Source organism: Dendronalium sp. ChiSLP03b (assembly GCF_034531165.2).
GTDB classification, from domain to species: Bacteria; Cyanobacteriota; Cyanobacteriia; order Cyanobacteriales; family Nostocaceae; genus Dendronalium; species Dendronalium minutum.
The window spans coordinates 1-230,686 of record NZ_JAVRBR020000016.1 but is presented as its reverse complement, the minus strand read 5'-3'; the positions used below and the strand labels follow the sequence as shown (position 1 = coordinate 230,686).

Below are 230,686 nucleotides of genomic sequence, written 5' to 3'. Positions count from 1 at the left end.
CAAGTCAGGGAAAGCTCTCAACCAAGAGGACTTTTACCGATTAGACTTCAGCAGTCTTAATTTACAAAAAGCCAACCTGAAAAAAGCTAATTTGATTGGAGTCAATCTCAGTCAAACAGATTTGAGCGAAGCCGATCTCAGCGAAGCCGATTTACGGGGAGCAGACCTGAGCAAAGCAATCTTGAGAAACGCCAACTTACAGGGAGCCTATTTATACCGAGTGGATCTTAGTGGAACAGACCTCAGCGGTGCCAATTTAGAGGGAGCTAAGCTGCAAGTATCTCAGTATGATAGTCAAACGATTTTTCCTGAAGGATTTGCCTACAAAACTTCAGGAGCGGTTGGGCCAGGTGCCAACCTTAATGGTGCTAATCTCAATACTGCTAACTTGCGAGATGCCGATTTACAAGGTGCGAATCTACTGGGGGCTTATCTTGGTGGTGCTGACCTAACAGGAGCAAATTTACAAGGAGCTAGACTCAGTAGTGCTGACTTGCGGAAAGCTTTTTTGACAGGAGCTTACTTACGAAATGCCCGATTAAATGGAGCAAATCTGGCATACGTGGATTTACGGGCAGCCGATTTGACTAATGTTGAGTTTGAGCAGCTAGAAAGCATTGCTGGAGCAGATTTTTCCAACGTGCAGGGACTCAGCGAAGAACATAGAACGCGCCTTCTCAACTACTCTATAGAAGAGTTGGATACCTGGAATTTATTTACGCGCAAAACAACACGGGCCAGCTTGGAAAGGGGAGTGGGGAGTTAGAAGTAGAGACGCGATTAATCGCGTCTCTACGGGAGTTAGGAGTTATTTTTCTTATCTCTTTGTCTTTGCGTCCCCACGTCCCCATCTCTCTTTACTTCCCCTGCTCAATCTTCCCTTGTTTCCGCTGTTCCCCATGCTCTCGCAATTGTTGCAATAGCTTTTCTTGAGAGGAAATGGAAGTTACTGGACTGACAATAAGTTCAGGTTTTTTCTCAACTATCTGAACAGTAGCAGGTAGAGGATTAGTTGTGTAGACAGGTGAGGGTTTGTTGTCAGCGATCGCTTTTTTAGTTGGTGCTGGGCTGGCAGCAATAGTCTTGGGTTGATTCGCAACGGCAGCTTTCATTGAGTCTAGGGTGACAGCCACCTTTGCTTGTTCTTGCATCTGTTGTGTAGAGGATACTAAACCACTTAAGCCATTTACCAGTTGCCGCAGATTTTGTCTAAAAGCTGGGTCACCTGTCAATTCATCTAAATCTGATGTAATTTTTTGGGTATTTTCAAACGTTACCCGTGCTGAATCTAAAGTTTGTTGCAATAGTACTAAGTTTTTGGGATCGTTTAAGCTGTTAGAGGCATCGCGCAAATTAGCGGAAGCTTGGGCGGCATTTGCTGAAAGAGTTTCAAAATTTTTGAGTAACTCTCCTTGGGTTAAGCGATTCACAGCCGGTGATAGGGTACTGACTGTAACGCGTAGTTGATTGCTGGTTTCGGTAATATTGTTCAAAGCGCTAACCAACCCAGAACGATTTGTAGTTACTAAGTTATCTAAGTTGCTCAGAAGATTATTAGCTCGACTGGCGGTTGAACCAAATTGACTTGCGGTTACACCTAATTGATTTACCGTTTTAGTAGTAGACGCTGTGAGTTCATTTGTCGCCCGTTGCACTGAATTAGCAGTGGCTGTAAATGTATTTAACTGTCCTTGTAAACTCTTACTTAAACTTCGGATATCTTGACTGAGTTCTGTAAAACTAGCTGCTGCTGCTGATGAGGTTTCTAGAAGTCTATTTACTCTTTGATAAAATCTGGGGTCACTATATGCAGTAGCCAAACTAGTCGAGCTGCGAATAAGTTCATCAATACTGATGCCAATCTGTCCTTGTAACCGCGAACCATCACAAACAATGAGGTTGGAATTACAACTTTTGTCTAGCGGTTTGGCGATAATATTTCTAGTAGGTAGCGAAGTTTTTGGTGTGATATCGATAATGCTTTCGCTAATTAGTCCACTCTGATTAGCTTCAATTAAAACGTTACGGGGCATGATCAGGTCTGGTGAAGCAATTTCAATGACCACATCCACAGCATTTGCCTTGGGCAAAACTTGAGAAATACTTCCTACTTTCACGCCACGATAGCGAACTGGCGAGCCTTTTTGCATTCCGCCAGCATTGGCAAATTCAACAATAGCTTTATATGAACTATTAGCAGAGGTAAATCTATTCAACCACAAGAAAATTAATACAAATGCCCCTAGTCCCAGCAGCACAAATAATCCTACTGAACCTTCTCTCAATGTTCGCCTAGATACGAAGCGGTTTGTTATGATATCTCGCATGTTTATCCTCTACCAATAACCGATTAAAAGTTAGGAGTACAGACGCGATTAATCGCGTCTGTACAGGAGTTAGGAGTTAAATTCAACTACTTACTGTCAACCGATCGCTCCTAATTCATCACTCTTAACTTTCTAGCTCACAACCTGAATAGGCCCCTGCACATTCCCACTCATAAATTGTTTGATTAATGGATGGTCTGTGCTTTCTATTTCACTAACTGTACCTTGCCACTGGACTTTACCTTGATAGAGAAACACTAGTCTATCAGCTGTACGACGGATAGTGCTGTCTTGGTGGGTGACAATGGCATAGGTACTACAAACTCCGTTTGCTAGTTGCAATTGACGGATTAAATCTTCTATCACTGTTGAGGCAATTGGGTCAAGTCCGGCTGTTGGTTCATCGTATAGTAAAACTTCTGGACTATCTTTGGGATTATCGGGGTTAGACATAATTGCACGGGCAAAACTGACTCGTTTTCGCATTCCTCCAGAAAGTTCAGATGGGTAGAGATGCCCTATTTCCGACAAACCTACCATTTCTAATTTTTCTTTGACTAATTCATGAATGCGCGATCGCGGTAACTTGGAATGTTGATATAGCAAAAACCCGACGTTCTCGTCTACTGTTAACGAATCAAATAACGCTGCTTGTTGAAATACCATACCGATGCCAACTGGGTCAACACTATCTTCAATCAAGCCGTCTCGTCGCACTCCCTGTATGTATATTTCTCCTTCATCGGGATTCAATAAGCCAGCTATTACCCGCAAAATTGTCGATTTACCAGTTCCAGAAGGCCCAATAATCCCCAGTGCTTCTCCTCGGTAAATTGTCAAGTCTACGTTATCTAAAACTTTATTGTTACCAAAGGTCTTAGAAACGCCTTTGAGTTCAATTAGTGGTTCAGTCATTATTAATGGTCAGTTGTCAGTGATCAGTGGTGAGCCAGTGTGGTCTTGGGGGTTTCCCCCATGAACAACTGGCGTTAGCGCAGCGTTAGCGATAGCGAAGCGTTAGCGAGTCATCGAGCGTCGGAACGAGCGTCACCCGAAGGAAGGGTCAGTGGTCAGCGGTCAGCGGTCAGTGGAAAATACAACTATCAACTAACAACTGACAAAAATGCAAAATAGTGATGTCATAGTTATTGGTAGCGGTATTGGCGGGTTATCTGCTGCTGGTTTATTAGCCCGTTATGGTAAGCGGGTAATTGTTTGTGAAAGTCATACAATTGCTGGAGGTGCAGCCCACAGTTTTAGACGACGGGGATTTGAATTTGATTCTGGCCCTTCTTTCTATTGTGGTCTGACCAATTCCCATTTGAATCCTGTAAAACAAGTTCTGGATGTGCTTGGTGAATCTCTTCAAGTTATACCCTACAATCCTCTAGGACATTATCACTTTCCTGAAGGAACTTTTGCAGTTTATAGTAATGCCGATCGCTATCGAGAAGAAGTAGCTAAAATTACGCCACAAGGAGCTAGAGAATTTCAGCAGTTTGAAGAACGCTTGCTAGGATTGTACGAAGCAATGAAAGGCATTCCCACTTTGGCGTTAAGGGCTGATTGGCAAGTGATTTTAGTATTGCTAAAACGTTATTTGCCATCTTTGGCAAAAATGTTACCTTATTTGCCGCTTGTGGGGGCTTCTGTTGGCAATGTCATGGATGCTACAGTGAAAGATTCTTGGGTGCGAGGAATTATTGACCTGGAATGCTTTCTGCTTTCTGGTTTAAAGGCACATGGAACAATTGCCCCAGAGGTAGCATTTATGTTAGGCGAACGTTCTCGTACTGGGGTTGAGTATCCTGTGGGAGGCAGTGGGGCTATTGTAAATGCTTTGGTACGAGGGTTAGAACGTTGGGGTGGTGAGTTGCGTCTGGGGTGTCACGTTGAGCAAATTCTCGTGGAAACTGGAAAAGCAGTTGGTGTTAGGTTGCAAAAAGGTGAAATCTTAAAAGCGCCTGTGGTGATTTCTAATGCAACAATTTGGGATACTTGTAATAACTTACTAAATTCTGAAGATTTGCCTGCGTCTTACCGCCAAGCTGCTTTAAAGACACCAGCAGTTGAAAGTTTTATGCATTTGCACTTAGGTATTCGGGCGGCAGATTTAGAGAATTTAACAGGACATCATGTGGTAGTTCGCGATTCCAGTCAAGATATTATCGCACCAGGAAATACTTGCATGATATCGATTCCGAGTGTATGGGATCGGCATCTAGCACCAGAGGGACATCATGTGGTTCATGTTTATAGCCTGGAACCCTACGCGGGATGGGAACGAAATGATGGGTATGAAGCGAAGAAACAACAGAAAGCACAATCTTTATATTGTGCCTTAGAGCGAATTATCCCTGATGTTCGAGAGCGTGTGGTTTTGGAACTCATTGGGACACCGCTGACTCATGCCCATTATCTACGAAGGTATCAAGGAACATATGGCCCGGCGATCGCAGCTGGTAAGATGTTTCCGAGTACGCAAACGCCAATCCAAGGTTTGTATCGCGTGGGAGATAGCACTATGCCGGGAATTGGTGTACCTGCGGTAGCTGCTTCGGGGATTTTGTGTGCCAATAGTTTGGTGGAGCGATCGCAAACAGCACAGTTATTGGAAAATTTAAACTATTGATTACACTCTTGTGTTTATACGAATTTGAAAAATAATTGCAGGCGTTTCAAGTTACCCTAGCTACTGCCGTTAGGCGATCAGGGAAATTAGGTAAAAAAGCTATAATTTACCCTAAGCCTGATTTATCCTACTCCTACACGCAGAAATGGCAGAGGAATCTTTAAAGCTTTTCTTTTCTTACTCTCATAAAGATGAATCTCTACGGGATGAATTATCTAAACACCTGACTATATTGGAATGGCAGGGTGTAATATCAAGCTGGCACGACCGCAAGATACTACCCGGAGAAGAGTGGGATTACCAAATTAACGACAATTTAGACACAGCTGACATTATTCTATTGCTTGTCAGTTCAGATTTTCTTTTTTCTAAGTATTGCTGGGATGTGGAAGTAAAGAAGGCAATAGAACGCCACCATCAAGGCGAAGCTTGTGTTATTCCGGTAATTTTGCGGCCTGTTGATTGGACTGGCGCGCCATTTGCTAAACTGCAAGCTTTACCTAAGAATGCTGAACCTGTAGTGTCAAGGTACTGGCACTCTCAAGATGAGGCTTTTACGGATGTTGCCAAAGGTATTCGGGCTGCTGTTGAAAAACTCAAGCAGGAAAGAGAAAAACGCCAACAAGAACAAGAAGCTGAGAGACTACAGCAACAACAGGAAACTGAAAGGTTACAAAGACAACGAGAACAAGAAGAAGCTGAGAGACTGCAACGAGAACAAGAAGCCGAAAGGCTGCAAAGCCAACAAGAAAAAACTGAGAGAATACAGAAACAACAGGAAGCTGAGAGGTTAAAACGGCAACAAGAACAAGAAGCCAAGAGACTACGACTAAAACGAGAACAAGAAGAAACTGACGATCTGAGTTCTGAGAAGGGTGTAGACTATACGCGATTGCGCGATTTACTCAAAGCAGGAAACTGGAAAGAAGCGGATCGAGAAACTTTAAAAGTGATGCGAAAAGTTGCAGGTAGGGAGAAAGGAGGCAGTCTTGAAATAGAATTAATGAAAAAATTTCCCTGCACTGATTTACGCACTATTGACCAACTGTGGGTAAGATACAGCAATGGACGCTTCGGGTTTAGTGTGCAGAAAAAAATCTGGCTAGAAGTAGGACAAAAGTGGAATGCTTTCTACACTCGTGTGGGATGGCAGATATACGCAAAATGGTGGTTTGGGGGATATATAATAGAGGAAAGTATAAAATCCAACGTAAATGCCCCTATGGGACATCTCCCAATGATGACGTGGAAAGACATGTCCTTCGAGACTTCGTGGTTAGATTGGACTGTAGGGATCTCTTCTTTCGCATCGAGACTTGTAAACTGTAACATATAAGGCTTACACAAAATTGTAAAGATTCCTAAATAAGTCATTTCCTACGAAGTATTGCGGGTTATACGTTTCCGTTACCTGGTACTAGGCATCAATAACATTTTCTTGTTGTGTTTGTAGTACAATGCAAGCTTTTTGGCTGTCATAACAATTAGCAAAGATAAACTTAGATGTGACTTCTTCTATTTCTTGGTTACTTGCTTCCCATTCATCCCAAGGTAGTCTCATTTGTCCTAGAGAGGATTTCTTCGTCTTTGCTTTAGCCCTCAACCCTACTAATAACTTGCTTCCCCAGTAGTTGCAAACTAGAATAAAAATTATGAAACTTAAAGGCATTAAGCGCAAAAATACTATAGAGATATTTCAAGAAATAAACATCCCTGACGGGCAAGAAATAGTCATTGAAATTTTATGCGAAGACTCTACAACAAGCGTCAGTGGTGAATCGCAATTCTGGAAATGCCTAGAAAATTTTCGCCAAGAACAAGAATTAGAAGCCGCAGGTATTGAACCAGAAACTTTTGCAGATGTACGAGATACTTCACCAGGACGTGAGGTAACTTGGTGAACTTGCGCTTTTTATTAGATACTAATATTCTTTCTGAGCCATTGCGCCCAATTCCAAACCCGAATGTTATCAAAATGCTGCGGCGACATGAAAATGAAATAGCAACAGCAACTGTTGTCTATCATGAATTACTTTTTGGGTGCTACCGCCTTCCAGAGTCGAAAAAACGTCAAACTATAGAAAAATATCTTCAAGAGATAGTTCAGCCTAATATACCCTTATTACCATATGATACTAACGCAGCTAAATGGCACGCTACAGAAAGAGCGCGTTTAGTAACTATTGGTAAAACGCCATCATTTGTAGATGGTCAAATCGCTGCAATTTCTAAGGTTAACGGTTTGATTATTGTTACTAATAATGTCTCAGACTACGCTGATTTTATGGAACTACAAGTCGAGAACTGGTTTATCTGAACTACTCTACTGACTAAGTACTCAAAGTATACTAAGGTTAAATTTACAAACTTTCTTGTCTTTTGCCTCCTGTCTCCTGCCTCCTACCTAATTAATTTCAAATGACTGAATCATTTTCTCTGCTGTTGGCAAAAAGCGATCATAATCATCTATTGTTGCTGTATAGGTAATTACGTATGCCTGCTCGCCCTTTAAAGTCCAAACTTGCAGATTCTTTAAACTATTTTCCCCATCCTTACCTGTGAAAATCAATTGATTCGCTCTTTTATTTGCCAGAGTAGTTTCACTACTATCTACAATCTTCGCCTCTGACACAGAATTCTTGATTTCCTGAATAAATAAATTTCTAGATTCATCCAATGTGCTAGAAAGGTCTTCCAAGCTGATAGTTAGCTTTTCTTGAAATTGATCGCCATCACTTTGTTTCGGTGACAAGAATATAACTAATTCTTGAGTAACAGGGTTTTTGACATCTTGTCTTGTCCAACCTTCTGGATATTTTATCTTTACCCCATCCTCAGAGTATTCTTTGGTTAAAACAATGGGCGTAGGAGTTTTGAATTGAGAGAATAAGATAATAGCGATCGCAACTACAGCGGTGATTCCCACTCCCATAAAAATTTTTTTGGCTGATATAGAAAGTGGTTTTTTCTGAACTTGAGTAACTGCTGGCTTCTCTAGATTTTCTAAAGCTTGCAATGCTGATTCTGCTGTTAGGTAACGCTGACGAAAGTCATAGCGCACCATTGTATCTATTATTTCTGTTAACTGTGGGCTGATTTGTGCGTGATGATGCCAATCAATTTCTCCTGTATTGGGGTTTCTTGGTAATCCTAAACCACTGAAATCAGCAGGATTTAGACCTGTCAATGCTTGGATACCAATCACTCCTACTGCATAGATATCACTACTAAATTGTGGGACTTGATTAGCTTGTTCGCTGGGCATATAACCAGGAGTCCCAATAGCAACAGTAAAACTTGATTGCCCATTAGAATTAGCTATTTGAGTACTAATTTGTTTGACTGCTCCAAAGTCAATCAGTACTACTTTGCTATCTGAATTTCTACGTCGGATGTTAGCAGGCTTAATATCCCGATGAATTACATTGCTTTGATGGACAAACTTTAGAACTTCCAAAATTTCTTTTAAAAGTTTAATTACCTGAGCCTGACTCAGTTGGTTACTTTTAGGAGGTAGTTCTTCACTGAGGTCATGACCTGGAATAAATTCTTGAACTAAATAAAATTCTTGATGTTCTTCAAAATGAGCCAACAGTTGGGGAATTTGGTCATGCTTTCCTAAACTTTCAAGAGTGGCTGCTTCTAAGTCAAACAATCGTTTAGCTTCCCGTAAAGTGAATTCATCATTAGAGAGTGGTTTCAAATGCTTTACAACGCACTGGGGTTTACCCGGTCGTTGCATGTCTAAAGCTAAGTAAGTCTTGCCAAATCCTCCTTGTCCCAGTTGAGCGAGTATTTGGTAGCGTCCACCCACCGTTTGACTCAGCATCAAATTCACCCTTGCTCCTAGAATTACGCACTCACTGATTCATTAATCTTGATTTTTGCACATAATAATGAGTGCTGAGTGCTAGTTGATGACTGACGGCTGTCAGGTGGTAGCAAAGAGGCTGTAATGATATAACGTAGTGGAAAGCCTCTGTATCAAGCATTTTCTTATCTGTCTTAATTACGAATTAGTATGAGCCTCAGTCTGTGCATGATTGTCAAAAATGAAGAAGCTGCACTGCCAAAATGTCTGAGCAGTGTCAAAAACGTTGTAGATGAAACGATCGTGCTGGATACAGGCTCAAGCGATCGCACTCCCTATATTGCCAAACAATTTGGTGCAAAAGTGCATCACTTTCAATGGTGTAATAATTTCAGTGTTGCTCGCAATGCTGCTCTCAAATATGTGACTGGTGACTGGATTCTGGTATTAGATGCTGATGAAACTCTGACACCAAGTATTGTGCCGCAGATCAGGGCAGTCATGCAAAACGAAGAATATCTGCTCATGAACCTCATCCGCCAAGAAGTGGGTGCAGCACAATCTCCCTACTCACTGGTTTCTCGACTATTTCGCAATCACTCAGATATTCGCTTTGAACGTCCTTATCACGCCTTAGTGGATGACAGCGTTGCCGCCATTTTAACGAAGGAACCCCATTGGCAGATAGGTTATTTACAAGAAGTAGCCATTCTCCACAAAGGATATCAAAAAATTGCGATCGCTCAAAACAACAAACATGCCAAAGCCACAGCGGCAATGGAAGAGTTTTTCGCTACCCATCCTCACGATCCCTATGTTTGCAGTAAGTTGGGGGCATTATATGTGGAAACTGGCAAAATTACTCAAGGTATGGAGTTACTGAAACGAGGAGTCGCTGCTTGTGAAGAAAACTACGAAATTTTGTATGAACTGCACTACCATTTAGGCATTGCCTACAGTCGTTTGCAAAATCCTCAACAAGCTATTGCTCATTATCAAACTGCCATTAAATTACCAATTTACCCCATACTCAAATTAGGAGCATACAACAATTTGGGTAACTTACTTAAAGCATCTGGCGATTTAAACAGTGCAAAAACAGCTTATGAAACAGCTTTGAAGATAGACCCCAATTTTGCTGCCGGACATTACAATTTGGGAATGATCCAAAAAGCCTTTGGCTTATTTACAGATGCGATCGCCTCTTACCAAAAAGCCATCCGTTTAAATCCCAGTTATGCCGAAGCGTATCAAAACTTAGGGGTAGTGTTGTTGAAAGTTGGCAATGTCCAAGCTAGTTTAACAGCTTTTGGCAATGCGATCGTCCTTCACGAACAGCAGAACCCTCAAGAAGCAAAAAGATTGCGTCAAGGTTTGCGAGAAATGGGATTGATTAAGTTCTGAGTGAGAAATTAGGAGAGACGCGATGCCAGTCGCTACAACGGGGGGAACCCCCGCAACGCGCTGGCTCATTAATCGCGTCTGTACAAGAGTTAGTTGTCAGCGGTTATTATACTTGGGATTCTCCTCTTTGATGTAGGCATCTAAACACTTTTTATGTTTCGGTGTCATTGTGTTGGAGATACAAAAGTAACACCATTATTCTCTCGAATTAGTTTTATGTATACTCCAGTTTTATTGGCAATATAAGGTTGTGAATTATTTTTCTTTCTTGTATTTTGGTAAATTTTTTAATACTCTGTTAGCATATGTTGAGACAGCAATTTATATCAAGATTACAAGGAAAACAAGTCTCCTATACAAAAGCAAGGTATTTATTGGGTAAAGACAGTAAGCCATTTAAGCGTGAGTCAGAGCATTTTGTATTTAGCTCTATGGGGAAAGTAAAAATTTCTACATTGAGACTAGATGGAATAACCATAATCACTAGTGGAGCATTAAGGCAATATAAAATAAAGGTATGTCCTATATCTCGTTAGAAATCTTTCAGCATTTTAGGTTTCACTACCTATTAATACAGTTTTAAATTATCGCTCAACACTCAAATTATTGGTTTCTTAACTACTAAATACTGCTAACTGCACTCTGGTTAAGAATCAGTATGAAGCTGTATTAAGAATACAAAATCAAACTCTCTTGTATCTATTTTGCTAAAGAGCCTTTTGCAAATATGCCTTCAATAACTTACAATCGCACCGATAGCCAGCAGCCACAAAGCATCATCATTAAAGATTATGTTATCCGTCCAGGATTACACATTCTCACTCACCAGCAGATTAGGTTAGTGCGCGAGCAAATACAGCATAATGAGAAGCTTGAATATTTAGTGAGTCAAGGTGTCATTAAATTGAATGGTTAATAAGCTCCCAATACGGAGTTAATTGTATGTGCATCTTTTAACTTTAAGGCGATCGTGATGGGATAATTATTATAATTGTCGCTAAATATCATCAATGTTCGGTTACACTAAACCGAGCATAATTTATTGAAGGTAAAAAGCCTATATCAAGCTAAAGTAGTGTGTAAAAAATAGAGCAAGCATGAAGATATCAAGCGGAACGCGATCGCCTTTGAAAATTTATCAGTTTTTTGAAGGCAGCATTGACTCAAGTGGCAGAAAAGTTGCACTTGGTGCATTATGTAGTGTTTAGACTGTCGGCGATCGCAATCTTCTCGTTGGCAATCAGCTGAGGATGACCACTGAAGGAATTGCTGTAGTTTTGGTGAGAAGCAGTATCATTTAACTTTAAGCGACTAATCCACCTCGTAAAGCACAAACTGCTATTTGAGTCCGGTCACTGAGACATAACTTGTTGAGAATATTCCGAACGTGAGTCTTAACTGTACCTACTGAAATATAGAGTTTCTCTGCGATCGCAGCGTTGCTGCATCCATCCACAATCAGCTTTAAGACATCTAATTCTCGTACAGTCAAGGGATAAGTTTCGACGATGTGACTAGATTCCGGTGACAAGCCATTGATTGCAGTTGTCTGTGGTCGAGCATTGGCAGCAATTGAAGCTTTCTGAGTTTGTTGCAACACGATGCGAGCGATCGCTGGGTCAATCCAGGAATTTCCACTAGCAGTGATTTGCAAAGCATCTACCAATTTATCAATACTTGTATCTTTCATGCAGTAAGAATCTGCTCCCGCAGCGAAGGCAGCCAGAACAGTATCTTCGCTATCTTGCATGGTCATAATTAAAATTTTAGTTTTGGGGGTCTGTTCTTTGTCCATTGAATTTAAGAAGTGTTGAGTCAACTCAATACCGCTCATATCAGGCAAACCCACATCGACAATTGCAATATCTGGTTGAGTAGACTCGAGCAACTTCAGACCCGATTTAGCATCTCTAGCATCACCGATGACCTCAAAGTCATCCAATTTCTGCAAAGCAGCACGTATGCCAACTCGTGTAAGCTCATGATCTTCAATTAAAACTACACGGATTGTATTCATTTCTAAGCCTCAAATTTTTGCTAATATTTAGAGACAAAAGTTCTAAATTGTTTTGAAAATAATTTTTCTATAGCTTAAGAATTATGAAGCTTGGACAAGCTTTATTCAATTCATCCTTAGATGGATTTATAAATTCAAATATTCTTCAGTTTAAATGTTATATCAAAAAGGCTCAAGCATTCTTGCCTGAGCCACTGCTAAATAAAATTAATTTGCTAGATTAATGGGTTAGTTAGCTCAAACAGCTAAATCCATGAAACTTAGTAGCGGTTGCGGAAGTTATTTCCCCGATTACCACCAAATGAACCTCTTTCTTCTCTGGGCTTAGCCTTATTCACTTTCAGGTCACGTCCCATCCACTCTGCACCATTGAGTGCATCAATGGCAGCTGTTTCTTCAGCATCTGTACCCATTTCTACAAAACCAAAACCTCGCAGCTGTCCTGTTTCACGGTCAGTAGGTAACTGAACCCGCTTGACAGAACCATATTCTGCAAACACAGCATTTAGGTTTTCTTCTGTAACTTCGTAAGAAAGATTGCCTACATAAACTGACATAGATTGTCTCCGAAACTATAAATGTGTAGAGATTTAGGTTTCGGAGAAAAGTTTGTAAATACCAAAAACAAAAAGCCTGTCAATACTAAAAACAAACGCTGTTAACCGAATTAACTCTCATCTCCCATCATGACACAGCAGACAACTTTCAGGCAGAAAATTGGAAAAGCGTTATATAAAGTCATGTAAACAATTAATAGCTAGGTTATGGTACATTAGCACAAAACTGCAAAAAAATTCACTAGGACTGAGCCAGCTTCCGTCATGCTGAGGAGGGGAAATTAACCTCAATTCTCAAACAAACTCTAAAAGAATACACTAAATTTTATGATAAGTAGCTGAAGTGTTATACTCAGTAACATCACCAGATATTATTTGCCTACATAACACGTTTTAAGGTGTACAAAATATGCAAACCACTTCAAATCTAATTCTAGAATTTGAAAAATTATTTAGACAAAAATTACAATTGAATAATTGTAGGCTAAAGAAGAAAAGACAAGAGAATAATTATGAAATTATTACTCCTGCCAAAGATATTTTTCTGATGTATTGGTCCGACTTTCCTGAAATTATCTTGATATATCAACCTATAGGAATACGAACAAAGCAGACTATAGTTTATGAGCGAGCTATCCGCGACCACATTAATTTTTGTGTGAGTAGCGTCCAGGATAAGCCTAACTCTAGCCTTATTACTTTAGAGAAAGAACAAAACTAAAGTTTTTTATTTTAAGTACTAAAAATATCTTCGTTGATACAGTTAGCGAAGGTATTACAAAGTTTCATACAGATGTGTTGCAATTATAAACGGTTAACGACAAATTAATGATTTTAGCATTTGTATCATCTCTATGTACCTATTTATAGTACTTCGAATAATGGTGTCAAATACTACCTTTGGACTTTGATTTACTTAAGGTAACATTCCAGTTCAACGAGCCGAGCGTGAATCTCTAGGAAATGGTTTCGGCTTTTGATAGGTGTTTGTGGTACAGACAATTGTGCAAAAAGGATTTGATGAAAGCACTATTGATTTACCCTCAGTATACCTAATCTTTTGAGTCTGACGATCGCTTTATGGAAATCGCCAGTCTCAAAGCCGTCTTGCCTCCACATAAATGTAATCAACTGCAAATACCTCAAAACAAAAAGATAAAAAGTCCCTCTTTGTTTTTTTGGAAAAACTAAACGAGCGTGCGATCGCCTGCTTTAAAATTACACTCGCTGTGATGTTTGTGTTGTTTTGGGATTGGCGATCTTGAGAATAGCAGACGATAGTAAGCGATCGCTATTAAAAAAGCTTATTGCAACAGACACAGTTTAATAGTTCAACATATGTAATAGATAGCAAGCGTTAACAGACATGGCACAAAGTAACCAACTAGAGATACGCTACATTAGTCCTAAAGTCAGACAGTTGATTAAAATGTACGCTGCTGTGAATAACTGTACACAGTCTGAAATGTTGGAGCGCATTGTTTTGGAATGGAATGCCCAACAAAGCGGGAGCGAACGACCGCCAGGAGACGAAGATGAATAGTTTTTTTATAAAAGCTATCGCCGCATAGTATATAGGATTAAGTAAACTAAGCTACCCTAGTTACGGAGCAGCTTAGTTTAAGTCAATACTGTTAACAGCCTAATGTGGGACAGTTATATTACATAGGAAATCATGTGTTGAATCCAAGAAACTAAGCTGAATTATCAGGAAAGGCTAGGAAATGTAACTCCTAGTAAAAGTCAATATTTAAGCTTCGAGTCTACAAATATTTTTTTCCTAGTGCTTAGTATCTTCATGCAGAAAATCCCTAATCAAGCTTCTGACCATCTTAAAAAAAACTTAAAAAAAATTATGCAGCTATGGGAGGAGCGAGCTCGCAATGAAATAAGTGCAGCTATTCATCAAACCTCTCTTTCATTGCAGAATTCGTTACCTGAATATTTAAGCCAAATTGCAGAGGAACTATCGAATAAAGTTGAAAAGACTTCTGTGCAAATAGCCGCGGATAAGGTAGAAAGCACTCGTATTGGTAATCAGCATGGCCATGAACGAGCTAGTTTTGTAAACTATTCGTTAGATCAAGTCATCTTAGAGTACCATATCCTGCGGCAGGTACTTTTCCAAGTTATGGAAGAAGAAACACCTTTAGAAATAAATGAACGAGATATTATAATTAACTCAATTGAGCAAGCTGTTAACGATGCTGCCACTCAGTTTTCAAAGACTCTTCAAGATATTCAAGAACTATTTATGGTTACTCTTACCCACGATCTTAGGGGACCAATGAATGTAGCAAAAATGGGAGCTCAAATTATTATTGGACATCCTGAAAGAACCGATCTTCATATAAATATCGCAAATAGAATTGATAAGGCAATCAATCGGCTAGATTCGATGATTCAAGATTTGCTTGATGCCAGCAGGATTCGGGCGGGGCAGAGCTTAGAGCTTAATTTTGAAGAATGTAAACTAGACGTTGTATTGAGAGATTTAGTACAGGATCTCAACTTTACTTACGGAGAGAGATTTATTTTTGTATCTTCTCATCCTATTATCAGTTATTGCAGCTTAAAGGAAATACGCCGGATGATTGAAAACTTGGCAATTAACGCTGTTAAATACGGCGATCGCAACATGCCAATCACGATCGTGCTTGAAGAAACCGAAGCGCATGTAAAGCTTACAGTTCACAATAAAGGTAATCCTATTGCACGTGAAGAACAGTCAACATTATTCCAACAATTTCGTCGAGCCAAATCTGTTGAAAACCAGAAGGGATGGGGTTTAGGTTTATTTCTGGTTAAAAGCATTACTGAAGCACATCAAGGCATAGTTTTCGTTGAAAGCCTTAAGGCTAAAGGCACAAGCTTTGTGATTAAATTACCAAAAGATCCAAGAGTTATTTAAAGTCCGCAGTCAATATCAGATGCCGATTTGACCAAGAAGTTTCCCAGGTAGGCTAGTTCAAGAAAAATTTTCTAGAGATTGGGTCTTGTTTAAGCGATTGAACAAAATCCCTCAAAGTCATCATTTTGCCATTTAAGGTGAACTTAGGGGTGCCATTTTGAGCCACAATTCTTACCTCACCGTCTTTGATCTGAATCTTATTTTTAATGCTGTCCCATAAAGTGTTAAAGCTCTCATCATCCTTGCAACCATTAGCTTCAATGAACTGTTGACGCACTTCAGCTTTTAGTGATTGTGCTTCTGCTGCTTGGGTGCGTGCCTCAAAGTGTTTAATTACATCTTTATAAGCACTTTCTCTCAAGATTTTGTTTTCAGCCTGAACTTGTGCTAACTGAGTTTTTATAGCTTGCAGTTCTGAAATTAAAGCGGCTGATCTCTGATATTCAACTTTTAAGGCAAGCTTTGCATTGGCTAACAAGACTTTGTAATCTAGCTGCTGTTGGTTTTGAATTGTTTCAGATTCCATTTTATCTCGTGATTGTATTTATTCAATGATACTTACTGAAGAGTAAGAATTATTAGTATGCAAAATTTAACACTGCTTTGTTGGGATTTGGAGATAATGTAGAGTTCCATCTCGACTGTAAAGCTGATGTGCTTTAGATGCGCTCAGCTTTACATTTAGGTCAAAGCGATTTAGATGGCGATCGCTAACATATAGAGACGATTAAAGACAAGTTCAAATTAACTAGATTTGGCTGGTAGCTAAACTTAGCAAACTACCACCAGCGAAATGCCCATTTTGAGCAAATCGCTCTGTCAGAATTTGTTGATAAACTGCTTCATAACCAGTAGTCATTTGCCGAGTGCTGAAACAATTTTCGACATGCTGCCGACAAGTAAAGCGGTCTAACTGAGTTACCCGCTCGATGGCACTGATGCATTCTTGAATATTATTGCAGAGGAAACCTGTCTTACCGTCGGCAATGACTTCGACAGTAGACCCCAGTTTCATAGCAATTACCGGCGTGCCCGAAGCCATTGATTCAACCATCACCAACCCAAACGGTTCTCGCCAAGTGATAGGGAACAGAGTTGCTACTGCACCTCCCATGAGGGCATTTTTTTGAACATGGTTAGCTTCACCCAGATACTCAATTTGTTTAGAGTCAATATGTGGTTTAATTTCCTTCTCAAAGTATTCCACATCAACGGCATCTATCTTACCTGCCATTTTCAAGCGCCAACCAGCTTGCTTGGCAATTTCTATTGCTAAGTGCGCTCCTTTCTCAGGAGACATCCGACCCAGAAACGCCAGGTAGGGAGGATCTTCTGGTTGGGTATGAAACTCATAACTACTGACATCAATTCCGTTGTAGACCGTTGCTAGATAATTCAGTTCTAACCTTGGTTCCCTTTGTGCGTTGGAAATAGTAACGTAGGGTTGATTTTTTCCAAATCTAAACATTTTTTCGTTGTCTGGCGTGAAAATACCATGCAACGTGTGAACTGTTGGAGTGCTGACCAGATTTGCGTAGGCTAACGCCCCATGTCCAGTATGGGCGTGAATAATATCAAATTCTTTTGCCCGTTCATATACTGAAGCTAGATTCAGCATCTCGTAAATGCTGCAATCCTTAATAGTAGAATCGAGTCTGAGGGCGCGGGGGTGAACTGATACGAGTTTTGCCAGACTGATAGAATCTCCAGATGCAAATAAAGTTACTTCGTGTCCGCGTCTAACTAATTCATCGGTCAGCAACCCTACTACTAACTCAATACCTCCATAAGCTGGAGGCGGTACTCTCTCCCATAGTGGGGCGATCTGAGCTATTCGCATCACAAACCTCTTAAAAAGTCAGAAATTATCTAGAAATGTTTCTTTCGTGTTTAAATAGTGCTTATAAAGGATTGATTCAGCACTAAAAACACAGTATTTATTAAGAATCTCCTCTCAATCTTATGCTTTATTTTCCAAATTGATTGATTACTTTATATAGGGAAATTACTCTCTTTTTTAGAAGTAAATAAATTTTATTTTTTATAATTTTGTGCTTATGTGCGATTTGTACTAATTACATTATGGTTCTTCAGCAGCTTGACAATACAGTCTTTTAGCACCGTTTATCCAACGATCGTAATTAAGACGGCGGGTTGGACGCGAAAAACTAAGTTTGATAATAGTGTTAAGGTAAATAAAGCCACTGTTACAAGACCAGATGTTGCTGACGATAACGGTGTTATTCACATCATTGGCATAGTGTTGTTTACTGCTGAAGTAAATGCTTAGATAAACAACACTATTTCTAAGGCAGTAATCATTTATATTTGTTCCCTTACTACTGCCTAGATTTATAAATTTACGTTAAAAATGACTTAACTCATTTAGTTGTGAAGTGTTCCGTCAGGCATCTTTGTTTCAGTCAATCCTGCTCTTTGCATATTTGCCCTGTCAATATCTATGCCACTCAGGTCTACTTTATCTAAATATGCCTTGTGTCTTCCTCATTTCCACAAAGACTGGTTAGGTACAAGCTCACTTTCATAGCGGCTATAAACAATTTGGGTGGGATACCAGGAAGAAAACCAGTATAAATCTTGAATAACTTTGTAAGAGTTACTGGGTGTCAACTCAAACTGAACTAAGGCTAAATTATTAAATCCAACCACTTCTCGTCCATCTTGAAACCAGGGGGATTTCCAAAACATTAGACGCTGTAACCATCGCCATTTGTCGTTTTTTGCTTTTTGCCTTGGAGTCCTGAGCCACGGCAAATTGGCTCCAAAATAAGAAACATAAGTCTTTTGTCGCGGAATCCACTCCAACGCACAATTCCAATCAGGTTTTGTTGGCGGCTGGCTATGTACTGCGACAAGGTGCTTCGCGCTAATGTCGTGCGAATGTCTGGCTGTTTTTTCTACCATATTGGGTGGATGCGACCATCCAATCCAACGTCGTACTTTTTCCGGTAAAAGCCAGTCTTTCAGTCTTGTATGCAGGATGCGAGTAATCGGCTCTTCGTTCTTCAATGCACTAGCGGTTAACTGTACCAAGACAGATTTAGCTTGAAAATTTGAAGAAGCATCTGCATAAGACAAGCGGATAACAGAACTGTAGTGAATATCTCCAGACAGAACAATCACTTGTTGGCGTTGCTCAAACAAAGTAATTAGAAATTGCGCCAATGCTTCAGAGTGAATATTCCAAGCGTCTCCAACATCTGTAGCAAAGACTTTGTCACGTCGCAACTCCCAATGGTGAATCCAATCAATTACTTTCAAACCGAATAGATTCGTAGGTGCAATCAAAAATGTGGCTGGAATTTCAGATATTTGTTGTAGAGGTAAAGAGAGTTGGCGCTCGAAGGCTTGTGGAGATAGCAGCATTGGTGGTGCTGTGGTTTTTTGGTCAGCAGGATAACCCCGCCATGTACGCGTATCTAAAACAATCACTTCATGGCAATGGCTGCGTACCGTATAGTGCCAAGTGAGTGCCTCCGGGTGACGCTTTAGCACGAACACGGGGCCATCTTGAATAAACTCAGGTAATTTGGTATGTGGGTTAATGGTTGGCATCCCCACATAACGAGCGATCGCATGTTCGGCTGTGGTATCCGTTCCCTGAGAAGCAGACCAATCCTGAGCCGCTGCCAATAATTTTTCACCAGATTGACCCGCTGCAAATTGCTTGGGTGTATTGCCCCATCCCTGAAAAACTGCATAAGCTAACAAAGCGTTTTGCACGGTGCGTTGCCCCAAGGGTTTTCCCAGTACCCGTAAACACCAAGCTTGGTTGAGGTTCCAGTCATCGCTGACATCATGGTCATCAAAGATGCTGTACATGGGAATATTAGCGATCGCCCGCCGCACTTTCCAGAGGGTATGGATAAATTGCTGCATATCCCGAACTTGCCGATCCCATCGCCGACTCGCTTTGCGAGTATCCATTCTCTCTTTTCCTCTAGGGAAAGTGACTGGCCAGCACACTGGCGACCAAACCAATAGGTAAGATGCGTAATACTCGCCCAGACTGAGCAGGTGACTGGCAACCTTGTCAGCTTTATTGTGTAATCCAGCGGTGAAGCCAGCTTGGTAAGTAGCAACATCAGCCCGATGTCCGGGAGGCAACTGCTTGGGTGTGTAATCAGGAACATCCGTAGGCTGCCTTTGAGTGACTGGTAGCCTCTCTTCCCAACCCAGCAGCGCGTCACCCAGCATGGTGGATACCCACAATAGCGGCTCAGCAACGTCATCGCCATAAATTTGGTCGCCCGTGAGAAACAGTTGATGGGGACGTTTTCGTGGCTGATTTGCAGTATCCTCAATCAGGCAATCTAGGACGGGTAATGCATCAAACCCATGCCCGTGCGGTTTGCGACAGGAACCATGGACAATTCGTAAATCTTCAACAAGGCTCGGCGGCAGCACAAATGTTGGTTTTTGATGGGCAAAATAGCTGATGTTAACAGTTGGAAAGTGGTTTGATTGTAAAGCTTGCTGTAAAGTTTGCTGAGTTTGAGAGGTCTGTTCGGTGAATTGCAAGTCATAGGCATAGATGCGATCGCTTTCTAAACATTGCCTACCTGTAGACTGAGTTGTTACTGCCACAACATGTAGCGATTTTCCCAAGGCAACAGTAGAGCGTCTTCCCTCTAACAGAGAATGTCCTAGCACAGTACCGTCATTTGTAGTGTCGTAAACCTTGAGTTCTACCTGACTAGGCACTTTCAGTGCCACCCAGACCGTAACCGATTCGGGATCTATATGTTGTAAAATCGGCCCCGCCAAAATTAGCGGCATGTCCTGTAAAAACTCGTCCCCAGATTGATAGTTCATTGCAAACCGCACAAACTGTTTAATAAATAGCAAGCTTCTCACAAACCCATACTCGCTCATTTGTTCTAACAAGAGGTGTTATGGATATGTAGATGGAAGCATATTTAATTTTCCTATTTTATAGAACTGTCAATCAGCGTATTTCAATACCAACTTCTTTTGAAAAGTGCGATCGCTATTTTAAAACCTCACAATCACACCCAATTCGTCAAACATCTGCTCGAGCAGATCTTCCATAATTTCCCGATTCAAGGAGCGCAAAACTTCTGGACCGCGGAGAAATTCTTTGATAGTTATTTTTTGTTCTCGAAAGTCCTGTACAAAATTGCGGATAGAAGAAATAACTTGAATTTGGGCTTCAACTTGTTTTAACATCTGATCCATCGGGTCTATCCCTGCTCGAGCAGCTTTTCTACAATCAGAAACCATCTCTCCTTCTGGAGTATTTTTCACTAAACGTAATTCCCGTTTCAATGTTTCGTATTGAGTTTTTAAGAATTCATTTTCCTGTTCTAAACGAGTACATTTTCGGGTTAAATCATCTTCATTATTAATGTTAATATTTTCTCCTACCTGATGTTGTCGTTCAATTTCCAACAGTCGAGCAAAATCTCCTTCTTGGTAAGCTTTGTTAATTTCCTTCATAATTTCTGTATGACGCATTTGCGTTTCGCCATCTGTAACTTTATCGGGGTGGAAGATTTCAGCTAACCTTAAAAATGTCTGGCGAACTTTTCTTGAAGAATCATTTTTATTTACAATGGGTGATTCGATATCTTGTTGGGTTTGCTGATACTGATAGCGTTTATCAGTCTCTTCTTGAGAGAAATTATTTTCCTGCTCGTTAGTTTCAAATAGTTCGTCTAATTCTGTATCTTCATCTTCTTGTTCGATTTTTGGACTAATGATTCCCGCTAACTGGAGGCTATGGTAAATTCCTTCAACATCTTTCTTGGTTTGTTTGCCAAACTTTCTCGTACTAAATATTTCATCAAATAGTGTATGAATTTCCCGGTCAATATCTACGAGCTTTTCAAAACTAGGAGTGCATCGATGAAATATTTCTGTAGCCAAGGAACGCATCTGCTCGACAAAGTTATTCAATTCAGTCCGTTTTCTCTTAATCTGTTTCAGTAGCCATTGATGTTCTTTCTCTAGGGCTTCTAGACGGATATGATAGGAAGAAAGAGCCAGTGACTTTTTTGGGTTGGAGTGGGATGAAGATGATGCTGAACGAGCCATAGAATAGGTAACTTTGATTTAGCTTAAAAGGTATAAGACGAATCTGCTTACATCTTTCAGTTAGATATTTACAAATGGCATCTTATCCTGATAGATTTAAGCAATTGGTATTGTTAGGTTAAGCGATGCTTTTAACACTAATTCGTAATTAGTAAGGACGTGTTGCAACACACCTCTACTTGATACAGACAGTTTCTTATACATTACCTTGTTTTTCCAACAATATTACCTATCCCAATTTGTTGTCACAGCAAAACCCTGGACTTGATTGTGCAGTACGATCGCATGCAGTTATACATGAATCAGTAAGAGTAAACGGTCGTTCGCTTCTACAGGAGTTTTTCTCCTTGCCCTGCATCCTTAATTTTCGCCTACCCCTCTGCAACGGACACTTTCGTCAATGGGGGGAACCCCCCTGACGCTCGAGGACTCGCTAACGCTATCGCAATCGACGGGAACCGCCCTTCGGGTTCGCCACTTTGCCATCGTGACGGAAACCGCCAAGACGGCAAGTGGATTCACCAAGACTGCGACCCCCTCACCGCACGTAAGTGTCCTCCCCTCTGCTTTCTTACCTCCCTCACTCGGTTGCCGGTTTCTGATACTTGCCAGGATACTTGCGTTGGAAATAATCCTCCATAATTTTTAAAATCATCGGGGCGGCAATGCTACCACCACCACCACCAGAATGTTCGGCAAATGCTACGATTAGCAGTTCGGGTTTATCAGCAGGGGCATAGGCACCAAACCAAGCGTGATTTTGTTTTACACGACCCTTCCACGCCTCAGCAGTACCACTTTTACCAGCTACGGTCGGAATTGTTGGCTGATTCAAAGCTTTACCAGTACCTTCAGCTACTACCTTTCGCAGTCCGTCGCGAAGAATTTTTACGGTTGTCGGTTTCATATTCAAAGATTCTCGCCAGCTTTTTGCTTGTTCGTTATCTTTGAGCAAATGTGGTTGGACTCGATAACCACCATTAGCTGGCACAGCAAACATGATGGCGACTTGTAAAGGTGTAGTTTGTAAAGCACCTTGACCAATTGACATATTAATGCTATCACCTACAGTCCAAGGCATTTTCCAAACTTTCTGCTTCCATGTCTCATCTGGCACTAGACCTTTTGTTTCTTCTGAGGAAAACTCAAAGCCGGTTTTTTTGCCAAATCCATATTTGCGAGTCCATTCAATCAAAGTTGAACCACCGACTCCCCTACCAATTTGATAGAAGAAGGTATCACTACTCCACTGTAATGCCCCCACAAAACCCAACGGTCCAAAACCAGCATGGTTCCACTCACCAAATCGGGTGCCGCCAATGTTTAAAGAACCATAAGTTTGTAGCACTGTACTAGGAGAAAATTTACCTGATTCCAGCCCAGCAGTCGCGGTGACAATTTTGAAGGTACTAGCGGGTGGAAAGGCACTAAGGGCGCGATTAACCAAGGGATGGTCTGCACCTTGTACAGTTTCCCAATCTTTTTGAGAGAGTTTTTGCTTTGAGAAGATATTGGGATCGAAGGTGGGGTGAGACACCATTGCTAAGACAGCACCATTTTTTGGATCGAGTGCAACGATCGCACCATCGCGATCGCCTAAAGCTTTTGCTGCTGCTTTCTGTATATCCAAATCTATAGTCAAGTGTAAATCTTTACCAGCTTTTGCCTGTTTTTCTCCCAACACTCGCAGCGGTCGTCCAGCCCCATCCACTTCTACCTGCTGACCGCCCCATTCACCCCGGAGTATTCTTTCGTAGGCTTTTTCGGCTCCCATCTGACCAATCACATCTCCTAGTTGGTAGCCTTCCTGCTGCTTTTGGTTTAACTGTTCTGCGGTCAATTCTCGCGTATATCCCAGCACATGTGCCAATTCTTTACCGTGAGGATAATAGCGAACAGCGTCCGTATGTATTTCCACCTCTTGAAGTTCGTTTTCATACTCTTTTAAAGCCGTGATTTGTGCTTCGTTTAAATCACGAGCAATTCGGACCAGGGAAGAAGAGTTAGCACCTGCCTGTTGTAGTTTCTTTTCTATCTCTTGTTGGGGAATTCCCAGAATTTTCTCTAGACGCTGACCAACAAACGACCATGACAGCTTTTGATGTGCCATCGGCCATAAATATACAGAACGAGAATAGCGCGTACTGGCTAAAATTTTGCCATTCCGGTCAAAAATATTACCCCTTTCTGGTTGTTTGGGAATCATCCGAATTCGGTTTGCTTCCGCTCTTTGCCGGAGTTTCGGTCCTTCAATAATTTGCAAGTATGCCAAACGAATACCTATACCTGTCGTCATTAATAAGGTAAATAAAATTAAAAATACAGACTGAGAACTCTGTCCTACCGTGCGAGTATTTTTTTTCTCACTAAGTGGAGATGGGTGCAATAAGGCCATAATAATAATTCGTAATTTGTGAGGCTTTCCCCAAAGAGGAACTGCCGTTAGCGCAGCGTTAGCGAGCTTGCGAGCGTCACCGGAGGGTAATTCGTAATTTTTAGGGACGCAAGACCTTGCGCCCCTTGATACAGGCAATTTACAATTTATTATCCCCTCTTGAATCATACAGCTTTTCTCAATTTGGCATCAGACAAAAAGAATTTTAAATGAGTATTATCTGTATACAAATGTGCCAAGCTCTTACCGGATATATTTGATTATTAGGTCTAGGGTAAAGTGCTGAGTGAGGAGTCATATCAAGTCCGGCAATTAAGTTACAATTCCCGAATCTATGCAGAAAGCCCGAAGACTTAGCCTTTGCAGTTTTAACGATCGGTCTTTAATCGGATATGTTGTCTGTTGTCAGTAGTTAAGAGTGCTGAGTCAGAAGTTCTTCTTATCTTTGCGTCCCCAGCCCCTATTGTCCCTAATCTCTAAAGGGGGCCTAGAATTCCCCGATCCCCTTAGTCTCCAGTGCTAGATGTTGAATTCTGAGCTTTGTTTGGTGAATCTTTTGATTGAGCTGGTGCGTACTTACTTGGATACTTATGCTGAAAATAGGCTTCCAGTACTTGTAAGACCATAGGGCCACAAACTGTACCACCATGATCGCCAGAGTTTTCACCGAATGCTACAACCACAATTTCTGGGTGATTAGTAGGGGCATAAGCACCAAACCACGTATGATTTGGGCGACCAGTACCTGCTTCAGCAGTACCACTCTTTCCAGATGCTGGGGCAATTGATGGCACATTCAAACTCTTACCTGTACCCTCAGTGACTACTTTCCGCAGCCCGTCTCGGAGAACGTTGATAGTTGTTTGCTTCATACTTAACGATTCTCGCCAGCTTTTTGCCCGTTCATTGTCTTTGAGCAAATGCGGCTGAACTCGATATCCGCCATTAGCAGGGACAGAAAACATAATCGCTGATTGTAGTGGTGTCACTTGCAGAGCGCCTTGACCAATTGACATATTGATAGTGTCGCCAATAGTCCAAGGCATTTTCCAAGCTTTCTGTTTCCATGTCTCATCTGGAACCAAGCCTTTTGATTCTTCACTGGTAAATTCAATACCGGTTTTTTGACCAAAACCGTATTTACGACTCCATTTAATCAAAGTTGGGCCGCCAACTTTTCTACCAACTTGATAAAAGAATGTATCACTACTCATGGCCATCGCTCTCGGAAATCCCAATGGACCGAAACCAGCATGATTCCACTCACCAAAGGTCACTCCACCGATGGTAAGGGAACCGAAAGTTTGTAATACTGTGCCAGGGGAAAACTCACCTGATTCCAGTCCAGCTGTCGTAGTGACAATTTTGTAGGTACTGGCAGGTGGAAAGGCACTAAGGGCACGATTAACCAAAGGATGGTTTTTCCCTTGGATACTTTCCCAATCTTGCTGAGAGAGTTTTTGCTTCGAGAAGATATTCGGGTCAAAGGTAGGGTAAGACACCATTGCTAAGACAGCACCGTTGTTCGGGTCTATTGCGACAATCGCCCCTTGGGTTTTTCCTAAAGCTTTTTCGGCTGCCTTTTGTACATCTAAATCTATAGTCAAGTGTAAATCTTTACCAGACTTTGCCTCTTTTTCTCCTAAAACCCGGATTGGCCGACCTGCACCATCCACTTCCACCTGCTGACCGCCCCATTCACCCCTTAATTTTGCTTCATAAGCCTTTTCGATCCCCATCTGCCCAATCACGTCTCCCAGTCGGTAGCCTTCTGCCTTCTTTTGTTTTAACTGTTCTGGGGTCAATTCACGTGTATACCCAAGTACATGTGCTATTCCCTTACCTTGGGGATAATAACGAACAGCTTCTGTGTTAATTTCTACTTCTGGCAATTCGTTTTTATACTCTTTTAAAACTGTGATTTCTGCTTCGCTCAAGTCACGAGCAATGCGGACGAGGGAAGACGAGTTAGCACCTGCCTCATCTAATTTTTTTTGCATCTCATCTTGCGGGATGTGAAGAATTTTTTCGAGACGCGGCCCCACAATCGACCAGGAAGGCTTGGTATGTGCCATTGGCCATAAGTAAACAGAATGAGGATAGCGCGTACTGGCTAACAGCTTACCGTTACGGTCGAAAATATTACCGCGTTCCGGTTGTTTGGAAATCGTCCGAACTCGGTTTGCTTCTGCTCTTTGCCGGAGTTTTGGCCCTTCAACAATTTGCAAATATGCCAAACGAATTTCGATACCAGCAGTCATCAATAAAGTAAATAGGATTAAAAATATTGGTTGGGAACCACGTCCGACTGTACGTGTATCTTTCTTGCCACTTGGTAGCGACGATGGGAACAAAGACATAAAAAATCCTGAGATTAGTATTATTTGTATATAATTCCCGTAAACTTCTGCCGAATATTGTCGATGTAACAATCTAGCAAGTATATTCCCAATCAATTGTTTTTGATGGATACAATAAGCCAGAGTGTTCACTGAAGGATGAAGTATGAAGTATAAAGGATCAAGTGAGTCGCAGTCTTGGATACCACTTGCCTTAACTTGCATCCAAGGATCGACATTTCATCCTTCATTCTTTTAATCACGGCATTCTACTGAAGATTATGGCTCAAACTTTCATGCAGAATCAGAGGGGAATAACGACTTTTCAGCCACTTGATGTTGAACTGCGTAATGTATTCAAATTTTTCAACGAAGAACCAGCAGTACATGGAGTGGATTTGGATGTTAGGCAAGGGGAATTCTTCAGTATTCTCGGCCCTTCCGGTTGCGGCAAGACAACTACACTACGCTTAATCGCTGGATTTGAAAGAGTCGATGCTGGCAAGGTATTAATTCAGGGTCAGCCCATGACTAATGTGCCTCCTTATCGCCGACCCGTCAATACTGTATTTCAAAGCTATGCCTTGTTTGACCATCTGAATGTGTGGGATAACATTGCTTTTGGGCTGCGGCTGCAAAAATTACGCAAATCAGAACTTGAAAGTAGAGTTAAAGACGCTTTAAAGTTGGTCAAAATGGAAAGTTTGCGATCGCGCTTTCCCAATCAACTCTCTGGTGGGCAACAGCAACGAGTTGCTTTGGCAAGGGCGCTAGTTAACCGCCCTGCTGTTGTGTTGCTGGACGAACCTCTAGGAGCGTTAGATTTAAAACTGCGTAGGGAAATGCAGGTTGAGTTATCAAATTTACACAGAGATTTGGGATTCACCTTTGTCATGGTGACACATGACCAAGAGGAGGCGCTATGCTTGAGCGATCGCATTGCTGTGATGAATCAAGGTAAAATTGAGCAAGTCGGCACTCCCAGCCAAATCTACGAACGTCCCCAAACATCTTTTGTTGCTGATTTTATCGGTGATACTAATTTATTCAGCGGCGAAGTTGTTGTGGTAGAGTCTGCTTGCGTGCAAGTTGTCACGAAAACAGGACTAACAATTGTAGTCACCCGTACTGAGGATACGCCAACTGAATTATCACAAGCAGTAGTGGTAAGCGTGCGCCCAGAAAAAATCCAGCTTTCACTATATCAGCCTACTGTGCTGAATAATTCCTTTGAAGGACGGCTAGTCACTGTGATGTATTTAGGAACCCACGTTAATTATGTTGTGGAATTAACGAACGGTGTCAGCATCAACGTTTTGCAGCCTAATACCTTTGGTAATTTACCAGACCGCGACACACCTATTTATGCTTGGTGGCCAGAAAGTGATTGTTTAGCTATTAGTCAGTAGTCATTGTTCTGTTTGTCTTAATTACGAATTACTCTACCTTGCGGGAACGCCTGACGGCGACTCATTTGCGTAGCGTCTCTCCTTTGTAATGCTGGACTCACCGTGCTGCTTCACGAATTACGAATTAGTATTATTGTCGAATCGGAATTGCAATTACAAACTCTGTTCCCTCTCCTGGTGTGGAGTAACACTCCAATTTACCACCATGTTTTTCAGTAATGATTTGATAACTGATAGACATTCCCATACCTGTTCCTTTCCCTACGGGCTTGGTGGTAAAAAATGGATTGAAAACTTGTTTTTGAATCTCCTCTGGCATACCTATTCCGTTGTCGGCGATCGCTATTTTTACCCAACCAGAATTTATAACTGAGGTACGAATAGTGATGCTAGAAAGTGGAAGTTCTTTCTTTATTCTCTCTTGTAGAGCATCAATAGCATTCACCAGAATATTCATGAACACCTGATTGAGTTGTCCAGCATAGCATTCCACTAAAGGTAATGTGCCGTAGTCTTTAATAACTTGAATGGCTGGAAGTTCTGTTTTTTCATTAAGGCGATGTTGCAATACCATTAAGGTACTGTCGATGCTTTCGTGAATGTCCACCTCTTTGAACTCGGCTTCATCCATGCGTGAGAAAGTTCGTAGCGACAGCACTATTTGACGGATGCGCTGAGTACCAACTTTCATCGAACTCAAGATTCTCGGTACATCTTCCTCAATGTATTCCAAATCAATTTCTTCGCACAAAGCCTGAAATTCCGGCTCGTTAAAGGTACGTCGTTGTTGATACAAATGAATTAACTGCAACAGGTCTTGAGTATGTTCTTCAAGATGGCTAAGATTACCGTGGATAAAATTAACAGGGTTGTTAATTTCGTGGGCAACTCCGGCAACGAGTTGACCCAGGCTGGACATTTTTTCTGCCTGAATCATTTGTGCTTGGGTATTTTTGAGCTCTTGCAGAGTTTGTGCTAAATCCTCTGTTTGTTGTCGCAGCTGGTCTTCCATGTGTTTGCGATCGCTGATATCCCTTGCCACAAAAACAACGGTATTTTCGCTCATTGTGGCAATACTGCCTTCAAACCAAATCTCTCGATCGGCTATAGGCAAGCAATATTCAACTTTCACAGTTTTTCTCGTTTCTAGCGCCTGGTGAATAGAGTTGAGGAAATAGTCAGCAAAAGCAGTAGGTAAAACCTCATGCATTTTCTTACCCACCAGTTCCGCAGGAGGTTGGTAGAGTAAGGGCGCACTGCTAGGAGCAATTTTCAAGTACCGTCCTTCAGCATCTAAGACAAGAATTACATCTTGCATGGCATTGAACAAGGCGAGTAATTCTGCTTGCGAGCTTTTGATTGATTCTTCAGCTTGTTTGCGACTGCTGATATCGCTGAGAATCCCATGAAAACCAGTAATTTGCCCTTCTGAGTTGAAAATTGGGGAAGCCACTGACCTCATCCAGCACCAACTTCCATCCTGGCGCTGGTGGCGGAATTCTACTGCTATCTGCTGCCCGTTGGTTTCCACCATTTCTGCGATGCTTTTCTGAGCCAAGAGTAAATCATCAGGATGAACTAGGGGCGCAAAGGGTTGACCAAGTAGTTCTGAGGGTTCCCATCCTAAAACAGTTTTGTATTGTGGTGAAACATAAGTAAAAGTGCCTTGCATTGACATAGAAAAAATCAGGTCGCTGATATTTTCCACGAGTTGGCGATACTTAGCTTCACTCTCAGCTAGGGCAGTTGCTGCTGCTTGGCGATCGCAAATTTTCTCTTGTAATTGCACAAAAGCACAAAAAACTTCCAATTTCGACTGTGATTCTATCAGTCGTAACTTCTCCGATAATGTTGACTGTGTAATATTTTCAGCAAGCAATTCCAAAATTTGATGCTGTTCGGCTAACAGCGTTATTGAATGAAGGTCTTTCAATACTTCTAGCTGTTGCAACAATTCAGCGTTTTGCTGACGTAAAAGCGATACCTCGTTATTGAGTGCGTCAGTAGACATGGCTTTTCTCTTCCCAAAGATATCAAGCCCACCAACATCCTGACTCACCCAGACATAAATCAGCATCGATGACTCGCTGTTGATGCAAATTGTCCAGGGTATCTACCAGTTGGATGGCAATGGGGAGAAACGAGTTTAAGATGGCGATCGCATATGGGTTACCGAACTGCACCAGTTCACTAAATGTTTTGATGACAACGGGGATGCGATCGGCATTGCGGATAGCCCGATAGACCAACGTTAAACTGCCAGAATAAACCGCCTCAACGATTTGATAGTCAAAAAGATGAACAGTTGTGTAAGTGTTGCTGTCTAAAGGAATCGCCATGAGTACCTATGAATCAATTGGTAGTTCTTTCGAGGGACAAAACTAGTGTTCCCTAATGAAGAACCAGAAATTTAGAGAAATTGAGATAACAGTGTTGCAGTGTCAAAATTCCAGCTAGTCAGATTGTTAAATTATTAATTTTTATTGCTCAAGCTTGATTAAACAGATTAAAATCGTGCCTAAAAGAAGCGATAGCTGTTAAATATACCATTTTGGATTCTGAAGCCACGGTATTGCTCTAATAAAAAGAGTTATGGCAAGTAGTGTGGTTGTGAAAGATTTACAAGTAATCGCATTCAGCTTTCGATCTGTCGTAATTATTTTTCAAATTGGTCAGGACTTACGCAAAAACTCTCTCAAACCCTCTTTACTAACCTTCGGGAACGGCTAGCCTGCGACAACGCCAAGGGCGAACGCCGAACTTATGCGTTCTTTGCGGTACCCTACCTTTCTCCTAAGGTCACCGCAGCGCCAACGGTAAGCCGCTTGCACGTCTAAGTTTTTCCGTCATTAGTGCGTAAGTCTTATTGGTATAATTTCATTTTCTCAGCAAGGAGCTTCATCGATGGGGAGAATCTAAAATCTAAAATCTAAAATTGAGTAACTATTAACTAATGAGTAACAGACGGAAATTTTTACAAAGATTGACAGCAATTTCTAGTTTGTCTTTGGCTAGTTGTGGCTGGAGGCTTGCTGATGTGCGGGCTAATGCTACTAACTCTGGTCGCAGCGATCGACTATATATTTATAACTGGACGCAATATTCCGACAAAAAATTATTGCAAACTTTTAGCGTTCAAACTGGCATGAAAGTCTTCGTAGATACATACGATTCTAACGAAGTCATGCTAGCTAGAATGTTAGCTGGAGGTGGGGGTAGTTATAGCCTGATCTATCCTTCTGACTATATGGTGCAGAAGATGGTAGACAAAGGTTTACTAGCAGAAATAAATCACGATCGCTTAGTTGGCCTAGATAATTTATTTCCCCAGTTTCAGAATCCCAGTTATGACCCTAAAAACCGCTATAGTATACCCTTCAATTGGGGAACAACTGGTTTTATTTACAATTCTGAAATTCTCAAAGATACACCTGAAGATTGGGATTATCTTTGGCAAAATCAAAAACTACTCAATAAGCGGATAACATTGCTCAATGATGTGCGCGAGGTAATGGGTGCTGTGTTACGGATGCTAGGTTATTCGTACAATTCAAAAGATGAAAATGAAGTGAAACAAGCTTATGAAAAGTTAACAGTACTCAAGCCGACTATTGCAGCCTTTGACACCGACGCTTGGCAAAACCAACTTCTAGCAGGAGATTTGCTATTAGCAATGTGTTACTCGGCAGATGCTGTGCGAGTTAGGCAGGAAAACCCCACACTCAAGTATGTAATTCCTCGTAGTGGTTCTTCATTATGGACAGACACTATTGTGATTCCTAAAACCGCTCCCAATGTAGATGGAGCATATGCCTGGATTAACTTTATTTTGCAACCAGAAGTAGCAACCCTAATTAGCCAAAGTATCAGCGTTTCTACACCCAATAGTGCAGGATTTGAACAATTACCAAATAAAATTAAGAATGATGTCAATTTATTTCCCCCAGTTTCGCTTTTAGAAAAATGCGAACGCATTACTCCTTTAGGTGAATTTGAAGACGTTTATGAACGTTACTGGACTCAATTAACTAGCAGCTAAATGAAATTAAAAATTAAAAATTTAGGCTTGTGTCAACAAAAAATCGTTCTTATCAACTAGATTTACCAAGCGATATTGCCAAAGTAGAAAAATCATATCGCCCATGGTTAGGCTATCTCCAACCCTTGGTATTACTTGCGCCATCTGGAATTTGGTTGTTACTTTTACTAGTACTACCAACACTGATCATTTTTGAGTTGAGTTTGGTACCAAATATTAGACCGGGGGATGTAGTCAATCCCAGTGGATTGCATAACTATATTCGGATACTCGATCCACTTTACTTGCAAGTAATTTGGCGATCGCTTTGGCTAGCAATTAGTACAACTGTTATTTGCTTAATTTTGGGTTTTCCTGTTGCCTATTGGATTGCTCAAATAGCACCAAAGCGCTGGCAAAATTTGCTACTCTTAGGTTTTGTACTACCTCTGTGGACTTCCTCGTTACTCCGCTCTTATGCTTGGATTACGATTCTTCGTCCTACTGGTTTATTGAACAGTTGGTTAACTAGTTTAGGTTTGCCTGCTTTAGAATTACTTAACCGTACTCCAGCCGTATTAATTGGTATGAGCTATGGCTTGTTACCTTATATGGTTGTCATTTTATATGCTTCTCTAGAAAAGTTAGACAAGCGATTGCTAGAAGCAGCAGCTGATTTAGGTGCAAATCCCACACAAGTTTTTTGGAAAGTGACTGTACCCCAAGTTTTGCCAGGAATTACTGCTGGTTCAATGCTGGTCCTAATTACAGGTTTAGGGGATTTTATTGACCCAGAATTACTCGGTGGTGCTTCTAGTATGACAGCAGCACGATTAGTTTATAATCAATTTCTCGGTGTTACACAAAATTGGGGATTTGGTTCAGCATTGAGTATGACATTAATTTTAGCTGTGAGTATTGCGATCGCTCTTTTGATTAAGTTTGGCGAAGTCACACCTAAGCGATACTAATAATAACCAGTAAAGCTCTAGAGATTGCAACGATCGCCTGTAAATTCATCTAGAGCCTGTTGAACTTATTTAAGAATTTTACTCAAACAGTAAAAGTCTGCGATCGCAGACTTTTACTCAGAACTTTATATTAGGGTTTTTGAGTGGCGATGGCTAACTTTACTCCCTGAACCTGACGTACCCGATCCATTACCGTTACCACTTTACCGTGTTGGACTGTTTGATCGGCATTAATAATCACTAAAGTGTCTGGGTTAGCACCAACTAGAGACCGCACTTGCTGTGTCAAATCATCAACTGCAATTAGTTTGCGGTTCAGGCTTACCTCTCCTTTTTCATCTACTGTAATCGTAATTTTACTAGGAATTTGCTGTTGTTTTGCTGTTGCAGCTTTCGGTAAATTTACTGGCAATCCTTCTGAGCGTGTCAAAAATAACGTTGACATGATGAAAAACGTTAAAATCGCAAATACCACGTCAATCATCGGTACGATGTTGATCTGTAATGGAAGATCTGGTTCATCTTGTAGACGCATAAGCTTTCTCTCCTCGTTCATAACGTCGGCGGTAAAGTAATTCTAGCTGTCCTCCATACTCTTGAATCAGTGCTATTTGCCGCTGATAAAGTCCCCGGAAAATACTTGCGAAGAAGAGTACAAATATAGCAACTATCAACCCTGATGCTGTTGATACTAAAGCTTCACTGATCCCGGCTGTTACACCTACTGTTTTAGAACCTCCTACATCACCGAGATTTAGGGAGGCAAAGGAGGCGATTAATCCTAATACTGTGCCGAGAAGACCAAACAGTGGGGCCAGACCGACGACTGTCTCAAAAAAGTTTTGAAAGCGTTTGAGTACAGGGATCTCAGCTTGCGCTTCGCTTTCTAATGCCAAACGAAATTCTTCTGGATTTGGCTCCTCTAATTCTAAAGCGGCAAGAAAAATGCGTGCCAGGGGCAAATTTGCATTTTGCCGAAGTTTATCCATTGCACCAACAACATTTTCGAGGCGATACAGATTTAATACATCTCTCACTACACGGCTTTGACGCTTGTTAATCTTTACCCAAAACCTGACACGCTCAATTATCAGTGCCACACTCAATACCGAAAATGCCAGCAGCGGCCACATTACCACACCGCCTGCTTCAAACAGTTTTTGAATTCCCATATTTTGTATACGTTGTCAACAACACACAGTCAGACTACCAGAATCAAGATCAAAGCTGAAACTTTTTCTCAATAAAATTTAAAATATAATGAAAATTTTTGCAAATACAAATATCATGATTTTTATTTACTAATATATAGATTTTACATAAATTAATTTAATTAAAATAAAAATTAACTTTATATAGAATTAATGATAAAGAAAGTTTTCAAAAATGATGTTTTGACTAGCGTGTAAGTTCGTAAGAGTGACTCAAATGATTTTAATTTTTTACTTGCATATTTGTAACAATGCATTCTAATATAACTAGGTTAGTGAGAATAGGTAGCAATAGGCTATGAGCTTTTCTGGCATTACTGTCGAACAGCGTTCCAAAGAAGTTGAGGCTCTCAAGTCTTTTCTGACTTTCAGTGTGATTGGCTCGCTAGCTCTGCATATCGGCTTACTGTCTTCAGGCATAGGCAATTATTTAACAAGAGCGCCTGAAGAAAATGAACCAATAGAGTTAGCTATCGTGGATTCTCCAACAGAGGAACCAGTAAAACCACTTGAAGAAATTCCCGAAGAACCAAAGAAAGAACCAGAAGTTGTACAAAAACAGCCCATAGAGACGACACCAGTACAAAAGATTGTTGAGAAGCTTGAAACTCCGCCAATTCAACAGCAACCAGAAAGGACTATTGAAAAGCCAAAGCTGACAAATATCCCGCCAAAACAAATTGTTACTAAAACAGAAGTTTCTTCGAGAGCAAGTCAGGGCGGTAGTGGAAGGGATACTCCAGCACCATCAAATAACCCTGGTGGCTCTGATTCTAACCCTAGTGGCTCTGGTTCTGGTGTTGCTGTAGGTACAGGTTCTGGTATTGCTGTAGGTGTAGGTTCTGGTGTTCCTGGAAGTACAGGTTCTGGTACAGGCACAGGTACGGGTAGAGGTACAGGTATCGGTACAGGTACGGGCACAGGCACAGGTACGGGTACAGGTACGGGCACAGGTACGGGCACAGGCACAGGTACGGGTACAGGTAATCAAACTGGAAATCGTTCGCCAGTAGCAACAGCACCAACACCTCCGAAAATTAGCAGTCCAAGTAGTGGTAATGGCCGTGCAGCTTGCCGCGAAGGTGGATGCAGAGCTAAGTATCCAGAAGCTGCAAGACGGCGAGGTATTGAAGGCAGAGTAGAAGTAGCGGTTGATACTGACTCAAAGGGCAATGTTACCAATGTACGGATTGCACGCTCTAGTGGAAACCGTGACTTGGATGAAGAAACTTTGAGACAAGCGCGTGACTGGAAATTAAAACCATCAGAGACTGGTAGACAAGGAGTAGCGATCGCCACTGAATTTGCTATACAAGGTTCGCGTCGATACCGCCAAGTCCAAGAACGGAAAAGACAAAGGGAAACACAAGAGAGAACTCAACAAACTGCATCTAACACTAATTCCACAGAGGGAACACGAAGACGCAGGCGATCGCTAACATCTGCCAGTACAAATGCTTCTGCCGAAACCACTAGTCAACCTAGACTCAATCGGCAATTGCGTCGTCAGCCAGTAGAAAGTACTGCTGCCAGAACATCATCTCAACAGAGGACAACTCAAAGCCAGGGAAGTACCAGAGAGTCTCTACGCCGCATTCGGCGCGAGCGAGCATCTAGTAATTCGTCACAACAGCCACAAACAACAAATCGGCGGCGGCGCAGAGATAACAACTCATCCTCTAGCCAGAACAAGTTGCGAGATTCTTTACGTCGTTTGCGTCAACCATCTCAATCACAACCAACTGGAAGTCAGTAGTCAAGGGCTTGCAAATCAAAACTTGCGGGGACACAAAGCGCGATCGCTGTTTGTTACTTTCGGGTTAGTCTGCAAATAATCTTGTATCAAATTGCAGCCCCGTGAAAGTAAATTTTCGAGTTTGATATCTGCCAAATCTCGGAAAATTACCGTACCATTGCCACTGCCCGCAGCTAAAGTCTTGCCGTCAGGACTGAAACTCACACTGGTTAATTCTTCCTTGTCACCCTTCAAAGCCATCAGTAAAGTCCCGTCTTGGTTCCAAAGTCTGATTTTGTCATCACTACTAGCTGCCAAAGTCCTGCCATCGGGGCTAAAACTGACACTGATGAAACTATCGCCGTCCCCTACAAAATTTTTGAGTAATTTACCGTCCCGGCTCCACAGTTTGACTGTGCTATCAATACTGACTGAGGCAAGAGTTTGACTATCAGGCGACCAAGCAACTCCATTAACTCGACGGCTATGACCGCTTAAAGTGTATAGTAGTTTACCTTGATAATTCCAGATATTTACTGTTTTGTCATCACTAGCTGAAGCTAGTAACTTGCTGTCAGGACTAAAGCTGACCCAATTTACCGCATCTTTATGACCCTGCAATGTGTTAAGCAGTTTACCATCGCGGCTCCAAAGCTTCACCGTTCGATCTTTACTTGCCGAAGCGATAAGCCCTTTGGACATGGCTTCGCTTACCGCTTGACTATCAGGCGACCAAGCTACACCCAAGACTGCATCCTGATGTCCTTGCAAGGTGTTAAGTAGTTTACCGTCACGCCTCCAAAGCTTAACTGTTTTATCCTTACTTGCGGAAGCGATCGCTTGACCATCTGGGCTAAAACTGACACCCCAAACTTGATCCTGATGACCCTTTAAGGTCTTGAGCAATTTACCATCGCGACCTAAAAGTTTTACAGTTTGGTCTTGACTTGCTGCTGCTAAAGTTCGACCGTCTGGACTAAAACTAATGCTAGTAATCCAGTTATTATTCTCGGTTTTAGGATTTCGTAGCAGTACACTGTCCCATTGCCAGAGTTTGATGGTTTTGTCTCGACTCGCAGATGCTAGGGTACGACCATCAGAGCTGAAACTCACACTATTTACCCAATTATTATGTCCTCTGAGCGTGCCGAACAACACGCCTTTTGAACTCCAAAGTTTGATTGTTTCATCGGTACTGGCTGAGGCAATAGTATTACTATCAGGGCTGAAACTCACACTGGTGACTCCCGCACTATGACCTGACAAAATTTTTAGCAGCTTTCCTTCTGGATTCCACAGTTTGATAGTTTTATCCAAACTAGCGGTGGCAATAGTTTGACCATCAGGCGACCAAGCTATGCTTTTAACTGCATCCTCGTGCCCCTCCCAGGTTTTGAGCAATTTACCGTCCCGACTCCACAGCTTGATGGTGTTGTCAGCACTTGCCGAAGCTATAGTTTGACCGTCAGGCGACCAAGCTATGCCCAAAACTGCGCGATTATGCCCTGCTAAAGTTTTGAGTAATTTACCATCTCGACTCCAAAGCTTGATGGTGTTGTCAGTACTTCCCGAAGCAATAATTTGACCATCAGGGCTGAAACTGACACTATTTACTACAGCTTCATGGCCTAGTAAGGTAGCAAGTAGTTTACCTTCCCGACTCCACAGTTTTACTGTTTTGTCTTGACTAGCAGATGCCAATATCTGACCATTAGGGCTAAAGCTGATGCTATTTACTACATCCTCATGTCCCGACAAAGTTGTGACCAAACTACCATCAAAGCGCCAAAGTTTGATTGTACTATCTGCACTAGCAGAGGCAATCAAAGAGCGATCGGGGCTGAATATAGCACTATTGACTCCAGACATATGCCCGTCTAAACGGTTATACTCTCTCACCCCGAAAACTGCTTGGTATAAAGCTGTCTGTACTTGTTCTCTCGTATAGGGATCTACCCAGATAGCTTGTTGCAGTTTTTTTCCTGCCTTTAAACCTTCTTTTAAGGCATCAATTCCTTTTTGTGAGGCAAACAGGGCTTCACTCGATACACTGAGGGTCTTGATCTCGCTATCTACTGCTGTGACTATAGATACACTTAACCCCAATATGGCTAAGATTGAAGCAGTCAGTGCGATTTTCAGCGAACGATTTAATCTAACTTCACTGAGTCTTTGTTTTTTCTGACTCTCTACTAATTGGGCTGTTAACTCTTTTTCTTTGAGTTCAGCTCGTAATTGTTCAATTTGCAATTGACTTAGTTCTTCGCGCTTGCGTAACTCCCGCAATTCTGTGACTAAATCTAATCCTTGTTGGGGAATATCTACTAGTTTGGCTTGCTGCTTTTTTTGACTGAGTTCGCTCTTGAGGCGCTCAATTTCAGCTTTACTTTGATCGACTTTGTAGCGTAACTGATTTAGTTGTGCTTGCAAGCTCGATTCTTGTTGTTGCAAGTAGCGAATCAAGTCTACTAAATAATCATGAATAAGTTGATAGCGTTCGGGCACATCGGGAAATAGCACTACTAACCCAGAGCTAACTAAAATATCTAAGACTATTTCCAATTTGCCAGCATCTTCTAATTCAGCTAGCTCTGCGGTTAATTCGGCACGAGTTTTAAACGGACGTTTGTTACTTTCATCTGTTAACAAATACAAGACGAGTAAAGCTGCTCGTTCATTTTCTGGCCCGCAGTCTTTAATTAGTTCTTTAATATATCTTTCAATGAGTTTATTCGGTCTATATTGTTGATATTGCTCTAGTGTGGTGATTTGCTCGTCTTGCAATTGTACTCCTACTACCTGCAACTCAATTGGGCGGACTTCTCCAAACTCTGTAGATAAATCTTCTACTAACGCATCAATTAAAGCAGGTTCTAAGTGAGCGTAAGAACGCTCTGTTAACTTCTGAATAATAGCTTTTGCATATTCTGGAGAAAAATTATTTAATTGGTAGCGAATATTTTTGTCCAGAATATTATTATTAATTGCCTCTAAGTCAGAGAGATGTTTAAATTCTAATAAACGATGTAAATAATCTTCTCGTAAGGAAAGAATAACTTTCACAAAAGATATATTTAGGCAATCGCTGATAAATCTATCAAATGCTTGTTTTTGCTGGCGATCGCTATAACCAAAGAAAAATTCTTCAAACTGGTCAAAAATTAAAACTGTAATCAAATGGTTATTAGCATTTTCTTGTAATTGTTGCAAGATATCGGCAATGGTAATGGGCGTGGCAGTTGATGGCAAAGCCTCTGGTTCAATGGCTACTCCCTTTATGTCATAAACCGCCTCACTTAAAGATTTCCCCAACGCCTGCACCCAATCTGTATAAACTTGCAAGACTACAGGCACGGCAATTTGATCGCCAACTGCTCGATTTTGCAATGCTGGCACTAACCCCGCCGTCACAGTAGAACTTTTACCCACCCCTGACTGACCGTGAATTACAATTAGCTTTTGATCGGCGCGGCTAATTCTGCCAATTAAGTTATTAATATCTCGCTCTCGACCAGAGGCAGCGATTTCTAGAGCAATGCTACTACTCCCAGATGGAGACATCAAGGCTGGGTTTGTTGCCTGTCGTTGGGGTTGCAAGCGACCTGCACCAATGAAAGCCCGGAAGCCATACTGCTGTTCTATAGAACGGCGTTTTTGTCTGATGCAGTAGGCTTCTAGATATCTGCCTGCTTCAAAGTAAAGCGATCGCAATCGCCGCAACAAGCGAATATAACGATGGGCATCGTATTGATGGGCACTGTTTTCTAAAGCTGCTGGCAGTTCCTTAGTGGCCTTTTCTAAATATTCCCGCGCTACTTCTAGCTCGCCGACATTTCGCTGGGCTTTCGCTAATATTAAATAATAAATCTGCGCCAGTAGCAATGGAAACAAGCATTGATGGCGATCGCTTTGCTGTTGCGCCTCACCTAATTTCAGCAGTGTAACGTGTGCTAATATGCTGGCCTGTACCCACCGCGACTGCTGCACAGCTACTTGAGCCAGAAAACCATAGTCACAAGCAAGTTGAATTTGACTGCCATAAGTTTGATGCAACTCTAGAGATTTTTGGGCAACAATTTGCAATTCTTCCCACTCTTGCAGATGTTGCAAAACCTCAGCGAGTTGACCAATAAACTCAGCGACGATATCCGGACGCTGAGCCACTTGTAAAACTCTCAAGCATTGCTGAAAAGAAGATTTAGCAGCATACCAATGACGGCGATTGTCTATCTGATTTTGTTCTGCTAGGCGACAACAACATAGTCCGATATAAAACAGCAAAACTCCCTGTCGTAGTAGTGGTGAAGTGTGGTTACTAACAATATCTAATTCTGTAACCCAGGAATTTTGAATTCTTAAATTGTTACTATCTTTGTCGTTATGCTCCGCTAAATGCTGCCAAACTTGTAAGCTGTGCTGAAAATGACTTAAAGCTATAACGATTCGGTCGCTCACATAATCATCTAGACCGAAAACAAATTTTAAACTAGCGTGTAATTCTGGCTCTAAAGTAATACCACGCTCTTGCAACTCTCCAATAGCAAACTGGAGTTCATCGCTATGTTCCCAGATTTGTTCGAGAGTGGAATAATGTTCTACAACTTCAGGTTCTTGGTGTTGTGTAACATTGCTTGGCAATACTGTGGCGAATAGAGAATCAGTTTCCTGTTGCAAAAATTGCAGCAGATGGGGAGTAGTCATTTCAAACCGAATTGGTGTCGCCGCCCAACTCGCGAAATCTGGTGCCAAACGTACCAACTTTTGCAATATCTCGTCAGTTACCCACAAAACCATGGGAAATGGATGGCGTTTGCGAAATTCATCCCGAATATGATTAACTGACCGGAGTAGGTCGTCAATTCCATCCACTGCCTCTAAACCCAAGATCGTCAATGCCGATGGCGGCCGTTTCTCAGTCAGTAGTTGTAAATGGATGTTGAGGTAAAGACTTCTGGCATTGCGGGGCAGAACTACTTTTTGAATATGGTGTCCCAAAGATATTTCTTCGAGTTTTTGCAGCATCTGCTCTTGCAAGACGCGATAATTGCAGCACACCAATACCACAGAAAATTGACCGCTGGAGAGGGAAATTGCCCTCCCCAGACTTCGCAAAGCACGTTCGTTAGCTGTTCTTATATCTGCCTGTGGGTGTCGTTCAACCATGATTGAAATTTTTGCGTTTCTTCTAAAACTGGGTTGACGGCAAACCAAGCGCCCTGGCGATCGCGGTATTCAAAGACAAACAAACTCCGCAACAGGGTATGGTATTCTATATCACCTCTAACTCTTTGCTGCTGCACCACCTGAAAGATTAATTCCCATTCGTGGGGGTCAATGGCGTTAGCTCGGTAATCTCGCTGTCTTTGAATTACTAATTCCACACACTCCCGATCGAAGGGTGGGTCTTGTTCCCGGAGACAGTCAAACAGTAGCCCTAGTAAATCCCGCACATGACCACCACTAATCAGGCACAATCGATCTAGTGTTTCCAAATTATCAAACACTTCTGTAATTAAGCCTAACCGATCGCTAGCTAAAATGTCGGGGAAAGCTCTAGCTAGCACCATTTGTCGCATCAATTCCAAGCCTTGGGTAAAAACTTCGCCAGAACGCAGACGCACGGGTATCATCGGTAAAACTTTCGGTGCCACTCCGCCCCCCAAACGATGTTGTAGTTCGGCGCTATCGTTGGAGAAAGTCAGAGCCAAGGGAATGGTATAGACTATATGACAATTGAGTTTTCGTAATTGCTCGCCCCGCTCGATAAACAAGTATTCTGGTAGCGATCGCCCTGAAGGTAAAGGTCGAATTGCCACCCGATCCAAGTTATCAACAATTACTACCAGTCCTTTTTTACCTAAAGCTTTGAGTTCCTTGTTGGCACGTTCTAGGAGTTCTTTATTAATTGACTGTAAAATATTTTGAGTGCGCGGTTCTAAATAGTCTCTTAATCGTCGTCGCAATTGGGGGCTTTCTTTTGTCTTGGCTGTAATTTTGGCAATGCCAACGGACAATTCTGCTTCTACGCCGAGTTCAATTGGCGTTTGGAGAAAATCCACAATTTCAGTAAACAACTTCGTGAAGTAGCGGGGCTTGAGGCGGATTTTCATCGCTTCTAAGCTTTCGCTTACTTGTCCGGCGATCGCTAATAAAATATCAGTCACATCCACATCCGCCATTTCTAGGACATGGGTAGACTCGAAGTAAACTACATGAAATCGTTGCTCCTCCAACTCGGCTTGGAGTCGTAATAACTCTGTTGATTTTCCACAGCCGAGATGCCCTGTAAATAGCTGGCAGGTCGGGCCATCGGGAGATATGCGGGCGATCGTGCGCTGGAGAGCCTCAATGATTTTGCCACCCCGTACCGCCGCAAAATCGATATAGTATCGGCGATCGCGCAGATTTCCCATCATTAGAGGTCTGCTCGGATTGCAAGCCTGATAAAATCTTTCTAAATCTAGGAGCATAACTAGTCGAATTCACTCAGGGATGGGAATGACGAAATCTGCTGAAAAATATATTTGTCTTGGAGAATTTTTGCTTTAGTTTAAGTACATCTCCATCAAATTACTAATTTAAATAGCAGCATTCCGGATAAATTTTTAGATATATTTTATCTGTCACAAGGCAATGTTAGCATTTATTAATTCAGCAAAAATACTACTATAAGTACAAATTGCAAAATTTCTAAATATAAAATAAAGTACTTTTATGAATATTAAAAATTATCTAACAGAGCAAAAAGTACTTTTGAGTACAATTTTGTTGGGTTCTGGAATCTCAAGTTTGTTCAGTGCCCAAAGTTAAAACCTGAAGCGATCGTCAGCCTTAGCCATATTTATGGTTATGCCAACATCAAGGTTCTCTGACTCTTCATTATGAGTATAGGGGTGCGAGGGAATAGGAGTGTGGAGAAAAAATTTGCCTGCAAACCTTACACTCTTAATCCTAAATATCCTATCTTTGTTAAGGTGGATAAAAATTCTAAAAAGTTAAGTTACTTTTTAACCTATGTAAGTCTGTGTTCTCTGCGCTTCTGTAATTAGATAAATTATTTATCAACCCTACAGACACACAGAGAAGTCTCTTGTGCGGAAGCCCGCGCTAGTTCCAATATCTAAAATAGTATTACTTATCAATCTCTGCACATACCATCGCGCAGGCAATCTTCGGTTTGGTCATCTCTAGCCGATATTTGCCATGGTGCAATGCGCAACTGAGCATTTGTGCTGTAAGCAACTATAGAAAGTGGATTTAAGAAACTTGGCACATTGCTATAAGCAAAGCTTAGCTTGGCATTATGTAGATAAACAGGCAATGCCATCAGGCCAATGCAAATTGTCCTATTCATACAAACCTCAGCGAAAAATTTCCGATTGCGCTACGTTATGGATGCCACCTTGATGAACCGGAGTTTAAAAACTGAGCATCGTATGTTGATGTTGCGTCAATTTACTCAATGCTACTAGTCGCAGAGACGTAATTTACCAATGATCGGTTCCACCCTTTTTCGGGTAGGCATTACCCACAAGATAGTCTCCCACTAACTTATGCAGATGCGACCCCAAAAATCAGGAAAAAAATCTCCCAGCAGCTAAAAACATAATAAGCGGCAGGTCATAAGTCAGAATCAATCAGTAGGAGATTTAGACTCACCAATGATTGTAGACTGCGCTCATTCAAGATTTAGCAGGGATCTTAAACCTACTTATTCATCCGCCAGTTGTCAAGAATTCATGCGCTCATTCTGACTTTTGAACGGCAGTTGCTTTATGCCAGGGAACCTGTCTACCGCACTGCCGACTTCTGAATTCTGTTCGATAAAAAACTTTCCTTTGTAATTGTTGACTGTTGACTGCGAACAGTTGACAACTTCAAGCGCGACAATTTATTTGTTAGAGTTCCCTTTGTAGCTGCTTCCCCAGATAAAATAGTTAACAAATGTTGCCTACTAGCTGACTCATGACACCTTCACAAGATGTAGACGCTGTAACCACTCCTGATATAGACATGGAAGGATACGGCAACTCAAAAGTCGATCCTCTCGATGAGTTACCAGGAGAGGTCGAAATGTCTCTTTTCGACCACCTAGAGGAGTTGCGACAGCGGATTTTTTATTCATTGATTGCTGTAGCGGTGGGTGTTATCGGCTGCTTTTTTGCCATCAAGCCCATTGTCCAGCTACTAGAAGTCCCCGCCCAAGGAGTAAAATTTCTCCAACTTGCTCCTGGAGAATATTTCTTTGTCTCCCTCAAAGTTGCAGCATATAGCGGCTTGGTACTTTCTAGTCCCTTCATCCTTTACCAAGTTATACAGTTCGTTCTCCCAGGACTAACTCGCCGCGAACGCCGTTTGCTGGGGCCTGTGGTTTTGGGGTCGAGTGTGCTGTTTGCAGTTGGGTTAGTATTTGCCTACTTACTCCTTATCCCCGCAGCTTTGAAATTTTTTATCAGCTATGGAGCAGATGTAGTAGAACAATTGTGGTCGATTGACAAATATTTTGAATTTGTACTCCTGTTATTATTCAGCACTGGCTTAGCATTTCAAATTCCAATTATCCAACTGCTGCTCGGGAATTTGGGAATTGTCTCTTCAGAAAAAATGCTAGCTGGTTGGCGTTTCGTGATTATGGGAGCAGTGGTTTTGGGAGCCATCCTCACACCTTCTACTGACCCTCTTACCCAAAGTCTTTTAGCAGGGGCAGTACTAGGACTGTACTTTGGTGGTGTTGGTTTGGTTAAGCTTACAGGCAAATGACACAAATAACTTATCATGACTTGAAAAAGTTGAAATTCGTTTTGACATTATCAAAGTAGAGAGTTTACCAAAGCACGAAAACCAGCTTATAAACTGTGGATAGATTTTATAAAATTGATGCTTTGGAGGAACGCGATCGCAAGCGATGGTCAAAAGAAATATTAGACTATTCAAGTAAGATTACAATCCGCACTGAATTTAACAATGCACAATCAATAATCGCGAGTGAATCCTACTCTAAACCCTCTAAGCTCAAGCCTAATCACTCAATTGTGATTCGGATTATAGATAATGGTTGCAGTATGAGTGAGACAGTCAAAAGTTGTTTGTTCGCTCCTTTTTTTACTACCAAATTTTGGTAAAGGTACGAGTCTAGTGTTTATTAGTTATCAAATGTTGTGGAACGGCATCAGGGCAAACTGGAATGTCATTCTACTCTCGAAGGCACAGAGTTGATCGTCATGATTCCTCAGTGGTGGGCACAGGAAGCTAAAGGCGTGCCCAGCAGTAGCCACAAGTAACAAAAATCACAGACATTAAGTTTTAGTTAAAAATAGTTTAAGAAAAATTACCTATTGTGTTAATTTTGACTTTAAATATGAATAAATTTTTATATGAATCAGCATTCTTAAGTTATGGTAATCAATCTCGATGAATAACGGGTGTGGCGATCGCAGAGTCTAGCTGGAAAGAAAAGATGGATAGTACAAGCAAGCAGATTGACTGCTCACAAAAGCTGAAGGTGTTGGCAGATGAAACCCGTTTGGCAGTCTTAAAACTTTTAATGAACGGTCCTAAGCATGTAGGAGAGATGAACGCGATTTTAGGCTTAGAACAAAGCTTACTTTCCCATCATTTGCAAGTTCTGCGTCAAGCAAAGTTTGTGATTGCTCAACGTGATGGCAAAGCAGTTCTCTACCACTTGGCTTCAGAGGTACAAGTAACTACAGACAAAGCCTTGAACCTTGGCTGTTGTGTCCTCTTGTTCAATTAACAACTTTCGATACAGATATATCTAAATGAGCAAACCTTCACAAATTCTGATTCCTCTGGGATTGGCAACCTGCTTTTGGTTGCAAAGCTGCTCTCGACCAGAAGCCGCTGCATCTAAAAGTGGAGATCGGCTTCAAGGCAAAGTAGTGCTAACTGGCTCCAGTACAATCGCACCATTAGCAGCAGAAATTGGTAAAAGCTTTGAGTCCAAGCATCGAGGTGTACGAATTGATGTGCAATCAGGCGGGTCTTCGCGCGGCGTTTCTGATGCTCGTCAAGGTACGGCTGATATTGGCATGGTGTCTCGTGCCTTAAATCCAGAAGAACGGGATTTAAAAGCATTCTTAATTGCTCGTGATGGGGTGACAGTAATTCTGCAAAAAGACAATCCCGTGCAAGCTCTTAGCGATAAGCAGATTATAGATATTTATACGGGCCAGCTGACGAACTGGAAGCAGGTGGGAGGTAAGGATGGAACAATTACAGTTGTTAACAAAGCCGAAGGACGTTCAACTTTAGAATTGTTTACTCATCACTTCAAGTTGAAGAATACTGACATCAAAGCGCAAGTAGTGATTGGTGACAATCAGCAGGGAATTAAGACTGTAGCAGGAAATCCCAATGCAATTGGTTATGTCTCTATAGGTTCGGCAGAATATAGTGCCGTGAATGGAGTACCTATCAAGCTGTTGCCTGTAGGTGGTGTAGCAGCAACAACTGAGAATGTGCAAAACGGAACTTTCCCCATCTCGCGTCCACTCAATTTGGTAACGAAAACCGAACCCCAAGGACTGGCAAAAGAATTTATTGATTTCGCGCAATCACAACAGGTAAGTGACATTGTTAAAAAGCAAAATTTTGTCGTCTCCAAATGACCTGTGGTTAGTTTGGACACTACGCTTCTTAGCGACGATCGCAGGAGCGATCGCACTTTTAATCATCGTCTTTCTAGTTTTAGAGTCCCTACCAGTCCTAAACCATGTTGGGCTAACACGCTTTTTTACCGATTCTTCTTGGAACCCGACCGCAGGCTTCTATAACCTCTTACCCATGCTATGGGGAACACTGCTGGCAATGTTTGGTTCAGTGTTAATTGCTACGCCAATTGGGATTTTATCCGCAGTTTTTTGCCAATTTTATGCCCCGCCAGCAGTAGCTGGCCTCTATCGTCGTCTAATTGAACTATTAGCAGGAATTCCGTCTGTAGTCTATGGCTTCTGGGGATTAGTGGTGTTAGTTCCCATTATCGGTAAGATACATCCACCAGGCCCAAGCCTATTAGCTGGTATCGCAATTCTCACAATCATGATTTTGCCGACTGTTGCGCTGGTAGCCGATGCTAGTCTAGCCAAAGTCCCCGCCTCTTATCTCCAAGGAGCTGCCGCTTTAGGATTATCCCGTTGGGCAACTATCCGACGCATTGTCTTTCCGGCTGCCAAATCAGGATTATTTACAGGCTTAATTTTAGAAACTGGCCGCGCCATTGGCGAAACAATGGCAATTTTGATGGTGTGCGGCAATGTAGTGCAGACCCCCAAAAGTCTATTTGACCCGATCCGCACCTTAACAGCGAATATTGCTCTGGAAATGGCTTATGCCACAGGAGATCACCGTTCTGCACTCTTTGTAAGTGGTTTGGTATTGATGGGGTTGATTGCGCTATTAGTTACTGTTGCTGAAGTTATCAGCCAGGGGAAAATATATGCTTAGAGAAAGCAGGAGGCAGAAGGCAGGAGGCAGAGGGATAAAAGGCAGTACTCAAAACTTAGATTGGCTAGCAACTATCATCGTTTGGACAACTGCTGCTTTAGTTACTGCTATCTTTCTCTGGATACTCAGCGATATCCTTTGGCATGGGATGGGTAACTTATCGTGGCAATTTCTCACAACTGAACCAGAGAACGCTGGCAGAGAAGGCGGAATTGCTCCGATTCTCGTTTCCACTATCCTTATTATGGGGGTATGTATGCTGGTTTCCATTCCGATTGGAGTTGGTACAGCAGTTCTACTGGCAGAATTTACCCCAACTGACAGTTTGTTTGCTAGCCTAGTACGCCGTAGTTTAGATGTACTGGCAGGTGTACCTTCGATAGTCTTTGGTTTGTTTGGCAATGTCTTCTTTTGCAAAGTTCTGGGACTAGGATTTTCCATACTATCGGGAGGGCTGACCTTAGCGTGTATGGTGCTACCAATCCTGATTCGCTCCACGGAAGAAGGATTTCGCGCTGTTCCCAAAGACTATCGATTGGGAGCTGCTGCCCTTGGTTTTTCTCGTACAACTACACTATTTCAACTATTATTACCAGCTGCTGTCCCCGGTTTAATTGTGGGATTGGTGCTGGGTATTGGTCGAGCGATCGCAGAAACTGCTGCTTTAATTTTCACAAGTGGTTATGTAGATAGAATGCCAGAATCGCTGCTAGATTCTGGACGCGCCCTTTCGATTCATATTTTTGATTTATCGATGAATGTATCGGGAGGAGATGCCAATGCCTATGCTTCAGCATCCATCTTGTTATTACTGCTGTTGTCGATCAATGGTACAGCGGCATGGATTGCAGAAAATTGGTTACAGAGGAGAATTATTACCTGATGGAACTGGCGCAATCTCACTCCTTTTCTGATGAAACTTCGCAACCATTTATTCAAGCTGAGAATGTTACTCTGCAATACGGGCAAAAAACAGCCTTTGCTAATGTCAGTATTGGCATTAATGCGGGGGAGATTTTTGCTTTGGTAGGCCCTTCAGGTTGTGGGAAAACTAGCTTCCTAAGTTGCCTAAACCGTTTGACTGATTTGATTCCCCATTGTCGAGTCAAGGGGAGAATTCACATAGGTAATTTAGAAGTGCTGGATGCCAAGATAGATGCGATCGCACTACGACGGAAAGTCGGCATGATCTTTCAAAAGCCGAATCCATTTCCTTTGTCTATTTGGAAGAATTTGGAATTGCCCTTGCGAGAACATGGGATACGTAACCGAGAGCAAATTGATGCGATCGTCGAAACAACACTCAAGGATGTAGGACTATGGGACGAAGTTAAAGACCGACTGCATACTTCCGCTCTAGCACTTTCTGGCGGACAACAGCAGCGCTTGTGTATAGCTAGAGCTTTAGGTCTACAACCAGAAGTCATTTTGTTGGATGAACCTTGTAGCGCTCTTGACCCTATCTCCAGTGGTGTTGTCGAAGATTTAATTACTAGGTTGCGGGAACGTTATACCTTGCTGATTGTCACCCACAATTTGGCACAAGCAAAGCGGATTGCCGATCGAGCTGCATTGTTTTGGGTACAGGATGGTGTTGGGCAGTTAATAGAGTCGGGTAACGCGGCGCAAATCTTTGAGTCTCCCCAACATCCGCTAACAGTGGCGTATGTAACAGGTGTCAGAGGTTAAATGAGGACTAGAAAGCTTTAGAGCAAAGTATGATTATTAATTAACTAGAAAAATTTTCTGTTAAAAATATTACTAGCAATTAAAAGTGCAATCGAGTATTAAACTTGAGTACAGGCAAGTCATAATATCCATTCGGAAGAGCGATCGCCCAAGTCTAAAGGTATGCTAACAGCTTTGCCAAGTCGGGGGCGATCGCGTGTTTGTGTAATAAATGTTTGTACCTGGGCTGCTCCACCCAAAGCATGAAGATAATTAGCTACGGTGTCAAGATGCGCTTGGTACTCCTCTTCACTCAAGGGAAAAGAAGCTTGTTCTAGATACTTCCACATTACCTGTAAAAATATCTTGCCCTGTGTGCGCCGAAACTGCACGTCATAAGAATGTCCCCACTTCTCAAGCAACAGTTGACGTAATTCCTGTCCTGTCATAGCTTTTCTCAATTAGATTTTACATTTAGTTATGATGTTAAGTTCCGTAACTCAAGTATGATAGGGATATAAAGAAATGTAATGCTAACAAACAGGATGCTAAAAGTGTCTTGGAATAAAGAAGTTTGGCATCGTTGCAGGCGTTAGCATTTCGACTCAGACAGGAGTCGATTGAGTACTCGTACTCTTGTCAGAATGCTTAACAAAATACACAAAGAGCGCGTAGATTATGGCTCAATTTTCTGAATCAGCAGACGTGCCCGATATGGGTCGTCGTCAGTTCATGAATCTGCTCACATTTGGGACTGTCACTGGAGTAGCTCTGGGTGCATTGTATCCCGTTGTCAAGTACTTTATTCCACCAGCTAGCGGTGGCGCTGGCGGCGGTACAACGGCAAAAGACGAGCTGGGCAACGATGTTAGCCTCAGTAAATTCCTAGAAAGCCATAACCCAGGCGATCGCACCCTAGTTCAAGGGCTAAAGGGCGACCCCACCTATATAGTGGTGGAAAGCAAAGAGGCAATTGCTGATTACGGCATTAATGCTATCTGCACCCACTTAGGTTGTGTTGTTCCTTGGAATGTGGCTGAAAACAAGTTTAAATGCCCTTGTCACGGTTCCCAATACGATGCCACTGGTAAGGTTGTCCGAGGCCCAGCACCATTGTCTTTGGCTTTAGCCCATGCCAATGTAAACGACGACAAAATTGTCTTGACTACTTGGACTGAAACCGACTTCCGCACTGGCGAAGAACCTTGGTGGGCTTAATTCGGTTAACAGTTAACTGTTGGCTAATGACTAATGACTAATTCATCAGAGAATCATTGTCCTTATAGAGATGAGTAATGCTTGTACAACAGCGAGGTTAACTCGCAGTGCTAGAGCAATGATCAAAACATTGCTTGTAGCGATCGCCACCGTGACCTTTTTCTTCACCAGCGATCTAGCCCTTCCCCAAACTGCTGCTGCCTATCCCTTTTGGGCACAGCAAACTTACCCTGAAACTCCCCGCGAACCGACTGGGCGGATTGTTTGCGCCAACTGTCACCTAGCGGCCAAGCCTACAGAAGTAGAAGTTCCCCAATCGGTGCTGCCTGACACTGTATTTAAAGCTGTAGTGAAAATTCCCTACGATACCAGCGTGCAGCAGGTTGGTGCTGATGGTTCTAAAGCTGGCTTGAACGTGGGTGCTGTGCTGATGTTGCCTGAAGGCTTCAAGATTGCACCTGAAGACCGCATTTCTGAAGAACTAAAAGAAGAAGTAGGCGACACTTTCTTCCAACCCTACAGCGAAGACAAAGAAAACGTCGTCATCGTCGGCCCTCTTCCTGGTGAACAGTATCAGGAAATCGTCTTCCCAGTTCTTTCTCCCAACCCTGCAACTGATAAAAACATCCACTTCGGTAAATATTCAGTTCACGTCGGTGGAAACCGGGGACGCGGACAAGTCTATCCCACAGGTGAAAAGAGCAACAACTCAGTTTACAACGCCTCCGCAGCTGGCACTATTAGCAAGATTGCCAAAGAGGAAGATGGAGACGGTAACGTTAAATATGTTGTGAGCATTAAAACCGACTCTGGTGAAGTTGTCTCCGATACGATTCCCTCAGGGCCAGAATTGATTGTTTCTGAAGGACAAGCAGTAAAAGCTGGTGACGCTTTGACCAACAACCCTAACGTTGGTGGATTTGGTCAACAAGATGCAGAAATCGTATTGCAAGATGCCAGCCGAGTCGGATGGATGATCGCATTCATCGCTCTTGTAATGTTGGCTCAAATTATGCTGGTACTGAAGAAGAAGCAAGTTGAGAAAGTCCAAGCTGCTGAGATGAATTTTTAAAATCTCCGCTCAATAATGACTTTGAGGACAGGCCTTTTGCCTGTCTTTTTTTATTCCAGGAATATTTACTGCTGTAAACATAGCCAAAGTGGAAGCTAGCAACTTTAGAAATAGATAGTTTCCGCTAGCTTCTTTCTCAACACGAAGGCGTAAAAGTTCCGCCGAATGTTCCTCACCAAATGTTCAACGAAGAGACTGTGATTTAGAATTTCTGGTAATTTCACAGCCTCCCAGTCATGGCGATCGCTATTATTAAACTGGGCAATGTATATGAAATGATCGTAGTGGCGCGACAGTTTAACACACCTTGTTTGTCTTCGCAAAAGTTTCTGGACGATTGCTACCAAAATGCCATAAACGTTATTTTGATTAAAGTTGCAAAATTAAAGTAGTTGTAGCCAGTGGTAATAAATACTCATTTCATTTTTCACTCCTCGTATAAGGATTACAGATAATGCAAATTCTAAAAAGATCCATCAAACCAGAAACATATATATCGTTCCTCTACATTTACCAAACTACTTGGGGGACTGCTGGTGATATCTGTTTAGTCCGTGAATCTGTAGCTAATTCAGGTCAATCGAAGTTTGTCGGTCACAAAATCAAATTAGCTCTCCCAAAAGGTATGGAACGCGATCGCGTGGCAAACTTTCCGGTAATTAAAGTTGCAGGTAATGTCGGTGACGGACATCCAAAAGATTGCCCATTTGAGTGGGAGGCTTATGAAGGTGTAGATAGAGAAATAGCGATCGCGGCTCTAAAACCTTGGGGCTTCAAGTTAATTGAGTCTACGGATTAAGCGAGTATTTTGATGTGGACTGGTAATTAGACTGGGAGTTATAGGAAGCAAAAAGTACGGATGGATAACAAACATCTGGAGGTTAACTTGAGCATTTGTACAAACTGCCACTGAAAAAATGCGATCGCTTCCGCCAGATAAGCAACAAGAGGTTTTAGATTTTATTGAATTTCTGCAAAGTAAGTTAGTACAACAGAATCCTAACCAAGAACAGCAGGAGCCTATTTCCTTTTTGACAGCTGCTCAACAATTTGCTGGTTGTGTTGACGGTGGCCCTGGTGACTTGGCTACGAACAAACAATATCTTGAAGGTTTAGGAAGTGAATGAAGCAGCAGAGGATGTGCGAGCAATCCAGGTAAGCCAAGATACCTAGAGTCAGGAGAATGGTTTCTTCATGAGCGAATTTTGAACGAGCGAATGCGGAGAAGATTTTTGATTCGCCAACGAGTCTTTGATACTCGTGGACAAGTCTTTGATACTCGCGGACGAGTCTTTGATACTCGCCGATGAGTCTTTGACACTCGTGGACGAGTCTTGGATACTCGCCGATGAGTCTTTGATACTCGTGGACGAGTCTTTAACACTCGTGAACGAGTCTTTGATACTCGCCGATGAGTCTTTGACGCTCGTGAACGAGTCTTTGATACTCGCCGATGAGTCTTTAATACTCGTGGACGAGTCTTTGATACTCGCCGATGAGTCTTTAATACTCGTGGACGAGTCTTTGATACTCGCCGATGAGCCTTTTAGCTTGTCAATCCAAAATTTTTCGACGCAGGTTTTTCCAAAATTTCAGCACTATCCTTAAACTATAGTCATGTCAATATCAGCAGTAACTAATTTATGAGGAGAAATACATGGCTTTTATTAGTTATAAAGATATTGGTGCAGTTCTTAAAGAATTTCAGATTACTTACACCGAAGCCAATTTTATAGAAGAAATTGAGTTTAGTATTTCTGACTACTTCCGTGAAGACTTACAAACTGTGATGCAGGATGGAGTTCCTAGTGCTTCAGAATTTTCCATTTGCGAGAATCTAATTTATCCAGTTCTTAAAGAAATTTGGAAATACTATCGCAGTAAGTTTGTTTTGTGGGGACATAAATCACTTGTCTATGATGAAAATCTTTCGGGTTTTCCTGAATATATTTTAGCTAAACGCTCTCCGTTAGGAAAAGTTGTATTTGATAAACCTTATTTTATATTAGTTGAAGCTAAACAAGATAATTTTGCGGAAGGTTGGGCGCAATGCCTTGCTGAAATGGTTGCGGCTCAGAAATTGAATAATGAAATGGATGTAACTATTTTTGGAATTGTCTCTAATGGTAAGGATTGGGAATTCGGGAAATTAGAAAAAACTTTGTTTACACAAAATAAAACTCGTTATTTCATTCAGAATTTAGACCAGCTATTTGCTGCTGTTAACTATGTTTTTCAAAAAAGTGAAATGCAGCTTAATGAGTTAGTTGCTGGGGGTTGTTGATTGCCCTGAAAGTGCTGAGTGCTGAGTAGGTCAGACTATTTCACGAAAATAATGAAACAGATCCAAACCCTGAAAGCCGGACTAGGTAAAACTTTCTTAATTACGAATTACGAACTACGAATTACGAATTGGTATCACTTCTTTACTCAGCACTCGGAACTCGGAACTCGGAACTTTGAAAGCCTCCTGCTATATATGCTCTGTAATGACTCTCTTCTTTAAACAGGCTGATTGTTGAACTTGCGTTACACTAATCTGGTAAATATCGCTACAGAGTTGGTGAGGTTTGTAGGTGACAAACGAAGAACTGTTGCAAATCATTGAACAAGCTGCCAAGGAAAAAGCAACAGAGCTAGACCTCTCTAATAATCAACTGAGCAGCCTGCCATCAGAAATTAGCCAACTCTCCAACTTGATGGAACTAGACCTCTCTAATAATCAACTGAGCAGCCTTCCCCCAGACATCTGTCAACTCTCCTATTTGATGACGTTATCCCTCGGTGATAATCAAATCAGCAGCCTGCTGCCAGAAATTAGCCAACTCTACAACTTGAGGGAGCTATACTTGCATAACAATCAACTCAGCAGCCTGCCGTCAGAAATTGGTCAATTCTTCAAATTGACACGGTTAGACCTTGATAACAATCAACTCAGCAGCCTGCCGTCAGGAATCGGTGAACTCTACAATTTGACCTGGTTAGACCTCTCTAATAACCAACTCAGCAGCTTGACTCCAGAAATTAACCAACTTTCCGATTTGACAGCGCTATACCTCCATAAAAATCAACTGGGCAGCCTGCCGCCAGAAATTAGCCAACTCTCCAACTTGACGGAGCTATCCCTCCATAACAATCAACTGGGTAGCCTGCCACCAGAAATCGGTCAACTCTCCAACTTGACGGAACTATACCTCCATAACAATCAACTGGGCAGCCTGCCACCAGAAATTGGTCAACTCTCCCAACTAACAAAGCTAGTTCTGCGTAACAATCAACTGAGCAGCCTACCGCCAGAAATTGGCCAACTCTCTCAACTAACTACGTTAGTCCTCGATAAGAATCCACAATTGACCTCGCCACCGCCTGAGATTGTCGAGCAAGGAACGCAGGCAATTTTGACTTATCTTCGAGAACGTTTAGAGGGTAGTCTACGGCAGTGGGTTTCTAAGTTGCTAGTGGTTGGTGAAGGTGGTATAGGTAAGACATCTTTATTAAGAGCATTGCGCGATGAAGAGTTCGATACCCAAGAATCCACCACTCACGGGATTGAAATAAAATCCCTGGAATTAATCCACCCCAGAAAAGCCGATGTCACCATGCAGCTGAACACCTGGGATTTTGGGGGACAGGAAATTTATCACGCTACACATCAATTCTTTCTCACTAACCGCTCGCTATTCTTACTCGCCTGGAATGCCCGACTGGGATTTGAGCAAGGTAAACTCTATTACTGGCTGGATACCATTAAAGCCTTAGCCCCCGAATCTCCAATTTTACTGGTCGCTACTCATATCGACGAGCGAGATGCAGACCTTCCCCTGTCCGAGTTACGCCGCAAGTATCCCCAGATTATCGAACACTGCAAAATAAGCTCTAAGTTCAGCCTTGGCATTGAAGAACTTCGCCAAGCAATTGCAGAAACTGCCGCCAAGTTACCCTTAATGGGTGAAATCTGGCCTACTACTTGGCTAAATGCTGCTAACGCTATTCGTTCACAGCCAGAAAAACACATCACACCGCAACAATTGTGGAAAATCATGGCTGAGAAGCAAGTTGCTGACAGTAAAGAAGTGCTGGCGCGATGGCTGCATGAATTAGGCGAAATTCTCTATTTCCAAGACAACGAAGAACTCAACGATACCGTCATCCTCAAACCGCAGTGGGTAACAGAATACATTAGCAAAGTCTTAGAAAGCGAAGAGGTAATAAACAAGTTTGGCATCTTCACCCGTCAGGAAATGGATAAACTCTGGCAAGACATCGCCTCATCGATGCGAGATCATTTCCTCCGCCTAATGGAACGTTTTGACCTTTCCTATCGCACCTTAGAAAACCGGGATATCAGTTTAATTGTCGAACGTTTGCCCCTCGACCCGCCTCATTACGAACATAAATGGCAGCAAATCCAAAAAACAGGAAATTGCCATGAAATTTCGATGAAATTCAAACTCAATACCATTCCTGCGGGGATTCCCACTTGGTTTATTGCGCGTCAACACCGCTTTACAACTAATATCCATTGGCGAAACGGTGCAATGTTGGCTTACGAGCAAGAACATTTAGCGTTGGTAGAAGCTGTGAAGGGCGATCGCTATATTAAATTAACAGTGCGCGGCCCTAACCCCCTAAATTTCTTTGTCCTGCTGCGAGATGGCATTGAAGTGACTCTAGCAAGGTTTCCCGGCTTAGACATTCAACGCACAATTCCATGTCTTGGTCATGATGGCGAACCTTGTACCCACGAGTTTGACTATCAACAATTATCAAAACGCTGGGAAAAAAAGAAAGCAACAATTGAATGTCCAGAAGCAATAGAAGATGTATCAGTAGCAGAACTCTTGTATGGCTTAAACTGGAATACACAAAATGCCGTGCTAGAACGCATTGATGAGTTAGAAACCAAAGTTGTTGACGGACAAGCAGCAATTATCGATGAATTAAAAAATTTACGGGAACTGTCGCAACGGGAATTTACTAATGCATTTCGCCGCGAACAAGCCAAAATCGATTCTCATTGTCCCAATATCTTTGTACTACGTCCCCGTGGTGGTAAATCTTGGCAGAAAGCCATAGCCGGACAAAAAATAGATTTACAACTTTACTGCCAAGCACCAGGTTGTTGGCATCCCAGCGAAAAGGACGGTTTATATGAAATAGATGAACCTGCCAAATGGCTGCGAGCAACTGCACCTTATATTGGTAGGTTATTCAAAGTCTTGAGGTTTGCCGCACCGATAATTGGCCCTTGGCTGGGTGTGGTAGACCCTAAAGAATATGAAGCCCTATATAAAAACGATTTAGAACTATTTAAAGAATTAACAGCCAAATTACCGGAGATTGAAAGTTCTGAAGATGCGGAAATAGCAGATAAAATTACTAGGGGTGAGGATTTAGACCCAGAACGTGCTGATGGTGCAGCCTTGCGTGCTTTGCGTCAGCTGTTAGAAGAAAAAGATCCACAGCAAAACTGGGGTGGATTGAAGAAAGTCTTGACACCAGAGGGGCATTATCTTTGGCTATGCGAACACCATGCAGCAGAATACAAGCGCTAATGCTATTTCAATTAGTTTTTTGATTTTGAATTTGAGAGATGCCGTAGATAATTTTCTTTTTTATTAACTCTATCTTAAGCAGCAATATAAAAATATAAATATACTATTTAATTAGCACTAGCGAAAGAGGAAATTTTTAAAATAAATGTCTAATATATTGCCACTTTCGAGTAAAAATAAAGTACATTTTTGATTAAAATCAAAATATTAAGATTATTTTTAAACGTTTTAGCAATAGTAAAAAAATGAGGTTCAGTGACTGGGCAACTAGGGTACTATTTATTTTTCTGATGTTGACTGCTCTGATGGTGGCACTGTTCGCAGGGAATGCCACAAAACTGCAAAGCAATACAACAAGTAATACAGCAATATCCAATCCAGAAATAATAGGTTGGAGTCAATATCCACAGGCACAACTCCAGGCAGCAAAAAACCAAACTGGCGAATCTCAAAAACAGTCTAAATCCCCAGCTTCCCCAGTCAAAAAAAATAAAGTTTATGGAAGATATAGAACTACTGAGGCTTTTACAAAATATATACCTAGATATGAAGTTGCCTCAGTAGACCCAAGCAACTATGGAGAACGCTATAGCAAAGACATTCATGGCGTAACTCTCAAAAATCAAGCGATTATTGTCCTTCATGAGACTGGTTATTCTGCCTCCAGCGCCATTAATTTCTTTCAAACACCCCATGAAGATGAAAATGTCCAAGCAAGTTATCACACTTTGATTAAGCTGGATGGGACGGTTCTTTATTTAGTCCCTCCACAAAAACGAGCTTTTGGAGCTGCTAACTCGGTGTTTGATGGTATTGAAGGAACTGAGACTGTACAGACTAATCCTAATTTGCCACCATCAGTAAATAATTTTGCTTACCACGTTTCTTTAGAAACACCGCCAGACGGTCAAGGAAATAACTACCAAAAATTTCATAGCGGTTATACAGAAGCTCAATATAATTCTCTTGCTTGGTTAATTGCTCAAAGTCAAGTGCCAGACGATCGCATCACCACCCACCAAGAAGTAGACCGTTCAGGGCAAAAAATTGACCCTGTAAGTTTTGATTTTGATAAGTTTTTGAGCTTACTTCATTCCTTTCGGCAGTTAAGTCCAGTCTACAGGGCGAATAGATAAATGAGCTGTTCTTAACAAAGGTAGAGGATAGGAGAGAAGCAAGGGGTTGAATTCTCTACCGAACAAAAGTTCAGTTGCTTCAAGTCAGCAGAGGTTAAATTCTCTTCTGCATCCTGCTTCTTACCTCCGGACTCTTTTAAAGAATATAGAAAAAATTAACTAGACTCTTTACTAAAGCTATAAATTTTCTGCTTTTCCAAGCGATCGCTAATTGAGGAAGGTAGTGTATCCAAAGAGAAAGTTTGGCGATCGAGTTGAACTTGCAAATTACTCAGGGGATCGCTACCAGAAGAAATCAGAAATTCTAACTTTTGGATGTAAGGCAAAGTCGCTAGTTTATCCAATATTTGGAATATTGCTTCCAGGTAAGGATGACCACTCTGGCGATACCAATCGCAACTAGCAACTTTGGGTTGGTCAAAACCTAAATGTACTGTTAAGGATGGGTCGTCAAACAAAGCAAGTCCTAGAGGACGCGCTTCTTCTTGCAACAATAAATCATGACTCCTCGCTAAATGTCGCAATTTTTCTAAACGTTCATAGCGTTTCGTCACCAATTGCGGGTCGTCTTGCCAGTGCAGCGCTACCGTCACTAAATACGTCTGCAACAGCATATGACCCAGTTTTTTTGCCTTTGTTGCTAGGTAATACGAATTGTAGTCATTCGCCTCAATTAACAAAGGCACGCGATCGACTACTTCCAACCCATAACCTTTGACACCCGCAATTTTGCGAGGATTATTGGTAATTAGGCGAATATTTTTGATACCCAAATCCATGAGCATTTGCGCTCCCATGCCGTAGTCGCGCAAATCAGCCGGAAATCCCAAGCGCTCGTTTGCCTCTACTGTATCCAGTCCCATATCCTGTAACGAGTAGGCTTTAAGCTTATTAATTAAGCCGATGCCTCGTCCTTCTTGGCGCAAGTAAACGACTACACCTTGACCGGCATTTTCAATCATTTTCAGCGCTGCTTGTAGCTGCATTCTACAGTCACAGCGCAAAGAACCTAAAGCATCACCAGTTAAACATTCTGAATGCATCCGCACCATTACTGGCTCATCTTGGAAGTGAGCGGGGTTGCCCTTGACAATGGCAACATGTTCGCTGTTATCTAAAGTGTGGCGGTAAGCATAGATTTGGAAGTTACCGAACTGGGTGGGTAGTTCGGCAATACTTTCGCGAATGACTAAGCGATCGTGTTGTAGGCGGTAGCTAATTAAATCAGCAATACTAATAATTTTTAACTGATGATGTCGAGCATATTCAAATAACTGAGGCAACCGCGCCATCGAACCATCAGAGTTTTGAATTTCACAAATTACCCCTGCTGGGTACAACCCTGCTAATCGTGCTAAGTCTACACCAGCTTCCGTATGTCCTGCTCGTTTGAGTACTCCTCCCACCTTAGCCCGAATCGGGAAAATATGACCAGGACGACGTAAATCCAACGGTTTTGTCGCTGGGTTAAGTGCCACCTGGATAGTCTTGGCACGGTCTTCTGCTGAAATGCCTGTACTTACACCTAAATGCGGGCCGGCATCAATACTAACAGTAAAAGCAGTCTGGTTAGTATCTGTAATATTGCTCACCATCAATGGTAAGTCTAGTTCATCTAAGCGATCGCCTGTCATCGCCAGACAAATTAGCCCTCTTGCTTCCACCGCCATAAAATTAATCATGTCGGGTGTAGCAAACTGAGCGGCACAAATCAAGTCACCTTCATTTTCTCTATTTTCGTCATCTACTACAACGATGACACGACCTGCTTTTAGGTCTGCCAAGGCAGCATCAATCGAATCAAATTCAAACGTTTGAGTTGAGGAGGGAGCGCTATGAGTAGTTTTCTCTTGAGGAGCCACACTCGTGCGCGGATCTTCCCCATTAGGGGGAGTAGCATGAGACTGCCGTGTAGGCTTAGGCGTTGACACAGAGGATTTCCAGCTACCAATAGTAAATTTTTTTAACAATTTCTTATTGTAAATTGTAGCTCCTTTGTATGGCAGAGAAGTAGACTAGCAATGATTTGATAACATGTCAAAAATTTCTGCCGCTAAAATTGGGGTTTAGTACTAAAGTGCAGCGATAAGTAGAAAACAGGAAGCAGGAAGAGAAGTTGCCAGGAGGGTTTCCCTCCAAGCAACTTTGGGGAAGCAGTAAAAGACGAGGGGACGCGGTGGCTCCTCAGCACTTTCACTAGATTGGATCTGCCCTCACAGAAAATTCCTCTGGGTCGGAAACTGGTGATAATCTGGCTGGTGAGAGTGTAAATATCGCAGAACCTAAAGTATGGAGCTAAAAATACTCCAACTTGGTTTAAATGGTGTTTTTTGCGCCTTGCGTCTGGTAGTTGATAGTTAATGACTGACAACGAATTAATCAAAAGCGGATAAGGATTTCATAATCATGGGCAATTTTAGACGCGTACCCGTTGGGATTGTTGGCGCGTCAGGCTATGGCGGAGTACAGCTGGTGCGATTATTGATGGAGCATCCAGAAGTCGAACTAGCTTATTTAGGTGGTGAGAGTAGTGCGGGAAAATCCTTTGCGGATCTCTACCCGCATTTAGCTCATGCAGTTAACTTGCCAATAGAGGCTGTAGAACCAGAAATAATCGCTCACCGTTGTGAAGTGGTGTTTCTCTCTTTACCAAATGGTCTGGCTTGCCAAATTGCACCAAAACTGGTGGAAAAAGGATGTAAGGTACTGGATTTGAGTGCTGACTACCGATTTAGCGATCTGGCAACTTATACCACTTGGTATGGTGCAGAGAGAAGCGATCGCACCACTGCCGCCACAGCAGTGTATGGATTACCCGAACTTTATCGCGATCGCATTAGCGAAGCACAGCTTGTTGGCTGTCCTGGTTGCTATCCTACCGCCAGCCTCTTAGCACTTTCGCCACTTCTCAAGCAAGGCTTAATCGTCCCGGAAACGGCCATCATAGATGCCAAGTCTGGCACATCTGGCGGCGGACGGCAAGCCAAAGTTAACTTGTTGTTAGCTGAGGCAGATAATTCATTAGCAGCATATGGTGTTGTTCGTCACCGCCATACCCCGGAAATCGAGCAAGTATGCAGCGAGTTGGCGGGTCACGAAGTAACAATCCAATTTACACCTCACCTCATCCCAATGGTACGGGGGATTTTGGCAACCGTATATGCTACACTGCGCGATCCCGGACTAGTACGAGATGACTTAATCACGATTTATACAGCTTTTTACCGCAATTCACCTTGGGTAAAAGTGTGCGAAAGTGGCGTTTATCCCCAAACAAAGTGGGCTAGTGGCAGCAATCTTTGTTACATCGGTGTAGAAGCTGACCCACGCACTGGACGCGTGATTGTCATGTCAGCCATTGACAACCTGATTAAAGGTCAGGCAGGCCAAGCAATTCAGTGTCTAAACCTCATGATGGGCTGGGATGAAACCTTAGGATTGCCCAAGTTGGGATTTTATCCCTAATTGGGTATTGGGGACTGGGTATTGGGAAGAATTTATTACCTAGTCCCCAGTCCCCAGTATCTACTTCGGTCCTAAACCCACAGCACCAGCATAAAGGGCGCGATCGCCTAATTCATCTTCAATTCGCAGCAAGCGATTGTATTTTGCTACGCGTTCGCTACGACAAAGAGAACCTGTCTTAATTTGACCTGCTCGGGTGGCTACGGATAGGTCGGCGATCGTTGTGTCTTCAGTTTCACCAGAACGATGGCTAATTACTGACCGGAAACCGTTGCGAGTTGCCAAATCAATCGTTTCTAAAGTTTCGGTGAGCGAACCAATTTGATTGAGTTTAATCAAAATGGCGTTACCGGCTTTTTCCTGGATACCTTTTTGCAAGCGAGTGGCGTTAGTAACAAACAAATCATCACCCACCAACTGTACCCGCGAACCTAATTTCTGGGTGAGCAATTGCCAATTAAGCCAATCTTCTTCATGTAATCCATCCTCAATTGACACGATGGGATACTGGTCAACCAATTGTCCTAAGTAATCAACAAACTCTGTAGGGGCATGAGGTTTACCGTCATAGATGTACTGCCCTTCTTTGTAAAACTCGCTAGCTGCGACATCCAATGCCAATGCTACTTCTTCCCCTGGCTTGTAACCAGCCTTCTCAATGGCAGCAACCAATAACTCCAAAGCTATCTGATTAGACTCAAGGTTAGGAGCAAAACCGCCTTCATCTCCAACGCCAGTGAGTAAACCTTTATCATCCAAAACTTTGCTGAGAGTAGCAAACACCTCCGCACCCCAGCGTAATGCTTCCCGGAAAGAAGATGCGCCAATGGGGACAATCATAAATTCTTGAAAATCCACATTGTTTGCCGCATGTGCCCCACCGTTAATCACATTCATCAACGGCACTGGCAACAAATTCGCTAAAGGCCCGCCTAAATAGCGATATAAGGGAATTGCCAAAGACTCAGCACCAGCTTTAGCAACTGCTAGGGAAACCGCCAAAATCGCATTAGCACCTAAGTTGGATTTATTTCCCGAACCATCTAGGGCAATCATTGTGCGGTCTAGTAGTTCCTGGTTGAGAGCATCCAAGTTTAACAATTTTGGGGCAAATACTTCTTGGACGTTTTGCACCGCCTTGAGTACTCCTTTGCCTCCATAACGACTTTTGTCGCCGTCACGCAGTTCGTGCGCCTCAAAAGTGCCAGTAGAGGCACCGCTAGGAACCTGTGCCAGTCCTACAGCACCGTTTACCAAATGCACTTCGGCTTCAATTGTCGGTCTGCCGCGCGAGTCAAGAATTTCGCGGGCTGCGATCGCCTCAATGGCAGTATCTAGAATATTACTCATCTGTGCTTTATCCTTTGTTTGAGTCCGTTCTTAATGTTGTTCGCATACAGTCCAGTAACTTAGCCCAATCGTTAGCATAGGCTTTTAGAGGAGTTTGTCGGCTGAGATTAAAGAAGATTTCCAGAGTTTGGGTAAATCGATTGGCAGATGCACAGAATTTGGTGAGGCAGCACGGTAAGGTAGCCCCCGCACCCGAAGGGATTGTGAATTATTTTTTAGTTAAAAGTCAACCGAAGGTACACCTCATAGAAACGAGCGTCACCCAACGAGGGATTCCCCCGTTAAAGCAAGTGACGTAGCAAGACGTGGTAATGCGGAGAATTTATCACTAATACTCTCCGCGTCCCCGTGTCCCTACCTCTGCTTGTCCCCCTTAGTCTCTTCTCTACTTTGAGACTTTAAGCTTTGTAAAATGTTGGTAGATAACAAAACTGAAGCAATTACAGAGAAAGGTCATTATGCGATTACTGCACACAATGCTACGGGTAGGCAACCTTGAAGAGTCTTTGAAATTTTACTGCGATTTTCTGGGAATGAAATTACTGCGTAGAAAAGATTATCCAGGGGGAGAATTTACCTTAGCTTTTATTGGCTACGGCGACGAAAGCGACAACACAGTGCTAGAACTAACCTACAACTGGGGGGTAGAAAAGTACGAATTGGGTAATGCTTACGGTCACATTGCCCTTGGTGTTGATGATATTTATGCTACCTGTGAGGTAATCAAAAATCGTGGTGGTAAAGTAGTGCGGGAACCAGGGCCGATGAAACACGGTTCGACGGTAATTGCTTTTATCGAAGATCCAGATGGGTACAAAATTGAACTTATTCAATTGGGCACTCAGGGGTCAGCTGTCAAACAGGCAACATCAGAACAACTTGTGACCCAGTAATTATGTATGGGAGCAGGGGAACATGAGGGAGAAGGCTTTGCCTAGGGAAAGGGGTAAAGGGTAAAAAAAGGAATTAAACAAAGTTCTTCAACTTTCTCTTTTACCCCTGTTCTGAACCTTTTCCCTGTCATTCCTGCCTCCTGACTTCTTTCACGCCGCTCGCGATAGTTTCTATGACACCATCTGCCACAGTACTATCAGAATGGTGTTTTCGTTTTAAATTAGGGAATAGGTAATGAATCAAGCTATTACCAATTACTCACCCCAAATTGCAACCGCAGATACACGCGGATACACACTGATAGTGTTTGGATAATTATTTGGGAGGTAGATACTGGAAAATTATCAAGGATGAAGCATGAAATTTTTCAGTCTACTCTACATTACAGGACACGCTAAACAACTTACCCTCCCTTAAAAAGTCGCTTTCAACTGGGCGTAGAAAGTCTTTAGCTCTCCTCAATTCCCAATCTTTACAATAAACTTCAAAATCTAAAATCCAAAATCCAAAATCGTAAAGATGCAGCCTACAGATCCCAATAAATTTACTGATAAAGCCTGGGAAGCAATTGTTAAATCTCAGGATATAGTCCGTGCATATCAACAACAGCAATTAGATGTTGAACATTTAATCATTGCCCTGATAGAAGAACCTACTAGCTTAGCACTCCGAATCCTTGCTCGAGCCGAGGTCGATCCGATCCGCTTGCAACAGCAATTAGAAGCTTTTACTCAACGTCAACCTAAAGTTGGCAAAAGCGATCAGCTTTATCTCGGTCGTAGCTTAGACGTTATGCTAGACCGAGCCGAGGAATTTAGAGTCAAGATGGAAGATTCCCACGTCTCCGTGGAACATATGCTCTTAGCCTTTGCTGAAGATGAACGCATCGGACGGCGGATACTCAAAAATTTGAACGCGGACAGCACCAAGCTAGAGGCCGCTACCAAAACCGTTCGTGGTAGACAAAAGGTGACAGATCAAAACCCAGAGTCTCGCTACGAAGCCTTACAAAAATTTGGCAGGAACTTGACAGACCAAGCAAAATCTGGAAAACTCGACCCGGTTATTGGACGAGATGACGAAATTCGTCGGGTGATTCAGGTTTTGTCCCGTCGTAGCAAAAATAACCCTGTGCTGATTGGTGAACCTGGGGTGGGTAAAACTGCGATCGCTGAAGCTTTGGCACAGCGGATGGTCAATGGAGACGTTCCCGAATCTTTGAAAAACCGAAAGCTAATATCTTTAGATATTGGTAGTTTAATTGCTGGAGCTAAATACAGAGGAGAATTTGAAGACCGTCTAAAAGCTGTACTCCGGGAAGTTACGGAATCTAACGGTGACATTGTTCTGTTTATTGATGAACTGCACACCGTCGTTGGTACTGGTTCCAATCAACAAGGGTCGATGGATGCGGGGAATTTACTCAAACCAATGCTGGCGCGAGGAGAACTGCGTTGCATTGGAGCAACCACCCTAGACGAATATCGCAAATACATTGAAAAAGATGCCGCATTAGAACGCCGCTTTCAGCAAGTATTTGTAGATCAGCCCAGTGTGGAAAATACAATTTCCATCCTCCGAGGGTTGAAAGAACGCTATGAAGTCCATCACAACGTCAAAATTTCTGATTCAGCACTGGTGGCAGCTGCAACCTTATCAGCTCGATATATTTCTGACCGCTTCTTACCAGATAAAGCCATAGATTTGGTAGATGAAGCAGCCGCCCAGCTGAAAATGGAGATTACTTCTAAACCAGCAGAATTGGAAACCATTGACCGCCGCTTGATGCAGCTAGAAATGGAAAAGCTATCATTGGCTAGCGAAGAAAAAAGTATTTCCCCAACTAGAGAACGTTTGCAGCGAATTGAGCAAGAAATTACTACTTTGACTATCAAACAGCAGGAATTTAACGAGCAATGGCAAGGCGAAAAGCAGCTATTGGAGGCTATTAGTGGCTTAAAGAAAGAAGAAGATGCCTTGCGAGTACAAATTGAGCAGGCAGAACGTGCTTATGATTTGAATAAAGCTGCTCAATTGAAGTATGGCAAATTGGAAGGCGTGCAACGCGATCGCGAAGCCAAAGAAGCCAAACTTTTAGAAATTCAAAGCCAAGGTTCTACCCTACTGCGGGAACAAGTCACGGAAGCTGATATTGCGGAAATTGTCGCCAAATGGACAGGAATCCCCGTAAATCGTCTCTTGGAATCAGAACGTCAAAAATTGCTGCAACTCGAAAGTCATTTACACGAACGAGTTATTGGACAACAAGAAGCAGTATCCGCTGTAGCAGCAGCAATTCGCCGCGCCCGTGCGGGAATGAAAGACCCAAGTCGTCCCATTGGTTCATTTTTGTTCATGGGCCCCACAGGTGTAGGTAAAACCGAACTCGCCCGTGCTTTAGCTCAGTTTCTCTTTGATTCTGATGATGCACTGGTGCGCCTGGATATGTCCGAGTACATGGAAAAACACTCAGTTTCCCGCCTCGTGGGAGCGCCTCCAGGATATATTGGCTATGAAGAAGGCGGTCAACTTTCCGAAGCCATTCGCCGCCATCCTTATTCGGTGATACTGCTAGATGAAGTGGAAAAGGCACATCCCGATGTGTTCAATATTTTATTGCAGGTATTGGATGATGGGAGAATTACTGATTCTCAGGGAAGAACAGTAGATTTTAGTAACACTGTCATTGTGATGACCAGCAACATTGGCAGCGAACATATCTTAGATATATCTGGTGATGATACTAAGTATGAATTGATGCAAAGACGAGTAACGGATGACTTGCGATCGCATTTTCGCCCCGAATTTCTCACCCGCGTTGATGATATCATTATCTTCCATGCCCTGAGTCGTGCGGAAATGCGACACATCATCCGCATTCAACTCAAGCGAGTAGAAAATCTTCTGCGAGAGCAAAAAATCTCTTTTGACATATCTTCCGCAGCTTGCGATCATCTAGTGGAAGCAGGTTATGACCCAGTTTACGGCGCGCGCCCACTAAAGCGGGCAATTCAGCGGGAAGTAGAAAATGCGATCGCTACCAAATTATTGGAGAATACTTTTATCTCTGGAGACACAATTTTCATTGACAAAGGTGAGCAGGGTCTGACTTTTAGTAAAAAAGCGTTACCAAAGGTGACAGTAACACAAACTGCTGTCAAGTTATTGGAATCATCGGCTGAGTCTTGAAACAAGACAAGAGATCGGAAAATCACAAAGAGGAGAGCAGGATATTTTCTGTCTTCCTGCCCTACCTTTTCCTGAAAATCCTATTGGGATTTAGACAAAAAATACCCAGAAAAATAACTCAAATATATAGACAAAGAGACTTTGACATCGTTTTGCCTAGTCTCTTGATATATCTAAGTTTCAGGCGTTTTTGAATATTTGGTGTATTTTCCTTGCCCTGCATAGGTTTGAGGCTTATTGATTTCCAAAAAATATTTAAGTCTTGCTATGCTATTCTCACGTTAAATTAACATGACGTGAGCTTCCAACGAACAGCATTCGTTATGCCTTAAAAGAAACAATCTAGTTTTCTAGAAGTTTGATGAATGTCTCCCCAACCCTTCTGCGACGCAAAGAGGGACTTATATCAAGTCCGGGTAATCACTTGTTTTAATCTCTTATAATGCAAAGCATTCAACTTGAATTTTTCAACTGCTCCATGGGAATAATAAAACTGTCAGCATATTTGAGATGATTCCTGGTTCACCGTTATGTCTATTGACTTTACTGTAGCCATCCCCACTTACAACGGGATAAACCGTTTACCTAAAGTTCTGGAATGTTTACGAAGCCAAAAAGATCTAGAAAACCTCAAATGGGAAATTATTGTTGTTGATAACAATAGTACAGATGATACAGCAAAGCTTGTCCAGGAATACCAAGCTAGCTACAGTGAACATTTACCCTTACGCTACTGTTTTGAACCAGAACAAGGATTAGCTTTTGCCAGAAGTAGAGCAGTTAAAGAAGCTCAAGGTGAATTTGTCGGTTTTTTAGATGATGATAATTTACCTGCATCCAACTGGGTAATTGCAGCATACAAATTTGGGCAAGAACATCCAAAAGTAGGTGCATATTCCAGTCAAATTCATGGTTTATTTGAAGTCGAACCTTCACAACACCTCAAACAAATTCTGTTTTACCTAGCCATTAATGAAAGAGGTTCCCAAGCACATTTATATGAACCTCGCAAAAAAGGATTTCCTCCTGGCGCAGGATTAGTTGTACGTCGCCAAGTATGGCAAGAAAATGTCCCACGGCATCTTTTTTTAATAGGTAGAGTTGGTTCATCAATGTTACCTGGCGAAGATTCAGAAGCTTTATTCTATATCCATAAAGCAGGTTGGGAAATTTGGTATAACCCAGCAATGGAAATGGAACATATTATCCCATCTTGGAGATTAGAGAGAAATTACTTAATTTCCCTGATGCGTGGTATTGGTCTAAGCCGTTACTATTTGCGGTTGTTACTACTTAAAAACTGGCAAAAACCATTTGCTTTCTTGATCTACTTAGTGAATGATTTACGTAAATTAGTATTATATTTTATTCATTATCACAAATTAATTAAAATTGATACAGTTGCTGCTGCCGAAATGGAAAGGCTTTTTGCCACTTTTATTAGTCCTTTTTATTTTGGAAAATTAAATATTAATAAGCATTTTAAAAGATGAATAACATAAATAATTATACACCCATTATAACCGTAATAATTCCAGTATTTAATGGAGAAAAAACTATTAAAGAAACTATTAATTCTATTTTACAGCAAACTTTTACTCAGTTTGAATTAATAGTTATTAATGCAGATTCAACAGACTCAACATTAAACATTATTTATCAAATAAAAGACTCTCGTATAAAAGTATTTTCTTATCCAAAAGCCAATGTAGCTGTAAATCGGAATCGCGGATTTCATCACTCTTATGGAGAATTTATCACATTTATAGATGCGGATGATATTTGGACATCCAACAAACTAGAAGCTCAATACAAAGCTTTAGTAGAATATCCCGAAGCTGCGGTTGCTTACAGTTGGACTAATTGCATAGATGAAACAGGTAAGTTTTTACGTAAATGTTCCTATGTTCAATGGACAGGAGATGTCTATCATAAATTATTGCTAGATGATTTTATCGGCAGTGGTTCCAATGTCATGATTCGCAGGAATGCTTTTATAGCAGTTGGTGGATTTAATGAGTCACTAAGTAATGCTCAAGATACAGATTTATGGTTACGCTTAGCAGCAAGTTATCATTTTGTTTCTATTCCAGAATCACAAATTTTGTATCGTGTTTCTGCTCAGTCAATGTCTTCTGATATTTTAGGACTGGAGAAATCTAATTTACAGGTGATCGCACAAGCTTTTAATCACAAAAAGGCTGAAACTCTACAACATTTAAAAAAATACAGTATTGCTAATTTATATAAATACTTAAGCTATAAAGTTTTAGATGTACCTCCAGGGCAGCAAAAAACTCTACAAGCAGTAAGAGTTATAGCAACAGCTATTAAAAGTGACCCCTCTCTTGCACTAAAGCCTATTGCGTTCAAAGCATTTTTGAAACTTATACTAATGACTCTACTACCTCCTAAGTGGGCTAGGAAATTATTTGCTAAGTTTCCCAAAATTTCTAATACTAGTACTTTTCTAGGATATGAAAAAAATTCTTAGTTCAAAGTCTATGTGCCAAATTCAATAATTTAAAACCTAAATTGATAAATTCTAAAAAATAATTAAATATTCATCATAATTAAAGTTAATGATAAATGAAATATCTGTAATTATTCCTGTCTACAATGGTGAAAAAACTATTAAAGAGACTATAGAATCAGTCTTAAATCAAAGTTTTAAATTCCTAGAACTTATCATTATTAACGATGGCTCAACTGATTCAACATTAGAAATTATTAAAAGTATAGATGATTCTCGGTTGCAAGTATTTTCTTATCCAAATGCTGGACTAGCAGCTAGCCGTAATCGAGGAATATCCCACTCAACAGGAAAATTTATTTCTTTCATTGATGCCGACGATCTCTGGACATTTGATAAACTAGAATCTCAAATCAAGGCATTACAAGACCATCCAAAGGCTGCTGTAGCCTATAGTTGGACTGATTATATTGACACTGAAGGCAAATTATTAAAATCAGGTAGACAAATCACTGCATGTGGTGATGTTTACAAGCAACTTATGTTGTGGAATTTTTTAGAAAATGGTTCTAACCCATTGATTCGTTCCGGTGCGCTAGAAGTAGTTGGTAATTTTGATGAGACACTCAGTGCAGCTGAAGACTGGGATATGTGGTTAAGGCTTGCTGCTTGTTATGAATTTGTAGGTGTACCAAAAGCTCAAATATTATATCGAGTCTCTGTCAACTCAATGTCCACCAATCTCAAAACGCAGGAAGTTGAGTCTTTAAAAGTAATTGAACGTGCTTTCACTCACTCAAAAGCTGAATCTCTACAGCATTTGAAAAAATATAGTTTTGCTCGACTCTACAAATACCTCACTTTTAAAGCATTAGAAGCCCCTCCAAAAGTACGTAAAAGTTGGATAGCTGCTCAATTTCTCTGGAATTGTATTAAATACGATCGCTCTGTGCTTAAGCAGAGAAAAATTATCTCGATCGCAGTCTTCAAGATTACTTTGGCTGGGCTATACTATCAACTTAGTCGGTTCAGTTTTTCCTCAAAAATCAAATGTACTAGGTAAGTGTATTTAAAGAAGTTAATAATTTAACGTAATATTTTGTAATAAATATTATGTAAATTGCACCGAGTAGGGAAATCCGAATCGCAGCTTGACGGCAAACAATCCTGAAAAAAGGAGCGATCGCCTGAGCTATACCTTTAAAATCCTAATTGGTATCACGCCCTCCTGTATACTCTGGGTTTACCTCTGAAACTAGAGGGTTAGGGTGTATTTGCCATAATCATAATTTCAGTTACTTACATCGAAGATTACCAATCATGCTAGAACAAGGCACTATCAGTATTCATACTGAGAATATTTTCCCGATTATCAAGAAGTCCCTCTACTCAGATCATCAGATATTCTTGCGGGAATTGGTATCCAACGCTGTAGACGCAATCCAAAAGCTGAACATGGTATCCCGTGCTGGGGAATATACGGGTGACATCGATGAACCGGAAATTCAAATTGCTATCGACAAAGACAAAAAGACCCTTGCCATAACCGATAACGGCATCGGGATGACAGCAGAGGAAGTTAAAAAGTACATCAATCAGGTTGCTTTCTCCAGTGCCGAAGAATTTATTCAAAAGTATCAAGGCAAATCAGACCAACCGATTATTGGTCACTTTGGTTTGGGGTTTTACTCCTCGTTCATGGTGGCGCAAAAAGTCGAAATTGATACTCTCTCTTACCAAGAAGGAGCGCAAGCTGTTCATTGGAGTTGCGATGGTTCCCCAGAATTCACCTTAGAAGACTCACCCCGCACAACTCGCGGTACCACTATTACCCTAACTCTCCAAGGAGAAGAGGAAGAATTTTTAGAATCCGCACGCATTAGAAATCTTGTTAAGACCTACTGTGACTTCATGCCAGTGCCAATCAAACTGGAAGGTGAGGTGATAAATAAGCAAAAGGCACCTTGGCGGGAATCTCCCAGTAACCTGAGTAAAGAAGAGTATTTAGAGTTTTACCGCTACCTGTACCCTTTTCAAGAAGAACCACTATTGTGGGTGCATCTAAATACTGACTACCCCTTTATCATCAACGGGATTTTGTATTTTCCCAAAATGAAGCCCGATGTAGATGTGACAAAAGGGCAAATCAAACTATTTTGTAATCAAGTTTTTGTCAGTGATAACTGTGAAGAAATTATCCCGCAATTTCTCACGCCGATGCGGGGTGTGATTGACAGCACCGACATTCCTCTAAACGTATCGCGTAGTGCCTTGCAAGGCGATCGCACTGTGCGGAAAATCGGCGATTATATAGCCAAGAAAGTAGGCGATCGCCTCAAAGAACTTTATCGCGACAACCGCGAACAATACATTAGTGCTTGGAAGGATCTTGGCACTTTTGTGAAATTTGGTGTTCTCAACGACGAGAAATTCAAAAAACAAATCGAAGACATCATCATCTTTCGTACCACGGTTAAAGTTGGTGAACAAGCTGCTGCCGAAACTCCAACAGTTGAGGTACAGTCCCAAGAAGGAGACATTTGGCAAGATGTCACCTCTACCTCACAGGACTCAACACCCGGCATTCCCTATACCACTCTGAAAGAATACTTAGAACGCAATAAAGAACGCCACGAGAATCGAGTTTTTTACTGCACTGATGAAGCTACTCAAGCAACTTACGTAGAACTACACAAAAACCAAGGTTTGGAAGTCCTGTTTATGGACTCCTTCATCGACACCCACTTTATCAACTTCCTTGAGCGGGAATACCAGGACGTTAAATTTACGCGGGTAGACTCCGATTTGGATAATACCCTACTGGATAAAGATAAAGCTGGCGAAATTGTTGATCCCAAGACGAATAAAACTCGCAGTGAAATCATCAAAGAGCTATTTGAGAACTCCCTCAACAAACCCAAGGTCAACATTCGCACCGAAGCTTTGAAGTCTGACAATCCCCAAGGGACACCACCTGCGATGGTACTGCTACCAGAAATTCTCCGCCGCCTGCGAGAAATGAACGCGATGATGCAGCAACAGTCAGCAGAGTTTCCCGAAGACCACATTTTGCTGGTGAATACCGCTCATCCCTTGATTCAAAATCTAGCGAATCTCAATCAAGGCAGTATCATTCAAGGTGATGGTCAATCACCTACAACGCAATTGGTGAACATGATTTGCCAACACGTTTATGATTTGGCGCTAATGTCTCAAAAAGGGTTTGACGCTGAAGGTATGAAATCCTTTGTTGAGCGTTCAAATGAGGTACTAACCAAGCTGACAGAACAAGCTAGTAAATAAGTGAGGAGTTAGGAGAAGAAGACGCAAAGAAGGGAAGACAGGGGGACGAGGACAAAGAACTACCCTCATTTGCCTCATCTTCTCCATCTCCTTTCTCTACCTAAGCCCTAAAATAGAAAAGTTGTAATAAAATCCAAGCAAACTGGAGATACTTGCTATGTCTCGTCGCTGTGAACTAACTGGTAAAAAAGCAAATAACGCCTTTGCAATTTCTCACTCTCACCGCCGTACCAAACGCCTGCAACACGCCAATCTGCAAACCAAGCGCGTTTGGTGGGCAGGTGGAAATCGCTGGGTAAAACTGAAGCTGTCTACCAAAGCCATCAAAACCCTAGAAATCAAAGGGTTAGAAGCAATGGCCAAAGAAGCTGGAATTAACTTGAATCATTACTAAATTTCTGAACCTAGGCATGTACTAGCAACCTTAGTACTTGGAAATTCATTTGTAATCGAGAATATTTACCCCATCAGCCTCCCATTTAGGGAGGTTTTTAATTACTTAATATTATTTTGTATCTGGCTGATATGTTTCCTTTAACAAGTGGGCATTATAAGCTTACTCCCCTAACTATATCTTCATGAAGTTGCCTTCAGGTGAGATACATTTTGAAAAAATTCATGTGAAGTTATGGTTTTTAACTACGAATTAATCAAATTCAGAAAAAATCAGTATTTTCCGGAAAATCTAAAAACTTAATAAATGGTATAACTAAAAAAACATTTTTCGTGCATATTTGCTGCATTTTGTAGCAGGTTAAATCCAGTAATTGCATAAATGAAAACCTTTTTTGTCTGTAAATTATATTTACAGGCATAGTTTTCAATTGCAAAAAAGAATTGGTAATCAAATTACTTGATAGGAAAGCAGCTATGTTTACAAAACGCCAGCTAGCCAAAACAATAAAAAAAATCTCCAAAGAAATTAGTAAAAGTTTTATATCTCCAATTAAAAAGCAAATTATTTGGCTACTACGAACTTTGTTTGTCACTAAGAGACGACGAAGTTCAGTAAATGCTGGTTTTGTGTTGCCAACAGTAGCAATGGTAGCGTTGGTAGTCATACTACTAACCACAGCAATTTTATTTAGGTCTTTTGAGCGTTCTAAAAATGCTAGTAATGTCCGTGTAAATGAGGCAGTTCTTAGCGCAGCATCACCCGCACTCGATCGGGCAAGGGCAAAAATTAATAAACTATTTCAAGACCCCAAATTACCGCGTTCAACTCCTTCAGACTTTTCACTTTACCAAGTTCTCACCAGTAGCATTAATCAATATACGTTTGGTGATGAGACGCAATTGAAACTGGTTAATGACTTCAATGGTACATCAGGTATTCAAACAAACACAGGTTCTTTAGACACAGAAGAAAGTCTTACTACTGCTTGGAAATATCCTGTAGATACTAACAATGACGGCAAATTTGATAGTTTTACATTGTATGGTGTTTACTTGCGATCGCCTAGTTCAGATCGCCCAAGAAGCCCTCTAGAGGCAAGAACACCACCAATGAATGAAACTGACAAGGGTACTCAATGTGATGAAGGAAGTACTACCAGCGCTCAACTGGTGGGTACCCAAGGTTGGTATAAAAGAGCTGGAACATTGAAAAGAGGTATTTTTGTTTATACAACTACAGTACCTATCACTGAAATACCGACAGGATTAACTTCTACTGAAGCTGCTAAATATCAGATATTTAAAGGTAATAAAGGCTTTGCTGCTCTGGAGTATGAGCAAGACAGGGAGCGTTTTCCTGTTAGCAATAATGCAGTACTGTATAACGATGACTTAGAAATTGCACCTGGAGGTGGACTGCGTTTAAATGGAAGGATTGTTACAAATGGTAATTTGTTAACTGGAAAAACTTTCGATCCAATCAGGCTTTATCTAGTTAGTAGTCCTAAGTCTTGTTACTACAGCGAAGGAAACAGCAAAATTATTGTTGGTGGTAATGTTTCTAATGGTCGTGTTGTAGATAACAATGACGATCTTGATACTAGTAACAGTGATGGTGTACAAGTAGATTTCTTTAAAAAAGCAGGGCCAGGTGGTAGCGATCGCGACTTTATTAATAGCACCAATAAAAGTGTAACTCTGTTCGGAAGCGATATTGCTTACAACAGTAAAGCATATGAGATGCGGATTGACCTTCTAGTGCGTGCTGCAAAGCTAACTGCTACTCTTCCTCAAGAAGTCACACAAGAGGTTACACGGCAAATAAATGCTGATGCTACTCTCGACTCAAATAAAGTAAGGGAAGAACAATTAAAAATTTACTTTAGAAAGCGTACACGCCGCGTTCCATATGCTGAAGTTCCTTTTGGAGACGAAGTAGCTTTAGCAATCAACAAAAGTCCAAATGTTGACTATACAACCAGCGATGTCCTTCAGGGCAGTAATAGTGATAATCTACGACCACCGGATAATTGGATATATCCGTATGCATTTAGCGATGGCATAACTCATGCAAATTACTCAGGGCTGCCAATTAAACTTAATGGCACGAATAAAATATATTTACCTACAACAGCAACCAAATTGCCAGAACCACAGGGCGATGAAGCAAGAATTGGCGATCGCATTGTAGTAGGCAATAACCTACCAGAAATCTGGTGGAATGGCACTAAATTTGTAAGTCAGTTAGATGGACTAGAAAGTGGTCAGTCAATTTCAAATAAACAATGGGATGCAACAGCTAGTGGTGTTACTAATCCCCGCAAGCGCTTTCCTCAAGTCCATGAGTTAGACGATTTAGGTATTACAGATCGAGATGATTTTTGGGAGAAGAAAGCCGCAGAACAGCCTCAAGGCGAGCTTGATGTGGTTGGCGGGTTACGTGTAATAACAGGTGCAGGCATTTATAAGCGTACTGGCTCTTTTCTGTCTACTCCTCCAACAAGACTTGATAATCCCAGTACTTTAAATATAGATGAATCGCTCTTGCCTGTGGTTTGGCCTGATTCAATGCCCATGTGGGATGACACAGATAAGGATGGCATACCTGAAACAACCGATCAAAGTGGTGATTTAATAATGCGGGCTACTGTTGTCTATCACTACAAGGACAACGCCTATAATCCCCAATCAGCAACTACTTATCAAACTCCAATTGCTTGTGTAAGCAGCTACTATGACTCCACTACTAGCCAATCTGCCATTAACCAAAACGGTTATCCTGATGTCCGCTTAAGAGATACTGACCCCAACACAGTTTGGAATACTACAGGATTAACTAATAACCCGAACCTAACTGGACTTGGTACTGTTGCTTCAACAGCTGCTGGCAGGTCTAACAATGGCGTGACCTACCAGTTTTCAGGCGCACAAGCTAGCACCATAAGTGGTATTTCAGTTTCTAATGGAATATTTTCTTATGCCTCTGGTGCAGACGATCCAACAGACTCTACGAAAACGCTAAAAGACCGACTCAGCTATCAAGCCAACTTGGTTTTTCCTAACGGACGCTTTGTAAATGAGCCTCTGCGTAAAGCTCTCACAAAAATATCCCAGAGTAAGCCACTCACTTTGTCTGAACAATCTGCTGCTGACTCTGCTATCTGCGCTCTGAAACTTGTAGACGGTTCTACTATGACACCTAGTGACAGTGTTATTCCCCACGGAGCTATTAGAGAAACTACCTTTTTGGATGCAAGGCAGATTAAGGCTATCGATCAACCAGGCACTTCTCAGCCAACTTACGATCTGGATGTTGAACAGCGCCAACCTTTAGAAATTCGTGCCACAGTATTAGATTTGAATCTACTGCGAAAAAAATCAATTGGAACAGGCGAATTTCTATTACCTAACAGCGGTATTATTTATGCAACTCGTGATGATGCATCACCAGACGCAAGCGATTCAACATCAGACCTCAGCTCTAATGATTTTAAACTAGACCCTAACCGTCGTCCTAACGGCATCATGCTAATTCATGGCAGTGACTTAAGTCGTAACACTACTTATAAGCCAGAAGAGAAGGGTCTAATTTTAGCAACAAATTTGCCAGTTTATATTAAAGGGAACTTTAATACTCACTCGCAAGAAGAGTTCGACAATACGACTCACAGCGAAAATTTAGATAGCACTTGGAGTAATTTCTACACTCGTACTTATCTTAATAGCAACTTCGCCTGTCGTAAGGATCAATTCACTGCTTGTACCACTGGTGAAACATGGCGACCTGCCACCGTCATAGCAGATGCCATTACTATCTTGTCTAATAATTTTCTCCTCGGTTTTCGTAACGAAGGTGACTATGATTTAAGAGATAACATAAGTGCTGCTGTAGGGTATGACTATGATGATATAGGTGGTATAACAACCAACGCAGTCACACTAAATGAAACCACTCTACAGTTAGACCTAGATGGTGATGGTAACTTAACAGATAATGTCACCACTATGAATGAAACGACTTTAGGAGTCGATTTAAACAGTGACGGTGATACAAGTGACAATGCTGTTAACATAACCGAGCAGAACATACCCAGCTTTATTGCTCGCAGACTAAATGGTTTCTGGGATAACAACTTCGTTACTAGTTTTGGCTGGATAGGTGACAATAACGGGAATTCTAATGTGTTAACAAATACTGTTGGTAACGCTGTTAAAAGTTCCTACTTCAACAACTTCGTCACCCCAATTCAACGTCAGACCAAATTTGCAGAGTACGTGATGGAAATATGTCGTAAACCAACAGTATCTGCGTGTAAGCCCAATGATTGGAGTGTTGGTTATGATACTGGTAGTGGTGTTGATTGGGATTATAAAGCAACTAGTTCTGGCACAAAGCGCATACTACCAAATAATTCAAGTTTCACAGTTGATAAACTGGGAGCAGGTACCACTGCTAGACCTGCCAAGAATGCAGCTGACCAACACTATCCTCGCCGAGTTGCTTTCTTGCGTGATACTAGTGGTAACTTAATTACCACTGGTACTGCTCCCAATCTCATACCAATTCCTTTAGGAATATCAGGTAATGATAACCCTGCTCTTAACGATACCGCAGGTAAAATATCCTATTATCCTTACGAAACAAGTAAGCTAATAGGAGGTATCATATTCCCTAAATTTAAGTTTGACAATGTACCCGCTAACAACAATCGACCCAGGCTAAATGACAGAGCTTTATGGTTTCAGACAATTAATGATTCTACAGGCAATTATTTCACAGGCAATTCTGATTATAGCTATAAATATTTTCTGTCGATTAAAAATATCAGTGGCCTTACTAATACTAGAAAAACAGATCAACCTTTATTAGTACCTGTCTTGCAAATCCACTATCCTTTTGGAAAGTCTGATGACAATCCTTTATCTAGTAAAAATGTAAAAGACGACAGTAATAATTGGTTACAAGTAGTTACTGATAACACTACAGAAACAAATCTTGCATTTGTTCAAGGTGACACCCCAGGACGACCAATAGAATCAAATGGCGGTTTAGAAAACTTTGTACGCTACTTGGAGAACTGGCAAGAAACCAAAAATCACAAGGTAGTTGGAGCATTCATTCAATACAAACGCAGTTCTTATGCTACAGCACCTTGGCAAACATTTACTGAGAGTTATACACAGAGTACAGGTTACAGCACCACAGAAACAGCTTTTGGATATCCGCAAGCATACAGAACTACTGTAAATAAGGTTGGTAACATAACCTTTGGTCGTACACCCTTTTATGTACAACCTAACCGTGCATGGGGTTTTGATGTAGCCTTGCTGACACAGTTGCCTGACTTGTTCTCTCAGCGTTTCACTTCACCAAATGTAGGAGATCCCAACGAATATTACAGAGAAGTCGGGCGAGACGATCGCTGGGTGCAAACTTTATTATGTGGCGCTACTACTGGTCAAGGATACGACTCTAGCGATGCTTCCTATGGCACTGGCTTCAAATACGCTATTAGCAAAGACCAACGTCCTAGTACCTGCCCTTCCTGATATTAACCCAAGTTGCTGAGATTATGATTCATCACAAACAACAGCAAGCATCTCCATCTAGTGAGTCTGGTTTCACCATCATTGAATCTTTAGTAGCAATTGTAATCGCTGCTATTTTGTTAAGTGCGATCGCGCCTGTGATTATCTTATCTGTGGCAACACGAGTACAAGCAAAACGCATTGAGACGGCAGCTGATGCAGCTAAAACCTACCTTGATGGTGTTAAATCAGGAACGATTACTGTTCCACCTACAACTGGTGAGTCTTCAGGCACTCCTATTAAAGTAAATGACTACAATGCTCCTTCATTAGGAACTTTGAATTGTAGCACTAACGCTTACTGTTCAGCACCATCAACTGATTTATACTGCATAGATGGTGATGGAGGTGGCTGTAGTATTAGCAGCGTAAATGATTTAGTAATCCAAGCGTTTCGGTATAACAAAGCTACCGTTACTACTGGTGGAGTCACCACTAATATTACCGATCCAGCCCAAGGCTATCAGTTAGGCATTCGTGTTTACAGAGCAGATGGCTTTAAAAGCGACGGGGTGAACTTGAAAAAAGCACCTAGTAAACAGAATACTTTTGCTGCGGGAGTAGGCGATCGTAAATCGCCATTAGTAGAAATGACAACAGAAATTTCCAATACTTCAACTACTTTCGAGAATATCTGTAACCGCCTCAAGGATACAGCTAATACTGAGTCTAATACTGCTTGCAACTAATAATTTCAATGCATGATGCTAGACAACCACAACTTTCAGGGGAAAACGTAGTTACATGAATCCTCTCAAATGGTTCTTAAATCAATATCTCAAACGTTGTCAGGTAAAACAAAAATCAGGTGGCTTTACGCTTATTGAGTTGCTAGTGGCGATAGTCCTAGCAGCACTTGTAATCACACCTTTGATGGGGTTCATGATTAATGTCATGGATAGCGATCGCAAAGAGCAAGCAAAAGCTACATCCGAGCAAGAAATCAAAGCAGCACTTGATTACATTTCACAAGACTTAGAACAGGCAATTTACATTTACGATGCTGCTGGAATTGAGAAAATTAAGAGTCAATTACCAACGTCTTCTACATCAGATCACTTTCCTGTTATCGTATTTTGGAAACGGCAGTTTCGTCCACAAGTTATTAGCGCTGGTAGTGGTTTTGATGATACTTTTGTGTATTCGTTAGTTGCTTATTATTTCATCAAAGGTGACGACCCTGACAATACTTGGTCGAAAGCAGCTCGTATTGGTAGATTTGAAATTCGTGAAGGGCAGGATGGTTTTCAAATATTTGATCCAAATAATCAATACACAACCCTGAAGGATAAGATGGAAAATTGGACAAAAAGTGCTATTGGTTATACTAATAACAGTCCAAAGATTTTGCCTCTAGTTGATTACATCGATCAAACTACTGTTAGTGAAAACTTAGCAGTAGCACCGCCCAGTTGCCCCGCAGATTCAGACCCTTCAACTCCAGATATGCAACAAGTGCCAAACTACGCTACTGGTGCAACTACTGCTGTTCCTGATGCCAACCTCAAAACAGGCAGTTTTTATGTCTGTGTCCTGTCTTCACCTACAACAACTTCAACACAAAAAGCAATCACCGTTTCAGAAGTTCATTTACGTGGCAACGCATATGCTCGTATTGAAAACGATGTGAATAAAATTAAATACTCTGATAATAAAAAGAATTATTTTCCTCAATACAGCGCACGTGTTAAAGGGCGTGGATTCTTGTACACCAAATAATTTTGAGTTTGTTAGCTGAATCAATTAAGGTAAGCGTGTTGTGTTAGCCCTGTTTTATAAAAAATGTTCAATAAATCTCTTATGAAAGAATTGGCTATAAAAGCAAACTTATCTTCCCGCCTTTGTAAACCAACTGCTGGATTTACCCTAGTCGAAGTTTTAGTAGTGGTAATTATGGTTGGAATTTTGGCAACTATTGCTGCTCCAAGTTGGCTTGGTTTTGTTAACAGACAACGGGTAAATAAGGCTAACGACGTTGTTTTAGCCGCGTTACAAGAAGCACAAAGAGAAGCTAAAAAGACAAAACTTAGCTACAGTGTCAGTTTTAAAAATGCCGATAACATTGCTCAAATTGCAGTTCATCAAGGTACATCGCCAAGCAACTGGCGTAATTTAGCTGAAGACTTAGGAGTTAAACCAGGACAATTAAAACTTTTAACAAATCTAACTAGTAACAATATAGCTGGCGCTTCTGTTAACACAAGCTCTAGCTATCTAAATACACCACAAACAATTACCTTTGATTACATGGGTACTTTGATAAATCCAAACTTTGGAACACCAACATCACCTTCAACGGAACCACCTGGTATAAAGGTCGTAGTAGCTTCTAATCATATCAAGCGTTGCGTTATTATAAAAACTCTTCTAGGCGCAATGCAGACTCAAAAAGATAATAAGTGCAGTTAAATGATTTGATAAGAATATAAATTTTGGAAAATGACTCAACGCCTTGATTTTACTGTAGCTATACCGACTTATAACGGTGCTAGTCGTTTGCGTGAACTACTACAACGATTGCAAAATCAAATTTGTACTGAAAACTTTTCTTGGGAGATTATTGTTGTAGATAACAATAGTAATGATGACACAGCAAAAATTGTACAAAACTATCAAGAAAATTGGCAATGTCCTTACCCTTTAAAATATTGTTTTGAACTACAACAAGGAGCAGCCTATGCCAGAAAACGAGCAGTTCAAGAAGCTAAAGGTCAATTAATTGGTTTTCTGGATGACGATAATTATCCAGATTTAAATTGGGTAGCATCAGCTTATGCTTTTGGTCAAAAATATCCGCAAGCTGGAGCTTACGCTAGCCAAATACATCCTCAATGGGAAGTAGAACCACCGGAAAATTTTCAGCGCATTGCTCCATTTTTAGCAATTACAGAGCGAGGTGATTTGCCTTTGCTGTATGAACCATCCAAAAAATTATTACCTCCTTCTGCTGGGCTTGTTGTTCGCCGCCAAGCTTGGTTAGATAGCGTACCAAATCAGTCTATTTTGACTGGTAGAGTTACTGGCAATATGCTGACCAGTGAAGACTTAGAAATGTTGTCTTATCTCCAAAAATCTGGTTGGGAAATTTGGTATAATCCAGAAATGGAAATTTATCATCAAATACCAAAATCGCGGTTACAAAGAGAGTATTTAATTCAATTTTTTCGAGGTATTGGCTTAAGCCGCTATGTTACTCGAATGGTAAATATAAAGTCTTGGATTAAACCGTTCGCTCTATTAGCTTATATGATTAATGATGTAATAAAAATCTTATTACATTTACTAAAATATAGATTTCAGGTAAAAACGGAGTTGGTTGCAGCTTGTGAAATGCAATTATTTTTAAGTAGTTTGATTAGCCCTTTTTATCTTTGGAAAAATGGCTATTTAAACAAATAAAATTACTGCTAATACAAAGCTCTTACTATTTCGTTGAATAATTAAGTCGGGTGCATAATGCTGTAGGAAAGTACTTTAGTGCGTTTTCTGCTTTTATTTAATACTAAAAAAATCTCGAAGCATGACTCTAGCAGTGGCTTTACACTGGTAGAGATGTTAGTTGTTGTTATATTAATTGGAGTATTAGCTGGACTGGCATTGCCTAACTGGCTAGCTTTTGTGGACACTCGTCGTCTTATTAGTGCTCAAGAAGAAGTTCATCGTGCTATACGACAAGCTAAAAGTCAAGCTACTAAAGAAAAATTAACTTGGCAATTTAGCTTTCGCGAACAAAATGGTATCCTTCAATGGGCGGTTCATCCTGCTACAGTTAACCTATCGGTTGCTAAATGGAATAATTTAGATTCCCATGTGCGCCTCGATGCTGAGACAACCTTGGAAATGTCAAGTGGCATAGGCAAAATTCAATTTGATTACATGGGTAACACTAATGTACTAAGACGAATTACGCTATTTAGTAAGTATGGTGGTAAAGCTAAACGTTGTATTTTCGTTTCCACACTGATAGGGGCAACGCGAACGGCAAAAGAGCATAACAGAGCTAATAGTAGAGATGGCAAGTATTGCTATTAAGATGTTTTTAGTTAAGTTCAACAAGGTATTGTGTGCTGAAATCATCAGAAATTCCAAAACAGCACCTGATTATTTTCACTCGCTATCCAGAACCAGGAAAGACAAAAACTCGATTGATACCTACTTTGGGTACTCTTGGTGCTGCCAATTTGCAACGGCAGATGACTGAATATACGGTATCTCAAGTTAAAGAATTGCAAAAAGCAACTGAAGTATCTTTGGAAGTGCGGTTTACTGGTGGCAATTTACAACTAATGCAAGATTGGCTGGGGCTGAGTTTAGTTTACCAGTCTCAAAGTGAGGGAGATTTAGGTTGGCGAATGAGGCGATCGCTTTTCGATGCCTTTCAATCAGGTATGGAACAAGTAGTTATTATCGGCACAGATTGTCCTAGCGTAAATTCCCAGATTCTTACCAAAGCTTTTGAGCAACTGCATAGTTTTGACCTCGTACTTGGCCCAGCGATTGACGGTGGTTATTACTTGATCGGTTTGCGTCGCCTCATCCCAGAATTATTCGCTAACATCGACTGGGGAACTTCTCAAGTATTGCAACAGACTGTGGATATTGCTGTAAAACTGAATGTATCACATACATACTTATCTCCTTTAGCTGATATTGATCTTCCAGAGGATCTGCCGATTTGGGAACAAATTGTCAACAGAGAAATCGGGGTATGGGTTAATGGAGAAGCAAAAATATGAGAAAGACAAATTCAAAATGTCTATTTTTTCTTTTCTTTCATCCCTTAACTCCAGCCTACTCTCGTATCTTCAAACACCAAGAATTTTCTGAAGACACTCAAGATGACAGATGCTACTGTGGTGTAGTTCCAAACTAAGAGGCAGGAAGTTTATACCAGTACTACATCTGCCTTTTGTTGCCAAATAACAAATAGGTCGATGGAATAGGCAGGGTCATGGGAACAATATTCCAGTAACTTTAAATAGGACAATCACTCTGATTTATCGCTTTAAAAACTATGACTAACCGTTTTGCCTCTGTGAACGCCGCCCTCACACTAAAAGTAGTGGGGATAATCTTAATTTTGTCCTTTTTTCTTGACTTTGTGATTCTGTTGTTACCATTCCAACCAACCGATCGCACATGGCAAATTAACCTAGCAACAGCACTAGTTGACAGGGGAATTGTGCCTTTGGTGGGTTTGGGCATGTTATTTGTCGGCTATTGGATTGATGATGCTAGTAACGGCGATCGCCCACCATCTGTAGACTTAAGATTTCCAGCGCTGATAATATCTAGCATCTTAGGGTTACTCTTCTTGCTGATTTTTCCTTTGCATCTCAATAATGTGCGTCAAGCTAGCACTCAAACCGTAAATCAAATTAACCAAGATGCAGATCAGGCAGAAAACCAGTTGAAAAGCCAGCTAGCGCAATTTCAAGCCCAATTGAACAACGAACAGGGAAAAGCTCAGCTAGAACAGCTGCGAAATCAAGCTAGAGCTCAATTTACCGAACTACTCAAAGACGATCAGAAATATAAACAAGCAATTGAGAACCCTCAACTTCCCGCAGCTCAGAAAGAATTGCTCAAGAAGTTTAAAGCCAATCCCCAAGAACTTGACAAATTTATCGCCCAGCAAACAGATCCCCAAGGATTAGCAAACCAAAGATTGAGTCAAATTCGCGAACGTAAAGAAGCAGCAGAAAAACAAGCTAAAGATAATGCTTGGAAATCTGGTCTGCGAATTGGTATTAGCAGTTTATTGTTGTCCATCGGTTACATTATCATCGGCTGGACAGGATTACGAAGCATGGGTACTTTACAAGGTAGTGGACGTAAAGCCGCCGCACGTTAATTCTAAAGGGGGCAGGGGGAGAGCAGAGAACGCAAAGAGAAGTTGCGTGCAAAGAGAAGTGCGGTCTTGGGGAGACACTGCGTTGCCGGAGTAACCCCGGTTGTAGACGCGCTTTGCGCGGTGAACCAGCGTGGTCTTGGGGTTTCCCCCATGAGCGACTGGTGAACCCGAAGGGCTTCCCGCAGGGTAGCAAGTGTCGTCTTTGCCCAAGTGAAGCAACTTTGGGGGGGTTCCCCCCGTTGAGCAAACTTCTCCTATGGTCGACGCTACGCGAACGGAGGACGCAAAGATGAAGAGAATAATTCCTGACTCCTAACTCCCAAATATCAACTATTAACTAAAACTTAAAAAATGTTTTCAATTTACATACTGACATATAACGAAGAACTAGATATTGCTGCTTGTATTGAGTCGGCAATGCTATCAGATGACATTATTGTTGTAGATTCATGCAGTAGCGATCGCACTGTGGAAATTGCCAGTCGTTATCCTGTTCGCGTCTTTCAACATGCTTTTGAAAGCCACGGTCGCCAACGCACCTGGATGCTAGAGTCCATCCCTCCAAAACACGAGTGGGTCTACATTCTCGAAGCTGACGAGCGCATGACACCACAACTGTTTGCTGAATGCGAACAGGCAAGTCAGAATCCAGACTACATTGCTTACTACGTCGCCGAACGTGTCATGTTCATGAATCATTGGATTCGCTACAGCACTCAATATCCCCGTTACCAATTGCGTCTCTTCCGCCATGGTAAAGTTTGGTTCACAGACTACGGTCACACTGAACGGGAAGTTTGTGACGGTGCTACTGGCTTTTTAAAAGAAACCTATCCTCATTACACTTGCAGCAAGGGCCTAAGCCGCTGGATTGAAAAGCATAACCGTTATTCCACAGATGAAGCTAGAGAAACATTGTATCAGTTGCAAAGAGGTACGGTTAACTGGCGAGATTTGTTTGTAGGCAAATCTGAAGTTGAAAGACGGCGTGCCCTCAAGGATTTATCTTTGCGTTTACCCGCTAGACCTTTGCTACGCTTTTTATACATGTATTTCTTTTTAGGTGGCTGCCTAGATGGACAGGCTGGAATGGCTTGGTGTACATTACAAGCGTTCTACGAATATCTAATCTTGCTCAAAGTTTGGGAAATGCAGCATATGCCTACCCCTAGTTTAGAAGCAATAAAAGCTAAGAGTGAAGAAAGCGAACCAGAAGCACATAATCTGGCTTCAGAAACCACAAAGGTTGATGCGGTGTGACTCAACTTGAGTTTTTGTTTGGGCAGGATTGTCTTTAAAAATTTTAGTCAAACATTTTTGCTTAAGTTCTTGGGCTACTTCGTTGAGCCTGAAGTATTCTTAGCGGTTACGATCGGTTAATATTTTTAACATTACTTTTTCACAAAAACATTTCTACCTCATCACAAGATAATAACTCAACAAAACCATTGCTTTAGTTATATTGTGTGCTTTGAGAAGCATAAGCAACTTTTGATAGAGCGCGATACGATTAGAAATATCTCACAGATTAGTAACAATCGTTTACAAGTCGCACAAAGAAAAGTAACATCCTCAAAGATAAACCAGCCGTTATCCTGGTTGGGAATCTCCATAACCACTTTTGTAGGAAAATAGCTGTTTTTCAAGCAACCAGTGCGTGTTTTCATGGCAGTATCCCAGCTGCTTGCAGATTAAGGCAGTAGCTTGTGGTTCTAAATGCTACATGTAATGGCTTCATAATGTGACAAATCTGCTGGTATGAATACCAATCATAAACGTTCCGCTAGCCTAGAAAAGGAGAATAAGGGCTTGGGAATCGATCGCCTTAAACAGGATTTAAAAAATGACCTGATAGCTGGTTTGTTAGTCGTGATTCCGCTAGCAACCACTATCTGGCTAACAATCACTATTGCTAGTTGGGTGGTTAACTTTCTCACCCAAATTCCCAAACAACTGAATCCCTTTGATGGGCTGCACCCTATACTAGTAAATATACTGAATTTGGCAGTAGGACTAGCTGTACCGCTATTGAGCATTCTCTTGATTGGGTTGATGGCTCGGAATATCGGTGGGCGGTGGTTGCTAGATTTCGGTGAACGGTTATTACAGGCGATTCCCTTAGCTGGGCAGGTATACAAAACTCTAAAACAACTATTAGAAACTCTTCTCAAAGATTCCAATGGCAGATTTCGCCGTGTAATTTTAGTAGAGTATCCTAGGCGAGGAGTATGGGCGATCGCCTTCGTTACCGGTGCTATGGACACTGAGATTCAAGCCCATATGTCTCGTACCATGCTGAGTGTATTCATCCCCACTACCCCAAATCCCACCACAGGATGGTATGCAATAGTTTCAGAGGATGAGGTGGTAAACCTATCTATGTCGGTCGAAGATGCCTTTAAAGTAGTAGTCTCTGGTGGTATTGTCGCCCCAAATACGCCCTTGCCTGCCCTAATTATCTCTCAAGAACACAATTTGGAAGCACCAACTTTAGAAACAAAGCGGTCTGTTCTCCCTGTAGAAGAAATTTAAAATCAATCCGCCAAAGTCACAAGCAATATAGATAATATGGTGGTTTGACTCTGCCAGAATTGATTAACTCCTAACTCGTTCATTAGTGCTTAAACACTCAACTTTTATGCAAGACCGAAAACCCCAACAAATTGCTCGCGAACTGGCGCTTTTAAGTCTCAGCCAGTTGCCAGTAAATCCTAAGAAATTGACAGAAGAGCATTTGCCAAAGTTAGTGCTAGCAACTGTACGTACTCTTAGAGCAGAAGTCCAAGATACCCTAGATAATGCGGCTGCTGAACTGCAACGAAGTAACGATCGCATCTTAACTAGCCAAACTCGAGCCTCAGATATAAGTACTGCTAGAAATATGCTCCAAGAGGCGATTGAATACACCCAAACGGCAATCAATCAGCTAGGCGCAGCACTTGAGTTTCCAGAATTGATTCAGTTGGCAAATCAAGATAAGGAAGTTGGCAAATATGCTATCCAAATTGTCAAAGTAGTTAACGAAGAGCGAACTACTATCGATGAACGAATCGCCTCTGCCTTAGTAGATTGGCAAGTAAATCGCCTTGCCCAAATCGACCGAGATATTCTGCGAATTGCTGTGGGAGAAATGCTGTTTTTAGGACTTCCAGACAGCGTGGCCATTAACGAAGCTGTAGTGTTAGCCAAACGCTACAGTGGAGATGAAGGCCATCGTTTTATTAATGGTGTTCTGCGCCGAGTCACAGAACAAAAAAAGACCGCTTAAGTAGAGGCAAGGGAGCAGAGGAACAGGGAAGGGAGATGAGGGGAATTCTTAATAACTCCTAACTCTTGTACAGACGCGATTAATCGCGTCTCCACTCAGCACTACTGACACCTGACAGATGAAAGGTGAGGATAACCCGGAGGGTTTCACCCCAGGAAAGAGTACAGAGTTAAATTAAACTCATAACTTATAACTCATAACTTACATAACAACTAATAACCCAAGCTGCAATGGTTTTTAATTGGTTCCGTCGTCAATACAACGATTCCTCTGATACCCCCTCTGAAAACAAACAGCGGGAAACTCCTCCAGCAAAAGAACCCCAACCAGAACCAGCCGAAACGTCAACCCCAACGGCAGAAACTGCACAAGACTCAACGGCAGACTTGTTGGCATTTGCTAAAGCTGCTTACAAAAATATCCAGCAAAAACAACAATCCCAAGAAGCAGAAACTCCATCTGATTCAGCAGTTGCACAAGCACCACCAGAAACAACCGAAACTGTAGAAACAGCAACCACTGAAATAGAAGCTGTACAAACTTCGCAAGCAGTTGATACTGTACCTGGAGTAGATGAAACGGCACAATCTTTAGAGACAGACATAACTGTTGCTCAAACAACTGCTGAGGAACAGCCAACAGAAGAAATCGAAACACCACAGGCAGAGGCAGCAAATGAAACTGTTGCCCCAACAACTACTGAGGAACTGTCTGCATCTGTAACCGAAGTTTCCTCAGTGCCAAAAGTTACCAAGGAGCCTGCAACTCCCAACCCAGAAGTGACAGTAGGTGAAGCAAAATCAGCATCTAGTGAATCTTACACATCAGAAGTATCACAGCCAACAACACCAGCAACTTTATCTTTTTTAGAAAGGGCAGCAGCAGAACGGCAAGCCAAGCAAGAACGACTGATAGCTAGTGCCATTGAAATACCACAACCAGAAATAGTGCAGCCATCAGCCGCTATTGCTGCATCGACCACTACACCAGAAACAGCAGAGGAATTTCCTGGACTGGCTTTTGATGAAGGGTTTGTGTGGTCAGCGGAAGTATTAGCAGCCCAAGGTAGGCGGCCAGAAGACGTTTCTCTTGAAGAAATTACTTGGCTGAAAAAGCTACGGCAAGGTTTAGATAAAACCCGTCGTGGCATCTTAAATCAATTGAAGGCAATTGTTGGGCAAGGGCCACTAAACCAAGCAGCAGTAACTGAAATTGAGTCTTTGCTCCTGCAAGCTGATGTGGGCGTAGAAGCGACAGATTACATTATCAATGCGCTTCAGAAAAAATTGCGAGAAGAAGTAACTCCACCAGAGGAAGCGATCGCTTACCTCAAAGAAATCTTACGTGGTATGTTGGATGAACCGCTGCAAAAATCCTACAAACCTAGCTTTGCCCCAGAAAAAGAAACTTTAAATATTTGGTTAATTACTGGAGTTAATGGTGCCGGTAAAACCACTACCATCGGCAAAATCTCTCACTTAGCACAAAAATCAGGTTATAAATGCTTGATTGGTGCAGCAGATACCTTCCGCGCTGCCGCCGTAGAACAGGTGAAGGTTTGGGGGACTAGAAGCGGTGTCGAAGTAATTGCCAATCCTGGTAAGAATACAGATCCAGCAGCAGTGGTCTTTGATGCGATCGCCGCCGCTCAAGCCAGGGAGACTGAACTACTTTTAGTCGATACTGCTGGACGTTTGCAAAATAAGAAAAACTTGATGGACGAACTCACTAAAATTCGTCGAATTATTGACAAAAAAGCTCCTAATGCCAAAATAGAATCTCTATTGGTTTTAGATGCCACTTTAGGTCAAAATGGATTGCGCCAAGCTGAAGTTTTCTCCCAAGCAGCCCAACTTAGTGGCGTAGTGTTAACTAAACTGGATGGCACTGCCAAGGGAGGCGTTGCTCTTGCCGTGGTGCAGCAACTAGGTTTACCCATTCGCTTTATTGGTGCTGGTGAAGGAATCGAAGACCTGCGTCCCTTTTCTAGCTACGAGTTTGTTGAAGCTTTATTAAGTAGCTAATGCCAGGAGGCAGGGGGGTACAAGAGCAGGGAAACAGAGGAGTAGGGAAGCGGGGAAGTAGGGGGTCATAGGGGCAGAAGGTTAGATAAAGCTACTGACTTCTGGCTTCTAACTCCACACTCAGCAACGCCAGTTTCTACAACAGAAGGAACTTCCCTTCGGGTGATGCTCGTGACGCTCAAGGACTCACGTTTCGCTGCGTTAAAGCTCTTAGCGTCTCACGCCTCTTGCTCTAGGGAAACCCCTAAGACAGGACTGCCGACGCTCCTACCGTCGCTAGTGCTACGCACTGGTTCTTCAGCACTAAGTATTCTCTACTTCCTGTCATAACCTTAGTTTGTAAACCTGAAAATTGCCGTAAGTAGAATATTGGTAAAAATCTAAAACTGTTAGTTTGCTACAAGGTATGGGTAAACTTTACTAAAATTTCACTCTAATGCTGTTTTTCTTACACCCAAACGTGGTTACCATATGCAACACAAATATTGGGTTGATCAAAGAAAAATCCCAGCGCAAGTTCGGAAAACTTTCCATTCTGTGAGAAGCTTTCATTTAAGGGTCTTTACCAGTGTTTCCGAAATGCTTGATTAATGTAAGTAAGCTAAAACAACACTACTGAGTTAACTTTCAGTATGTACTTGCAAGATAAATTACAAATATTCTCTGTTAGCAAATTATATGTTTAAAAGGTAATCTTCGACTAAAACATTTAGTAGAACTTTTAAGTTAAAGTTTTTGGATATGAGGTATGGTTTTTCTTAATGGTGTGTTACTAGCTTTCTAGTTGTTTTTTGAGTAAGCTAAAGTGCATCTTAAATTTGTGTATTTTCAGCTTTGAGTATGAGTGATAGCTTTTTTGTTTCCCACTGTTACACTCTTTTAATCCTCCTAGCCTCTCGACTGAGAAGGATATCAGCTCTATCAGGGACTCTAAAAACGTCATAAAATTATTTTGTGTTGAAAGGATTTATTTATGCCTGAGGATGTATGATTTGCTGATTAAGTTATGAAAAAATGAATCACTTTCTAGGGTATGACAGGAATTGCAGACTTTTGCCAAGCAATTTTCGACGACAAATACACTGCTAAAAGCCAATATATCTAAATAGAAATGCAATAAGCAAATGTAATATTTATACAAAGTTACGTCTTACGTCTTTATACTCTTGCTAAAGTGACAAAGCTTGTCCCAATATGGTTTAGCAATCCTAAAACCAAAGAAGTAATAAGTAATCTAAAATCTACTGCTCTCAAGTGTAATAGTATCGGTACTGTGTCTCAACTGCCCTCTCAACCCACTGATAGTAATAGTAGTGCCGCGACGGATGTCACACCAGTCGTAGCACTAAAAGAACTTGTGTCCAGGCTACACCGAGAACAGAACAAAATTCAAGATTTGCTGAGTTCTTTGGGATTTGCCCTCAGAAGCTTTAATAATTTAAATCAGTTTTTAGAGCTGATTCCGCTGATGGCAACAAGAGTCACAGACGCGGATGGTAGCGCTCTGTTTCTCTATAAACCAAATGGACAAGTCAGGTTAGAGCAATTACACTGGCAGGATAGTCGTCAGCGCAAAAATATCCGCAAAGCATTAGAAACGGCTAGCAGTCAAATCACCTTTTTACCCAATACAGCTCCTTTAGCAACCGCCACTGGGATGTTGGACGATCAGATGCATCGCTACTTGGGGCCAGATGTACAAATTTTTGGCACGGCGATTCTGGTAAAACATACAGAAAGGGGGTGGCTTTATGTCTTGAGCCGCGATCCGGAATATAGTTGGACAGATACTAGGCAAAAATTAGTCCGGTTAGTAGCAGATCAAACAGCAGTAGCGATTGAAAACGATGAATTGGCTGTAGAACTCAGGAAAAAGGAACGCCTAGACCAAGAGCTAGAAATTGGAGCAGAAATTCAACGACGGCTGCTACCACGTCAATGCCCTAATATTCCTGGCGCAGTTCTAGCTGCACGCTGTAAACCTGCTAATCGTGTTGGCGGAGACTACTACGACTTTATTCCTACCAATCACAATCAAATTCAATTACATAGCAAAGTTAGTCAAGAAGTTGGTCGCTGGGGTTTGGTAATTGGGGATGTCATGGGTAAAGGTGTCCCCGCAGGGCTCATTATGACGATGATGCGGGGAATGCTCAAGGGAGAAGTATTACATGGCAATTCCCCAGCTGGAATTCTGCAAAACTTGAATAGAGTCATGTATGCGGATTTGGAAAATTCACACCGCTTTGTGACGTTGTTTTACTCAGAATACAACCCCAAGACGCGGATTTTATCTTACAGTAATGCAGCACATAATCCTCCCTTGTGGTGGCACGCAGCAACAAAAACTGTCACCCGATTGGATACATTAGGAATGTTGATTGGCTTAGATGCTAATAGCCAATACGAAGATGCCCAGGCACAGTTAGAGCATGGAGATACAGTAATTTATTATACAGATGGATTAACTGATGCTGCTGCCGCAAGTGGCGATCGCTTCGATGAAGAAAACTTTGTTGCCGCCTTCAGCGTGGCTTGCAGCTACTACAGTGGACCACAGGAGATTGTAGATTACCTATTTGACCAAGTTCAGCAATTCGTCGGTTCTGAGCAGCAAAACACTGATGATATGACACTAGTTGTTTTGCAAATTTTATAGTCCAATACAGTTCAGTTAAGTATTTCTTGCGTCGCTATAATACCCAGCGATCGCACATTTGTAAAAATGTAGCTAAAGTGAAAATTTGCAGAAATTAAAAATTTCTCAAATAAAAATGATTATGACAGCAAACAAGGGATAACTAAAGATAGTTCCATATTTGGTGACTATTCTCGTAGTTGTTCTATGACCTATTGCCTCAGAATTGCCGACATACCTACAAATGAGCGTCCACGCGAACGATTAATGACCCACGGTCCAAAAATCTTGGCCACAGCTGAGTTAATTGCAATTCTCCTAGGCACTGGTCAAGGTCCGGGAAAACTTTCCGCTGTAGGCTTGGGACAATATATTTTGCAGGAGTTGAGCAAACATCAACGTGACCCATTGGCAGTTCTGCGAGAAGTTACCCCAGCCGAATTAATGCAAATTCCTGGTATTGGCCCAGCGAAAGCAACAACTATCCTAGCGGCGATTGAATTGGGCAAACGCACTTTCCAATCCCGTCCTTTAGACCGTACACCCATTGATAGCCCAGTTGCTGCTGCGGCTGCACTCAGTCAGGATTTGATGTGGCAAACACAAGAACGATTTGCTGTAGTACTTTTAGACGTTAAGAACCGCTTGCTGGGCACGCAAGTAATTACGATTGGCACAGCTACTGAAACTTTAGCGTCTCCTCGTGATATTTTTCGGGAAGTCATTCGTCAAGGAGCAACGCGAGTAATAGTTGCCCACAATCATCCTTCGGGTAATCTAGAACCCAGCCAAGAAGATATTGAATTGACGCGCCAACTGCTATCAGGGGCGCAGGTTTTGGGTATTCCACTCCTAGATCATCTGATTTTAGGTAATGGCAATCACCAAAGTTTACGTGAAGTTACAACCTTGTGGGACGAGTATCCTCAAGGGGATTAGGAGTGCTGAGTTGGGAGTTAGGAGTTATATCTCCCTTGCTCCTTTGCCCCTCTGCTCTTGTATTTCAATGCAAGATATGTTAATTTAAACGCTCATGGGCGATTAGCACAGGGGTAGCGCGTTCCCTTCACACGGGAGAGGCCACTGGTTCAAATCCAGTATCGCCCATTGTTTTATTGAGAATTTTGAATTATTACTGGTAGATTTGTGTTGCCTTGAGCATATGGTAGGTGACAATCAACTGGGTAAGAGCAAGAGGATAGCTTTGGATTGTTTCCCCTGTTGTGCCAGCAATTTTGCCAAGTTCGGGATTACTTTCGCGATCGCAGATATTTCTTAAGTAGGGCATATCAGAACACATAATATGCTCTAGCTTATTCACCTGTTCTAAGGAGGCATGACCATCAACTTCCAAAACATCTACGGGCTTATTCATATCTCGATCTAGTGCCAGGCGGATTGCCGAATCAGAATTATCGTTGGTCAAATTGATAATCGGAGTAAAATCTGGATGGGGAATTGTTGGACGCAATACTAGCCGCACATTCAAATGTCCATTGGTTTCATCGGATTCTTCAGTGGGAGGATAAAAACTCACCACTATATCCGACCATTGTCGCTGCGGACGGATAAACTGTTCTGAGTCTGGTTCGCGCTTTTCTAATTCCGCTAACACCTGTTCGGCAGTGTAGCCACGTTTTTGGGTATCTCGTTTAACTTTCCACTTAGCTCGTAGTGGTTCGGGCGGTGCAAGGTAAACTTTAACATCGTAAGCATCACGAGCAGCACGGGTAGAATAACCCAGTAATCCTTCAATAATTACAAATTTGTTGGGCTTGATGTACTGTGGTGGCTCAAATGTACCTGTTTTATGGCTGTAAACTGGCTTAAGAATTGGCTGTCCTGTCCGTAGCAACGATAGGTGCTGCTGCATAACATCTAAATAGTTGCAGTCAGGGTGGAGGGCAGTAATTCCGATTTCTGCTCGTTGCTGGCGATCGTAACGGTGGTAATCATCTGTACAGATGAGTGTGACATTTTCTGGGCCGAGTACCTGAGCAATTCCTCTAGTTAGTGTTGTTTTTCCAGCGGCGCTATCACCAACAATACCAAGAATTATTGGACGGCTCATAAACACTCCCCCCAGGTTTAGCAATTTTAGTAATAAATTTTGCAGATAATGTTTTTATTCTAGAAGGGAATTGCCCAAGTAACTCAAACAAAAAGTCTGTATGCAATATCTCTATACATAAAAATATCTATGTATGCCTTTATTACAGAATTACAAAACTTTTTACAGTTTTAAAGATAAACTGTCCTATGTTGCCAAGATCATCATATTTATAACTTTTTATCTTACTTTAGGTACATAGACAACACATTAATTAAAAAAATACCTACTATGGCAGAAGAGGATTGCTAACGTCCGCAGCCAAAGAAGTCTGTACATTAACCGCATCATAATTTAAATTTTCTTTTTTAGCACATACCAAAGTAGTAAATTAGTGTTGGGATCGTTACAGGGCAAGGATTATGGTGACAATAAATGTTTCCGAGTTAGAGCATGTTGATAAGTTTCGCCATCTTCAATTAACTTTACGCGCTCGTTGGAAAACCATCGAGCTATTCGACAATAGTGAGGCAGATATAGTTGTCATTCCCTCCCTGAGTATTGACCAGCGCGAACTCCAAAAAATTGAAGGCTGCGAACATTATGAAGAAAGATTACTTTTTTCCTTGATGCGCTTGCGGAATCCTCGCACTAGGTTGATTTATGTCACATCAACACCACTTCATCCCAGTATTATTGATTACTATTTACAACTTTTGCCTGGAATTCCATTTTCCCATGCCCGCAATCGCTTGCTGCTACTTTCGACTTACGATTCTTCCCTCAAGCCCCTCAGCGAAAAGATTTTAGAACGTCCTAGATTGACAGAACGGATTCGCCAAGCTTTGAGGTTAGAAAAATCATTTATGGTGTGCTACAACGCCACCTTTTTGGAAGCAGAATTGTCTTTACAATTAAATGTGCCATTGTATGCGGCGGCACCAGATTTGCAAATTTGGGGGACAAAAAGTGGTAGTCGGCAAATCTTTGCAGAAAGTAGAGTTCCTTATCCAGATGGCAGCACGAGGGTTTGGAATCAGCAAGATTTAGCAACAGCAGCTTGTGATTTGTGGGAACGCCAGCCGACATTACAACGGATGGTAGTAAAACTTAACGAAGGCATATCTGGAGAAGGGAATGCACTGTTAGATTTAAGACCGATTATGGATTTAGCACCAGGTCAAGGTTCTCCTGCCCAAAGATTAACAGCAATCAGCGATCGCTTTTCAAGTCTCCGCTTCCAAGCCAAACAAGAGACTTGGACGAATTTTGCCGGACGAATTCCAGAGTTAGGGGCAATTGTAGAAGCATTTGTGGAAGGGGAAATCAAGCGATCGCCCAGCGTGCAGGGACGCATCACACCCACAGGCGAAGTGGAAATACTCTCAACCCACGACCAAATTCTCGGAGGACCAGACGGGCAAATTTATCTAGGTTGCCGATTTCCTGCGGATGAAAGCTATCGGTTGCAATTGCAACAATTGGGATTACAAGTTGGCAGAAAACTGGCAGAAAAAGGGGCATTAGAGCGATTTGGAGTAGATTTTATTACTGTTGACAAAGGTAATAAAGAGTGGGACATTCAGGCGATCGAAATTAACCTGCGTAAGGGCGGCACTACTCATCCTTTCATGACCCTGAAATTATTAACTAACGGTCGCTATGACCTTTCTACGGGGTTATTTTACAGTCAGCAAGGGCGGCCTAAATATTATATTGCCACTGACAACCTGCAAAAAGACCGCTATCGGGGATTGTTACCCAACGATTTGATGGATATCATCGCTCACCACAGGCTACACTTTGACAGCGGGACAGAAACAGGCACGGTGTTTCACCTTATGGGTTGTCTGTCGCAGTTTGGTAAATTGGGATTAACCAGCATCGGTGATTCCCCACAACACGCAGAAGATATTTATAACAAAGTCGTCAAGGTACTGGATGAAGAAACTCGTAGCGATAATTATGATTTACCCTTATTTTCAGATTACACATTCCCCGTTGCCTGGGATGGATATAGCTACTGAGGTTTCGGGTAAAGTTTAGTCAAAGGGAATGGGAACAAGGTGAGACAGCGTTGCGAAGAAAAGTGCCTTGCGTGGGTTCCCCGCGTTGTGGCAACTTTGGAAAGGGAAACCCTCCGCAGGTTAGTCAGCGCGGTCTCAGGGAGCTACTGCATTGGGGAGATAGTATCGTGGTGTTAGCGAGTCCTTGAGCGTTACGAGCGTCAAGCGTTTCCCTACTTGAGGCGACTATGGTCGGCTTTGCCAACAGTCAGGCAATTAGCTCCTGAGCATTCCTAAACAACCATTAAACTTCGTTGCGAATTGAGAAGCTCAGCAAAACAACGTGATAAGTTTTAACGATGTGAAGAAACGTACAAGATTAGTAAAGGAGAACGCAGTGGCAATGGAATCAAATTTATTAACGGGCACAGTTGCACCAAATGAAGATTTCAGTGAATACGTTGCCCATCTACAGCTTCACATGACTCTACAAGCTCGCAATCTGGTTCCACCCCTAAAGCACACAATTGAAGATAGTCGAGAACAATTACTCCATCAGACCCAAGCCAACTTTGAGAAGCTAATTTCTCGGCAAGGGCTATAGGATATACAAATTTTAATTAAAATTAAAATAAAATAAAAGCAGATATTGTCGTGTCAACGCCAACGGCGTACTCATCAATTCTGCTTTTTCTGGTTTTTTAACGATTAAAGCTACGAAAATCACCCTTTTGGAGCAATAGCAAGGAGTGGAAAGCCGTTAAGATGATTGCAGCAGTTCCTCCCAAGAGCAGTTAGTTAGGGCTAAATGGCAGCTCGAATCAAAATGACCTCATTACTTCCTCGAAATCTCAGTGTTGTCATCCGTCCAGTCCAATACCGGGATCTGGATGGACTTGAGCGACTAACTCAAGAGTCATCACAAGCTCCCACTTCTGAAGAGAGGGATAGCTTCGACATACGCCAGATGCAAGGGCTGCGTCGCTGGTATGGGTTACTCAAATTTTTGAGTTGGTTCCCCAACCCATTACAGTATCGTTTCTGTGCCTATGTGGCAGAGCAAGGGCGTGTGCTTCTAGGAATGATTCAAGTGTCGCCGTTTAACCGTACACGCAGTACTTGGCGGGTTGACCAGGTAAAGCTCGATCGTGCTGCCGATAAGCAAGGAATTGGCTCGCAACTTTTACGCTATTGCTTTGAGTCGATTTTAGAAGCTCGGACTTGGTTATTAGAAGTAAATGTTAATGACAAAGAGGCACTGGCACTTTATCGACAAAATGGATTTCAGCGTCTGGCAGAAATGACATATTGGGAAATTGAACCTAAATTGTTGACTGAATTAGCGCAATCAGAGCCAGATTTACCCAATCTATTACCAGTAAGTAATGCTGATGCCCAGTTGCTATATCAACTAGATACAGCTTCAATGCCGCCTTTAGTGCGTCAGGTGTTTGATCGCAACACCCGCGACTTCAAAACCAGTTTGTTTGGTGCTTTAACTGATGCCGTCAAGCAATGGGTAACTAAAACAGAAGTGGTAAGTGGGTACGTGTTTGAACCCCAGCGTAAAGCAGCTATAGGTTACTTTCAGGTGCAACTTGACCGCAAAGGTGAAACTCCTCACGTGGCAACACTGACGGTTCACCCTGCTTATACTTGGTTGTATCCAGAGTTGCTCTCACAACTAGCTCGTATTGCTCAAGATTTTCCCCAGCAAGGGTTGCAATTGGCTTCGTCAGACTACCAAGCAGAAAGAGAAGAGTATTTAGAACGTATTGGGGCAAAACGCATAGAACATACGCTGATTATGTCTCGCTCAGTTTGGCACAAACTGCGAGAGTCGAAATTTGTCTCTCTAGAAGGAATTCAGTGGACTGAGGTACTACAAGGACTGCAACCAGCACGTAAACCGATACCGGGTGGGATGTCATGGGCACCACCAAGGCAGCTACCACCATCAGATAGAACTGTGCCAACCAAGCCGGAATCCGTTAGCTTTAGTAAAAACTGTAGTCAGGAAGTATCTTGCCAGTCTGATTCACCAGATGTAAAGCAGGAGAACTAATGTGACATCCCAAGAGCAACCAAAGCCGTTTATTTCAGCGTTGGGGTTAGATGTGGGGCGCAAGCGGGTTGGTGTGGCTGGGTGCGATCGCACTGGTTTGATTGCTACAGGTATTACCACAGTTGAACGCACCACTTTTGAAAGAGATGTCGAGCAAATAAGACAAATAGTTAACGAGCGTCAGGTGCAAGTCCTAGTAATCGGGTTGCCTTATTCGATGGATGGCTCTTTGGGATTTCAAGCCCGTCAAGTGCAAAAATTTGCCACGAGACTTGCTAAAGCTCTGAAACTGCCTGTGGAATATGTCGATGAACGATTAACTTCATTTCAAGCAGAGCAACTGTTAATAGCTGAAAACCGTTCTCCATCACGCAATAAAGGATTGATTGACCGTAAGGCAGCATCTTTAATTTTGCAACAATGGCTGGATACAAGACGAGCCAATTTCCAAAGGCCCGTAGTAGCTATAGAATATTGATACGTTTTAACGTGATATTCTGAAAGCTATTACCCAGTAGTTGTATTTCCGTCTGAAGCTATTTGCTTGGCATAATTTGTCATTAAACAGTAAAGCGATTTTCACATCTGCTGATATTTATAAAGTTTCACAAGTCGGTTATGTTTTCCTCTCCATTTCCTGAAGATAACGATCGCGCTCATGCAGGTACTATCACCTTGAGCGATGATACAGGGCGAACTCTCGAATGTTATATTGAGCATTCGCTTTCAGTTGACGATCAAGAATATGTTTTACTGCTTCCTGTAGATTCACCCATAGAAATTTTTGCTTGGCAAGGTGAAGAAGAGGAAGAAGAAGCAATTCTAGTGGACGATGATGCTGTCATTGAGCGGATTTTTGGCACTGCTCAAGCTGTCTTAGCTGAGCAAAACTTGATCGTCAAGAACACTGCCTATGCTCTCACGGTTGCAGGTGATTTACCATCTGTGGAAGAGTCAGAACTTTTTACCCTCGAAATCGAAGACGAAGAGGCAGATTTGGAGCCAGAGCAATTACAGCTACTTGCTAGCTTCTATTTTGAAGACCAGGAGTATGCCATTTATACTCCCCTCGATCCACTTCTGTTTTTTGCACGGATATCAAAAACAGGTCAACCAGTATTGCTGTCTCCAGAGGAGTTCCGCGAAGTCCAACCACTTTTAGAAGAACACCTTTTTAATGAAGTTGAATAAAATCAATAATTAAAAATTAAAATTTTTAATTATATTTAAATAGGCTTTGGGCAGCTGTCAAATAGCTGCTCAGTCAATGTTGCTTGTGCAGATAAGCTTATGACGTGGAACAAGTTCTTACAGCCTAACTTGATATTAGAGGGTTCAGTGTTGAACCTGACACCAAATATTATCCAACAATACGGGCTGAAGGGACTAGTGTTGGATGTAGATGAAACTTTAGTGCCGATGAGAGTAGGGATAGCTTCGCCAGAACTAAAACAATGGGTGGAGCAAATCCGTTCATTTGCAGATCTGTGTTTGGTGAGCAATAATCTCAGTGAAGCACGTATCGGTGGAATTGCCCGCTCTCTTAACCTGCCATATTACTTGGGTGCAGCCAAGCCTTCGCGACGCAAAATTAGAGCAGCACTCCAAGCGATGAATCTGCCAGTGCAGCAAGTAGCGATGGTAGGCGATCGCTTATTTACCGATGTCTTAGCAGGTAATCGCCTAGGGATGTTTACTATTTTGGTCGAACCAATCGTCCATCCGGATGTTGCCCTGCGTTCCCATCCCATAAGGAACTTTGAAGTTTGGATCTCAGAATTCTTGGGAGCGTCTATCACTCCTGAACAAAACAAAATTCACAAACATTGACAAATCGTCAGGAAAGTAAATCTAAAAAAATGATTAAGAAATCCTACTGACATGCAAAAATCGGGGATCATAAGTATTAATAACATGGGGTCAGCCGATAAAAGACCCTAGCTCATACAAAATAAATATAAACACGTAAAGCGTCAGCCTTCATTATAGAGGGACTGGCGCTTTACAATTTTTTAGATAGTTGTCCGTTGCTACTGACCACTAACTAATAACCAATGACCAAAACTATTGTCGTCAAAATCGGCACTTCTAGCCTTACTCAACCAGAAACTGGACAACTAGCACTTTCCACGATCGCTACCTTAGCAGAAACGCTGTGTTATTTGAGACAGCAAGGTCATCGAGTGATTTTGGTGTCTTCTGGTGCTGTGGGGGTGGGTTGTGCGCGCTTAGGCTTAACCGAACGTCCAAAAGCGATCGCTCTTAAACAGGCAGTAGCAGCAGTAGGGCAAGGACGATTAATGCGCGTGTATGACGATTTATTTACTACCTTGCAACAGCCAATTGCTCAGGTTTTACTGACTCGCAGCGATTTAGTTCAACGCAGCCGCTATCTCAACGTTTACAACACCTTTCGGGAACTGCTAGCACTGGGAGTAATCCCCGTAGTGAATGAGAATGATACGGTAGCGGTGGACGAACTGAAATTTGGCGACAATGACACCCTCTCAGCCTTGGTAGCCAGCCTAGTACAAGCAGATTGGCTATTTTTGCTCACAGATGTAGATAGGCTGTACTCAGCCGATCCCCGTTCTGTACCGGATGCCCAGCCGATCGCTTTGGTGAGTAGCATTAAAGAATTAGCGCAATTACAGGTACAAACAGGCTCTCAGGGTTCTCAATGGGGTACTGGCGGTATGGTGACAAAAATATCTGCTGCAAGAATTGCGATCGCTGCGGGAGTGCGGACTGTAATTACACAAGGGCGGTTTCCTCGCAATATTGACAAAATTTTACAAGGGGAACTACTTGGTACTCACTTTGAACCGCAACCTGAACCAACTTCTGCCCGGAAACGTTGGATAGCTTACGGTTTAGTGCCTGCTGGAAAGTTATATTTAGATCCAGGTGCGATCGCTGCGATCGCACAGGCTGGAAAATCATTATTGGCAGCTGGGATAAAAGCAGTAGAAGGAGAATTTGACACTCAAGACGCTGTGCAATTGTGTGACAGCAGTGGTAACGAAATTGCCAGAGGACTTGTGAACTATAGCAGCGAAGAATTGCAAAAAATTCGCGGCTGTCACTCCAGAGAAATTCCCACGATTTTAGGCTATGCCGGTGCAGAAACAGTCGTTCACCGAGATAATTTAGTTCTAACTTAGCATGGAGATAAGGTTAACGGGACTTAAACATTTTTAAGGCATAAACAAGCCTCAAATCCATGCAGGGCAAGGAAAATATACCAAAGTCTCAAAAATGCTTGAAACCAAGATATATTAAGAAACTAGGCTTAACGATGTCAAAGTCTTTGTGTATATAAATTTGAGGTTTTTTCTGATTACTTTTTGTCTAAGTCCCATTAACTTCATTGATGCTGCTTAATAAGATTAATGAGTAGACGAAACGGAAGGTTTTGCTACCATAGGAGGTTAGCTTTGAATTGTTCAACTCCTTTGCCTGAATAATGAAAAGTTTTTTAAAAATCATTATCTCAATAATTATTACTGTATATGTATTATGGTCAGCTTTTCAATACCATTGGTATAGTGGGAGTATTCCCGCAAAAATTGACGTAACCTACTGGCGTGTCAAGGCTAAAGTAGTGCAATAGAAAAATTCGATTATGTGTCTAAACTTCAATTTTTCAGAGATTTTTAATGCAACATTTTAGCCTTGCCATGCCACTACGCTATACAAATTGGCGGTGAGACTGGTTTTCGAGAGGGTTGTGGCGCAGCTATATTTCGACTATCAAATGCAACTGCCGATGCCATTGACCGCGAAGGGCTTGATTTTTTTAACGACGTTATCTATTCAAGAAAAAGCAAAGAGCGCTACTACACCTATAGCTCGTGGAAAGAAACACCAGTTCCCGATTCATGGACGAGTGAAGGCTCTTGGCCAGGTTTATCTTGTTCGGGTGCAAGTAGCTCACTGTTGTCCAAAATTCTTGTGGCTGCTTCTAAAAAAGGAAGCTACTACTCCACCAAAGACGAAGGAGAGATTCTTGTTATTCCAAACCATAAATTGGTAGTCTATACTTATTATGGCTAGTCACGCCAATCCAAATGCCATCTTAATATCGACTTAAAAAGTATTTCATAACGCTAGAACTTACGCATTTTTTATTTTGACTGCAATCAATCAGAAGAAAATAAATTGTGAAGGATGCTTAAAAGGAAAAAACCCCTGAAAATACTGGGGTTTTCGCTTAATTAGCCACATGATTGTTCACTGGAGAAATTTACTATTCATCAAGCTATGTGATGATAGTTTTTGTGAAATAAGTAAAAGGTAGGAAGTCCCACCTTGTTGCAGAGCATATTGTTTAGCCCGAATTAACTATCACACAAGAATTTGACAAAACTATTGCAATTTCATGACATTAGTATGAACATATGCAAACTGGTTTTTCACCAATCATCTATTTTGGTGTCATCCCAAATTTCTAGTTCTAAGTCATAGAGATAGGTTAGTCCACTCTGAATTTGTGCATCTGTTCCTTGCAACTCAAGATCGAACCAACCATCTCCAACGGCATTGGCTCCCAGAATTGCCGCAGTAATGTTCACAGTCAAACCATACTCGGACACTAGGCGAGAAATGACAGGTTCCTGGTGATAGTCTTTGGGAATCCTGACTCGAATTCGTTTATGGGTAAGCGTATTGTCACTAGCCATAATTGTCACTTCCAATGAAAATGGGGAGTGGGGACTGGGGAAGAGTTTTCCCAATAGCCAATACTCAATCTCTTACTTAATCGACATCTTTAATGCGGGTCTTCCGTTCCAGAATCTCCTTCAGCACCAAGGTTACTACTGCTAGCAGTGCCAACAGTACAGCTGCTGAGAAGGCAGCTTCGGTTTCATATTGTTTGTAAGCGTCCTCGACAAACAGTGGTAAGCTCTGGGTTTGATCGGCAATGTTCCCAGATACTACTGAAACCGCCCCAAATTCACCCATTGCTCTGGCGTTAGTCAAAATCAAACCGTATAGTAAGCCCCAGCGAATACTGGGCAAGGTAACCCGCCAAAATACTTGCCAGTCTTTAGCACCTAAAATTCTTGCAGCTTCTTCTTGATCCTTGCCGAACTCTTCCAAAACTGGAATGACTTCGCGGGCTACAAAGGGCATACTTACAAACGCCGTGGCTAGCACCATACCTGGAAAGGCAAAGATAATCTTGATGTCATGTGCCTGGAGCCAAGGGCCAAACCACCCATTCCGTCCATAGAGCAGTACAATCATTAATCCTGCCACTACAGGGGAAATTGAAAAGGGCAGGTCAATAATACTTAAGACTACGGCGCGTCCTGGAAATTTGTGACGGGCGATCGCCCAAGCTGCACACAGTCCGAATACTGTATTTAAAGGCACGGCAATCACAGCCAGGATCAGCGTCAGCCAAGCTGCATGAAGAAATGCAGGTCGGCTCAGGTTGGACAAAAATGGCCCAACTCCCTTACTGAAAGCTTGGATAAAAACGTTGAGAGCAGGGATATATTGAATCAGGGCTAAATAAGCGATCGCTATCCCAATCAAAAGTGCTGGTATCCAACTCTTCTGTTTGGGTTTGGCTGTACTTGTATTCGTCTCAGTTGTTGAGTGAAAACTTGGCTTATCTACTGTCATATCGTCTTGCCCATGCTTGTAAGAAGTTAATTGCTAAAAGCAGCACCAATGAAATTGACAGTAGAACTATGCCAATTACTGTCGCGCCAGAGTAGTCATACTGCTCCAAACGTTGGAAAATCAGCACAGGTGCGATCAAATCTTGGTAAGGCGTATTGGAAGAGATAATCACGGTCGAGCCATACTCCCCCACTGCACGCGAGAAACCCAAGGCAATACCAGTCAAAATTGTGGGAAATAAAGGCGGCAAAATCACTTTCCAGAAGGTTTGCCATTGAGAAGCACCCAAACACCAGGCAGCTTCTTCAATTTCATGTTCCATTTCTTGAAGTACGGGTTGGACAGTTCTCACTACAAATGGCAGTGAGATAAATATCATTGCTACCGCAACACCCACACGGGTGAAAGATACCTTAATTCCTAAAGGTGCTAATAGTGAACCAATCCAGCCGTTATCGCTGTAAACTGTTGCCAATGTTAAACCTGCCACTGAAGTTGGTAGGGCAAAGGGTAAATCGACTGTGGCATCAACCAAGCGTTTCAAGGGAAAGTCGTAGCGCACCAAAACCCAAGCAATTAAAGTACCAAATACCCCATTTAGTAGAGCAGCAAATATTGAGGTGACAAAGGTGACATTGTAGGTTGCTAAGGCAATCGGACTAGTAGCGATCGCCCAAAATCTAGCTGGAGGTTCCGTACTTGCTTTCAGGAACATAGCAGCTATGGGGAGAAATAACATCACTGTTAGATATATCAATGTAATTCGCCAAGTCCAAGGAAGCCGTACCAACTGGCGCAAGAAAGCTTTCCAAGCCGGAGTTTTACCTTCAACTTCTATAGTAGGGGATATGGTCATAGCTAAAAATTCAAGCTTGAAAATTCAAAAGAAGTTTTTGTTAGTTGTTAGTTGTCAGTTGTTTCTTTGTCTACTGGCCACTCACTGTAGGGGCGCAAGACCTTGCGCCCCTAATGGCTAATTAACGTTTGATTTTGGCTTGAACTTGGTCAAAAATACCGCCATCTGCGAAAAACTTCTTATCAACTTCACTCCATCCACCAAAGTCTTGTACTATACCCAGAGTTTTCACCTTGGGATATTTGTCTGTAACTTCCTTTGTTTGGGCTAATTTCTCATCCACTGGTCGGAATCCCAATTTTACAAATTCCTGCTGTGCTTCTGGACTATAGAGGAATTTAACAAAACCTTCAGCAACTTCACGAGTACCGTGCTTATCGACGTTCTTATCCACTACGGCAATTGGATTATCGATAGAAATGTTCACCTCAGGAACAACATAGTCAACTTTCTCGCCCTTTTGTTGTGCCAGAATCACTTCGTTTTCGTAGTTGATCAATACATCTCCCTGACCTTGCTTGGCAAATGCATCAGTCGCTTCGCGCGCATCTTTAGTCAGTATTGGTACATTCTTGTAAACTTTGGTGACAAATTCAGTAGCTTTAGCCTCATCGCCACCAGTTTTGATTACTGAGTTCCAAAGTGCTAAAAAATTCCACTTAGCAATGCCAGAGGTTTTGGGATCGGCGGTAATTAGCTTTACCCCGTCTTTCTCTAAATCTGCCCAGGTCTTGATACCTTTAGGGTTGCCTGAACGAGTTATTATTGCTGCTACAGATTTAGAAACGATGCCATTATTGGGGACTTCTTTTTCCCATCCTGACTCAATCAGTCCAGCTTTCTGAATCTTTTCGGTGTCTCCAGCCAATGCCAAGTGAACAACATCCGCTTCCAAACCATCGATGACAGCACGAGTTTGAGAACCAGATCCGCCATAGCTTTGCTTGAAGGTGACAGTCTGGTTATGTTCTTTCTTCCACTGTTCCACAAATTTGGGAATGATGGCTTCGTGAGCAGCTTTAGTAACGGCAAAGGAAACCAGCGTTAATTCAACATTCTGCTTGCTAGCAGAAACAGGACTAGCATTAGGTGTTTCAGTAGAAGAATTAGCTTCATTGCCACCACAGGCGGCAAGCGCCACACTCAAAATAGCTCCTACTAGTGCAAGTGATACAAAGCCTTTGAATGAGTTCAGTCTGAATCTATACGATCTCTGCTGAGCTATCGCTTGTAATATTTTCAGTGAGCGGTGCCACAAAGTCATTGCGTTTTCTCCTCTTTATTTACTGTTCATCGATAGGAATACTGTTATATTCAGTTTACGGTAATAGATGATTGCTGGTATCAAATAGCAAACAAAAGATAATAACTTCATATTCTCTATCGAGAATATGCAGATTTTACCAGTTTGCTGGGCAATGAAAAATACTTTTACTTGCAAGTATCAAGTTGTCATCACAATTGAGCTATTGTGCATTTCAATAACTTACTGGGAAATAGCTACTGTCCTAGTTGTTAAAGACAGGCTATTTTTACTGGAATATCTTGACTTAAAATCCAAGCAATAGTTTTACCAAGGTAGTTTAAGCATCATATTTGCCTGCTAGTGCGATCGCTTATTTATCATTTATAAGCTCAAAAAAATTGTCAATTATTTTATCTTTTGATACATTCATGTAATTAAATAAATAGTAACTATCAATATCAAAATCTTAGTATTACTATGTTTATTGGTGGAATAGTTGGTTCGCGCATTGCCATTAAAGTAAGTAATATGTGGTTGTGCCGGATTTTTCTAATTACAGTAATAGCTCTAGCATTCAAGTCATTGTTTGATTTAAAGTGAAAACAAAAAAGCGTAGGTTGGATAAAGAAACTCTAGCCAACCTACACTCATTATCAAGTGAACGCATATTTTAGCGGCAAACCATCTTGAAAAACTAGCAATTCTCCTGGTTGAATCTGAGTCCAAACTTCATTATCAGTGAGAGGAGTAGTGGCAATGACAGCGACGCGATCGCGTTCAGTAGTCACCTCTCGAAAATCTACAGTCATGTCTTGGTCAATCAAATGGGCAGCAGCAAAAGGTGCTTGACGCACAATATAGCTCAGTTTAGTTGAACAATAGGCAAAAAAGTGTTCTCCATCCGATAGTAAGTAATTAAAAATACCTAGTAATGCTAGCTTATCAGTTACTTTACGCAGGACAGAATATAGTTTATCTAGGGTAGGCTTACCTTCAGGAAATTGTTCTCGTAAGGTTTCTAGCATCATGCAGAATGCTTTTTCGCTATCAGTGTTACCCACAGCTTGATAGAAACCCATATTTTCTGGCTCAAACTCAGGTAAATTGCCATTGTGGGCAAATACCCAATACCTTCCCCAAAGTTCTCTGCGGAAGGGATGGCAGTTGTGTAAGGCAACTTCTCCTTGGGTGGCTTTGCGGATATGAGCAATCACATGGGTAGAGTGGATGGGATAGCATCGCACCAACTCTGCGATCGGAGAAGTAATAGAGGGTTTTTCATCTAAAAATAACCTACACCCCCTTCCTTCAAAAAAAGCAATGCCCCAACCATCACTATGATGATCGGTTTTTCCTCCCCGTGCAGAAAACCCTTCAAAAGAAAAGCAAATGTCCGTTGGAACATTGCAATTCATTCCTAGTAATTGGCACATGGATTTTGCAACTCTGAATTTAGACTAATCCCTGAGGATTAACATACTTCAGATTGCTGCATCGATTCTGGAGCGATCGCTTCAATATTAGGATTTTAGATAGAAGGAGGCAATTATATGGGATTTATTCTGACTCCTAAATTGTTCTTAGTCAATTTTGCACTATGCCAAAAGATGGTAACGGCGAATGTCCGGTGCAGCAGCCACCAAACCTTCTAGTTTGGCTGCTCCCGCTTGGAGATGAGGTGAGTCTAGATGAGCCTGTAGGGCTTCATTAGAAGTCCATTCCTCCACAAAAGTGAAGTCTGTTGGATCGGACTGGTTTTGTAGAAGTTCATACTTAATCACACCTGCTTCCTGTCGGGTTGGTTCAATCAGTTCTATAAGTACAGCTTTGAGTTCTTCTACTTTTTCAGGTAAAGCAATTAAACGAGCGACCACACGAATAGTTTGGTTAGTCATTTAAACATCGGTTGATAGTTTAGTTGTCAGTTGTCAAGAGTTATTCTCCCTTGTCACCCTGAAGATGTGTGGAATCACCACACTGAGATGGAGGTAAGAGAAGACGTGAGCAATAGAACTATCAACCCTAGGAAATTCACGATTGATTTTGAGTGTAGTAATCCAAGTTTCGCCCAGTCCGCCGTATTCCTTGAAAATCAGGAGTTTCATTAGGGTACTTTAACACAAGCGATCGCGCTCCGACTTTGGCGTTCCCCCTTTAGCATCTCTTTCCACCGCTGTCTGAGCAAACTCCTGTGCTAAAGACTTAGCAAGGCAATGTAGTCAAAAGGCTCACTAGTTTCAAATAGTTGCATATAATTCCAAGATATCTTATCCCAAATTAGGAAAGAATGTATTGTCTTCTGTATGTATAAGCATTTTTTGTAGTATGAATTACGAATTAGTTTGTAGTGTTCTTTGAGGAACTTCAGCATTCAACCAACCTAGAAATCCTTGATTGATAGCTGAGGGTGAAATCTCTGCAATAAAGTTAGTGTAGTTAATGTGTTGCCGAATTAGTTCTTCAATCTCAGCACCATAGCCATCTTGAGTTTTCACAATTAGCACTATTTCTAGTTCCTCTGTAATTTCTCCTTGCCAACTATAAGCACAGGTAATAGGAAACCAGTTGACACACACTGCTAGCTTTTGCTCAAGCAATGCTCGACCAATTTGACGGGCTTCATCTGTATTATTTAAAGTTACGTAGTAGAGCTTCATAAAAAATCTCCAGTAAGTGTGGAAATCTAATACCAATTCATAATTCCTAAAGCAATCCGGTGAAGTAGTCTCCGTCTTGATAGTTCCTGTCATTAGCGAGTTTCTCACAAGGGGAGCTACTGCGGTGAGACACTCTGTTGCGAGGGTTTCCTCCGTTGTAGGCGGAACGCCTTCCCGCAGAGTAGGAAGTGTCGTTAGCGCTAGCAGTAGCGACGACTGAGCTTCACCTGTAAGGGTCTTGGGATTTCTCCAAGTGGAGCTTATAGCTAAACTGAAATATTAGTAGCCCAGTTTTTACTCTGTCTGTCAGCTTATGCCGCTTTAGATGCAATAAATGCTACATTAACTTGACGCAACTGGTACTGCCCATAACTACGGATTGTTTGAACCTGGAAGCCTAACTGACTAAGTTCTTGCACCACATATATACGTTTATACAATAGCAGGGGCTGTAATTCGTCATCCCTTCTATAGTGTTTACCTACCTTCCGAAAACTAATAATCTGACGGGTTAACGTTTCTTGCTCTCGATCCTCTTCTTTTTCAAGCAGTACTATACAGTCTTCTCCTTCAGTGAATCCTCTAGTTGGGGTTGCAGCTGAGACTTGTCCCGTCTCCGCAATATCGAAGATAAGTACACCCCCAACCTTTAATGTCCTATGTATGCGATAGAAAAGTTGAACAAGCGTTTGGCGATCGCATTAGCCATCTCTTTAGTTATTACTCAGGGATTGCAATGGGAATATCTATTGTCAGTAGTTGTAACTGCAAGTATTGCGATTTCATCTATCCAGGGCGGCAGGCTGAAGCTAGGTATTCAGCGGTTAACTGGAACGGTAGACAACTTATTCTATGGAAGTCGCTAAACTTTATTTTTAACTCTTGACTAATCAGTGAGAAATTTTCTCGAAATCCAACCGATCAGACCACTAAGAATAGCACCACCCATAAGAATGCCAATAGCCGGGTTAAATACAGGTTGCCAGAGTTGATGCCATAAATCCAGACCTAGGTTTATTCCGGCAGCATCACCAATCGCCGCGATCGCTAACCAGCCAAAACCGAACAAAACTAAGAATACATCAGCAACTAAAACTAGATTGAGCCAGCTTAAAAATTTATCTTTCATAAAGAGACTAAAAATCGGGGAATAGGGAGTTGGGATTGGGAAAAGGGTAAGGGGGAAAGCTTCGCCTTAGGTAAGAGCTAAAGGGTAAGGAGAAAAAGAATTAAACAGAGTTCTTACCCTTTTCCTTTAACCACTCCGGGATGAAGCTCTTGCGTTGCTAGCGCTTCGCTAACGCCAATCGTTCATGGGAAGCCACTGCGGTGAGACACTCTGTTGCGGGGGTTCTCTCATGAAGAAAGTGGAGCATAAACCACCTGCTGTGGTTTATGCCGGGGAAACCGTTCACCGCACTGCCTCCCCAAGACCGTGCTGGCTTACCTTTCCCCCATCTTACTTAGTCCCCAATTACTCTTCAAATATCCAGTTTTTGACTTTCGCTAAACTCTGCCAATCTGGTTTTCTGCTTAAACCATCTTCAATACTGTTTTGTATTTCATCCCGCCATTCGGGGTTAACAAAAATTAACTGCTTGACAAAATCAATGTGTTGTCGTATGCCTTTTTGACTTGTTTCTAGCATAGCTACAGCAAGATTAACCCTAGCCTGTGGGTCTTGTGGATTTAACTTTACAGCTTTCTGTGCAGCTTTGTAAGCCAAGTTAGATTGGTTGTCGAGCATATACAGCCACGCCAAACAAATCCAAGCGGAACTAGTTTTAGGAGCGCGATCGCATACTTCTTTAAACACAGGGATTAAAACATCCGCTGCTTCACCAGCTTTATAACGTTCCAAACCTGTGTCAAACAGGGATTCAACTGTTTGAGTCATAAAATATTAGCTAATGGTCAATAGTCAGTGGTCAGTAGTCAGTGGTCAACAGCAAATAACAACTGACAATATTACACCCCAAATGACTTGCCGCAACCACAAGTTTGAGCCGCGTTGGGGTTAGTGAATTGGAAGCCGCCACCAATCATGGCATCACTATAATCAAGCATTAAGCCATAGAGATAAAGTAAGCTTTTGCGATCGCAAACGATTTTGAAGCCATCATAGTCAAAAACTTCATCTTGAGGAGCGATCTTGCTGGCATCCTCAAAGTCCATCATATAAGACATTCCAGAGCAGCCACCTTGTCGTACTCCTACTCGTAAGCAGAAGTCTGTGCCTTGCTTGTCCCGGAGGAACTTTACTTGGCGTAAAGCTGCTTCGCTCAACTGAATACCGCGTTGTTGAGGCTGAGTTGCTTGTGTCATCTGCTTTTTCAACTCCTTAAGTAGTTTAACCAGTAGCTAATTTAAGCATATCAATGTCCCGAGGTTGCCCTTGGGTTTTTGTTTTTATTCTAGCGACATTGATGTTGCTAATTGCCAAATTGTAAACACTCCGTTAAAAGCAGCCAAAGATTTTTATTCTAGAATTGAGAGACTCGGTGTGTTTAGAGATTCGGTATTTTCGGAGTTCCAGCCTGAGGTGCAACCACTCTTCAGGTGCAGTCAGGCAAATTTCATCCGAGGCTAGCCATTTCCAAAGCTCTACTTCCAAAATTGCTTCTTTTGGTTAACTTACTCTATGACAAGTTTTAATCGCTCTACCAGTCGTCGGTTGAAGAAACTTACTCAAATTCCTTCTGTATGGGAGGGCGATCGTCGTCCAATGTCATCATCGCACACCCAGCATTCCGACTCAGAGGCAAAGGGTGAATGTATTCTTTGGGTGGATGGCTCACAAGGCATCGTCCGAGGAATGGACGTGGTAGCTCCAGAAACAGGACCAGAAGCAATTGTTCGCACCTTAATGCGAGCGATGGAACATCCCCACAGTCCGGCCAAACCCGCCAGACCCCAAAAAATTGTGGTCAAAGACCGCGAGATTCAATTCTACTTGCGTGGGGTGCTGCAAGATTTGGACATTGCTATTGACTACACACCAGAATTGCCCTTGATTGATGAACTGTTTCGTGGGTTTGCCGAAATCATCGATAGTCAAATCCCCGATTTACCACCACAGTATGCACAAGCTTTACGAGATAAAGCCTATACAATTTGGCAAGCAGCGCCTTGGGAATTTTTGGAAGAACACCAAATCCTGTCAATTGAGATTAATAAGTGGGATGTTGGTACACTCTACGCCTCGGTAATGGGAATGTTGGGGATGGAACACGGGATTTTGTTTTATCGCTCAGAAGATTCCCTTAAGCAGTTTCGAGCAGCGGTTTTACGGGATGACGAACCCCAAGGGCTTTTAGAAGAAGCTTTCTTGAAACAAGATTGCTTGTTTCTCACCTTTGAGCGTGCAGATGACACTGACGAAGATGAAGATGCAGTTAGCGATTTAGCAGATCTGCCGTTGTCGGAAATTGAGCCAACCTTTGGCAATATCCACCCTTTAGAAGGACTCAGGTCTGTTTTATATGACGAAGAAGCGCTGGTTGTCTTCGTGGCGCTAGAAAGTCTTAGTCGCTTTATCCGCGATCGTCGCCGCCAACTTTTTGAAGGCACTTTTCCTAGCCTTAGTCGTCGCTATCGCATTTCTCTGCCTGAATTACATGAAGCCACCAAGTCAGTTTCTGTGACTGTCTCTACCATGCCGCAATTGGCAACAGAATTAGAAGAAATGGCAGGCTTTGGTGTCCGAGAACCAGAATTGGGCGAGCAAGTCTCCCCGAAGTTCCGTTCCCTGCGAGATGATTTGATACCCGAAGATTCTTTCCTCAGTCTGGGAGTGGTGTCTTGGGAAATGCTGGAGTACTTGCGTCAAGGAGTAACTTATCATCAAGTCTGTGAAATCCAACATGTGGGTGACGGATTGCCTGTAATTTTGATTCAAACTTCCCGTCCCAAAGCTAAAACTGTAATTGAAAACATTGAGGCCGCTGGTGGACTGAAAGCAATTTGCTTTAATCCAGGTGCCGATCCTTTTGATGGCGATCGCTACGACTTAGGGTTGTTGCAAACTCAAAATGGCGAATTATTTCTCTTCGGTGAATTTTTAGATGATGACCCAATTCACGTAGAAGCCCGCAAAAAATGGAATCAGCGGTGTAAAAATACCAAAGGATACTGTGGCTTAATTATCGCTAAAGGACTTACAGGATCTGCTCGTGGTAATCCTCAGCCACGCGATATGATGGCTTTGTTTGAGGCGCGATCGCTTTCACCTAAAGACTTAGGGATAGGTACTCTCCAACTTATGCCCCAGCTTCAATTGGAATAAAAGTCTGCATAATCACCACAGATTTACTCAAATCGCCCTTATTTGTTATCAATCTGTGGTTTTTTAGCATTAACCGACGCTGTGACAAATCTTAAACTCAAAGATTTACCAAAAAAAGCTTTTGTCAAACCGCGCAGCACACATCTACAAGTCGGCAGAGCCGACGAGACTTGCTGTCGGGAAGCCGCGCAAAGCGTGCCAACGCTCTTAACCCGCGCAATGCAGTGTCTCCCCATGAGCAACTGGCATGATTAGAAATCGCTTTAGTGCATCTGGATTATGTAAATCTATATGTCGCAATCATTTTTCAAATTGGTGTCACTTTACCGAAACTTCATGAAGTAAGTATATTTTCATGTTTTTCCCATAACTGTCCAGTTAAATGAAAGTGAATATAAGGCTGCACAATAGCCAACATAAAACTAATAAAAGGTTAGTTTTTCTATAGTAATCGAGTTAACTGAAATATTTTCTTGTTATGCCAAGCATTTTTTGCTGATTATGTTTGTTGTTTGTCAAAAATTTTAATCAAAATTTTAGTTTGATAACTTTTTCTTTATGTTTTTTTTATAAAGAACAATAATCATATTAAATAACTCCTGAATAAAGATTATTTAAAGCATGTAAATCGTGGTTATAATAGCCGTACACATAAAAATTACAGCAAATACTTCTAGAGAAGGAAAGTTGCTAATTGCTAATATTTTTCATAATTAAGGAGTTTGAGACAATAAGTTTGAAGAGATTTTAGATATAGAAATTCAAGATAAAGACAAAGTTATACATTAGCAATGTCCGAAAAAATATTTACACAGAAAGTATGTGAATGAATACGATAAAAATAGGAATGATACCTTGAGTTGAAAAGCCTTAATATTCCCAATGAAAAGATAAAAATAATCCAAAATATCATCAAATATTTTAGGATAATTTTTATAAAAATCGATAACATAGCTAAACCATGCCTATTTTGTGGCAGTTCAGAAGCAAGGCATTCACCTCAAACTAATTAATATGCGGCAAATAGCAGGTAATTATTTGAAGATATACCAAAAACATTGGATATCTACATCTAAACACTTGGATCTAATAAAAAGAATAGCCAAGGAAAGCGATGTGCTTGAGCAAATAGCAACAGCAGTCTATACAGAACAGGTGTTTCCTAACCTATGGACTAGAGTAAGCAGTGCAGATGTGGAGACAACAGGAAAAAATAACCAAGGTTTGACGGTACACCATAGCCATTGATGTGGTTGTTATCCAGTTCTATGACACTAATCAGATGAAAGCAAAAATACTTTCCTCTCTGGAGATCGTGTTCACAGGTAGATACTTTAAGGTGATTGCTCACCATATATATACCACGTTGGTATGCCTACCAAGTAGCACTCTCAAGTCTTGGGATAGAATATGTTTCCTCTAGAGGTGTTAGGTAACCTTAGATGGTAAAGAAGGTGAAATGCCTTTGATAAAGAAGAATTTGGTAAATCTTGTTTGAGTGAATAGGAGGTATCTCAAATTCATTTATAAAATTTAAATGTCAACCTTTGGTGAATTAATGCGGAGGTCAATGTATTTATAGTGTGAAAGTTGAGTATCTTTCCTGTCACAATAGTAATCCCATCCTTATATTTTCTTGGAAAATGATGAACAATTAGACAAAGCAGGCGTTTTTAGTATTAGTGGCGTTGCTTGTTTCTTGACACAAACTCTGATAATCTTATCGTCTTCATCTGGAGTTAGTTGTCTTTTTTGATGATGTTAACACACAGCACATAACATGATAATGACTAATAAAAAATGGGCCGTGAAACGTATAACTGTGAACTTAGCAGCACAGGAAGCAGAGAAACTGGAAAAATATTGTCAGCAGACAGGTAGACCCGCAACCGATGTGATTCGTGAATTGATTAGAGGATTACCTGTATCCGATGATAGCAAGGAAGCCAGTAGATAAGGAGGTGTTTTTATAGCGTCACAACTCATTGTTTTTACAAACAAAGAAATACCGATAATCCTTTTTTAGTTCACCGTCATAGGCTAAAGTTTGTGTAGGCAAATACAACTGCATAAGTAATAAGCCCATCCATTCATCAGGATTAAAAAGCCAATTTATTACCAAAAGGTATAGCACTGTTGTGCATCTACACATCCCCAATATTGTGCATCTACATAATGGTGGGCTAGATATAAGTAGCAAATTCCGACACTAACCCAGTTACAATCTGTAAAGAAACTGAAAAGGAAGGACGGAATGCGCGTTGCAATCGTGGGTGCGGGACTGGCTGGGCTAGCAACCGCTGTAGATTTAGCTGATGCTGGCTGTGAAGTCCAGATTTTTGAGTCCCGTCCGTTTATTGGTGGTAAAGTCGGCAGTTGGATTGATGGAGATGGCAACCATATTGAAATGGGGTTGCACGTATTTTTTGGGTGCTATTACGAACTGTTCGACTTGATGAATAAAGTGGGAGGGTTGTCGAATTTACGGCTTAAAGAACATACCCACACTTTTATCAACAAAGGGGGACGTACTGGTGCTTTAGATTTTCGCTTCTTCACAGGTGCGCCTTTTAATGGGTTAAAAGCATTTTTTACGACTTCTCAACTCTCTTTACAGGATAAATTGCAAAATGCGATCGCCTTGGGTACCAGCCCCATCGTTCGTGGGTTGGTAGATTTCAAAGGAGCAATGAAAACCATCCGCGACTTAGATAAAATCAGCTTTGCTGACTGGTTCCGCAGTCACGGTGGTAGTGAAGGTAGCATCAAACGGATGTGGAACCCCATTGCTTACGCCCTAGGATTTATTGATTGCAACAATATTTCTGCTCGTTGTATGTTGACAATTTTCCAGTTTTTCGCAGTTAGAACTGAAGCTTCAATACTGCGGATGCTGGAAGGTTCCCCTGATAAATACCTGCACAAGCCCATCCTAGAATATTTGGCAGCCAGGGGCACAAAAATTTATACTCGTCGGCAAGTGCGAGAAATTCAGTTTACTGAAGAAAGCGAAAAAACTCGCGTGACTGGCATAGTAGTTGCGGAAGGTGACACAGCAGAAATTATTACTGCTGACGCTTATGTTTTTGCTTGTGATGTGCCAGGAATTCAGCGTGTGTTACCGCAAGAGTGGCGTAAGTGGTCAGAATTTGACAATATTTACAAATTGGATGCAGTGCCGGTCGCCACAGTGCAACTGAGATTCGATGGTTGGGTGACAGAACTGCAAGATGAAGAAAAACGCAAACAGCTAGATCGTGCGGTGGGTATAGATAATTTGCTGTATACCGCCGATGCTGATTTTTCTTGTTTTGCGGATCTGGCTTTGACTAGCCCTAGTGATTATTATCGTCCAGGACAGGGGTCATTATTGCAGTTAGTGCTGACACCAGGAGATCCATTTATTAAACAAAGTAATGAAGCGATCGCTCAGCATATCCTCAAGCAAGTCCATGAACTCTTCCCCTCGTCACGGGAGCTAAATATGACTTGGTATAGCGTGGTGAAATTGGCTCAATCTCTCTACCGAGAAGCGCCAGGGATGGATGTGTACCGTCCCGACCAAAAGACACCAGTGCCTAATTTATTTCTAGCGGGTAGTTATACTCAGCAAGACTACATCGATAGTATGGAAGGTGCAACAATTTCCGGACGACGTGCAGCAAAAGCGGTTCTGGAAAATGTCAAGCAATAGCAGTCAGTGCTGCGATCTCTCTACACAGTCCAAAATCTCAAATTTCAAATCCCATGGCAGATTGGCTAGAACATAGCGTACAGGTAGAAGTAGAAGCTCCCATAGAGTTAGTATGGAGTCTCTGGTCTGACTTGGAGCAAATGCCCCGCTGGATGAAATGGATTGATTCAGTCAAGGTTCCGCCTGATAATCCAGATATATCTCTTTGGAAACTGAATACTGGCGGTCTGGAATTTACCTGGAAATCCCGCATACTAAAATTTATACCCAACCAAATTATTCAATGGGAATCGGTTGATGGTTTGCCAAATCAGGGAGCGATTCGCTTTTACGATCGCCACGGTAGTAGTATCGTCAAAATGACAGTTTCCTATGCTATCCCCGGTATTCTTGGCAAAATCATGGATAACTTGTTTTTGGGACGGGTAGTTGAATCAACGATTCAAGCTGATTTGCAAAGGTTTAAACAATACGCTTTAAATCTTAAAGAAAATTAAGTTGACAAGTTAGTTTCGCTTGAAAAAGCGCTTACTGAAACTACACCCTTTGCCTCTAGAACTGCTGCAACCTGTAAAATCAATGCTTCATTATAGGGTGCAGCTATCAATTGCACACCTAGAGGTAGGGCATTGTGACGCTGAATTGGTACAGATAATACGGGTAAGCCAATAAAAGATAATGGCTGAGTGAATAAACCTAAATGAGGACGGACGAGAATTTCTTGCCCATCTAAAATCATAGTTTGTTGTCCAATTAGTGGTGCTGAAATTGGTGTTGTTGGGGCAAGAATTACATCCACATTTTGAAAGACTTCCCGGACGCGATCGCGATACCATTTTCTAAACCGTTGTGTTTGCAAATACCAATTACTCGGAATTAATGCCCCCGCCAAAAAGCGATCGCGTGTAGCTGGATCGAAATCTTGAGGACGCGATCGCAATTTTTCTAGATGCAGATTTGCGCCCTCGCTAGCTGTAATCACAAACGCGGCTGCACGGGCGCGGTGTGCTTCTGGTATTGTCACATACTCAGTTACATTCAATGCTGCTGCCACTTTTTGTACTGCTGCTAATGCTTCTGGTTCTGCACCTTTGAGAAAGTAATCACCAGCGATCGCAATTCTGATACCAGAGATATCTCGATTGAGTTGTGGTAAACATAATTCAGGAGGACGTTTTGTACAAACTAGATCGCGCTCGTCTTCACCCTGAAGCACATCAAACACCATAGCGATATCCCGTACCGAACCTGCAAAAGGGCCAATGTGGTCAAAACTACTAGAAAATAAAGCTACGCCAGCACGAGATAACCGTCCGTAAGTCGGTTTCAAACCAAAAACCCCACACAAAGCCGCCGGAACCCGAATTGAACCATTAGTATCAGAACCCAATGTTAGCGGTACTAATCCAGCAGCAACAGCCGCCGCCGAACCGCCTGACGAACCGCCAGCTACCCGCTGTAAATCATGTGGATTGTGAGTAGCACCGTAATGGGAGTTTTCCGTTACAAACCCGTAGGCGTACTCATCCATATTTAAAGCACCAACCAACACAGCACCCGCTTGTTTCAGCTTGGTTACTGCTGTTGCATCTTGAGTTGCTGGGGGGTTTTCTGCATTAATTTTCGATCCCGCCAGAGTTGTCAAACCAGCAATATCGAAGAGATTTTTGACAGCAAAAGGCACACCAGCCAACGCACCAACATTATTACCAACAGCTATTTCTTTATCAATTTGTGCTGCATTTGCCAAAGCCGTTTCCGCAGTTACAGTTGTAAAACAATTGAGTTCATTATTTCTTGCTACTATTTTCGCTAACGCAGCCTTGGTAACTTCTACCGCGCTAACTTTACCTTCACGCACAGCAGTTGCAATTGATACAGTATCATTCATGGTTCAAACACGGGTGCAACTTCAACTTCTTCTGGTAGGGGAAAAGAATTTACTAATTGTGCGATCGCTTTAATTCTCTCAAAATTCGTCACCACCCCATCCCGATACTCATCTCTTAATTGCAAATCCAATAACAACGACATTTGGTCAACATACTCATCCACATTAAATTCCTGACTTTCCATTTCTTCTCCGTGTTCTCTGTGTCTCTGTGGTTCGTTATTCTAAATCTATAGCTTCTTGTGGCAACTCAAAAAAACCATCTTCTCCAGGTTCAAAGTCAATCACCTTATAGACAGCATCAACATTTAACTCACCATAAACGTGTGGAAATAGTTCACCTATCTCAGCCTCTTCATAGCGAATTTCAGCTTTAACGCGATCGGAATCAATAAAAAGCAATACCAATCCTTTTTGATTAAAGAAAAACCTATTTGCAACTTTGATTATTTGGATTGACTTTGAACAATGGATAAAGCCTTCACTATCGAGCGTCTCACTGCGATAACTACCAATACTTTTTGCTTGTTGCCATTGTTTAAGTTGGGTTATGTGGAGGATAGTATTTATAAAATATTTAGGAATCGTTGCTGTTTCTAATATTTTAGTAAAATAGTTTAAATTAGTAAAATCTTTAATTACTTTTGTAGCACCTGCATTAAGTAAGGTGTTAGCTACTTTACCACTACCTATGCCCATCATAGGAATACTTAACTGATAAGCTGTTTTTACGTCCTAAACACCATCACCTACAAAAACAATTTTTTCAAAGCTTTCAATCTGATAAATATTCTGAGATTTTACAATAGCTGCCTTAACAATATCTGTTCGTGAAATCCCATCATCGGCTGAAGCCAAAGGAATACCTTCTATTTGTAAATTTGCTTTTTGCAGCTTCAGCTTAGCAGATTCACGCCATCCACCAGTTGCGATCGCAAGACACCAATCATGATTTAAACGTAATTCAGCTAATAAATTTGCAGAGCCAGGAATTTCACTAAATAAATCTTGGTTATTATTACATGCTTCCTGGAGTAAATTGACAAAATGTATTTTGATTTTTGCTAATTCTTCATTTGAAGGAATACGTCCTAATCTTTCAAGAAAAATTTGCTGAGTAATTCCAGAATCTGTAACATGTGTGTATTTAGCCCAGTTTCTATTTATCCCAAAAATTTGTAATTCTGACTCAAAAGCATGTACAAAACAATCTTCATTAATTTGGTTGGTATTGGTCAGTGTGCCGTCAATATCAAAAATTACTAATTGCATAAATTTATTTATTTGAATTTATAGAGCATACTAAAGCTTGAAAATTTATCAAGCTGCTCAACAACATGTTTATTGAAAATCTTATGCACAGACCAGGGGAACAGAGTTTTACTTTGCGCCTTTGCCTTAAATAATCATTCTATAAATTAGGCGGAATACAAACATCTGGCGCACACAAACTAGGAAATTGTAAAGTCGTAAGCTCAAACGTATTTAAATCTACACAGCGGATAGCATGGTTATTAGTATCAGCAATATATAAATATAAACCTATTGCACTCAATCCAGAAGGTTCAAAAAAACGAGTATTCTTTCCTTGACCATCTTGCAAACCAGCAGAACCATCTCCTAAAACTGTTTGACAATTGCCTGTGCTGGGACTCACTAATTTAATTTTGTGGTTGTAAGTATCAGCTATCCATAGAAAATTCTGAGCAGATTCTACTCCTAAACAATGCTGTAACCGCACATCTTCACGTTGTCCATCTACATCACCAAAACCAAATAACTGTCCACTACCACAAACGGTTCGTACTTGGAACGGTTCCACCAAACTTACGCCACGAATTGAACTTACTTCGCTGTCAGCAATATATAATTCTTGCCCATCAGTAACAATCCCACTAGGTTGGGCAAAGGCAGATTCGGTGAGAGAACCATCCACACAACCTTCTGCACCAGTGCCAGCAAAAGTTTTGACGATACTTGTTTCTAAGTCCATCTGCCAGATTTGATGCGGCCCTGCCATTGCAACAAACAGGATATTTCCGACTTTCACTAAATCCCAAGGAGAATTAAGTGCAGTTTCTAAACCAGCACCACTATGCGGTCGGATATTGCGGCTTTGTTCGCCTATTCCGGCGATGGTTTCTACAACTTGGCGCTTTAAATCAACTCGCCGCAAAGCATGATTTTCTGTATCTGCAACATAGAGAATCTGATTTTCTGCATCAAATGCCATTCCCTGTGGTGCAAAAAACTGCGCTTCGCTAAAAGTACCGTCAGTTAAACCAGATTTTCCTGTACCAATTAAATGCAGAATTTCCCCATCGAAGCTACTCATTACCAAGCGGTGATGTCCAGAGTCAGCAATGAACAAACCTTCTGAAGTAGCTAAGACTTTACCAGGAAAAGCTAAGGGTGTAATTAATGGTTGACGCTGTTTTTCTAAAGTCAAGCTAAGTTCTTGAAAATTAATAGTGCCTTTCTCAAAGTGTTGACTAATTAACTCTTGAATTAGCTGGTCTAAAGCGTTACGATTACCTTCTCCAGAGACATGGCCAATTACATAGCCTTGGGGGTCAATGACCATTAAAGTAGGCCAAGCACGCACTGTATACTCTTGCCAAACCCGAAAACCAATGTCAACTAAAACTGGATGTTCGATGTCGTAACGCAGAATAGCTTGGCGGATATTTTCGGTTTCCTTTTCGTTGTCAAATTTGGCGGAGTGAATGCCGATAACAGTAAGGCTATCTTTATATTTCTGTTCTAAATATTTCAGGTCTGGTAGAACGTGCAAACAGTTGATACAGCAGTATGTCCAAAAGTCTAAAATTACGACTCTACCCTTGAGTTGTTTGAGAGATAAAGGTTTATCAGTATTGAGCCAAGAGTAATTTTGTGGTAATTCTGGCGCTCTGACACGAGGAGTCATAAGATATTTCTGGCTTTTAGTATTTACCCAGATGAATGGTTATTTTTCCAAGAAATTCAAATTATTCTGTTTTAACCTGTTTTTTCCAGTAATACCCCTAAATATTTGACTTTTTAGGACGAACACCAGTAATAGCCCAGATTAATAAATTCAATGGATCGGATTCAGCATTACGAAAGTCTACTGATTTTAGCGATCGCAGCGAATGAGGTAGCTCTGTACCTTCATGAAAATTAGATAGAATTACTGGTATGATTGTATGCCCTTGACGTAGTGACTCAGCAATTAGATACCTAAATTCCTTTTCTTCCGTTGGATCTGCTGTTTTTTCACCAAAACATATTGCTATTGTTGAGATATCAGCTAATTCTCTGAGTTGTCTTCCTGGCTGAAGAATATCTTTACTAAGATATGTTTGAATTTGTTCATTTTCTAATTTATCAGCTATTTCTTTAATCAATTCTTTGTCTTTTGTTTGATGAACAAGTAAGATCGCCTGAGCTTGATTTTGATAAAAGAGTTTTGGAGTTTTTGTAATACTTTTGATAGCTTCTGTGAGTCTTTCTAAAGGTTCCTTTTCATGAATACTTTGAATGAAACGCACCCAACTCAATTCACGCAAAAACAGTAGCTCTGTTTGTTCAGGAATTGTGTTCAAACCCGGTAGCAAAACTGGAATTAAAGTTATACCTTTTTTAGTCCGCCGATTGTTAAGTAATAGTAATTCTTCTTTTTGCCAATCTCCCAAACCATGAAGACTAAGAAATATAGCAGCTGATTTAGCTTGCTCAATACCTTCTTGTAGTGCATTTTGAACTCTCTGTCCTGCACGAATTTCTTTGTTATCTAACCAAGGATTTAAGCTTCGTTCTCGCAGGAGGTTAGCAATTTGTTCTACTAAAGCTTTATCTTCGCTATTGTAAGACAAAAATACATCAAAATCATTGGTTGCAACCTTGCCTTTGATGACAGAAGTAGCTGTTTCAATTTCGCGTTGGGCATCAGCGGCTTTATCCATTTTGGGAATAATGTTAGTGCGGGCGGCTTCTAGAAGTTCTTCACCATCAAGTAAGGAAACACGGAAGTTATCACAAACATTACACCTAATCCAGTCAAAACCGAGTTTTCGTCTGCCCATAGCCTGTAACTCTGTGACTGATGTGTCGCATACGGGACAAACAAAAATGCGGCGACGGCTGATAGTTTCTGGTAAAGCCCTTCGTTTCAGGTGAGTATGCACGTATTCTTCAAATTGCAGTCTTGTCTCTTCACTTGCTTCTCGTTTAAAGAATAGAGTTAATTCTGCTTTACCTTCATCTATATTGCCGATGTGGCGTAGCCAGATGCCACACTCACCACCAACACTGGCTATAAATGTAACAGCATTTTTCCACATTTCTTTACGTTTAAAAATTTCGCTGCGAGACAAACGTACCGCCAAAGTGGTATATACATTTAAGACAGCCCCTTCAAACTCAAAAATCACTGCTTTTCCCTCAGGATCGGGAGCTTCAGTCCATTCACGGGTAAACTGGGAGGGGAAGACTAGCAATGGGCCAGGTTCGGCCTGTACCCGTAAAGCAATTTCACGAGCAAATAATTCTTCTACCGTGGCAATTAATAGCAATTTTTCCTGTTCTCGATCGGGGATACGTTCATCTTTTGGCATCCGAAACCGTCCTGCTAACACGTCTTCTTCCACGATGTAGCCCATACCCTCCGGCTGATCCTTTGCAGCGTTAATAATTGCTGAGGCGTAAGCATCTAATAGTTCTGGTTGCAAAAGAATTAGATTGCCAAAGCTAAGTCTGCGAATTAAATCCCGCGACTCCACCCGTCCAATACAAGTGTCAAACTGGTCTCTCACTTCTTTGGAATCAGGAAGAACATTTTTTAGCAAGAAAGCACGGTACAAGTCATCGGACGGAGATAGCAACCGTTGTGCTTTTTTTTCTTGTATTAGGAAATCTTTGATTTTCTGAAATAATTCTGTAGAAATTACGTTGGGCAAATCATCCCACTCAATGGTTTGACGAATGGCTGCGGCGAGTTGCGGTATTTGCCATCCCTCTTTGGCGCTAGTCTCGAAATAACCATCAAAACCAAGTTCGTTAATTAAAGCATTAATGCGTGCCTTACTAACACCAATGCTACCCCGATCTGCGCGGGCGACTACTAAAAATTTTTTTAAGGCGATCGCTGAATCACCTTGCAATTTTTGCGCTTGCCGTAAGGCACGGTTCCAGTAATATACTCCTGCAAAAGGATCGGTTTCACTGCGCGCATCAAATACAATCAAAGCAATTGCCAGCTCATTCAAATGTAATTGATGAATCAAACGATAACTAGGCTGTCCTGCTAAGTCCCATAGTAGTATTTCTCGTAATTCTTTGTGATCGTCACCTAGCTGCAATTCCTGTGTGTCAAAAGTCCAAACATGACGACTGTGGGTTGATTCTGTAGGGACAAACTTTTGATTAGTCAGCACTAAACTCAATCCCGACTTACCTACACCACTCTCACCCACGAGTACTACCTTGGCGTTCCTGTATAGATCGGAGGGATTAGTAGGAGACTCATTCAACAACACTTTCGCGTCGATTTTCCAAATACGGATAGTGGTGTCCGCTTCCCCTAGAGTCGCTAAGATAGGTTTTATTGGGTGAAAAGCTAACCCAAAAGGTAGTGATTTAGAAGTAGCTTCTTCCAAGACTGTCAACGTTTGCCAAGTGTCGCAGTGCCAGAGACGAACAGTATCATCAGAAGATTTGGAAGCTAGAAATTTACCATCATTAGAGAATTGTACACAATTCACCGAGGCTGTGTGTCCTTCTAAAATAAATAATAATTGCATTGTCTGAGGATTCCACAGGCGGATGGTGCGATCGTGGGAGGCTGATGCTAATCTTTGTCCATCTGGTGACCATGCAACACTGTAAACATCACCAGAATGTCCTCTCAGAATTTTTTTCAGTTGTTTTGTTTCTTTATCCCAAAGACGAATGGTGCTGTCGTGAGAAGCAGAAGCCAAGACTTTACCATCTGGCGACCATGCCAAACTATTTACTTGTCCTGAATGTCCTTCAATGATTTGGTCTATTCTGTTTGTAATATCCATCAAAATAATCGACCAATCATCACCTGTACCACCAGCAGCAACTATCGTATTATCCGGTGACCATGCCATACACAAGCATACACCTGTATGCATGGGATGTTTTCGTATCAGTTTGCCAGTATCCGTTCTCCAAACTCGAATGGTATTGTCAGCCGATCCGGAGGCAATATATTGACTATCTGGCGACCAGACAATTGTCCAAACCCGTCGATTATGTCCCTCAAGAGTATGAATGCATTGACCAGTTGCTAAATTCCAAAGTTTAATTGTGCGATCAAATGATGCCGATGCCAATATCTTGCCATCTGGTGACCATTCCACGCGACTAATTAACCCATTATGCTCGTGAAGCCCATATTTTAGTTCCCAACCAAGGGGTATTTCGCTGTCGTTGCCCTGATTTGTCATTTTAATTTACTATACCGTCAACAAAATAGTTAAATTTGCGTTCAAAAAGACATCTAAAGTCTGCTATCGCACATCTAGTTGATTGACTGTATTTCTGAGAACATGTATTAGCTATGCACTATAATTTTGTCCTTAATTCAAAGATTTATACATGAAATATTTGTCAGTTAGTATCAGAGAAGACTTGTATTGTATATGATTATATAATTTTTAGTGGACGACAATGGTTTGTATTATCTAGTTTTTCTTAACAATGATTTTTATAAAGTTTTATAAATGCTTGTTCGGTAAACAAAAGGTAATTAGCGGCAATTAGCGGCAATTGATGGCAATTTATTATCTCTATTTTAAATAGTGTAATTTAATAGTAATCAAATCATGTTTTTTAATTTGTAATTTTGCGGAAAAATAAAATTATAATTGAAAGTTGTAATAGGACATTGATTCTTGCATCAACCCAAAGTTAGGGTAATTCTATTAGTGTAGTGGAGAACCTCAGATCAGTGTATCACAGTAATCAGTCTTTACCTTTATCCAACCTTAAAATCAGTCAAAAGGAGGAAGAGATGGCAGCAATTCAAGTCGATCAAGATATTTTTCTGTTATTGAGACAAGCATACTCTGAAAAATTTGGAGGTTCACCTAGTTCTTTAATTAATAGATTAAACCATCTCTTTAGAGAAGAATTAGTTGTTGAAGGTGAGAATCTAATTGCAGATAGAACAATTCGTGCTTTTTTTAATTCTTCTGTGCCTCCAAAAATGCAAGAGAAAAATCTTAATTATCTATGCAGCGTACTTTTAGATCAAAAAAGCTATAGAGAAGCGTTAAGGCAGCTCATTAATATTAAGTCCGATCTTGAAGGAGATTGGCTAGATCCTTACTGGAAGCATCTTGATCGAAAGTGTAGAACGATGCGGGTATTGGATATGAATGAACCAATACTTATAGATAGTATTTATGTGAGATTTAATATTCTTAAAAATATTCAAGGACGTAGGCAGCAAACTATTCAGTATTTACTAAATAATTCAGAAAAAGAATCTAGTAATAAAACTGTTAAACGCTTACCTTTTTCAGGAAATGAAGAGCATGTCCCAGCATTAGAAGCTGCTATTCAACACCGGAAACTCATGATATTAGGAAAACCAGGAGCAGGTAAAACAACATTTTTAAAATATTTAGCTATTCATTTTCCAGCCGCAGAATCGAAGGAAAATATTATACCAGTTTTTATTGCATTGCGAGATATATCAAATAATGAAAGAAAGATTAGTTTAGGAGATGCAGTAATTCAGGAATTTACTAATTATATTCCTAACTCAGAAAACACTGTTAAGAAGTTATTAGAACGTGGACAGTGCTTAATTTTATTAGATGGCTTGGATGAAATAAAAGCAGAGAATAATAATATTTGTCGCCAAATTGATGAATTTACTGAACAATTTCCAGATAATCGTTTCATAATCACCTGTCGAAGTGCCGCTTGTGATTATGTCTTTAATACTTTTACTGAAGTAGAAATAGCAGACTTTGAACATGAAGAGATCGAGGCGTTTGCAAGAAATTGGTTTCAAGCTCGTGGAGAGCAAAATATTTGCGGTCGTTTTCTAGAAAAATTAGAAGAAAATCAACAAATTAAAGAATTAGCAACAAATCCTTTATTGTTAACAATTTTATGTTTGACTTTTGAAGATAACTATGATTTTTCTAGCAATCGCTATGGATTATATAGAGATGCCGTAGATACTCTTTTGAGAAGATGGGATGCTAGTCGTCGGATAGAACGTCAACCTAATTTTCATCTATCATGGCAGCGAAAAATTAATATGTTTAGTGAAATAGCTTATGAAGGATTAAGTCATAAACCCTCAAAATTTTTATGGCAACAGTGGGAATTACAAGACCAAATTGCTAAGTTTTTGAAAAATATTAGTTTCGAGATAGTAGATACTCAGGAAATTCTCAAACTCATTGAAGCTAACTATGGATTACTAATTCAGCAATTTAAAGGAATTTATTCTTTTTCTCATTTAACTTTTCAAGAATATTTCGCTGCAGAATATATAGTAGAGAACCGCCAACCTGAATTTTTTAAAGCTTTTGTTGAACAAAACCTTTTAGAACGGCAATGGCGAGAAGTCTTCATTTTAATTACAGAAAGACTGAGGAATGCAGATGAATTTTTAAAATTGATCTTTAGATGTATCAATGACATTGTAAAAAATAGTCAGGAATTACAATCTATGCTCAATTGGCTACATAAGATGACTACTGATGCTAACATCTCATCTAGTGGATGGAGAGCTTATTATTTAGCTATTGATTTAGATGTGGAACTTTATATTAGTCAAGCCATTCAAATTGAACGCCCTCTTTTTGGGAAATTGGCAACAGAGTTGAGAAATTATAATAAAAAACATAAAAAATTAACTCTTCCGCAACCAAAGTCTTTACTCATTTCTCGATTAGTAGCCATTCATGCTATAGCTATAGATCGCGCTAGTGGTAAACATTTTCAAAAGACTGATTTTACCCGTAAAGTTTTTGAATTTAGTAATGATTCAGATATAGATATTAAGAAAAAACTAAGTTTCGCGATTGAGAAAGCAGAAGAAGCAAAGTTAACTGACTTAGTTGGCGAATTGAAAAATTTACAAGGTCGTTATCCTGCTAGTGACGCTTCTAAGCCAGAATGGAAAACATGGGCAGAAGATCTGCGACAACTTATGGTTGATCATCTTGATGTTGGTCACAGCGTCGATCTGTCAAAAGATGCTGTTAAAGCTTTAGAGGAATATATTTATGCAAATTATTTACTACTAGAGTGTATTTCTGGAGAGAATAATTCTTCGAGAAGCTTGAGAGATGCAATTATTGATAATTTGCTATTACCTCAAGATGAAATTCCAACTGATTTATTAAGTATTTGAGCTTTTCTTGAGTATATCTTTGACAGAACCTTACCTGATCAGGACTTACGCAAAAAATAAATAATCTCTCAGTATAGCTTTTTTTGTATAAATAAGCACAAAAAAACTGTTGCTTTAAGAAAATGCCGCTTGTTGCCGCTTATTGCCATAAGAGTTTATACTTAGGAAAGCATTCTTATGCGCGTCTGCAAGTAAGCAAGTTAGGTAAGGCCTAGTTATGTTGAACAAAGACAATAACAGTAAACAATCTGTCAAATTTTGCAACCACAAACCTGGCGACCCTTGGGAAGAAGAAGGTTGTTGTGGACATTTGGAAGTAGATAATCGCTTTCAAACAAATCAGATAATTAATGAAGAAACTGGAGAACTAACCCAGCAAGCTGAAGAAGATAATTTTAATCAGATAATAATTAAGTAAGGTACTCCTTGTATCTTGCTGGAAAAACCTCTACGTGTTGTATCACTGTTGAAAGGACTTACAAGATTAACTAATACTGAATTATTGGTTTGCATACAGCAAGCCAATTCTCAGATAGACCAGGGAAAAGTAAGCGATCGCATTCCACAATTAGCTTTAGCAGATCCCCGTTCGTTTGCAGTTCATATCTGCTGTGAATCAAAGCACTATAGCCAAGGCGATACAGATTGTGTATTCCCGTTGATGAGTGCGATCAAGCCTTTTTCATTGCTCTATTTGCTAGAACACTTGGGAGCAGAAACAGTGTTGCAGTGGGTTGGGGTTGAACCTTCAGATGCGCCTTTCAATTCCCTACAGCAACTAATCGCTGATGGCGGACACCCCCGCAATTCCATGATTAATAGTGGGGCAATTGCCCTTGCAGATAAATTACCAGGAAACAGTGGTAACGATCGCACTCAATTATTCTGTCAATGGTTAAATCAATTAGCAGGTTGTCAACTCAAGTTAGATGAGGTGATGTTGGCTTCTGTACGTTCATCGCGTTCTCCTGCTAATCAAGCGATCGCTAATTATCTTGACGAAACAGAGCATCTAAACAATCTCGAAACAGCACTTGACACTTACGAGCAAATATGCTGTTTATCTGGAACAGTTGAAGATTTAGTTTTACTAGGAAAAGTCCTAGCTTGTGAAAACGGTTTTTTAGAATCACAGCATCGCCGGATTGTCAATGCCGTGATGTTAACCTGTGGACTGTACGAGGCTTCTGCTAAGTTTGCAGTCAAAATTGGTCTGCCAATGAAATCTGGAATTGGTGGTGGACTTTTAGCAACAGTACCAGGTGAGGGAGCGATCGCATGTTACAGTCCTGCATTGGATAGTATAGGTAATCCGGTAGCTGCGATCGCCTTTATTGAAACCTTATCGCAAAAGTTAGAGTTGAGCATCTTCGGCTAAAGGAATAGCCTTAAATTTTCGACGTGTCGGCAATTTATTGTTCTGGTGTCGGTGTGATTTCTGGTGCAGGAGATTCAATCACCTCTGGCAACGTTGGCGGTAAGCTGGGCGATGGTTGGGCGGTAGGACGAAAACGACGGTTAAAAAATCCACCAAATCTCTGTTTTTCAGGTTCAGGAGTTACATCTTGTGGTAATTCTGTTGCTTGTGGTGTAGGCGTTACCTCTGGCTGTGGTTTTGGTGTAGATGTAACTTCTGGTGCAGGAGACTCAATAACCTCTGGTAACGTCGGGGTTAAGCTGGGCGATGGTTGCGTGGTAGGACGAGAACGACGATTAAAAAATCCACCAAATCTCTGTTTTTCAGGTTCGGGAGTGACATTTTTGGGTACTTCTGTTGCTTCTGGTGTAGGTGTTATCTCTGGCTGTGGTAATTCTGTTGGCTGTGTTTGAGGTATTTCTAGAACTTTAGTTTCAGGAATTGGCTGTTCTTCTTTGCGCTGTGGTTGCGGCGTTGTTTCCACAGTAGGAGTTGTGGTAGCAGAAGGTGTGGGTGTAGGTTCAGTAGTTGGTTTCTTAGCAGTATAATTTTGGTCTACAATGCCACGCACATCTTCAGCTTGCAGTTCCCCTCTCACAATTCTCGACAGAGTGTCTTTGCCTTTTGGTTGGTAGTTAATTACTCTAACAGTGGTGTTAAAGGCATTTTTTACAGGGTTGCCTTGGTTATCAAGGAATTCCAGTTTTACCCAGTTCTTCCCAGGCTTGAAACCTTTAAGATAAACTGCTTGCCAACGATCGAGAACAAAGCTTTCGCCATTTATTGTGCTGCGGATGCGCCAATTTCCGAATTCATCATTGGAGTCATCTTTCGCAACAAGGTGTAGGGGGGCGTTAGTTAGGTAAAAGTCCAGCAGAATCGGTTCTGCACCATAACTGTCTTTAGGACGGCTGTAGGTGAGTAAGGGCAGAGTAGGATCTGGCTGGTTGTCATCAGTTTTGGTAAAAATGTGAAATGTTGTTTGGGCATAAGCCCCTTCATTTTTAAAGCTTTCATGCCAAGGACGGGAGGCAAAGACGCGCAGGGTATGAGTACCAGGGGACAAGTCTGGCAAAAGCAAGGGCTGATTTAGATCGTAAACAGCTATATAAGGTTGATTATCAAGAATTACATGTAAATGAGGCCCTAATCCTAGTTGCGGGTCTTTAAATATAGGTAAATCTTTAACCTGAAAGCTGACTGTCACTGTGTTCTCTTGGAGAACTTCATCAGGTTTAGGCGTAACTATCGTCACCTGTGGCCGATAAATTTCCAAAGCTGGGCGTAATTCTTGAATGACATCTGGAGGAGAGACTTCTGAAAATTGCTGAGAAATCTGTTGAGGTTTTTCTTTATAGCCAATGGATACTTCTTGGCTAACAGCTTTCTCGCCGCAACTGGCCAAATTCAATACTAGCGCTAATGTAATTAACCATCTAAAAATAGTAAAACTCCTAGGGAGGAGCTGCTTTAAAACTAGTTTCTGCCACAAATTCATGCCTTACACCCAGTTATAGTCTTCAACCACTGACCAAAAAGAATTCAGGAGGAGGCAGTGCGTTGGGGAAGCAGTACGTTGCGGTGAGGCAGTCGGGTATTGGGGATTTCCCCCATAATGAACTGCCTTTGGCGACGTTCGCGTCAGCAGACGCACCAGAAGGAGCGTCACCCGAAGGGTAGCAACTGCCGTACAGTAGAGGCGCAAGATCGGCTTTGCGCTAGTACAGGAATCAAAATGAATTTTTGTACAACAGGGATATTCTGAATTCAGAATTCTGGCTTCCGGATTCTTCTCAAAGATTATTTTGGCTTAAACTGTCCACCCGGAACTATAGCCCAAAGGTGAAATCTTCCTCATATCCCACGACATTTTCTTTATCTTTCTCAAAGATATGGCTGAATAGTAATATTTGTGACAATGCTTGACAACAAGCGTTTCAATACTGAACCAAACTATTTTAGTAATAAAAACAGCAAGGCACGAAATGCCTACTATATACAGTAAAACCATAAGTTTTACGAATTGTTATCCTTTGTAAATTATATGAAGAAACTATTGACTTTTTGGACATAACTTTGAAGTTAAAAGGCATGAAAGGCAATTATTTCAGGGATTTTGAATTATTGTTAAAATGTGTCCAACAGTGTACAAGTGAAGACTCTATAATTCAACAGAAACAACTCTCCACATAGGGTCTTCCACCGCGGCTCCAGAAATTTTCTGGAAGCTGTGGTAACGGTTCACTTTGTGGTATCCATGATTCCTCATTCCTTATCCAGAGAGGAGGTCGAATGACAATCAGTCCTCCGGAGCGAGAGGAAAAAAAGGCCAGAGTCATAGTCGATAACGATCCGGTTCCTACCTCATTTGAAAAATGGGCACAACCAGGTCACTTCGACAGATCTTTAGCCAGAGGTCCCAAAACCACCACATGGATTTGGAACCTTCATGCCCTCGCCCACGATTTTGATACACATACAAGCGATTTAGAAGAGATATCCCGCAAGATATTTGCCGCGCACTTCGGCCACCTAGCCGTCGTGACGATTTGGTTGAGCGGGATGATATTCCACGGCGCGAAGTTTTCCAACTACGAAGCGTGGCTAACCGACCCGTTGAACGTGAAACCTAGCGCTCAAGTCGTTTGGCCAATTGTGGGACAAGACATTTTGAATGGTGATGTCGGTGGTGGCTTCCACGGCATTCAAATTACTTCTGGCTTGTTCCAGGTATGGCGTGGCTGGGGTATTACCAACTCCTTCCAGCTTTACTGCACTGCCATTGGCGGCTTGGTATTAGCAGCCTTGTTCCTATTTGCTGGTTGGTTCCACTACCACAAGCGCGCTCCCAAACTGGAATGGTTCCAGAATGTGGAGTCAATGCTAAATCACCACTTGCAAGTATTGCTGGGTTGTGGTTCTTTGGGATGGGCTGGTCACTTGATCCATGTGTCCGCACCAACCAACAAGCTGCTGGATGCAGGTGTTGCCCTCAAAGACATACCCTTGCCCCACGAATTCATCCTGAATAAAGACTTGTTGATTGAGCTTTATCCCGGCTTTGCCAGCGGTTTAGCGCCTTTCTTCACCTTGAATTGGGGTCAGTATGCTGACTTTTTGACATTCAAGGGCGGTCTGAACCCGGTAACGGGTGGCTTGTGGCTGACAGATATTTCTCATCACCACTTAGCGATCGCAGTACTGTTCATTATTGCTGGGCACCAATACCGTACCAACTGGGGTATCGGTCACAGCATTAAAGAGATCCTGGAAAACCATAAAGGACCCTTCACTGGTGAAGGTCACAAAGGTCTCTACGAAAACCTCACCACATCTTGGCATGCTCAGTTGGCAACCAACCTTGCCTTCTTGGGTTCCTTGACCATCATCATCGCGCATCATATGTACGCGATGCCCCCGTATCCATACTTGGCAACTGACTACGCTACGCAGTTGTGCATATTCACTCACCATATTTGGATCGGTGGCTTCCTGATTGTGGGTGGAGCCGCTCACGCAGCTATCTTCATGGTTCGGGATTACGATCCGGTTGTGAACCAAAACAACCTACTGGATCGGGTGATTCGTCACCGGGATGCGATTATTTCTCATCTGAACTGGGTGTCTATTTTCCTTGGCTTCCACAGCTTTGGACTGTACATCCACAACGACACAATGCGTGCCTTGGGCCGTCCCCAAGACATGTTCTCTGACACAGCGATTCAGTTGCAGCCAGTGTTTGCTCAGTGGATACAAAACATCCACGCCTTAGCTCCTGGAACAACTGCACCCAATGCCCTAGAACCAGTAAGCTATGTATTTGGCGGCGGTGTGTTGGCTGTAGGCGGTAAAGTGGCAGCTGCTCCCATTGCTTTGGGTACAGCCGACTTCTTGATTCACCACATTCACGCCTTCACCATTCACGTCACCGTCCTAATTCTGCTCAAGGGCGTGTTGTTTGCCCGCAGTTCTCGTCTGATTCCAGACAAGGCTAACCTAGGCTTCCGCTTCCCTTGCGACGGCCCTGGTCGTGGCGGTACCTGTCAAGTATCTGGTTGGGATCATGTATTCCTCGGATTATTCTGGATGTACAACTCCCTATCGATTGTGATCTTCCACTTCAGCTGGAAAATGCAATCTGATGTTTGGGGAACCGTAGACGCAGCAGGTAATGTGACTCACATCACTGGTGGTAACTTTGCCCAAAGTGCCATCACCATCAACGGCTGGTTGCGTGACTTCTTGTGGGCGCAAGCTTCACAAGTAATCAACTCCTACGGAAGTGCGCTGTCTGCATATGGACTCATGTTCTTGGGCGCTCACTTTGTCTGGGCATTCAGCTTAATGTTCCTGTTCAGTGGTCGCGGCTACTGGCAAGAATTGATTGAATCCATCGTTTGGGCGCACAATAAACTGAAGGTAGCGCCTGCAATTCAGCCTCGCGCTCTGAGCATTATTCAGGGACGAGCTGTAGGTGTGGCTCACTACTTACTAGGAGGAATTGCCACAACCTGGGCATTCTTCCACGCACACATCCTTTCAGTAGGGTAGCAATCAGTGATAGGAGTGCTGAGTGCTGAGTGCTGAGTGCTGAGTAGTTTAGTAAAACTCGGAACTTTGGACTCAAAACTCAGAACTCCAGAAGCTGAAACCTGATGGCTAAAGGTCAGAGGAATTATCAAACCTATGGCAACGAAATTTCCAAAATTTAGCCAGGATCTCGCACAGGATCCGACTACTCGTCGGATATGGTATGCGATCGCAACAGGCAACGACTTTGAAAGCCACGATGGCATGACAGAAGAAAATCTTTACCAAAAGATTTTCGCCACTCACTTCGGTCACTTGGCAATCATCTTCCTGTGGGCATCGAGCCTCCTGTTCCACGTAGCCTGGCAAGGTAACTTTGAACAGTGGATTAAAGATCCCCTGCACATCCGCCCAATCGCCCATGCGATTTGGGATCCTCACTTCGGTAAACCAGCGATCGAAGCTTTTACCCAAGGTGGTGCTAACTATCCAGTCAACATTACCTACTCTGGTATCTACCACTGGTGGTATACCATCGGGATGCGGACAAATAGCGAGCTGTACGCTGGCTCAGTATTCCTGCTAATCTTCGCAGCTGTATTATTGTTCGCTGGTTGGCTGCACTTACAGCCCAAGTTCCGTCCTAGCTTGGCATGGTTTAAGAGCGCCGAACACCGCCTGAACCATCACTTGGCAGGTCTATTTGGTGTCAGTTCTTTGGCTTGGGCCGGTCACTTGATTCACGTTGCTATCCCCGAAGCTCGCGGACAGCATGTAGGTTGGGATAACTTCCTGACCACCCCACCCCATCCAGCAGGTTTGACACCTTTCTTCACTGGTAACTGGGGTGTATACTCACAAAACCCTGACACCGCCAGCCATGTGTTTGGCACATCACAAGGTGCAGGAACTGCGATTCTGAGTTTCTTGGGTGGTTTCCATCCCCAGACAGAATCCTTGTGGTTGACTGATATTGCTCATCACCACTTGGCGATCGCAGTACTATTCATCATTGCCGGTCATATGTACCGGACTAACTTTGGGATTGGTCACAGTCTCAAAGAGGCATTGAATGCTAAGAGCTTCTTCGGTATTCCTGTAGAAGGGCCTTTCAACCTGCCTCACCAAGGTATCTATGATACCTATAACAACTCCCTACACTTCCAGTTGGGTTGGCACCTAGCAGCCTTGGGTGTGGTTACATCCTTAGTAGCACAGCACATGTACTCCATGCCTGCTTATGCATTTATTGCTAAGGACTACACAACTCAGGCAGCTTTGTACACACATCACCAGTACATCGCCATCTTCCTGATGGTTGGAGCCTTTGCCCACGGAGCAATATTCTGGGTACGTGACTACGACCCCGAACAAAACAAAGGCAACGTTCTTGACCGCGTACTGAAGCATAAAGAAGCGATTATCTCGCATTTAAGCTGGGTATCCCTTTTCTTAGGCTTCCATACCCTCGGTTTGTACGTTCACAACGACGTAGTAGTTGCTTTCGGTACTCCTGAAAAGCAAATCTTGATTGAGCCAGTATTTGCTCAGTTCGTCCAAGCTGCTAACGGTAAGGTACTTTACGGTTTAGATACTTTGCTATCTAACCCAGATAGTATTGCTTCCACAGCATGGCCCAACTACGCTAACGTCTGGTTACCAGGCTGGTTGGAAGCTATCAACTCCGGTACTAACTCCCTGTTCTTAACAATTGGCCCTGGCGACTTCTTGGTACACCATGCGATCGCATTAGGCCTGCACACCACCACCTTGATTTTGGTCAAAGGTGCTTTGGATGCACGTGGTTCCAAGCTAATGCCCGATAAAAAGGACTTCGGCTATTCCTTCCCCTGTGACGGCCCCGGTCGTGGCGGTACTTGCGACATCTCTGCTTGGGATGCCTTCTACCTAGCTCTGTTCTGGGCATTGAACACAGTCGGTTGGTTAACCTTCTACTGGCATTGGAAACATTTAGGTATTTGGCAAGGTAACGTTGCTCAGTTCAACGAAAACTCCACATACCTGATGGGTTGGTTCCGGGATTATCTATGGGCTAACTCCGCTCAGTTGATTAACGGTTACAACCCCTACGGCGTGAATAATCTGTCTGTTTGGGCTTGGATGTTCCTCTTCGGACACCTAGTTTGGGCGACTGGCTTCATGTTCCTCATCTCTTGGAGAGGTTACTGGCAAGAGTTAATTGAAACTCTGGTCTGGGCACACGAGCGCACTCCTCTAGCTAACCTAGTTCGCTGGAAAGACAAGCCCGTTGCTCTATCCATCGTCCAAGCTCGTTTGGTTGGTCTAGCTCACTTCACAGTTGGCTATGTCTTGACCTACGCAGCCTTCTTGATTGCCTCTACAGCTGGTAAGTTCGGTTAAGGCTACTAGTTTTGTAGGTAAGTAATTTAAATCCCCTACTAATGGTAGGGGATTTTTATTACTTAGTTTAATTATTACACACACCTTTTGGTGTCTTCGGCTACTATCATAAATGAAGGTACGCTACTTATGTAAAAACTATGACTATGCAACCTGAGAGTACATCATTAGGAGATTTATTTTGTCGTCGAATTCCTTTTAAAGTACCAAAATACCAAAGAGCTTTTGATTGGGAGCAAGAAGAAATTGATGATTTTATTAAAGATTTATTGGTGCTGTATAACGCAAGAAAAATTAATCCTAGTCAGCCAAGAAAACATTTCTTTGGTGGTTTAGTAAGTATAAAACAACATATACCCAACAGTTATACAGGAAATCTTTATGATTTGGTTGATGGTCAGCAAAGGCTAGCAACTTTCACAATGACAATTGCTTCCCTTGTTAAGGCATTTGAGTCACTTGCTAATGAAGCTGAAGTTGAAAAAGATATAGAAACCTCGCAAGCAGCTAAATCCTATGCAAGTACTACCAGAGATGAATACTTAGAATATAAAGAAGTAGTCAATAACCAATTGCAACCGCGTCTTCGCCTTACTCTCTCAAAAGCCGATCATGCCTTTTTTGAAGACTTGATAAATGGTCGCAGTCCTCAATGGTCACGAGATTCTCATAAAAAATTACAAGTAGCATGGGATTCTATTAGGACAAATCTTATTGCTAAAATACTGAATGATATTACTAAACCTAGTGTCTCTGATAAACTTAATTCTCTTCTACAATTACGAAAGTCTGTTATAGAAGACTGCTATGTAATTTATATTGTTAGTGAAGATAGAAGTGAAGCTTATAGATTATTTGCGGTACTAAATGATAGAGGTAGAGAGTTGAGTGATGGAAACAAGCTGCGCTCAGATACTCTTGAATTACTAGAAAAACATGAGAGAGAACAAGAACTTGCGGAAGATAACTGGGACACAATACTTAGCTATCCAGCAACAGAAGTAGAACAATTCTTTAGAAATTACTATGCATCACATCAGGGTAAGGGTGCAGCCAAGAGAAATTTAGCAGATACATTTAGAGATGATATATTTAAATTTCCACCCGGAATTGTTTTAGAGATATCTGAAAATGAAGAAGCTAAAAAAGTATCTCATACTATTTCTGACATAAAAAATGAGCAACAAGTTTTTATAGAAATATCAGAACGAAGATGGCCTTATCGAGATTCTACTGCTTCAGACTGGCAACAAGAAAGACTACAACGTTTAATAAAAGTGTTAAGGCATACACTTTGTATACCACTTTTACTTAGTGTTTATCATTGTCTTTCAGAAAAGGAATTTATAGAAATTATAGATATTTTGGAACGCTTTGCTTTTCGCTACATTACTATTGTAGGAGCGCACGCTGAAAAAATATCTACAATATATTACGATCACGCAAAGTTGATTAGACAAGCACCGCAACAATATAAAATTTCTACTTTAAGAAATGAACTGAAAGCAGTGCAAGAAAAATATGCACCTGATGAAACTTTTGAATCCCTATTAATACAAAAATTAAACTATCAAGATAATTCTTCTAAGAAAATGATTATTAGGCATTTTTTAACTACATTAGAGGATCATTTTGAGTGGTACTCTAATGGTGCAAATGGTAAACCCAAGCCAAATGAAATAAGTATTTTTGATTTAAGCAAAGTTACAATAGAACATATATACCCGCACCATGCTAGCAGTACTTCCATAATTGAAGAGCTTGAATTATTAAAGAATGATGTTGGGAATTTGTCTTTTTGGCCTGGTCGTAACAACAATAGTGCAGGTAACAAGTCGTTTTTTGATAAAAAAAGTCTTTACGAACAGTCAAATGTAACATTAAATAGAGAGCTAGCAAAATTTAATGACTGGGATAAGGATCGCTTCCAAGAAAGAAGAAATAAATTACTAAAAATGGCGAAAAAGGTTTTTACTGTCTAGAGATAAGTCAGCCTATGAACATTAAACTTGTGGAATCGCTGTAGCAAGTTATATTATCTCTGTAATGAAGAGCGATTGCAATGTAAAGCATGTTATCAAGCTAGTGAACACCGCGATCGCCTAAAATAAACCAGTATAAATTAATTAACGGAGTTACCAAGTGTCTATTCCCGAAATTACACAAACACTATTATTAGCAAAGAGAAATAAAGGACTAAGCTTTGCAGATTTAGAACAAATTCTTAAACGCGATGAAGTATGGATTGCAGCTTTATTTTATCGTCAAGCTAGTGCTTCAGAGGAAGAGGCGAAGTTACTCGTTGAAGCATTAGGGTTAGATGCAAGTTATATTCAAGAATTGACTGCATATCCTGTGAAAGGATTGGGGCCAGTTGTACCAACCGATCCACTGATTTATCGTTTTTATGAGATTATGCAAGTCTATGGGTTTCCGCTTAAAGACGTAATTCAGGAAAAATTTGGTGATGGTATTATGAGCGCCATTGATTTTACTTTAGATGTGGAGAAAGAAGAAGACCCCAAAGGTGATCGCGTCAAAATTATTATGTCTGGAAAATTTCTACCCTACAAAAAATGGTAAACTATGAGCTTAGTAATAAGGGTTGCCTTACTTTCATACTATTATTTACTATGAGTCGCACCAAAAACAAGTTATAAATATAACAATGCAATAATTTTATAAGATTAACAACTCTTGATATCTGATACTACGACAACACAAAAATTTAATACTTTTAGCCCTTATTATACTCAAAATAATGGAGCAGTATATTTGGGAGATAGCTTAGAACTAATTAAATTCCTTGATGATAATAGTATTAATTTAATCTTGACATCACCTCCGTTTGCTCTGACTCGAAAAAAAGAATATGGCAACGAAAGTGCTGACAAATATGTTGAGTGGTTTTTACCTTTTGCCTACGAATTTAAAAGAGTATTAACAGATAATGGCTCATTTGTTTTAGACTTAGGCGGCGCTTACCTTTCTGGTAATCCCGTACGGAGTATCTACCAATACGAACTTTTAGTTAAATTATGCAAGGAAGTCGGCTTTTTCCTTGCTCAGGAATTCTATCACTATAATCCGGCTCGATTGCCGACTCCTGCCGAATGGGTGACAATCAGACGCATTCGCGTTAAAGATTCAGTTAATGTAGTTTGGTGGTTGTCTAAAACGCCAAATCCCAAAGCAGATAATAGAAAAATTTTAAAGCCATATAGCCAGAGTATGAAGCAATTACTCAAAACTGGCTATAAAGCTAAAAAACGTCCGAGCGGACATGATATTTCTGAGAAATTTCAAAAGGATAACCAAGGTGCAATTCCGCCAAACTTGCTAGAAATTGCCAATACTGAATCAAATAGTGCTTATTTACGCCGCTGCAAAGCAGCAGGAATTAGAACACATCCAGCACGTTTTCCTCAAGGGTTCGCCGAATTCTTTATCAAATTCTTAACTGATGAAGATGATATGGTTTTAGATCCATTCGCAGGTTCTAATACAACTGGGTTTGTTGCAGAAACTTTGCAACGCCGATGGATATCTTTTGAAATTAATGAGGATTATCTCGTGGGAAGTCGCTATCGATTTAGTCAACAGCCAGATTCTGCTAAGGGTGAGGAGGGAAAAGTTAAAAGTGAGGAGTGAGGAGTTAACAGTCACGAGTTAAGAATTAAAATTCATAATTTATAACTCGCCACCTCTAAATTACAGCTATTCATTTAAATCTCTCCATTTACTTGCATTTGATGAACTTGATTCGCTAACTCTTGACGACTTTGATCGTCTAGTTTGTCAATTGCTAACATTCCCATCAGAATAACTTCTTTCAGGGTTAAACGTGTTGAATGTGCCTGTTTTTGCACAATCTCCTTAATAATTGGACTAACACCAATCGCTGTACTAGCTCTAGCCACAGAACAATAGGGAAACACTAATGACATCGCCTAAATCTTAACACTTTCAAGGAGTTTATTCTATAATAGATAAAACTCAATTTAAGTGTGTAAAAACTTATATTTATGTGTTTAAGTACAACTTTTAAATTACCTTTATAGAAGATAATGGCATAAATGAGGCCTATTCTCCTATTTATGCACAATTTTGACCAATTACTCAATAATAGTATCAAACTTACCTGATTGTACTTAGAATCTGCTCTCGATCAAAATTATTAATACTTTGCAACAACTTATATGCTTATTGGTTAATGTCATAGCATTTTAATTTTAAGAACAACCTCAGACACAAGCCCATCCCTTATTCTTCGAGAATTTCCACCAACTCTTCAATCATGACATTAAAGGTACGAGCTAACTTTTGGATAGAAGTAAAGTCAACTGTTGTCATTTGCGAACGGCGGGCATAGCTTCTCACTGTACTGTAAATTACCCCAGAACGGTCTGAAACCTCCTTCAAAGTCCAGCCTTTTTCTTGTGCTAGTTCTCGAATCTTTAATCTGACTAATCCCATAGTTGACAACTGATGCGATCGCATCCTTCAATTTTAGATAAGAAATCAAAAGGCGATCGCTACCGAAACTAGTAAACTAGCGTTCGGTAAAATGTACCTCAATTTGGGTACTGATTCACATAGATATTTACTAAGCTCATAAGCATTTAAGTTGCATATCTGGGTAAAAGGAGGCAGTTGTGGCTTCTGGCTCCTGACCTCTTGCTGTCTTGGTTAAGCACAGTGCAAGTTAAATACAAATCGGCCGATCTCAGAGAAAGACTACTTACGTAAAGTAAAAGCTTGCTTTAAAGAAATTGTAAATTGTCAAACATAATCTCATTAACCCGCTTTACAGAACTATACAGTTTCACTGAAAATAATAAATTGACAAAGTAAAATTGTCCCGAATATAGGCAATTGATGCTGTCAATTAGTAAAAACAGTGAGTAGAGGAGTGACAAAGCGATGAGGGACCCTTATCTGTTGGCAGCAAGCTTGTTAACAGGATTAGTATTACCAACATCAGCTCTTCCACAAGTATCGATTATCTTGCCGGAAAGTTCTAAATTCCTGTCTAATTTACAACACAATTCACAGCCAACAATAAGTGAGAACAATATCCTCAGCTTTGACATCTCCTTACCAGAATTCAGTCGTCAAGCTTTGCCGCTTGCAGATGCCTCTCAACCAACACTAAGTCAGAAAAGCATCCCTAGCCTCGACAGTTCCTTACCACACTTTAGTAATCAGGTATTATCAGCACCAACAGAATCATCACTCAACCCTAGCTACCAACCACATACTCTACCGTTGACATCTGGCAATCAACTGTATTACCAAAGATTAGTAACGCTAAAAACTGATAAAATTTATACACATGTGGATACTGTGAGAGTGCAATCATTATTGGAGTCAGCCAAGAAACCTCAGCTCACTTATGAAGATTGGAAAAGTTTATTAGCTTTAGAAGCCAAAGCAATCACTCAAATTCAAGATGGAAATCATCTGAGTATTTTGGTAGGTGATTCTTTGAGTATGTGGTTTCCCGCCGAAAAATTGCCTGCTGGAAAATTGTGGCTAAATCAAGGAATATCTGGAGATACTTCTGGAGGCATTTTCAAAAGATTGGCAGCATTTTCGGCAACAAGACCAGAGGCAATTTACATCATGGCTGGGATTAACGATTTACGCAAAGGTGCTAGTGATGAAACAATTTTGCGTAATCACCGCCGGATTATCCGTAGCCTCAAACAGAGTCATCCCAAAACTCAGATAATTATCCAATCAATTCTGCCTACTCGCCTAGAATCAATTCCTAATAGCCGGATTCGTCGCATCAATGCACAGCTTGCCTCAATTGCCAAACAAGAAAAAGTTTCTTATGTGAATATCTATAGTTGGTTTATAGATTTTCAAGGCAATTTACGTTCCGAGTTGACCACAGATGGACTGCATCTGTCTCCAGATGGTTACGATGTTTGGCGTTCAGCGCTACAGCAGCTAGAATTTCAGCTTACTCAGCGAGAGAACTGAGCGATCGCATTTTAAAATTATGCAATTTACTGAGAGCGATTTTATCGCCATACGTTCTGTAATTGAAAGTCAATTAGAAGCCTTTCAAAAGGATAATGCTCAAGATGCCTTTGCCTTTGCCAGTCCTGGAATTCAAGAGCAGTTCCGCACTCCAGAAAACTTTATACAGATGGTGAGGAAGCACTACCCTGCTGTCTACCGTCCTCGTTCTGTCTTCTTTGAGAATATTACAATTATCCAGAGCAATATCACCCAGCCAGTATTGCTACTTAGTCCTCATGGAATTCCACTAAGAGCTTTGTATTTAATGGAAAAACAGCCAGATGAAACCTGGAGGATTAACGGCTGCTTTCTGATATCCGTAGAAGCGAAAATTGTCTAAACAGAATTCAGGAGTCACAAGTTACAAGTCAGAATTTGGGAGGAATTGATGACGACTGGCGCATGAATATAGGGTTTTTCGCAACTTCTCCAAATCTACAATTTAGAGGTCTACATAATCGTAGCTTTGAAATCAGCACTGGAAAAGCATTCTGAATTCTGCATTCTGGATTCTACTTTATGATTTAGCACCCAAGGCTTGCCGATTTAAAACCTGATTCAACTTACCGCTGCGATAGCCTTCTAAGTCAAGAGTGATGTAGATAAAGCCAAAATCTTGAAACACAGAAACTACTGAGGGTAAATCCGTAGTCAAAATAAATTCTTTAATCTGTTCTGGCGACAATTCAATCCGTGCTGTATCTCCTTCAGAACGCACGCGTAAATTCTGCCAACCCAGCTTTCGCAGATAAATCTCTGCCCTACCCACTCGTTGCAACTTGGCTACAGTAATCTCTTCCCCGTAGGGAAAGCGGGAACTGAGACAAGGTTGTGCGGGTTTATCCCACCAAGGTAATCCTAGTTGTTGTGAAAGTTGACGGACTTCAGCTTTGCTGACACCGATTTCTGCTAAAGGCGATCGCGCACCTCTTTCTTTTGCAGCTTGAATTCCTGGGCGATAATCGTGCAAATCATCAGCATTCACCCCATCCACCACATAAGGATAACCCAACTCTACAGCTAGAGGTTTGAGAGTATCGTGCAACTCACTTTTACAAAAATAGCAGCGGTTGACGGGGTTAGAAGTGTAATTGGGGTTGTCCATTTCGTGAGTCTGGACAATTTTATGCGAAATCCCAATAGTTGCAGCTTGAATTTTGGCATCTTCCAGTTCTTCTGGCAATAACGAAGGAGATACCGCTGTAATCGCCAAAGCGCGATCGCCCAACACATCATATGCAATCTTCGCCACCAATGTGCTGTCAACACCTCCAGAGTAGGCAATCAAAGCCTGCTCCATTTCTGCAAATAAAGCTTTTAGTTGCTCAAGTTTTCCTATTACCATCATTTCCCAATCCCGCCAAAACCCGACAGCACCCAACACATTCCATTTTAGTCAATGGTCAGTAGTCAGTAGTTTTATTTGCCTCTGCTCTTCTGCCCCTCTACGCCTCTGCGCTTCTGCTTCCCTGCCCCTCTGCCCCCTTCTCCCCATCTCCTTCTGCTACTGGTAATAGGCTGTACTTTGCCACCAAACTGGTTAACAGCGGTAAATCAATCGGCTTAGAAATATAATCATTGACTCCAGCAGCCAGACAAGTTTCGCGATCGCCTTTCATCGCCATTGCCGTTTGAGCAATGATCGGAATCTTGCAATACCGCTGATTTTCTCGCAATTGCTGTACTAAGTTAAGTCCATTTCCATTTGGCAGGTTGACATCCATTAAAATTACTGCTGGCTCTAGCTGTGTAAGAACTGCCCACATTTCGACTGCGTTCTGTACCCAACTGACTTGATATCCCAATTTACTCAGATGACTGTACATCAACTCGCCATTGGGTAAGTCATCTTCCACCAGCAAAATCTTCAAAGAAGAACTAGGGATAACACGCAGAGCATATAAAAAAGATTTTGCTCCTTCATCTCCCTTATCTCCTTCATCTCCCTGATCTCCCTCGTCTCCCCCATCTCCTAGCTTCAGGGGAAGAATAATAGTAAAACGCGAGCCTCCATCTATTTCCGATTCTACCTCAACGCAACCACCATGAATTTCAGCGAGTTTTCGCGTTACCGCTAACCCTAAACCAGTACCTTCACTGCGACTAGTTACGGCGTTGGCTATTTGGAAATAGGGTTGAAACAATTGAGCCCGATCTTCTTTAGAGATGCCAATACCGGTATCCCAAACTGTAAAATGTGCAAATACACCTTTTGGTACCACCTGTAAGCCAACAGCGCCTGTGCTGGTAAATTTGAGGGCGTTAAATAGTAAATTCAACAGCATTTGCTTGAGTCGTAAAGGGTCAGCAACTAGAGTTGTGACATCAGGGTCTAGTTCTAGGCACAGTTTCAAACCCTTGTTAGCGGCTTTCTCTTTTACCAATGCCAAAACATTACGACACAACTCTGGCACATTTACGTTTTCCCACTGTACTTCTAGTTGGTTAGCTTCAATTTTGGAGAGATCCAAAATGTCATTGATCAGCGCTAGTAAGTGTTTGCCACTAGACTGAATAATCTTCAAATACTCTTGATGGCGTTCTCTGCTTGGATCGTAACCTTGGGCTAAAAGCAAATGCGTAAAACCAATAATGGAACTCAGCGGTGTGCGGATTTCGTGACTGGTGTTTGCTAAAAATTGGTTTTTGAGTTGATTGGTGCGCTCAAGTTCTTGATTAAAGCTACCTAACTTTTGAGACTGTTGTTGCCAAGATTGTATTTGTCTTACTTGTGCTAATGCAGTAGCACACTGCTTGGCAGCCCTGGACATCAATTGCGATCGCAGTTGAATTTGTGATGCTGTCAGTGGTTCGCGATCGGGTCTTGGGGATGCTGTAGCAATCATTAGCCAGCCTATAACACCGCCATTGTTGGCTAGTTGCCAAGCCTGAGGTGGTTTTTGGTTTTCCAGCTGCTGCAAATCCTTGAGTTCTATTACCTCTTGCAATCTCAAGCACAGCTTTTTGCCTTTTTTGAGTATCACTTCTATGAGCGGAGATTGTGAACCTGGGGATGAAGAAAGAGAAACATAGCAAATCCTAACTGTTTCTTGTGGTTGAAACAGAGCGATACCTACGGCACACTGCGTGAACGCCACTCTACTATTATTCAAAGCACTGTCGAGTTCGTTCACCACAGTTTGGCAAATTGCTGCTTCCGAGCTTCCTGACTGTATGACAGTGGTACAAGCAGAAAGCAGACAATCATTAATGCGACTTTGCAACTGGTTCAGGCTGCGTTCCAGCCACAACTCAGCGCGAAGTTGCTGGATTTTTATCAAATCTTTTGGCGGTGCATCTTTCTGTGAGTTCTGTTCTGGTAAGCTTGAATACTGCTGCATGGTCAACTAGACCGCTGAACAAATTTGGCTTCGCATAAAAATGCGAATGAGATTCTATGTATATTAGCTCACAATTTTTATTTATTTGTAAAACATAACTTATAGTATCGATTGTAACGGATGTACCACCATTATTTTATAAATTCACCCATTTAAAATTTACTGAGAGTAACTTAGTTTAGATAAAACTATGAATACCCAATTCGCTCAACTAATTGTTAACGGAATTGCTGTAGGCAGCATTATTGCTCTAGCAGCAGTTGGACTTACTCTTACCTACGGGATTTTACGGTTATCTAACTTTGCCCACGGTGATTTTCTGACTTTAGGCGCTTATTTAACCCTGCTGGTAAATACTGTTGGGGTAAATATTTGGCTATCGATGGTTCTGGCAGGAGTGGGAACAGTCGCAATGATGTTGTTGTCAGAAAAACTGCTGTGGTCAAGAATGCGAAACCTCCGTGCTACTTCTACTACGTTGATTATTATTTCCATTGGACTTGCATTATTCCTTCGCAATGGAATTATCTTTATCTGGGGTGGCAGGAACCAAAATTACAATGTACCTGTTACCACTGCTTTAGATATCTTCGGTGTAAAAGTGCCGCAAAATCAATTGTTGGTATTAGGGTTAGCAATTTTAGCAATTTTGGCACTGCATTTCCTCTTACAACACACTAAAATCGGTAAAGCGATGCGAGCGGTTGCTGACGATCTAGATTTAGCTAGGGTTTCTGGCATCAATGTAGATCGAGTTATTTTCTGGACTTGGCTGATTGCTGGCACACTCACATCTTTGGGTGGCAGTATGTACGGATTGATTACAGCCGTGCGCCCGAATATGGGATGGTTTTTGATTTTACCCTTGTTCGCCTCAGTTATTTTAGGAGGGATTGGTAACCCCTACGGAGCAATTATCGCAGCTTTAATTATTGGTATTGCTCAGGAAGTCAGTACCCCATGGCTAGGTTCTCAGTACAAACAGGGTATAGCGCTGTTGATTATGATTTTGGTGCTGCTCATCCGGCCCAAAGGTTTATTCAAAGGTACCATTTGAGCAGCACCACTCCACTTCTAAACTATTGAATGATGTGGAAATAATAAGCTGCTACCAAGAAGTTGATAGCAAGCAAGAACAGTGCCCAACCCGTGCGAAAGGGATAGGGAGGTTTAGCGCCACTATCGGCCACTGCGGAACTCTTGCTTTTAGCAGTCATAAGCGTTCTCCTAATGTCAGGACTTTTTAAGAAATACCAAACAGGCGTGCCAATTAGTTAAATTCTTTAAAAATATTTGTGTGGCTTTAGAGATTGGGGACTGGGAAAGAGGACACAAAGACGCGAGGACGCAAAGAGAAATTGCGTACGGAGAGAAGCTAGGAAGGTTTCCCCCGCCCTTGCAAACTTCTCCTATCGGAGACGCTACGCGAACGGGGGACACGGAGAGTTCTTCCCCGCGTCCCCATGTCTCCCACTCTCTGCGTCTTCCTCATCTCCCCCTGCTGCCTCACCCTTCTTCACCTGCATGGTAGGAACTACGAACCAGAGGTCCGGAACGGACGTGGCTGAATCCCATTTCCCATGCTAAACTGCCAAGTCGATCAAATTCCTCCGGTGTCCAGTATTTTTGAACTGGTAGATGATCTAGGGAGGGACGCATATATTGACCAATTGTCAAGCGATCGCATCCCACTGCCCTTAAATCCCTCATTGTTTCGATTACTTCTTCAACAGTTTCACCATGTCCCAGCATTAAACCCGATTTCGTGGGTATTGTCGGATTAATTTCTTTGACTATTGCTAGAACCAAGAGCGAGCGATCGTACTTTGCTCCTCGGCGCACCGGGCCAGTTAACCGTCGCACTGTCTCAACATTGTGATTGAAACAAACTGGCAAAGCTTTGACAATCATAGCTATTCGCTGACGTTGACCTTCTTTCCCAGCACCTGCACCACCCCAAAAATCTGGTGTCAGCACTTCAATTTGGGTATCTGAGTTTAATCGGCGAATCGTCTCCATTGTCTTGACAAAATGACCCGCCCCTCCATCCGATAAGTCATCACGGGCAACAGAAGTCAGCACCACATAACTCAATTCCAGAAGCTTTACTGCCTCTGCTACTTTTTGCGGTTCCTCTGGGTCAATGGGCATCGGTGCATGACCTTTATCTACTTGACAAAAAGCACAAGAACGTGTGCAAATTGGCCCCATTAGTAGAAAAGTTGCAGTTTTTTGGGCGTAACACTCCCCTCGATTAGGGCAACGCCCCTCTTCGCAAATCGTATGAATTTGGCGCTGCTTAATAATGCGTTGTACAGTCGAAAGTTCACTAGCTTTGGCTATTGGGCGGCGTAACCAGTTAGGCATTGCCGTAATTTCCAACCTGAGTTGGGCTGATTGTGATGAAGTCATAGACATTTAAGCAAGATTCAAAGGTGCTGTGGGGCGAGTTTCCTATGCAAGGCTAAAGCCTTAAATATCACGATGACACAAATTTAGAAGCGCACGAATCAGAGTTTTGTAAAACACTTCCAGCAATGAGATTTATACCGAAATATACTATCCCCCAATCAATAAAAATTTTGGATATAGTGGGAGCATTCTCAAGGTCAAGCCCTTCGGGTTCAGCAGTGACGCTCCTACGTCGCTACCGCTAGCGCTAACGCAACCGTCGGCAACCCTTACGGGTTCGGCAGGACTGCGACTGCTTCATGGCGAAGCTGCTATTTACACTTAAATTTTCTGTTAGAGCAATCAGACGTGGCAAGTAACAAAATTTTAGTTATCGATGACACTACAGTTGTCAGGGTAAAAGTAAGAGAAATGTTGCCTCCAGGCAATTTCGAGGTATTAGAAGCAAAAGATGGTTTGGAAGGACTCAATCTCATCCGTCAGGAAAAACTCAGTTTAATCATGTTGGATTTCCTGTTGCCTAAAATGAGTGGCTGGGAAGTTTTCCAGCAAGTTCAGGCTCACCCTGAGTTAAGAAAAATTCCTTTGGTGATCATGTCTGGTCGAAAGGAAGAGGTGACGGAAAAAATCTCAGAACCTTTTGAGTATTTTGAATTTTTGAACAAGCCTTTCGACCAGAAGCAACTAATTGGCGCAATTAAGTTAGCGATGACAAAAGCTAAACTACCGCGCCAGGAATCAGTCCCAGTAGCATCTGTTGCGGCTACAAATGGTTCAGCAACAGCCGTTGCTACAAATGGCGCAGTAGCAGCAGTCAGCGCTACAAATGGCACAACAACTTCTGATACTGTGGCAGTTTCCTCCGCAGAAATTGAAGCACTGAATGATAAAATTGCCAAAATGCAAGCAGAAATTGATGGTTTGAAGAAACAGCTAACTCAAGTTGTAACTTTTATTAAACAGAAAATTAAGTAGCACTATATCTGGGTCTTCTGACTAGCAAGGATGATTAACCTCAACTGCCGTGTCATGCAAAGCTGCAATATATTTAAGAAACCTGCCAAAATTTACTTTTTAGCTAAAGGTAACGGCAGGTTTTTTTGTTATGGAAATTACATATTTTTGTAATTTAGAATTTACAATCCGGAATTATTGATGTTTGAGACTATAATTTACAGTTTTGAGAGTACTACATTGGGTGCTGTAATATTTATTTAAATTAATTTATTATTAAATTATAAACTAAACAAATCGAACACAAAGTTTTAACAATTTAATAGATGTTGTCAGCCTTGCGATGGGAATACTGAACAATAGAAAAAATATGAGCAAAGGCTATAATGTTAGTAGCATTAGATGTATATCCTATAATAGGCTATCAAATTACTGAGCAAATTTACTCAGGCAGTAAAACTCTGGTTTATCGGGGTATCAGAGAAAAAGACCAACAATCGGTTATACTGAAGCTGATGCGAAATGAATACCCTACTTTCGTGGAAATTGCTCAGTTTCGTAATCAATACACCATCACTAAAAACCTTGAAATTCCTGGTATAGTCCAACCCCATAGCTTAGAAAACCACCGTAATGGCTATATTTTAGTAATGGAAGATTTTGGTGGTATATCCCTCAAAGACTGGCGACACATACAGCAAAGGATTGGGAAAAATCCTGTTTCTTTGAGTGAGTTTTTTCACATTGCCACTGAAATCTCTTCCACCCTTGAAGGATTACATCGTCATCGCATCATTCATAAAGACATTAAACCAGCTAATATTTTAATTCATCCAACAACGGGTGATGTCAAACTCATCGACTTCAGTATTGCTACCCTCTTACCAAAAGAAATCCAAGTTCAGACAAATCCCAATGTTTTAGAAGGTACTCTTGCTTACATTTCCCCCGAACAAACGGGGCGCATGAACCGAGGCATTGACTACCGTACTGACTTTTATTCCTTGGGTGTTACTTTCTTTGAACTCCTGACTGGACAGTTACCCTTCAGCACTACTGAACCAATGGAGTTAGTTTATTCTCACATTGCTAAGGAGCCACCAAAAGCAAATTATATTAACCCTAATATTCCCCCAATCTTGTGTGAGATTATCAGCAAACTGATGGCTAAAAATGCCGAAGACCGCTATCAGAGTGCTATGGGACTCAGACATGACTTAGAGATTTGTCGAAACCAGTGGCAAGAAACCGGAAATATTACACACTTTGAGTTAGGAGTTCGGGATATCTCTAATTGTTTTGTCATCCCCGAAAAACTTTATGGTCGCCAACGGGAAGTTGAAACTTTACTCACTACTTTTGAGCGTGTGGCAAGCGGTCAACCTGAAATCATATTAGTCGTGGGTTCCTCTGGTATCGGCAAAACCGCTGTAGTTAATGAAGTTCACAAACCCATTGTGCGACAGCGAGGTTACTTCATCAAAGGGAAATTTGACCAGTTTCAACGTGAGATACCCTTGTCTGGATTAGTGCAAGCATTTCGGGATTTAATTGAGCAAATTCTTTCAGAAACCGATGAACAAATTCAACGATGGAAAGTCAAAATTTTATCGGTATTGGGTACACAAGCTCAGGTAATTACTGATGTGATTCCCGAACTCGAAAGAATTATTGGCAAGCAAACACCAGTTGCAGAAATTTTTGGTAGTGCTGTCCAAAATCGCTTCAATTTACTGTTTCAGCGATTCATCCAAGCCTTCACTAATAAAGAGCATCCTCTGGTCATATTTATAGATGACTTGCAATGGGCAGATACAGCTTCTTTAAACCTTATCCAATTATTAATAGGTGAAAATACATCTTCTCCTCTTGTAGGTAAGACAGAGAATATAGGCGAAACTCAAGGTAGTTTTTTGCTAATAGGTGCATACAGGGATAATGAAGTTTCACATACACATCCCTTATATTTAACACTAAAAGAAATTGCCAAAACTGGAATAAATCTTAATACTATTAAACTGTCTTCTTTAACTCAGACAGATTTAAATTACTTAGTTGCGGATACACTTCATTGCCAGGAAATAGCTGCTGTCCCCTTGACACAAATGATATTTGCTAAAACTAAGGGCAACCCGTTCTTTGCAACTAAATTTCTCAAATCTTTACATGATGATGGACTAATTACATTAAACTTTGAAGCTAGTCATTGGCAGTATGAAATTGAAAACATTAAAGTACTATCTTTGACAGATGATGTAGTAGAATTTATGGCAATACAAATAGAAAAATTGCCAAAAAACACGCAAAACATACTAAAATTAGCGGCTTGTATTGGAAGTAAGTTTGATTTAAAGACTATAGCTATTATTAATGAAAAATCTATAGTAGATACAGCATCAGACTTATGGAAAGCTTTACTTGAAGGACTAGTTTTATCTCAAAATGAGCTTTACAACTTTTTACCAGAAGATGATAACCAACAGGTAATGGTTGGTGAAAAAAATACAAACGAAATACAAATTAGTAATAATCAGTTACCTAGATATAAATTTGTCCACGATCGGGTACAGCAAGCCGCTTATTCTCTGATACCTGAAAATGAAAAAAAGTCAATTCACTTAAAAATTGGGCTACTACTATTAAGCAATGTTCCCCTTGCCGAACAAGAAGACAAGATTTTTGATCTTGTCAATCAGTTCAATATTGCAGTGGAATTGATTACTCATCAAGCTAAGCGTAATGAGTTGGCTATGATGAATCTGACTGCTGGACGTAAAGCTTTGGCATCAACAGCTTACTCCGCTGCGGTTAAGTATTTAAATACTGGGCTGGAACTATTGGCAGATGATAGTTGGCAAACTAAATATGAGCTAACTCTAGCCTTGTATGAGACGGCAGCAGAAGCGGCATACCTCAGTGGCGACTTTCAGCAGATGGAGAAATTAGCAGAGGTTGTATTGGCAGAAGCTAAAATACCTCTGGAAAAAGTAAAAGTTTATGAAGTGATTATTCAGGCATATGGGGCGCAGAATAAAGCACAAGAAGCTGTTAAGGCTGGATTAGCTTTTTTGAAGTTGTTAGGAGTAAATTTTCCCGAACATCCTAGTCAGAGTGATGTTGAGAAAGAAATGGAACTAACAGCCTCAAATCTCGCCCATCAAAATATTGAAGACTTAATTGACCTACCAGAGATGACGGCAGCAGAACCACTGGCAGTGATGCGTATTTTATCTAGTGCGATCGCTCTTGCCTATCAAGCTGTTCCTGAACTCATGCCTCTGATTTGCTTGAAACAGATAAATTTATCACTAAAACATGGGAATTCTCCGTTATCAGCTTATGCATACGTTGTTTACGGGTTAATGCTTTGCGGTCCATTAGAGAATATTGAAGTTGGCTATCAGTTTGGCAAATTAGCTGCAAATTTATTGTCACGCCTCAATGTCAAAGAAATAAAAGCTAAAGTTATTCAAACATTTAATGCACATGTTAGACATTGGAAAGAACCTATCAGAGACATCCTTAAGCCTCTTCTAGAATCTTATTCCAATGCGCTAGAAACTGGAGACTTAGAATTTGCTGCCTATTCTTTGAACGCGTACTGCTACATTTCCTATTTTAGTGGTCAAGAATTGACTGAACTCGAACGAGAGATGGCAACCTACAGTCATGCTGTTAATCAACTTAAACAAAACGTAGTTTTTTATTGGATTGAAATTTATCGACAAACAGTGCTGAATATTATGGGTGCTGTTCAAAATCCCTGTCATCTGAGCGGCGAAGCTTATAACGAAGAAAAAAACCTTCCAGTGCAGATAGAAGCTAATGATGGATGTGCGCTGGCATATCTCTATTTATGTAAGCTTCATTTGTGTTATCTGTTTGCCGATTACCCCCAAGCGATTGAAAATGCTATGAAGGCAGAACAGTATTTGCCTAGTGTAACTGGGCAGTTTGTAGTGCCTAAATTTTATTTTTATAATTCGCTAGCTTGGCTGGCAACTTATCATGATGCCGAACCATCAAAACAAAAAGAAATATTGCATAAAGTAGCAGTTAATCAAGAAAAGTTACGTAAATGGTCAGATAGTATTCCCATAAATTACTTACATAAATTTTATTTAGTAAAGGCTGAAAAGTATCAGGTTTTAGGTCAATATATCCAGGCAATGGATTACTACGATCGCGCCATCACCCATGCTAAAGAATATGAGTACATCCACGAAGAAGCCCTAGCGAACGAACTGGCAGCAAAGTTTTATCTAGAATGGGGCAAAACCAAGATTGCCCAAACTTACTTAATTGATGCCTACTATGGCTACGTTCGCTGGGGAGCATTAGCTAAAGTGAACGACTTGCAACAACGCTATCCTAAATTACTTGTACCTGTTATCCAGCAAGAAAAACTTAACCAAGTTTCCGCTGAGAATAGCAAATCTGACCTGAGCATCACCTTAGTTACACCTAATACTATATCTACTCTTAGTACTAATGAAACCGTCATTGGCTCTAATACAAGCATTTCAGACATGCTGGATTTGACGGCTGTCATTAAAGCTTCTCAAGCACTGGCTGGGGAAATTGAGTTAGAAGAACTTCTTTCTAAATTAATGGAAGTTGTGATGGAGAATGCGGGAGCATCTAAGTGTGTTCTAATTTTGAGTGAAGAGAATAACTCGAACTTAACTGTCACCGCAATTAGTTCTAGTTCCACTTTTGCACCCACCTGCACAGAATTCCCCTCAATTCCCTTGGAGTCTAGTTACCACGTTCCTATTACTTTAATTAACTACGTCAAACGTACACGAGAAATATTAGTCATTGATAATGTAAACGCTCAGGCTTCCTTGGCAGCGGATATCTACATTATCCATGAGGAACCAAAGAGTATATTATGTATCCCAATGATGAACCAAAGCAAATTGTTGGGTATTCTTTACCTAGAAAATAATTTAACCACAGGAGCATTTACACGCGATCGCCTAGAACTCCTCAAACTCTTAACCATCCAAGCAGCAATCTCTCTAGAAAACGCTATGCTCTACAAGAATTTGGCAAAAGCTAACGAGCGCTTGGAAGAATACAACCATATGCTAGAGGAAAGAGTGGTAGTCAGAACAGCAGAACTCAATGAGAAAAATCACAGTTTACGAAAAACTCTACAGGAATTGCAACGCACTCAAACTCAATTAATTCAAAGTGAAAAAATGTCTTCTTTGGGACAAATGGTAGCGGGTATTGCCCATGAAATTAATAATCCGATCAACTTTATTCATGGCAATATTGCTCACACTAGTGATTATGTCCGAAGCTTGCTAGATTTGATTGCTGTTTATCAGCAGGAGTACCCCTATCCTTCCCCTATAGTTGAGGAGAAAGTAGAGGAAATCGATTTAGATTTTCTAGCAGCGGATTTGCCAAAGATTATAGATTCAATGAAAATGGGCAGTTCGCGCATTCGCAACATTGTTCTTAGTCTGCGAAATTTCTCCCGCTTGGATGAGTCTGAAATGAAACCTGTAAATATTCATGAGGGTATTGACAACACCTTGATGATTTTGCAGCACCGACTCAAGAAAACTGGCTCAGATGCCAAGCAACTGATTGATAAACATCTTGCTGAAATTGAAATCATCAAAGAATACGGAAATCTATCAGAAGTGACTTGTTATCCGAGTCAACTCAATCAAGTGTTTATGAATATCGTCAGTAATGCGATCGATGCTTTAGAGGAGTCACTTGTCGGTGGTCAGTGCTCAGTAAAAACAACTGACAACGGACAAATGACAACCAACAAACCAGAGATTCGTATTCGTACTGAACAAGTGGATTCCAATAGCACAATAATTCGGATTGCTGATAATGGTCATGGCATGACAGCAGCGGTGCGGCAAAAGATATTCGATCCATTTTTTACCACCAAGCCAGTAGGTAGTGGTACTGGATTAGGGTTATCGATTAGCTATCAAATTGTTGTTGAAAAACACAAGGGGAAATTAACCTGTAATTCCGAAGTCGGTCAGGGAACTGAGTTTGTAATTGAGATTCCCATGTGATTGTTAGAAAACTTCAACAAATCAATTACCCTGCGCCATCGATTGCTGACTGGTAAAGGTTTACACTCAACAGTCAACTATTGGGTAGTGAGATTTTTTGATTTGTCAGTCCCTCAGCAACACCTGTTTCTAAACTGTCACTGTTCTCGGCATCATTTACAGATGAAAGCCTTTTTCCCCGCAATTCTTGGCGGATGTTTTGGTAAGTGGATGGATTGACTGGCATCATAACTTCTGCTATGCGTTGCCAGCCTTTTTGATGACTCTTTACCCCCATATCTTCTATTAGTTGTTCTAAGTGATGAAAGTTAAATGGGGATACGCATCCTCCATTGCCTCTATCTTGAGGCCACTGAGTCTGCCTCCAGTGCAACTCTGTCTCCATAACTGATATCATTTCCGAGCGTGAGGGTAAAGCCAGGTTACCTTTGACATATTCTGCCAGCCACCAAGCTCCTACCTCCGATGTTAGTTGGGTAAAGAAACTGGAGTTGTAGCCGACAAAACCGATCCGAGGAATATCAGGATGAATCAGATTGCGGTAGAGATGGAAGTAGCCTCGGTCATCGATTAGCAACTGACGATACTTTTCTTCGAGAAAGGGTACATCCTGACGAAATCCAGTCCCAAAAATAACTACGTCTGCCTGCAATCGCTCACCATTTGCTAGTTCTACTCCATCATTGCAAAATCGAGCAATTATTGTCTTTTTAGTTTTGATTTTACCAGCGTACAAATACTTGTAAAAATTTTCGGGTGCGATCGCACTAGAACAGTTCACCGATTGGGACATGGGTTTGTCAGGCAACATCCCACTTGCATCAAGACGGAACTGTAACCGTAGGAGAATCTCGTTTGTCTTCCAAAAAGCCCACACAATGGGTTTTCCGAAAGTGTGTAGCACCTTCTGCATACCTCGAAGTTGGCGATAGGGTAACCAAGCCTCTGAAAAGCGGGTTAACAGAATGTACTTGATATTGACCAAACCCAAGAAAAATTTAGGAACTTTCCACAAGCTTTGACGAAAGACAAGAGTACATTCTTTGGCTAGAGCAACAGCGTAGGCAGTTATATCAGTAGCGGATCTACCAAAGCCTACAATAATTACTCGTTTACCCTCGATTTGGCAATTGTCGTTAAACTCAGTGGAATGTAGCACCTGTCCTCCAGATGCAATGAATTCCTCTTTACCAGGTACTAAAGGTATCTTGGGGATATTAAAAAGACCGTTACATACAAGGACGAAGTCAAACTCGTGCTGCTCCTGTTCAATTTCGCCGTTGCTATCATTATGGCAATTAACGTTAACTACCCATCCTGGTTGTACCCCAGTCTTCCTCTTGACCTGAGTGACTTCTGTTTGAAATCGAATTTTCTCTACAAGCCCAAAATTTTGTGCGTAAGATTCTAAGTAATTCCGCATCTGCTCTGCCGTAGGCCACTCTGGGTAGGATGCAGGCATGGGATAATCAGAGAATGCATATGTGTCTCGGGGGTTCTGGGTGGTTAGCCCTACATAAGTCCGAGAAACCTCCCATACACCGCCGAGTCGCTGCTGCTTCTCAAACACAGTTACTTTATAGCCTTCCTCGATAAAGGTCTTAGCTGCGACTAGACCACTAATACCAGCGCCAATGATACAAATATGCTGAATTGTCATATTCATGGAATTGGGTGAATTTCTATTTATGTGAGAATGCCCCTAATTTCGTCAAAAGTAGAATTCTCATCACCTTTATTTTGAGGCTATTTTCAAGATAGGAAACTTATTTTCTCTCCAAAGATATAAAAAAGTGTTACAGCGTTCCTAAGGAGGATATGAACAAGTTAAAAGCCATAGACAGGAGATCGGCTTTGTTCATCCTAAATTGGATTGCTGTAACTCTTAATAAAGGTAAAAATGCTTTTTGAGCTTCTATGAAATTGGCACAGTGGTTTGATTTGCCCAATCACTCACTAGTGAGGAATCTATTTTATTTTCATTGAGATACTCTGACTGCTCTTGAGACTTAATTACATAATTTAAGTATTCATACTGAGACGGCAAAGTACTACGTAGGTAATTAGCTTTTTCCTGTATTGCCAGAAATGCCGCCTTGGCATTTTGGTCTGCAATATGCTCTAGAACAGGTAAACTGCTTTCAGGTAGGTAATTTAACCCAAGTAGCATCACTGAATAAGAGTAAGATTCAAAGCCATGATATTTCGGATTGATGCTCTTGTTATTTGGCAGTCTATTTTTCCATAATCTCAACTTTTCACGTAATTCCTCTGGAACTTGGATTTCGTGCTTAGTTGCCTTCCAAAACTCTGTATCTGCTCGATCGCTGGCACAATAATGGAGTGTTAAGAACTCTCGGACACCATCTATGCAGTTAGCGATCGCTCTATTGTAGCTGCGAATCAGCTCCTCATTGCACGATTTTTTGGGAAAGTGGCTAACTAACTCTTCAATTCCATGCTGAATAAAGAATATCCCGGTAGACTCTAATGGTTCTACAAATCCACTGGAAAGACCAATTGCTACACAATTTTTCACCCATGAGTTTCTGTTTCGTCCAATTCTCATCTTGATATGGGATGCTTTGCAATTGGTAAAAGCATCTCCTAAATGCTCTCGAAATTCCTTTTCTGCTTCTTCTGGAGAGATAAACGCACTTGAGTAAACATACCCCGTACCACTTCTGCCATATAAAGGTATGTTCCAGACCCAACCAGATGAAAGCGCGGTTGCTGTTGTGTAGGGGTTAATGCCATTTTTCTTAATATCTGTTGGTAACTGCATGGCAATTGCACTGTCGCACAGTAGTGACTCCGAAAAAGAAATGAATGGCTCACCAAGAGCTTTGTTGATTAGCAGTCCTCGAAAACCAGTACAATCTACGAAAAGGTCGCTACTAATACTGCCATGCTCTTTGGTTTTGATGGAATCTATGCTTCCATCCTCTGTTAGCTTTACGTCTACTACATCATCAACAATTTGTTTCACGCCTCTCTGCATTGCATAATCTTTCATAAATCTTGCAAGTAGGTTTGCGTCAAAATGATAGGCGTAAGGATACTGAACTTTTAAATTATCTAGGATGTTTTTCTTGACAATATGGTCGCGGGAAAATAAATTTTGAACTTTATTATCAAAAACTTTTCCATCAAGGTATCTAGGCGACCTTTGATTGTCACATAGCCAGGGGATTAAAAAGCAAGCATAATCGAATGCTTCCTGGTTTCTCTTCATTTTCAGCCACCATTCGGAGATATCAAAGCCGTCTATTACTTCATATCTCTGAAAAGGATGGTAGAAATGTTTTTTCTGGGCATTCCAGTTAACAAACTTAATTGCCATTTTATAAGTAGCATTGCATTTTGGCATCCATTCGTGTTCTTGTAGACCCAGAAAATCAAAGAATACTTTGATAGTACTGAAAGTGGCTTCACCAACTCCAACTGTTGTGATATTTGATGATTCAACTAGAGTAATTTGAACATTTCTTTCTAAGGCTTTACTTAGATAAGCAGCAGTCATCCAACCAGCCGAACCACCACCAACAATTACGATATTCTCTACATTTTGTGACATAAATAAAGTTACTACTGAAGGTTTACTGAAATTGCTAAAAATCTATAACCAAAGACTAAATATTTCATCTCTTGAGAAAATGACCACGCCCTTCGGGCATTTAACTAGAAATAGGTAATAGTGGAAAAATCTGCTCGGTTCTTGGGACATTAGCACCATTATTTATGAACAAAATAAAAACCTTCTTCTCACTCTGGCGTAGCGCAAAAAAAGTGAGAAATGCAGTCTTTAGCTTTGCCCAATTGGAGCGATTTTTTCAAGATAAATAAGTCCTTGTCCAAATTCCCTAATTTTAATTATGAAATGAGGATTTGCTTGTTGCCTGTTCCCTGTTAGCTTCTAAACTAAATAAGCTCGTACTTTTGTTGGAAATTTTTGTGATTGTTGGCATAAATCAAAAGTCCATTGATAAATTTGCCAAAACATTCAAATAATATTTCGACTAATTCAAAAGCTTCTTGTCGAGTTTCTTCTGATAATTCTATGTCTTCGATAAATTTTTCTATGTCAGATGAGCCTGTCATATGTCCGGTTTCCACAGCTAGATGGAAATCTGCAAAATAGCGACATTGTTTGTTGGTAATTGCTTTAATTTCTTTACTAATTTTTGCTGCATGGGAAAACATAATATTTCCCGTTGCTTCGGTAACTTCAATTATTATTAACTTTTGGATAGGAGTAGCTTGTGAAGTATATCGACAAAGTTGATAATTCAACCAGCGACTATTCTTCGTCTCATCACTCCAAAGAAATCTTAAGGCATTACTGAATTTTAGTGGTTGGTCAAGTTCAAGTTTATCTAAGTCTTCTAAAAACCAAAGCCAGTGATGGTCATCTTCATAAGTATGTTTGTTAATTATTGCTTGAATCGGATCGCTAGTTGGTTCTTCTCGAAAATAATATTTGTTTAGTTCTCCGAAGTTCATAATAAAAGGAGCAGCACAGGGTGCCCAAGCTAGCCTTTGTCTAGGGTCTATACTTTTATCTTTCATAAATTCAAATAAAGGCAATTGGGCAAACTCTTGCTTTTGTTTTTCAATCAATGCAAGTATTTCTTTCATCTGGAATAACCCATAGGTAAATGATACACTTGTGTGTCTGTCAATGGAGTTTAAAAAACACCAAATCCTACAAACTTTTTAGGAAAAATTAGAAAAAATCTAAGCCGAATTTAGCTTTATATATGTTGTTATAGATAAAGCTTGATTAGCTAAGAATATTTAATTGCTGAAAAATCGCGATTGCAAGCTTTGGGCAAAGTCTATAGAAGTTACATACTCAACTTCTGAGTAGTCTAGTTCTATAGTAATTAAGGTCAGTATATAGATTTTCTTCAAAGACAAGACTATTGGAAATAACACTACTGTTAATAGTGTTTAAAGATGTGGTTGATTGTTTAACAACCTTACCCGTACATTATTGTTATTTTTTTTATAAAAAATGATAACCGCGATTATATGTATTTATAAAACTTTAATGACTACACTGATACTAATACTTAGTGATGCAACAAATAAATTATGTAAATAGATAGATATACTCTTGCCTGTTTTTACATAGGTTATTAAGTAGCTGAATACAGTTCAGTTAACGCAAAAAACTAACGTAGGCGTAAGTTAGGGAACCATTCATATGCGGTGAACCACTTGCGGTGGAAGGGTTTCCCGGCATAAGCAAAGTGGTGAACCCGAAGGGGAGTTACGTCTGTTGAGTGAGGTGGTGTTGAGGATTAGAAACTGGGTACTGGAGAAGTATTCTAAAATATGTTCTCTGTTAAATCCCCTTCCATAATTTTTCCGCTCTTTACCTAATCCCTAGTCCCCAATTCTCTATACCTGTTGCTAAATATTCATATCAAGCCTGATACATAAAGCTTGCCATGTACTAGGCTTGATATAAGAACTAAACCCGATGTTTCCGAGTTACATAAACACCCGAACCTATGCAGTTTAGCGTGCTTGTCGTTTCCGCTTTATCCACCATCCCATAACGCCAGCAACCACTGTCCCACCAAGGGTTAGAGGTTCGGGTGCTGAAGCAGTTGTGACCACAAGCTTAACAGGTGTATCAGCACTGTATGCAAACAGATACTGATATGCTGGTTCAAGATCGTCTAGAAGCGCGGCTCCAATTGAAAAATATTTTTGATCGTTTGTATTAATATCTGCAATAGCGTTCGAGTTTAGAGAAAAACTGAGAATTTCATTTTCATCACCAGAAGAGCTGACTTTGAAATTTCCATAACTTTTTCCACTCCCTAAATCGTTATAAATACTAAAATCAGGGTTGTTAATTTTCTGATTGAGTGCGATCGCAGGTGTGGAAACATCAAAAAAACCTAAAGTATGAATTGAACGTCCGAAACCTTCAAATCGCTGAATTTTTAGAGTTGCTGAAGAGACAGGCTGGTTTCCTAAAGCAGCAAGGTCAAATGTAAAAAAGCTACGATAAACTGTTGTTCTCAATTTTCCAGTCAGATAGTTGTCATTGTCATTGCTGTTATAGTCAAAATTAGAAGTGTACGTATTCCACCAACCTTGATTGTTATAGCCTTCTGTAAACTGGCTATCTGACGTACTTAAAGTAACACTTGATGCCTGAACACTACTCATCATTCCTAATCCAAAACTAACAATAGCAACGCCGGATGCCACTTTGCAACGCTTTTTCATGTTTATGCAGAGTTGTATAAACTAAAATAACAACTTAAGTAAATGTACAATCTAAATCTAAATATTTAAAGTATAAAATTAGTAACTTTATAAAAAAAATATACTAGACTTACAAGATTTTTACTTAATATAGCAATCCGATTAATTTACACTTTTTATATTTAAAAGTAAATGAGTTATACAAAGTTTCCTCCTTTTCTTACTTTTCCTACTTTTCCTACTTTTCTTACTTTTATCGGTAGTCAAGTTTTACGCTGAAAACTGTAAATATTTGAATACTACTTATCAACGAATGCAAGCTAACTTTTATTAAAAAAATAATATAAAATAGTTAATAACATGAGCTTCGCTAGGTATGTAACTTTAGATAAAAGAGAATTGTAAGTAAATACGATTTAAATAAGCAACATAGTAGAAAACTTTTTGTGCTACTCGCTCGTATAATCAGTATTTAGGTGGTCAAAGTCATATCACAGTACACAGCAGTTAACTGTTATCATGCAAAATCAAGCGATCGCTTTAATTTTTTCTATCTTCTTTTATTACTCTAGGCAGAAGAAAATAGAAATTGGATTTTCTTAGTGCCATTCGATTCCGAGTTAGTTTTTATTCTGGAACAAGAATTACAACTTTACGAGCTAATTAATTTAAGGGGTTAAACTTAAAACTGCATTATTAGTCAATTTGCCATCTTCCATGTGGACAATGCGATCGGCAACATCCAAAATTCGATTATCGTGAGTAACAAGCACTATGGTGCAGCCTTGTTCTTTCGCTAACGTCTGCATTAGATTGACTACATCTCGACCGGATTTACTATCTAAGGCAGCAGTTGGTTCGTCAGCCAGAACGATTTGAGGATTGTTGACTAAAGCACGAGCGATCGCAACTCGTTGTTTTTGTCCTCCAGACAAATCATCAGGATAATAGTTGAGACGATGCCCCAAACCAACATTTTCTAACATTTGAGCAGAACGCTCTAGCATCTGTTTTAGTGACAAATGGTTGTGTAGTTCCAAGCCCATTTTGACATTTTGTAAAGCAGTTAGACTATTGTGCAAGTTGTGTGCTTGAAAGATGTAGCCGTTATGTCGTCGTGCTAACGTCATTTCTTTTGCACTGGCACCACACAGCTCTCGCTTTAAGACTTTCAAACTTCCACCAGATTGAGCAGAACGCAGTCCACCAATCAGGGTGAGTAATGTAGTTTTGCCAGAACCGGAAGGCCCAGTCATAATAACAATTTCACCAGCATTAATTTCTAAGTTGATATCAAATAAAACTTGTTTTTGTAATTGACCTTGACCAAAGTAGTGATTGAAATTTTGAATATAAATTATAGGTTCGTTAGTCATAATACTAATTTGTAATTAAGTAGAAAGGTGCAAATCAACCAAACTATGTAACGAAAAGTAAAGGTGCTTGAAAGCCTCTTCCCTTCTGCCCTCTGCCCTCTGCCTTTTGCCTTGCCATAACGACAATTTTTAACACCGACCTACTTAATTTCTTCTAACTTCTGTTAAAACATATCAGCAGGATCGGCAGATTGTAGTTTACGAGTAGCGATCGCTCCTGAAATTCCACACATAATGATGGTTAAAATCAAAACAAGCGTTGCTCTGGAAAATTTCATGGAAATGGGTAGTGCAGTGGCATTTGCGGCCAATTGATAAAGCCCGATTGGTAACACCAAACCCGGCATAAATCCTAAAAATGCCAGAATAATTGCTTCTTCAAAAACTACTGCTAGTAAGTATTGATTACGGTATCCCATTGCTTTGAAAGTGGCATATTCTTTTATATGACTGTTAACATCAGTTGAAAGTACCTGATAAACAATCACAACACCCACTACAAATGCCATTGCTGTTCCCAATCCAAAGATGAATCCAATTGGACTTTCTTTCTGCCAGTAACTCTCCTCAAAAGCGATATATTCTTCATGAGTGAAAACTCTGACATCATTGGGAAGATAAGATTCTAATGCAGTGGCCACCTGCTTTGAGTTATATCCAGGTTTGAGTGCGATTAATCCCAGGTTGATGCTGGCTGCTTCTCGTCGGGGGAAAAAATGCAAGAAGGTTTGGTCGCTGGCGATCAAAATTCCATCAGCACCAAAGGATGCTCCTAATGTAAATAATCCGCTAATTGTAACGGTACGGCGCTCGATTTCCGTGGTAACAATTTTTCCTTGCTCAACTTGAGCGATCGCATCCTGATAACTTCCCCTAGAATTGCGATCGAACAAAACCCGATCTGGCAGCTTGACTTTATGCAACTGCTGATTCACTTCCGGCAAGTTCAAGGCAGGTTGTTCAGGAGAAAAACCTATCACTTGCATAGATGTATCTTTGCGAGTCTCAGGATGTTTCCAAGTAATCGTGTTGGAGTAAAACGCTTGTGTTAATTCGACTCCCGGAATATCCTTGGCCTGATACAAACGTCGCCGTGAGAATGTACCCAAATTTTGTGTATTTCGCGCTTGGGGGCTGACCAACACAATATCTGCATTTAAGCTGCGACTCAGTTTTGTGTTGCTATCGTACAAAGCGCTTTGAAAGCCAAGCTGCATAAACATCAACACATCAGCAAAAGCAATGCCTGATAATGCCACAAGAAGACGGCCTTTTTCTTTGCTCAGTTGCAGCCATCCGAGCGGTGTCCGCCGTTGAAATTGCTCGATGAATGCGATCATTGTTCGATTTGGGCTGTAATTTGTAAATTGCTAAATTTAGCAGCTTTTTTACTTGAGGCTGCATCTAAAGCTATATGCACTTCGACCACCCTGGCATCAATATTGGTGCTGGGGTCAGTGTTGATAATGTTCTGCCGTCGGACTTGGGAGTCGATACGTTCTATTTTTCCTAGTAGTTCGCCTGGAATGGAATCGCTGCTGATTCGCACTTTTTGTCCGAGTTTGACTTTACTAATGTCGCTTTGATAGACTTCTGCAACCGCATACATCCGCTCAGTCTGCCCAATTTCGATAATGCCATCATTCCCAACCACTTCTCCCGCATGGGTATGAATTTCTAAAATTTCACCATTCATCGGCGATCGCACATAAGCTCGATCGAGTTCGGCTTTTGCTTGCTTCATAGCTGCAACAGCGCGATCGACTTCTGCTTGGTTTTGTTTCACATCCACCGGACGTACTTCCGAAATCCGCTCTAGATTTGCTCTTGCCTGATTGAGTTGCGCTGGACTAGTCGATTGAATCCGTACTAACACTGCTTTTGCTTCTTGCAAACTCTTCTGTGCGGTCTCTAGAGCTAACTGTTTGCTATCTCGATCTGAAGCAGAGATTGCGCCTTTTTGATACAAGGACTGGTAACGGTTGTACTCTCTCATGGCATTTGTTTGCTCTGATGTTAACCGAGCTACTGTTGCGGTTTGAGCATTAATATCTCCCTGGCGTTGTGCTTCCAGACGATCTATTTCGGCACGTTGAGCATTGATTTCCCCGGTTTTAGCTCCGGCTTTGGTTATCGCCAGTTTTGCTTGGGCAACTTTCACATCTTCCTGTGCTTGCTGATATGCCGCAAAAAGGCGATCGCGGCTGTCCAAAATCGCGATCGCTTGTCCTACCTTGACGCGATCGCCTGGTTTCACCAGTAATTGTTCCACCCGATTGCCGTTATTTGCAGTCGGCGCTGACAACTTAATTATTTCTCCTTGAGGTTCTAAGCGTCCCAAGGCTGTGACTGTTGTGATTTGTGGTGAACTGATTGCTGTAGTTGAATTCCCTACTTGTTGAGTCGATGGCGATCGCCAGATAGCATAAGCAGAAACTCCACCTACAAGAATTAGTGCGCTAGCTGTAATCCCAACCCATTGACGGGATTTAGCAGAAGCAGTGCTGGTTGGTAAGTTTTGAAGCATTAGCAAGCTCCTAGTTATCTCTTAAGAACGAAACGAAACTGTTTCGTCTTTTAGATTAACCTAAACGAAACTGTTTCGTCTTGTCAAGGGTATACTTAAAATTAGGTGAATCACTTTAGTGGATTCTCTAGTCTATTTGCACCCATTGAGTCATGAAATCTAAGAGTTTTGAGCGCGACCTATCTCCTGAAAAGACGGAAGCTATTTTAGATGGAGCAATGCAAGAGTTTTTAGAAAACGGCTATGCTGCCGCCAGAATCGATAAAATTGCAGTGGCGGCAGGTGTTTCTAAAGCAACTATTTACAGGCGCTTTCCTGATAAAGAAAGTCTATTTACAGCACTCATGCAGCAATTGGCTTGCGAAAAAGAGCTTTTCAATTCAACTCAACTCCAATTTGCTCAGGGTGATGTCGCTTCTTTCTTGAAATCGTTTGCAACTATGATGCTGAATCGTGTCGCAGAGGATCCGCAAACCCTGACATTCTTGCGGATTGTGATCGGTGAATCAGGACGCTTTCCAGAATTAGCGAGAGCATTTGTACAGAACATTGAAAAACCGATGTTGGAATCTCTCACCCAATATCTAGCTTCTCAGCCTGAACTAGAACTTCCCGATGCTGAAGTAGCAGCGCGAGCATTCATGGGAACAATGGTTCATTTTGTAATGCTTCGAGATATTCTTCATAGTGGTGATTTAGTGCCAATGGAATGCGATCGCCTCCTGGATAATCTAGTCAAACTAATCATTAGACCTGTATAAAAATTAAACTTGCGTAAAGATAAAATTTTATATTTTATCTTCATAAAACCTAATATGTACTCTATCTAGCTTTTGCGGATTTACAGCATAATAAATCCTATTGACACTCAAAAAAAGAAGCCAGCTTTTAAATATTCATAAAAATAAAAAATTAAATGCCTGTAAACTACTTCAAGTTTATTTGAAAAATAAAAAATAAAAATATTATTATGAAATATGACACTCAGAATATAAAACTGTTACCTTTTGTCACAGAACCAAAATATGTTGTTTTTACTGATTTTGATGAAACTTATCTTGCTCATAAAAATAGAGAGTGTCATAAAAACGATCTCAAATAACTTGAGGAGTATTTATTAAATAAAACACATGAAAAACAATTTTTTTGGTTGGGTTACTGGCAGTAGTTTAAACTCTATATTTTATAAAATAAATATGAATTGAGGTTATTCCCTCATTTTATCGCCAGTAGTTTAGGTACTGAATTAATCTATTTCAATCAAGAACAATATGGTGAAAGAGATAAAATATGGGAAAAAAATCTAATAAAAACTGTATTTTCAGATAAAGTGGTTAATGATTTAGTTAATTTTTTAAAATTAGATAATATAAATTTGATATCTCAACCTCAAATAGAAGATTGTTGTTTCTTAAAAAATTACTATTACTATCAACAAAACAAGCAGCTAGATGCTCAGGCACTATTGAAGATCAAAGATTTAGTTATAAAGGCTAATATTGAAGTAAATATTAGTAAATGTAATCCCTTATCTGGAGATCCCGACAATTGCTATGATGTTGATTTTATCCCTTCAGGAACTGGTAAAAAGCATATAGTAAATTTTATTTTCTGCCTTAAAATTGCAAAGTTTTGCGGTGCATTATCTTTTCTGATCCGACAGTCATCTTCTCTCAAAGTAACATCAAGTACCTAATGTAATGAGTTATTTATGCAACAAAATATTGCTAACATTATTTGGGATGAAATCAAAGTTATGTATAATATACTTACTTGTAAAAGCCGAAGGTATGCGGGAAAATGTGTAGTAACATCAACAACCCAGAGCTAGAAAGAGTATATTGCTCGATTACGAGTTAAAAAATAGGCTGAAGATATGGGAAGTTTGCAAATATGTTAAGTTAGACAGTCTATGGCTAAATTATTTGACTGTATTACTGACGAACTACAAAAGTTTATTGCTACCCAACACCTTTTCTTTGTTGGTTCTGCACCTCTTAGTCCTACAGGTCACGTTAACTTATCTCCCAAAGGATTGGATTGCTTTCGCATCCTCTCTCCTAACCAAGTAGCTTACTTGGATCTCACAGGTAGCGGTAACGAAACTTCCGCCCATCTTCAAGAAAATGGACGAATCACCTTGATGTTTTGCGCTTTTGAGGAACCTCCATGCATTCTGCGTCTCTACGGTCAAGGACACACAATTTTACCAAGTTCCCCTGAATGGAACTCTCTGTACTCTCTATTTTCCCAGATTCCTGGAACTCGTCAAATTATTGTTGCTGATATCGAGAAAGTGCAAACTTCTTGTGGTTATGGCGTACCACTATATAAATATCAAGGTCAACGCCAGACTATAGTAAATTGGGCAAAGAACAAAGGGGAACAAGGAGTTCGAGATTATCAACAACAGAAAAACCTCGTCAGTCTTGACGGTTTACCGACTCCACTGAGTAATACCGTTTCTCCTTGAAATTGCTACAGAAGGCTAGCAGGGGAAGCAGGGTAAATAATTTAGAGGATTGGTATAAATTGCCTTAAATGGATTACTCAATTCGTCCACTCACACAGGAAGATGAACCTTTTCTCTGGCAAATGCTTTACGAAGCGGCGCACATGTCAGAAGAAGGTGAACTTACAATTCAGGATGCGATGAATCATTCCGATTTGTCAAAGTATGTCAAAAATTGGGGACTTAAAGATGACTTAGGTTTTGTCGCCACTTTAGTAAGTAGCAATCAGCCAATAGGAGCAGCTTGGCTGCGTTTACTGACAGGGGACAATAAAGGATATGGTTACATTAACGATCGCACTCCAGAATTAGCGATCGCAATTCTACCAGAATATAGAAATCAAGGCATAGGAACGCAGTTACTTACTCATCTGTTATCAACTGCCAAATCCGCTTATCCATCAATATCACTTAGTATCAGAAGCACAAATCCAGCTTTGAGTTTATATAAAGGAATGGGTTTTGAAGTAGTCGCGGGGAGTGAGACAATCAACCGAGTTGGTGGTATTTCTTGGAAGATGAAACTAAATTTTGATTAACTTGTTATACTGCTAATTCCTCGGTTGAGGGGCTATTGAATAATAGCTAAAACTAGTATTGAGAAAGAATTTCTGTCTCGTTCTGCGCTGCTTTTATCCACTCTTGCATAGCTGGTAGTGCTAAAACTGTTTCGACATAATCCCTGGAAACAGCATCTAACTGTACATCGTAGGCTCTAAAACGTATAACAACAGGTGCAAAGAACGCATCAGCAATAGTGAAATTGCCAAACAACAAATTGCCACCTAATCCAAAATTTTGGCGTGATTCTTGCCAGATAGCAGTGATGCGGTCAATGTCTTGTTGTACGCCAGATGCTAAACCTTTGCCAGGGTATTTAGTACGGCAGTTCATTGGCATATTCTGACGCAGATTTTGAAAACCTGAGTGCATTTCCGCACTGATAGAACGAGCGAATGCCCTTGCAGGTTTATCCTCTGGCCACCAGTGCAGAGTCGGAAATGTTTCAGCGAGGTATTCACAAATAGCTAGGGAATCCCACACAGTTTGAGTTTCGTGCAATAGCACAGGTACTTTTCCTGATGGAGAATATTGCCGAATTTTTGGTGAATAATCTGGAGTGTATAAAGGAATGTGGATTTCCTGGAATTGCAAACCGAATTGTTTCATAGCCAACCAAGGACGAAGCGACCAGGATGAATAATTCTTATTGCCAATCACTAAAGTTAGTTGTGTCATTTTCTAGTATCGATAAAGCTGTTCAATCCACAGACATACGTCAGCTTCTGAGCCTGACGAAAAAGATTTTCCCGTTGCGGGGTCGTAAGCATTCCAATAGATATTGCCATGGCGATCTACTTTTTGGAAAACTTGTAACTCGTTAGGATCTGCTAATAAATTTTTGACAAATTTTTGCCAGATACCATACAAAAATTCCCAAACTTGTAAGTGAGTGCTGAATTTAAAATCTTTCTTATTTAGAGCATTACAATTCATTTCTATTTTTTCTGAGTTTAGGCATCTAACGTTATCTTTCATAGAATTATTCCTGAAATTAGCTCTATAAATCAAACTTTAGCAATGCTTCAATTAGTAATCAAATCATAATTTGCATGTTTTCTATAAATGGCATTTATAAATAAAAAGAATGGCTGATATAATGTTTATGCCAACGTTAAGTCAAGCTTTATATAACCTTGATTACCCATGAAACTCTCTCAACTTCGCGCCATAGTTGCAATAGCAGAGCGTGGTAACTTTAGTGAGGCAGCCTTAGAATTGCAGCTTACCCAACCAGCAGTGAGTCATGCTATTGCTACTTTAGAAGAAGAGCTGGGTGTGCCTTTATTTGCCAGAGGTCGTCATGGTGCTGTACTAACACCAGCAGGAGAGCGTATTTTATACCATGCTCGTCAGGCATTGCAAAATCTAGAGATGATCCAAAGAGAAGCAAACCTACATAAAGGTTTACACGGCGGTCATGTGCGGATTGCGGCTTTTCGGAGCGTTGCTACTCACTTACTACCAAAAGCGATCGCTAAGTTTCACGATAAATTCCCAGAAGTTGCTGTAACAATCATAGAACGCCCTGCCTATCTTGATGTCGAACAGTCTTTGCGTGAAGGACGCGCCGATATTGGTATTACCTATCTACCCACTAGCAATGAATTTGAAGCTTGGGAAATTCTTCGGGATGAGTATGTTGCTTTACTACCACCAAAAGCCAAAATTAGCAGTCCACAAATTACTTGGGAAGACATAGCTCCATATTCACCAGTGTTGCTTTCCTGTCTACCCTGTGGAAAATCTCTCCACAACCATATCAAGAATCTAGCACCTTTTATAAATACCATTGGCGATATTCAAGAAGATTCCACGATTGTTAGCATGGTCAATCAAGGACTGAGAGCAGCTATTCTCCCTCGTCTAGCAGCTGCGCCAATTCCCCAAGGAGTGCAAGCATACAGTTTACCAATACCACTAGAGAGAGTGATGGCAGTTGCAGTTATATCCAACGGTCTTCATGTTCCTGCGGTATTCACATTTCTAGAAATACTGAGAAAATTTGATTTTTATAGTTTGACTAAATTGACTTATTAATAACATGAATCTAGCGCAGCGTTCCCCAGTTGCGTCAATTTTCTCAGTCCTGGTTTTTTTTACGATCGCTTGACTTTTAAGACAGTCGCTACTAGCGCAAATCGAACTCACATTAAATTAGTAGCAATAGCCATCAGTATTATCTATGCGATCGCACTCATATCTACCCTTAATCTCGTCATTGAAAAACTTACCAATTGAGTCTGTTGCATGTAAATCTTCCCAAGTTTCTGGCTCTACACCTGAATACTGATAGATTGCTCCATTTTGAAACTCAACTTGCAAAATGCATTCGTCGCGATCGTAGCCTACAGCCGCCGCCATTGTTGAGCTAACTGGTAACATAGCGATTGGTTCTTCTTCAAAAGCAAGTGCATGAGTTTCAGCAATAATCTCGTTCAGTTCTTGCAATCCTTCGTAAGCTTGTATTGGTGCAGGAATTTCTAAAAACTCCAGCTCGTCACCTCGGTCGAGCAATAACTGCAAATATCCGTCAGAGTGAGCGATCGCTAATAAACTGCTCAAGTCTACCTTAGATAGCTTCATTAATTTTGCTCTCCTGTTGGCTAACGCGGGAGTGTTAAATCTCGATCCAATAAAATCTTATAGTACATTTATACTTAAAAATTGGTTGACTGTCAAGATTGCAACCATTAATTTAGTTGACTACTAGTCTTATTGATAATATTTAAAAAAAGGTCGCAATTTTTAATATCTGCAACTATCATATATTTAAAGTCTGGGTGAAGATACGATAAAGAGCTTACTATCTGTATACGCGGCAGATGTTTTGTAAAAAGGATGGGTTTGTAAGGTAGTGTATTGCCTTCCCCATCAGAGTTTTAAGTCATTTGTGACTGTTAGTAATTAACAGTTACTTGTCAAATATCGAAAGCAATCCAGGCTAAAGCTGTGCAAACACGGAAAGCAGTTCTTGAAATTCGATCGCAAAGACTGCGATCGAGATACTGCAACAAAAGTAACCACACTTTGACAAAATCTGGAATGTACACTCATGAATACGCAAAAATCTCGAAGCTTGATTAAAATACTTGCCATTGCAGTTGTAGCTAGTCTTTTAATCAGCCTTCCAACTTTGGCTCAATTTCACCCTAATTTCTCGCCTCAGTCTAGTGTATTAGTTACTCAAGCAAAAAGTACAGGCACAATTGTCGATATTGCCAGTGGCAACAAATCTTTGAGTACCCTGGTAAAAGCTTTGAAGGCAGCGGGACTTGTAGAAACGCTGTCTGGCAAAGGCCCGTTTACGGTGTTTGCGCCCACGAATGATGCATTTGCTGCTCTACCAAAAGGCACTTTGGCAAAACTGCTGAAACCAGAAAACAAGGCACTTCTGCAAAAGATTTTGACCTACCATGTTGTTTCTGGCGCAATTGATTCCAAAAGTATCAATTCTGCTGCGTTTAAGACACTTGAAGGTAGCCCAGTTGAGGTTAAGGCTGAGAAAGACCATATAACGGTGAATAGAGCAAGAGTGACCACACCAGATATCAAAGCTAGTAATGGAGTGATTCATGTAATTGATGGAGTACTGCATCCTCCCGATGTAGAACTGTAGTATCTGGCAAGGTAGCAGGAGAAAGAGGAAGACGCGCAAATGGGGCGACTGGTGAATCCTAAGGGTGACGCAAAGAAAGAATTCTTTGTGTCTCCGTGTCCCCCTTGTTCCCGCTTCCTCATCCTGCTTGCAAACATTCAGGTTCACTTCAATTGAAACATTTGGGAGAAGAGACTAATATTAATTCTCCAAAACAAAGCAACAGATTCAAAGCTGGGAATCCAGAAGAAATCTGAGTTTATTAATTATGAATTACGAATTGGTATAAGTCCAGCTGTTTTGCAATCAAAGCTCTTGCTGCTGATGCTGGTACTGGCTTGGAAAAGAAGTTTCCTTGCCCATGTTTGCATTGCAGTATCCTAAGTTGCTTGAGTTGCTCTACCGTTTCTATTCCTTCGGCTGTAACATCTATGCCCAGATTGTGGGCTAATGCAATAATCGTTCTTACAATCTCTGCGCTCTCACCATTGATATCCATCCGGTTGACAAAGGAGCGGTCAATTTTTAATACATTAATTGGAAAACAGTGTAGATAACTTAATGATGAATAGCCAGTACCAAAGTCGTCTAGATATAATTCAATACCTAGTTCTCTCAGTTGCAAAAGCTTGGTTCTTACAGATTGAGTGTTTTCCATAAGCACACTTTCAGTAATCTCCAGTTTTAAATTGTGTGGTTCTAAGCTATTTTCCCGTAAGATTTGGCGGATTTGTTCGCTGAGATGAGATTGTAAAAGGTGTTTGCTAGAAAGATTAACGCTAATTATTAGTTTGTTTTCCAAAAATTGCTGCTGCCATTCGTGTAGTTGCCGACAAGCCTCTCGAAGTACCCAATAGCCTATGGGTACAATCAGTCCAGTTTCTTCTGCCACTGGAATAAACTCTGTGGGGAACACAAGACCCTGTTCGGGATGCTGCCAGCGCACAAGAGCCTCAAAACCGATAATTTTGTCAGTTTTCAAAGAAACAATCGGCTGATAGTGAATGAGAAATTCTTGGCGTTCAACAGCACGCCGCAAGTCTATTTCTAATTGCAAAAGCTTTGTGGTTTCGCTGTACATAACCGTGTCAAATATCTTGTAACGCGCTTTACCCAAAGCTTTGGCACGATACATTGCAATATCAGCATCGCGTAGAAGATTCTCTGGTTGGTCATAGCCTGTTGTACTCAGAGCAATGCCAATGCTGACGGTAGTGAATACCTCATGTCTATTCAGATAAAAAGGTATAGTTAATTCCTGTTGGAGCTGCTCGGCAATTTGGATGGCATCGTTGATTTCCTGAATTTCCTCTAATAAGATGGCAAACTCATCTCCTCCTAGACGCGCCAATGTATCTCCAGACTGTAAGCAACTTTTTAGTCGCTGAGCAAACGCGATTAATAGTCGATCTCCGCTGGTATGCCCAAGACTATCATTCACTACTTTGAAGCGATCTAAATCTAAAAAGAGGACGGCAAATAAATCCTTAGACTTTTTGGTACGCTCAATTGTCTGTCCTAGCCGCTTCATGAATAGAGTACGGTTTGGTAGACCTGTCAATGCATCACGATCGGTAATATGGAGTAATTGCGCCTCTGCCTGTAAGCGATCGCCAATTTCCTGTTTTAGAAGCATACTAGATACTGATAGTTTGGCAGTTGCTTCCTCAACCTGTCTTTCTAAATCATCGCAAGCTTTTCGTATTGCCTGCTGATGCCGCTGGCGCTGAGCAAGTTGGATTGCCTGTTCTGCCCATATCTGTTGTTCGCGCCTGACTTTCTCGATGTAGTTGCAGAAAAAATCAGCTAACTTTGGTGTTTCTTCAAGTAAACTACTTAGTTGCTCAACAACTCGGTTGTCTGGTTCATAATTGATTTCAGGGTGAGCTTCCATCCATACATGACAGGTCTTAATATAAGCTAAAAATGTCACTAAGTGCTGGTAATTCATAGGTCCGAGCAAGCGGCGCAACTCAGTTCGACAATACTCAGATTGCTCTCGTTCCAAGAAGATAAATATTGAACAATAAAATAGACTCTTTTCGATTGCCGGATTTAAATCTGATAAAATTATCTGCTCGCTATCTGAACGTACAAGTGTATAGAGATGTGCTGCAATTTCCTTTTCTGTTGGGGGCGGTGATTCCAGTAGCTCTAATACCTCTTGTGTCTTCAACCCCAGAGTGCGTAAAGCGCAACTGTGGCAAATCAAACAGTAAGGAACAGAACAGTAACGCGAAAGGTATGCGAAAAGCTTTTCTTTGAACAGCGCTGATATAGGATTATTGATATAGGCAGAAAGTGTTTGTTGCCATAGGTTTTCTAATACCTGTGTATTGTGTTCTGCTAGCTTAAAGAAAGGTGGGAAAAAACCAAATTTTTCCCGGATTTCTGCCTCGATTTTCTTGCTGGTTCGCATAGGCTTTCCTAATTTTATGCCTTACTGAACATACAATTAATGATAATGACCTGCTAATAACCATATTTTAACATCACACAACAAATATAGTTAATAACTTGTTTGTTTTAAATTTAACTTGTATTAACTGGGTAAACAAAATGCCTATCCTTCAAGAGTTTGATGAAATTTTAAGATGAAAATCTAAATGTGTTTTAGCTTACTTTTTTGTCTTGTACAGATTTGCTGAATATAATTTTCCGTATTTTCTAATAAGAAATCTGTATATCAGAGTTATTAGTCAAGATAGTAAGATGGCTTTTTAGTCTATGTGTGGCATAGATAAATCTTGATATAAAAGCGATCGCTTGTTCATTCAGGCGATCGCTTTTATATCACTTTTTTACTTGATTGTCTGATAGTGCAAAAATAACTCACTGCCTACTTGCCGAGTTTCAATGAGTTGCAGGTGAGGAGCTGCATGAGGAATAAAACCTTCTCCTTCGACTGGGGTAGGTGCGTCCTTTCCTCCATAAATAACAGGCCAAATGGTCAACCACCAATCGTCAATTCGCCCTGCTTCCACGAGAGTGGCTGTCAAAGAACCACCTCCTAATGCCACGACTTTCTGGATATTTCGTTCTGCCATTAAAGCATAAGCTCGATTCCAGTCTAGTTCTCGATCTCCTAATTCAATTAAACCAGCTACCTTATCTAAGCTTGCTTTATTAGAATTGCCCTCCAAACCTGCCTTTGTTGTAAAGATCCATCGCTCAACGTCTTGGCTGAAAAAAGCCCAGTCTGGACTTAGATCGAGCGATCGCGTCACCACACAAGTAATCGGCTGGGGAGACTGACCTCGAATTTGACGCGCTGCTAGTAGTTCGGGATTGCGAATTGTAAAGGTTTGTCCTTCGGCTCGCATTGTCCCCGCTCCCACTAGGATGAGATCGGCTAAAGATGCTTGATATTCCAAGTGTGCTTGATCGACTGGATCGGAATCACGAGGTGCTTTAGGGTCTACGGCGCTAATTTTTCCATCAGCCGTCATTGCAAGAACCAAGGTTGTTTGGATAGTTGTCATGTTTAGCTTCTGACGGTTCTGTTAAGTTTTAATTTATTTTACTCATGAAATAATCAATAATTGTCAATTTTCATCAATTCAAATTTGAAAATCATCCATTATAAGTAGACAACTGTAAATAAAATTTTGTAGTTACTGCCTCTAATCGTTGTGCTAAGCAGTTGAAGCGCTGATTGCGAACGAAAATCACAATAAATACTACCCAAAGATTGCTTTAGGTTATGCCTCAAGAATGTGAATGTTTTACAGATAAATTTAGTAACTTGAGGTTATGAATAGTAACCCAAGAAACCCAATTCAGAATTTTCCTAAACAGTTATTACCCTTGCTGCTGAGTTTGTTAGATGATGCTTTGCTGCTGGGGTTCTCTCATCTAGGATTACACCTGCAATGGCTAAAATGGCTTTCTCCGGTAATATTTTACGGTACATTATTGTATTTTGCAGTGCAAGTGATGCGCTACTTATCTAAGTCGCAAGCATTGTAGATATCTTTGCTTCAGTTGCAAGATGTTCTAGGTTGCGTTTTTATTGCTATCGATGATTGCATAATATCAATAGCACTTAACTTTGTAGAGAAGTCAATGTCGCAAGTAGCATTACTCTACGCCATAACGCAACGCACTGATAAGTAATCGGACAGAATTAATTACACAATGTCATTGCAATTGCTTCGTTGTTGCACTCGCAATGACTGGGATTGCTTCGTTCCTCGCAATGACAGAACATATTATATTTATTTGCGCCGATCTACTTGACAGTTAGCAATTAACACAAATTAACTGCCGCGATCGCATTTCTAAGGTTGCAGTGTCTAGCGCATCTAAATTAGGTGCTAGTCTTGCACGCCTTTGATTAAAACTGCTTTGAAAGTTTACAAATATTCTGTTAATTAATTTAATATTGGTGTGTTGACACATCAACACGATAATAGTATATTAAAGACATAATAAAGGCGATCGCGCCGTTCCTGCAAGAATCTGCGATCGCCTGACATTTTCGTTATAAAGCAATATTACAGATGTAATGTCTGCAACTGGTTACGCTTTCAAACTCCTAATATTGTCTGGAACAGCTTAAAAAACTTTGTCATCAAAGTTTATACCAATTTTAAAAAAGAGTGCAAAATATATAAACCTAAAAACTTAGATTTAAAAGCAAAAGAGATTGACAAATATCTCTTGGCAACTGGTCTTGAAGACTATGGATTTTGGTGGCAGGAAATGCTGAAAGCTCAAGCTAACAAAACCGAACCAGAAAAACCATTTCGTCGCGGTCGGATTTGGTCTTAGAAGGGAAATGGAAATGCGATCGCTAAAAACATTGCAAACATCAGCCGTTTCTTCTTAAAATTCTTCGCTCTTGTTTTAAAACTTGTTGCCAAAACAGCGATAGAGTCTCCCAAAAAAGAAGCAATCGCTCTCACTGATGCCATTCGAGAAGCGATCGCCATAACAAAAGAAAGCTCAATATCAAAGATTGTATGCTCTATCAAAAAACTTACTAACCCCCCTAAGATGGAGCAAGTATACATCTTCGGGGCTAGATTCTTGTCCTACACTCGCTCCCATTGCAGATTTAGCGAACTAAAACAGCGATGCCTTCTCCTATAGTCGACGCTGCACGGCAACGTCTTCTCTACCCTTCTCTTCTCCTGTCGGAGACGCTGCGCGAACGAGACACTGGCGCGAACGGGAACGGCTTCACCGAACGAGACGCTACGCGTAGCTTGCTTCTTTGTTCGCGTTAGCGTCTCCGTTAGAAGAAGGAGTACGACGAACGCATCCAAAATCCTTGCTCAGTTAAAATCAAACTTGCATCTAGAGAAACTTTTTATACCATATTTTCAAATATTTCCGCATTCTTATGTCTCATTTGAGACTATTACCCATGAATCTTTTTTAACTAGTGTCACTTCATAAACTGTCACTCATCAGCTGCTCAATTTTATTCTAAAAGAGATATTCTTAATAATGCAAGGAGTGATACCATTTCACCCAATGTTTGTTACAAATTATTCTTGCAATGCTTCTTACCAAGATTGTCTTGCAGATTTCAAATGTTGCATCAAACAAGTGAGTTGGTATAGAGTTATACGCAGTGGCACTTGAGCAAGCAAAATTCTCAAGTGCTTTTACGTATATATTCAATTGAGTTATTGGTTTCACGCTACACCCCTAAATCCTCGCACCCAGTCCTCACTTTCTACAACCGATTAGTATCTTTTGTAATCAGTTGCCAACCATCAGCTTGACCAACCAGCTTTACTGATTCGAGTTTGAGATTGTTGAAAGCAGATGCATTCAATAGAAAGTAAGGCTGGCCGTTGTAGTGCCAATAATATTGCAGTTCGCCAATAGAAGCAGGAATGATGGTGCGATCGCTATAAAAATCCAGCGACGGACGATGATAGGGAAAAGATGTATAAATCTTCTTCACCGCTGGATTTACCTGGGCTATCATAGCTGCCACTGGTTTGACTGGATAAGCTTGCCATAATTCCCAAACCCAGTAGTTGGATTTCATCAATAGCATCAGCGAAATATAACTTCCCCAAAACAAAACCTTCAGAAATTGCCCGTCGCCTCTTTCTGCCAAAATAGCCGCCAAAGTCATAGTCACAGCTACTGCCGCAAAAATCAACTGTAAGTCAGTTTTTGGTGTAGTTCCCCAACTAAAGTAAATGCTACTACCAGAAGCCACCAAAGCAAGAACAGAAAAACCAGCTACCCAAGCACGAGGATAAGATGAAATTAAAGGTAAATTTTCTGTCTCAGCCAACTGGGCACCAAGGCCTAAAGCTAAACTAGGGTAAATCGGGAATACGTACCAGGGAAGTTTAGTACCCATCAGGGAAATTAGCACCAGATATACACCACTCCACACCAGTACAAGTTTTGCCCAGCTAAGATTGCGATTTTCCCAAACCATGCGCCCACTTTGGGGCAAAAATACTAACCAAGGCCATGTCCACTTGAAAATTTCGATGGCGTAGTACCAAGGCGGTTCCGAATCTCCTTCAACAACTGTTCCAATTCGGTTGAGAGATGGATCGAGAAGACCCGTCTCGATAAAACTGTAACCATAGTGCATTAGTTGCACGCCATACCAACAAGCCGCAGGCAAAATACCAATGAAGATTGCAGCCCACAAATAGTAACTGGTAAGTAATCTTGGTGTATCCCAAAACAGAAATACGATCGCGATCGCACCTAGCAATACACCTAACACGCCTTGAGTCAAACAAATCAACCCAAAACCAATGCCAATACCTAGGCAATAACGTAAATCGCGGCGCGATCGCAAAACGCACAACATCATCACCATCAAAAAACTTACCACTGCCCCATCTAACATTGCCAACCTGCCATGACGCACCACAGGCAATGTTGTCAGGTAAATTAAGGCGCTATAAACTGCCGCCCAACGTTGGCGAAATATCTCTCGACCAATGCTATAAAGCAAAGGTACAGAAAAGGCTGTTAAAATTGCTCCAGGTAAGCGTGTTGTCCACTCATTTACACCTCCTAGAGAATAAGCCCAAGCAATTAGCAAATGCATCAGGGGTGGCTTATTATGATACGGTTCTCCGCCTAACGTTGGGAAAAGCCAACGCAATGAACCTGCTGGGGCATTCCAAATTTCTCTGGCAACATGTGCCACAGTACCTTCATCCCAATCTCGCAGCGGTAAACTTCCCAGATTGATGCTAAATAGTAACACTGCTGCCACCAGCAGCACTACTAGCCATACCCAATCAATCCATTTGTCAACTGCGCGATGCTGTTTTTCTAGATGACCCCAAATAAAGCTTCCTTCTTGCATATTGTATGATAATCATTTTACTTGCTGGTTTGATTACATAGAGATCGAAATGAATCTCTAATGTTGCCACCCAGTAACAACATGTGTGCTTTATAATCGCTAAGTTCCAAGGTTAACTCAATTTTCTCCAATCAGCGATAATTATTTGAGAAATTTGTCTGATTTTTTTTCAAATTTTTTAACAACTATTAATTGATAAAAATAATACTAAACAAAATATACTGCTCGTTAGATAGAGACCATAAATATAAAAAAGAGCTTAGTTATACATTGATTTTGAAACTTTTGCTACTACTTTAATAAAGACATTAGTAATAGTAAAACTTATTCAGATATTTACTGAATCAAGAACCATAAATTTTAAACACAACTTATCCCGCTTGAAATAGTTGATAGTCATCAGTCTTTACGGGCGCAAGGTCGCAGCACCCGTACAACAATCATCCTTTATCAGTCAACAATCGCAATGGGATATTATTCGGGCTTTCTACTAACAATGGTGCGGTGACGGGGGTTGCTGGCAACTGTAATCGGTTCGCAAAAACCTACTGCCTGCAATGTTGCTTCGATATCAAATGTGTAATAGTCATCGCTCCAAGGTTCGGTACTTTTTCTTAAAATCGAGAGAACGGCTGGTAGATTTTGCATGACAGGCGATCGCGGATCGTTGTCTACTAGTGCTATAAACCCACCTGGCCGCAGCAGTCTTTTGGCTTCAGCGAAAATCTCTTTGCTGGCATAGCCTGGAAGTTCGTGAGCGACATACTGGAGAGTCACCAAGTCAAAAGAATTATCTGGTAGCCCAGTGTCTTCTGCTTTAGCATGGAGCCACTGGGATATCTCATTGTTAACATCCCTAGTTTGAGCAACCGCCAGCATATAAGGTGACAAATCCAGACCAACGGTGCGAATTGGATGTCCTTGCTTTTGCAGGTAGTAGCGGTGTAGCGCCAAAGTAGAGACACCAACTGAGCAACCAATATCTAAGATGTCTCTAACGTGCTGAGGCCCATAAGTCGCCAGAACCTCATAAAAGCTACCTCTTAAGCGTGCGTGAGCATCTTCCCAAGTCAGGTCTTCTTTAGACCAGACACGCAATGCCATTGCATAGGTAGCTGACTCTGTTTCAAAAGCAGCTTGCCAGCAGAGGTTGCCTTCGGAGTATGCATGGAAGGGTACTTTGTAGTAATCCGGATAAACAATCTGGGAATTAGTAACTTCAGCCAGAAGTTGTTTTGCTCCTGATACTTGCAATGCCTCATAGTTTTTCCGCCAAGGAATACCTTTCTTCTCAGCCGTTTTGATGAGTACTTGCCTCGCTTGGTTTTTCATCAACTCGTACACAGGTTTGGTCTGGATAAGCAGATTAACGAAATTGGAGAGAATGCTTTCACCAGCCCAATCTGGCTTAATCTTATTATTCATCAGCTTGAAGGAATGGAGCAAGATAACTGCTTATATTTTAGGTTTTAGACCGTGCATTATAAAATTTATTAATATACATTTTATGTGAGATAAGGCAGAGGATGTTGTTCAAAAGTAAACACATCAATACCAAAACTTGACAGAGGAAGATACGTAGAGTGTGACTTGCCATTTGAGCAGCGACATGGACGCAAATATCATCAGCTATAAACAAAATTCAAGTTTTATTAATACTGTCTTAACTGTCTTAATTGTCCTTGCATTCTTGCTACGACACTGAGAAGGTATTAGCGTTGTAAACAAGAAAACTTATGTCTGACATCAAAAAACTGGGTCAATCGTGGATATTTAATTGGTTCTTTGGTTTTAACCAGATCCCTACAAATGAGGATAGTTGCATTTATATGAAATCAGTTTTGTGTTGTGCTAAAGCAGATGGAGTTCTCTTACCAGAAGAAAAGGATTGGGGTATTGGATTCTGTGCATCTTGGGGAGTAGAAGACTGGGTGATTGAAGAGCTAAAAACATATGAAGCGGATGAAGCTATAGAAGAAGTCATTGCTCGCTCTCCTCAAGTATCCATAGCACAGAAAGATATACTTCTCACTGCAATTTTGGCGTGTGCTGCGGATAGAGAATATCATGAAAAGGAAAAAGCAAAAATTCGGAAAATGGCCTTTATTTTAGGGGTAAAAGAAGAAATAGTAGAGCAGTTAGAGCAGCTACAACAGGAAGAATTAGCACTACGGCAAAAGCACATGAAGCTCTTATATCCTGAGAAAAGCCTCTATTAATAATTTACAGTTCAAAATTTAAGAACATTGTAAGTAACAATATGACTTAGTGAGTTAAGTAAGAGGATGTTGATTAACTTATTTTGGCTTGAAAATCTGATTGCCCACAGCCAAGGCATCATTGTTGCTCGGCACAACCTTCCAACACCATATTATCCCGAATGAAAATAGCCGAGTAAGGATAATTTTTGTCTGACATCCCATCACTGCAAACACTGACTTTTTTGAGAATTAATGTATTATTGCCTCTACCCCTGAGTCTGTAAACTCTTACCAAGTCCGCGGGTCGTCCCTGTGCTTTTAGGGGTGTGACATAAGGAAAAGTTTGCTTTTTAACATCTGGCGTAGAGTAAACAATTCCTTGTTTGCTGATGGTAATGCTCCAAAAAGGTTCAGTACCTCTAGCGATGAAATTTTCACTACTAGCAGTTTCTGCAACAATAAGACTATTGCTATTGGCAGTGCTGGGACTGTCAGCCATTAAGCTAGCACCAAATCCCAGCAGAATCAGACAGGAGACCAAAGCTTTCATATATCAATTTTGAATTTTAGATTGTAGCTTAGAAATTTTAGATTGACAAAGCAGTCCATTTGTTCCGCTTACAAAGAGCAGAGCATAAACCATAAACCCATTATCAAAATCTAACAGGACTTACGCAAAAACTTTCTCAAACTATTATTCCTACCCTACCCTGTAGGAACAGAACACTTTCAGCGAACGAAAAACTGCTTCGTGTCTACGTGTTTTACGTTTCTGGTGCGTAAGTTCTAACTTAAATCTAAAAATCCCTCTTGAAAAGTTATGCTACGGAGGGAAACCCTCCGACGCTGGTGACGCTCGGTTGCTTTTAGCATCGCACGCCACCTAATGGCAGTTCCTCTTTAGGGGAACCACCAAGACCGGACTGCCTCACCGCAGTGGCTCCCCTTGAGCGAGGACTCGCTAACGCTTAGCTATGACAACTTTCCGCAAAATCTAAAATGGTATTAGGTAGCCTATTGCTTGTGAATACGTAATTGCTCTACTATATACTCTTCCAATTCTTGCCTTTCTCGATTACTGGCATGGCGCTGATAGTTTTTTCCTGTTTCTTGAATAAACTTGCGTTTTTCACTTTGAGAAGATTTTTGTTTAGTTCCTGCTCCCTTGGTTTTATTTAGTTCCTCCCAAGTCTTTTCACCTACGGTTTCGCCTAGTTTTACCAGTGCTTGAGGGAGTAATATTTTTGCCTCTCTTGTGAAATCGTCATCTGTTTCCAGAGAGGTGAAGTCTACATTGCTGAAATCGATATTGATTTGAAACTTACTCATTTTTTTAGGGTAGCTAAAAAGAGATTTCGTGTATTAAAATTTAGTGACTGTCACACTAATACCAGAATCGAGTCGAGGAACTTTGAAATACTCAATGGGTTCGGCGTTACTTTGAGAAATTTGGTTATTTGTTGGCTTTTGGCATTGCTTAAAGATTGCAGACGGATCGTTAATCAAATCTCGAGGAGTAATCTTTTTGCATTCTCCTTGGCGTGCTGACGCAATTGAGCCAGCGATTTGTCTTAAATTGCTAGTTCGGTCGAGGGTATTACCTGCACCATTATTAATGGTAATTGGTTTAGTGACCAAAGCAGCAGCCTGAGCGCCATAGGTGATGACAGGAGGAACCTCCTCTTCGCTAGCATCAGCAGGATGAGGCAGAGCGATCGCACTAATCACAACAAATAAAGCTAGAACTGGGTATTTCATAATTAAACCTCTAAATGAGGCTTGCAAGTGCAATTCTATGTTATCCGCAGCAAATACTAATTCGTAAGGATGTATTGTAATACGCCTTTACTTGATACAGGCACTTTCTAATTCTGTACCTTGTTTTGTTTGGTGAAATACATCCTTTCTCAGTTTGGTATTATTGGCAAACAAAACCAGCAGTTAGAGTTGATTTTGAGAGCCTAACTATTTTTTTCTCACTTAGTTGGGTAACTTACCGTGACAAGCCTTGAAAATATTTCTTCCTCAACTTACTGTATAGCTGTTGGGTGAGTAATTTTGTCAGATGCCCTCTTGACAAACTTTTGATATTAGGTTCGTGATGTGCTTTACGATCGAAAAAATCGTTTAATTCATCTATAATCACTTGAAATCGCCGAATAATATTCTCAGTCCGATGCTCTGCAAAAAACTGTTCGGGTAAAGTTAGGCATACTGAAGATTTAAGTACTTTCAGGATACGTTGCACATCATATTCTTTTGAATATCCAGCAATTTTGTAGGAATTAAATCCCGGATCTAAGTAATCCGAGAGTCCACCGTTGATACTAGAGAAGACCTGACAACCACAAGCAAGAGCTTCCATCGGTTGCAGCCCAAACCCTTCACTCACACCTCGTTGTGCCCAATACTCGGCAGAATCATAAAGGTAAATCTTAGCCCGATTAAATAGTCCGGGTAAATCTTCTACATAGGAATCAACGACATATACTTGACATTGCTGCTGCAATACTGGAATTAATTCTTTAAGTAAATACTCAGAAGACTTGCGAGCTTGAACTAAAATATCAATATCTCGCTCAAGATGCAAATTTTGAAATTCGTTACTAATTTGATTAGGCAAATAATAAATCAGACAATTAGGAGATTTTTGTCCCCAATATCCCATTGTATTTCGGCTAACAGTGATGATTGGGATACTTGCAGGCAGTTGGAATTTGTAACCCGCACTGTGGGCATGATAAACGACGTTGTAGGATTTTAGCTTGGTAACAAGTTTAGCTATATCAAATCCCCAGCTAATCACAAAAATTACATCATCTAAATTGTTTTCTTGGAGCAGATCGTCTATGAATAACTTGCCTGTTTCGCGTTGACGATAAGTTACAACATCAGCACTACAAATCTGCTGAGCGAGATGCATTGTTTTTAACTCTGCCCAAAGACCACCACAAGCAAATTTACCATCGGTTCCAGGGACTAAGAAGTAAAGTTTTCTCATTATACAAAGTTATTAAGGGGAGATAGGGGCATGAGGAAGACGCAAAGACAGGGAGAAGCTGGGACGCGGAGAGTGTTTGCGATCGTCAATTCCCCGTGTCCCTGTGTCCCCGTGTCTTCTTCTTTTCACTCTTGCCAGTTTACCTTTACAAAATGTGCTTCACGCCCCCAAACATCATGTGTACGGGTAATATTTTCAATTGCTAGATTAAAGGGAATAGCAGTTGTTAAGTATCGCTGTGCCATAGAGCCTAAATCAGGTGAGATTTCAGCGGCTGTCGTAGCTGCTACTCCCAAACCTATCAATTGCTCAATAGGTCGCAATGGTAGTAAAAAATACACGCCCATAGCTAGTCCAGCGGTCAATAGCATTGCCACTGATAAATTTGTGCCGCAACGAGGATGTACAGCTAAATCCCATTCGCCACTGGTGAGGCGATGTAGACCTAGCGTGACTGCACGTCGCAAATCACTGATGTTTACTTCACCATAGAGGTAGAACCCCTGTTCTGTAGACAGTCCACCTAGTAGTTCGTTATCTACTTGAATGCTGGTGGGTCGTGTAAGAGTATGAGCGTTTTTTGATTCACTCAAAACCCAAACAGTAGCGTGTTCTAGGGCGTGAACCTGCCGCAGCATGATAATTTCTTTCAACCCTGGAATAAACGATAGATTCCTCAATAAATCGGCATCTTGCGTGGGTTGAGGTGTCGTCAATTCAAAATTAAAAAAGTCAAAAATAGACGAGCCACCTTGAACAGAAGCAGAAGTATTCATAAGAACACTGCTCCCCAAGTCGATGGAGCAACATAGATTTCTTACAAATGTAGCGCTTGAGGCAATAGATTGTTGCTAATTTTTGTTGATGATTGGATAAATATCAATTTAAGGGGAGTGGGGAGCAGGGGAGTGGGGAGCAGTAGAGAGAATTCGTGAATAATTTCTCCCCATCTCCTTCATCTCCCTTATCCCCTTCATCTCCCCTCCATCCCCCCATCCTCATTTTGACGGCAATGAGAACTTACGCTATCAGTTCACACAAAGATAAAGGCGTGAGGAGGAGAAGAATTTAGTAAACCGTCAAAATGGGCTAGGCTGCATACCAGACGAAATTATCGCAATACTAGACGCGATCGCTAGCGTCTGCCAAACGCTATTGATTCGGATCTCTATTCGCAAATAGCCTAATCGTTCTGGTTGGGCAGTGGACAGCAATTGACATCATTCAAGCAAACTTTGCCCCACTGTAAAGCCCAGCGGACAAGAGCCACTCGGTTTTCCGTCTGAGTTTTGGTGAGAATATTGCTGATATGGTTATCAACTGTTCGTTTGCTAATTTCCAGTTTTCCTGCAATTTCTTGGTTAGTTAAGCCAGCGGCCACTAAGTCGATAATTTGCAGTTCTCTGTCTGACAGACTAACAGGGGTCTGAGACTCGCCACCAGCCATGACTTATTTTATCCTCCCTTGGTATATGTACTTAATCGCTCTCTCTAATTCTAGAAGATTCTTTTGTTGGTAGGCGTTTCAAGTGTTAGCAGTAATGCAATTGACAATATTTTCTTTAGATTTCAGCTCGTTTTTGCAACAGCTTAACTCACTGGGGATTAAGCTTAATGACAATATATTTAAATGCTAGTAATATTTAATGCTTATTTTTAAATAAATAATACTTGATTACTGAGATTCAAAAAATAGGGATATGGATTACATATACCTTTTGGGAGTAGCAAAACTTGCTATTTAATTCTGTGAAGACTGACGACAGATGAGTAAAGAGTGTTGTAGATTTTATACTGTAATTTCTAATTTCAAATCACGCCACTTGCTTTAACTCTCTCAACTAGAGCAACGCAGTGGCTCGAAAATCTAATATCTAAAAATGAGATGAGCAATCCCCGTGTTTTGTGCCTCGGTGAAATTTTGTTTGATTGTTTAGCCGATCAATTGGGGCTAAAGCTGGAAGAAGTAAAGTCCTGGACTCCTTATCCAGGGGGGGCACCAGCTAATGTAGCTTGTGCTTTAGTGAAGTTAGGAACTCCAGCAGGATTTATCGGAGCTGTTGGTGAAGATGAAGCAGGAAATAGTCTAGTCAAGCTTTTACAAGAAGTAGGTGTAGATACAACTGGAGTACAACGCCATCCCACAGCACCAACGCGGCAAGTTTATGTGACGCGGGATCTGGCAGGCGATCGCACTTTTGCTGGATTTGGTCAGTATGATACCACTGAATTTGCCGATACTCGTATGCAAGCCAAACAATTGCCAAATTTGCTGTTTCAAGAGGCAGATTTTATGGTTTTGGGTACTTTAGAATTAGCCTATCCTGAAAGCGAACAGGCAATTAATCGCGCCCTAGAGCTAGCAGAAAAATACGACCTAAAGATTGTGTTAGATGTGAATTGGCGACCTGTCTTTTGGAACGATCAAGACATCGCTCGGCAAAAAATTCAAGCAGCATTTAAGCGAGTGGATTTTCTCAAACTTGCTAAAGAAGAAGCTGAATGGCTATTTGATACCACAGATCCAGGAGCTATCACTTATCGCCTAGATTCAGTTGAGGGTGTGCTGATTACAGATGGAGAAAACGGTTGCGCTTATTGCTTGGGTGAGAACGAAGGTACATTACCGTCTTTTTCCGTCTCAGTGGTTGATACAACTGGTGCGGGGGATAGCTTTCTTGCAGGTTTCATCCACCAGTTAGATCGCCATGGTATCCAAAAATTGAGAGATGCAGAAATAGCAAAACAAATTGTTACTTATGCCAGTGCTGTTGGGGCGCTGACTACCATTAAACCAGGAGCGATCGCTTCCCAACCTAGTGCTGCTGAAGTCGAAGCTTTTCTAACCACACATCAACTTTAGGGGGTAACATAAGCAGCTGGGATATCGGTTGCGATCGGCTGATACTCCCAGCTAGAGAATCTAGAGAACGAGCAGCCTGTTTAAATGTTAATCTAATTCTTCCTATTCCAAAAAATAAATCAACAAATCGAATTTTATGTATATACAGGAAGCTTGATTGAGTAATAGGAAATTTACTAATTTATGACTTATTACCTATCACCAATAAATTTTAAATAAAGTTTTCTGACACTCCCAATAATTTAAGTTTTGAGAATGTCAACAGATAAACAAAAAATTGGAGCTTCACTCAGGTAATTTTTACTTTGCCTGAACTCTTGCTTGCTTCACCATTGCAATCAGAGTTTGGTGAGCATCTTCCGCATCTGCTAAAACACGATCGAACTGAATCCGAACTGGTATAGTTTCCCCATTCACTTGTGCTGTTAAATCCATACCCTCAGAGTCTATGGACAGCATTTGGGCTGCTGTTGCATTTGTGACACCGCCAAAAGCTTTGGCATAAAGAACTACTGCATCTGTATGATCTTCATTCATATGGTTACAGATGCGCGAGCTAATTTCGGTAGAGAAATTTTCGGACATTGTTAATTTACCAGTAGAATATAGCAATTGCGTAAATTCTAAGCTAACGTCGTGGATGAAATTTACCGATTTTCAGATTGGCAGGAAAAGATTTAATAAGTTAAAGCGCATTTAATAGCATAAATATTGTAGTGGTTGATGACTAATGACTGTCAACTTGAGTCAAAATTTGTCAGGTAATTTTTTACCTTTGTTCGCGGAAACCAAACAGCTTAAACTGTAGCAGAAGTATTCAGGACAATTATTCATGCTAAGAGCCTATGAGCGAATCTAGCCAACGTCGAATTGTTATTGGGGATGTGCATGGCCACTATGAAGGTTTGATGACATTGTTGGAGGCGATCGCTCCGGCATCAGACGATCGAGTCTATTTTCTAGGAGACTTAATCGATCGCGGGCCGCACAGTTCCCATGTAGTTAATTTTGTTAAAGAAAATAACTATGGATGTCTGCTGGGAAATCATGAGCAGATGTTATTACATATTCTCACTAGCGACAGTATCCCGACACCAGCCATGCAAGCATGGCTATATAGTGGAGGACAAGCAACTATAGCTAGTTACGAAGAAGCCACAATTCCCCACGAACATTTGGATTGGTTCAAAGCTCTACCTACATATCTCGATTTGGGAGATATTTGGTTAACTCATGCTGGTATTGACCCTTACATACCTCTAGCAGAACAAACCGCCGAGCAATTTTGCTGGATCAGAGATGAATTTCACAGCATTCAGCAACCATACTTTCCTGATAAGCTGATTATCATCGGTCACACTATCACCTTTACTCTACCTGGTGTTACTCCTGGTAAACTCGCACAAGGGCAGGGGTGGTTAGATATAGATACTGGTGCTTACCATCCTCGCAGTGGCTGGTTGACTGGATTAGACATTACAAATAACTTAATTTATCAAGTCAATGTTTTCCAAAACTGCCTCCGTACTCTGCCTTTAACAGAAGCAGTAATCAATGTTGAACCATCCCAAATCACTAATCGCCGCAAAAAGCAGCGGGCATAAGTGGAGATGGGATGGTGTTTGATTATTGACTTTTGACTTTGCACAGTAACATGAAGACTACCGTAATGCTTGGATATTAGCTTTATAAGTACTATTATCCAATCCATATCGCCCATTACTAGGTTGGGTATTAATGGAACGTTGCAGAGCTGCAATGCGATCGCTTGTGCCTGGGTGAGAACTCAAAAATGTCGGTGCAGAACCTTTCCCAAGCAGCTTTTTCATAAACGAAACCATTGCAGACTGAGAATAACCAGTGCGTGTCAAAGTTCTCAATCCTCTTCGATCGGCATCATATTCATTTTGACGACTGCGAGGTAAGTCTCGTGCTAACTGGACACCAATTTTCACCGCCGAATTTCGGTCTAAGCCAGCTGCTGTTAATACACCACTTTGGAGCGCTTTTTGCCGCATCTGTTTGATTACGTGTTTCCCACCAATATGACCAATTTCATGGGCGATAACACTAGCTAGTTCCGCTTCATTGTCTGCGGCTTTGAGCAAACCCGTATTGACATAAACATAGCCACCCAGAGTAGCAAAAGCATTAATAGCGTTATCCTCAACTACCTGAAAAGTATAGGGAATGTTAGGGCGATCGCTATTTGCTGCCAAACGCCTACCAATTTGTTCTACATAGTCATTAATCTCACGATTGCGGTTTAGTCGAACTTCACTACTCACCAATTCCTGATTAATCTGCTTGCCAAGATCGACTTCCTGACTAGGAGAGATATTAGAAAGCTGAAATACCTGGACTCCCTGTAACAGAAAAGGTAATAAATCTAGTGCCCTTCCAGGCATGGGTGTAGTCAGGCACAGACTTAGAGCGACTACCAACGAAATTAACGGATAAAACCAGCGCCGTCGCCATGCACGATAATTTGCAAGAAAGCCTTTCCGATCTATCATATTCAGGTCTGAGAATAATTTCGCAAGAACATTAAGATCGTGTGACGAATTTAGGGCTTTCTAAGTTGCATTTTCTAGACAAAATCGACGCTGGGAGCGATCGTATATTTCCTAAGCGTTAGTTATCAAATATACTTCTACTCCTTCTGACTTGTAACAGTGCTGGGTGAGGAATCAGTTTTGAGTCAGTGTGGTCTTCTCCCAAGGGGAGACGCTAAAAGCGATGGGGGTTTCCCCCATGAACAACTGACGTTAGCGCTGCGTTAGCGACGCAGGAGCGTCACCCGAAGGGTCAGTTGGAATTTTTCTTCCCCTGCCTCACCGCACTGCCTCCGCTGCTTTCCATTTCCAAACTCGTGATAGACTGTCGCATGACTGCAACACCCACCTGTTTTTAGTTCTTACCCGGTGGGGAAAATTGCAGTGTCCATCATAAACCTTGTTGCTACAATCAATTATTCTGCTTGTATCTGGGAAAAGTTTTTATGGCTATTTTAGATTCCAAAGGTCGTTTGTTTGGCAAAATCAATATCCTCGATTTAGGTGCTGCGTTGGTAATTCTGCTAGTGATAATTGGCATCTTCGTCTTTCCAGGCACTACTGGTTCTATTGCTCAAGTCGGTAGTAAAACAGTACCCATAGAAGTAGACTTAGCAGTTCGAGGTTTGAATGTCCGTGACCCCGAACGCTTATTTGACAATGGATTTGCAAAAGGCGGTAAAACCAATGTAATTATCCGCAATCAACCCTATGGTCAGATTGGGATTAAAGACATTAAAGTGCTACCAAGAACAGTCAATGTTTTCCAACCAGATGGAACCGTTAAAGAATTGCCAGATCCAAAAACTAATAATTTTAGTACAGATATGCTTTTGACATTAGAAGGCAAAGCCCAAGTCACTACAAGTGGCCCAGTTCTAGGCAATAGTAAAGTGAAAATTGGTATGCCTTTTGAGTTAGAAGGTTTCAATTACAACTTCAATGCAACTGTTATTGATGTCAGAGTAAAAGACAAATAGCATTCTCATGTTTTTTAGTGATAGCCCCCCAAAACCAGAGGCTTGGAGGGCTACTTAATAATTCGTAGTAGGGTGAGAAAAATTACAACTGACAATTAACCCTGTTTTGTCACTCTTGGAAAACAATAATCCAAGCCAGATTCTGGAATTTGATTTCATCAAGGTTTGAGGTTTTATTTTCTAACAGTAATTAAAATTTTTAGTTAAAAAGTGAAAATTTAAGCCCTGAAAGGCTTTCAGTAATTCGGTTTCCCTACTCTGACAAAAGCGTCCTAGGAAAGCAATCGCATTCCCTATAGATGTAAAGAAACATTTCTGTTTCTTAGAAGCAGATCCACGGGCGATCGCTCACCCGCTATGAATGAAATAAACAAGCTAAATCCTCTTTCCTTCTGCCCTCTGCCTCCTGCCTTGTTTCTTCAGAGAGGGTTAACTAATTCAGCAAAGGTAAAAATCGTCGAATCAATCCAATTGTTACTGCTGGCAGTTCCAACTGTGGTGTCAAACCGACATCTTCCAATTGTTGAAACACTCGAATCGCTTCGGGATTTTTCTGTGCAAGGCGGCGACCGATTTCAGGGCCGGTAAATTCCGACTTTTGTCCCCAAATAATCGCGGTGGGAGTTGTCAACTGTTGAATGTAAAGGGATAAATCAAAGCACAAGTCACCGCGCACAAAAGATAGGGCTGCATACTCAGCATTAGGCTGCTGAGCAGATTGTAAATAAGCCTCTACAATTTCGTCATATATTCGATTAGGCTGGGCAAATTGCCGTTGCTCTAAGAAACTGCGAATACCATTAGTAGTGGCAACTCCAGTGCTGTATAGCAATCGGTCAACAATAGGAACCTTGACTACCTGGGCAAAAAAGCTGCGGGAGTAGTCTTCGCCAAAGTCGGAAAGTCCGGCGGGTGTAGTGAGAATTAAAGATTTAAATAAATTAGGATGAGCGATCGCTACTCGAATTGTAAATGCTGCTGTGAGGGAAGAAGCGATCGCTGTCACTGGGCCTGTACAGGTCTGCTCGAAAAACTCCCGGATCGTTGTCAAATAATCCTCAATCTGATAATTCCGTGTTGGATGCTCAGATTTACCCCAACCGATTAAGTCTGGTGCTAAAACACGATATTCAGCCGCAAAGGCAGGATAAACTTTCGACCATTCATAAGCAGAAGACCCACCACCAAACCCGTGCAGGAACACCAAAGTTTCCTTTTCACGGTTGGCGTAGACGCTTTGCGGCTTGTCGTTAGATATCGCATTATCCTGCCAAAGTGAGCCAGTAGCAGTATAGTATGCCATTTTACCTAGTGAGGTAATTATAGAGCGTTGCTCAAATCCCTGTGGTTGAAACATAGTCGATCTATTGTTAGTTGTCAGTAAGCAGTAGTTAGAAAGTTAGAGTTATTCTCCTCGTCCTTGCGTCCCCTAATCTCCCTTGTCTAACCGTCTCCCTACAATTGCTATTATCAGCACACTAGTTATTCCTAAACCTCTGGCCTGCGTCAGATTAAGTAGATGTAAAAATACTGCCTTACTCGTAAAGTTTTAGTGATTTTTTTTTCACTTTTACAAGGTAATTTTGTCCGTAATGACTATCTACAAAGGATTTAGTCGAGTAGCGAGTATCACTTAGTTGAGCATTTCGAGGCGAATTTTTGTATGTTACTCTATCAGGAAACCCACGGATAATATTTAGCGTCCAGAATAGTCAAAACGCTCATTAAGAGCAGCTATAAATTATAGTTATATATTCAGAAAAAACGGCTGTTAGACTAATTGCTCATTTGATGATTTTCTAGGTAATGGTAAGGCGGGAGATGTCATGGTAAAGCGGGCTACTCTTCAATTAGATAAAATCCCAACGTTTGAAGACGCTAAAGCACTTGACAACAGTGATGTGCAAAACCAAGTTATTGCTTCGGCTTTGCGAGGACAGCTTGAGGAAACCGTTGGTAATCATCAAGCAGCTGTACCTACATGTATTTGTTTAAATTTGGAAGATTTGAAGTGTTTTGAACCCGTCGACTGCCAGTATGAACGCTGGGGCGTGATTTTTCGCAATGCATTAGCAATCCAACCGTCAAATCCGGCATTTCCAACTCATTCAGGGCTAACAGTATTAATGGGTTCGCCTAAAAGCGGATTTTTAGAAGCTAGTTTCCTGTACCCTGTTAACTGTGTTAGTGCCTATGTCACAAGTTCACAGCGGTTAGTACTGTCCGCCTACGATCGCGATCGGCAACTGCTAGCACAAACAGTACTCCCAGTAGCGAATCTCGCCAATTCTGATTCAGCTTTATCTCCCAACACCCTATTGACTGTAACAGCAAATAATATCCACTCCGTGACTTTCTGTGCTTTTGATGGTCAATTCACTCTTGACGATTTTCATTTTTGCTCGTAACTCAAAACTTTAAAAACTCATTAACAAAATCGCTCCTCTTCGCCCCAGCCCAGTTATTCTTATACATTAGACAATCTTGTAATTAAGTAGGTAATCACTGTGGCAAAGGCTTCGTCTTTTTGGCAGCAATTAATCAACCAGTATCCAAACTGGTCGCTTCCATTCGAGACGGGAAATTCAAGGCAACGAACTTTCAAGCCGTTTTCAGGGCCAGGAGGCATTTTTGGCTTCTTGACAATTGTCGTTGCGATGCTGCTGTGGAACTGGAAACTGCTCTTGGCACTTCTGGCAGGCGTTGGAGTCATGTTATTGGTATACTCAATGCAAGAATGGGACTGGCAGCAACGCTGGTCAGAAATTCAGAAATTTTTAAATGGCCCAAATCGTCGCTTAGCTTTAGCCGTTAGCAGTGGGGGAATTGCCACTGTCAGTACTTACATGGCGGCTGCTATTTGGGTTGACTCTAACAGCCATTGGATCGCCGCTGGTGCTATTTTCCAAGGTTTGGGGACGCTATTAACTTTAATTTTGTTGATATGGCAAATTGTCAGCTTTTATGGAAATCGAGAGGAAGATAATTTTGACCGATTTTTGGTCAACTTAACAGAACGAGATCCCTTGAAACGTTTGATTGCCATACGTCAACTAACTAAATTCATCACACGTAGAAAAATTGATATTGCGGTGCAGCAAGAAATTGTCCAATGCTTGCGGCTTTTACTGACTCGAGAGGAGGAAGCAGTAATTAAAGAGGCAGCTTTCGAGAGTTTGCAAGCTTTGGAGCGTTTGCAAGGGATATCACCCAGACCACTAACCCCACTCCGCTACCCCAACTCAAACCTCCAAAGTCAAAAGTCAAAAGTTCTTGAATACTGACTATTTTCGATACAGTCGGCCATCACGAACTTGCACCACTGGATGATTGCACCGACGCACTAGTTGTTCATCGTGGGTGGTAACAATTACTGTTGCCCCAAAAGCATTTAACTTTTGGAGAATCTGCATCACTTGCCAAGAATTATCTGGGTCGAGATTTCCTGTTGGCTCATCTGCTAAAAGCAATGGCGGTGTCCCAACGATCGCCCGCGCAATACTCACCCGTTGTTGCTCTCCTCCAGAAAGTTGATCGGGAAAACGGTCAGCTTTAGAAAGTAAACCTACCAGTTTTAAAGTTGGTTCTAAACGCCTTTGAATTTCTTTACGGGTATACCCTTGAGCTTGCAACACAAAAGTAACATTTTCGGCTACTGTGCGTTGGGGAATCAATTTGTAGTCTTGAAACACAATGCCAATACGTCGCCGCAATAATGACAAGCGATCGCCCCGCAAAGCCACTACATTGCAGTCATCAATCAACACTTCTCCTTGTGTTGGCAATTCTTCACCATACAACATTTTTAAGAGCGTTGATTTCCCAGAACCACTAGGTCCTGTGATAAACACAAATTCTTTGTGTTTGACCTCTAGGTTCACATCCAACAAGGCATCAAAACCGTTGGTATAGGTCTTTGTTACAGAGCGTAATTGCACCATTGCAGCGTTATTGCTACTCTGCTGTTGAGTTTCACTGTCCTCTCGACGAACGGATTTATCAGTCTTTGCTTGAGTGTTGATAGCGGTTCTCATTGGAATTAAGGTACAAACGGGGTTATGACATACTCATCTCTGAGATAAATACCTATTAGGGTTTTGCTTTCAAGGGCGTATAAATCCCTCTCAGGGAGTGAAATAGACTGTAACTAAGTAGCCTGAAGTTCTCTATTGGAGATTCACCTTAAAACAAGGATTCCCAGGCACAACCTGGGAATATCAAATCCACAAACTAAAAATTAAAAATTTTTAACCTTTCCGTATTTTCCGTAATACAGAATCGGGTTTTGGTTTATGAGCCGTTCTTCAATGAAGAGGAACTTGCATTCATTTTGAATTTTGAATTCCGCCTTGCATAGAATAGGGGGCATATTTCGGATTTGGATTTCTTCGATCTCCACGACGGTAAGCCTTAGTTGGGCAACAGCCTAAATATTTTGAAATTTCGTCAGGATTTAAATCTTCACCATAGATAGCTAAACAAACCGAAGTTTCACCAACTAAACCTCCAACGAGGATTAGATTTTCCATTTAAGGTGCTAAATATTAGAAATTTTTAATTTTTCTCTTTACATAGCGATTAGACAGCCAAAGCATGAAAGGGAGTAACTAAATTAGTGTTACTCCTACTTCCTAACTCAGGACTTTATACCAGTTGCTAAATAATCGCACCCTTTGCAGTCAAGCGATAAACAAAGGCTTTCAATGCAAACTCCGGCAAAGCTAACATCCGTCGCCAACGCCAAGGTTCTTGATAAAGCCGATACAGCCATTCCAAATTGTTTTTTCCCAACCAAGCAGGAGCGCGAGTTTTTGTTCCCGACCAAATATCAAAACTACCACCAACACCAATCCAAATTGCTTGGGGACATAAATGGCGATTTTGGGCAATCCATAATTCTTGACGTGGCACTCCCAAACCAACAAAAATTACTTGTGGTTGCAATTGGGCGAGAGTTTGCTTTAATTGCGCTTCTTCTTCTGGGGAATGGTAGCCGGAGTGAGTACCCACTATGTTCAAAGCAGAAGTTTGCTGTTGCCAAAACTCTGCTGCTTTTGCAGTCACTCCAGGTGCTCCACCATAGAAAAATACTTTTGCACCTATTTGCTTTTGCCCAAGTTCTCGCAGCAGTGTTTCTGCTAGTTCAATCCCCGGACAACGTTTAACTTTTTGCCAAAAAAGCCATCGCAAATACAGAACTACTCCCGCGCCATCTGGAATCACTAGCTCGGCATCTTGAATTACTTTCGCTAGGAAAGTATTCCGCTCTGCCTGCATGGTCATTTCTGCATTGAGCGTGACCACATGAGTACCTCTGCTGGCATGCAGGCATTCTAGCAACCAGCCTGGATAATTACTCATTACATGAACTGGTATTCCCAGTACCGAAAACGCTTTAGGCGGTTTAGACATAGCCTACTCTTATATAGTCTCACACCAGATTCTCTCGAACGATAGTTTATCAAATTTTTTCATAGGTGTCTGTGGAAATTTTAGCAATTAACAACTGGCTTGTTAAAAGGTTAAAAGCAAGGAAATTATCTCTAGGAAGTAATTTAAGCTGCTAGTTGAAAACCGTACACTGTGTATTAAAAGTCATAAAAATAACTTTTATCTTTCAAGAGTTAAAATCTAATATACCGTATGAGTAGATGTACTGAAACAGTATGCTTTCTACAGATAGTTTCATCAAAACTACAATTGTTCATCGCCTCCAATCCAATCAGTACAGGTATTTAAGGCTTTTTCTCATTTATTAGGAGTATATAAAAGTGGTTTTATTATCCTCAATAATTTATTGAGAATAGAGTTAATAAGCTTAATTTTGACACCTTAATTCGAGGCGATCGCTGCTATATAATTTCGGCTTAAAGTGTTGCAACCCTTGTCCTGCCTGAATTATAGAAAACACCAAATTCTTAAATTAACCAGCCGCATGTGGTAGAACCCAAACTGGTTTTATGATTAAGGTGTAATATTTGCAGAGAAAGTTAATACTTGTCACTTCGGCAATGCCCATACATGTTAGCCTTATTCAGGGCAGTGCCTATATATTTATTTTTGTAGAAGTGTCTTTCAACTCTGTATATTAAGACTTTTGAGGAAACTCGACTTTACAGTTAAGGTAGTGTAAAGGGCGGAAGTTGGCTATGAGTAAAATTCGGATTGCTCTCATTGAAGATCACGATCTCACCCGCGTGGGTATTCGGACAGCACTGCTGCAAAAGGAAGAAATAGAAGTTGTGGGAGAAGCTGCCAATGCTACAGAAGGGCTAAAAATGTTAAGAATGCTACAACCTGATATCGCAATCGTCGATATTGGTTTACCGGATAAAGATGGCATAGAACTGACACGGGAATTAAAATCTACCGCTAATGGGGAAGAGTTGTTAACAAGAGTGTTAATTTTGACACTGCGAGATAACAAAGAAGCAGTGCTGGCAGCCTTTGCCGCTGGGGCAGACTCCTACTGTATGAAAGATATCAAGTTTGATAATTTGCTGGAAGCAGTACGAGTAACTTACGATGGCAACGCTTGGATCGATCCAGCGATCGCTCGGATCGTATTACAACAAGCTCAACAAAATCCGCGATCGCCAGAAACAACGCTAGCAGATAATAAAAATCTAAGTCAAAACCCAGATTCTTTAGAAAATCAGGAAATTATTGACCCTTACACCCTGACAGAAAGGGAATTGGAAGTGTTACAGTTGATTGTCGAAGGTTGTAGCAATGCAGTTATTGCAGAGCGACTTTACATCACAGTCGGAACTGTGAAAACCCACGTCCGGAATATTTTAAACAAGCTATGTGCCGATGACCGCACCCAAGCAGCAGTGCGCGCTTTGCGTTCTGGATTGGTGGGATAAAGTTAATTTTGGCGTGTAGCTACTGTGAAGGAAATAAAAGGAAATTGAAGACTTTGAGTAATTTTATGTGTTCAAAGTGGGTATCTTTTATTAAAGAAGTCTGAAGTGTAAAGGTGAGACAGCGCGGTGAAGTACTTGCTGTCTTCTCCCAAAGGGGAGACGCAGGCGCGAAGGCGGTTTCCGTCGATAGCAAAGTGCTGTTAGTGCAGCGTTAGTGATGTTAGGAGCGTCACCTGAAGGATCTTGGGGAGCCAGTCCGTTGCGGGGGTTTCCCCCGTTGTAGGAACTAGCGTGGTTTCCACGCCACTTGCTTCCTGCGGGTACTCCTTCGGAGAACTCGTACCCCTACGGGGAAGCAAGCTACGCGCAGCATCTCGTTAGGAGAAGAGTAGCCGCACAAGCGTCTACAAGTCCGCCGAGAGCCGCCTTGGCTCCCCATGAGCGACTGCGTTAGCGAACCTGCGAGCGTCATCCGAAGGGATGAAGTAAGAAACTATTGGTACGCGCTTCACCCACCAGTGGAGTCAAAAATCCGATTTTTCCAAATTCATGCCTTATCCATTTAGGAGTGGAGCAATTTTATACTACATACTTCAGCCTTTGGCGTTGGTGATGGGGTGAGATAAAGATTGCACTATCTCGCCATTCAAGTATTCTAAAATTCAAGTCAAATATGACTGACACAGAGGTAGACAAACTTAAGCTCATGATCGTAGATGATGAGCTGGATAACTTAGATTTACTCTACCGCACTTTTAGGCGAGATTTTCAAGTGTATAAGGCTAATCATGCCTTAAGCGCACTGGAAATTTTAGACAAAGAAGGCGAAATGGCTGTAATTATCTCAGACCAGAGAATGCCAGAAATGAATGGTACTGAATTTCTCAGTCGCACGGTAGAGCGTTTTCCTGATACGATTCGGATTTTACTGACTGGTTTTACGGATGTTGAAGATTTGGTGGAAGCAATTAACTCCGGTCAAGTGTTCAAATACATCACTAAACCTTGGAGTCCCGAACGACTTCGGATATTAGTCGAGCAAGCTACTGACACATATCGTCTAGTTAAGAAACGCACCCACGAATTGGGTCGTGCCCTGCGGCGAGAATCTTTGTTTAATGCAGTGACAACAGCAATTCGCGAGTCATTGGATTATGGCACCATGCTACAAAAGATAGCAGCAACCATTGGACAAGCATTTGAAGCGACTTACTGCATACTTAGACCCGTTGAAGGCGATCGCTTAACACAAGATTTGTTCTCCTACCACGATCCTAAAACTTATTTACCAAGTTATAGCTTCAACCCCGATATTTCAATTGAAAAAGTTCTCGAAACCAGTCATTATCAACTGACTCAAGACATAACCTATGAGGGCAACGCCTGTAACTACTTGGTAGTGCCACTTTCCTATCAGCAACATCTTTTGGCTGTACTGACAGTTTATCAGTGCGGGGGCGATCGCCCTTGGCAAGAAGAAGACATCCAATTGATTGCAGGTGTTGCCGAACAAGCAGCTTTAGCCCTTTCCCAAGCGAAACTCTACCAGCACCTCCAGGAAAAGCAAGAGCAGATTCGGGTTGAATTGGAAGTTGCCCGTCAAATTCAACACAACCTGCTACGCCAAAGCTTGCCTGAAATCAAAGGTGCAAAGTTACAAGCTTGCTGCTACCCAGCTCGTGAAGTAGGAGGTGATTTTTTTGAAGTGTTTGTCCATCCGAAGGGCGACTTGTGGTTAGCAGTAGGTGATGTTTCTGGTAAGGGTGTCCCCGCTGCTTTGTTCATGGCCAGTGCCATTTCAGTGTTGCGTCGGGAACTCTCTCAAGAAACGCCGGCTCAGCCAAATATAGTCATGGAGAATCTCAACTACGCTCTTTGCAATGACTTGATTGGCAATAATTGTTTCATTACTCTTGTCTTAGCTTGTTATACCCCTACCACCAGGGAACTAGTCTATGCTAATGCGGGTCACATATATCCCCTGCTTTGGTCACGCCAAGACTCTGTAGCAGAACAACCCAACTATCTTAAGGTACGTGGCATTCCTTTGGGTATCTTGCCTAAGTGGCAGGCAAAATCCGGTCAGTTGGCTCTCGCTTCTGGAGATACTCTACTGTTAGCTAGTGATGGTATTACAGAAGCAACAGTATCAAATAAATTACTAATTTCAGAAAAAACTGAGGGTGGCGTTCAGCCAGTTAGCCGTTCTATGCTGAATCAAGACGGTCTTTGGCAACTCCTACAGAGTGAAGCTCAACCGCTTTCTCTGAGCCATTTACTAGCTCGCATCCAAGCAGATAACCACGTTCAAGAAGACGATCAAACTATACTCTCACTGGAGGTTTTGTAAGTGATGAAAAGTGAGCTGCATGTACCAAGTGACTTGAATTATTTAAACATTGTCGAACACTGGTTGCTAGGATGCTTAAAAATTCAGTTAGGAGAATCTGTTGATTGGTCACGGCAATCTAGTCGGTTGCGGTTGGCTTTGGTGGAAGCATACTCAAACGTAGTACGTCATGCTCACAAAGAGCAAGCGAATGTGCCCGTTTTACTTCGTTTGGAATTGAAAGAACGAGATATTGCCTTAGAGGTTTGGGATTATGGCGAAGGTTTTGATATGGCTACCTATTTCCCGCCGAACCCTACAGATAAACAAGAAGGTGGTTATGGTTGGCTGATCATGAGTCGTCTGATGGATAAAGTAGAGTACCAGTTGCAAGTTGATGGTGCTAACTGCCTCAAGCTAGAAGCCACCATACCAGAACTAGCTAAATGATCGAGAGTTAGCATTACTCCAGCAGCGTGGATAATACTAATCTCAGATACTCAGATTTAGGATTGGGTATTGCCAAAACTGTCTATGCAATACCCCCATATCCTCTATTAATAAAATTATTTTATGAGCAATAAGTAATTATAAATAGGTAAGCTATAACAAAACTCAATGTCTTTTAGGATTTAAGTTACGTGAGGTTATTTGTAAATTGGTTAAGGTTTAGTTGTTCTTTGCTCTGAACGATCGCAAGTAGCTAAATTGTCTCACCTATTACCTGTGATACTAATCGCGATAGCGATCGCGCTGGTTTTTGCTTTTGCTAAAATGAAGCTTAAAGGCTTAATGTCAAAGGAAGTAGCTCTATGACAATTGTTGTCACCCTGAGTCCAGAATTAGAGGCACAACTGCGCGACAAAGCTGCTCGGCAAGGTCAAGATGTTAGTGTTGTTGCATCTGAATTGTTAGCTAATATCTTAGAGTGGGAAACGCAAGATTTAGAGGAAGCTATCAAGGGTATTCAACAGGATTAGATGATTTTGAAGCTGGTCGATTTCGGTCTTTTCAAGAGTTTGCTGAGGAGCAGCGTCGTAAGTATAATTTGCCAAGCGACTAATGAAATACCATATCGAAATTTCTAGTGGGGCTAAGGCTGAAGGGCAACTCATTGGTATGTAGGATTGCTACAAGCAAGCAAAGGCGATCGCATCAATTCTTTTTTGGCTAGCTGTGGATTTAACCTCCGAAAGCTTTATCGCTTTTTTGTCAGCGCTTCACTTCTTCATCGTTGTAGCTTAGATTACTACTTTTCTATTTTTCAGGCATGACTAATTAGGCGATCGCACGACGCGATGAAAAATTAGTTTTCTAGCAAAAAAGTATTTGTCTGTATTTTCAACTAAAAAAGATTGTATTATAGGAATTAAAGTATTATTTGTAACATTTATTATAGTTATGCGAGACGCAGACAAGGATCGTCGCAAAAATCGCCCTGTCAACAATCCTAACCCAGGTGGAAAAGAACCACCTTCTTATCATGAGCTTAACCATTTTTTGAGGAATGCTCGTGCTGATGCGATTCGATGGGAACGACTTGCAAAAGAAAATCAACAAGCTGCATCCCAACTAACTCAAGTTCAGCAAGATATCCAAACTTACCAAGTTGAAGTTAACGAGTTAAAACAGATATATCTTAATGAACAAAACAATTATCAGCAAGCCTTATGCCTTTACAACGAAGAAAAAACGAGAGCAACTGAATTGATTATCCAACGCGATGAATGGCAACAACGTGCGAAAGAAAATCAGGAAGCTGCATCTCAACTAGCTCAAGTTCAGCAAAATATCCATACTTATCAAGTTGAAATTAACGAGTTAAAAAAACGTGCAACACACAATTTACAGATATATCTTGACGAACAAAAAAATTATCAGCAGGCTCTAAATCGTTACAATGAAGCAAATGCGAAAGCAGCTGAATTAATTGCCCAACGTGATGAATGGGAAAAACTTGCGAAAGAAAATAAGGAAGCAGCATTTCAACTGACTCAAGTTCAGCAAGATATCCAAACTTACCAAGTTGAGGTTAACGAGTTAAAAAAACGTGCAGCGCACAATTATCAGATATATCTTGATGAACAAAAAAATTATCAGCAGGCTCTAAATCGTTACAATGAAGAAAAAAGAAGAGCAACTGAATTACTTGCCAAATATGAGGAAGTAAGGTCTGAGCGAGACAACTATTTAACTCTATATAATGAGGCACAATCACAACTTAAATTTGAGCGACGTTCTAAAGCTAGTATTAAGGGATGGGAAACTCGCCGTAAAGCCGAGAACGAAAGGCTAAAACGGGAAATTGCCGACATGGTTATTTTGCTGCGCCAATCTCTAGCAAGTAAGGATGAAGCTATAAATAACCTCTACGTTGTAGCAGAACGCATGGATCGGATTCAATTCCTAGTAGATTCGGTGGAAGAGGAAACAACAGGCAATCCTGTAGGCTTGGTACAAAAGTTTAAACGCATCTGGCTTGCAATTAAAGAGATACTTTCGGAATAAACAGCATCTTTATGAGCAAAAAATCAGTATCAACTATAGGAACTCAAGGTAAAGCAAAGTTGGGGGAGCAAATTCGTAATATTGCCGATAGGCTTAAACAGGACACTGAGGTGCAGATCAAAGCTACCTCTCGTATTTTAGGGGCTGCCGCTAAAATTTCTGAAAATCATTACCGACTTATTAATGAGGTAGTTGATATGGTTGAGGAAGACCTTAATCAACAAACCCAGACGTATCAAAAGGACATTCATACAGTTGATATTCTAAAGCAAAAGTTTAAAACATTAAATGAAGCAAAAGATTACTTTCAGATGAAAGCGACTAGTTGGAAATCTCTTGCTAATAAACTAAATAATTTATCTTCCCAAAAGCTTATACCTGACACTAAATATCAGTCAGTTCGAGTTTTGGAAAATAATGGCATGGGAAAATTTAAACATGATGGCAAAAATTCTGAAGGGTTGACAGTTCATTTAGAAGCAGATGTGGCAGACATGTTTCCCAATTCTCAAGCAGTAAATGAAGCTTTACGTTTTCTGATTAGAGTTACGAAGAATAGTTGCTGAAATACTGAATAGAGTTAGAAGGATTAACTGAGCATTTGCTACAGTTACTACCGCAAAAGTGCAACCGCTTGTTACTCGAATTATTCCGTGATAAGTTGTTTTTCAACAGATTTAAACCTCGAAACCCCCATTAAATCTGATGCTGTTTAATTACGAATTACAAATTGGTATTAGTTATTAGCTACTTTTGTGGACGCAAGGCAAGTAACTCTTGAGGAGAGGCTAAGAGTTTGATTTTAGCGTCGATGATTTGCTGTTGCTGGTTGAGGATAAATAGCCACAAGACGTTGACACCACACCAAGAAGTTTGTGCTTTACCTGTCACCTGAATTTGGATTTGGTCATTTTCTAAAGTTTCGACTATTCCCTGGCGGGGATAAGCCTTAATGCCTTTGGCTTCTTGTTGTAAATAGTTAGCGATCGCATCCGATCCTACAATATCAGATTCAAAAGGTGGATGCATCACACCATCCTCGGCAAATAGGGCAGCAGTTGCCTGAAATTCTCCAGCGTTCAAAGTTTGAAAATAACGCAAAATACAGGCTTCTGTAATTCCCTCAATCTCAAATTCTTCTTTTGCTGTAGCATCAGCACTCATCTGGGTTGCGGACAAAGATTCAGCAGCTTTCATAAAAATACCTGTATCATACTCACTGAACATTAATTTGATTCAAAAGCAGATATAAAGAAAGCTGCTGCCGAGGTAGATTGCCAAAATGCGAGTAAGTATTCCTATTGAAAGATAATCTATTACTTTTGAAAGAATTTGTTCCCAAGCTGCTGCCTGGGAACTGTAATTGACAGAACATTGAGGTTGGAGGATATCGACAGATAGTTAGTCGGCTAGGGGGCAATGCCCACCTTAGCCACTACCTTGGAGAGAACCCCTGTTGATTGACCACAACCGAAACTTTCGTTACTTGGGGTTGCTTACTTCTCAATTTACATCTTGCATTATTTCTTAATAAATTGCAAATAAAATTTACATATAGGGAAAGTAGCAAATGTTAAACAGGGGTATTGATTGCATGATGTACAATCTAGTTGGCCTCAGTTGGGCTAAATCCTGATAAGAAAAATGAATCAGTGTTCCGTAACGAGCAGCAGTGTGGTAAAAAATAAAGCTCAAGAGTTGGGTTTTCACAAAGTCGGAATTGCTGCTGTAGAGAAGAGAGACAACACAGCAGCACAGAGGTTGCAAGCATGGATAGCGCTGGGTTATCACGCCGATATGGAATGGATGAATAACCCAAAACGCCAAGATATTAGTTTAGTTATGCCAGAGGCGCGATCGCTAATTTGTGTCGCCCTCAATTACTACACGCCACATCAACGTCCCAAAAGTGAGGAATACGCCAAAATTTCCCGTTATGGTTGGGGAAGGGATTATCACAAGGTAATGCACAAAAAACTCAAGGCGTTAACTATCTGGTTAGAATCACTCGACCCAGGCATACTAGCTCGATATTATGCAGATACTGGCCCTGTGCAAGATAAGGTCTGGGCGCAACGAGCGGGAATTGGGTGGATTGCCAAGAATGGTAATGTAATTACAAGGGAGTATGGCTCTTGGGTATTTTTGGGAGAGGTATTGACAAATCTGGAATTAGAGAGCGATCGCCCTCATACAGAACACTGTGGTAGCTGTACTCGTTGTCTGGAAGCTTGTCCTACAGGTGCAATTACTCAGCCGTTTGTTGTAGATGCTAATCGCTGCATTGCTTATCATACGATTGAAAATCGGGCGGAAAAATTACCAGAGACAGTCACGCCCCATTTGCAAGGCTGGGTTGCTGGTTGCGATATTTGCCAAGATGTTTGTCCTTGGAATCAGCGTTTTGCCCAGACAACAGATGTAGAAGATTTTCAGCCCTATCCTGGGAATCTTGCGCCTGAGCTGATAGAATTAGCGGAAATCTCAAATGAGGAGTGGGACAGACGATTTCCGGCATCAGCGTTGCGGCGGATTAAGCCAGAAATGTTACGACGGAATGCCCGTGCTAATCTTGACGCATCCAAACGAAAGAATGACTCAGAAAGTAATTATTTTTGATTTTGATGGCACGATCGCAGATACGGTAGATGCTCTTGTAGGTATTGCCAACCGTTTAGCTGTAGAGTTTGGTTACGTACAAATCACGCAAGAGGAACTAGCCCTTCTCAGAAATTTAACTTCTAGAGAAATTATTAAATACTCAGGTATATCTCTATTTAAAATTCCTTTTCTGCTGAAAAAGGTTAAAGCAGAATTGAAAAACAAAATCCACGAATTTAAACCTATTCCTGGAATTCAAGAAGCGCTAACAGAACTCCAAAGTCAAGATTATAGCTTAGGAATTATTACGTCAAATTCTAAAGAAAATGTGACTGGGTTTCTCAAAATTAATGGACTAGATAACCTATTTGATTTTATTTACTCAGGAGTAACAATTTTTGGTAAAACAACAATAATTAATAATGCACTAAGACAAAAGCAACTCAAATCTCAATCAGTCATTTATGTTGGTGATGAAACCCGAGATATAGAAGCATCAAAAAAAGCTAATATCAAAGTGATTGCAGTCACTTGGGGATTTAATTCTCCAGAAGTACTAGCTAAACAAAATCCAGACTTTTTGATACATCAACCAAGTGAACTACTAGAAGTTATCAAAAGCTGTTAATCAATACAATACACAAAAGTCTCTAGTCTGTAGTTAAATTATTAACTACAGACTAGAGGCTTCTTCGCTAAACTTAATTTTTCCGTTGACCCTTTTCTAGAGCTTGTTCTACTAAATCATCACTGACATTAGTTACGGCATTGTCCTTTGAAGGCCCAACTTCCTTCGCTATCTCTTTATAATCTTCAGGTTTACCAGTTGGCTGCGCTTCAGTTTTTGTCTCTACTTGTTTGGGAACTGCCTGTTTGGGTGCTGTTGCTGCTTCAGCTGCTGCTGCACCTTTACCACTGCGGTCAACTTCACTAACACTCAATTTTTGTGCAGCTGCATAATCAGCTTCCAAATCAACCTTCGGTGCTTTTTCTTCACCACTAGCTATGTTTTCAGCAGCTAATTGTGCATCATGGGTAGGAGCTTCATTAACATTTGGCTTTATTTCATCAGTCATTTTTTAACACCTTGTGTAATTTTTAAACTACTGGAGCAATCATACCAAAGTTATCTCTTGTAACGTTGGCATCTAGCGAAAGATATTAACCTCTATTAAAAGGTAGATTAATTTATCAAAATAAAATTAATTTAATTATTTCTCTTGGAAGTAGAATCAGATCCCGAAATTTTGGTAACCCTTAATTTGACTTACTTTAATATATGATGGAGACAAATTATGACTGCAAGTTCCAATCAAAAAATTTCTCAAGCCCTAAATAATGAAACACAAAAAGCAGTAGATGCATTTAACGCCTTAGATACCGATGCCAAGTTGGCCTGGCTATATTTTGTTTATGAAAAAATGGGAGATTCTATCACCCCGGCTGCTCCCACTGCTGCAGAACCCGAATTAGCACCACTGCTACTTGGAGACTATTTGAAGTTGTCAGATGAGCAGCAATTAGAGATTATGCGGGATATTGTTAACCGTAAGGATACAGAGTATTCTCGAGCTTATGGTGCGATCAAAGAAAACAATCAATTGTTGGTTTGGTATGCTTGGGCAGTAGCTATGGGAGATACAATAGTTGACATACCAGACAACTACAAACCAACTAAAGCCATTAGCGATCTACTTTCCCAAATTGAAGGGCTGGAATTTGAAGAACAAATTTCAGTATTACGGACGATCGCTGGTGAATTAGGTTACAGTGATGTCAAGCCAATTGAGACACAAGCACAAACAGGCAAAACCCCAAGCCTTTAATCTGTTTCAAGTAAAGGGAAACGCAAAGACGCGGAGAATAACTCCTAACTCCTGTAGGGGCGAACAACCATTCGCCCCTAGTAACTCCCGACTCCCCATTTCGTATACATTGGTTGATGGACTGTAACAATGAGAGGTGGGGATGAGTGAAGGGTTGCAACAAAAACGAGTTGTTGTTATTGGTGCAGGCTGGGCTGGTTTAGGCGCAACCTACCATTTGGCAAAACAAGGGTACGATGTCACACTTTTAGAAGCCGGCCCTTATCCCGGTGGACTGGTAGCAGGTTGGCAAACAGCAACGGGAAAATCCATAGAAGCAGGGATTCACGGCTTCTGGTATCCTTACAGAAATATTTTTTCTTTAATCAATGAATTAGATATTAATCCTTTCACCTCCTGGACTCGTTCCTCGCAATATTCGCCTGTGGGGTTGGAAGTTGAATCCCCGATTTTCCAAGACTTACCACGACTGCCCTCACCTATAGGCACATTTCTTTATACTCAGTTTAAGCGTCTGCCACTTGTCGATCGCCTCAGTGCTTTGCCTCTACTTTACGCTGTTGTAGATTTTGATAACTCCGATGCAGCGTGGCGGCGTTATGACTTTGTTACTGCCCGTGAATTGTTCAAAGATTTTAATGTTTCCGCCCGACTTTATCGTGAAGCTTTTGAACCTATGTTGTTGGTAGGCTTGTTTGCCCCTGGCGAACAATGTTCAGCCGCAGCAACCCTAGGAATGCTTTACTATTTTATTTTGGCTCACCAACCTGATTTTGATGTGGTTTGGTGTCGGGGAACAGTTGGGGAGAAAATATTTCGTCCTTGGATGGAACGGATTGAAAAAGCTGGGGCAAAAGTGTTACCCAAGCACCGAGTTACAGATTTAATTATTGATAGTAACAATCAGGCAAAAGGTGTTGTTTGTGGTGATGAAGTGTTTGATGCCGATGCTGTAATTTTTGCTGTTGGAATTACTGGCATCAAGAAAATTGTCTCTAGTAGTACTAGCTTACAAAGCCGCGAAGAATTCCGGAATTTGAATAATTTAGGGGCAATTGATGTTTTAGCAACGCGGTTGTGGTTTGACCGCAAAATTGATGTTCCCCGTCCTTCTAATGCTTGCTTTGGCTTCGATGCCACCACAGGATGGACGTTTTTTGACTTGAATGCCCTGCATGATGAATATAAGTACGAGTCAGGAACGGTAATTGAAGCTGATTTCTATCACGCAAATCAGTTTTTAAGTTTGAATGATGCAGAAATTGTGTCGATAGTTCAGCGTTATCTCGCAAATTGTATACCAGCATTTCAGCAAGCCAAGGTAATTGATAGTAGTGTGGTTCGGCTGCCAAATGCAGTAACTCACTTTGCACCTGGAAGCTATCGGTATATGTTGCCAGCTAAAACAAGTTTTGCGAATGTGTTTATGAGTGGGGATTGGATTGCAAACCGTCACGGTTCCTGGTCGCAAGAAAAGGCTTATGTGACTGGTTTAGAGGCAGCGAATTTGACGGTGTCCTATTTCAGAGAGGGTACGCCAGCTGAGATTTTACCTGTAGAAGAGGATGAAACACATATCCAAGTCGCGCGATCGCTCAACCAAACGGTGCGTAACTTGGGTAAATCCATTCTGCCTGAATTTTGGTTACCTTAGCGATCGCGTGCAGCTTCATTAATTCAGTGAGTCAAGCAACCTGGGAAACTCGCTGTTGAATGGGAATTTGAATCACGAATTCCGTTCCCTCTCCTGGTGTAGATTCACAGCAGAGACTACCGCCATGCTTTTCTACAATAATCTGGTGGCTGATAGACAATCCTAATCCGGTTCCTTGGCCACAAGGTTTCGTCGTAAAGAAGGGATCGAACAGCTTTGTTCTGACATGTTCGCAGATTCCCGGACCGTTATCAGCAATATGGATGGCTACCCAATCGTCTCCAATTGTCTGAGTATAAATCTCAATTCGACTTGGTTGCTGCTGAATCTCGGCAAATGAACGCTGTTGATTGTACTCATCTAGTGCATCAATGGCATTGGCAACAATGTTCATAAACACTTGATTGATTTGTCCTCCATAGCACTCGACTGGTGGCAACAAACCATACTGTTTAACAACTTCAATCGCGGGATGTTCTGGTTGTGCCTTGAGGCGATGATTCAAAATTATCAGCGTGCTATCAATACATTCATGGATATCAACTTCTATCATTTTAGCGTCATCTACACGCGAGAAAATCCGCATAGATTTAATGATTTCGCGAATACGTCGTGCGCCAAAATTCATGGAATTGAGCAGCTTTAACAAATCATGCTCAATAAAATCCAAATCCGCCAATTCCTGTTGGGCTTGAATCCGCGGGGTAGGAATTGGATATTCTTCTTGATAAAGGTGCAGAAGAGTTAGCACTTCTTGAGTATATTCATTGGCATGAATGAGATTGCCATAAATAAAATTTACAGGATTATTAATCTCGTGAACAATTCCGGCAACCATCTCTCCTAAGCTAGACAGTTTTTCATTTTGAATCAGCTTAATTTGCATTTGTTTGAGTTCATCATAAGCAAGACTGACTTCTGCAAATTTTTGCTCTAACTGAGCATTTTTCTGCTCTAGTTGCTGTGCCAGATCGTGTAGCTTCAGGTGTAATTTAACCCGTGACAGCACTTCCTCTTGCTGAAAAGGTTTAGTGATATAGTCCACAGCGCCAACTTGAAAACCTTCAACTTTATTGGCAGTATCGGAGAGTGCCGTCATAAAGATGACTGGAATATCTTTGGTTGCTGGATTTACCTTTAATTGACGACAGGTTTCAAAACCATCAATCTCTGGCATCATTACATCCAGCAAAATTAAATTGGGCAGAGCATATGTAACCCGCTCCAGCGCTACTTTTCCAGATTTTGCTACCCACACTTCTAAGCCAGCCTGATCTAGGGCATCAGATAACACACCTAAATTTGCAGGATTATCATCAACAATGAGAACCGTTGCAGTTTGGTCAGTTACAAAATTCATACCGCTTAATTAAGAGATTGAATGAGTGCCAGAATTTCTTGGTCTTGGAATTCTTTTGCCAGTTGGTGCAGCTTTTTCGCCAAAGGAATGTATTTTTGATCCATTTGTTCGAGCAATGCTGCCTGTTTTATAATTCCCTTAAAGTTGCCTTTCATTACTAACTCGTAGAGAGTTTCTATTTCTGCGGTGGGTGGTGCAATTAGCGTGGTATTATCTCGCTCTGGCTGGCTTACAGTCTTCTGCTCTTCATAAACCCACTCTAGATGCAGATGTTGCCGCAATTTTTGGAAAAGTTCCGTTGCCTGTACGGGTTTGGGGAGAAAATCATTACCTCCCATTTCCAAACTGCGATGGCGATCGCTTTCAAACACGCTCGCAGATGAAACAATAATCATGATGTCTTTAAATGCTTCCGACTCACGAATGCACTTGATTAGCCCAAATCCATCGAGTTCTGGCATCAACAAGTCGGTGAGAACTAAATCTGGCTGAAATTCTAAAACTTTCTGCCAACCTTCTTCTCCATCACTAGCTTCCGCAACCTCAAAGCCGATGGGGCCAAGCAAATTAGCAATCACCGAGCGATTTTCCCATTTATCGTCAACAATAAGAACTTTGGGTCGACAATCTTTAATACCAATAATTTGTCCATAATCATCGGCTTGAGATGTTTTCACCCACTCATCAGCCTCAGGTAGATTGACATCAAACCAAAAAATGCTGCCAATACCTATCTCACTCTGAACCTGAATATTACTACCCATCAATTCCACAATTTTTTGGCTAATTGCCAATCCCAGACCGGTACCCTCAGTTTGTCGGCGATTATCTCCTGCTTGCTCAAAGGGTTGAAAAATAGTTTGGTGTTTTTCCCGAACAATGCCGATGCCCGTATCGCGTACTTCAAAGCGAATTTTTCCTTCCGAAGCATAACTAATCGTCAAGGTGACGCTGCCTGTATCAGTAAATTTGATGGCGTTACTCAACAGGTTAATCAATACTTGCCGCAGGCGTTTTTCATCTGCATGGATACCGACGGGTAATTCTGAGGCTAATTGATAGTGGAAGTTAATGTTTTTCAGTTCAGCGCGGATGCGGCACATTTCCGCCACACCTTGGAGGAAGGCTGGAAAATGGAAATCTGTGGGTATGAGTTCCACTTTCTGCGCCTCGATTTTCGATAAATCTAAAATATCGTTAATTAAAGTCAGCAAATGCGAACCGCACTGATAAATTACATCGATACGCGATCGCTCGTCTTCTTGCAAGTGTTTGGAACGCTGAAGAATTTGAGCATAGCCGAGGATGCCGTTGAGGGGAGTCCGCAACTCGTGACTCATGTTGGCCAAAAACTCACTTTTGGCGAAACTTGCTGCTTCTGCCGCTTCTTTGGCTTGGGCAAGAACGATTTCAGCTTGCTTACGTTCAGTAATATCGGTGTGAGTGCCTACCCACTCACGAATACTGCCATCTGCTGCTAAGATCGGCACACCCCGCACACTCAAGTAGCGATACTCGCCATCGTAACGCCGAGTCCGAGTCTCAGCTTCATAAACTGTGCGATTAGCAAGTGCTGCTAACCATGCTTCGGCAGTCTGAGCTTGCTCTTCCGGATGGATTGTATTCAGCCATCCCCAGCCCCATAGTTCTTCTACCGTTTGTCCTGTGAAGGCACGCCAGTGTGGTTGGTCGGTGACAAATGCACCTTCAGCATCAGTACTCCAAACAATTTGCGATGTTGCTTCAATCAGCGAACGAAATCGTTCTTCACTCTGCTGAAGTGCCAGTTCCGCTTGCTTGCGTTCGGTAATATTTCGTGTTGTGGCGATGATGCCGAGAATATTGCCATCAACATCCCGCCAAGGAGCCTTTGTAGTGAGAAAAGTTCCACTGATGTCACCATTAGAGAGAAATTCCTCGTAAGTTTCGGTAATGCCCGTGCTGATAATCTGTCGGTCTTTTGACATCATTACACGCGCAACTTCAGGCAGAAACAGTTCAGAATCGTCTTTACCAATGATGTCCTCAATTGATTTACCAAGAAAGTTTGCCGAATTAGAGTTGAGGGCAACATACTGCCCTTGACGATCTTTAACGACAATCAAGTCTGGTGTACTTTCCAAAATAGAGCGCAACAGTATGTTGCTTTCGCGTAGGGATTCTTCAGCTTGCTTGCGATCGCTAATATCCCGCGTTATTGCAATGATACCGAGGATGTTGCCATGAGCATCCCGCCAAGGAACCTTTGTAGTCAGAAAAGTGCCACTGATACCATTATTAGAGACATTTTCTTCGTAAGTTTCAGCAATCCCAGTTGTGATGATTTGGCGGTCTTTTGCCATTATTTCACGGGCAACTTCAGGCAGAAACAGTTCAGAATCATCTTTGCCAATGATGTCCTCCATTGGTTTGCCAAAAAAGTTTGCCAAATTGGTGTTGAGAGCAACATGACGACCTTGACAATCTTTTACAACAATGAAGCCTGGTGTATTTTCTAAGATGGAGCGCAATAGAGTGTTGCGTTCGCGCAGGGCAGCTTCAGCTTGTTTGCGATCGTGGATGTCAGTGCAAGTACGTACCCATTCACGGATGCTGCCATCCGGTTCTAGGACGGGAATACCTCGCGTTATCATGTAAAGATACTCACCATCATGCCGCCGGAGACGAAATTCTACTTGATATGGGCTGCGAGTTGTAACTGCTGTTTCCCATGCTTCAGCCATTAGTTGGCGATTGTCTGGATGAATGGCATCTAACCATCCCCAGCCTTGAAATTCCTCCCATGTTTGCCCCGTTAATTCCCTCCAAGCTGGGTTGTCGTTGGTCGGAACTCCATCAGCAGGAACTATCCAAACCATCTGACAGGTTGCCGTGGCTAAAGACCGATAGCGTTGTTCACTTTGTCGGAGTCCTATTTCTGCTTGTTTGCGCTGCGTGATGTTTTCGCTGAACATAATGATGCCGCCGATATCACCACTTACCGTATACCAAGGGCGAACTGACCAGCGCAGCCACTCGATAGAACCATCTGCTTGTGGATAAGGATCTGCATCGTTTTCGGCGATTTGTCCTGCTAAACACTGTTGGTGAATCTGTTTCCACTTTTGGGGAATATCGGGAAAGACCTCGTAGTGAGAGCATCCGATAATGTCATCGGTCAGGTTATAGTCTTCGAGCCATCTGCGACTCATAGCAAGATAGTGCATTTGGCGATCGAGCATGACCATTCCTATGGGAGCATATTCAATTGCTTGTTGCAAATACGATTGGCTCTCAGGTGGTGCGATCGCTGCCCGATCGCACCCAGTCGTAACAGTTTCGTGCTTGAGAGGATTCTGGAAGTTTGCTTGCTCTAGCATTTCACTCGCGATTTGCGACTGATTTGCCAGAGAGTTTTCATGGAAGCTTTGGCTCATCGTCAATCCTGAATTCCACCTGGGATTTGAAGGCTTCTACTTAATTGAGGGTTAAATTCGCTTCACATCTGAAAATTGTTGTGCAGAACTGTCTATATGTGGATGTCCATCACAAAGATTTCTCTGTAAACTTAGAACGATCGCAGAGGTAAAGTAATTTTTGACTCCCCTGTTTCCATTGAAACCACATTGTTCCTCAGCCGAGATCCGGGCGAAAACGGAAATATACGTTTTACAATACTTAATTTTTCTTGATTAATAACATCATTGTGTATTGAAAAGTAACAGCTTATTAAATATAAGCCATCCAAAAACACGCACTTCAAAATCAGATATTGGGCGTAAGTTTGGTGCAATTTCACTCAGAAAAGGTATGATTCCAAATGGAAAAAATCTATGATTTGAGAACAGAGTAAAATCTTAGAAACCTTATATAGCTAGTTTTTTTACTGTATGTCTTAATTACAAATGAGAAACTACGTTAGCGCAGCAAAGCGCGAGTCCGCGAGCGTAATTACGAATTATTACTTATTATAGGATGGGTATTTTTTACCCCCGATCGATTACAGGATAATTTCCCATCCCACAATCAAAGCAGAAAAGTTACAAGCCCCTGTGCAATCAATGCTTGTGATGATTCCGCATGGCTTTATGGATTTTCTTCCATCGTTCTTTCTCGGCTAGTTGCGATCGCTGGTCTTGTTTGCGGGCAAGATAGTTGAGTTCTTTTTGCAACTTTTGATAGCTAAGAAACCTTGAATAATCAAGCCTTTCCTCTACCAAAGCCTGCTGCACTGCACAACCAGGTTCGTTATTGTGCTGACAATTGCGGAAGCGGCATTTCTGCGCCAAGGTTTCGATGTCTGCAAAGGTTTCCTGCAAACCTTCATCACCTGACCAAATTTGAATTTCCCGCATTCCTGGGGTATCCATAATTAAGCCGCCAGTCGGGAGCAAAATCAACTCCCGATGAGTGGTCGTATGTCTACCTCGGTCATCACCCTGCCGCACAGCTTGCACAGTTTGCACAACTGCACCCTTAAGTTGGTTGGTGATAGTAGATTTACCAACACCAGAAGACCCCAATAAGGCAACTGTTTGTCCTGGTTTCAGGTAAGGTTTTAAGGCATCCAATCCTTGATTACTCGTAGCACTTAAGACGGCGACTGGTACACCAATGGCAACTGCTTCCACTTGTGCCAAGCAATCTTCTAGAGAGTTGCATAAGTCTGCCTTGTTTAAAACGATGACCGGATTTGCACCACTTTCCCAAGCCAAAATGAGATAGCGCTCAATTCGTCTGAGATTAAAGTCTCCATCCAGTCCTGAGACTAGAAACACAGTGTCAACGTTGGCTGCAACAATTTGTTCTTCTGTTTTACTGCCCACCGTCTTACGAGAAAATTTGCTTTTTCTTGGTAAAATCTCATGGATAGTTGCTCGCCCTTCCGACTCGCGTATACGGATAACAACCCAATCCCCCACGGCTGGAAAGTCTTGAGGTTGAGTAGCCCGATGCCGCAATTTGCCTGTAATTTCTGCCGCAATTTCTCCTTGTTCGCTGTAGAGAGTGTAAGTATTTCTATATTCAATAGCGACCCTACCAACGCTAAATCCTTGTTGGTGATAGGGTTCAAAGCTGTGAGCAAAAAAATCACTCCAGCCTAGCTATTTAAATTCATTGATGTTTCCTCGATGTGTGTTGCTTGTTTTGCACAAGGCTTCACAGAGGAGGACAGTTACATTCGGGAGGTTCTATAGTGGTATCAAAAACCGTCCCGTTAAAAAATGCCCTTAAATTCTAACTATCATTCCTGTAATACCAATTGGAAAAATGATTCCGACAAGATGGAAAGCTTATCTAGTAAATCTTTCACAATCCAAAATGGTATGGGCGGAGGACTGAATAAGAATCTCTGCGCCTTGTATTCGTGGGGTTGAAATTGTCAAATTAACCCGGACTGCTACAAACTCAGTCATCTTTGTTCCTCCTTGCGTACTACAAGAAACTATCAACACTACTACAATAGCCTATTCCGGAAAAATTGCTCATAAAGTAAGTAATGATGGCTTGGTTGATTAAAGCGTAGTCGCACAGTGGGTTAACTTTAGACATCACTCACTGCGATACCCTAACCAACCTAGCCATCTGAGGTTACATCAAATACAACTTTTAGCTTGCTCGTTCCCGCATACGTCGCCCATCAAGTCCCTGCTTAATCCAATTTAAGCATTCGTATTCAGATTTGAATAATTTTGGTGCTGCAATATTATTCAATAATTCCGGTGGATAATGGTCGTAAAAATATTTACCTCCCTCTTGGAAAACAATAATTAAATTGTTGCGGTAAATGTAGCGAGACTTAAAACTATCATCTTGGCTAACTAACTCTGAATGTTGGTCAATATGTTCTTTGGCGATCGCAACAATATTGCTGATACTACTGCCATAAATTTCTGCTGGATTTTCTGCTTTGTGAAATTTGCTTTTATGCCCAATTTCTGACAATAGTTTATACGAATAAATTTCGTAATTATCCGCTTTGCCAAAAACAAATGGAATGATGAGATACCCTTGATATGAAACTGAGTTTTCATAAAGAAGACGACTCATCTTAACCTCCTTGGATGTTACTGCTTACACAAAAATTTCCTCACCCACAATTAAATCAGCACTCAATACATTTTTGTTAGTTATATTCAGACATTACTGATACCCTCTTTGCAATTTTGCAAACAGAGGTATTACCCCTTTTTGCAGTGTTGTTTTATCCCCGTATATAGCCCAGATATCAGAATCAGAATATAAGAACTAAGCCTACTTACATAGACTATTAATCTTACAGCTTGCTGCTTGCTGCTTTGTTGGTATAGCCTCAGGCTTCTAACCTATAGGGTTTTAAATGCATGAAACAGCCCTGCTCTTATTTATCGGACATAGTTGTATCGGCTTTTATCACAAAAGTATTGCAATAACTATTATTACTCTTTTTGCTCACTCTTTTTTAAATCAGTAAGTACTTAGATACATTACAAAAGTCAAAAAATAATGAATTTTATGGTAACAGCATAGATGCGTAATAACTGTAGGCTCGCCAGTATAACTTTGATAATTAGGAATGGAAAAAGGTTTCCTTAATTCTCCACTTCTCTATCAGCCTAAACGGGTAAAATTATGTTTATAGCACTGAAAATATTTACCATAAACTCAGCTGATTGGGAGGACGATCGAGATTATTCCAAGGTAGAGGTGGAACTGCTATATTACTCTGTTCTAATAGCTTTTGGAAGTAACGCGCTGTGCTGGGCGATCGCTCTTCTAGAGGACAATGAACAAAGAAATAAATCCGTGTTCCTACCTGCAACCATTGTTGAATTTGCGTTACCCACTCTTCCATAAAAGGCTGATTCACAGATAAATTCGGATGAGAAATAAATCTAATCAGGCTAAAAGGGGCTGTGACGCTAAATTGCACTGGTAATTTAGGTTTGCGCCGTTCGGATTGTAACTGCGGGTCATCATCTCCAGTATAGATGGGACGCGAATCCAATAGTACCCGTCCCACACCGAGCTTCTCTAGAAGTTCTGTCAAATTACTATTATGAGGTTCGCTGAACCAAGCACGATGCCTCACCTCCAGTGCTAATGGTACTTCTGTGCGCGGCCAAGCTTCCAGAAAAGCAGTTAAATCTTCCAGCAATAGAGGTGGATAACTTGGCGGTAGCTGGGCAAATATTGGCCCGAGATGCTTACCTAAAGGGCGCATTACCTCCAGAAAATTTAAAGCAGCCAAAATATTAGGTTGTAGTAAACCTTTATGGGTGATATCTCGTGGCAATTTCAAGCAAAATTCAAAACCTGGGGGTGTTTCCGATGCCCAACGGGTTACAGTTTCTTGATTAGGTACAGCGTAGAAAGTAGTATTGCCCTCAACTGTGGTGAAGCGACGGCTATAGAGGTGTAGAAAATCGGTAGCACGAGTACTTTGGGGATAAAGTTCGCCTACCCAACCTTTATATGCCCAAACTGCACACCCAATAAAAAAGTTCACAAGCTTTTGCAGAAAAAATTCAATTGAAAAATCAGAGCGTTTAGAGGCTTTGATGTTTCATACTTAATTGTACAGGTAGGAGGCAGAGGGGTAGAGGGACAGAGGAGCAGAGGAAAAATTGTTACAAGTCTTTCTCCGTCATCTTCTCATTCCCCTATTACCTCATCCTCCCATCCCTTTACAATTCCCTTGTTGACTCAAAAAGCGTTTATTGACCTATGACAAATCAAGCGCCTATCCCAGTTATTGTTAATGGTGCTGCTGGTAAAATGGGCCGCGAGGTAATCAAAGCGGTGTCCCAAGCACCAGACTTGAATTTAATGGGTGCAATTGACACCAGTCCGGAACATCAAGGTAAAGATGCTGGAGAACTAGCAGGTTTAACCGAACCTTTAGAAGTTCCCATCACTAATCAATTGGAACCCATGCTAGGTTACGTGGCTGGCGAAAGACAACTGCCACCTGGGGTGATTGTAGACTTTACTCATCCCGATTCAGTTTATGACAATATTCGCAGTGCGATCGCCTATGGAATTCGTCCTGTAGTCGGAACTACGGGGTTAAGTCCAGAACAAATTCAAAATTTAGCAGACTTTGCCGAAAAAGCTAGTACTGGTTGCCTAATTATTCCTAACTTCTCCATTGGTATGGTGCTGTTGCAACAAGCCGCAGTCACAGCCTCTCAATACTTTGACCATGTGGAAATTATTGAGCTGCATCACAATCAAAAAGCTGATGCTCCAAGCGGTACAGCCATTCAGACCGCACAATTGCTAGCCGAAGTAGGTAAAACTTTTAACCCTACTCTAGTAGAAGAAACTGAGAAATTAGCTGGTGCAAGGGGCAGTTTAGCAGAAGAAGGCATAAGAATTCACAGCGTGCGCTTACCAGGATTAATAGCTCATCAGGAAGTGATATTTGGCGCACCTGGTCAAATATATACTTTACGACATGATACAAGCGATCGCTCATGCTATATGCCAGGAGTGCTACTAGCGATTCGCAAAGTCTTGCAGCTAAAGTCGTTAGTATATGGATTAGAAAAGATACTCTAAGCTTCTAACTTACTACTCTGCACTCATCACTCAGCACTTATGATAGTCCCTCTGACTCGCCAGAAATTTGACCAACTCATCCCCTTAATCGCCACTGGTCCGCAGTACAAGTATTACTGGGGAAAGTTTTCAAATTTTTTGCAACGGTTGTTAATTTCCGTAGTTGCCATAGCTGTAATTCTGCTTGTGAGAGTCTTGTTCCGGCTGGAGTTTGGGCCAATCATGTTTTTTCTAGGAGTATTCGGCGCTCTTTTTTGGCTGTGGTATCCAGCGTTTCAGGCAAGTGTGCGGAATGCAAAAAGCCGCCGCTACAAGTACAGTGGCTTTTTTCGTGGTCGAATTCTGGATTGGTGGATTACAGACCGATTGATTGGCAAACAAGAAACTGTCAACAGCAAAGGTGATTTGGTGATTGTTGAAAATCGAGAAAAACGAATTAACTTAGAGGTGGGTGATGACACAGGATTCAGCGTAGAGTTAGAAGCACCACTACGTCCTGCTCACAAAGTTATTGCGCGTGGTCAGATTGCAGAAATGATAGTCATGTCGAATCGCCCAGATTTGAGCATGATTGAAGACTTCAGCGAAGTATACATCCCCAGTCATGACCTGTGGGTAAACGATTATCCTTATATACGAATTGATTTCTTTAACGAAGTCAGTCGCCGCTTGCGTCCAGACCAACAGGAAAGACCTCGTCGCCGTCGCCGTCAGTATGAGGAGTGAGGGAGATGAGGGGCAGAGGGGCAGGGGAGAGAATCTGAAATGATTTCTCTGTGTCTCCTCATCATCTCCCTTATCCCCGTTTCCCCGTGTCCCCGTTATCACTTCCTATCTTGCCCATAGGCTTGCCAAGCCAAGTCTACCAGCCCATCGACGATCGCAGCTGCTACCACTGCATTGCCTTTGCGACTGTCAATAGTGATGTGAGGAACTAGTGAATCTTGCAAGATTTCTTTAGCAGCATCCACACTGACAAATTCCACGGGAGTAGCAATGATTAAAGCAGGTCGAATTTCTTCGGCTGCAATTAAATCAACCAGTGCTGTCAGTGCTGTTTGCGCTTGACCCACCACAAAGATACCCTCTGGGTAACGCTTGGCTAAAGTTTCAATTCCCCAAGCTGCACGAGTTTTTTCTTTTTGGGGACGCGTCAGAGCTTCCATACTGCAATAAACTGGATTAGCGAAAGTGTTTTGAATGTCGTAGGCAATACCTACCTGCACCATCGGCACATCAACCACAATCGTTGTACGCGCTGCTAATGCTGCTGCGCCAGCTTGTAAGGCACGCTCAGAAAAGCGAATTAAAGATTTATACTCAAAGTCAGCAGTAGCATATATCACCCGCCGGACAATTTCATACTCTGCGGGTGAAAAGACATGATCGCCGATTTCGCTATCAATAATTGCTAAACTTTCAGCATCAATTACGTGCCATTCCATTGCTATTCAGATTTGAGATATTAGCTCTCAGCTTATCAGCTAAAGAGAGTGAGGAGTTAATTAAAAGCTTATAACGATTGAGCTAAAAGTATCAGGACTTACACAGTGTCATAAATTTTTCGTTGGGATTGTCAATCTGGAGTTTCAGTTCACAAAGCGCGATTTGTTTTCCTGCGATCGCAAATTGTTTTGATCGGCGAACGCTTTGAACTCGATAGCATCATGGCTGCAAAAGAGGCGCACCTCACCACTATGGTCGAGCGATAAAGCATGCAACCGTTCTTGATTATAAAGTCGAGTCTTGCGGTCTATCTCCATCAACCATTGATAGGAACGCAGACCTGGTGTGCAGTGTGGTTTGGGCGTTTGTTTTACTTCGTCCCACTGACCAGGACGATAGCGTTGCGATGAGATAAAGCCGTGCCGTTCCCGCGCTGCCTCAATCTCAGCGTGCATTACATGCACGGTCGCCTCTGGAAAATCTTCTAACCCGCCCGCACGATCGAAATCGAGGTGGGTAAGTACTATGTGGCGCACATCGCGCGGGTTGAACCCGAGCTGTTCAATAGCCGCGATCGCCCTATGGATAGGTTTATCCCTCAGATAACTCTTGTACAGACGCGATTAATGAGCCAGTGCGTCGCGTCTGTACTCAGCACTCCCGACTCAGGACTCAGCACTCGAAGAGGGCCGACTGAAAATAGGAGACAAGTAGGCAACCAAAGCGCCAATGAGAAAACCGGAGATATTACGAACTAGCGGCAGCCAGTCGCTCGTGCGCGTCACTACAGGCCCAATACCGAAGGCAATAAACAAGATTCCCCACAAAGGAGAGAATATCAAAGCCCACTGCCAAGCTAAAACTTGTCCTTCACGTCGGGGTTGAGCTGCAAATCCACAAATAATTCCTCCAATGACTGAGGTAACGAGAGTGAGAATCCATTGCTCTCGTGGAAGTCCGGGAACAACGTTGCAACCACCCTTCAGCAAACAGCCTTTGACTGAATCTAAGGCTTGCAGGATGGCTTGGTCTTCGCCTTGTTCTCGGACAAAGTATAAATTACCAAAGCGGGTTTGCAGTTCTATCCAGAAAGTCCGGGGTAGAAGTTCATAAACAGCGTCGCCAACACTGAAACTGAGGATATTACCACCACGAGAATCGGCAACCAGCAAAATGCTTTTGTCATCCAAACCCCAATATTTAATGACTGCCCGACCTGGAGTACGATCGTACTGAGTCAATACTCGCAGTTTCCAGCCAGTATCAGCTTCAAATTGCTCTAAATCTTGAACAAGCTTTTCTTCTTGCGGTTTGGGGAGAGATTTCGCTAAGTCTACGACTGGCGTGAAAGTGTCCGGTAATAACTCAGGATTGTCATAAGCCAACGCTGGGGAAGAATGCATCGCCCAAATTGACCCAGCCAAGAAAAATACCACAATGGATACTAGGAGTCTTCGCCAAAAACAAAACTGCATGGACGTTTCTATATAAATATCAACGGTAGAAGTGAACAAGTTGTTTTAAAAGAGTACGGGAAAAGTGATACTTCTTTACACTTGTTTACTTTACTCTAATCTTGGGGATCAAAGCAAAGCTTCTCTGAGGATTGGAGATTGGGAGGATGAAGGAGCAGGGGAATATAACTACTGACCACTGTCAACTGATAACTGACAACTGACTAATCTCTATTCTTGTTTGTACCAATCCTCAGAGGCTGTAGGTTTTGAGACAAAATCTTCATCTTCAAAACTCGTTTCCCAATTGGAAGTCTCATTGTAAGGATCGTTAGTGCGGTAAGGTTCTGCTTTTGTGCGCCGATTTTCCTGCCTAAGTGCTTCTCGTTCTCGCAACGTCAGCGGAGATGTTTCATTTATGGGCAGACGTTCAACTGTTCGCTTTGTAGGTTTTTGGCGTGTAAAGGTCTTCCAGGCAGTTTTTACGCCAGCAAAAATGCTGCGTGTGCCTACTTGAAGATTTTGAGCTTGTTTTCTGGCACCATCTAGGCTCTGGTCAACTTGCTTAACGACTTGACTAGCGCTTTTGACACCTTCACTGACATCATCTGTTAAATCAGTGATTTCCAACCCAGTTGTGCGGATCGCATTTAAAGTAGGTGGTAACTCCCGTGAGAGTGTATCAAACAGCTTTTCTGCACTACGAGCTGCGCGCGCTAACTCCTGCAAAGCTGGTATGGCCGCTACTAAAACAGCAGTTAGACTGGTAGCGACTAAGAGTATGGATAGTCCCAGCCAAAACAGGGGATCGATCACGGTTATGCCATCTATGAGTGTTCTATTTGCTGGGGAAGAGAATCTGAGTCTTCTTGAACTTTTTGCCGCTTCAAGACTTGACTTTCGCGTTGACTCGCATCTACGCCAGCTGCGATCGCTTCCCGTAGTCTTTCTAAAGTTTCATCCCAGTTTCGTAGTGCGCTGGCAGAGATACGGTCTGCCTGGATTTGCACACTCGTAGATAAATCTTCCGCCAATTCTGGTAAGGCATCAGCAGATTTTTTCAAAAGTTTACGCGTTTCGCGCCCTGTGCGTGGAGCGACGAGTAAACCGGTCAAAGCACCGATAGTAGCTCCTAGCATCAAACCGCCAAAAAATACTCCAGAACGGTTATTAGACATCTTGTTGTTTCTCTCCTTACACCCATTTTAGGTGGGTTTCCTCCCCTTGGAAAACCCAAATGGTTTTATCTAATTAACTTATCGTGACAATCTATCAACCAGAAATGTTGCTTTTATTCATTAACTCATTTTGCGATTGTCTTTTTTCCAAATCTATACCCTCGCCTACCAAAAGAGCGCCCCCAGACGTTTCGTCCCAGAAATAACAAGCTAACAATTTGCCGTACTTGTTGAATCTGTACCTGTAGTCCTTGGTTTCCTTGGCGCAAATTATGAATATTCCGCTGGCTAGTATATATATTTATGGGGGCGTTAGACAGTGCTGCATGGGTATTGCGTTCATAGGCAGTTAATCTATCTGCTATGAATGCCAATCGCTGCTTGAGTTGCCACACTTGCCAAGCTACATAAAGTAGTATTAGCGAGATGAGAATGTTAATGACGACAACCAACGTTACCATTTTTACCTTTGCCAATGTCAGCCTTCAGGAATTTTTATATGTAACTCTGACTTGGTTCTGACTTCATGATAGCGACAGTGCTTTGAGTAAATCAGCAGATGGTTGGAGTATCCTTGTAGAGAATTTTGGCGATCGCTCCGCAACCGTTTGACTTGCCAGTGTAAATTAACTCTTGGGAACGGCAGCACAGGTTAACGATTGCTAAACATGGGCAAGGAGATTAAGCCGCAACGGTAAAAACTATCGAATTAAATTATTAATGGCTTCTGGTAAAGATTTACCTCTAACTGCAATATTATACTAATTATTTTAAAAGTAGATTTAATATAGAAGCAACCGCTGATACAATCGAAAAATTTCTGAATCGACAGCAAATTTATCCCTAAGATTAGCAATGACTGTTAACAGTCATCACAAACCAGTGCGTTGCGAACTTTCCCAAAGTTGAAGCAACTGGCGTTCATCAATCATCAGCTCATAGCTAAATCATTAAGATTTCGTCACAAATTTCTGAGATTTGACAGTGTATGCCTACTAAGCAATAGGTACTATAGATAACTTCCCCTTTTACTGTTTCAGATTGACTTTTGCTTCATACATCTTTACAAATCGACTTTGTTGTCGAGAGTTAGTAAGGTAAATACATTCCTGTGTTGTTGCTGATTTATGCTGGAATAGGGACGATCTAGCAAAAGCAAATTATTAAGAGTGCCTATTAAATTGTTTAAAGTTATGTAGCCTTTTACTTACGGCGCATAAGCCACTGCGGTAAACTATGCCTTGATTATGATTCTTTCGCAGAGAAGAACACTCGAAAGGAGCCGTTTTTTCAATGTCTCATACCGTAAAAATCTACGATACCTGCATTGGTTGCACCCAATGCGTCCGCGCTTGCCCGACTGACGTGCTGGAGATGGTTCCTTGGGATGGCTGCAAAGCTGCTCAAATTGCCTCTTCACCCCGCACAGAAGACTGCGTGGGCTGCAAGCGTTGTGAAACAGCTTGCCCCACCGACTTTTTGAGCATCCGGGTTTACCTGGGGGCTGAAACGACTCGCAGCATGGGTCTGGCTTACTAAGGAATTTACTCTAAATTCCTCATTTGGCTCACCATTAGGTGTCTCAATAGCAAGCTCCTATAGCATTGTAGGGTGGGTACTGCCCATCCTACTCAATTGTTTTTTAGTCTAACAAGCTCAACAAAAATAATCATACTTAGTAGCAGAGGGAGCAAATAGCTCCTTTTTTCTTTGCCAAAACGCCACTTTTGTGCTGACAACTATACTAGATTTAACGTGAGTTCGATAAACTTCACCCCCCTAACCCCCTCGCATTTTAGGCGGGGAACAACGGTAAAATCACCTTTTTACTCCCCTCTTCGACAAAGAGAGGAGCTGGGGGAAAGGTCAAGATAGCACCCATCGAATTCACGTAGATTTAATAATCTTGAATATTAGGAGCGGTGTGAGCAATGTGTGGAATTGTTGGTTATATAGGCACTCAAGCGGCGACAGAAATCTTACTGGCTGGGTTAGAAAAACTGGAATATCGGGGATACGATTCTGCTGGAATCGCTACTGTTTGGGAAGGTGAAGTGCATTGTGTGCGGGCAAAGGGCAAACTGCATAACCTGCGTTCTAAACTCGAACAAATAGAAACTCCTGCTCAAATTGGTATCGGTCACACTCGCTGGGCGACTCATGGTAAGCCAGAGGAGTACAACGCCCATCCCCACATGGATACAGCGATGCGAATAGCGGTAGTACAAAATGGTATTGTGGAGAACTACCGCGAATTACGTGAGGAATTAAAGCAGAAAGGACATCAGTTTCGTTCTGAGACCGACACAGAAGTTATTCCCCACCTAATTGCCGAATTTTTAAAGAACCCTCCCTCAGCGACGGACACTTTCCTCAACAGGGGGAACCCCCGCACGGAAGTGTCCTCCCCTCAGCCCTTTAGTCCCTCTGACCTGGTAGAGGCAGTTCGCCAAGCTGTTAACCACCTAGAGGGAGCATTTGCGATCGCAGTTATTTCCGCCGACTATCCTGATGAACTAATTGTTGTCCGTCAACAAGCGCCTTTAGTGATTGGGTTTGGTCAAGGGGAATTTTTCTGTGCTTCTGATACCCCAGCCATTGTTGCCTATACCCGTGCCGTCCTACCTCTAGAAAATGGCGAAATTGCCCGCCTCACACCATTGGGCGTGGAGATTTACAACTTTGCTGGCAACAGGTTGAAAAAACAACCCCGAATGCTCAACTTAAATCCCACAATGGTGGAAAAACAGGGATTTAAGCACTTTATGTTGAAGGAAATTCACGAGCAACCAGGGGTAGTTAGAGCTAGTTTAGAAGCTTACTTTAATAATCTAGGCGACTCTAATCAATCACCAATTAATCTTGGCTTGCCTGAATCATTGTACGCAGACCTAGAACAAATTCATATCGTCGCTTGTGGTACGAGTTGGCACGCTGCATTAGTTGGAAAACACTTGATAGAACAACTAGCAGGCATTTCTACCCAAGTACACTATGCTTCTGAGTATCGCTATGCACCATCACCCCTGACAGCAAATACATTGATTATTGGTGTTACCCAATCAGGTGAAACTGCCGATACCTTAGCAGCTTTGGCGATGGAGAAAGAACGCCGTCAAGGAAAAGAATCCAAATATCAAGCGCGACTGCTGGGCATTACCAATCGTCCAGAAAGCAGCCTTGGTCATATGGTGCCGCATATTATTAGTACGCTGGCGGGAATAGAAATTGGGGTAGCCGCAACAAAAACTTTTATCGCTCAACTGATGGCATTTTACGCTTTGGCATTAGATTTAGCTTATCGCCGTCAGACAGTTTCATTAGAAAAATTAGCAGAGATTATTAATGGGTTACGGCAAATTCCTAAAGAAATTGAAGCAACTTTAGAAAGTCAAGAAAGTTTAACCGAACAGTTAGCCCACGAGTTTGCCGAAACCCAAGATTTTATCTTTTTAGGAAGAGGAATTAACTTCCCAATTGCATTAGAAGGAGCGTTGAAATTAAAAGAAATCAGCTACATTCATGCTGAAGGGTATCCTGCTGGCGAAATGAAGCACGGCCCGATCGCTTTATTAGATGCGAAAGTACCAGTAGTGGCGATCGCTATTCCTGGCAGTGTGTATGAAAAAGTTATTTCTAATGCCCAAGAAGCAAAAGCCAGAGATTCTCGGTTAATTGGTGTTACCCCCGTCAACGATGGTGAAGCCGCAGAAATCTTTAACGATTTGCTTCCTGTCTCTCATGTGGATGAGTTACTTTCTCCCATTCTCGCCGTAGTACCTTTGCAATTATTGGCTTATCACATCGCCGCTCGTCGCGGTTTAGACGTTGACCAGCCCAGAAATTTGGCCAAATCTGTAACAGTGGAATAGCCTATTGATAGAAGTAGTAGCCTTTTGTACAAAAATAAAAAAGTCGTATAACAAATAAAAAAGTTATACAATATATAAAAAATTTGTACAATTCATCCTGTAGGTGCATCTGCAAGCATCTACAGGAGTTTTTATGAATATGTCATCTTCTAAAATATGTGGTAATTGTCGATGATCTCCAACAAGTATAACTTGCCGTTCGGCTTTGGACATGGGAATAAATAAATCTAGGGGGTTTGCTCTTGCGGCTTCATCAACAATTACTGTTTCAAATACAGCATTATCACTTTCTGTTACAAATTGCATTTGTTTACTGGATGACTGTGGACAAGTTGCTGCAAGTACAACTGCACAATCACGCAAAACCTCTCTAACACCTTGATGGTCAGTTTCTAGGTCTTTTAAATACTCTGATAAAACTGCTTCTACTCCTGCTTTAGACCCAATGGCAGAACGGGTTTTTCTGGACTAACCTGAATTTGGCATCGTTTTGCGTCTTGACCTCGTACTTCAAGATCGAGCGTTTGTAATAGATTACTATTATTTTTAAATAATAATTGGAAGGTAGCGCTACGCGATCGCCAATTCGGCAACCAAGGTCTTTTAGTTGGAATACATTGCTGCTGAGGCTGGACTTCAAACTGCATGAACCCAACGGGCAGAACTTCTAAAATCCCTTGTGCTTCAACGGTAGAACCCACATGACTTTAAAGCACCAACCAAATTAATATCATTGATTCCTTAATTATCTCAAAGGATGCATATTCTGATTTCAGTTATCCCAAAGAGTAATACAGAAGTGTAAGTTCGGCTTTGGCTTTAAGTCGTTAATTATGCTTGCTCGCAAACAAAGAGTCGATGAGCTTGTTCAATGATGTTGTTCAAGTATTTCTTTTGCCGCAACTGGGTTGTCTGTTCTAGTGTTTCATCGCCTTTCAATGTCTTGATAGCTTTTATAAGCTGCATTTTTATCCACTGTAATGACGCGCGGCAATTGGGTGTGAAATGCTTTCAAGATTCTGCGGAAAACCGTTCTGCTGCCTTACCATCTCATTCACTTTTTGTAACAGAGAAGTACAGCATATAATTTGGAGGAAGTATGGATAGTCTCATAGATAACCCAGGCATAGGTCTCAAACTCTTAAAAAACTTGAGTCCTCAGTCAGAAAAGGGGACTCCCCAGTATTACACCCAAAAACTAAAGCATTTCCTACAGCTACAGATCGATCAACTGGCAGCTCAACCGCAGATTCAATGGACAAGAGTGGTTTATCAAGATCCGCAGATGTCCAGTCAATAAGTTCTTGAAGCCTCTCAAATACCTTTTGCTTTTGCGAAAGAGACCCTAGCTTACTTACAGACCGAAGGTTGGTTAACTAGTGTTTCATCCGCTCTCGCGCTAAAGCCGATTGATTCCGAAACAATAGAAAAAGGCTTTTATTATTGTCATTTTGGTGAGTCAAGTCAGCCTAATCAATATTTATTATTATTTGCTATGTCCGTGAAATGTTAAAAATGCTTAGAGAAAAGCCTGAGCCTATTTTATTAGCCCAAATTTTTGCCAACCTCACTTATGCGCGGACGTATTCATCCCCTTGCCACAGGCGTTGAACCCTCGTAAATTAGCTAAGGTATTGAACGAGAGAATAACTTAACAAAAATTGGGCAACATTGTTAGGTAAATTTAAGTTCGCAAACGAGGTAATGAAAAGTTTGGTGTTTCACCATGCCCAAGCGACAAAAACAAAACGCCGACCACGCGCTCAAATTCGCTTTGTGGACACTGTTCAGCTTGTCCATTTTACCAATTTTTGCTCCAAAACTTGTACAAAACCGATCGCAATTTGAATTAAAGGCCAGCCTACTAAACAGATAAATGCTGCTCGTCGAGTAGTAATATCTAATCCTTGGCGCACGGCGACAATTACCGCCAACAAACTCCACACCGCCAAGATCAGCTCAATTGGTCGTCCTAGTAAGGGAATGAGGGTTAAAAAATTCAGTACTTGGGGTGCATAGGCAAAGCCTATCGGAACAAGTAAGTCACCGTAAGTAGGATCGATAGGTTTAAGCCATTGCCCAATTTTCCAAATTGTGAATGTCCAAAAATAATATCCTGCAACAACAGCGATCGCATCAATCAAAAGACCCGTCAAAAGTACAAAAACCGTAGCTCGATTGATTAATAAAATTACGCCGCTACCTATGGTATGAGAAACAGTAGCCAAAATTACAATACTTAGGGCTAACCTCAGGTTTCGCTGTGTATTGCGAGCATTTTCGTAGAAGTCGCCATTCAAAGATAGAGCACGACGAAGTGTAATACCCAAACCTGGCTTTGATTTGATATTATTGCTGCTCATTTGTTCTAACTAATGAAGGTTGACAAATCACAAAAAGGATAATTTTATAAAATAAGCAAACAAAAATCAAAGCTGAAACTCAAGATTATTTTATTTATTAACTATATAAAACAATAATCTCAAATGCGTAAGATTGGCGAGCAAATACTGCAATGGTTACAAAGTGGAACATTAAAGCTATTACTTTTAGCAGGGATAATACTTCTTGTTTGGGGAACTGTTGCTCCTGTTGGAACTTTGGTATGGTGGTTGAGTCAGAGTTCTGAAAGCTTGGGGATTAAGAAAAACCTAACGAAAAAGTTACCCAGAGATAATCGTTCACTTCAAGTTGACAAATCAGAAAATATTGATTGTTATATAGTTTTTTTACCAGGAGTGGGAGATTTTTCTGCTAACGAATTAACTCCAGGCGAAGAATTTTTCCTAGATAAATTAGAGCAGATTCATCGTAATTGTGTAACAGTACGGGATGTTTTTCCCTATTCTGCTGCTAACGAAAGTCTAGGAGGACAAAGGTTATTAGCGCCTTTGTGGAGTGCATCTGAAAAAGCAGATGGTTGGCTCTCTAATACAGATGTTTTAATTAAAATTCGTAATCTCTGGCGGTTTGCTATTTCTGCTGATAACCGCTATGGACAGATTTATAACTTGGGAATTGCGAATGCGATCGTCGATCGCATGAATGCTGTATATCCTGTACCTAAATATCCAAAACAAGGACTCAAAGTGATTTTAGTTGGAACTAGTGGCGGAGTGCAAGTCGCTCTTGGTGCGACTACTTATCTCGATCGGTGGCTAGATGCTCAATTAATTGTTGTCTCAATAGGTGGTGATTTTGATGGTGAAAAAGGCTTTGATGCAGTTGAGCATGTATACCAACTTGTAGGTCGCCGAGATTGGATTGAAGATATTAGCCAGATTGTATTTGCTTCACGCTGGGCAATCACAGTAGGTTCACCTTTCAATCAAGCTCGTCGTCAAGGACGTTATACAGTTGTGAAGACAGGCCCTCATGCTCACAGCGGTTCTCAAGGCTATTTTGGCACAACAACAATTGGACAAAGTCAAACAACTTATGTAGAGTTAACACTCAAAAAAGTGAATCAACTGCCAATTTGGTCTGTCATGAACTAGCCAGTACTTAATTGCATCTGCCCATTGAGGCAAATGATATCGTTTAGTATTAGCAATTTGTAAGGTATTAAGGGAAGGTGCTAGTCCACCATCAATATTGCCAGACAGACTGCCGTTAATATCAAAAATGAAGGTATTTCCGGCATCTCCACTTTGAGGTTAGCAATATTAGTGAAACCACCAGTAATACCTGTAACCGTTCCTGCATCTGTACCTGTGAGTGTCCAGGTTAGAGAGTTGGTAGTATTGCCTTTTACAACATCATCACCACCATTACCATCAACTGTACCTGATAAAGTGCCACCAGAAATTAGTCCTGTAGGATTTACACTCAATTGGAATAAGTCTGCTTGATTACCTCCAGTGAGATTTTCAAAGTTATTCCACTCTAAGGGCGTTGCATAGTTGCGGGATGATTTAGCAACTTCTAAAATTCTCCCCCTGCATCCCCTGCCCTCACAAGTGTAGGTTTTTAATCAAGCAATGAGTAATGACTATAAAACTAACGCTCTAATCATCATTTCTTCTACCCCTACACCCTTACACCCTAAAACCAGGGTTTTAGGAACAAAACGTAAAAAACCTACACCTGTC

The 230,686-nt window shown here is 41.4% G+C and carries 203 protein-coding genes, 1 tRNA gene and 1 pseudogene (1 of these 205 cut by a window edge); 111 read left to right on the top strand and 94 right to left on the bottom strand.

All coding sequences use genetic code 11. The features are described from left to right. On the top strand, positions 1 to 766 hold the 3' portion of the coding sequence (locus RMY31_RS04205; protein ID WP_322657025.1) for a pentapeptide repeat-containing protein. The gene continues 50 nt to the left of window position 1, outside the view; only the last 766 of its 816 coding nucleotides appear in the window; its start codon lies off the left edge, out of view; it ends in the stop codon at positions 764 to 766. A gap of 91 nt (positions 767 to 857) precedes the next feature. Here the strand turns inward: RMY31_RS04205 and RMY31_RS04200 are convergent, their stop codons facing one another. Together RMY31_RS04200 and RMY31_RS04195 are read right to left on the bottom strand one after the other, a co-directional pair. Beyond that, entirely contained in the window at positions 858 to 2,327 is a 1,470-nt protein-coding gene (locus tag RMY31_RS04200) for an MlaD family protein (RefSeq protein WP_322657024.1), read from the bottom strand. A 132-nt stretch (positions 2,328 to 2,459) separates the two neighbouring features. Beyond that, positions 2,460 to 3,242 (bottom strand): ABC transporter ATP-binding protein, encoded by a 783-nt coding sequence (locus tag RMY31_RS04195; protein WP_322657023.1) that lies wholly within the window; start codon positions 3,240 to 3,242, stop codon positions 2,460 to 2,462. A gap of 208 nt (positions 3,243 to 3,450) precedes the next feature. On the opposite strand from RMY31_RS04195, the gene RMY31_RS04190 reads away from it, so the two are divergent. Then, positions 3,451 to 4,959 carry an NAD(P)/FAD-dependent oxidoreductase gene (locus RMY31_RS04190; protein WP_322657022.1) on the top strand — a complete coding sequence of 503 codons (1,509 nt, stop codon included), beginning with the start codon at positions 3,451 to 3,453 and terminating at the stop codon, positions 4,957 to 4,959. A gap of 145 nt (positions 4,960 to 5,104) precedes the next feature. Beyond that, a complete protein-coding gene (locus RMY31_RS04185) occupies positions 5,105 to 6,295 on the top strand; it encodes a GUN4 domain-containing protein (RefSeq protein ID WP_322657021.1) in 1,191 nt (396 codons plus the stop codon). An 81-nt stretch (positions 6,296 to 6,376) separates the two neighbouring features. On the opposite strand, the gene RMY31_RS04180 is transcribed toward RMY31_RS04185, so the two are convergent. Continuing rightward, positions 6,377 to 6,520: a hypothetical protein gene (locus tag RMY31_RS04180; protein ID WP_322657020.1), complete on the bottom strand. Its 144-nt coding sequence runs from the start codon at positions 6,518 to 6,520 to the stop codon at positions 6,377 to 6,379. A gap of 91 nt (positions 6,521 to 6,611) precedes the next feature. Here RMY31_RS04180 and RMY31_RS04175 point away from each other — a divergent pair, with 91 nt between their 5' ends. Both RMY31_RS04175 and RMY31_RS04170 read left to right on the top strand, forming a co-directional pair. Next, complete coding sequence (locus tag RMY31_RS04175) at positions 6,612 to 6,860, top strand: hypothetical protein (protein ID WP_322657019.1); 249 nt, start codon at positions 6,612 to 6,614, stop codon at positions 6,858 to 6,860. Further along, the gene (locus RMY31_RS04170; protein WP_322657018.1) at positions 6,857 to 7,276 is read left to right on the top strand and encodes a type II toxin-antitoxin system VapC family toxin; all 420 of its coding nucleotides are present in this window, start codon (positions 6,857 to 6,859) and stop codon (positions 7,274 to 7,276) included. The genes RMY31_RS04175 and RMY31_RS04170 overlap by 4 nt, the downstream gene beginning before the upstream one ends. Positions 7,277 to 7,363: 87 nt before the next feature. On the opposite strand, the gene RMY31_RS04165 is transcribed toward RMY31_RS04170, so the two are convergent. Further along, positions 7,364 to 8,788: a protein kinase domain-containing protein gene (locus RMY31_RS04165; RefSeq protein ID WP_322657017.1), complete on the bottom strand. Its 1,425-nt coding sequence runs from the start codon at positions 8,786 to 8,788 to the stop codon at positions 7,364 to 7,366. A 192-nt stretch (positions 8,789 to 8,980) separates the two neighbouring features. Between RMY31_RS04165 and RMY31_RS04160 the strand changes: the two genes are divergently transcribed. Together RMY31_RS04160 and RMY31_RS04155 are read left to right on the top strand one after the other, a co-directional pair. Beyond that, positions 8,981 to 10,174 carry a tetratricopeptide repeat protein gene (locus tag RMY31_RS04160; protein WP_409877283.1) on the top strand — a complete coding sequence of 398 codons (1,194 nt, stop codon included), beginning with the start codon at positions 8,981 to 8,983 and terminating at the stop codon, positions 10,172 to 10,174. A 727-nt stretch (positions 10,175 to 10,901) separates the two neighbouring features. Further along, positions 10,902 to 11,090 (top strand): hypothetical protein, encoded by a 189-nt coding sequence (locus RMY31_RS04155; protein WP_322657015.1) that lies wholly within the window; start codon positions 10,902 to 10,904, stop codon positions 11,088 to 11,090. A gap of 387 nt (positions 11,091 to 11,477) precedes the next feature. Here RMY31_RS04155 and RMY31_RS04150 read toward each other — a convergent pair whose 3' ends face one another. Further along, complete coding sequence (locus RMY31_RS04150; RefSeq protein WP_322657014.1) at positions 11,478 to 12,191, bottom strand: response regulator; 714 nt, start codon at positions 12,189 to 12,191, stop codon at positions 11,478 to 11,480. 260 nt (positions 12,192 to 12,451) lie between these two features. Beyond that, positions 12,452 to 12,748 carry an RNA recognition motif domain-containing protein gene (locus tag RMY31_RS04145; RefSeq protein WP_322657013.1) on the bottom strand — a complete coding sequence of 99 codons (297 nt, stop codon included), beginning with the start codon at positions 12,746 to 12,748 and terminating at the stop codon, positions 12,452 to 12,454. Positions 12,749 to 13,157: 409 nt separating this feature from the next. On the opposite strand from RMY31_RS04145, the gene RMY31_RS04140 reads away from it, so the two are divergent. From RMY31_RS04140 to RMY31_RS04130, 3 genes are all read left to right on the top strand, one after another. Further along, positions 13,158 to 13,469 (top strand): hypothetical protein, encoded by a 312-nt coding sequence (locus tag RMY31_RS04140; RefSeq protein WP_322657012.1) that lies wholly within the window; start codon positions 13,158 to 13,160, stop codon positions 13,467 to 13,469. Between the two features lie 645 nt (positions 13,470 to 14,114). After that, the gene (locus RMY31_RS04135; RefSeq protein ID WP_322657011.1) at positions 14,115 to 14,291 is read left to right on the top strand and encodes a hypothetical protein; all 177 of its coding nucleotides are present in this window, start codon (positions 14,115 to 14,117) and stop codon (positions 14,289 to 14,291) included. 255 nt (positions 14,292 to 14,546) lie between these two features. Next, positions 14,547 to 15,659 carry a HAMP domain-containing sensor histidine kinase gene (locus RMY31_RS04130; RefSeq protein ID WP_322657010.1) on the top strand — a complete coding sequence of 371 codons (1,113 nt, stop codon included), beginning with the start codon at positions 14,547 to 14,549 and terminating at the stop codon, positions 15,657 to 15,659. A 52-nt stretch (positions 15,660 to 15,711) separates the two neighbouring features. Here RMY31_RS04130 and RMY31_RS04125 read toward each other — a convergent pair whose 3' ends face one another. Beyond that, positions 15,712 to 16,185: a hypothetical protein gene (locus RMY31_RS04125; protein WP_322657009.1), complete on the bottom strand. Its 474-nt coding sequence runs from the start codon at positions 16,183 to 16,185 to the stop codon at positions 15,712 to 15,714. Between the two features lie 222 nt (positions 16,186 to 16,407). Beyond that, a complete protein-coding gene (locus RMY31_RS04120) occupies positions 16,408 to 17,499 on the bottom strand; it encodes a glycosyltransferase family 4 protein (protein WP_322657008.1) in 1,092 nt (363 codons plus the stop codon). A gap of 339 nt (positions 17,500 to 17,838) precedes the next feature. On the opposite strand from RMY31_RS04120, the pseudogene RMY31_RS04115 reads away from it, so the two are divergent. Further along, positions 17,839 to 17,949, top strand: a pseudogene (locus RMY31_RS04115) (fasciclin domain-containing protein); the annotation flags it as partial. Positions 17,950 to 18,164: 215 nt separating this feature from the next. Here RMY31_RS04115 and RMY31_RS04110 read toward each other — a convergent pair. The 4 genes from RMY31_RS04110 to mrdA (RMY31_RS04095) all read right to left on the bottom strand — a co-directional run bounded on the left by RMY31_RS04110 (position 18,165) and on the right by mrdA (RMY31_RS04095) (position 26,492). Next, positions 18,165 to 20,495 (bottom strand): PhoD-like phosphatase, encoded by a 2,331-nt coding sequence (locus RMY31_RS04110; RefSeq protein ID WP_409877312.1) that lies wholly within the window; start codon positions 20,493 to 20,495, stop codon positions 18,165 to 18,167. 180 nt (positions 20,496 to 20,675) lie between these two features. Beyond that, on the bottom strand, positions 20,676 to 21,737 hold the full coding sequence (locus RMY31_RS04105; RefSeq protein ID WP_322657006.1) for a J domain-containing protein: 1,062 nt from the start codon (positions 21,735 to 21,737) through the stop codon (positions 20,676 to 20,678). A 580-nt stretch (positions 21,738 to 22,317) separates the two neighbouring features. Beyond that, positions 22,318 to 24,132, bottom strand: a complete 1,815-nt coding sequence (gene mrdA / locus RMY31_RS04100; RefSeq protein WP_322657005.1) for a penicillin-binding protein 2 — start codon at positions 24,130 to 24,132, stop codon at positions 22,318 to 22,320. Between the two features lie 506 nt (positions 24,133 to 24,638). Next, positions 24,639 to 26,492 (bottom strand): penicillin-binding protein 2, encoded by a 1,854-nt coding sequence (mrdA, locus tag RMY31_RS04095; RefSeq protein ID WP_322657004.1) that lies wholly within the window; start codon positions 26,490 to 26,492, stop codon positions 24,639 to 24,641. Positions 26,493 to 26,752: 260 nt separating this feature from the next. On the opposite strand from mrdA (RMY31_RS04095), the gene RMY31_RS04090 reads away from it, so the two are divergent. After that, the gene (locus RMY31_RS04090; RefSeq protein WP_322657003.1) at positions 26,753 to 27,880 is read left to right on the top strand and encodes an ABC transporter ATP-binding protein; all 1,128 of its coding nucleotides are present in this window, start codon (positions 26,753 to 26,755) and stop codon (positions 27,878 to 27,880) included. Positions 27,881 to 28,010: 130 nt separating this feature from the next. On the opposite strand, the gene RMY31_RS04085 is transcribed toward RMY31_RS04090, so the two are convergent. Continuing rightward, entirely contained in the window at positions 28,011 to 29,891 is a 1,881-nt protein-coding gene (locus tag RMY31_RS04085) for a PAS domain S-box protein (RefSeq protein WP_322657002.1), read from the bottom strand. Positions 29,892 to 29,913: 22 nt separating this feature from the next. Continuing rightward, a complete protein-coding gene (locus RMY31_RS04080; protein ID WP_322657001.1) occupies positions 29,914 to 30,219 on the bottom strand; it encodes a hypothetical protein in 306 nt (101 codons plus the stop codon). Positions 30,220 to 30,833: 614 nt separating this feature from the next. Between RMY31_RS04080 and RMY31_RS04075 the strand changes: the two genes are divergently transcribed. Beyond that, entirely contained in the window at positions 30,834 to 31,919 is a 1,086-nt protein-coding gene (locus RMY31_RS04075) for a spermidine/putrescine ABC transporter substrate-binding protein (RefSeq protein WP_322657000.1), read from the top strand. Positions 31,920 to 31,993: 74 nt separating this feature from the next. Continuing rightward, positions 31,994 to 32,869, top strand: a complete 876-nt coding sequence (locus RMY31_RS04070; RefSeq protein ID WP_409877310.1) for an ABC transporter permease — start codon at positions 31,994 to 31,996, stop codon at positions 32,867 to 32,869. 130 nt (positions 32,870 to 32,999) lie between these two features. On the opposite strand, the gene RMY31_RS04065 is transcribed toward RMY31_RS04070, so the two are convergent. Together RMY31_RS04065 and RMY31_RS04060 are read right to left on the bottom strand one after the other, a co-directional pair. Continuing rightward, entirely contained in the window at positions 33,000 to 33,404 is a 405-nt protein-coding gene (locus RMY31_RS04065) for a biopolymer transporter ExbD (RefSeq protein WP_322656998.1), read from the bottom strand. Beyond that, positions 33,388 to 34,041 carry a MotA/TolQ/ExbB proton channel family protein gene (locus tag RMY31_RS04060; protein WP_322656997.1) on the bottom strand — a complete coding sequence of 218 codons (654 nt, stop codon included), beginning with the start codon at positions 34,039 to 34,041 and terminating at the stop codon, positions 33,388 to 33,390. The genes RMY31_RS04065 and RMY31_RS04060 overlap by 17 nt, the downstream gene beginning before the upstream one ends. Before the next feature lie 337 nt (positions 34,042 to 34,378). Here RMY31_RS04060 and RMY31_RS04055 point away from each other — a divergent pair, with 337 nt between their 5' ends. Further along, positions 34,379 to 35,836 (top strand): energy transducer TonB, encoded by a 1,458-nt coding sequence (locus RMY31_RS04055; protein WP_322656996.1) that lies wholly within the window; start codon positions 34,379 to 34,381, stop codon positions 35,834 to 35,836. A 15-nt stretch (positions 35,837 to 35,851) separates the two neighbouring features. Here RMY31_RS04055 and RMY31_RS04050 read toward each other — a convergent pair whose 3' ends face one another. From RMY31_RS04050 to RMY31_RS04040, 3 genes are all read right to left on the bottom strand, one after another. Continuing rightward, entirely contained in the window at positions 35,852 to 40,978 is a 5,127-nt protein-coding gene (locus RMY31_RS04050) for an eIF2A-related protein (RefSeq protein ID WP_322656995.1), read from the bottom strand. Next, positions 40,948 to 42,285 (bottom strand): P-loop NTPase fold protein, encoded by a 1,338-nt coding sequence (locus tag RMY31_RS04045; RefSeq protein ID WP_322656994.1) that lies wholly within the window; start codon positions 42,283 to 42,285, stop codon positions 40,948 to 40,950. The genes RMY31_RS04050 and RMY31_RS04045 overlap by 31 nt, the downstream gene beginning before the upstream one ends. Positions 42,286 to 42,953: 668 nt before the next feature. Beyond that, entirely contained in the window at positions 42,954 to 43,169 is a 216-nt protein-coding gene (locus RMY31_RS04040) for a hypothetical protein (protein WP_322656993.1), read from the bottom strand. A gap of 611 nt (positions 43,170 to 43,780) precedes the next feature. Between RMY31_RS04040 and tatC the strand changes: the two genes are divergently transcribed. From tatC to RMY31_RS04005, 7 genes are all read left to right on the top strand, one after another. Continuing rightward, positions 43,781 to 44,575, top strand: a complete 795-nt coding sequence (tatC, locus tag RMY31_RS04035; protein ID WP_322656992.1) for a twin-arginine translocase subunit TatC — start codon at positions 43,781 to 43,783, stop codon at positions 44,573 to 44,575. A 398-nt stretch (positions 44,576 to 44,973) separates the two neighbouring features. Beyond that, positions 44,974 to 45,096: a hypothetical protein gene (locus RMY31_RS04030; RefSeq protein WP_322656991.1), complete on the top strand. Its 123-nt coding sequence runs from the start codon at positions 44,974 to 44,976 to the stop codon at positions 45,094 to 45,096. A 176-nt stretch (positions 45,097 to 45,272) separates the two neighbouring features. Further along, entirely contained in the window at positions 45,273 to 45,569 is a 297-nt protein-coding gene (locus tag RMY31_RS04025) for an ArsR/SmtB family transcription factor (protein ID WP_409877275.1), read from the top strand. A 25-nt stretch (positions 45,570 to 45,594) separates the two neighbouring features. Then, entirely contained in the window at positions 45,595 to 46,443 is an 849-nt protein-coding gene (locus RMY31_RS04020) for a phosphate ABC transporter substrate-binding protein (protein ID WP_322656989.1), read from the top strand. Continuing rightward, entirely contained in the window at positions 46,427 to 47,278 is an 852-nt protein-coding gene (gene pstC / locus RMY31_RS04015; protein ID WP_322656988.1) for a phosphate ABC transporter permease subunit PstC, read from the top strand. Before RMY31_RS04020 ends, pstC begins: the two co-directional genes overlap by 17 nt. Further along, the gene (pstA, locus tag RMY31_RS04010; protein ID WP_322656987.1) at positions 47,271 to 48,161 is read left to right on the top strand and encodes a phosphate ABC transporter permease PstA; all 891 of its coding nucleotides are present in this window, start codon (positions 47,271 to 47,273) and stop codon (positions 48,159 to 48,161) included. The genes pstC and pstA overlap by 8 nt, the downstream gene beginning before the upstream one ends. Continuing rightward, positions 48,119 to 48,967 (top strand): phosphate ABC transporter ATP-binding protein, encoded by an 849-nt coding sequence (locus tag RMY31_RS04005; RefSeq protein WP_409877272.1) that lies wholly within the window; start codon positions 48,119 to 48,121, stop codon positions 48,965 to 48,967. The genes pstA and RMY31_RS04005 overlap by 43 nt, the downstream gene beginning before the upstream one ends. 119 nt (positions 48,968 to 49,086) lie before the next feature. On the opposite strand, the gene RMY31_RS04000 is transcribed toward RMY31_RS04005, so the two are convergent. Continuing rightward, positions 49,087 to 49,395: a DUF3067 family protein gene (locus RMY31_RS04000; RefSeq protein WP_322656985.1), complete on the bottom strand. Its 309-nt coding sequence runs from the start codon at positions 49,393 to 49,395 to the stop codon at positions 49,087 to 49,089. A 229-nt stretch (positions 49,396 to 49,624) separates the two neighbouring features. On the opposite strand from RMY31_RS04000, the gene petC reads away from it, so the two are divergent. The 8 genes from petC to RMY31_RS03960 all read left to right on the top strand — a co-directional run bounded on the left by petC (position 49,625) and on the right by RMY31_RS03960 (position 57,927). Continuing rightward, positions 49,625 to 50,164: a cytochrome b6-f complex iron-sulfur subunit gene (gene petC / locus RMY31_RS03995; RefSeq protein ID WP_409877269.1), complete on the top strand. Its 540-nt coding sequence runs from the start codon at positions 49,625 to 49,627 to the stop codon at positions 50,162 to 50,164. Positions 50,165 to 50,234: 70 nt separating this feature from the next. Further along, positions 50,235 to 51,236, top strand: coding sequence for a cytochrome f (gene petA / locus RMY31_RS03990; RefSeq protein WP_322656984.1), 1,002 nt, complete (start codon positions 50,235 to 50,237; stop codon positions 51,234 to 51,236). 454 nt (positions 51,237 to 51,690) lie between these two features. Beyond that, complete coding sequence (locus tag RMY31_RS03985; protein ID WP_322656983.1) at positions 51,691 to 52,035, top strand: hypothetical protein; 345 nt, start codon at positions 51,691 to 51,693, stop codon at positions 52,033 to 52,035. A 118-nt stretch (positions 52,036 to 52,153) separates the two neighbouring features. Continuing rightward, on the top strand, positions 52,154 to 52,363 hold the full coding sequence (locus RMY31_RS03980) for a DUF2281 domain-containing protein (RefSeq protein ID WP_322656982.1): 210 nt from the start codon (positions 52,154 to 52,156) through the stop codon (positions 52,361 to 52,363). Positions 52,364 to 52,529: 166 nt separating this feature from the next. Beyond that, positions 52,530 to 52,844, top strand: a complete 315-nt coding sequence (locus RMY31_RS03975) for a hypothetical protein (RefSeq protein WP_409877267.1) — start codon at positions 52,530 to 52,532, stop codon at positions 52,842 to 52,844. A 49-nt stretch (positions 52,845 to 52,893) separates the two neighbouring features. Beyond that, positions 52,894 to 53,520, top strand: a complete 627-nt coding sequence (locus RMY31_RS03970; RefSeq protein ID WP_322656981.1) for a hypothetical protein — start codon at positions 52,894 to 52,896, stop codon at positions 53,518 to 53,520. Positions 53,521 to 53,812: 292 nt separating this feature from the next. Continuing rightward, entirely contained in the window at positions 53,813 to 56,791 is a 2,979-nt protein-coding gene (locus RMY31_RS03965; RefSeq protein WP_409877265.1) for a COR domain-containing protein, read from the top strand. 245 nt (positions 56,792 to 57,036) lie between these two features. After that, entirely contained in the window at positions 57,037 to 57,927 is an 891-nt protein-coding gene (locus RMY31_RS03960; RefSeq protein WP_322656979.1) for a peptidoglycan recognition family protein, read from the top strand. Between the two features lie 155 nt (positions 57,928 to 58,082). On the opposite strand, the gene ribBA is transcribed toward RMY31_RS03960, so the two are convergent. Then, positions 58,083 to 59,858: a bifunctional 3,4-dihydroxy-2-butanone-4-phosphate synthase/GTP cyclohydrolase II gene (gene ribBA / locus RMY31_RS03955; RefSeq protein WP_322656978.1), complete on the bottom strand. Its 1,776-nt coding sequence runs from the start codon at positions 59,856 to 59,858 to the stop codon at positions 58,083 to 58,085. A 475-nt stretch (positions 59,859 to 60,333) separates the two neighbouring features. Between ribBA and argC the strand changes: the two genes are divergently transcribed. Next, positions 60,334 to 61,392 carry an N-acetyl-gamma-glutamyl-phosphate reductase gene (gene argC / locus RMY31_RS03950; RefSeq protein ID WP_322656977.1) on the top strand — a complete coding sequence of 353 codons (1,059 nt, stop codon included), beginning with the start codon at positions 60,334 to 60,336 and terminating at the stop codon, positions 61,390 to 61,392. Between the two features lie 60 nt (positions 61,393 to 61,452). On the opposite strand, the gene eno is transcribed toward argC, so the two are convergent. Continuing rightward, positions 61,453 to 62,742 (bottom strand): phosphopyruvate hydratase, encoded by a 1,290-nt coding sequence (eno, locus tag RMY31_RS03945; protein WP_322656976.1) that lies wholly within the window; start codon positions 62,740 to 62,742, stop codon positions 61,453 to 61,455. 458 nt (positions 62,743 to 63,200) lie between these two features. On the opposite strand from eno, the gene gloA reads away from it, so the two are divergent. From gloA to RMY31_RS03835, 22 genes are all read left to right on the top strand, one after another. Further along, a complete protein-coding gene (gene gloA / locus RMY31_RS03940; protein ID WP_322656975.1) occupies positions 63,201 to 63,635 on the top strand; it encodes a lactoylglutathione lyase in 435 nt (144 codons plus the stop codon). Between the two features lie 520 nt (positions 63,636 to 64,155). Further along, positions 64,156 to 66,825 (top strand): ATP-dependent chaperone ClpB, encoded by a 2,670-nt coding sequence (clpB, locus tag RMY31_RS03935; protein WP_322656974.1) that lies wholly within the window; start codon positions 64,156 to 64,158, stop codon positions 66,823 to 66,825. Positions 66,826 to 67,355: 530 nt separating this feature from the next. Further along, positions 67,356 to 68,318: a hormogonium polysaccharide biosynthesis glycosyltransferase HpsE gene (hpsE, locus tag RMY31_RS03930; protein ID WP_322656973.1), complete on the top strand. Its 963-nt coding sequence runs from the start codon at positions 67,356 to 67,358 to the stop codon at positions 68,316 to 68,318. Continuing rightward, the gene (locus tag RMY31_RS03925; RefSeq protein WP_322656972.1) at positions 68,315 to 69,319 is read left to right on the top strand and encodes a glycosyltransferase; all 1,005 of its coding nucleotides are present in this window, start codon (positions 68,315 to 68,317) and stop codon (positions 69,317 to 69,319) included. Before hpsE (RMY31_RS03930) ends, RMY31_RS03925 begins: the two co-directional genes overlap by 4 nt. A gap of 88 nt (positions 69,320 to 69,407) precedes the next feature. After that, the gene (locus RMY31_RS03920) at positions 69,408 to 70,361 is read left to right on the top strand and encodes a glycosyltransferase (RefSeq protein WP_322656971.1); all 954 of its coding nucleotides are present in this window, start codon (positions 69,408 to 69,410) and stop codon (positions 70,359 to 70,361) included. A 257-nt stretch (positions 70,362 to 70,618) separates the two neighbouring features. Beyond that, positions 70,619 to 72,601: a molecular chaperone HtpG gene (gene htpG, locus RMY31_RS03915; protein WP_322656970.1), complete on the top strand. Its 1,983-nt coding sequence runs from the start codon at positions 70,619 to 70,621 to the stop codon at positions 72,599 to 72,601. Between the two features lie 157 nt (positions 72,602 to 72,758). After that, the gene (gene rpmB, locus RMY31_RS03910) at positions 72,759 to 72,995 is read left to right on the top strand and encodes a 50S ribosomal protein L28 (RefSeq protein ID WP_322656969.1); all 237 of its coding nucleotides are present in this window, start codon (positions 72,759 to 72,761) and stop codon (positions 72,993 to 72,995) included. A gap of 476 nt (positions 72,996 to 73,471) precedes the next feature. Continuing rightward, positions 73,472 to 78,547, top strand: coding sequence for a hormogonium polysaccharide biosynthesis protein HpsA (gene hpsA, locus RMY31_RS03905; protein WP_322656968.1), 5,076 nt, complete (start codon positions 73,472 to 73,474; stop codon positions 78,545 to 78,547). Between the two features lie 23 nt (positions 78,548 to 78,570). Beyond that, the gene (gene hpsB / locus RMY31_RS03900; protein ID WP_322656967.1) at positions 78,571 to 79,275 is read left to right on the top strand and encodes a hormogonium polysaccharide secretion pseudopilin HpsB; all 705 of its coding nucleotides are present in this window, start codon (positions 78,571 to 78,573) and stop codon (positions 79,273 to 79,275) included. A 55-nt stretch (positions 79,276 to 79,330) separates the two neighbouring features. Continuing rightward, positions 79,331 to 80,305: a hormogonium polysaccharide secretion pseudopilin HpsC gene (gene hpsC / locus RMY31_RS03895; protein ID WP_322656966.1), complete on the top strand. Its 975-nt coding sequence runs from the start codon at positions 79,331 to 79,333 to the stop codon at positions 80,303 to 80,305. An 81-nt stretch (positions 80,306 to 80,386) separates the two neighbouring features. After that, positions 80,387 to 80,995 carry a Tfp pilus assembly protein FimT/FimU gene (locus tag RMY31_RS03890; RefSeq protein WP_322656965.1) on the top strand — a complete coding sequence of 203 codons (609 nt, stop codon included), beginning with the start codon at positions 80,387 to 80,389 and terminating at the stop codon, positions 80,993 to 80,995. Between the two features lie 30 nt (positions 80,996 to 81,025). Further along, a complete protein-coding gene (gene hpsE / locus RMY31_RS03885) occupies positions 81,026 to 81,985 on the top strand; it encodes a hormogonium polysaccharide biosynthesis glycosyltransferase HpsE (RefSeq protein ID WP_322656964.1) in 960 nt (319 codons plus the stop codon). A 78-nt stretch (positions 81,986 to 82,063) separates the two neighbouring features. Further along, complete coding sequence (locus tag RMY31_RS03880; RefSeq protein ID WP_322656963.1) at positions 82,064 to 82,618, top strand: type II secretion system protein; 555 nt, start codon at positions 82,064 to 82,066, stop codon at positions 82,616 to 82,618. A gap of 32 nt (positions 82,619 to 82,650) precedes the next feature. After that, positions 82,651 to 83,322 (top strand): TIGR04282 family arsenosugar biosynthesis glycosyltransferase, encoded by a 672-nt coding sequence (locus RMY31_RS03875; RefSeq protein WP_322656962.1) that lies wholly within the window; start codon positions 82,651 to 82,653, stop codon positions 83,320 to 83,322. Positions 83,323 to 83,600: 278 nt separating this feature from the next. Continuing rightward, on the top strand, positions 83,601 to 84,440 hold the full coding sequence (locus tag RMY31_RS03870; protein ID WP_322656961.1) for an HpsJ family protein: 840 nt from the start codon (positions 83,601 to 83,603) through the stop codon (positions 84,438 to 84,440). A 351-nt stretch (positions 84,441 to 84,791) separates the two neighbouring features. Continuing rightward, positions 84,792 to 85,700 (top strand): glycosyltransferase family 2 protein, encoded by a 909-nt coding sequence (locus RMY31_RS03865; protein WP_322656960.1) that lies wholly within the window; start codon positions 84,792 to 84,794, stop codon positions 85,698 to 85,700. Between the two features lie 498 nt (positions 85,701 to 86,198). Then, positions 86,199 to 86,972, top strand: coding sequence for a DUF502 domain-containing protein (locus tag RMY31_RS03860; RefSeq protein WP_322656959.1), 774 nt, complete (start codon positions 86,199 to 86,201; stop codon positions 86,970 to 86,972). A 106-nt stretch (positions 86,973 to 87,078) separates the two neighbouring features. Continuing rightward, positions 87,079 to 87,708, top strand: a complete 630-nt coding sequence (nusB, locus tag RMY31_RS03855; RefSeq protein ID WP_322656958.1) for a transcription antitermination factor NusB — start codon at positions 87,079 to 87,081, stop codon at positions 87,706 to 87,708. A 230-nt stretch (positions 87,709 to 87,938) separates the two neighbouring features. Further along, on the top strand, positions 87,939 to 89,732 hold the full coding sequence (gene ftsY, locus RMY31_RS03850; protein ID WP_322656957.1) for a signal recognition particle-docking protein FtsY: 1,794 nt from the start codon (positions 87,939 to 87,941) through the stop codon (positions 89,730 to 89,732). A gap of 1,273 nt (positions 89,733 to 91,005) precedes the next feature. Further along, complete coding sequence (locus RMY31_RS03845) at positions 91,006 to 92,391, top strand: PP2C family protein-serine/threonine phosphatase (RefSeq protein WP_322656956.1); 1,386 nt, start codon at positions 91,006 to 91,008, stop codon at positions 92,389 to 92,391. A gap of 186 nt (positions 92,392 to 92,577) precedes the next feature. Further along, positions 92,578 to 93,309 carry a RadC family protein gene (gene radC / locus RMY31_RS03840; RefSeq protein WP_322656955.1) on the top strand — a complete coding sequence of 244 codons (732 nt, stop codon included), beginning with the start codon at positions 92,578 to 92,580 and terminating at the stop codon, positions 93,307 to 93,309. A 96-nt stretch (positions 93,310 to 93,405) separates the two neighbouring features. Further along, positions 93,406 to 93,477 (top strand) — tRNA-Val (locus tag RMY31_RS03835). Between the two features lie 25 nt (positions 93,478 to 93,502). Here RMY31_RS03835 and RMY31_RS03830 read toward each other — a convergent pair. Next, complete coding sequence (locus RMY31_RS03830; protein WP_322656954.1) at positions 93,503 to 94,441, bottom strand: phosphoribulokinase; 939 nt, start codon at positions 94,439 to 94,441, stop codon at positions 93,503 to 93,505. A 401-nt stretch (positions 94,442 to 94,842) separates the two neighbouring features. Here RMY31_RS03830 and RMY31_RS03825 point away from each other — a divergent pair, with 401 nt between their 5' ends. From RMY31_RS03825 to RMY31_RS03790, 8 genes are all read left to right on the top strand, one after another. Beyond that, on the top strand, positions 94,843 to 96,447 hold the full coding sequence (locus tag RMY31_RS03825) for a peptide ligase PGM1-related protein (protein ID WP_322656953.1): 1,605 nt from the start codon (positions 94,843 to 94,845) through the stop codon (positions 96,445 to 96,447). Between the two features lie 382 nt (positions 96,448 to 96,829). Beyond that, positions 96,830 to 97,030, top strand: a complete 201-nt coding sequence (locus RMY31_RS03820; protein WP_322656952.1) for a hypothetical protein — start codon at positions 96,830 to 96,832, stop codon at positions 97,028 to 97,030. Positions 97,031 to 97,234: 204 nt separating this feature from the next. After that, the gene (locus RMY31_RS03815) at positions 97,235 to 98,491 is read left to right on the top strand and encodes a GNAT family N-acetyltransferase (protein WP_322656951.1); all 1,257 of its coding nucleotides are present in this window, start codon (positions 97,235 to 97,237) and stop codon (positions 98,489 to 98,491) included. Position 98,492: 1 nt separating this feature from the next. Continuing rightward, positions 98,493 to 98,969, top strand: a complete 477-nt coding sequence (ruvX, locus tag RMY31_RS03810; RefSeq protein ID WP_322656950.1) for a Holliday junction resolvase RuvX — start codon at positions 98,493 to 98,495, stop codon at positions 98,967 to 98,969. Positions 98,970 to 99,109: 140 nt separating this feature from the next. Beyond that, positions 99,110 to 99,682 carry a DUF3727 domain-containing protein gene (locus RMY31_RS03805; RefSeq protein ID WP_322656949.1) on the top strand — a complete coding sequence of 191 codons (573 nt, stop codon included), beginning with the start codon at positions 99,110 to 99,112 and terminating at the stop codon, positions 99,680 to 99,682. 99 nt (positions 99,683 to 99,781) lie between these two features. Continuing rightward, positions 99,782 to 100,321: a YqeG family HAD IIIA-type phosphatase gene (locus RMY31_RS03800; RefSeq protein WP_322656948.1), complete on the top strand. Its 540-nt coding sequence runs from the start codon at positions 99,782 to 99,784 to the stop codon at positions 100,319 to 100,321. Between the two features lie 224 nt (positions 100,322 to 100,545). Beyond that, complete coding sequence (gene proB / locus RMY31_RS03795) at positions 100,546 to 101,655, top strand: glutamate 5-kinase (protein ID WP_322656947.1); 1,110 nt, start codon at positions 100,546 to 100,548, stop codon at positions 101,653 to 101,655. Positions 101,656 to 102,166: 511 nt separating this feature from the next. Further along, a complete protein-coding gene (locus RMY31_RS03790) occupies positions 102,167 to 102,547 on the top strand; it encodes a hypothetical protein (protein WP_322656946.1) in 381 nt (126 codons plus the stop codon). 359 nt (positions 102,548 to 102,906) lie between these two features. On the opposite strand, the gene RMY31_RS03785 is transcribed toward RMY31_RS03790, so the two are convergent. The 8 genes from RMY31_RS03785 to cutA form a co-directional block, all read right to left on the bottom strand. Beyond that, a complete protein-coding gene (locus RMY31_RS03785; RefSeq protein WP_322656945.1) occupies positions 102,907 to 103,173 on the bottom strand; it encodes an NIL domain-containing protein in 267 nt (88 codons plus the stop codon). A 76-nt stretch (positions 103,174 to 103,249) separates the two neighbouring features. Then, entirely contained in the window at positions 103,250 to 104,125 is an 876-nt protein-coding gene (gene cysW, locus RMY31_RS03780; RefSeq protein WP_322656944.1) for a sulfate ABC transporter permease subunit CysW, read from the bottom strand. Then, positions 104,112 to 104,981 (bottom strand): sulfate ABC transporter permease subunit CysT, encoded by an 870-nt coding sequence (cysT, locus tag RMY31_RS03775; protein ID WP_322656943.1) that lies wholly within the window; start codon positions 104,979 to 104,981, stop codon positions 104,112 to 104,114. The genes cysW and cysT overlap by 14 nt, the downstream gene beginning before the upstream one ends. A gap of 121 nt (positions 104,982 to 105,102) precedes the next feature. Further along, positions 105,103 to 106,245, bottom strand: a complete 1,143-nt coding sequence (locus tag RMY31_RS03770) for a sulfate ABC transporter substrate-binding protein (protein ID WP_322656942.1) — start codon at positions 106,243 to 106,245, stop codon at positions 105,103 to 105,105. Between the two features lie 635 nt (positions 106,246 to 106,880). Further along, positions 106,881 to 107,660 (bottom strand): class II glutamine amidotransferase, encoded by a 780-nt coding sequence (locus RMY31_RS03765; RefSeq protein WP_322656941.1) that lies wholly within the window; start codon positions 107,658 to 107,660, stop codon positions 106,881 to 106,883. 162 nt (positions 107,661 to 107,822) lie between these two features. Beyond that, the gene (locus tag RMY31_RS03760) at positions 107,823 to 108,122 is read right to left on the bottom strand and encodes a putative quinol monooxygenase (RefSeq protein ID WP_322656940.1); all 300 of its coding nucleotides are present in this window, start codon (positions 108,120 to 108,122) and stop codon (positions 107,823 to 107,825) included. A gap of 33 nt (positions 108,123 to 108,155) precedes the next feature. Further along, positions 108,156 to 108,332, bottom strand: a complete 177-nt coding sequence (locus tag RMY31_RS03755; RefSeq protein ID WP_322656939.1) for a hypothetical protein — start codon at positions 108,330 to 108,332, stop codon at positions 108,156 to 108,158. Between the two features lie 225 nt (positions 108,333 to 108,557). Then, positions 108,558 to 108,884 carry a divalent-cation tolerance protein CutA gene (gene cutA, locus RMY31_RS03750; RefSeq protein ID WP_322656938.1) on the bottom strand — a complete coding sequence of 109 codons (327 nt, stop codon included), beginning with the start codon at positions 108,882 to 108,884 and terminating at the stop codon, positions 108,558 to 108,560. A gap of 659 nt (positions 108,885 to 109,543) precedes the next feature. Here cutA and RMY31_RS03745 point away from each other — a divergent pair. After that, a complete protein-coding gene (locus tag RMY31_RS03745; RefSeq protein ID WP_409877249.1) occupies positions 109,544 to 109,750 on the top strand; it encodes a hypothetical protein in 207 nt (68 codons plus the stop codon). Positions 109,751 to 109,770: 20 nt separating this feature from the next. On the opposite strand, the gene RMY31_RS03740 is transcribed toward RMY31_RS03745, so the two are convergent. The 3 genes from RMY31_RS03740 to RMY31_RS03730 all read right to left on the bottom strand — a co-directional run bounded on the left by RMY31_RS03740 (position 109,771) and on the right by RMY31_RS03730 (position 111,209). Next, the gene (locus tag RMY31_RS03740) at positions 109,771 to 110,013 is read right to left on the bottom strand and encodes a hypothetical protein (protein ID WP_322656935.1); all 243 of its coding nucleotides are present in this window, start codon (positions 110,011 to 110,013) and stop codon (positions 109,771 to 109,773) included. 345 nt (positions 110,014 to 110,358) lie between these two features. Continuing rightward, complete coding sequence (locus tag RMY31_RS03735; RefSeq protein WP_322656934.1) at positions 110,359 to 110,781, bottom strand: tetratricopeptide repeat protein; 423 nt, start codon at positions 110,779 to 110,781, stop codon at positions 110,359 to 110,361. 71 nt (positions 110,782 to 110,852) lie between these two features. Further along, positions 110,853 to 111,209 (bottom strand): iron-sulfur cluster assembly accessory protein, encoded by a 357-nt coding sequence (locus tag RMY31_RS03730; RefSeq protein WP_322656933.1) that lies wholly within the window; start codon positions 111,207 to 111,209, stop codon positions 110,853 to 110,855. A 316-nt stretch (positions 111,210 to 111,525) separates the two neighbouring features. On the opposite strand from RMY31_RS03730, the gene RMY31_RS03725 reads away from it, so the two are divergent. The 6 genes from RMY31_RS03725 to RMY31_RS03700 all read left to right on the top strand — a co-directional run bounded on the left by RMY31_RS03725 (position 111,526) and on the right by RMY31_RS03700 (position 117,360). Continuing rightward, positions 111,526 to 113,169: a DUF6930 domain-containing protein gene (locus RMY31_RS03725; protein WP_322656932.1), complete on the top strand. Its 1,644-nt coding sequence runs from the start codon at positions 111,526 to 111,528 to the stop codon at positions 113,167 to 113,169. Positions 113,170 to 113,250: 81 nt separating this feature from the next. Beyond that, positions 113,251 to 113,424 carry a hypothetical protein gene (locus RMY31_RS03720; RefSeq protein WP_409877246.1) on the top strand — a complete coding sequence of 58 codons (174 nt, stop codon included), beginning with the start codon at positions 113,251 to 113,253 and terminating at the stop codon, positions 113,422 to 113,424. A gap of 717 nt (positions 113,425 to 114,141) precedes the next feature. Then, positions 114,142 to 114,417: a hypothetical protein gene (locus RMY31_RS03715; RefSeq protein ID WP_322656930.1), complete on the top strand. Its 276-nt coding sequence runs from the start codon at positions 114,142 to 114,144 to the stop codon at positions 114,415 to 114,417. 532 nt (positions 114,418 to 114,949) lie between these two features. After that, positions 114,950 to 115,126, top strand: coding sequence for a CopG family transcriptional regulator (locus tag RMY31_RS03710; RefSeq protein WP_322656929.1), 177 nt, complete (start codon positions 114,950 to 114,952; stop codon positions 115,124 to 115,126). A 297-nt stretch (positions 115,127 to 115,423) separates the two neighbouring features. After that, positions 115,424 to 116,863 carry a 9,9'-di-cis-zeta-carotene desaturase gene (gene zds, locus RMY31_RS03705; RefSeq protein WP_322656927.1) on the top strand — a complete coding sequence of 480 codons (1,440 nt, stop codon included), beginning with the start codon at positions 115,424 to 115,426 and terminating at the stop codon, positions 116,861 to 116,863. 53 nt (positions 116,864 to 116,916) lie between these two features. Beyond that, positions 116,917 to 117,360 carry an SRPBCC family protein gene (locus RMY31_RS03700; protein WP_322656926.1) on the top strand — a complete coding sequence of 148 codons (444 nt, stop codon included), beginning with the start codon at positions 116,917 to 116,919 and terminating at the stop codon, positions 117,358 to 117,360. On the opposite strand, the gene RMY31_RS03695 is transcribed toward RMY31_RS03700, so the two are convergent. From RMY31_RS03695 to RMY31_RS03670, 6 genes are all read right to left on the bottom strand, one after another. Then, positions 117,357 to 118,754, bottom strand: a complete 1,398-nt coding sequence (locus RMY31_RS03695) for an AtzE family amidohydrolase (RefSeq protein ID WP_322656925.1) — start codon at positions 118,752 to 118,754, stop codon at positions 117,357 to 117,359. The two genes, RMY31_RS03700 and RMY31_RS03695, sit on opposite strands and share 4 nt — an antisense overlap. Then, entirely contained in the window at positions 118,751 to 118,939 is a 189-nt protein-coding gene (locus tag RMY31_RS03690; RefSeq protein ID WP_322656924.1) for a DUF4089 domain-containing protein, read from the bottom strand. The genes RMY31_RS03695 and RMY31_RS03690 overlap by 4 nt, the downstream gene beginning before the upstream one ends. A gap of 34 nt (positions 118,940 to 118,973) precedes the next feature. Next, positions 118,974 to 119,324, bottom strand: coding sequence for a DUF952 domain-containing protein (locus RMY31_RS03685; RefSeq protein ID WP_322657082.1), 351 nt, complete (start codon positions 119,322 to 119,324; stop codon positions 118,974 to 118,976). Between the two features lie 165 nt (positions 119,325 to 119,489). Next, positions 119,490 to 120,026: an HAD family hydrolase gene (locus tag RMY31_RS03680; protein ID WP_322656922.1), complete on the bottom strand. Its 537-nt coding sequence runs from the start codon at positions 120,024 to 120,026 to the stop codon at positions 119,490 to 119,492. A gap of 139 nt (positions 120,027 to 120,165) precedes the next feature. Further along, entirely contained in the window at positions 120,166 to 121,683 is a 1,518-nt protein-coding gene (locus RMY31_RS03675) for a thioredoxin-like domain-containing protein (RefSeq protein ID WP_322656921.1), read from the bottom strand. 97 nt (positions 121,684 to 121,780) lie between these two features. Further along, entirely contained in the window at positions 121,781 to 125,209 is a 3,429-nt protein-coding gene (locus RMY31_RS03670; protein WP_322656920.1) for a TIR domain-containing protein, read from the bottom strand. Positions 125,210 to 125,775: 566 nt separating this feature from the next. On the opposite strand from RMY31_RS03670, the gene RMY31_RS03665 reads away from it, so the two are divergent. From RMY31_RS03665 to RMY31_RS03655, 3 genes are all read left to right on the top strand, one after another. Beyond that, on the top strand, positions 125,776 to 128,142 hold the full coding sequence (locus RMY31_RS03665; RefSeq protein ID WP_322656919.1) for an NACHT domain-containing protein: 2,367 nt from the start codon (positions 125,776 to 125,778) through the stop codon (positions 128,140 to 128,142). A 217-nt stretch (positions 128,143 to 128,359) separates the two neighbouring features. After that, positions 128,360 to 128,560: a hypothetical protein gene (locus RMY31_RS03660; protein ID WP_322656918.1), complete on the top strand. Its 201-nt coding sequence runs from the start codon at positions 128,360 to 128,362 to the stop codon at positions 128,558 to 128,560. Positions 128,561 to 128,608: 48 nt separating this feature from the next. Continuing rightward, positions 128,609 to 129,520 carry a glutaminase gene (locus tag RMY31_RS03655; protein ID WP_322656917.1) on the top strand — a complete coding sequence of 304 codons (912 nt, stop codon included), beginning with the start codon at positions 128,609 to 128,611 and terminating at the stop codon, positions 129,518 to 129,520. 34 nt (positions 129,521 to 129,554) lie between these two features. Here RMY31_RS03655 and RMY31_RS03650 read toward each other — a convergent pair whose 3' ends face one another. Continuing rightward, the gene (locus RMY31_RS03650; RefSeq protein ID WP_322656915.1) at positions 129,555 to 131,057 is read right to left on the bottom strand and encodes a hypothetical protein; all 1,503 of its coding nucleotides are present in this window, start codon (positions 131,055 to 131,057) and stop codon (positions 129,555 to 129,557) included. A 794-nt stretch (positions 131,058 to 131,851) separates the two neighbouring features. Here RMY31_RS03650 and psaA point away from each other — a divergent pair. The 5 genes from psaA to RMY31_RS03625 all read left to right on the top strand — a co-directional run bounded on the left by psaA (position 131,852) and on the right by RMY31_RS03625 (position 140,122). Further along, positions 131,852 to 134,110, top strand: a complete 2,259-nt coding sequence (psaA, locus tag RMY31_RS03645) for a photosystem I core protein PsaA (RefSeq protein ID WP_322656913.1) — start codon at positions 131,852 to 131,854, stop codon at positions 134,108 to 134,110. A 135-nt stretch (positions 134,111 to 134,245) separates the two neighbouring features. After that, positions 134,246 to 136,471, top strand: coding sequence for a photosystem I core protein PsaB (psaB, locus tag RMY31_RS03640; RefSeq protein ID WP_322656912.1), 2,226 nt, complete (start codon positions 134,246 to 134,248; stop codon positions 136,469 to 136,471). Between the two features lie 140 nt (positions 136,472 to 136,611). After that, on the top strand, positions 136,612 to 138,453 hold the full coding sequence (locus tag RMY31_RS03635) for a DUF262 domain-containing protein (protein ID WP_322656911.1): 1,842 nt from the start codon (positions 136,612 to 136,614) through the stop codon (positions 138,451 to 138,453). Positions 138,454 to 138,613: 160 nt separating this feature from the next. Further along, positions 138,614 to 139,054, top strand: a complete 441-nt coding sequence (cynS, locus tag RMY31_RS03630) for a cyanase (protein ID WP_322656910.1) — start codon at positions 138,614 to 138,616, stop codon at positions 139,052 to 139,054. 114 nt (positions 139,055 to 139,168) lie between these two features. After that, a complete protein-coding gene (locus tag RMY31_RS03625) occupies positions 139,169 to 140,122 on the top strand; it encodes a site-specific DNA-methyltransferase (protein ID WP_322656908.1) in 954 nt (317 codons plus the stop codon). A gap of 74 nt (positions 140,123 to 140,196) precedes the next feature. On the opposite strand, the gene RMY31_RS03620 is transcribed toward RMY31_RS03625, so the two are convergent. After that, the gene (locus tag RMY31_RS03620; RefSeq protein ID WP_214433533.1) at positions 140,197 to 140,409 is read right to left on the bottom strand and encodes a hypothetical protein; all 213 of its coding nucleotides are present in this window, start codon (positions 140,407 to 140,409) and stop codon (positions 140,197 to 140,199) included. Between the two features lie 325 nt (positions 140,410 to 140,734). Then, complete coding sequence (locus RMY31_RS03615; protein WP_214433455.1) at positions 140,735 to 140,947, bottom strand: helix-turn-helix domain-containing protein; 213 nt, start codon at positions 140,945 to 140,947, stop codon at positions 140,735 to 140,737. 447 nt (positions 140,948 to 141,394) lie between these two features. Here RMY31_RS03615 and RMY31_RS03610 point away from each other — a divergent pair, with 447 nt between their 5' ends. Together RMY31_RS03610 and RMY31_RS03605 are read left to right on the top strand one after the other, a co-directional pair. Next, a complete protein-coding gene (locus tag RMY31_RS03610; protein WP_322656906.1) occupies positions 141,395 to 142,462 on the top strand; it encodes an SGNH/GDSL hydrolase family protein in 1,068 nt (355 codons plus the stop codon). A 19-nt stretch (positions 142,463 to 142,481) separates the two neighbouring features. Continuing rightward, positions 142,482 to 142,844 carry a DUF4864 domain-containing protein gene (locus tag RMY31_RS03605; RefSeq protein WP_322656904.1) on the top strand — a complete coding sequence of 121 codons (363 nt, stop codon included), beginning with the start codon at positions 142,482 to 142,484 and terminating at the stop codon, positions 142,842 to 142,844. Positions 142,845 to 143,021: 177 nt separating this feature from the next. On the opposite strand, the gene larE is transcribed toward RMY31_RS03605, so the two are convergent. Both larE and hrmK read right to left on the bottom strand, forming a co-directional pair. Further along, positions 143,022 to 143,852, bottom strand: a complete 831-nt coding sequence (gene larE / locus RMY31_RS03600; RefSeq protein ID WP_322656901.1) for an ATP-dependent sacrificial sulfur transferase LarE — start codon at positions 143,850 to 143,852, stop codon at positions 143,022 to 143,024. A gap of 97 nt (positions 143,853 to 143,949) precedes the next feature. After that, entirely contained in the window at positions 143,950 to 145,845 is a 1,896-nt protein-coding gene (hrmK, locus tag RMY31_RS03595) for a hybrid histidine kinase/response regulator HrmK (protein ID WP_322656900.1), read from the bottom strand. Positions 145,846 to 146,035: 190 nt separating this feature from the next. On the opposite strand from hrmK, the gene RMY31_RS03590 reads away from it, so the two are divergent. After that, complete coding sequence (locus RMY31_RS03590; RefSeq protein ID WP_322656899.1) at positions 146,036 to 146,902, top strand: branched-chain amino acid ABC transporter permease; 867 nt, start codon at positions 146,036 to 146,038, stop codon at positions 146,900 to 146,902. Positions 146,903 to 146,924: 22 nt separating this feature from the next. Here RMY31_RS03590 and RMY31_RS03585 read toward each other — a convergent pair whose 3' ends face one another. Beyond that, the gene (locus RMY31_RS03585; RefSeq protein ID WP_322656898.1) at positions 146,925 to 147,062 is read right to left on the bottom strand and encodes a photosystem I protein PsaX; all 138 of its coding nucleotides are present in this window, start codon (positions 147,060 to 147,062) and stop codon (positions 146,925 to 146,927) included. A 289-nt stretch (positions 147,063 to 147,351) separates the two neighbouring features. Further along, positions 147,352 to 148,257, bottom strand: a complete 906-nt coding sequence (lipA, locus tag RMY31_RS03580; protein ID WP_322656897.1) for a lipoyl synthase — start codon at positions 148,255 to 148,257, stop codon at positions 147,352 to 147,354. 348 nt (positions 148,258 to 148,605) lie between these two features. On the opposite strand from lipA, the gene RMY31_RS03575 reads away from it, so the two are divergent. Both RMY31_RS03575 and RMY31_RS03570 read left to right on the top strand, forming a co-directional pair. Further along, positions 148,606 to 149,232, top strand: a complete 627-nt coding sequence (locus RMY31_RS03575) for a response regulator (RefSeq protein WP_322656896.1) — start codon at positions 148,606 to 148,608, stop codon at positions 149,230 to 149,232. A gap of 365 nt (positions 149,233 to 149,597) precedes the next feature. Then, positions 149,598 to 155,267 carry an AAA family ATPase gene (locus RMY31_RS03570; RefSeq protein ID WP_322656895.1) on the top strand — a complete coding sequence of 1,890 codons (5,670 nt, stop codon included), beginning with the start codon at positions 149,598 to 149,600 and terminating at the stop codon, positions 155,265 to 155,267. 73 nt (positions 155,268 to 155,340) lie between these two features. Here RMY31_RS03570 and RMY31_RS03565 read toward each other — a convergent pair whose 3' ends face one another. From RMY31_RS03565 to RMY31_RS03535, 7 genes are all read right to left on the bottom strand, one after another. Then, complete coding sequence (locus RMY31_RS03565) at positions 155,341 to 156,927, bottom strand: NAD(P)/FAD-dependent oxidoreductase (RefSeq protein WP_322656894.1); 1,587 nt, start codon at positions 156,925 to 156,927, stop codon at positions 155,341 to 155,343. Between the two features lie 255 nt (positions 156,928 to 157,182). Continuing rightward, entirely contained in the window at positions 157,183 to 158,844 is a 1,662-nt protein-coding gene (locus RMY31_RS03560; RefSeq protein WP_322656891.1) for a tryptophan halogenase family protein, read from the bottom strand. A gap of 344 nt (positions 158,845 to 159,188) precedes the next feature. Further along, complete coding sequence (locus RMY31_RS03555) at positions 159,189 to 159,905, bottom strand: hypothetical protein (RefSeq protein WP_322656889.1); 717 nt, start codon at positions 159,903 to 159,905, stop codon at positions 159,189 to 159,191. Between the two features lie 888 nt (positions 159,906 to 160,793). Further along, positions 160,794 to 161,516: a PEP-CTERM sorting domain-containing protein gene (locus RMY31_RS03550; RefSeq protein ID WP_322656887.1), complete on the bottom strand. Its 723-nt coding sequence runs from the start codon at positions 161,514 to 161,516 to the stop codon at positions 160,794 to 160,796. Between the two features lie 647 nt (positions 161,517 to 162,163). Further along, positions 162,164 to 162,871 carry a DevA family ABC transporter ATP-binding protein gene (locus tag RMY31_RS03545; RefSeq protein WP_322656885.1) on the bottom strand — a complete coding sequence of 236 codons (708 nt, stop codon included), beginning with the start codon at positions 162,869 to 162,871 and terminating at the stop codon, positions 162,164 to 162,166. A 164-nt stretch (positions 162,872 to 163,035) separates the two neighbouring features. Beyond that, a complete protein-coding gene (gene devC, locus RMY31_RS03540) occupies positions 163,036 to 164,211 on the bottom strand; it encodes an ABC transporter permease DevC (RefSeq protein WP_322656883.1) in 1,176 nt (391 codons plus the stop codon). Beyond that, positions 164,208 to 165,398, bottom strand: a complete 1,191-nt coding sequence (locus tag RMY31_RS03535) for an ABC exporter membrane fusion protein (RefSeq protein WP_322656882.1) — start codon at positions 165,396 to 165,398, stop codon at positions 164,208 to 164,210. The genes devC and RMY31_RS03535 overlap by 4 nt, the downstream gene beginning before the upstream one ends. Before the next feature lie 152 nt (positions 165,399 to 165,550). On the opposite strand from RMY31_RS03535, the gene RMY31_RS03530 reads away from it, so the two are divergent. From RMY31_RS03530 to RMY31_RS03515, 4 genes are all read left to right on the top strand, one after another. Then, positions 165,551 to 166,159 carry a TetR/AcrR family transcriptional regulator gene (locus RMY31_RS03530; protein WP_322656881.1) on the top strand — a complete coding sequence of 203 codons (609 nt, stop codon included), beginning with the start codon at positions 165,551 to 165,553 and terminating at the stop codon, positions 166,157 to 166,159. A 440-nt stretch (positions 166,160 to 166,599) separates the two neighbouring features. Beyond that, positions 166,600 to 167,094, top strand: coding sequence for a hypothetical protein (locus RMY31_RS03525; RefSeq protein ID WP_322657084.1), 495 nt, complete (start codon positions 166,600 to 166,602; stop codon positions 167,092 to 167,094). A 216-nt stretch (positions 167,095 to 167,310) separates the two neighbouring features. Beyond that, the gene (locus tag RMY31_RS03520) at positions 167,311 to 167,871 is read left to right on the top strand and encodes a pyridoxamine 5'-phosphate oxidase family protein (RefSeq protein ID WP_322656880.1); all 561 of its coding nucleotides are present in this window, start codon (positions 167,311 to 167,313) and stop codon (positions 167,869 to 167,871) included. 68 nt (positions 167,872 to 167,939) lie between these two features. Then, positions 167,940 to 168,449, top strand: a complete 510-nt coding sequence (locus tag RMY31_RS03515) for an N-acetyltransferase (protein WP_322656879.1) — start codon at positions 167,940 to 167,942, stop codon at positions 168,447 to 168,449. A 52-nt stretch (positions 168,450 to 168,501) separates the two neighbouring features. Here the strand turns inward: RMY31_RS03515 and RMY31_RS03510 are convergent, their stop codons facing one another. Both RMY31_RS03510 and RMY31_RS03505 read right to left on the bottom strand, forming a co-directional pair. Next, positions 168,502 to 169,149, bottom strand: a complete 648-nt coding sequence (locus RMY31_RS03510) for a glutathione S-transferase family protein (RefSeq protein WP_322656878.1) — start codon at positions 169,147 to 169,149, stop codon at positions 168,502 to 168,504. 3 nt (positions 169,150 to 169,152) lie between these two features. Then, the gene (locus RMY31_RS03505) at positions 169,153 to 169,449 is read right to left on the bottom strand and encodes a hypothetical protein (protein WP_322656877.1); all 297 of its coding nucleotides are present in this window, start codon (positions 169,447 to 169,449) and stop codon (positions 169,153 to 169,155) included. 168 nt (positions 169,450 to 169,617) lie between these two features. On the opposite strand from RMY31_RS03505, the gene RMY31_RS03500 reads away from it, so the two are divergent. Continuing rightward, on the top strand, positions 169,618 to 170,511 hold the full coding sequence (locus RMY31_RS03500; RefSeq protein ID WP_322656876.1) for a LysR family transcriptional regulator: 894 nt from the start codon (positions 169,618 to 169,620) through the stop codon (positions 170,509 to 170,511). A 117-nt stretch (positions 170,512 to 170,628) separates the two neighbouring features. Here RMY31_RS03500 and RMY31_RS03495 read toward each other — a convergent pair whose 3' ends face one another. Further along, on the bottom strand, positions 170,629 to 171,057 hold the full coding sequence (locus RMY31_RS03495) for a KTSC domain-containing protein (protein WP_322656875.1): 429 nt from the start codon (positions 171,055 to 171,057) through the stop codon (positions 170,629 to 170,631). Between the two features lie 469 nt (positions 171,058 to 171,526). Here RMY31_RS03495 and RMY31_RS03490 point away from each other — a divergent pair, with 469 nt between their 5' ends. Beyond that, a complete protein-coding gene (locus RMY31_RS03490; RefSeq protein WP_322656873.1) occupies positions 171,527 to 172,090 on the top strand; it encodes a fasciclin domain-containing protein in 564 nt (187 codons plus the stop codon). A 241-nt stretch (positions 172,091 to 172,331) separates the two neighbouring features. Here the strand turns inward: RMY31_RS03490 and RMY31_RS03485 are convergent, their stop codons facing one another. Together RMY31_RS03485 and RMY31_RS03480 are read right to left on the bottom strand one after the other, a co-directional pair. Beyond that, on the bottom strand, positions 172,332 to 174,488 hold the full coding sequence (locus RMY31_RS03485; protein ID WP_322656872.1) for a putative bifunctional diguanylate cyclase/phosphodiesterase: 2,157 nt from the start codon (positions 174,486 to 174,488) through the stop codon (positions 172,332 to 172,334). Between the two features lie 382 nt (positions 174,489 to 174,870). Continuing rightward, complete coding sequence (locus RMY31_RS03480; protein ID WP_322656871.1) at positions 174,871 to 175,551, bottom strand: RibD family protein; 681 nt, start codon at positions 175,549 to 175,551, stop codon at positions 174,871 to 174,873. Positions 175,552 to 175,822: 271 nt separating this feature from the next. On the opposite strand from RMY31_RS03480, the gene RMY31_RS03475 reads away from it, so the two are divergent. Further along, the gene (locus RMY31_RS03475; RefSeq protein ID WP_322656870.1) at positions 175,823 to 176,038 is read left to right on the top strand and encodes a hypothetical protein; all 216 of its coding nucleotides are present in this window, start codon (positions 175,823 to 175,825) and stop codon (positions 176,036 to 176,038) included. Between the two features lie 693 nt (positions 176,039 to 176,731). Further along, positions 176,732 to 176,842: a cyanobactin biosynthesis PatC/TenC/TruC family protein gene (locus RMY31_RS03470; RefSeq protein WP_322656869.1), complete on the top strand. Its 111-nt coding sequence runs from the start codon at positions 176,732 to 176,734 to the stop codon at positions 176,840 to 176,842. On the opposite strand, the gene RMY31_RS03465 is transcribed toward RMY31_RS03470, so the two are convergent. From RMY31_RS03465 to RMY31_RS03455, 3 genes are all read right to left on the bottom strand, one after another. After that, positions 176,839 to 177,045, bottom strand: a complete 207-nt coding sequence (locus tag RMY31_RS03465) for a hypothetical protein (RefSeq protein WP_322656867.1) — start codon at positions 177,043 to 177,045, stop codon at positions 176,839 to 176,841. The genes RMY31_RS03470 and RMY31_RS03465 overlap by 4 nt on opposite strands. A gap of 710 nt (positions 177,046 to 177,755) precedes the next feature. Then, the gene (locus RMY31_RS03460; protein ID WP_322656866.1) at positions 177,756 to 179,375 is read right to left on the bottom strand and encodes a glycosyltransferase family 39 protein; all 1,620 of its coding nucleotides are present in this window, start codon (positions 179,373 to 179,375) and stop codon (positions 177,756 to 177,758) included. Positions 179,376 to 179,849: 474 nt separating this feature from the next. Beyond that, on the bottom strand, positions 179,850 to 180,800 hold the full coding sequence (locus tag RMY31_RS03455; protein ID WP_322656865.1) for a class I SAM-dependent methyltransferase: 951 nt from the start codon (positions 180,798 to 180,800) through the stop codon (positions 179,850 to 179,852). Between the two features lie 311 nt (positions 180,801 to 181,111). On the opposite strand from RMY31_RS03455, the gene RMY31_RS03450 reads away from it, so the two are divergent. Then, positions 181,112 to 181,594, top strand: a complete 483-nt coding sequence (locus RMY31_RS03450) for a hypothetical protein (RefSeq protein WP_322656864.1) — start codon at positions 181,112 to 181,114, stop codon at positions 181,592 to 181,594. Positions 181,595 to 181,712: 118 nt separating this feature from the next. Here RMY31_RS03450 and RMY31_RS03445 read toward each other — a convergent pair whose 3' ends face one another. The 6 genes from RMY31_RS03445 to RMY31_RS03420 form a co-directional block, all read right to left on the bottom strand. Next, positions 181,713 to 182,126: a hypothetical protein gene (locus tag RMY31_RS03445; protein WP_322656863.1), complete on the bottom strand. Its 414-nt coding sequence runs from the start codon at positions 182,124 to 182,126 to the stop codon at positions 181,713 to 181,715. A gap of 464 nt (positions 182,127 to 182,590) precedes the next feature. Next, entirely contained in the window at positions 182,591 to 182,905 is a 315-nt protein-coding gene (locus RMY31_RS03440; RefSeq protein ID WP_322656862.1) for a hypothetical protein, read from the bottom strand. Between the two features lie 33 nt (positions 182,906 to 182,938). Continuing rightward, entirely contained in the window at positions 182,939 to 183,334 is a 396-nt protein-coding gene (locus RMY31_RS03435) for a hypothetical protein (protein ID WP_322656861.1), read from the bottom strand. Positions 183,335 to 183,569: 235 nt separating this feature from the next. Further along, entirely contained in the window at positions 183,570 to 184,577 is a 1,008-nt protein-coding gene (locus RMY31_RS03430; RefSeq protein WP_322656860.1) for a glycosyltransferase, read from the bottom strand. Between the two features lie 125 nt (positions 184,578 to 184,702). After that, positions 184,703 to 185,353, bottom strand: coding sequence for a DUF6391 domain-containing protein (locus tag RMY31_RS03425; RefSeq protein WP_322656859.1), 651 nt, complete (start codon positions 185,351 to 185,353; stop codon positions 184,703 to 184,705). 407 nt (positions 185,354 to 185,760) lie between these two features. After that, positions 185,761 to 186,024, bottom strand: coding sequence for a helix-turn-helix domain-containing protein (locus RMY31_RS03420; protein WP_322656858.1), 264 nt, complete (start codon positions 186,022 to 186,024; stop codon positions 185,761 to 185,763). Positions 186,025 to 186,462: 438 nt separating this feature from the next. On the opposite strand from RMY31_RS03420, the gene RMY31_RS03415 reads away from it, so the two are divergent. Further along, positions 186,463 to 187,440 carry a carbohydrate kinase gene (locus RMY31_RS03415; protein WP_322656857.1) on the top strand — a complete coding sequence of 326 codons (978 nt, stop codon included), beginning with the start codon at positions 186,463 to 186,465 and terminating at the stop codon, positions 187,438 to 187,440. Between the two features lie 300 nt (positions 187,441 to 187,740). On the opposite strand, the gene RMY31_RS03410 is transcribed toward RMY31_RS03415, so the two are convergent. Beyond that, positions 187,741 to 188,025, bottom strand: a complete 285-nt coding sequence (locus RMY31_RS03410; RefSeq protein WP_322656856.1) for a DUF2470 domain-containing protein — start codon at positions 188,023 to 188,025, stop codon at positions 187,741 to 187,743. A gap of 260 nt (positions 188,026 to 188,285) precedes the next feature. Between RMY31_RS03410 and RMY31_RS03405 the strand changes: the two genes are divergently transcribed. Continuing rightward, on the top strand, positions 188,286 to 189,044 hold the full coding sequence (locus RMY31_RS03405; protein ID WP_322656855.1) for a metallophosphoesterase family protein: 759 nt from the start codon (positions 188,286 to 188,288) through the stop codon (positions 189,042 to 189,044). A gap of 57 nt (positions 189,045 to 189,101) precedes the next feature. Here RMY31_RS03405 and RMY31_RS03400 read toward each other — a convergent pair whose 3' ends face one another. Then, positions 189,102 to 189,956: a M48 family metallopeptidase gene (locus RMY31_RS03400; RefSeq protein WP_322656854.1), complete on the bottom strand. Its 855-nt coding sequence runs from the start codon at positions 189,954 to 189,956 to the stop codon at positions 189,102 to 189,104. A 485-nt stretch (positions 189,957 to 190,441) separates the two neighbouring features. Between RMY31_RS03400 and RMY31_RS03395 the strand changes: the two genes are divergently transcribed. Next, a complete protein-coding gene (locus RMY31_RS03395) occupies positions 190,442 to 190,975 on the top strand; it encodes a DUF4330 domain-containing protein (protein ID WP_322656853.1) in 534 nt (177 codons plus the stop codon). A gap of 433 nt (positions 190,976 to 191,408) precedes the next feature. Here the strand turns inward: RMY31_RS03395 and RMY31_RS03390 are convergent, their stop codons facing one another. Then, the gene (locus tag RMY31_RS03390) at positions 191,409 to 192,332 is read right to left on the bottom strand and encodes an alpha/beta hydrolase (protein ID WP_322656852.1); all 924 of its coding nucleotides are present in this window, start codon (positions 192,330 to 192,332) and stop codon (positions 191,409 to 191,411) included. Positions 192,333 to 192,801: 469 nt separating this feature from the next. Between RMY31_RS03390 and RMY31_RS03385 the strand changes: the two genes are divergently transcribed. Further along, on the top strand, positions 192,802 to 193,383 hold the full coding sequence (locus RMY31_RS03385) for a hypothetical protein (RefSeq protein WP_322656851.1): 582 nt from the start codon (positions 192,802 to 192,804) through the stop codon (positions 193,381 to 193,383). 99 nt (positions 193,384 to 193,482) lie between these two features. After that, positions 193,483 to 194,259 (top strand): armadillo-type fold-containing protein, encoded by a 777-nt coding sequence (locus tag RMY31_RS03380; protein WP_322656850.1) that lies wholly within the window; start codon positions 193,483 to 193,485, stop codon positions 194,257 to 194,259. Here RMY31_RS03380 and ftsE read toward each other — a convergent pair whose 3' ends face one another. The 3 genes from ftsE to RMY31_RS03365 form a co-directional block, all read right to left on the bottom strand. Continuing rightward, positions 194,260 to 195,009 carry a cell division ATP-binding protein FtsE gene (ftsE, locus tag RMY31_RS03375; protein WP_322656849.1) on the bottom strand — a complete coding sequence of 250 codons (750 nt, stop codon included), beginning with the start codon at positions 195,007 to 195,009 and terminating at the stop codon, positions 194,260 to 194,262. Positions 195,010 to 195,300: 291 nt separating this feature from the next. Then, positions 195,301 to 195,504: a DUF4279 domain-containing protein gene (locus RMY31_RS03370; protein ID WP_322656848.1), complete on the bottom strand. Its 204-nt coding sequence runs from the start codon at positions 195,502 to 195,504 to the stop codon at positions 195,301 to 195,303. A 127-nt stretch (positions 195,505 to 195,631) separates the two neighbouring features. After that, a complete protein-coding gene (locus tag RMY31_RS03365) occupies positions 195,632 to 196,387 on the bottom strand; it encodes a WecB/TagA/CpsF family glycosyltransferase (RefSeq protein ID WP_322656847.1) in 756 nt (251 codons plus the stop codon). A gap of 737 nt (positions 196,388 to 197,124) precedes the next feature. Here RMY31_RS03365 and RMY31_RS03360 point away from each other — a divergent pair. Beyond that, positions 197,125 to 197,844 (top strand): response regulator, encoded by a 720-nt coding sequence (locus tag RMY31_RS03360; protein ID WP_322656846.1) that lies wholly within the window; start codon positions 197,125 to 197,127, stop codon positions 197,842 to 197,844. Positions 197,845 to 198,130: 286 nt separating this feature from the next. Here the strand turns inward: RMY31_RS03360 and RMY31_RS03355 are convergent, their stop codons facing one another. After that, positions 198,131 to 198,316 (bottom strand): hypothetical protein, encoded by a 186-nt coding sequence (locus RMY31_RS03355; RefSeq protein WP_409877224.1) that lies wholly within the window; start codon positions 198,314 to 198,316, stop codon positions 198,131 to 198,133. A 201-nt stretch (positions 198,317 to 198,517) separates the two neighbouring features. On the opposite strand from RMY31_RS03355, the gene RMY31_RS03350 reads away from it, so the two are divergent. From RMY31_RS03350 to RMY31_RS03330, 5 genes are all read left to right on the top strand, one after another. Beyond that, on the top strand, positions 198,518 to 200,194 hold the full coding sequence (locus RMY31_RS03350) for a SpoIIE family protein phosphatase (RefSeq protein WP_322656845.1): 1,677 nt from the start codon (positions 198,518 to 198,520) through the stop codon (positions 200,192 to 200,194). 3 nt (positions 200,195 to 200,197) lie between these two features. After that, positions 200,198 to 200,623, top strand: a complete 426-nt coding sequence (locus RMY31_RS03345) for an ATP-binding protein (RefSeq protein WP_214430877.1) — start codon at positions 200,198 to 200,200, stop codon at positions 200,621 to 200,623. A gap of 362 nt (positions 200,624 to 200,985) precedes the next feature. Beyond that, complete coding sequence (locus tag RMY31_RS03340) at positions 200,986 to 201,153, top strand: hypothetical protein (RefSeq protein ID WP_322656844.1); 168 nt, start codon at positions 200,986 to 200,988, stop codon at positions 201,151 to 201,153. Positions 201,154 to 201,574: 421 nt separating this feature from the next. Continuing rightward, positions 201,575 to 202,681, top strand: coding sequence for a hypothetical protein (locus RMY31_RS03335; RefSeq protein ID WP_322656843.1), 1,107 nt, complete (start codon positions 201,575 to 201,577; stop codon positions 202,679 to 202,681). Between the two features lie 11 nt (positions 202,682 to 202,692). Beyond that, positions 202,693 to 203,247 carry a hypothetical protein gene (locus tag RMY31_RS03330; RefSeq protein ID WP_322656841.1) on the top strand — a complete coding sequence of 185 codons (555 nt, stop codon included), beginning with the start codon at positions 202,693 to 202,695 and terminating at the stop codon, positions 203,245 to 203,247. Positions 203,248 to 203,428: 181 nt separating this feature from the next. Here RMY31_RS03330 and RMY31_RS03325 read toward each other — a convergent pair whose 3' ends face one another. Next, a complete protein-coding gene (locus RMY31_RS03325; RefSeq protein ID WP_409877307.1) occupies positions 203,429 to 203,845 on the bottom strand; it encodes a YybH family protein in 417 nt (138 codons plus the stop codon). 480 nt (positions 203,846 to 204,325) lie between these two features. Between RMY31_RS03325 and queG the strand changes: the two genes are divergently transcribed. Together queG and RMY31_RS03315 are read left to right on the top strand one after the other, a co-directional pair. Then, positions 204,326 to 205,300 carry a tRNA epoxyqueuosine(34) reductase QueG gene (gene queG, locus RMY31_RS03320; RefSeq protein ID WP_322656839.1) on the top strand — a complete coding sequence of 325 codons (975 nt, stop codon included), beginning with the start codon at positions 204,326 to 204,328 and terminating at the stop codon, positions 205,298 to 205,300. Then, complete coding sequence (locus RMY31_RS03315; protein WP_322656838.1) at positions 205,275 to 205,910, top strand: HAD-IA family hydrolase; 636 nt, start codon at positions 205,275 to 205,277, stop codon at positions 205,908 to 205,910. Before queG ends, RMY31_RS03315 begins: the two co-directional genes overlap by 26 nt. 73 nt (positions 205,911 to 205,983) lie before the next feature. On the opposite strand, the gene RMY31_RS03310 is transcribed toward RMY31_RS03315, so the two are convergent. Then, entirely contained in the window at positions 205,984 to 206,358 is a 375-nt protein-coding gene (locus tag RMY31_RS03310; RefSeq protein WP_322656837.1) for a hypothetical protein, read from the bottom strand. 219 nt (positions 206,359 to 206,577) lie between these two features. On the opposite strand from RMY31_RS03310, the gene RMY31_RS03305 reads away from it, so the two are divergent. Together RMY31_RS03305 and RMY31_RS03300 are read left to right on the top strand one after the other, a co-directional pair. Beyond that, the gene (locus RMY31_RS03305; protein ID WP_322656836.1) at positions 206,578 to 207,108 is read left to right on the top strand and encodes an orange carotenoid protein N-terminal domain-containing protein; all 531 of its coding nucleotides are present in this window, start codon (positions 206,578 to 206,580) and stop codon (positions 207,106 to 207,108) included. A gap of 142 nt (positions 207,109 to 207,250) precedes the next feature. Further along, the gene (locus RMY31_RS03300; protein ID WP_322656835.1) at positions 207,251 to 208,762 is read left to right on the top strand and encodes an FAD-dependent oxidoreductase; all 1,512 of its coding nucleotides are present in this window, start codon (positions 207,251 to 207,253) and stop codon (positions 208,760 to 208,762) included. 31 nt (positions 208,763 to 208,793) lie between these two features. Here RMY31_RS03300 and RMY31_RS03295 read toward each other — a convergent pair whose 3' ends face one another. The 5 genes from RMY31_RS03295 to RMY31_RS03275 form a co-directional block, all read right to left on the bottom strand. Then, a complete protein-coding gene (locus RMY31_RS03295; protein ID WP_322656834.1) occupies positions 208,794 to 210,122 on the bottom strand; it encodes a sensor histidine kinase in 1,329 nt (442 codons plus the stop codon). 5 nt (positions 210,123 to 210,127) lie between these two features. Then, entirely contained in the window at positions 210,128 to 213,538 is a 3,411-nt protein-coding gene (locus RMY31_RS03290) for a PAS domain S-box protein (protein ID WP_322656833.1), read from the bottom strand. Positions 213,539 to 214,159: 621 nt separating this feature from the next. Further along, on the bottom strand, positions 214,160 to 215,062 hold the full coding sequence (rsgA, locus tag RMY31_RS03285) for a ribosome small subunit-dependent GTPase A (RefSeq protein WP_322656832.1): 903 nt from the start codon (positions 215,060 to 215,062) through the stop codon (positions 214,160 to 214,162). Positions 215,063 to 215,711: 649 nt separating this feature from the next. After that, positions 215,712 to 216,152: a hypothetical protein gene (locus tag RMY31_RS03280; RefSeq protein WP_322656831.1), complete on the bottom strand. Its 441-nt coding sequence runs from the start codon at positions 216,150 to 216,152 to the stop codon at positions 215,712 to 215,714. Positions 216,153 to 216,735: 583 nt separating this feature from the next. Then, a complete protein-coding gene (locus RMY31_RS03275; protein ID WP_322656830.1) occupies positions 216,736 to 217,590 on the bottom strand; it encodes a DUF72 domain-containing protein in 855 nt (284 codons plus the stop codon). 218 nt (positions 217,591 to 217,808) lie between these two features. On the opposite strand from RMY31_RS03275, the gene dapB reads away from it, so the two are divergent. Next, positions 217,809 to 218,645 carry a 4-hydroxy-tetrahydrodipicolinate reductase gene (dapB, locus tag RMY31_RS03270; RefSeq protein ID WP_322656829.1) on the top strand — a complete coding sequence of 279 codons (837 nt, stop codon included), beginning with the start codon at positions 217,809 to 217,811 and terminating at the stop codon, positions 218,643 to 218,645. A 39-nt stretch (positions 218,646 to 218,684) separates the two neighbouring features. Then, positions 218,685 to 219,371 (top strand): phosphate ABC transporter permease, encoded by a 687-nt coding sequence (locus tag RMY31_RS03265; protein ID WP_322656828.1) that lies wholly within the window; start codon positions 218,685 to 218,687, stop codon positions 219,369 to 219,371. A 98-nt stretch (positions 219,372 to 219,469) separates the two neighbouring features. Here RMY31_RS03265 and RMY31_RS03260 read toward each other — a convergent pair whose 3' ends face one another. The 7 genes from RMY31_RS03260 to RMY31_RS03230 all read right to left on the bottom strand — a co-directional run bounded on the left by RMY31_RS03260 (position 219,470) and on the right by RMY31_RS03230 (position 223,372). Next, on the bottom strand, positions 219,470 to 220,090 hold the full coding sequence (locus RMY31_RS03260) for a precorrin-8X methylmutase (protein ID WP_322656827.1): 621 nt from the start codon (positions 220,088 to 220,090) through the stop codon (positions 219,470 to 219,472). A 144-nt stretch (positions 220,091 to 220,234) separates the two neighbouring features. Further along, the gene (locus tag RMY31_RS03255; protein WP_322657080.1) at positions 220,235 to 220,657 is read right to left on the bottom strand and encodes an MBL fold metallo-hydrolase; all 423 of its coding nucleotides are present in this window, start codon (positions 220,655 to 220,657) and stop codon (positions 220,235 to 220,237) included. A 99-nt stretch (positions 220,658 to 220,756) separates the two neighbouring features. Next, a complete protein-coding gene (locus RMY31_RS03250; protein WP_322656826.1) occupies positions 220,757 to 221,566 on the bottom strand; it encodes a TPM domain-containing protein in 810 nt (269 codons plus the stop codon). Positions 221,567 to 221,776: 210 nt separating this feature from the next. After that, positions 221,777 to 222,361 carry a DUF948 domain-containing protein gene (locus tag RMY31_RS03245; RefSeq protein WP_322656825.1) on the bottom strand — a complete coding sequence of 195 codons (585 nt, stop codon included), beginning with the start codon at positions 222,359 to 222,361 and terminating at the stop codon, positions 221,777 to 221,779. Between the two features lie 11 nt (positions 222,362 to 222,372). Beyond that, positions 222,373 to 222,723, bottom strand: coding sequence for a YtxH domain-containing protein (locus tag RMY31_RS03240; protein ID WP_322656824.1), 351 nt, complete (start codon positions 222,721 to 222,723; stop codon positions 222,373 to 222,375). Positions 222,724 to 222,848: 125 nt separating this feature from the next. Then, positions 222,849 to 223,184 (bottom strand): hypothetical protein, encoded by a 336-nt coding sequence (locus RMY31_RS03235; RefSeq protein WP_322656823.1) that lies wholly within the window; start codon positions 223,182 to 223,184, stop codon positions 222,849 to 222,851. Between the two features lie 17 nt (positions 223,185 to 223,201). Beyond that, positions 223,202 to 223,372: a hypothetical protein gene (locus tag RMY31_RS03230; RefSeq protein WP_409877216.1), complete on the bottom strand. Its 171-nt coding sequence runs from the start codon at positions 223,370 to 223,372 to the stop codon at positions 223,202 to 223,204. 644 nt (positions 223,373 to 224,016) lie between these two features. Between RMY31_RS03230 and psaC the strand changes: the two genes are divergently transcribed. Together psaC and glmS are read left to right on the top strand one after the other, a co-directional pair. Then, on the top strand, positions 224,017 to 224,262 hold the full coding sequence (psaC, locus tag RMY31_RS03225; protein ID WP_012411495.1) for a photosystem I iron-sulfur center protein PsaC: 246 nt from the start codon (positions 224,017 to 224,019) through the stop codon (positions 224,260 to 224,262). Positions 224,263 to 224,654: 392 nt separating this feature from the next. Then, complete coding sequence (glmS, locus tag RMY31_RS03220) at positions 224,655 to 226,595, top strand: glutamine--fructose-6-phosphate transaminase (isomerizing) (RefSeq protein WP_322656822.1); 1,941 nt, start codon at positions 224,655 to 224,657, stop codon at positions 226,593 to 226,595. A 63-nt stretch (positions 226,596 to 226,658) separates the two neighbouring features. Here the strand turns inward: glmS and RMY31_RS03215 are convergent, their stop codons facing one another. The 3 genes from RMY31_RS03215 to RMY31_RS03205 form a co-directional block, all read right to left on the bottom strand. Then, the gene (locus RMY31_RS03215) at positions 226,659 to 227,042 is read right to left on the bottom strand and encodes an AAA domain-containing protein (RefSeq protein ID WP_322657079.1); all 384 of its coding nucleotides are present in this window, start codon (positions 227,040 to 227,042) and stop codon (positions 226,659 to 226,661) included. Then, on the bottom strand, positions 227,021 to 227,296 hold the full coding sequence (locus tag RMY31_RS03210) for a hypothetical protein (RefSeq protein ID WP_322656820.1): 276 nt from the start codon (positions 227,294 to 227,296) through the stop codon (positions 227,021 to 227,023). Before RMY31_RS03210 ends, RMY31_RS03215 begins: the two co-directional genes overlap by 22 nt. Positions 227,297 to 227,426: 130 nt before the next feature. Beyond that, on the bottom strand, positions 227,427 to 227,561 hold the full coding sequence (locus RMY31_RS03205; protein WP_322656819.1) for a hypothetical protein: 135 nt from the start codon (positions 227,559 to 227,561) through the stop codon (positions 227,427 to 227,429). A 133-nt stretch (positions 227,562 to 227,694) separates the two neighbouring features. Between RMY31_RS03205 and RMY31_RS03200 the strand changes: the two genes are divergently transcribed. Beyond that, on the top strand, positions 227,695 to 227,895 hold the full coding sequence (locus tag RMY31_RS03200; protein ID WP_322656818.1) for a hypothetical protein: 201 nt from the start codon (positions 227,695 to 227,697) through the stop codon (positions 227,893 to 227,895). A gap of 487 nt (positions 227,896 to 228,382) precedes the next feature. Here RMY31_RS03200 and RMY31_RS03195 read toward each other — a convergent pair whose 3' ends face one another. Next, complete coding sequence (locus RMY31_RS03195) at positions 228,383 to 228,958, bottom strand: YIP1 family protein (protein ID WP_322656817.1); 576 nt, start codon at positions 228,956 to 228,958, stop codon at positions 228,383 to 228,385. A 123-nt stretch (positions 228,959 to 229,081) separates the two neighbouring features. Between RMY31_RS03195 and RMY31_RS03190 the strand changes: the two genes are divergently transcribed. After that, complete coding sequence (locus RMY31_RS03190; protein ID WP_322656816.1) at positions 229,082 to 230,092, top strand: hypothetical protein; 1,011 nt, start codon at positions 229,082 to 229,084, stop codon at positions 230,090 to 230,092. An 80-nt stretch (positions 230,093 to 230,172) separates the two neighbouring features. Here RMY31_RS03190 and RMY31_RS03185 read toward each other — a convergent pair whose 3' ends face one another. Next, positions 230,173 to 230,427 (bottom strand): hypothetical protein, encoded by a 255-nt coding sequence (locus tag RMY31_RS03185; RefSeq protein WP_322656815.1) that lies wholly within the window; start codon positions 230,425 to 230,427, stop codon positions 230,173 to 230,175. Positions 230,428 to 230,686: the final 259 nt, after the last annotated feature.

Bases quoted from the DNA above. Each gene is read 5' to 3' on its own strand.
- RMY31_RS03680 (WP_322656922.1), bottom strand. From the start codon at position 120,026: ATGCAATTAGTAATTTTTGATATTGACGGCACACTGACCAATACCAAC.
- tatC (WP_322656992.1), top strand. From the start codon at position 43,781: ATGACACCTTCACAAGATGTAGACGCTGTAACCACTCCTGATATAGAC.
- RMY31_RS04200 (WP_322657024.1), bottom strand. From the start codon at position 2,327: ATGCGAGATATCATAACAAACCGCTTCGTATCTAGGCGAACATTGAGA.
- glmS (WP_322656822.1), top strand. From the start codon at position 224,655: ATGTGTGGAATTGTTGGTTATATAGGCACTCAAGCGGCGACAGAAATC.
- RMY31_RS04045 (WP_322656994.1), bottom strand. From the start codon at position 42,285: ATGCTCCTAGATTTAGAAAGATTTTATCAGGCTTGCAATCCGAGCAGA.
- RMY31_RS03300 (WP_322656835.1), top strand. From the start codon at position 207,251: ATGAGTGAAGGGTTGCAACAAAAACGAGTTGTTGTTATTGGTGCAGGC.
- RMY31_RS03670 (WP_322656920.1), bottom strand. From the start codon at position 125,209: ATGACAAATCAGGGCAACGACAGCGAAATACCCCTTGGTTGGGAACTA.
- RMY31_RS03570 (WP_322656895.1), top strand. From the start codon at position 149,598: ATGTTAGTAGCATTAGATGTATATCCTATAATAGGCTATCAAATTACT.
- rpmB (WP_322656969.1), top strand. From the start codon at position 72,759: ATGTCTCGTCGCTGTGAACTAACTGGTAAAAAAGCAAATAACGCCTTT.
- RMY31_RS03500 (WP_322656876.1), top strand. From the start codon at position 169,618: ATGAAACTCTCTCAACTTCGCGCCATAGTTGCAATAGCAGAGCGTGGT.
- nusB (WP_322656958.1), top strand. From the start codon at position 87,079: ATGCAAGACCGAAAACCCCAACAAATTGCTCGCGAACTGGCGCTTTTA.
- RMY31_RS03550 (WP_322656887.1), bottom strand. From the start codon at position 161,516: ATGAAAAAGCGTTGCAAAGTGGCATCCGGCGTTGCTATTGTTAGTTTT.
- RMY31_RS03495 (WP_322656875.1), bottom strand. From the start codon at position 171,057: ATGAAGCTATCTAAGGTAGACTTGAGCAGTTTATTAGCGATCGCTCAC.
- RMY31_RS03660 (WP_322656918.1), top strand. From the start codon at position 128,360: ATGTTGAACAAAGACAATAACAGTAAACAATCTGTCAAATTTTGCAAC.
- RMY31_RS03390 (WP_322656852.1), bottom strand. From the start codon at position 192,332: ATGTTTCAACCACAGGGATTTGAGCAACGCTCTATAATTACCTCACTA.
- RMY31_RS03925 (WP_322656972.1), top strand. From the start codon at position 68,315: ATGAATAACATAAATAATTATACACCCATTATAACCGTAATAATTCCA.
- RMY31_RS04065 (WP_322656998.1), bottom strand. From the start codon at position 33,404: ATGCGTCTACAAGATGAACCAGATCTTCCATTACAGATCAACATCGTA.
- RMY31_RS03425 (WP_322656859.1), bottom strand. From the start codon at position 185,353: ATGAATACTTCTGCTTCTGTTCAAGGTGGCTCGTCTATTTTTGACTTT.
- RMY31_RS03520 (WP_322656880.1), top strand. From the start codon at position 167,311: ATGGCTAAATTATTTGACTGTATTACTGACGAACTACAAAAGTTTATT.
- RMY31_RS03480 (WP_322656871.1), bottom strand. From the start codon at position 175,551: ATGACAACTATCCAAACAACCTTGGTTCTTGCAATGACGGCTGATGGA.
- hpsE (WP_322656964.1), top strand. From the start codon at position 81,026: ATGACTCAACGCCTTGATTTTACTGTAGCTATACCGACTTATAACGGT.
- RMY31_RS03860 (WP_322656959.1), top strand. From the start codon at position 86,199: ATGAATACCAATCATAAACGTTCCGCTAGCCTAGAAAAGGAGAATAAG.
- RMY31_RS04180 (WP_322657020.1), bottom strand. From the start codon at position 6,520: ATGAGACTACCTTGGGATGAATGGGAAGCAAGTAACCAAGAAATAGAA.
- RMY31_RS03410 (WP_322656856.1), bottom strand. From the start codon at position 188,025: ATGTCCGAAAATTTCTCTACCGAAATTAGCTCGCGCATCTGTAACCAT.
- radC (WP_322656955.1), top strand. From the start codon at position 92,578: ATGACCTATTGCCTCAGAATTGCCGACATACCTACAAATGAGCGTCCA.
- RMY31_RS04080 (WP_322657001.1), bottom strand. From the start codon at position 30,219: ATGGCGATTCCTTTAGACAGCAACACTTACACAACTGTTCATCTTTTT.
- RMY31_RS03920 (WP_322656971.1), top strand. From the start codon at position 69,408: ATGATAAATGAAATATCTGTAATTATTCCTGTCTACAATGGTGAAAAA.
- RMY31_RS03440 (WP_322656862.1), bottom strand. From the start codon at position 182,905: ATGAGTAAGTTTCAAATCAATATCGATTTCAGCAATGTAGACTTCACC.
- RMY31_RS03560 (WP_322656891.1), bottom strand. From the start codon at position 158,844: ATGTCACAAAATGTAGAGAATATCGTAATTGTTGGTGGTGGTTCGGCT.
- RMY31_RS03805 (WP_322656949.1), top strand. From the start codon at position 99,110: ATGTTTTCCTCTCCATTTCCTGAAGATAACGATCGCGCTCATGCAGGT.
- RMY31_RS03515 (WP_322656879.1), top strand. From the start codon at position 167,940: ATGGATTACTCAATTCGTCCACTCACACAGGAAGATGAACCTTTTCTC.
- queG (WP_322656839.1), top strand. From the start codon at position 204,326: ATGAATCAGTGTTCCGTAACGAGCAGCAGTGTGGTAAAAAATAAAGCT.
- RMY31_RS03970 (WP_322656981.1), top strand. From the start codon at position 52,894: ATGGCTTTTATTAGTTATAAAGATATTGGTGCAGTTCTTAAAGAATTT.
- psaA (WP_322656913.1), top strand. From the start codon at position 131,852: ATGACAATCAGTCCTCCGGAGCGAGAGGAAAAAAAGGCCAGAGTCATA.
- RMY31_RS03825 (WP_322656953.1), top strand. From the start codon at position 94,843: ATGGTGACAATAAATGTTTCCGAGTTAGAGCATGTTGATAAGTTTCGC.
- RMY31_RS03305 (WP_322656836.1), top strand. From the start codon at position 206,578: ATGACTGCAAGTTCCAATCAAAAAATTTCTCAAGCCCTAAATAATGAA.
- RMY31_RS03430 (WP_322656860.1), bottom strand. From the start codon at position 184,577: ATGAGAAAACTTTACTTCTTAGTCCCTGGAACCGATGGTAAATTTGCT.
- RMY31_RS03195 (WP_322656817.1), bottom strand. From the start codon at position 228,958: ATGAGCAGCAATAATATCAAATCAAAGCCAGGTTTGGGTATTACACTT.
- RMY31_RS04040 (WP_322656993.1), bottom strand. From the start codon at position 43,169: ATGAATAGGACAATTTGCATTGGCCTGATGGCATTGCCTGTTTATCTA.
- dapB (WP_322656829.1), top strand. From the start codon at position 217,809: ATGACAAATCAAGCGCCTATCCCAGTTATTGTTAATGGTGCTGCTGGT.
- RMY31_RS03345 (WP_214430877.1), top strand. From the start codon at position 200,198: ATGAAAAGTGAGCTGCATGTACCAAGTGACTTGAATTATTTAAACATT.
- RMY31_RS03490 (WP_322656873.1), top strand. From the start codon at position 171,527: ATGAATACGCAAAAATCTCGAAGCTTGATTAAAATACTTGCCATTGCA.
- RMY31_RS03355 (WP_409877224.1), bottom strand. From the start codon at position 198,316: ATGACGCTCGCAGGTTCGCTAACGCAGTCGCTCATGGGGAGCCAAGGC.
- RMY31_RS03340 (WP_322656844.1), top strand. From the start codon at position 200,986: ATGACAATTGTTGTCACCCTGAGTCCAGAATTAGAGGCACAACTGCGC.
- RMY31_RS03815 (WP_322656951.1), top strand. From the start codon at position 97,235: ATGGCAGCTCGAATCAAAATGACCTCATTACTTCCTCGAAATCTCAGT.
- mrdA (WP_322657005.1), bottom strand. From the start codon at position 24,132: ATGGCCTTATTGCACCCATCTCCACTTAGTGAGAAAAAAAATACTCGC.
- RMY31_RS04165 (WP_322657017.1), bottom strand. From the start codon at position 8,788: ATGCTGAGTCAAACGGTGGGTGGACGCTACCAAATACTCGCTCAACTG.
- RMY31_RS04160 (WP_409877283.1), top strand. From the start codon at position 8,981: ATGAGCCTCAGTCTGTGCATGATTGTCAAAAATGAAGAAGCTGCACTG.
- RMY31_RS03695 (WP_322656925.1), bottom strand. From the start codon at position 118,754: ATGAATGATACTGTATCAATTGCAACTGCTGTGCGTGAAGGTAAAGTT.
- RMY31_RS03290 (WP_322656833.1), bottom strand. From the start codon at position 213,538: ATGAGCCAAAGCTTCCATGAAAACTCTCTGGCAAATCAGTCGCAAATC.
- hpsC (WP_322656966.1), top strand. From the start codon at position 79,331: ATGAATCCTCTCAAATGGTTCTTAAATCAATATCTCAAACGTTGTCAG.
- RMY31_RS03555 (WP_322656889.1), bottom strand. From the start codon at position 159,905: ATGAAAGAAATACTTGCATTGATTGAAAAACAAAAGCAAGAGTTTGCC.
- RMY31_RS03435 (WP_322656861.1), bottom strand. From the start codon at position 183,334: ATGAAATACCCAGTTCTAGCTTTATTTGTTGTGATTAGTGCGATCGCT.
- RMY31_RS03800 (WP_322656948.1), top strand. From the start codon at position 99,782: ATGACGTGGAACAAGTTCTTACAGCCTAACTTGATATTAGAGGGTTCA.
- RMY31_RS03615 (WP_214433455.1), bottom strand. From the start codon at position 140,947: ATGGGATTAGTCAGATTAAAGATTCGAGAACTAGCACAAGAAAAAGGC.
- cysT (WP_322656943.1), bottom strand. From the start codon at position 104,981: ATGACCATATCCCCTACTATAGAAGTTGAAGGTAAAACTCCGGCTTGG.
- RMY31_RS03985 (WP_322656983.1), top strand. From the start codon at position 51,691: ATGCAAATTCTAAAAAGATCCATCAAACCAGAAACATATATATCGTTC.
- RMY31_RS04025 (WP_409877275.1), top strand. From the start codon at position 45,273: ATGGATAGTACAAGCAAGCAGATTGACTGCTCACAAAAGCTGAAGGTG.
- RMY31_RS03730 (WP_322656933.1), bottom strand. From the start codon at position 111,209: ATGACACAAGCAACTCAGCCTCAACAACGCGGTATTCAGTTGAGCGAA.
- RMY31_RS03200 (WP_322656818.1), top strand. From the start codon at position 227,695: ATGGATAGTCTCATAGATAACCCAGGCATAGGTCTCAAACTCTTAAAA.
- RMY31_RS03280 (WP_322656831.1), bottom strand. From the start codon at position 216,152: ATGAGTCGTCTTCTTTATGAAAACTCAGTTTCATATCAAGGGTATCTC.
- proB (WP_322656947.1), top strand. From the start codon at position 100,546: ATGACCAAAACTATTGTCGTCAAAATCGGCACTTCTAGCCTTACTCAA.
- RMY31_RS04140 (WP_322657012.1), top strand. From the start codon at position 13,158: ATGCAAACCACTTCAAATCTAATTCTAGAATTTGAAAAATTATTTAGA.
- RMY31_RS03735 (WP_322656934.1), bottom strand. From the start codon at position 110,781: ATGACTCAAACAGTTGAATCCCTGTTTGACACAGGTTTGGAACGTTAT.
- RMY31_RS03350 (WP_322656845.1), top strand. From the start codon at position 198,518: ATGACTGACACAGAGGTAGACAAACTTAAGCTCATGATCGTAGATGAT.
- RMY31_RS04000 (WP_322656985.1), bottom strand. From the start codon at position 49,395: ATGACAGGACAGGAATTACGTCAACTGTTGCTTGAGAAGTGGGGACAT.
- RMY31_RS03265 (WP_322656828.1), top strand. From the start codon at position 218,685: ATGATAGTCCCTCTGACTCGCCAGAAATTTGACCAACTCATCCCCTTA.
- RMY31_RS03325 (WP_409877307.1), bottom strand. From the start codon at position 203,845: ATGAGTGCTGATGCTACAGCAAAAGAAGAATTTGAGATTGAGGGAATT.
- RMY31_RS03610 (WP_322656906.1), top strand. From the start codon at position 141,395: ATGAGGGACCCTTATCTGTTGGCAGCAAGCTTGTTAACAGGATTAGTA.
- RMY31_RS03650 (WP_322656915.1), bottom strand. From the start codon at position 131,057: ATGAATTTGTGGCAGAAACTAGTTTTAAAGCAGCTCCTCCCTAGGAGT.
- RMY31_RS04055 (WP_322656996.1), top strand. From the start codon at position 34,379: ATGAGCTTTTCTGGCATTACTGTCGAACAGCGTTCCAAAGAAGTTGAG.
- RMY31_RS04150 (WP_322657014.1), bottom strand. From the start codon at position 12,191: ATGAATACAATCCGTGTAGTTTTAATTGAAGATCATGAGCTTACACGA.
- devC (WP_322656883.1), bottom strand. From the start codon at position 164,211: ATGATCGCATTCATCGAGCAATTTCAACGGCGGACACCGCTCGGATGG.
- RMY31_RS03870 (WP_322656961.1), top strand. From the start codon at position 83,601: ATGACTAACCGTTTTGCCTCTGTGAACGCCGCCCTCACACTAAAAGTA.
- hpsB (WP_322656967.1), top strand. From the start codon at position 78,571: ATGATTCATCACAAACAACAGCAAGCATCTCCATCTAGTGAGTCTGGT.
- RMY31_RS03545 (WP_322656885.1), bottom strand. From the start codon at position 162,871: ATGACTAACGAACCTATAATTTATATTCAAAATTTCAATCACTACTTT.
- gloA (WP_322656975.1), top strand. From the start codon at position 63,201: ATGCGATTACTGCACACAATGCTACGGGTAGGCAACCTTGAAGAGTCT.
- RMY31_RS04085 (WP_322657002.1), bottom strand. From the start codon at position 29,891: ATGTCTACTGACGCACTCAATAACGAGGTATCGCTTTTACGTCAGCAA.
- RMY31_RS03310 (WP_322656837.1), bottom strand. From the start codon at position 206,358: ATGACTGATGAAATAAAGCCAAATGTTAATGAAGCTCCTACCCATGAT.
- RMY31_RS04155 (WP_322657015.1), top strand. From the start codon at position 10,902: ATGCCTTCAATAACTTACAATCGCACCGATAGCCAGCAGCCACAAAGC.
- RMY31_RS03605 (WP_322656904.1), top strand. From the start codon at position 142,482: ATGCAATTTACTGAGAGCGATTTTATCGCCATACGTTCTGTAATTGAA.
- RMY31_RS03635 (WP_322656911.1), top strand. From the start codon at position 136,612: ATGACTATGCAACCTGAGAGTACATCATTAGGAGATTTATTTTGTCGT.
- RMY31_RS03205 (WP_322656819.1), bottom strand. From the start codon at position 227,561: ATGCAGCTTATAAAAGCTATCAAGACATTGAAAGGCGATGAAACACTA.
- mrdA (WP_322657004.1), bottom strand. From the start codon at position 26,492: ATGTCTTTGTTCCCATCGTCGCTACCAAGTGGCAAGAAAGATACACGT.
- petA (WP_322656984.1), top strand. From the start codon at position 50,235: ATGAGTAATGCTTGTACAACAGCGAGGTTAACTCGCAGTGCTAGAGCA.
- RMY31_RS03240 (WP_322656824.1), bottom strand. From the start codon at position 222,723: ATGTCTAATAACCGTTCTGGAGTATTTTTTGGCGGTTTGATGCTAGGA.
- RMY31_RS03980 (WP_322656982.1), top strand. From the start codon at position 52,154: ATGCGATCGCTTCCGCCAGATAAGCAACAAGAGGTTTTAGATTTTATT.
- RMY31_RS03710 (WP_322656929.1), top strand. From the start codon at position 114,950: ATGATAATGACTAATAAAAAATGGGCCGTGAAACGTATAACTGTGAAC.
- larE (WP_322656901.1), bottom strand. From the start codon at position 143,852: ATGATGGTAATAGGAAAACTTGAGCAACTAAAAGCTTTATTTGCAGAA.
- RMY31_RS04135 (WP_322657011.1), top strand. From the start codon at position 14,115: ATGGCACAAAGTAACCAACTAGAGATACGCTACATTAGTCCTAAAGTC.
- cutA (WP_322656938.1), bottom strand. From the start codon at position 108,884: ATGAAGCTCTACTACGTAACTTTAAATAATACAGATGAAGCCCGTCAA.
- RMY31_RS03315 (WP_322656838.1), top strand. From the start codon at position 205,275: ATGACTCAGAAAGTAATTATTTTTGATTTTGATGGCACGATCGCAGAT.
- RMY31_RS03675 (WP_322656921.1), bottom strand. From the start codon at position 121,683: ATGACTCCTCGTGTCAGAGCGCCAGAATTACCACAAAATTACTCTTGG.
- RMY31_RS03295 (WP_322656834.1), bottom strand. From the start codon at position 210,122: ATGAATTTTGTAACTGACCAAACTGCAACGGTTCTCATTGTTGATGAT.
- RMY31_RS03770 (WP_322656942.1), bottom strand. From the start codon at position 106,245: ATGACTTTGTGGCACCGCTCACTGAAAATATTACAAGCGATAGCTCAG.
- RMY31_RS04175 (WP_322657019.1), top strand. From the start codon at position 6,612: ATGAAACTTAAAGGCATTAAGCGCAAAAATACTATAGAGATATTTCAA.
- RMY31_RS03590 (WP_322656899.1), top strand. From the start codon at position 146,036: ATGAATACCCAATTCGCTCAACTAATTGTTAACGGAATTGCTGTAGGC.
- RMY31_RS03260 (WP_322656827.1), bottom strand. From the start codon at position 220,090: ATGGAATGGCACGTAATTGATGCTGAAAGTTTAGCAATTATTGATAGC.
- RMY31_RS03535 (WP_322656882.1), bottom strand. From the start codon at position 165,398: ATGCTTCAAAACTTACCAACCAGCACTGCTTCTGCTAAATCCCGTCAA.
- petC (WP_409877269.1), top strand. From the start codon at position 49,625: ATGGCTCAATTTTCTGAATCAGCAGACGTGCCCGATATGGGTCGTCGT.
- RMY31_RS03460 (WP_322656866.1), bottom strand. From the start codon at position 179,375: ATGCAAGAAGGAAGCTTTATTTGGGGTCATCTAGAAAAACAGCATCGC.
- RMY31_RS03890 (WP_322656965.1), top strand. From the start codon at position 80,387: ATGAAAGAATTGGCTATAAAAGCAAACTTATCTTCCCGCCTTTGTAAA.
- RMY31_RS03530 (WP_322656881.1), top strand. From the start codon at position 165,551: ATGAAATCTAAGAGTTTTGAGCGCGACCTATCTCCTGAAAAGACGGAA.
- RMY31_RS03235 (WP_322656823.1), bottom strand. From the start codon at position 223,184: ATGGTAACGTTGGTTGTCGTCATTAACATTCTCATCTCGCTAATACTA.
- RMY31_RS03585 (WP_322656898.1), bottom strand. From the start codon at position 147,062: ATGACTGCTAAAAGCAAGAGTTCCGCAGTGGCCGATAGTGGCGCTAAA.
- psaC (WP_012411495.1), top strand. From the start codon at position 224,017: ATGTCTCATACCGTAAAAATCTACGATACCTGCATTGGTTGCACCCAA.
- RMY31_RS04195 (WP_322657023.1), bottom strand. From the start codon at position 3,242: ATGACTGAACCACTAATTGAACTCAAAGGCGTTTCTAAGACCTTTGGT.
- RMY31_RS03335 (WP_322656843.1), top strand. From the start codon at position 201,575: ATGCGAGACGCAGACAAGGATCGTCGCAAAAATCGCCCTGTCAACAAT.
- RMY31_RS03455 (WP_322656865.1), bottom strand. From the start codon at position 180,800: ATGAATAATAAGATTAAGCCAGATTGGGCTGGTGAAAGCATTCTCTCC.
- RMY31_RS03445 (WP_322656863.1), bottom strand. From the start codon at position 182,126: ATGAAAGCTTTGGTCTCCTGTCTGATTCTGCTGGGATTTGGTGCTAGC.
- RMY31_RS04185 (WP_322657021.1), top strand. From the start codon at position 5,105: ATGGCAGAGGAATCTTTAAAGCTTTTCTTTTCTTACTCTCATAAAGAT.
- ftsE (WP_322656849.1), bottom strand. From the start codon at position 195,009: ATGAGAACCGCTATCAACACTCAAGCAAAGACTGATAAATCCGTTCGT.
- RMY31_RS04050 (WP_322656995.1), bottom strand. From the start codon at position 40,978: ATGGTTGAACGACACCCACAGGCAGATATAAGAACAGCTAACGAACGT.
- RMY31_RS03765 (WP_322656941.1), bottom strand. From the start codon at position 107,660: ATGTGCCAATTACTAGGAATGAATTGCAATGTTCCAACGGACATTTGC.
- eno (WP_322656976.1), bottom strand. From the start codon at position 62,742: ATGAGTAATATTCTAGATACTGCCATTGAGGCGATCGCAGCCCGCGAA.
- RMY31_RS03565 (WP_322656894.1), bottom strand. From the start codon at position 156,927: ATGACAATTCAGCATATTTGTATCATTGGCGCTGGTATTAGTGGTCTA.
- RMY31_RS03475 (WP_322656870.1), top strand. From the start codon at position 175,823: ATGAATAGTAACCCAAGAAACCCAATTCAGAATTTTCCTAAACAGTTA.
- RMY31_RS04110 (WP_409877312.1), bottom strand. From the start codon at position 20,495: ATGAACTATCAATCTGGGGACGAGTTTTTACAGGACATGCCGCTAATT.
- RMY31_RS03385 (WP_322656851.1), top strand. From the start codon at position 192,802: ATGGTAAAGCGGGCTACTCTTCAATTAGATAAAATCCCAACGTTTGAA.
- RMY31_RS04130 (WP_322657010.1), top strand. From the start codon at position 14,547: ATGCAGAAAATCCCTAATCAAGCTTCTGACCATCTTAAAAAAAACTTA.
- RMY31_RS03250 (WP_322656826.1), bottom strand. From the start codon at position 221,566: ATGCAGTTTTGTTTTTGGCGAAGACTCCTAGTATCCATTGTGGTATTT.
- RMY31_RS03745 (WP_409877249.1), top strand. From the start codon at position 109,544: ATGTATGCGATAGAAAAGTTGAACAAGCGTTTGGCGATCGCATTAGCC.
- RMY31_RS03405 (WP_322656855.1), top strand. From the start codon at position 188,286: ATGAGCGAATCTAGCCAACGTCGAATTGTTATTGGGGATGTGCATGGC.
- RMY31_RS03725 (WP_322656932.1), top strand. From the start codon at position 111,526: ATGACAAGTTTTAATCGCTCTACCAGTCGTCGGTTGAAGAAACTTACT.
- RMY31_RS03690 (WP_322656924.1), bottom strand. From the start codon at position 118,939: ATGGAAAGTCAGGAATTTAATGTGGATGAGTATGTTGACCAAATGTCG.
- ftsY (WP_322656957.1), top strand. From the start codon at position 87,939: ATGGTTTTTAATTGGTTCCGTCGTCAATACAACGATTCCTCTGATACC.
- RMY31_RS04005 (WP_409877272.1), top strand. From the start codon at position 48,119: ATGGATTGCAGAAAATTGGTTACAGAGGAGAATTATTACCTGATGGAA.
- RMY31_RS03760 (WP_322656940.1), bottom strand. From the start codon at position 108,122: ATGACTAACCAAACTATTCGTGTGGTCGCTCGTTTAATTGCTTTACCT.
- RMY31_RS03755 (WP_322656939.1), bottom strand. From the start codon at position 108,332: ATGAAACTCCTGATTTTCAAGGAATACGGCGGACTGGGCGAAACTTGG.
- psaB (WP_322656912.1), top strand. From the start codon at position 134,246: ATGGCAACGAAATTTCCAAAATTTAGCCAGGATCTCGCACAGGATCCG.
- pstA (WP_322656987.1), top strand. From the start codon at position 47,271: ATGCTTAGAGAAAGCAGGAGGCAGAAGGCAGGAGGCAGAGGGATAAAA.
- RMY31_RS04105 (WP_322657006.1), bottom strand. From the start codon at position 21,737: ATGGCTCGTTCAGCATCATCTTCATCCCACTCCAACCCAAAAAAGTCA.
- argC (WP_322656977.1), top strand. From the start codon at position 60,334: ATGGGCAATTTTAGACGCGTACCCGTTGGGATTGTTGGCGCGTCAGGC.
- hpsE (WP_322656973.1), top strand. From the start codon at position 67,356: ATGTCTATTGACTTTACTGTAGCCATCCCCACTTACAACGGGATAAAC.
- RMY31_RS03330 (WP_322656841.1), top strand. From the start codon at position 202,693: ATGAGCAAAAAATCAGTATCAACTATAGGAACTCAAGGTAAAGCAAAG.
- RMY31_RS04120 (WP_322657008.1), bottom strand. From the start codon at position 17,499: ATGCGAATAGCTCAGATCGCCCCACTATGGGAGAGAGTACCGCCTCCA.
- RMY31_RS03865 (WP_322656960.1), top strand. From the start codon at position 84,792: ATGTTTTCAATTTACATACTGACATATAACGAAGAACTAGATATTGCT.
- hpsA (WP_322656968.1), top strand. From the start codon at position 73,472: ATGTTTACAAAACGCCAGCTAGCCAAAACAATAAAAAAAATCTCCAAA.
- RMY31_RS04060 (WP_322656997.1), bottom strand. From the start codon at position 34,041: ATGGGAATTCAAAAACTGTTTGAAGCAGGCGGTGTGGTAATGTGGCCG.
- RMY31_RS03505 (WP_322656877.1), bottom strand. From the start codon at position 169,449: ATGAAAGATAACGTTAGATGCCTAAACTCAGAAAAAATAGAAATGAAT.
- clpB (WP_322656974.1), top strand. From the start codon at position 64,156: ATGCAGCCTACAGATCCCAATAAATTTACTGATAAAGCCTGGGAAGCA.
- RMY31_RS03830 (WP_322656954.1), bottom strand. From the start codon at position 94,441: ATGAGCCGTCCAATAATTCTTGGTATTGTTGGTGATAGCGCCGCTGGA.
- RMY31_RS03370 (WP_322656848.1), bottom strand. From the start codon at position 195,504: ATGGAAAATCTAATCCTCGTTGGAGGTTTAGTTGGTGAAACTTCGGTT.
- RMY31_RS04075 (WP_322657000.1), top strand. From the start codon at position 30,834: ATGAGTAACAGACGGAAATTTTTACAAAGATTGACAGCAATTTCTAGT.
- RMY31_RS03740 (WP_322656935.1), bottom strand. From the start codon at position 110,013: ATGAAAGATAAATTTTTAAGCTGGCTCAATCTAGTTTTAGTTGCTGAT.
- RMY31_RS03415 (WP_322656857.1), top strand. From the start codon at position 186,463: ATGAGCAATCCCCGTGTTTTGTGCCTCGGTGAAATTTTGTTTGATTGT.
- RMY31_RS03665 (WP_322656919.1), top strand. From the start codon at position 125,776: ATGGCAGCAATTCAAGTCGATCAAGATATTTTTCTGTTATTGAGACAA.
- RMY31_RS03420 (WP_322656858.1), bottom strand. From the start codon at position 186,024: ATGGCTGGTGGCGAGTCTCAGACCCCTGTTAGTCTGTCAGACAGAGAA.
- RMY31_RS03360 (WP_322656846.1), top strand. From the start codon at position 197,125: ATGAGTAAAATTCGGATTGCTCTCATTGAAGATCACGATCTCACCCGC.
- RMY31_RS03365 (WP_322656847.1), bottom strand. From the start codon at position 196,387: ATGTCTAAACCGCCTAAAGCGTTTTCGGTACTGGGAATACCAGTTCAT.
- RMY31_RS04090 (WP_322657003.1), top strand. From the start codon at position 26,753: ATGGCTCAAACTTTCATGCAGAATCAGAGGGGAATAACGACTTTTCAG.
- RMY31_RS03400 (WP_322656854.1), bottom strand. From the start codon at position 189,956: ATGATAGATCGGAAAGGCTTTCTTGCAAATTATCGTGCATGGCGACGG.
- RMY31_RS03785 (WP_322656945.1), bottom strand. From the start codon at position 103,173: ATGGCTAGTGACAATACGCTTACCCATAAACGAATTCGAGTCAGGATT.
- RMY31_RS03485 (WP_322656872.1), bottom strand. From the start codon at position 174,488: ATGCGAACCAGCAAGAAAATCGAGGCAGAAATCCGGGAAAAATTTGGT.
- RMY31_RS04125 (WP_322657009.1), bottom strand. From the start codon at position 16,185: ATGGAATCTGAAACAATTCAAAACCAACAGCAGCTAGATTACAAAGTC.
- RMY31_RS03820 (WP_322656952.1), top strand. From the start codon at position 96,830: ATGGAATCAAATTTATTAACGGGCACAGTTGCACCAAATGAAGATTTC.
- cysW (WP_322656944.1), bottom strand. From the start codon at position 104,125: ATGACAGTAGATAAGCCAAGTTTTCACTCAACAACTGAGACGAATACA.
- hrmK (WP_322656900.1), bottom strand. From the start codon at position 145,845: ATGCAGCAGTATTCAAGCTTACCAGAACAGAACTCACAGAAAGATGCA.
- RMY31_RS04190 (WP_322657022.1), top strand. From the start codon at position 3,451: ATGCAAAATAGTGATGTCATAGTTATTGGTAGCGGTATTGGCGGGTTA.
- RMY31_RS03700 (WP_322656926.1), top strand. From the start codon at position 116,917: ATGGCAGATTGGCTAGAACATAGCGTACAGGTAGAAGTAGAAGCTCCC.
- zds (WP_322656927.1), top strand. From the start codon at position 115,424: ATGCGCGTTGCAATCGTGGGTGCGGGACTGGCTGGGCTAGCAACCGCT.
- lipA (WP_322656897.1), bottom strand. From the start codon at position 148,257: ATGACTTCATCACAATCAGCCCAACTCAGGTTGGAAATTACGGCAATG.
- RMY31_RS03450 (WP_322656864.1), top strand. From the start codon at position 181,112: ATGTCTGACATCAAAAAACTGGGTCAATCGTGGATATTTAATTGGTTC.
- RMY31_RS03190 (WP_322656816.1), top strand. From the start codon at position 229,082: ATGCGTAAGATTGGCGAGCAAATACTGCAATGGTTACAAAGTGGAACA.
- RMY31_RS03960 (WP_322656979.1), top strand. From the start codon at position 57,037: ATGAGGTTCAGTGACTGGGCAACTAGGGTACTATTTATTTTTCTGATG.
- RMY31_RS04020 (WP_322656989.1), top strand. From the start codon at position 45,595: ATGAGCAAACCTTCACAAATTCTGATTCCTCTGGGATTGGCAACCTGC.
- RMY31_RS03395 (WP_322656853.1), top strand. From the start codon at position 190,442: ATGGCTATTTTAGATTCCAAAGGTCGTTTGTTTGGCAAAATCAATATC.
- RMY31_RS04145 (WP_322657013.1), bottom strand. From the start codon at position 12,748: ATGTCAGTTTATGTAGGCAATCTTTCTTACGAAGTTACAGAAGAAAAC.
- RMY31_RS03510 (WP_322656878.1), bottom strand. From the start codon at position 169,149: ATGACACAACTAACTTTAGTGATTGGCAATAAGAATTATTCATCCTGG.
- htpG (WP_322656970.1), top strand. From the start codon at position 70,619: ATGCTAGAACAAGGCACTATCAGTATTCATACTGAGAATATTTTCCCG.